The organism is Methylobacterium sp. 092160098-2, from assembly GCF_028920805.1.
Taxonomy (GTDB): Bacteria; Pseudomonadota; Alphaproteobacteria; order Rhizobiales; family Beijerinckiaceae; genus Methylobacterium; species Methylobacterium fujisawaense.
In genome coordinates, this window is the sequence record NZ_JAQPZJ010000001.1 from 4,485,111 (window position 1) to 4,709,296 (window position 224,186).

The following is a 224,186-nucleotide window of genomic DNA, read 5'->3' on the forward strand; positions in this document are numbered from 1 at the left end:
TCGTCACCCTCCTGCGTTGGATGCAGCAGCTCACGCGCTTCGGCCGGGTCGGCGAGACGATCCGGCTGGTCGAGCAGGCGGCGGCCCAGGCGCTGCGCTGCCGGCGCGACCAACCGCATCTCGGTGGCATCCCCCCGGATCCGGCGCACCGCCACGCGCGGCCGGTCCTCGCGGATCGGATCGGCTACATCCAGCATGTCGACCTGGCGGTGCTGACGCGGGCCCTCGGCGGCCGCGACGCGATGCTGGACGTGGCCGTGCTCCCCGGCGCCTTCGTCCACGCCGCCACGCCCCTCGCCTTCGTCGACCCGGAGATGGAGACCGCCGCCCTGGCGGCCGTCCGCCGGGCCTTCCTGATCGCCGACGATCGTGCCTGGGAGCAGGATCCGCGCTTCGGCCTGTCCGTTCTCGCGGAGATCGGATCGAAGGCGCTTCCGCCGACGGCCGCCGATTACGGGACCGCGATCGCGGTGATCGGTGCAGGCTTGCGCGTGCTCTCGGAGTGGATACCGGACCCGGACCGGCCGCCGCGCGAACCCGAGCATCCGCGCATCCGGGTCCCGGCCCTGTCGACCGACGACCTGATTGCGGATTTCTTCCATCCGCTGGCCCGTGAGGGCGGCGGGATCGTGCAGGTCGGCGTGCGGCTGCAGAAGGGCCTGGCGGCCCTGCGAAGCATGTCACCGGAGTGCTTCTCCGCCGCAGCCATGCGCGCCTCGATCCTGGTCACGGAGCATGCGGGCTTCGCCCTGCTGGTCCCGTCCGAGAAGGCCGCCGTGGAGGCCCTGACCCTGCGCTGATGCCCAAGCGGGCTCGGCCGTCTCGACCGCCGTTCGCCTCATGCGCGCAGGGTGCCGCCGAGGCGACGCGCCGGAGAAGCCTCGGCGCGGCACCGGTCATCGCCGGTTCGGAACTGCCGATGCGCTGATCCATTGGCTCACCGGACGCGGAGCGACCGGCTTTCGAGGATGACTGGATTGATGATCCTGATGCACGCTCTCCCTGTCGGCTCCGCACGGACTGCCGTGCGCCGCGCGGCCATGGGGGCCTGCGCGCTGATCGCGCTCTCTGGACCGGTGCTCGCCCAATCGGCGGCGAGCCGGATCGATCAGCCGACGCCGGCCACGCTCCCCCCCGGGGTCAGCACCACGCCGGGCAGCCCTTCCCCTGCCGATCGACCGAGCGGCCCTGTCTCACCCCCGAGCGCCCTCTCTTCATCGACGGACGTCATGCGCGGGGGAAATACCGGGACCGTATCCGGCCGGAACAAGGACGCGCGCACCAACCCGCTCGATCATCTCTCGCCGGAATACAGGCGGTAGATCGAGGGCTCCCTCGGGGGACGTCTCGGGGTCCCGAACGGCACCGGCGGTCGGATGGGCGGTCCATCGTCGGTCGCCGCACGCCGCCGATGACGGCACGGCGTTCTGGACCGGCCCCTCTGTCGGGTTCTCGTTCCGGTGTCTCTCGGCTGACATGCTTTCGCCGCCTCGCTGTGCGACGGGCTGCGCGAGCGGCATCACAGCCTCGCGGGCCGATCGCGCCCGTGGCAGCCCGAGTTTCGAGAAGCAACGATGAACACGCAGGTCGAGAAGGCGGGGGGCAGGCCTTCGAAAGGCATCGACCGGAACAAGGTGATCGCGCACTCGCTGCGGCAGTTCGCACGCCTGCCGGGCCTTCCCGACACCAAGAAGGGCGTGCGCTCGTACCAGAGTCACGTCAAAAGCGATCCCTGGCTACCGCTCCTCTTCGTCGTCTGCTTCGTCCTGCCGACCCTGGGCGGCGCGATCTTCTACGGCCTGATCGCCTCCGACCGCTTCGTGACCGAGGCACAGTTCGCGATCCGGCCGACCGTCGGGACGGCCGACAAGGCGACGCCGGACACGGTCGGCACGAATGCCGGCGTGATCAAGGCGACGGTCGCCCAGGAAACGCTCATCGCACAGGAATACATCCACAGCCGGCCGCTGGTCGAAGCCGTCGCGGCGGAGCTTCCGATCCGCGACTGGTTCGGTCGCGACAGCATCGACATGTTCTCGCGGTTCAGCCCGGAAAAGCCGGTCGAGAAGTTCCTGAAGTACTGGAAGCGCCGCGTCGACGTCGACGTCGAGTCGGCGTCCGGCATCATGTCGCTGACAGTCGAGGCCTTCGACCCCGACGAGTCGCTTGCCATCACGAAGGCCGTGATGGCGGATACCGAGCGGATGTTGAACGACCTGAGCATGAGGTCCCGCCAGGACGCGCTGGACGTCAGCGCGCGTGTCCTGAAGCTCGCCGAGGAGCGGGAGGCGCAGGCCAACGCCGCATTGAACGATCTGCGCAACCGCGAGGGCGTGCTCGACGTCGTCAAGTCGAATACCGCCACCATCAAGGCGATGTCGGAGCTGCGGGACTCGCGCACCAAGCTCGCCATCCAGCTCGCCGTGCTTCAGCGGGATCTCGGCCCGCAATCCCGCAGCATCATCGACCTGAAGCAGCAGATTGCCGATCTCGATGCCAACATCGCCAAGGTTCGGCAGCAGCTGGCCGGCACAGCACCGACGGAGAAGCGGCGCCTCTCGGACGCGCTCACGCGGTTCGAAGACCTCGAGCACGAGCGCGAGAACGCCGAGAAATACCACCGCGACGTGCAACTGGCCTATGACCGGGCCCGGATCGTGGCCCAGCAACAGGTCGTGGCCCTCGTGCCGATCGTCGAACCCGTCAAGGCCGGCTCTTCCACGGAGCCGAGACGGATCCTGATGACGAGCCTCGTCACGGCCGGCGCCGCCGTGCTGTTCGCGGCCGCGATGTTCACCCGCCGGATGATCACGAGCTGACGGGGGATCGGATCGGTTCTCGTCCGTGACGGTGGACGAGCCGATCGCACCGGAACCTGCCGTGCAGCCGGCGGCGGTATCCCGCGTCGCACCGACGAAAAGGCCCGCCGCGGCGAACCGGGCGGGCTGAGGGAGTGCTTGGGAGGAAGCGCAGCTTTACGAGGCTCGTATCTGGCATACCAGCCCCAGGAACGCAGGGCAGGTCTGCGAAATCACGAGGCATTCTTCAGGGCATTGGCGCCCACTGCCCCGCGGGGGCGCGGCGGCGGGCGACCGTGACATCCCCCAAGCGCCGGCTCCAACGGGCCGGCGGATGCGCGGATCGGCTGAGGGGCGGATGTCCCGGGCGGAGCGGGCCCCGATGCTCCGGCCCATCGGCGCAGGACATCGCCGATCCGGTGTCGATCTCAGGCGGCCACCGCCTGGGCGCGCGTCCGTCCCTCAAGGTCGCGGATCGTCGCGGCGAGAAGGGTCTCCAGCCCGTCGCAGGCCTCTTGCGGCTCGGCGCAGGCCGCGTTCCGGGCGGCATCCTCGATGGCGCGCAACCGCGCGACGAGGGCGCGGGCGCCGATATTCGCACTCATCGACTTGAGGCTGTGGGCCGCCCTGGCGATGGCAGGCTGATCCGAGACCGCGAGGGCCGATCGGAGGGTGGCGAGCGCGACAGGGCCTTGCGCCCGGTACAGATCGAGGACGCGGTCCAGGAAGGCACCGTCTCCGAGGCCGAGGAGCCCGTCCAGCACCTCGGCGTCGAGCAGATCGCCGTCTGGCGATGCTTCGGGTGCTGCTCCGGGTGATGCTCCGGTCGGCAAGGCGGCCCGGGCCTCTTCCGATCCCACCGCAGCCTCCCGTGCCGCGTCCCGGAGGGACGGGACATGCGCCTGCAGGAGATCGGCGAGCTGCCGCAGGGTGAAGGGCTTCAGGAGCGTTCCGTTCATGCCGGCGGCCTCTGCGGCTTCCGCAGCCTCGCCGAGGACGTGGGCCGTGAGCGCGACGATCGGGGTGCGCCGGTCCGTGGCCGCCTCGCGCTGCCGGATCGTCCGGGCGGCCGCGAAGCCATCCAGGACCGGCATGCTGCCATCCATCAGGATCAGATCGAAGTGCTGCGACCCGGCCGCCGCCACGGCCGCGGCCCCGTCCTCGACGGTCACGACATCGGTCACGCCGCAGCGGGCCAGGGCCTCGAGGGCGACCTCGCGGTTGACCGCGCTGTCGTCGGCGACGAGCACCCGCGCGCCCGAGAACTGCGGCAGCAGATCGGTCGCGACGGCGACCGCCGCGGACGCGGTGAAGGGATCGCCCGCGGCCAGCGCCGCCAGGAGGGGCCGCCACTCCGCCTGGATCACGGGCCAGCGCAGCACTGCGTCGGCGAGGCCGGACCGGAGAGCCTGATCGGCCGCATTGTCGCCCGCCCCCGCCAGGACGAGCACGCGCCCGGCCCGATCCGGCCGGCGACCCGCCGCCACGAGGGCGGCCGCGTCGAGGACCCAGTGGGCGGGGGCCGCGCCACGGTCCGCCGCGACCGGCGCGAAGCCGGCCCCGCTCAGACTGGCGGCGAGGGCAACCCGGGTCGCGGGACCGGCGGTGTCCAGCACGATCGCGGCCGGCACCGTGCCGTGGCGCAGGATCGGCCGGGCGGGTTCGGCGACGGTCACGGGAATGCGCGCCGAGAAGGTCGAGCCCGCGCCGACGCGGCTCTCCACCGCCACGGTGCCGCCCATCGCGGCGATGATCTGCTGGGCGATCGAGAGCCCGAGGCCGGTCCCGCCGAAACGGCGGGTCGTGGATTGATCGGCCTGCGAGAAGGCCGAGAAGATCGTGGCCAGCTTGTCCTGGGGGATGCCGATCCCGGTATCGGCGACGGCAATGACGAGGCATCCGTCCCCGGCATCGAGCGCCATCCGGACGGAGACGTGCCCGGCCTCGGTGAACTTCAGCGCGTTCGACACGAAATTGCTCACCACCTGCCCCAGGCGGACCGGGTCGCCGAGGATCGCCTGCGGCACCTCCGGCGCGATGTCGGCCGCGAGGTCGAGCCCGGCCGCGCGGGCCCGCTCGGCGAAGAGCGTCACCACGGTATCGGCGATCTCGGCGGGGCACACCGGCACGTGTTCGAGATCGAGCTTGCCCGCCTCGACCTTCGCGAAGTCGAGGATGTCGTTGATGATCGCCAAGAGCGACCGGCCGGACCGCGCGATGACTTCGGCGTAGCGGCGCTGGCGCACCGGCAGGTCGGCACTCGCCAGCAGTTCGGCCATGACCAGGACGCCGTTCATCGGCGTCCGGATCTCGTGGCTCATCGTGGCCAGGAAGGTCGACTTGGCGGCGTTGGCGGCGTCGGCGGCCTGCTTGGCCTCCCTCAGATCGGCTGTCCGCGCCTGGACCTCCGCCTCCAGGTGGGCGCTGTGGGCGGCGAGGCGGTGGTCGCGCTCGTTGACCGCGGAGAGCAGGTCATTGAGGGTGCGCGCCAGCGCGCCGACCTCGTCGTCGCTCTCCACGCGGGCGCGCTGCGTGTAATCGTGGCGCAGGCGGACCGCCTCCATGGTCCGGGTGAGGGCCCCCAGGGGCCGCGTGACGCTGCGCTGCAGGTAGAACGACACGCCGATCCCGATCGCGACGGCCAGCAGGGCCGCCAGGGCGGCGTTCTGGCCGGCGGCCCAGACGTGGTCGCGGATGTCGTCGGTCTCGCCGATCAGGACGACCCGACCGACGGGGCGCCCGTTCTCGAGGATCGGCGCGGTCGCCCGGAGACTCTGGGTGGCGAACAGATGAAGGAGCGAGAGATCCGCCCCGTCCAGGGCTGCGTCCTGCATCAGCCGCAGGCCGATCCCCTGCTCGGCGAGGACGGACCCGTCCGGTCGCTCGATCGCCCCGTAGACGATGGACGGCACGTTGCCGATCGCCCGGAGGGAGGCGGCGGCCGCGGCCTCGTCGTTGGCGGCCGTGGCCCGGGCGCCCCCGTGGGCGAAGACCTGGGCGACGGCCTCCAGCGCCGCTTGCTTGTCGGCGGCGTAGCGGTCGACCTCGCGCCAGACCGAGAGGGCCGCCGCCAGGACGAGGGCCGCCGTGACGGCGCCGGTCACCGCCAGCGCCAGCCGGCCGGCCAGGGAACGTCTCGGCCTGAGCCACGCGAGATGCACGCTCTTCTCCTTCAGGCGGCCCGGAGGGCCCGGTCGCGGGACGGGGGCGGCGGAAGAGGCGGGATCAGGCGGCGGCGCGGATGCAGGTCCGCGTCACCATCTCCCAGCCCGCCAGGAAGGCCTCCACGCAGCGCGGATCGAAGTGGCGGCCTGCCTGGTCCGCCAGGAAGGTCCGTGCGCGCTCGAGGGGCCAGGCCGCCTTGTAGGGCCGCTCGGTCACCAGGGCGTCGAACACGTCCGCCACCGCCACGATGCGGCCGGAGATCGGGATCGCCTCGCCGCGCAGGCGCTTGGGATAGCCGGTTCCGTCCCAGCGCTCGTGGTGGCTCTCGGCGATCTCGGCGGCGAGGCGCACGACGTCGGAGGTGCTGCCCTCCAGGATGCGCCGGCCGCGCTCGGCGTGCTTCTCCATCTCGGCGCGCTCCTCGACCGTGAGCGGCCCCGGCTTGAGCAGGATCGCGTCGGGAACGCCGATCTTGCCGACATCGTGCATGGTGGAGGCGAGCTTCAGGATCCGGATCTCCGCCGGATCGAAGCCGAGATTGGCGGCGATGATGCCCACGTAGCCGGCCACCCGGGCGATGTGATCGCCGGTATCGGTGTCCCGGTGCTCGGCGGCGCGCATCAGCAGGGCGATGATCTCGCGCTCCCGCGCCTCGATGACCGCGACCGCGGCCGCGACCTCGCGGGCGAGCACCGCGGCCCGGTCCTGCTCCTGCCGGTGGGCCGCGCTGATCGTCATCAGGTTGGTGATGCGCGCCTGGATCTCGACGGGATCGCAGGGCTTGCCGAGGAAATCCGTCGCGCCGGCGCGCAGGGCCTGATGGCGCAGGCTGCGCTGGTCGAGACTCGTCACCATGACGATCGGCACGTGCGCGAAGCCCGGGACCGCCCGCGCCGCCGCGATGACGTCGAGGCCGGTCAGGCCGGGCATGTCGTAGTCGGTGACGACGACCCCGATCCTGTCGACATGCGCCCGCAGGAAGTCGAGCGCCGCCCTGGGGCAGGTGAAGGCGACCGGCTCGCAGCCGGCCACGGGCTTGAGCGCCTGCATGACCAGCAGGTTGTTCATCTCGGAATCGTCGATGATCAGCGCGAGCACCGCGTCACTCCCAGACGAATGGCCGGCAGCGGAGGATCGGCATCGTGGCTTCCGCTATTGCGAGAGCAGCAGCTTGCCCGAGAGGGGGCCGACCCCCTTGGGCACCGGCACGCTCGTCGCGTCGTAATTCGCGTTCAGATAGAGATTCGGACCCTCGTAGAGATTGACCTGCTGGGCCACGATCACCGTGTAGGCCGATTGGTCGGCAACGGGTTTGCTCGCGTCGATCACCACGCGGCCCGCCGGCAGGTAGAGCGTGCCCAACATGGTCCGCGCATTGTCGCTGATGATCCGGTAAGTCCGCATCGGCTTGGTCGCGGCCAGCGGCGGCGGCGTCGGCGCGATCGGGCTCAATACATCCCCGAGAACGGCCTGGGTGGGGTCGACCGGATCGCTGACCACCCGCTCCTCCATCATCAGCAGGCCGGCCATGGGACCTGTGGTGGGCGCCGACAGACTGACCGTGGTCTTCTTGTCGAAGACGAGGCCGCCCTTGTTGCCGGTGAAGTAGAAGGCGACGTCGATGCCGGTCATGGCGGCATCCTTGTCGACGATGAGCGGCCCGTCCTTCATCACATAGGTGCCGGCGCGCAACGCGACGGAGGCGCTCTTGGTGATGTGCAGGCCGCCGCAATAGGTGCCCGGATCGAGGGTCACGCTCTGATCGACGAGATTGCCGCTGGTGTCGCGCTTGCTGTTGGCCGAGGCCGGGATCGCCGTGCAGGCGCCGATCGGCGGTGGCGCCCGATCCTTCAGGGGATCCTGGATGGGCGGACAGCTCGTCTGCGGCGGCGGGGCAAAATTCGCGCGGGCGCCGTCGAAGCCGCCCGCGGTGCAGATGGTCTGCGCCCGGGCATAGGCGTTGTCCTTGCCGACCATGCCGCGAGGGCTCAGCGAGTTGCTGTAGAGCGAACAGTCCTGGGCCGTGACCTCGGCGCTCTTCTCCAGTTCGAAGGCCCCGTCGGCGAGCGGATCCAGCGTGAGCAGGCACAGGCGCATCTTGCCGACGACGCGCGCCTTCGAGCGCACCGCGACCTTGACCATCGGCACGCCGACGAAGCCGCCGAAGGCGAGCTTGACGGTCTCGTCGACCGTCACGGCGACGCTGGTCCTGTCGTCCGCCACGTCGACCTGGAGCGCATACGGGCTCTCGGCGCGGGGCGCCGCCTGGGCCTGGATCGTGTCGACCACGATACTCTTGGCCGCCGCCGAGGTCGCGACAGCCAGCTTGAGGTAATTGCCCGCCGCCAGAACGCCGGCATCGGCCGCGTTCTGGAGCTGGCTGCGCCGGGAGGCGAGGCGGGCATAGTCGATGCCGCCGCCGGTCAGGCCGAGCAGCACCACGGCGCTCAGACCGAAGGTCAGGGCCACCGAGCCGGACCGGTCCGCCAGGGCGCGCGAGCCGATGCGGAGCGCTCTCCAGAAGGGTAAAATGGGCAGTTCTCCCCGGGCGGGATCGGTGCGGCCATCGCGACGGCACCAACCGCCAACCCGACCTGGCTAGCGCCCAGCTCCTAAGAATCCGTCGCGTTGGAACGCCAAAATGCCGGCGCCGCCCGTCCGGCCACGCTTGGCTGTGAAAATCGTCGGACCCCTTGCAGACAGAAGCCCGCTCGCCCCGGAACACTGGGCCGCGATACAAGCAGAAGAGCGTATAATCGAATTATATACAACTAAAGCGCGAAAAGACAGTCCTCCACAGACTCGTCGCCGCCGAACCTCGATAAGGTGGCAAATTCTACTCATGTTTGAACGTTTTCTAAACGAGCCGATCTTACATCTAGCTTCGTCCGGCCGTTGAGCTGGGACGGCAGCAGGCACAGGACCTGCAGAGTTCGTTTGTCATGATGGGCATCTTGCGGCGCGTCGCGACTGTCTGGCGCACACGCGAGCCGGGCGGCCGGGCTGGCACCGACCGAGGGATCCGACGGCTGCGCGGCCACCGCGGCGGCGCCTCGGCGGTGGAGTTCGCGCTCCTGGCGGCGCCGTTCCTGGCACTTCTGGGCGTCGTGGCGGAATCCGGCGTCGTCGCCATCGAGCAGCAGACCCTCGATATCGCCGTCGACCGCAGCGTGCGCCAGCTGCGCACGGGCGCCTTTCAGGACGGCGCCGACGGCAGCGATCCAAGCCAGCGCTTGCGCAAGCTCGTCTGTGCCGGCCCGTCGGCGCTGTTCCCCTGCGCCGATCTGCGCCTCGACGTGTCGCGGACGGCTTCGTTCTCGGCATCGCAGCCGGCGGAGCCGTTCGACAAGACCACGAAGACGTGGACGACGGGCTTCGGCACCCGGTTCGAATGCCCGCAGGGCGGCGATACGGTGACGGTCCGGGTCGCCGTGCCGGTGATGCGCCTCTTCCAGATGCTGGACTTCACCGGGCGGATCATGTCCGACAAGTCGCAGCTGCTCGTCACCACCGAGATCTTCCGGGCCGAGGATTACGAGCCCAAACCGTGCTGAGCCTCCGTCCCCGCGCGGGCCTGACCGGCCTGATCGGCAGCCGGGACGGCGTCAGCGCGATCGAGTTCAGCGTGATCGCGCCGATCCTGCTGCTGATCCTGATGGGGTCAATCGAGTTGCCCCGCGCCTTCATGATCGGGAAGCGGCTCGACAACGCGTCGGCCACGATGGCGGATCTGATCGCCCGCGGCAGCTACGCCGACCTGAAACCGGTCTTCGCCGCGACCAGCGTGATCTCCAACCCCTACGACGTGAGCGGCGCGAGCATCGTGCTGACGGCCGCGGGCACCTACAGCGACGGCAGCTCGGCGACGACCAAGGTCTGCTCGAGTGCCGAATCCAATGGGCAGGCCTACGCGGCCGGCACCTCCCTCGGCCCACCGCCCCCGGGGATGACCCGAAACGGCGATCGCTTCGTCGTGTCGGAGGTGACGATGATCTATAATCCGATCTTCCCGGTGCTCTCGAAGCTGACCCGGTGGACCTTCCGATCCAGAAAAGTCTGGCCGGTGCGCGGGGGCGAGATCTACAACGGACAGAGCGAGGTGGTTCTGCCCGGCGGCAAGCCCTGCCCGGCCTGAACGGGCGGACGGTGGCAGGCCCGTCAAGCGGAGGCCAATCCTCCGCGGCAATCCGGTCGGCGATGGAGGATGGCGCCTGCGGCACGCAGGACGGGGTGCGCGGGCACGGCGGCGGTCTTCCGGGCGCGGCGCGGGCGATCCGGCGACGCGGCCGGCGCCACCGGATGGACCCGGTGGCGCCGGATCGCGGCCATCGCCCGCCTCAGCGGGTCGAGACCGCGGTGGCGACGACCCGCCGCGAGGCCGGGCTCGCCGGGACAAGACGCGGCGTCGTGGTCAGCTCCGAGGCAGGACGAACCGCGGCGGTGGGACGCGCCTGCTCACGGTAGAGCGGGGGAGTCAGCGCGATGGTCTCGTCGGCCAGGGCGGTGCCGATCATCGGAACGGCGGCGAGGGCGGCGAGAACGATGGTGCGAACGGTCATGATGCGAAGTCCTCTCGTTGTCCGGGTCGTGCCCGGCTTCGAAGGGGTATTTACGTTGCAGAGCAACATGATCCAAACAGATGCAATCGATACCGCATATCGATACGATCAATGTTTGCCGTGCCGATTCCGTTCCGAGCGACTAGGCAGGCGGACCTTGCCGCCTGCGCCTCATCGACTGGTCGGCTCGAGGAGACCGCGCTCCGGGAGCCGGCCGATGCATCGCCAAGGTTTGGCCGAACGGAAGGACGGACCGAGTTCATACAATATTAAACCGCACCCCCGAAGGTCGGTCAGCCCGTTGAATGTTTGTGAACCCACAGAGACTTAACGCGTAAAAGTTTATCTTTTCGCGCGGAAGGAGACGGCCCGTTGCTGGTTGCTGCCCTGCTCTTCGCGGTGGGCGTATGGGAGGGCTGGCGGTATCGGGCAGCGGTTCTGATAGCCAGCTCGATGCTGGTCAGCATCGGGTGGCTGGGCCTGTGGGCCTTCGTATGGACGCATCTCGACGCCGAGAAGATCCTATTGCTGTTCGCCTATCTCACCGCCCATCAGGCCGGGTATCTCGTCGGCGCCTATCTCGGGGCGGATTTCGGCGAAGATTCTTGACCGAACGGATCGTCGGCCCGCGGGCTGCAATCATCGTGGCGATGTCGACGCCAGGTTGACGCAGCGGCGCAGACAGGCCGGCGGGGCGATCGAAGACGAAGCCGGGATGCACAACCCGCTCTCCGGGCGCCGCCACCGGCTGACGGAATTCAGTGGCCGAGCTCCACCGGGATGCTGAGATCGACGATCCCGTCCCCGCTCAGGAGAGCGGGCGGCGGGGCGGAGGTCGGGCTGATCCCCTGCAGGGCGCGGAGCGCGCGCTGATCGAGTTTCGGCGAGCCCGAACTCTGCTCGATCTCCGCGCTCTGCACCGCCCCGTCCGGACCGATCTGGACGTGGACCAGCACGGTTCCGCCGCCCCGAGCCGTACCCGATCCCCTCTGAGCGCGGTCGGCGGCATCGATCCGCGTGACGAGGTCCGAGAGCCAGGCCCGCACCGCGGGTCCTGGAGTCGCCTGCGCTCCGCTCGCCAGAGCCAGACCGAACACAACAGCACCGGACATCAGGACGCGCGGCGACATGGGAAACGGTGGCTCCCTGAGCCCAGGATCGAGGGGCGACCCTACGCCCCGAACGGGCCGCTTGCGACCCCGATCCCGTGTCGCCGTCACGCGACGGCGGCGGTTTTCCAGCCTTTCGGGCCGGCGGCGGCCAGCATGACGTCGTCGCTACCGATCTCGAGGCCGGTATAGCCCAGCATCTGCGCGAGTTGCGTCCGGGCCCGCCAGACCCGGCTCTTCACCGTGCCGATCCGGCACCGCATGATCGCGGCGGTCTCCTCGTAGGTCAGGTTCTCGATCGCCACGAGCACGAGCGCTTGCCGCATCGGCGGCGTGAGACGACCGAGGGCCGCCTGGACGTCGCTCAGGTCGAGATGGCCGCCTTGCTCGGGCAGCGAGACCATCCGCTCCGCCTGCGCTCCATCCTCGTCCTGCACCTCGCGCCCGTGCCTCCGGTGCTCGTTGTAGAACGCGTTGCGCATGATCGTGAACAGCCACGCTTCCAGGTTGGTGCCCGGTACGAAGCTGGCGCGCGAGCGCCAAGCCCGCAGAAGCGTGTTCTGCAACAGGTCGTCGGCACCGACGTGGTTGCGCAGCAGCGAGCGCGCGAAGCGCTGCAGGTTCGGCACCATGCCCAGGAGCGAGGCCTGGAATTCCTTCTCACGGCCGTCTTGCGCCTCGCCGAAGGCACCGTCCAGCAACCTCAGCAGTTCGGCGAAGCGCTCCGCGATCGTCGGCTCAACGGCGTCCTGCGCGTAAGTCGCCGCCAGCAGATGGCCGAGATGAGATTGCACGCTGTCGGGGAGCCGGGGCGCCGGTGGGTCGATTGTATCAGCGTCCAGCAAGACTCCGAGCATGATAGCCGATCACCTGAACAGGATGAAAACATGATTTCGGATATTAATCCCGGAATATGTCACACTCGCCGCAACATAGATCAGCCAATACGAATATATATGGACAGAAACATGCCGGTCGGCGCGGCGGACACGAGAAACGCCCCGGAACGAGGAGGGTCTCGATGGCATTGGACGCGCTGAAAAACGCTACGCCCCGGCGCCGAATCTGTGGCGACGCCGTCCGAGACCGCGCCGCTCCGCATGTCGTCTTCGACACGGGGTCAGGCGCGGCGGGTTGAACACAAGGATCGACTCCATGACCAGACTCTCGGATCTCGAGATGGATCCCGCCTTCCAAGAAGCCGTCAGCGCCTTGCGAGGCGCGGCCAGCACCTTGAGCGGTCGCGCCGTGACGGCCGCTGAGGCCCGCTTTCTCGTCGGCATCGCCCTGACGACCTTTGCGCATGCCGGTGGCCTCGAGGAGCCGAGCCGCGGCCGGCTCGCCCGCTTCGCGGCGCGCAGCGGCCCGGACACGGCCGTCGGGACGCGGACCCGGCACTGAGCCACCGCCGGCCAACGGGAGACGCCCGGACCGCAGATCCGAACGCCGCTCCGGTCTCAGGCATCGCGGGCCGCCGACGCCCGACCCGGATCGGGTCGCCACCACGCGCAAGCCCGCAGTGCCATCCATCCGTGCCATGCGGGCCGACGATCGGGAGGTGGCCCTCGGGGGGCCCGGCCGCCGCCCGGATCCGCCGGATCTCGTCGCGGCCGTGCCGACCGGCCGCGACCCTCGCCGACTGTGCCGCGTGGTCCGCCCCGCGCCCCGACCGATGGGCCGCAGGGCACGGATCCCTCCAAGGAAAGCGCCTCGACCGGAGGGCGCGCGGATCGGAGCGTCCGGTCGATCAGCCGATCTGCTGGGATTCGGCGCCGCTGTCGGGCCGCGCCGGGCCGAGCACCGGCTCCTCGCCCATCGGCTGGTTCTGGACGACGCTGAACGTGCCCTTGCCGTCGAGCGACGGGCCCTGCGTCCAGCGGCCGGCCGGCGGCGGCGAACCGTCCGCCGACGTCCCGAAGAAGGCGTAGTTGAACTTCTGGTTCTCCTTCTCCTGCGGGAAGGAGTTCGGGATCGGCAGGGTGCCCGCGTGGCCGCCGAGTTCCTCGATCACCGCCAGCCATTGCTGCTGGTGCATGGTGTCGCGGGCGATGAGGAAGCTCCACATGTCCCGCATGCCGGCGTCGGTCGTGGCGTTGTAGAGCCGCACTGCGAGGACGCGGCCGGTGCTCTCGGCGGCGACGTTGCAGTACATGTCGGCCGCGATGTTGCCGCTGGCGTAGACGTGGCTCATGTCGAAGGGCAGGCCGTCGGAATTGCCCGGGAAGGCGGCCATGCCGGTGGACAGCAATGTCTTGTGCAGCATGCCCTCGGCGATGTGGCGCGGGTTCTCACCGCCCATGATGGCCCCGACGATCGCGTCGGCCGCCCCGGCCTCCTGCACCTTGGTCGGCGCGTTCTCAAGATTCAGCGCGACCGCCGTCGCGAGCATCTCGATATGGCCGAGTTCCTCGGTCGCGGTGGCGAGCAGCATGTCCCGGTACTTCGTGGTCGGAGCACGATTGCCCCAGGCCTGGAAGAAGTACTGCATACAGACCCGGATCTCGCCCTCGATTCCGCCGATCGCCTGCTGGAGCATGCGGGCATAGATCGGATCGGGGCTGTCGACCTTGACCGGATACTGAAGACGCTTGTCGTGATAGTACATGGTGTCTGTCCCTCGCGAGAGGCACGGCGTGCTCAAGCCCACCGCACGAGCGGCCGTCGGCTCGGCACCCCCGTGGGAGCATCGAGCCTCTCACCCTGCCCAACCCCGCGTCAGGACGACGGTTCGATTTCTCGATCTATTTATAACGACCAATATTTGGTCAAAGCTATTTTCTTCAGCTCGATCAGACTATTGGCACGGTCAATCTCGATCATTCCCGCGCCAGAGCATCTCGCATTACATAACGTATGTTAAGGGAGACCAACCCCGGTTCAGGGCGCTTGGCGGGCATATCCGGCCGGGCACCGTGCAAGCATCCCCGGTCCGGCGGTCGCGGCCCGTGCGGCCTCACGAGGATGCCGCACCGACGTCCCGGAGCTCAGAGGAGCCCGGCTCGGCGGGCGAGCATGATCGCGAAGGCGAGGCAGGCGGCGAGGCTGACCCCCAACATGGCGACGTTCGTCCAGAAGCGCACCGGCCGGCTGGAGCCTTCGATCCCGCTGGCGCGCAGCCGGACCCACGGCACATACAGGTAGAGGGCGATCAGCGTCAGGATCAGAAACGCGAAGGTGGCGAGCCGGCCGGTGATCAGGGCCGCGCCGGCCAGGACCGCCCAGCCGAAGACGAGGCCCAGCATGGTGAACAGGGCTGTCGAGTTCACGTCCGCACGTCCCCTTCCGCGGATGATGTCGGCAGGGCAGCCGCTGCGATCCTCAGTCTGCGCCGGGACCCGTCGAGGAACCCGCAGCGTCAGCCGGACCGGTGATCAGATCGAGAAGGTTTCTGGTGCTGCGAGAGAGGATTGAACTCTCGACCTCTTCATTACCAATGAAGTGCTCTACCACTGAGCTACCGCAGCAGGTGACCGGGGCGCCCCCGCGGGGGGCGTGTCCGTCCGGCCGAGTGGGGCCATAACGGATCGCCGCCGCGTTGGCAACGCCGTGTTGCGCTTCCGCGCATTTTACGTGCGCGATGCGGCCCGGATCAGGGCCGCGAGGCCCGGCTCAGAGACCGCCTCGGCGGCTTCCACCGGCGTGAACCAGCGCAGGTCCCGTTGACGTGCCTCGGGAAAGTCCTTGAGCTGCTTGCGCACCTCGAGGGGAAAGACCTTCACCTGGCACAGGACGGTGTCGAGGTTCCTCAGGCGCTTTTGGTAGAGGTAGAAGCCGATCGGACGCTTGCCGACCGCACCGCGCAGGCCCGCCTCCTCGTAGGCCTCCCGCGCGGCCGCCTCGAACGGCTTGCGCCCCTTCATCGGCCACCCTTTCGGGATGACCCACCGACGGCTTTCCCGCGACGTCACCAGCAGGATCTTGGGCTGGCCATCCCGCCCGCGCCGGAACGGCAAGGCTCCCACCTGCCGACGCGGCTCCCCGTCATCGTCGTTGAGGGTCATGGTCGCACCGCGCGAGGCGGAAGGCTGCCCCGACCCGGCGTCATCGACGCCGCGTGCGGGCTCTGTGCAGTCTGGCGGATGATCGGACCCTCGGTCGACGGCTCTGAGCACACGCTATAGGGCGAGCCGGCACATTCAACTGCCAGTAGACGAACGGCGCGACCTCTCCGTGAAGTCGCGCCGGTCCTGTCATGATCTGCGGGGATGATCGGCGCTTGGCGCGGCCGGTCATCCCATCCGACGAACGGCGCGATCCGCCGATCCCGGCGGCAGCGCTGCGGCCGCCATCCCGGCCGAGACCGGATCGGCGCCGGCGGTCTTCGCGCTGGCTGCCTTCGCCGGCAGGACGGTGGGCACCGGCACCGGCGTTCCCGGTCCGGTGGCGACCGGTGCAGAGGCCAATGCAGAGGCCGATGCAGAGGACAGTGCAGAGGCCGACGGGGCGACCGATCCGGGGACGGGCGCAGAGGGGCGCGTCGCGGCCGGGACGAGGGCCGGGGCGGTCGAATCCGCTTCCGGCTCCACCGCGGGTGCGGCGGCCAGGGTGTTCGGCGGCTCGCGCCACGTGAAGGCGTCGAGGCGCCCAGTCACCGGCGAGACCGGCGCCCAGGTTTCGGTGGCGATGCCATCGGCGATCCAGACGCGGTCGCGCGGGGCGCGGGCGGCCCGGGCCAGCCACTCGCGGGCCTGGCCGGAGGCGGCGCCGTGTTCGGCCTCCTCGATGGCCGCCATCATCAGGCAGGCGCGGGCGGTCGGCCGGTCGGTGAGCAGGGGCTTCACGGCCTCGCGGGCCCGCTTGTAATCCCGCGCGTCGAGGGCGGCCTGCCCCAGGGCGAGCCGGGATTCCGGATCCCAGACGGACAGCTTCGCCAGGACCTCGGCGCGGGCGAGACGGTCGCGGACCGAATCGCCGGGCCGCAGCCCGAGATAGACCTTGGCGAGGTCGGGATGGGGATTGGCCTTCCAGGCCGCCTCGACGATCCGGGCTGCCTTCTTGACGTCGCCGCGGCGGGCGAGGAGGCGTCCGGCGATGCAGGCCGCCGGGACGAGATCGGGGGCGAGCTTGACCGCCTGCAGGATGCGCTCCGCGGCGAGTTCCGGCTCGCCGGCCTCGCGCTCGCCGGCGATCGCGGTCAGCAGCACGGCCCGCTGCCGCCGGGCGGTGGCCTTGTCGATCAGGCCGAGGGACGAGCGGCGCTCGATGGTCTCCAGGGCGGCGGCCCAGTCGCCGTCGGCGCTCTGCGCCTCGAGCAGGGCCTCGTTGGCCCAGGTGACGCTCGGCGCGAGGCGGGCGGCCTCGGTGGCGTAGGCGCGGGCGGCCGTCTCGTCCTCCCGGCGCCGGGCCTCCACGAACAGGCCGCGCAGGCCCAGGACCCGGGTCTCGGGATCGTCGACCATGCGCTGGAAGGCGCTCTCGGCGGCGTCCCGGTCGCCGGAGATCTGCGCGGCCTGGGCCTTGAGCAGCAGGGTCAGCGGCTCGGTGCCGAGGAGCCGCTCGGCGTCGCCCGCGAAGCGGCGGGCCGCCAGGGGATCGCCCGAGCCCACCGCCACCATGCCGCGGGAGAGGGCGGAGAGGCCCTTGGCGCGGCGCCGCTCGGCGGAGCCGCGGACCAGGGCCTCCGGCAGGCCGATGACGCCGCGCACGATCGCCCAGAGCACGCCCAGGACGATCGCCGCCGCGATCACCCCGACGAGGGCGACCGCGAGGCTGGTGCCGATCTGGTAGCCGTTCCAGACGACGGTGACGGTACCGGGCCTGTCGGCGATCCAGACCGCTCCGAAGGCGGCGAGTGCGAGCAGGGCCAGGAAGGCGAGGGCGCGCCACATGGGGTCAGTGTCTCCTGTCGGCGGCCGGCTGGCGGCCGTCGCGGGGGGCGGGAGGAGCGGGGCGCCTGCGCGTCCGCTCGGAGAGGGTGCGGCCGCGCAGGGCGCGGATCGGGTCCGTCACCGGACTAGCGCCCGGGGGCGGCCTGGGCCGGTTGGGCGGCGCCGACCGGCAGGGCCTTGAAGGCGCTGTCGAGGAGGGTGCGCACGGCCTGCTCGGCCTCGGCCCGGGCCTTCAGCTTGGCACCGAAATCGCCGGCCGGCTCCTGGGCCTCGGCCGGGAGCGCCGCGAAGGCCGCCGAGGCCGCCGTGAGGTCGCCGCGGTCGAGGGCCGCCTGGACCTTGCCCTCCGGAGCGTCGGAAGCCTCGGGGGCGGGCGCGTCGGCCTTGCGGATCTGCACGAGACCGTCGGCCATGCTGAGGAGCTTGGAGCGGAAATCCCCGGTCTCCGCGGCGCTCTTGGCCCGCTGCGCCTGCCGCTTGGCCGCGATCCGCTCGGCGATCGGCCGGAACGTGTCGGCGAGATCCGCCGCCGAGGGCGCGCCGCCCTCGGCGAAGGGGGCGAGGGCCTTGGCCTGCGCTTCGGTGCCCGGATCGAGCTTGCGCAGGGTCGCGAGCGGCTCCGCATAGGCCGTGCCGGATTCGAGGGCGGCCGCCACGCGATCGGCGACCACGACCCGGAGAGCCGCCTGGACGGTGCTGGCCTCGGCGCGCTGCGCCACGCTCTTGTCCAGCGCAGCGATCTGATCGGCCTGCTCCTGCAGACGCCGATCCACCGCCTTCGCGGACTCGGCGGCCTGGGTCTGTCCCGCCTCAGCGGCGGTGCGGCTCGCCTGAGCGGCGGCCTGGACCGCCTCCGTGGCCGCCTTCACCCGCGCGTCGAGGGCCTGTTGCAGCGCGTCGAGGCGTTGACCGAGCGCCGCGTCGGCCTCGGCATTCGCCTTGGTCTTCTGCTCCACCTCGCCCTGCAGCGCCGCGATTTTTCGGGACGCGTCCTCGGCCGCCCCCTTGTCGCCGCCAGCGTCCTCCACCGCCTTCAGGCGGGTCTCGAGATCGGCGATCTGCTTCGCGTTGTCCTGGATCACGCCGAGCTTCGCGCCCGCCGACTGGTCCCGGCCCGGTTCCTGGCCGGGCTCCTCCTGAAGCGCGGCGACGCGCTGGTCGAGGTTGTCGAGGCGGGCGACGAGATCCGGCGGCACGGCCGGCGCCGCACCGGAGGCCTGGCCGTCCGTCGCGGCCGCCGGCGCCGCGCCGGCCTTGTCCAGGGCCTGCTTGGCGCTCGATTCCGCGGTGGCGACGCGCTTGTCGAGGGCCGCCAGCGCATCGCGCGGGGCCAGCCCGTCGAGACGTTTGTCGAGGGACGCGATCTGGCTGGAAAGCCGTTGGTCCAGGGCGTTCAGGCGCGGATCGGGACCGATCCCGGCCTTCTCGGCACCGAACAGCAGGCCGGCGCCGATCACGCCGCCGAGCAGCCCGGCAGCCGCGATCGATCCGAACCCGGCCCGCGCCCGGGCAGACGATCCAGCCGCAGGTCTGGCCGGATCGACGGAGGCCGCCGCGGGGATCGGCCCCTTCGGCGCCTCCTTGCCATCCCTCGGGGCATCCTTGAAGGTGTCCTTGGCCGCATCCTTGCCGGCCGACGGCGGATCGGAGATGCGCTTGGCCTTGAGGTCGATGATCGGACCGGCGGTCACCGCACTGGCGGCCGCCTGACCCGCGGCACCCGAAGCGGGACCGCCCGGACGGGGACCGCCCTGGGGGCCGGTGCCGGGCTGGGCGGCCTTCGGATCGGCCGTCGCCCCGGTGGCCGCCGACGCGGTGGCGGAGGCCGTCGACGACGACGCCGTTGCCGACGACGAGGTGGTCGTGCCCGGCTTCGTCTCGAACCTGTCGGACCCGGCCTTGAGCGCATCGGGCTTGGCGCCGGGCGGCTGGGCGGCCGGGCCGGACGACGGCTTCAGGCCGTCGGTACCGGGCCCAGGCTTGCCGCCGTCGGGGCGGGCGTCGCTCGTACCGGGCTTGGCGGACACGACGGGCTCGGTCGCCGGCTTGGGCGGTGTTCCAAGCGGGGATCCCTGCGGTCCCTTCACGGTCTCGGCCGGACCCGGGGCACTCGGCTTCGCACCGGCGGCGGTGGACGCCGAGGATGTCGAGGCCGACGCCGAGGCGGTGGACGCCGATGTCGCGGGCGACCGGGACGCGCCCCCGGGCGGCGTGGACGATCCGGGCTTGCCGGGCGCGGCGTCCGGCTTCCGACCGCCGGGACCGGGCTTGTCGGCGTCGCTGGGTGGTGGCGTCACGGGCAAGTCCTCCAACTCTTCGGCGTCGCCGCGCCCCCCTAGCACCGCGGCGGCGCCGGGCGCGAGGGCGAGATACGGCGGCCCGGCCTCCCTGTCACCGCACGGCTAACCCGGTGGCGGCGCCAGGGCGTCGAGCAGATCCGCTTCGCGCGGGCGTGTCGCGACGAAATGGACCGGAACACCGGCGGCTTCCAGGGGGGCCGCGACATCCGACGATAGGCAGTAATGCCCCAGGCGGCGGAAAGCTCCGCCATGACCCGATCCATCCGCGAGGGCGAGGGCGACGGCGGCGCTGCGCCGGGAATAGTGAAGGGCGGCTTCGAGGCGTCCCGCGGCGAGCTCGAGGCCCACCGCCTGCGGGAGCGTCCGCAGCGCCTCGGCCCGGTAGGCGACGAAGGTGGTGATCCGGAACCCCGCGGCCATCAGCGTTGCCGCCGGCTCCGGCTTTCGCTCGGCCCCGGTCGCGTGGAGAAGGGATTCGCCGGGCGCCAGGGCATCCGCCACCAGGGCGGCGAGGCCGGCGGCATCGCCCGGCCCCTCGCGCACGGGACCGAGGCCGGCCGCGCGTGCCAGCGCAGCCGTCCGCGCACCGACGGCGAAGACCGGGAGACCGCGCAGGGGCGGCGCGTCCCGGATCGCCGGCACCGCGTTGGCGCTGGTGAGGAGCAGGGCGGCGAAGGGTCCCGCGGGCGGTGCCGCCGCGGTCGGCCGCACCGCCAGAACGGGCGCGACGAGCGGCGCGTGGCCCTGCGCCGCCAGGGCCGCTCCGGTCCGTGTCGCCCCCGGCTCGGGCCGTGCCACCCAGACGCGCACGGGCTAGGTGTCCAGCGTGAGGCGGACGCCGTGATGCGCGGTGCCGCCGGGGGCGAGCAGACGCTGCGAATCGCGCTCGGCGAGGTCGCCCGCGAAATCCGACCAGTCGGCGTAGCCGGTCCAGCATTCCAGCGACAGGAACGGCGCGGTGGGCTTGGTCCAGACCGCCAGATGGGGAAAATCCGCCATCTCCATGCGGATCGCCCGTCCGGGGCCGGTGAAGCGCATCCAGCGGCTGCGGGCGTTCCGGAACACGAAGGCCTCGGTGAAGAGCGCCGGATCGAGGGGCAGCGTGTCCCCGGCGAGGGGGATCGGCTGCTCGTCGCGCAGCAGCAGGCCGCCCGGGCCGACCTGGGGCGCGAAGGGCCGCTCCGCCTGCTCGAAGGTCACCGCGTAGCCGCCGTCCCGGGCGCGGGTGCCCCCCGCGAAGGGCCACGGGAAGGCCGGGTGGAAGCCGAGGGCGTAGGGCAGGGGGACGTCGCCGGGATTGGCGACGGTCACGTCGAGGTCGAGACCCGCCGGACGGACCCGCGCGGTGATATCGAGGCGGAACGCGAAGGGATAATGCGCCCGCGTCTCGGGGCCGTCGGTCAGGCGCAGGGTCACCGCGTCGGCGCTCCGGTCGACCACCGCGAAGGGCAGGTCGCGGGCGAAGCCGTGCTGGGCCATCGGGTAGCGCTCCGACCCGACCGTCACGTGCCCGCCCGCCGAGGCGCCGACGACCGGGAAGAGCCAGGGGGCGTGCCGGTTCCAGTGCTCGGGATCGCCGCTCCAGAGATACTCGGTCCCGCCGACCCGCCAGGAGACCGGCTCGGCCCCGTGGGTCGCGAGGGTCGCGGTTGTGCCGTCCGGTGCGGTCAGCTCGATGCGCGTGGTCACGGTGCTCTCCCGGTCTGCCTCGGAGAGCCGAGGTAACGGAGGCGGGGCCGGACGCAAGGGGCCAGCAAGGGCCGGCTCACGCCGCCGTGCCGAGCCCCGGCAGGACCGCCTCGGGCGGCCCGGAGGCGACGATCCGGCCCGCCTCCAGGACGTGGACCGCGTCGGCGCCCTCCAGGGTCGACAGCCGGTGGGCGATCAGGATCAGCGTCCGCCGGCCCGACAGGGCGCGGAGTGCCCGCATCACGGCCGACTGCGTCTCGTCGTCGAGGGCGGAGGTCGCCTCGTCGAACACGATGACGTCCGGGTCGTGGTAGAGCGCCCGGGCGATGCCGATGCGCTGGCGCTGGCCGCCGGACAGCCGGGCCCCGCGCTCGCCGACCCGCTCCGCGTAGCCGTGGGGCAGGGCGGCGACGAAGTCGTGGGCGCCGGCGAGCCGCGCCGCCCGCTCGACGGCGGCGAGGTCCGGCGCGTCGAGGCCCAGGGCGATGTTCTCCGCCACGGTGCCGTCCACCAGGAACACCTCCTGCGGGACGTAGCCGATCCGGTTCTGCCAAGCGGGCAGGGTCCCGGCATCGAGGGGGCGGCCGTCCACGGTGATCCGCCCGGCGGTCGGGCTCAGGACGCCGAGGATCAGTCCGGCGAGCGTCGATTTGCCCGAGCCGGTCCGCCCGGCGAGGCCGACCGTGGTGTTGACCGGGATCGTCAGGTCGATCCCGGCGAGGGCCGGACGCCCGGTGCCGTAATCGAAGCCGAGACCCTCGAGCCGGATCGCCCGGGCGAAGGGCAGCCTGTCCGCGGTGCGGGGCAGGGGCTCCCGCTCGTCGGCGAGCTCGTCGACGATGACCCGCACCGCCGGCAGGGTGAAGCGCATCAGCGCCACCGAGGTGAAGATGTTCTGGAAGGCCGGCAGCATGCGGTAGCCCGCAAAGGCGAACAGGCCGAGGAGCGGCAGGATCCCGGCGACGTCGAGACCCTGGGCGAGCGCGAACAGCACCACCACGATCACCCCGCCGAAAGCCAGGGCCTCGATGACGAAGCGCGGCATCTGGCCGGTGAGCTGGCTCGCCGCGGTGGCGAGGGCGTAGGCCCGGGCCGGGGCGTCGAACCGAGAGGCGAACGCCTCCGCGCGCCCGTAGAGCTTCAGCTCGGTGAGCGCCCCGAAGGTCTCCTGCACGATCCGGAACCGGGCCTCGTTGTCGGCGACGGTGCGGCTGCCCAGCCGGGCGAGCCGGGCGCGCATCACGAGGTAGATCCCGACATAGAGTCCGCCGAAGCCGCCCCCGAGGATCAGCGCGAGCTGCGGCGCGTAGGCCAGCAGGAAGGCGATCACCGCGAGTGCCGAACTCGCCCGCGAGGCGAGCACCGTGGCGGGCGTCAGCGCGCCGATCACCAGCCGGTCGGTCTCCGACAGCACGTTCTTGGCAAGCTCGGCGCTGTTGGCTTTCGCGAAGAACAGCCGCTCCCGGTCGAGGTAGCGGAACAGCAGCCGCCGGCTGAAGCCGTAGCCGGCCAGATGGGTGAACCGGAGCTGCGCGTAGGTCAGCCCGGCATTCACCAGCGCGGTGACGAGGATCGCCGTAAGCGCCGCGCCGCCGGTGACCAGCAGGAAGCTGCGCTCGTCGGTCAGGCCGAGGACGCTCCGGGCCTGGGCCAGATAGGGAACCCGGGTCGCCGCCGACGGATCCCCGACCAGCGTCAGGAACGGGATCACCGCGGCGACGCCCACGACCTCCAGCAGCGCCGCCACCGCGAGCCCGAGGGCGATCAGGGCGAGGCGCCGCCGGTCGGCGGCCCGCATGGCCCGGACGAGGTCGATCAGCGCGCGCATGGCGTCGCGGGTGTCAGCGGGACGGCTCGCATGGTCGGCCGGGCTTAAGCGCGCCGTCCCGGCCTGTCCACGCCGGGGCTCAGCCGAGCTTCTTGAGGGAGCCGAGATCCACGTCGCCGTCCTGGCTGGTGAAGGTCAGGGTCTTGGCGGTCCCGTCCGCCTGCGCGACGCCGCCGATCCGGTGGTCGCCGCTGTCGTAGGTCGAGACCTGCCCGTCGCGGTCGATCAGCAGGCGGCGCTTGTCGGGGAAGAAGGCATATTTCATCCCGTTCTGCGCGCCGCTGGTCGCGGGCTCGCCGAGATCCTTCGGCCACCAGGGCTCCATGCCCTTCATCGGTTCCATGGGCTTCATGGGTTCCATAGGCTTCATCGGTTCCATCGGCTTCATCGGTTCCATGGCGCGCACCTCCTGCCGGTCGAGAGACAGGAGGACGCGGCAGGAGAGGAAGGGTTGCATGCGTCCCGCCCGCCGCGGCGGACCTCACAGCGGCGGGAGGCCCGGCGCCGGCCGCTTGCGCACCTGACCGTCGAAGCCGACATGGAGCTGCTGCTCGCGCCCGTCCCGGTCCTTGGCGGCCACCTCCAGATGACGCGGACCGCGGCCCGTGACCCGCACGTCGCTGTAGCCCGCCGCCTGGACCGATGCGGTCAGGGCGGCGGTGTCGAGCTTCGGCCCGAGACCGAGCCGGTCCTTGGCCCAGTCCAGGCTCCCCGTCGGCGGACCGCCCGCCGGCCCGAGCAGCAGCGTGCGCCCGTCCCCGTGGGTCAGGATCCGGGCATGCAGGAAGCCGGTCTCGAAACGGCCCTGCACCGTCACGGTCTCGCCCTTGGCGACGAGGCCGCCGTCCTCGCCCTCGCGACCCGTCTCCACGAGCGCGCGCCCGGTCCCGTCCTGCACCACGAACTTGTTGCCGAAGATCTCCGCGACCTCGCCCTTGATGGCCGTCGCGCCCGAGGGGGCCAGGGCCTGGATCGCCACCGGCGCGACCGGCGTCGGCTGGAACGGCGTTCCCTGCGCCAGGGACAGGCCGACGGCGCCGAGCGCCAGCGGCAGCGCCACCGCGCCGACCACCCAGGTCCGTCGCGGGATCGCCTTCGACGCCGGCGCGGCGGCTTCGGGCTCGCGGATCTCCCGGGCGGTCCCGTCGATGGTCTTGTCGTCGCTCATGATCTCATCCTCTGAAAGGGTCCGGATCCGCTCGATCCGATGCCCCTTCGTAAGGCGCCGCCGGCAATCCGATCTGAACCGCGCGGTTCAGGCCCGGTTAAACGCGCCGCCCTAGAGCGCCTCGTGTGGAACCCGTGCGCGTTCAAAGGCTTGGCAGCGGGCGCTGATGCGGGCCGGCAGCTCGGCGCCCGCGTGGCCGTCCCGGCGGCCCAGGTGAGACAACGGCCCTAAGTGCTGGCGGCGGCAGGGTTCGCGGCCGCGGCCGCGGGTGAAATCAGCCGGATGCCCGGCGCATCGCTCCGGCGGCGGTCGAAACCGGCCATCGGGGGCCAGACGGGGAGATCAGACGCGTGAAGATCCTGCTGGTGGAGGACGACGCGGCCCTCGCGGCGGAGGTCGCCAAGGTCCTGCGCGCCGAGAATTTCGTGCTCGACCACGCCGCCACCGGCGAGGACGCCCAGCATCTCGGCGAGACCGAGGGCTACGATGCCGTCGTGCTCGATCTCGGCCTGCCGAAGGGCGACGGCGTCTCGGTGCTGCGGGCCTGGCGCGGGGCCGGGCGGACCCTGCCGGTGCTGGTGCTCACCGCCCGGGACGGCTGGAGCGACAAGGTCGCGGCCTTCAAGGCGGGGGCGGACGATTACCTCGTCAAGCCGGTCCGGGTGGAGGAGCTGGTGATCCGCCTGCGCGCCCTCGTCCGCCGGTCCCAGGGCGGCGGGGCGAGCCGGATCACCTGCGGCCCCCTGAGCTTCGATCCGGGGCTCGGCGCCTTCGAGCACGAGGGCCTGCCGCTCAAGCTCACCGGCCTGGAATGGCGGGTCCTCTCCTGCCTGATGCTGAACCGCGAGACCGTGGTGCCGCGCCTGCACCTGATCGAGCGGGTCTACGAGGGCGACGCGGACGTGGACTCGAACTCCGTCGAGGTGATCATCACGCGGCTGCGCCGGAAGATCGCGCCGGCCCGGATCGAGAGCGTGCGCGGCCACGGCTACCGCCTGCATGCGGAGCCCGCCTGATGGCGGAGGCGACGCAGCGGCGCTCGCTCCGCACACGCCTGCTGACCGCGGCCCTGGTGCTGGTGCTGGCCGCCCTGGTGGTGGCGGGCCTCGCCATCGGGGTCATCCTGCACCGGTTCGTGCGCGGGCAGCTCGACGGCCGCCTCGACGCGCAGATCGTGGCCCTGCGCGCGGGGCTCGAGGCCGGGATCCTCCCGCAGACGCTCGACGCACCACCCTTCGACCGGCCCGGCCCCGGCTGGGCCTGGGAGGTGCGCCGGGGACCCGAGACGATCCGCTCCGGCTCCCTGCGGGGCGGCGACATCCGCCTGTCCGACCCCGGTCCGGACGACGATCCGGGCCGGCCGCATCCGGCATCCGGCACGGGGCCGCACGGCGAGCCCCTCATCGCCCGGGTGCTGGTCGTGCCAGGGCCCGAGTCCGCGACGATCGTGGCGGCGGCGCCGGAGGGAGAACTGCGCGGGCCGCTGCGCGCGGCGCTGACCAGCCTCGCCGTGGCGCTGGGCATCCTCGGCCTGTGCCTGCTCGCCGGTCTGGCGGTCCAGGTGCGCCTCGGCCTCGCGCCGCTGACACGCCTGCGCGCGGACCTCGCGTCGGTCCGGGCGGGGCGGCGCGAGCGCGTTCCGGCGGACCAGCCCGCCGAGATCGCGCCGGTGGTGGCGGAACTCAACGCCCTCCTCGATCAGAACGCGCAGAACCTGGAACGCGCCCGCGGCCACGTCGCCAACCTCGCCCACGCCCTCAAGACGCCGCTCGCCACCCTGTCGATGGCGCTCGCGGAGCCTGCCCGCGACCCGGACGGTGCCCTGCGCCGGCAGGTGGACGACATGGACCGGCGGGTGCGGCACCACCTCCGGCGCGCCCGGGCCGCGGCCCTGGCGGGATCGGCCCGGGGGCGCACGGCCCTGGCGCCCCGGCTCTCGGACCTGCGGGCTGCGCTCACCCGCATCTATGCCGAGAAGGGCGTGGCGATCGACCTCGACGTCCCGGAGGCCCTGTCGGTCCCCTGCGAGGGCCAGGATCTCGACGAGATGCTCGGCAACCTCGTGGACAATGCCTGCCGCTGGTGCCGGAGCCGCGTGCGGGTCTCCGCGACGGCGCGCGACGGCGGTGTGTCCCTATCGGTGGAGGATGACGGGCCCGGCCTCGACCCGGCGGCGGCCTCCGCCGTCATGGCGCGGGGCCGCCGTCTCGACGAGGGCGTGCCGGGCCACGGCTTCGGGCTGCCGATCACCCTGGAACTCGCCGAACTCTACGGCGGCGGCCTGAACCTCGGACGGTCCGAACTCGGCGGCCTGCGGGCGGATCTGGTTCTCCCGGCCTGACCGGGAACGCTCAGCCCAGCGCCTCCCGCAGGATCGGGCGGATCCGCGGATCGGCGCAATGGGCGACGTTGAAGCGCATGTAGCCGTTCCAGGCATCCGACAGGCTGAACGAGGTTCCCGGCGCCAGCACCATGCCGCGGGCGAGCGCCCGGCGGGCGACATCGGCCCCGTCGCGCCCGTCCGGCAGGCGCATCCACAGGAAGAAGCCGCCCCGGGGCTGCGCCCAGGTCTCCAGGCCGCAGGCGCGCAGCTCCGCGGCGGCCTGCACCATCGCGCCGGCGAGCCGGCGGCGGGTCTCGGCGAGGTGCCGCCGGTAGGCGCCCTCGGTGATGAGCGCATGCACCAGCGCGGCCGTGATGTGTCCGTTGCCGAGGCTGAGAGCCAGCTTGAGGTCGACCAGCGGCTCGACCCAGTCGGCCCGGAGCGCGATCCAGCCGCAGCGCGCCGCCGCCGACAGGGTCTTGGAGAAGCTGCCGATCTGGATCACCCGCTCCAGCCCGTCGAAGCCCGCGAGCCGCGGGGCCGCCTCGGGTTCGAGGTCGCCGAAGATCTCGTCCTCCACGATCAGCGTGTCGTGGGCCTCGCACAGCTTCAGCAGGCGGTGCGCCACGGTGGGCGCGAGGCTCGCCCCCGTCGGGTTCTGGAGGGCGGCGTTGGTCAGGTAGAAGCGCGGCCGGTGCTGCTCCAGCAGGGTCGCGAGCGCCCGCAGGTCCGGCCCCTCCGGCGTGATCGGCACGCCGACCACCGCGACGCGCTGTGCGCGCAGCAGCGCCAGGAAGTTGAAATAGCAGGGATCGTCCACCAGCACGGTGTCGCCGGGCTGGAGCAGGAAGCGGCAGACGAGGTCCAGCGCCTGCGTGGCCGATTCGACCAGCACGATCTGGTCCGGTTCGGCGCCGACGCCCTTCTCGCCGATCTTGCGGGCGATCTGGTGGCGCAGGGGCGCGTAGCCCAGGGGCCGGTCGTAATTGGTCATCTCGGCGAGGTCGGCCCGGGCCACCCGGCGCAGGCCCCGGCGGATCCCCTCGTGGGGCATCCAGGAATCGGGCAACCAGCCGGCCCCGGGCTTCAGCTGATCCGAGCCGGCCTGCTGCGCCTGCCGGGTGATCCAGAGCGGGTCGACGATCCGGTCGAGCCGCGGCCCCATCGCCTGGAGCGAGAGCGGCCGCGTCTTGCCGGCGACGTAGAAGCCAGAGCCCGGCCGCGCCACCACGGCGCCCTCGGCGGCGAGGCGCTCGTAGGCTTCCACGACCGTGGATTTCGAGACGCCCATCGTCTCCGCAAAGGCCCGCACCGACGGGATCCGCACGCCCGGAACCAGCCGCCGCGCCGCGATCCGTTCCCGGATCTCGCCGACCACGGCCTCGACGCGCGTCCCGGGACTTCTGACTGCGACCGCCATCCGTACTGCTCTTTCGTCCGGACAATTCTTCGTAACCGTACCGAAGTGTTCCTGTCGCCGCCAGCCCCGCGGCGCCAGGATCGCCCCGCCCCGGAACGATGGAGGAGGGGATCCATGAACCCGTGCATGACCGAAACCGCCACCCTCGAGGCCCGGACCGGGCGGCTCGCCCGGATGGCCGGAACCGTCCTCGCCCTCGCCGCCGAGATCCGCGCCGGCCTGTCGCGGGCGGCCATGAACCGCCGCGTGCTCCACCGCCTGTCGACCCTGTCGGACCGGGAGCTGAAGGATATCGGGTTGACGCGCCAGGACGTGGCGGATGCCTGCGTTCCGGGCACCGGCGACGCGATCCATCGGCTGATCGGCCGCCGCGACGAGCGCCGCCAGGCACGGGGGGCGGCGCGGCGGTGGTGACGCGGCCGCGTGCGGCGTAGGATCCGCCCATGACGCTGCGCGACGGGCTCGCCGCAATCCTGGTGGTCACGATCCTCGGGCTGGCCTTCGTGGCCATCAAGGCCGGCCTCGAGACGGTGCCGCCGCTGATGCTGTGTGCCCTGCGCTTCGGCTTCGCGGCCCTGCCGGCGGCGCTGGTGATCCGGCCGCCCCGGGCTCCCATGGTCCTGGTGGCCGGATTCGGGCTCGCCCTCGGGGTCGGCCAGTTCGGGCTGCTCATGACCGCCATCCGCTTCGGGATGCCGGCCGGGCTGTCGTCGCTGCTGATCCAGGTCCAGGTGCCGCTAACCGTGGCGCTCGCCTGGGCGGTGCAGAAGGAGCGCCCGCGCGGCCTTCAGGTGGTGGGGGGCGGGATCGCGCTCCTCGGCGTCGCCGCGGTGGCGATCGAACGGAGCGGGGGCGCCCCGCCGGGTCCATTGCTCCTGGTCGTCGGCGCAGCCCTGTCCTGGGCCTGCGCGAACGTCATCGTGAAGCGGATCGGCCGGGTCGACATGCTGGCGCTGATGGTCTGGGGCAGCCTCGCCACCACGCCGCCGCTGCTGATCCTGTCGCTGATCATCGAGGGACCGGGCGCCCTGGCGGCGCTGGCACATCCGAATTGGGCGGCGGTCGGATCGGTCGCGTTCCAGGCCTACCCGACGACGCTCCTCGCCTTCGGCCTCTGGAACGGGCTCCTGACCCGCTACCCGGCAGCCGCCGTGACGCCCTTCGCCCTGCTGGTGCCGGTGGCCGGCATCCTGAGCACACATCTCGTCCTGGGCGAGCCGCTGAGTGCCGACATCCTGGTCGGTGGCAGCCTCATCCTGGTCGGGATCGCGTTGAGTCTCAGGGGCGGCCGGTCCGCCGTCCGGTCCTCGGGGCGGGACGCCCTCGGCCCCGCGGCGGATGCTCCGCAGCCCTGACGCCAAAGTCCCGCCGCATGCGCCGCGCAGACCTGCCGCTCATGGCACGCGTCCTCGCTCTTGCGAGATCGGACCGACAAATGTTGAATAAGGGACGTGGCGCGGGCGACGGGGCTCGAACCCGCGACCTCCGGCGTGACAGGCCGGCACTCTAACCAACTGAGCTACGCCCGCACGGCGTGGTCGCTTCGGAGGGGGCGTTTTGCCCGGCGACGGGGCGGGGTTTATGGGGCGCTTCGGGCCCTGTCAAGCGCATCCGGCGCGGATTCGCATGCGCGTCGCCTGAGGAACGCGGCGAGGCACCCCGACTCGGGGCCTGCGCGCTTCCGCCGTGTTGCGCCAGCGCCGCGCAAGCCCATCTTGGACATGACTGACAAGACGGCTGACAGCGCGCTTTGTGCGACGCGACAAGCCATTGTCACGGGCCGGCGGCTCGACTAAGCCTCCGGCCGCGCGCATCCTGGCATAAGAACAATTCCACGGGCGGATCCGGGTCGGCGTCGCACCGCGGTTTCACTCCTCTCGCGAGGCCCTGGCATGACCGGATTGTTGGCGGATTACCTGCCGCTCATCGTGTTCATCGGCGTGGCGCTGTTCATCGCCACCGCGCTGCTGGTCGTCCCCTTCCTGGTCGCCTTCAAGAGCCCCGATCCCGAGAAGCTTTCGGCCTACGAGTGCGGCTTCAACGCGTTCGACGACGCCCGCATGAAGTTCGACGTGCGCTTCTACCTTGTCGCCATCCTGTTCATCATCTTCGACCTCGAGGTCGCGTTCCTCTTCCCCTGGGCGATCACCTTCGGGGATCTGGGCTGGTTCGGCTTCTGGTCGATGATCGTCTTCCTGGGCGTGTTGACCGTCGGCTTCGTCTACGAGTGGCGCAAGGGCGCCCTCGAATGGGATTGATGCCCCGCCGCTCGCCGCCCGCACTGCATTCCTGAGTCGCCGATGGCCCTGATCACCGACACGAACCGCGCCCTGTCCCGCGCCCCCGCGATCGCGCCCCAGCCGAAGGGGATCATCGATCCCAACACCGGCCGTCCGATCGGCGCGGACGATCCGACCTTCCTGTCGATCAGCGACGAGTTGGCCGATCGGGGCTTCCTGCTGACCACCACGGACGAGCTGATCAACTGGGCCCGCACCGGCTCCCTGATGTGGATGACCTTCGGCCTCGCCTGCTGCGCGGTCGAGATGATGCAGATGTCGATGCCGCGCTACGATTGCGAGCGGTTCGGCTTCGCGCCCCGCGGCTCGCCCCGCCAGTCCGACGTGATGATCGTCGCCGGCACGCTGACCAACAAGATGGCCCCGGCGCTGCGCAAGGTCTACGACCAGATGCCGGAGCCCCGCTACGTCATCTCCATGGGTTCCTGCGCCAACGGCGGCGGCTACTACCACTATTCCTATTCGGTGGTCCGCGGCTGCGACCGGGTGGTGCCGGTGGACATCTACGTGCCCGGCTGCCCGCCCACCGCCGAGGCGCTGCTCTACGGCGTGCTGCTGCTGCAGAAGAAGATCCGCCGGACCGGCACGATCGAGCGCTGAGGAGCGGCCATGACGAACGGCATCTCGATCCTGCCCCATACCCAGCCGGCCTACGGCGCCGACGCCGTCGCGGCCTTGGCCGAGCGGGTTACCGGCGCCCTCGGGCCCGCGGTGGTGTCCCACACCATCGCGTTCGGCGAGCTGACGCTGGTGGTCCAGGCCTCCGACATCGTCTACGCGCTGACCTACCTGCGCGACGATCCGGCCTGCGCCTTCCGCAACTTCATCGACATTTGCGGCGTGGACTACCCGCAGCGCGAGAAGCGCTTCGACGTGGTCTATCACCTGCTCTCCCTGCGCCATAACCTGCGCATCCGGGTGAAGGTGCAGACCGACGAGGTGACCCCCGTCCCGTCGGTGATCGAGGTGTTCCCCGCCGCCAACTGGTACGAGCGCGAGACCTACGACCTCTACGGGATCCTGTTCTCGGGCCATCCCGACCTGCGCCGCCTGCTCACCGATTACGGCTTCGAGGGGCACCCCCTGCGCAAGGACTTCCCGCTGACCGGCTTCGTCGAGGTCCGCTACGACCAGGACCAGGCGCGGGTGGTCTACGAGCCGGTCCAGCTGACGCAGGAATTCCGGAACTTCGACTTCTTGTCCCCGTGGGAAGGCACCGACTACGTGCTGCCGGGCGACGAGAAGACGTCGGCATGAGCCGCGGAGACCGCCCGTGACCGAACACAACATCCGCAACTTCGCGATCAACTTCGGCCCGCAGCACCCGGCCGCGCACGGCGTGCTGCGCCTCGTGCTGGAACTCGACGGCGAGGTGGTCGAGCGGGTCGATCCGCATATCGGGCTGCTCCACCGCGGCACCGAGAAGCTCATCGAGTACAAGACCTACCTGCAGGCGACGCCCTATTTCGACCGGCTCGACTACGTGTCGCCGATGAACCAGGAGCACGCCTTCTGCCTGGCGATCGAGAGGCTCGCCGGGATCGAGGTGCCGCGCCGCGCGCAGCTGATCCGCGTGCTGTTCTGCGAGATCGGCCGCCTGCTGTCGCACCTCCTCAACGTCACCACGCAGGCGATGGATGTCGGCGCCCTCACGCCCCCGCTCTGGGGCTTCGAGGAGCGCGAGAAGCTGATGATCTTCTACGAGCGGGCCTCCGGCGCCCGGCTCCACGCCAACTACTTCCGGCCCGGCGGCGTCCACCAGGACCTGCCGCCGAAGCTGATCGACGACATCGACGCGTTCTGCGACCCGTTCCTGCAGGTCGTCCAGGATCTCGACGACCTCGTCATGGCCAACCGCATCTTCAAGCAGCGCAACGTCGATATCGGCATCGTGTCGGTGGACGAGGCGATGGAGTGGGGCTTCTCGGGCGTGATGGTGCGCGGCTCAGGGATTCCCTGGGACCTGCGCAAGGCGCAGCCTTACGAGTGCTACGAGGAGATGGAGTTCGACATCCCCGTCGGAAAGAACGGCGACACCTACGATCGCCAGGTGATCCGCATGGAGGAGATGCGCCAGTCCGTGCGCATCATGAAGCAATGCGTCGCCAAGCTGCGCGAGCCCGCCGGCCAGGGGCCGATCGCCTCGGTCGACGGCAAGTTCGCCCCGCCGCCGCGTCGGGAGATGAAGCGCTCGATGGAGGCGCTCATCCACCACTTCAAGCTCTACACCGAGGGCTTCCACGTGCCCGAGGGCGAGGTCTACGCCGCCGTGGAAGCGCCGAAGGGCGAGTTCGGCGTCTATCTCGTGTCGGATGGAACCAACAAGCCGTATCGCTGCAAGATCCGCGCGCCGGGCTTCGCGCATCTTCAGGCGATGGACTGGATGTGCCGCGGGCACCTGCTGGCCGACGTGTCCTGCGTGCTCGGCACGCTCGACATCGTGTTCGGCGAAGTGGATCGGTAAGTTAGAGCGATGGCAAACCGCAGACTCGCCCCCGCCTCGGAGCAGCCCGAGAGCTTCGCGTTCTCCCCCGAGAACGCCGAGTGGGCCAAGACCCAGATCGCCAAGTACCCGGAAGGCCGTCAGGCCTCCGCGGTGATCTCGCTCCTGTGGCGGGCGCAGGAGCAGAACGGCGGCTGGCTGCCGCGGGCGGCCATCGAGGCGGTGGCGGCCGAGCTCGGCATGCCGAACATCCGCGTGCTGGAGGTGGCCACCTTCTACACGATGTTCGCTCTCGAGCCCGTGGGTCGCTTCTGGATCCAGGTCTGCGGCACGGTGCCGTGCGATTCCTGCGGTGCGCGGGGTCTCAAGGAGATGCTGCAGGCCCGGCTCGGCCCCCCCGGCCACGTCTCGGCGGACGGCACCTTCTCGTGGCTCGAGGTCGAGTGCCTGGGTGCCTGCTGCAACGCGCCGATGGTGCAGATCAATCAGGATTACTACGAGGACCTGACGCCCGAATCCCTCGGCCAGCTGATGGACGACCTCGCCGCCGGACGGCCCGTGAAGGTCGGCTCGCAGACCGGGCGCGTCTCGTCCGAGCCCCAGGGCGCCGTGAACACGCTCACCGACCCGACCCTGTTCGACGGCTCGCGCGTCGGCGCGTGGCGCAAGCGCTTCGAGGAGGCCGGAAAGGTCGAGACGCCGGCCGCCCAGACCGGCGAGGCGGCCTCCGGAACGCAGCAGGCAGCCGAGAACCCGAAGCCGGCGCGGCCCGATGCCGGCCGGCCGATCGAGCGTCCGGCCTCCGACGCGCCGGCCCAGCGCGTCGCCAACGGCGAGACGCCGGTCAAGGCGGAGGATCGCGCCGACGCGGCCGAGCGCGGCCGGTCCACCGCGAAGCACGGCTCCGCCCGGCCGGGCGACGCGGACGTGCTCGATTCGCCGGCCAAGCGTGTCGCCGAGGGCGAACCCGCCGCCGGCGACCAGGGCCATCAGGACGTGCCGGCGCGCGACGCCGTCCCGCAGCAGCCGGAAGCGTCGGGCGCCAGCGCGGGCGAAGTCGCGGCCGAGGCCGAGGAAGCCCGCATCGCCGGCGCCCTCGCGGCCCTGCCGAAGGATGCGAGCCCGGAGCGGAAGGCCGACGCCGTGGGCAAGCGCCCGCCGGGCCTCGACGCCGCCCGCGCCGGGAAGCCGGACGATCTGACGCGCATCACGGGCGTCGGCCCGGGCAACAGCCAGCGCCTGAACGGGCTCGGCATCTACCATTTCGACCAGATCGCCGCGTGGTCCCGCGACGAGATCACCTGGGTCGGCACCTACCTCGCGTTCCCGGGTCGCATCGACCGGGAGAACTGGGTGGGGCAGGCCAAGGCCCTGTCGGCGCCGGCTCAGTGAGGACCTGACATGCTGTCGGATCAGGATCGCATCTTCACCAACCTCTACGGGCTCCACTCGCCGGGCCTGGACGCCGCCAAGAAGCGTGGCGCCTGGGACGGGACCAAGTTCCTGCTGGAACAGGGCCGCGACTGGATCATCGAGGAGATGAAGGCCTCGGGCCTGCGCGGCCGCGGCGGCGCGGGCTTCCCCACCGGCCTCAAATGGTCGTTCATGCCCAAGAAGTCCGACGGGCGCCCGCACTACCTCGTGGTCAACGCCGACGAGTCCGAGCCGGGCACCTGCAAGGACCGGGAGATCATGCGGCACGACCCGCATCTCCTGATCGAGGGCTGCATGCTGGCCTGCTTCGCGATGAACGCGCATGCCTGCTACGTCTACATCCGCGGCGAGTACGTCGCCGAGAAGCACGCCCTTCAGAAGGCCGTGGACGAGGCCTACGCGGCCCGCCTCGTCGGCCAGTCGAACGTGCACGACTACCCGTTCGACATCTACGTCCACCACGGCGCCGGCGCCTATATCTGCGGCGAGGAGACCGCGCTCATCGAGAGCCTGGAGGGCAAGAAGGGGATGCCGCGGCTGAAGCCGCCGTTCCCGGCCAATATGGGCCTCTACGGCTGCCCCACGACGGTGAACAACGTCGAGTCGATCGCGGTCGCCGGCACGATCCTGCGCCGGGGCGGCGCGTGGTTCGCGGGCCTGGGCGGCAAGAACAACACCGGCACCAAGCTCTTCTGCGTCTCCGGGCACGTCAACAAGCCGTGCAACGTCGAGGAGGAGCTGGGCATCACCTTCCGGGAGCTGATCGACCGTCATTGCGGCGGCATGCGCGGCGGCTGGGACAATCTTTTGTGTTCCATCCCGGGCGGATCCTCAGTCCCCCTTGTTCCCGCGGAACAAATCATCGACGCGAAGATGGATTTCGACACCCTGCGCAACCTCGGCTCCGGCCTGGGCACGGCAGCGGTGATCGTGCTCGACAAGTCCACCGACATCGTCGCGGCGATCACCCGGATCTCGTACTTCTACAAGCACGAATCCTGCGGCCAGTGCACGCCGTGCCGGGAGGGCACGGGCTGGATGTGGCGGGTGATGCAGCGCATGACCGAGGGCCGCGCCCAGAAGCGCGAGATCGACATGCTGTTCGAGGTGACCAAGCAGATCGAGGGTCACACGATCTGTGCGCTCGGCGACGCGGCGGCCTGGCCGATCCAGGGCCTGATCCGGCATTTCCGCCCCGAGATCGAGAAGCGCATCGACCGCTACACCGCGAATCCGCACAGCGAGCCTGTGCCGATGGCTGCGGAGTAAAAGGGCTATGCCGGTGTCCAACCCACAGCCTCATCCTGAGATGCCCGCGTCGGCGGGCCTCGCAGGAGGCCTCCCGAGATCGCGAGGCGGGCTGGACATCTCCTTCGAGGCTCGGCTGCGCCTCGCACCTCAGGATGAGGGTGCGGGTGGGATCCGGCCTCGTGCGTTTGGGCCAGTTTACGAGACGATCCGATGACAAAAATCCTCGTCGACGGCACCGAGGTTGACGTCCCCGCCGATTACACGCTGCTCCAGGCCTGCGAGGCCGCGGGGGCCGAGATCCCGCGCTTCTGCTTCCACGAGCGCCTGTCGATCGCCGGCAATTGCCGCATGTGCCTCGTCGAGCTGAAGGGCGCGCCCAAGCCCGTGGCCTCCTGCGCCTACGCGGTGAAGGATTGCCGCCCCGGCCCGAACGGCGAGCCGCCGGAGGTGCTGACCCGCTCGCAGGGGACCAAGAAGGCCCGCGAGGGGGTGATGGAGTTCCTCCTCATCAACCACCCCCTCGACTGCCCGATCTGCGACCAGGGCGGCCATTGCGACCTGCAGGACCAAGCCATGGCCTACGGGGTCGATTCGACCCGCTACACGGAGAACAAGCGGGCGGTCGAGGAGAAGCATATCGGCCCGCTGGTGCGGACCGCGATGAACCGCTGCATCCACTGCACCCGCTGCGTGCGCTTCCTCGCCGAGGTGGCGGGCGTGCCCGACCTCGGCGCCATCGGCCGCGGCGAGGACATGGAAATCACGAGCTACCTCGAGCAGTCGATGGCCTCGGAGCTTCAGGGCAACGTCGCCGATCTCTGCCCGGTCGGCGCCCTCGTGCACCGGCCGCAGAGCTACAACGTCCGGCCGTGGGAGCTGAACAAGACCGAGTCGGTCGACGTGATGGACGCGGTCGGCTCGGCGATCCGCATCGACACCCGCGGCCGCGAGGTCATGCAGATCGAGCCGCGGATCAGCGAGGAGATCAACGAGGAGTGGATCTCCGACAAGACCCGCTACCACATCGACGGGCTGCGGATGCAGCGCCTCGACCGGCCGTACCTGCGCGAGAACGGCCGGCTGCGGCCCGCCTCCTGGGGTGAGGCGTTCCAGGCGATCGCCGCCAAGGTGAAGGGGGCGGATCCGAAACGCATCGGCGCCGTGGTCGGCGATCTCGCGGGCATCGAGGAGATGTTCGCGCTCCGCGAGCTGATCAAGAGCCTCGGCTCGCCGAACCTCGATTGCCGCCAGACCGATGCCGGGCTCGACCCGGCGCTCGGCCGCGCCTCCTACATCTTCAACCCGACCATTCCGGGCATCGAGGCGGCGGACGCGATCCTGATCGTCGGCGCCAACCCGCGCACCGAGGCCTCGCTGCTCAACGTCCGCATCCGCAAGCGCTGGCGCATGGCGCCGCTGGCGGTGGGCGTGATCGGGGAGCCGGTCGATCTGACCTATCCGAGCCATTATATCGGCGCCGGGCCGGACTCGCTGGCGGCGCTGTCCCGGGGCGAGCACAGCTTCCTCGACGTCCTCAAGGAGGCCAAGGCGCCGCTCGTCCTCGTCGGCGCCCATGCCGAGCCGGGCGTCCTGGCCGCGGCGGCGTCGCTGGCGAAGTCGATCGGCGCGATCTCGGCCGAGTGGAACGGCTTCGGCGTGCTGCACACGGCCGCTGCCCGCGTCGGCGCGCTCGATCTCGGCTTCGTGCCGGGGGAGGGCGGCCTGACCTTCGCGCAGATGCTGGAGCCGGGCGCGCTGGACGTCCTGTTCAACCTTGGCGCCGACGAGCGCGACGTCGCCCCGGGCGCCTTCGTGATCTACCAGGGCAGCCATGGCGACCGCGGCGCCTCCCGCGCCGACGTGATCCTGCCGGGGGCCGCCTACAGCGAGAAGTCGGCGACCTGGGTGAACACGGAAGGCCGGGTCCAGATGGGCAACCGCGCCGCCTTCCCGCCGGGCGACGCCCGCGAGGACTGGGCGATCCTGCGCGCCCTGTCGGACGTCCTCGGCAAGCGCCTGCCCTTCGATTCGCTCACCGCGCTCCGCCAAGCGCTCTATGCCGCCCACCCGCATTTCGCGGCGATCGGCGCCGTGGAGCCGGGCGACGTCGTGGAGGCGGCGGAGAAGCTGATCCGTCTCGGCAGCGCGACCGGCGGGCCGGCCTTCGCTTCGCCCGTGACCGACTTCTACCTCACCAACCCGATCGCCCGCGCCTCGCGGATCCTCGCCGAGTGCTCGCGCCTTGCCCGGGAGCGCGCCGCCGAGGCGCAGCCCCTCGCGGCGGCCGAGTAGGAGCCCACCGATGACGTCGCTCGAAATCCTCGGGACCGTGCTCCTGATCGTGCTGAAGAGCTTCGTGCTGCTCTCGGCGCTCCTCGTCTTCATCGCCTATGCGCTGCTCGCCGACCGGAAGATCTGGGCGGCAGTGCAGCTTCGGCGCGGGCCGAACGTGGTCGGACCCTTCGGCCTGTTCCAGTCCTTCGCCGACCTGATCAAGTTCGTGCTCAAGGAGCCGGTGATCCCGGCCGGGGCCAACAAGGCGATCTACCTGCTGGCGCCGCTGGTCTTCGCGATGCTCGCCCTGTCGAGCTGGGCGGTGATTCCGCTCGCCGACGGCTGGGCGATCGCCGACATCAATGTCGGCATCACCTACATCTTCGCGATCTCGTCGCTCGGGGTCTACGGCGTCATCATGGGCGGCTGGGCGTCGAACTCGAAATACGCCTTCCTCGGGGCGCTCCGCTCGGCGGCGCAGATGATCTCCTACGAGGTCTCCCTCGGCTTCGTGATCATCTGCGTGCTGCTCTGCGCCGGCTCGCTCAACCTCTCCCGCATCGTGATGGCGCAGGACACGAGCCTCGGGATCTTCGGCTGGTACTGGCTGTGGCTGTTCCCGATGTTCGTGGTGTTCTTCATCTCGGCGCTCGCAGAGACGAACCGCCCGCCCTTCGACCTGCCGGAGGCCGAATCGGAACTCGTGGCCGGCTACATGGTCGAGTATTCCTCGACCCCGTACCTGCTGTTCATGCTGGGCGAGTACGTCGCCATCATGAGCATGTGCGCGCTCGGAACCATCCTGTTCCTGGGCGGCTGGCTCTCGCCGATCCCCTTCGCGCCCTTCACCTGGGTTCCCGGGGTGATCTGGTTCGTCCTGAAGGCGAGCTTCCTGTTCTTTCTGTTCGCGATGGTGAAATCCATCGTCCCCCGCTACCGCTACGATCAGCTCATGCGCCTCGGCTGGAAGGTCTTCCTGCCGATCTCGCTGGTCTCGGTCGTCGTCGTCGCCTTCGTGCTCAAGCTGACCGGCCTCGCGCCGGGCGCCTGAGCCCACCCGTCGAATCGGAGATCCGGGCATGAAGCTCGATCAGGTCGCCAAGAGCCTTCTGCTGAAAGAGTTCGTGTCGGGGATGGTCCTCGGCATGCGCTACTTCTTCAAGCCGAAGGCCACGATCAACTACCCCTTCGAGATGGGCCATCGCGGCCCGCGCTTCCGGGGTGAGCATGCCCTACGCCGCTATCCCAACGGCGAGGAGCGCTGCATCGCCTGCAAGCTCTGCGAGGCGATCTGCCCGGCGCAGGCCATCACCATCGAGGCGGGCCCCCGCCGGAATGACGGCACCCGCCGCACGACGCGCTACGACATCGACATGGTGAAGTGCATCTATTGCGGCATGTGCCAGGAGGCCTGCCCGGTGGATGCGATCGTCGAGGGGCCGAATTTCGAATTCTCGGTCGAGACCCGTGAGGAACTTCTCTACGACAAGCAGAAGCTCCTGCTGAACGGTGACCGCTGGGAACGCGAGATCGCCCGCAACATCGCGATGGACGCACCGTATCGCTGACGCATCGTCCCGAAAGGCGGCCACCTGCTTTCGGAAGAAGGCGGCGCGTTGCAAGGGGATGGCGCATCGTCCCGGTCCCGTTGTCCATGACGATGCGCGAGACATGACGGAGGCGCTGTTGTGCCCCCGCCGACCGGGTTCTATAGACGGGCCGCCCGCTGCGGACCGTTTCAACGCACGGCAGAAGGGGCCGCTCCGGCGGCCGATCCCGATCAGCGCATGACCGCAGCAGCCGCCTTCTTCTACCTGTTCGCGAGCGTCACGGTCGCGTCGGGCTTCATGGTGATCGCCTCGCGCAATCCCGTAGCCTCGGTGCTGTTCCTGATCCTCGCCTTCGTGAACGCCGCCGGGCTGTTCGTCCTGATGGGCGCCGAGTTCCTCGCGATGATCCTCGTGGTCGTCTACGTGGGCGCGGTGGCGGTGCTGTTCCTGTTCGTGGTGATGATGCTCGACGTCGATTTCGCCGAGCTGCGCCAGGGCTTCCAGCAATACCTGCCGATCGGCGGCCTGATCGGGGCGATCTTCCTCGTGGAGCTGTTGCTGGTGGTGGGCTCCTGGAGCATCGATCCGGGCCTCGTCCAGGCGCCCCTCGGCAACGTCGCGTCGGCCGAGAACCTCACCAACGCCCAGGCGCTCGGCCGGGTGCTGTACACCGACTACGCCTACTTCTTTCAGCTCGCCGGCCTGATCCTGCTGGTGGCGATGATCGGCGCCATCGTGCTGACGCTCCGCGACCGGCCGGGCGTGAAGCGCCAGGACATCGCGGTCCAGAACGCCCGCACCCAGGCCATGGCGGTGGAGACCCGCAAGGTCCCGTCGCGCCAGGGTGTCGAGGTCTGATGTCCGCCGGAGGTTTCGAACGATGATCGGCCTGAGCCACTACCTCACCGTCGCGGCGATCCTGTTCACGCTCGGCGTGCTCGGCATCTTCATCAACCGCAAGAACATCATCGTCATCCTGATGTCGATCGAGCTGATCCTGCTCTCGGTCAACATCAACCTCGTCGCCTTCTCGACGCAGCTCAACGACATCACCGGACAGGTCTTCGCCCTGTTCGTGCTGACCGTGGCGGCCGCCGAATCGGCGATCGGCCTCGCCATCCTCGTGGTGTTCTTCCGCAACCGCGGGTCGATCGCGGTGGAAGACGTCAGCATGATGAAGGGCTAGGGCCTTCTTCTTCGCGCGCCCCGAGTGACATCCGGACGCCGCCGCCCCGCGGTCGGCCCGGAGGACGGACTGCAAGAGAGCGATGTATCACGCGATCGTCTTCTTCCCGCTCATCGGCTTCCTGATCGCCGGCCTGTTCGGCCGGTACATCGGGGCGCGGGCCTGTGAGTACATCACCACGTCCTTCCTCGCCTTCACGGCGCTGATCGCCTGGGGCGTGTTCATCGACGGCGGTCCGGCCGAGCGCGTACAGGTCGCATCCTGGTTCGCGGCCGGCGACCTCCAGGTCGACTGGGCCTTCAAGGTCGACACCCTGACGCGGGTGATGCTGGTGGTGGTCACCACCGTCTCGACCCTCGTGCACCTCTACTCCGTGGGCTACATGGAGGAGGATCCGCACCGGCCGCGCTTCTTCGCCTACCTGTCGCTGTTCACCTTCGCCATGCTGATGCTGGTGACGGCCGACAACCTCGTGCAGATGTTCTTCGGCTGGGAGGGCGTGGGCCTCGCCTCCTACCTGCTGATCGGCTTCTGGTACGAGAAGCCCTCGGCCAACGCCGCCGCCATGAAGGCGTTCATCGTCAACCGAGTCGGCGATTTCGGCTTCTCGCTGGGCATCTTCCTGACCTTCGTCCTCACCGGCTCGGTGGCGTTCGACGCGATCTTCGACAAGGTCGACGCGATCAAGACGCTCTCCTTCCACTTCCTCGGCTACGACTGGAACGCCCTGACGCTCGCCTGCCTGCTCCTGTTCATGGGCGCCATGGGCAAGTCGGCGCAGTTCCTGCTCCACACGTGGCTGCCCGACGCCATGGAGGGCCCGACCCCGGTCTCGGCGCTGATCCATGCCGCCACCATGGTCACCGCCGGCGTCTTCATGGTCGCCCGCCTGTCGCCGCTCTTCGAGGAAGCGCCGAACGCGCTCATCGTCGTGACGGTGATCGGCGGCATCACGGCGTTCTTCGCGGCGACGATCGGCCTCGTGCAGAACGACATCAAGCGGGTGATCGCCTACTCGACCTGCTCGCAGCTCGGCTACATGTTCGTGGCGCTCGGCGTCGGCGCCTATTCGGCCGGCGTGTTCCACCTGTTCACCCACGCCTTCTTCAAGGCGCTGCTGTTCCTCGGGGCCGGCTCGGTCATCCACGCGATGCACCACGAGCAGGACATGCGGAACATGGGCGGCCTGCGCCGTTACATTCCCTATACCAGCGCCATGATGGCGATCGGCTCCCTCGCGCTGATCGGCTTCCCCTACACGGCCGGCTATTACTCGAAGGACGCGATCATCGAGGCCGCCTACGCCTCGACCCGGCCGGGCCACACGCTCGCCTTCCTGTGCGTCGTGGTGGCGGCGTTCTTCACCTCGTTCTACTCCTGGCGCCTGTTCTTCATGACCTTCGAGGGACCGGCCCGCTGGGGTGCGCATGCCGCGCACGACCATCACGACGCTCCCGCGGTGGCGCATTCCACCCTGGCGCACGAGGCCGACGGCCTGCCCGGTCACACCGAGGGCGCGGCCCACGACGATCACGGCCACGACATCGAGCCGGCCCACAGGAGCGACCTCGTCGCCGACGACCATCACGGGCACGGCCACCACGGTGACCACACCCCCCACGAGAGCCCGCTGGTGATGACGATCCCGCTGGCGATCCTCGCCTTCGGCGCGCTGTTCGCCGGGATCATCTTCCACGACCGCTTCATCGGCGAGGGGATGGACGCGTTCTGGGGCCACGCCCTGGCGCACGGGCCGAACAACCACATCATGCACGAGATCCACGAGGTCCCGGCGCTGGTCTCTTACTCCCCGTTGATCATGCTGATCCTCGGCTTCGTCCTGGCCTACTGGATGTACATCCGCCGGCCGGAGCTGCCCGGCGAGCTCGCCGCGCAGCAGCCGTCGCTGTACCGGTTCCTGCTCAACAAGTGGTACTTCGACGAGATCTACGACCGGATCTTCGTCCGCCCGGCCAAGGATTTCGGCCTGTTCCTCTGGAAGCAGGGCGACGGTCGGATCATCGACGGCCTCGGGCCGAACGGCATCGCGGCGCGCGTCGTGGACGTGACCCGCGGCGTGGTCCGGCTCCAGACCGGCTACGTCTACCACTACGCCTTCGTGATGCTCATCGGCGTCGCCGGCCTGATCAGCTGGTACCTGATGTCCGGCCTGCCCAAGGGGGCTCACTGACATGCTCGGCCTCGGCATCCTCTCCGGCCTGCTGATCGTCCCGCTCTGCGGCGCGGCCTTCATCCTGACGCTGAACGGCGACGAGGAATCGGTCGCGCGCAACAGCCGCTGGGCCGCCCTCGCGACGACAATCGTCACCTTCCTGCTCTCCCTGGTGGCCTGGAACCGCTACGACGCCGCCTCGTCGAGCTTCCAGCTGGTGGAGAGCCACGCGTGGCTCACCGAGACGATCCGGTTCAAGCTCGGCGTCGACGGCTTCTCGATGCCGCTGATCCTGCTGACCACCTTCCTGATGCCGTTCTGCATCGGCGCGTCGTGGCACTCGATCCACTTCCGGGTGAAGGAGTACTTCGTCGCCTTCCTCGTCCTCGAGACGACGATGATTGGCGTGTTCGCCTCGCTCGACCTGCTGCTGTTCTACCTGTTCTTCGAAGCCGGCCTGATCCCGATGTTCCTGATCATCGGCATCTGGGGCGGCGCGCGCCGGATCTACGCGAGCTTCAAGTTCTTCCTCTACACCCTGCTCGGCTCGGTGCTGATGCTGCTGGCCGTGATGGCGATGTACTGGCAGGCCGGCACCACCGACATCCCGACCCTGCTGCAGTACCGCTTCCCGGTGCAGATGCAGACATGGCTGTGGCTCGCCTTCTTCGCCTCCTTCGCGGTGAAGATGCCGATGTGGCCGGTCCATACCTGGCTGCCCGACGCCCACGTGGAGGCGCCCACGGCCGGCTCGGTGATCCTGGCCGGCATCCTCCTGAAGATGGGCGGCTACGGCTTCATCCGGATCTCCCTCCCGATGCTGCCGGTGGCGAGCCACGACTTCGCGCCCTTCGTCTTCGCCCTGTCGGTGATCGCGATCATCTTCACGTCGCTCACCGCGATGATGCAGACCGACATCAAGAAGCTGATCGCCTACTCGTCGGTGGCCCATATGGGCTTCGTGACGCTCGGCCTGTTCACCCTGAACGAGCAGGGCATCCAGGGCGCGCTGTTCCTGATGATCTCGCACGGCATCGTGTCGGGGGCGCTCTTCCTCTGCGTCGGTGTGGTCTACGACCGGATGCACACCCGTGAGATCGCCGCCTATGGCGGCCTCGTGAAGCGGATGCCGCTCTACGCGGTGGCCATGCTGATCTTCACCATGGCCAATGTCGGCCTGCCCGGCACCTCCGGCTTCGTGGGCGAGTTCCTGGCGATGCTCGGCGCCTTCAAGGCGAACCCGAATGTGGCCTTCTTCTCGACCTTCGGCATCATCCTGTCGGCGGCCTATGCCCTGTGGCTCTACGCCCGGGTGGTCTATGGCAAGCTGGAGAAGCCCAACCTCCAGGGCATCCTGGATCTGGATACCCGCGAAAAGATCATCCTGGCGCCGCTGGTGGTGCTGACGATCTACTATGGGGTGCACCCGGCTCCCGTGCTCGACGTGTTCGCGCCCTCCACGGATGCGCTGATGGCGAGCATGAAGGCCGCCCTCTCGAACACCCAGACGGCCGCCGCGGCGCTGCCGATCCCGCGCTGAGGCGGACACCATGACCACCGTCCACTCCGTCCTGCCCTCCCTGGCGCCGCTCCTGCCCGAGTTGATCCTCGGCGTCGGCGTCATGGTCCTGATCCTCTACGGCGCCTGGCGCGGCGAACGCTCCGCCGAGACCGTGAGCATCGGCGCCCTGGTCCTGCTCCTCGTCGCCCTGTCGGTGGTGATCTCCCAGCCGGCCCAAGGTCGGGTGACCACCCTGTCGGGCGCGTTCGTGTCGGATGCCTTCTCCAAGGTGATGAAGTCCCTGGTGCTACTCGGCTCCTCGGCGACGATCCTGCTGGCGCACGACTTCTTCAAGCGCGAGCGCATCGACCGGTTCGAGTTCCCCGTGCTGATCGTGCTCTGCACCATCGGCATGATGGTGATGGTCTCGGCCAACGACCTGATCGCGCTGTATCTCGGCCTCGAGCTTCAGTCGCTCGCCGCCTACGTTATCGCCGCCTTCCACCGGGACGACGTCAAGTCCACCGAGGCCGGCCTCAAGTACTTCGTGCTCGGCGCGCTCTCCTCCGGCATGCTGCTCTACGGCGCCTCGCTGGTCTACGGCTTCACCGGCACCGTCTCGTTCCCCGGCATCGTCTCGGCGCTCACCGAGAATGCCGGCTTCGGCATCGTGCTGGGTATCGTGTTCCTGGCGGCCGGCGTGTGCTTCAAGCTGGCGGCCGTGCCGTTCCACATGTGGACGCCCGACGTCTACGAGGGCTCGCCGACCCCGGTGACGGCCTTCTTCGCCTCGGCGCCCAAGATGGCCGCCGTGGCGATGACCGTGCGGGTGTTCATCGGCGCCATGCCGGACGTGACGGCGATCTGGCAGCAGATCTTCATCTTCGTCTCGATCGCGTCGATGGCGCTCGGCTCCTTCGCGGCCATCGGCCAGACGTCGATCAAGCGCCTGATGGCCTACTCGTCGATCGCCAATATCGGCTACGCGCTGATCGGGCTCGCCTCCGGCTCGGAGGAGGGGATCAGCGGGCTCGTCATCTACATGATCATCTACCTCGCGATGACCCTCGGCACCTTCGCGATCATCCTGTCGCTCCGGCGCCGGGAGGTGATGTTCGAGAAGATCGACGACCTGTCGGGTCTGTCGCGGACGCATCCGTGGCTGGCCTTCTGCCTCGCCGCGATGATGTTCTCGCTGGCCGGCATCCCGCCGCTGGCCGGGTTCTTCGCGAAGTTCTACGTCTTCGCCGCCGCGATCAAGGCGGGCCTGGTCACTCTGGCGGTGATCGGCGTCGTCACCAGCGTCGTCGGCGCCTACTACTACCTGCGGCTGGTCAAGATCATGTATTTCGACGAGCCCCGGGAGCCCTACGAGACGATGGCGCCGGGCCTGCGCGTGGTGCTCGCCCTCTCGAGCGTCGTGGTGGTGCTGTTCTTCCTCCTGCCCGGGCCGCTGGTCGGCGCCGCAGGCCGGGCCGCCCGGTCTCTGTTCTAGGACAGCCTTGCCCTACCGACTGGGGTCCGCGGCGCGCGCCGAGGGCCATCGCCTGCATGTCCACGAGACCCTCGGCTCCACCAACACGGAGGCGATGGCTCAGGCGCGCGCGGGCGAGACCGGCCCCCTCTGGGTGGTGACCCACCGTCAGGAGGCGGGCCGCGGCCGGCGCGGCAACAGCTGGGCCTCGCTGCCGGGCAACCTCGCGGCGAGCGTGCTGTGGCCCATCGCCGGGGTAGCGCCAGACCACCTCGCCGAACTCGGCTTCGTGGCCGGCCTCGCGCTGATCGAGGCGCTGGAGGCGACCTGCGGCACCCTGCCGGATACCGGATCCGGCAGCGCCGCCCGATCTCTGCAGCTCAAGTGGCCGAACGACGTCCTGCTCGGCGGCGCCAAGCTCGCCGGCCTGCTTCTGGAGGCCGAGACGCTGCCGGGCGGCCGGCGCGCCGCGGTGATCGGCTTCGGCGTCAACGTCGCGGCGGCCCCGGACGGGCTCGCCGCAATGAGCTTGGCGGCGGCGGGTTACGCCGGGGGCGCCGAGGCGCTACTGGAACATCTCTCGGACCGGATGGCCGCGCAGGCGCGCGCCTGGGACCGGGGACGGAATTTCGCTGACCTGCGCGCGGCTTGGCTCGCGCGGGCCGCGGGTCTCGGAACCGAGATCGCGGTGCGCAGCGGCGGGCACATCCTGCGGGGCGTGTTCGAGACGATCGACGAGGGGGGGCGGCTCGTGATCCTCGCCCCCGATGGGAATCGGCATACCGTGACGGCGGGCGAGGTGCATTTCGGAACGGCCGCGACGGCGGCCTGAGTTTGGACGACGACAGATGGCAATGGGACAGGAGGAGCTGGTCTTCCTGCCGCTCGGCGGCGTGGGCGAGATCGGAATGAATGCGGCGCTCTACGGGTTCGGCCCGGAGAAGGGCCGGAAATGGATCATGGTCGATTGCGGCATGGGCTTCGCCGGCGAGGAGCAGATGCCGGGAGTGGACCTGATGTTCCCCGACCTCTCCTTCATCGAGGAGCGGCGCAAGGACCTGCTGGGGATCTTCATCACCCACGCGCACGAGGACCATATCGGGGCGATCTCGGAGCTGTGGCCCCGGCTCAAGGTCCCGGTCTACGCGACCCGTTTCGCCAAGAACCTGCTGGAGACCCGGCGCCTCTCCGAGCCCGGCGCCCCGAAGGTCGAGCTGCGTGAGGTCAAGCCCGGCCGGCGTGTGACCGTCGGACCGTTCGAGCTCGAGTATGTGCCGGTCTCGCACTCGATCCCGGAATCGAACGCCATCGCGATCCGCACCGCCGCGGGCCTCGTGCTCCACACCGGCGACTGGAAGATCGACCCGACCCCGGTGGCCGGCTCGGTCACCTCGCCGGAGGCGTTCACGGCGCTCGGCGACGAGGGTATCCTCGCCATCGTCTGCGACTCGACCAACGTCGTGCGCGAGGGCTTCTCGCCCAGCGAGAAGACCGTGGCCGAGACCCTCAAGACGCTGATCGCGGACGCCCCCCACCGGGTCGCGGTGACCACCTTCGCGTCGAACGTCGCCCGCATCCGCGCGGTCGCCGAAGCCGCCGTCGCCTGCGGCCGCGAGGTCATCGCAGTCGGCCGCGCCATGGACCGGGTGATCGATGTGGCCCGCGAATGTGGCTACCTCGACGGCCTGCCGGAATTCCGCCGCGCCGATTCCTGGAAGAGCCTGCCGCGGGAGCGGGTCGTGGCCCTGCTCACCGGATCGCAGGGCGAGCCGCGGGCGGCGTTGGCCCGGGTCTCCCGCCGGGACCATCCGGATATCAGCCTCACCGCCGGTGATCAGGTGATCTTCTCCTCGCGCGCCATTCCCGGCAACGAGCGCGATGTCGGATCGATCATCAACGACCTGATCGAGCAGGGCGTCGAGGTGATCACCGACCGCACCGACCTCGTCCACGTCTCCGGCCACCCGCGCCGGGACGAGATGGTCGAGATGTACAAGTGGACCCGTCCCGGCACGGCGATCCCGGTCCACGGCGAGGCCCTGCACCTCGACGAGCATGCCCGCTTCGCCAGGGCGCAGGGCGTGCAGAACGTGGTCAAGGCCCGCAACGGCAGCCTGATCCGCCTGAGCCCCGGCACGCCGGCGGTGGTCGACCACGTGAAGGCCGGCCGGCTGTTCAAGGACGGCGACGTCCTGATCGACGAGAAGGACCGGGCGATCCCGGAACGGCGCAAGCTCATGCAGGCCGGCCTGGTCTCGGTGGCGATCGCCATCGACGAGGACGGCGTGGTTCTCGGCGAGCCGGCGGTGGACATCATCGGCCTGCCGAACCGCGGCCGGTCCGGCGAGCCGTTGATCGAAACGGTCGTGGATGCGGTCTCCCGCACCCTGTCGGGGATGTCGCGGGGCAAGCTGAAGGACTCGGAGAGCGTCGAGAAGACGGTCGACCGGGCGGTGCGCACCGCGGTCAACGAGGTCTGGGGCAAGAAGCCCGCCTGCCACGTGCAGGTGGTCGAAGTTTAAGTTACGACAACAGACGAACGGACCACGGCAGGTCCGGTCCAGACCCTCATCCTGAGACCCCTGCACAGGGGGTCTCAGGGGCGCCCTCCAGCGGGACGCGCGATCCTTGGCGCGATCCTCGGGGCCTTTCTCTGGGCGTTCCTTGGCGGGCGCCTTCGCGGCGGCCCGCGCAGGCCCCGAGGATGAGGGTGCGCCTGGAAGCAGCGGCCTGCCGATCGGCACGCGAACGGGGAGGAAGCAACATGATCGGCCGTCTCAATCACGTGGCCATCGCCGTACAGGATCTCGACGCCGCCTGCGCGGTCTATCGCGACACGCTCGGCGCCACGATCACCCCGCCGCTCCCGCAGCCGGAGCACGGTGTCACGGTCGTGTTCGTCGAGTTGCCGAACAGCAAGATCGAGCTGATGTCCCCCCTCGGGGAGGGCTCGCCGATCGAAGCCTTCGTGGCCCGCAACCCGGGCGGCGGCATCCACCACGTCTGCTACGAGGTCGACGACATCCTGGCCGCCCGCGACAAGCTCAAGGCCCAGGGCGCCCGGGTCCTCGGCACCGGCGAGCCGCGGATCGGAGCCCACGGCAAGCCGGTCCTGTTCCTTCACCCCAAGGACTTCCTGGGAACCCTGGTCGAGCTGGAGCAGGTGTGAGCCGGATGATGCACAGCCTGGCCCGCTCGACGCCGGTAACCCTGGCGGTGATCACCGTGCTGATCGCCGCCTTCGTGGCCGCGGCGGTGAGCCTGTTCAAGCTGACGGTGGGCGGCGCGATCGCCCTTTACTTCGTGGTCTGGTGGACGCTGCTCTTCGCGGTCCTGCCCCTGCGCAACCAGCCCGAGACGCGGCCCAGCCACGTGGTCCCGGGCCAGGATCCCGGCGCTCCGGCGGCGCCGCGGCTGCGCGAGAAGGCCATCTGGACGACGCTGGTCGCAGGGGCCGCTTTCCTGATCGCCCTGGCGGTGTTCCCCCTGGCCGGGCTGTAGGACGGCTCAGGGCCGGGGTTTCTCCGAGCTCGCCGTAAGACAGGCCCATGCCCGGGCTCACGTCTCCGGGCGATGCGTGCGGGACGTCATCGGAGAGATAGGCCCGCCGCACGCAGCGGTCTGACGGCGACCATTTGTCTCCCGGGGTCGAAGGGTCGGGACACGCCCGGCTCTCGGTGCTGAACGGATCGCCTCCGGCGGCCTTCAGCGCTGTCCCTCGACAAGCGCCCGGTGGACGGGGCAACGCAGCCCGCCGCCAAGAATAAAAAAAGCAAGGCCCGAGGCCTTGCTTTCAAGCTTCAATGGCTCGACCTTTGAATATCCCACGCATTGGCTGCGGAGCGGTCGCTTTTCCTCCCGAGACTCGGACCTTGCGCCACCTCTTCCGGGCGTCGCAAACATCGCCGGACGCTTATAGGAACAACAATTCGTGTTGTCACCGGGTCTGCGAGAAAAATCTGCGCTTTCTTGCCGGCAAATGGGCATACCGCTTTCCGCCTAGGCAGCGGCCCAACCGCGGCCGGGCCGCCGCCTCCGGTTCGCCTCGATTACGCCCCGCCGTGGTCGCGCAGTGCTTGTAATTTGCGTCTCCGGCGTGTTGTGTGCCGGCGCGCCGCGGCTCCTCCCGGCCGATCCTCTTCCAAGACTCTGACGACATGCGTCTCTCCCGCTATTTCATGCCGACCTTGCGCGAGACGCCCAAGGAAGCCGAGATCGTCTCGCATCGGCTGATGCTGCGCGCCGGCCTGGTGCGTCAGGAGTCGGCCGGCATCTACGCGTGGCTGCCGCTCGGCCTGCGGGTGCTGGAGCGGGTCTGCGCGGTGATCCGGCGGGAGCAGGACCGTTCCGGCGCCATCGAGATCCTGATGCCGACGGTGCAATCCGCCGAGCTGTGGCGGGAATCCGGCCGCTACGACGCCTACGGCAAGGAGATGCTGCGCCTGAAGGACCGGCACGAGCGCGAGATGCTCTACGGCCCCACCGCCGAGGAGATGGTCACCGAGATCTTCCGGGCGAGCGTGCGCTCGTACAAGGACCTGCCCAAGAACCTCTACCAGATCTCGTGGAAGTTCCGCGACGAGGTGCGGCCGCGCTTCGGCACGATGCGCTCCCGCGAGTTCCTGATGAAGGACGCCTACTCGTTCGATTTCGACCAGGCCGGCGCCCGCCACGCATACAACCGGATGTTCGTCGCCTACCTGCGCACCTTCGCCGGGCTCGGCCTCAAGGCGATCCCGATGCGCGCCGATACCGGCCCCATCGGCGGCGACCTGTCCCACGAATTCATCATCCTGGCCAAGACCGGCGAGAGCGAGGTCTTCTGCGACAAGGCCTATCTCGACTTCGACATTCCGCCGGAGACCGTGGATTTCGACGACGTCGCCGCCCTCCAGGGCATCGTCGATGCCTGGACCTCGCACTACGCGGCCACCGAGGAGATGCACGAGCCGGAGGCCTTTGCGGAGGTTGCGGAGGACAGCCGCCTCGCGGCACGCGGCATCGAGGTCGGGCACATCTTCTATTTCGGCACCAAGTATTCCGAGCCGATGGGCGCCAAGGTCGCCGGGCCGGACGGGATCGAGCGGCCGGTCCATATGGGCTCCTACGGCATCGGTCCGAGCCGGCTGGTGGCGGCGATCATCGAGGCGAGCCACGACGAGGCCGGCATCATCTGGCCGGATTCGGTCGCGCCGTTCGACGTGGCCCTGATCAATCTGAAGGTCGGCGATGCCGGCACCGATGCCGCCTGCGCGCAGATCCAGTCGGATCTCGAGACCGCCGGCCTGTCGGTGCTCTACGACGACCGCGACGAGCGCCCCGGCGCCAAGTTTGCCACCGCGGACCTGATCGGCCTGCCCTGGCAGGTGATCGTCGGGCCGAAGGGCTTGGCGGAGGGCAAGGTCGAGCTGAAGCGGCGTGCCGGGGGCGAGCGCGAGAGCCTCGCCATCGTCGATCTGCTGGCACGCATCCGGCGCGTCTGAGGCGTGCCGATGGCGGCATCAGCGGCGCTGGACCGGGTCAGGACCTTCGCGGCGTCGTTCCGTGCGGGCACCACTGCCCCGTTCGCGCCGTTCGAGTGGATCCTCGCCGGCCGCTACCTGCGCGCCCGCCGACGGGGCGGCGGCGTCTCGGTGGTGGCGTTCTTCTCGGTGCTGGGCATCGCGCTGGGTGTCGCCACGCTGATCATCGTCCTGTCGGTGATGAACGGCTTCCGGGCGGAGCTGCTCTCGAAGATCGTGGGCATCAACGGTCACCTGTTCGCCACCCCGATCGACCGGCCGTTCAACGATTGGACCGACCTGTCGGAGCGCCTGTCGAAGGTCGCGGGCGTGCGCGCCGCGGTGCCGCTGGTGGAGGGCCAGGCCTTCGCGTCGTCGCAATATGGCGGCTCCGGCGTGATCATCCGCGGCGTGCGGGCCGCCGACCTCGACGCCCTGGCGGCGGTATCCTCGGCGATCCGCGGGGGCACCCTGGAGGGCTTCGACGACGGCACGGGCGTGCTGATCGGCCGGCGGCTCGCCGACACCCTCGGCCTGCAGGCCGGAGATACGATCACGCTGGTGACGCCCAAGGGCTCGTCGACCCCCTTCGGAACGGCGCCGCGGACCAAGAGCTACACCGTCAAGGCGGTGTTCGAGGTCGGCATGACCGAGTTCGACCAGACCTTCGTGTTCATGCCCCTGGCCGAGGCGCAGGCGTTCTTCAACAGGGACGGCGACGTCAGCATGATCGAGATCTATGTCGACGATCCCGATCATGTCGGCGACATGCGCGAGCCCCTGGAGATGGCGGCCGAGCGCCCGATCCTGCTCACCGACTGGCGCCAGCGCAACCGGACCTTCTTCGGGGCCCTGGAGGTGGAGCGGAACGTGATGTTCCTGATCCTCAGCCTGATCGTCGTGGTGGCGACGCTCAACATCGTCTCCGGCCTGATCCTGCTGGTGCGCGACAAGTCGAGCGACATCGCGATCCTGCGGACCATGGGGGCGACGCCCGGCACGATCATGCGGGTGTTCCTCATCAACGGCGCCCTGATCGGCGTCGTCGGAACGCTGAGCGGGCTGGCGCTGGGCGTCCTGATCACCCTGAACATCAAGCCGATCCAGCACGTGCTGTTTCCCGGCGCCTGGGATCCGACCGTGCGATTTCTCGCCGAGATCCCGGCCCAGATGAATCCGAAGGAGATCACCGCCGTGGTGATCACGTCCCTGCTGCTGTCGCTCGCGGCGACGCTGTATCCCTCCTGGCGCGCCGCCCGGCTCGATCCGGTGCAGGCCCTCCGCTACGGCTGACGGGCCGCATCCGATGAGCGAGTCGAGCCAGACAACCGGCGACCAGCCGGTCCCGGCCCTGTTCTTTTCCCGCGTCGAGCGGCGCTATCCCCAGGCCGAAGGTGCCCTGGAGATCCTGCGCGGGGCTGACCTCGCGATCTGGCCGGGGGAACTGGTGGCGCTGGTGGCGCCGTCGGGCGCCGGCAAATCGACCCTGCTGCATCTGGCCGGCCTTCTGGAGCGGCCGGATGGGGGCGAGATCTTTATCGGCGGCCATCCCACCGCGGCGATGGCCGATGCCGAGCGCACCCGTCTGCGGCGCGAGGAGATGGGCTTCGTGTACCAGTTCCATCATCTCCTGCCGGAATTCTCCGCCCTGGAGAACGTGGTGATGCCGCAGCTCATCCGCGGTCTGAAGGGTCCGGAGGCGAAGGCCCGCGCCACGGAACTCCTGAGCTTCCTGGGCCTCAAGGAACGGCTCCCGCACCGCCCGGCCGAGCTGTCGGGCGGCGAGCAGCAGCGCGTCGCCATCGCGCGGGCGGTGGCCAACGGCCCGCGCCTCCTGCTGGCCGACGAGCCCACCGGCAATCTCGACCCCGGGACGGCAGGCCACGTCTTCTCGGTCCTGATGGCGCTGGTCCGCGCCTCGGGCCTCGCCGCTCTGGTCGCAACCCACAACCTCGAGCTGGCCGCCCGGATGGACCGGCGGGTGACCATCCGCGACGGGCTGATCACGCAGCTCGACTGAGTCCGGCGACGCGTCCGCACGGACCGTCCCGTGTGTCCGCGGATCGGCGCGCGCGGCGCCGCGCGCATCGACGCGGACGGGCTCGGCTCAAGATCGCTTCCGGTCAAGGCGGCGGCGGACTTCGTGCGCCCGGACGTCACCCCCAACGCGCCATGCGGGCGGTCCTTCAACCCCGCGGTTCGCCCCGCCCGCGCCGTCGGCGAAGTCCATGCCTGGCTTCACGCGTCCATAAATGCACACGATTTTTAATCCGTCCCGTCGCGTGCGGCGAGTCACGTCACGGAAGACACCGGCTCCCTATCTTATCATCACGCTAGATAAAACAGAGCCGAACAACCGGCCTGTACTGCGTGATCTCTGGAGCCCTGCCATGAAGACCCGTATCGCCGCCGCCGTCACTGCTCTTGTTCTTGGTGCCGCTCCGATCTCGTCCGCTCTGGCGGAGAACGGCGCGCGCTGGACCGGCTTCGCTCCCTACGAGGTTGAGACGACCGGCTCCCTCGGCCTCGGTGTCCATGACAATCCCAACTACGTGGGCTGCCCGATGAGCTCGGCCGCCGAAGGCAACGCCGATCAGCAGACCCGGCCGGTGAAGCAGTACGGCCAGACCGCCGGCGGTTACCGCTGCTGATCCGACGCGAGGACAGATGAAGCTGAAGGCTCTCTCCTACGTCATGATCGGTGCCTTCGTGAGCGGCCTGCTCATGACGCTCGTCGGCTCGGCCACGACTCTGCTCGGCCAGTAACCGGACGGCGCCGCCCCCCCCGGGGCGGCGCCGCTCGCGTTCGGGCCGCCCCGCGCGACCGGTGCGGTCAGGGAGCGACGGAGGGGCCGGAACCGGCCTCGGTCGGCATCAGCCTCTCGACGTAGTCGCAGGCGTCGATGATGGCGTCGGAGCTCCCCGCCATCCGTGCCCGGGCCGCCGCGCAGGCCCGCGCCACGGCGGGATCGGCGAGCAGCCGGCCCAGCACCCGCGCCGCCCGTGCGGGACGGAAGGCGCGGCGGCTCAAGGTGGCGCCGAGATCGCGGTCCTTCAGCCGCCGCCCCTCGTCGAAATGGTCGAAAGCCACGGGCACCACGAGCTGCGGGATCCCCGCGGCCAAAGCCTGCGCCACCGTGCCGACGCCCCCGTGATGGACCAGGGCCGCGCTGCGCGGCAACAGGGCGCTCAGGGGCGCGTAGGGCAGGTGGATGATCCCGGCCGGAAGCGGCTTCGGGATCTGGCCGCCCTGGGGAGCGAGCAGGACGCCGCGCCGGTTCATCCGCCGGCACAGCCGCACCGCGGTGGCAAAGAAGCCGGCCCCCTGGCGCATGGCCGAGCCGTAGGTGAACACGATCGGCGGGTCGCCCGCCGCGAGGAACGCCTCCAGCTCCGGCGGCATGGCCGCCACGTCGCCGAACCGGTCGACCAGCGGGAAGCCGAGCTGCACCGCCTGACCCGGCCAGTCGGCCTGCGGCTCCGCGTACCAGTCGGGGAACATGAGGAGCATGCCGGTCGGGCTGTTCCACCAGTGACGCAGCCGGTAGACCGGATCGAGGCCGAGGCGGGCCCGCAGGGCGTTGAGCGGCGGCAGCGTGAACGGGCCGACCGCCACCTTGTCGACGCCGAGATTCACGTAGGCCCGCAGGGAGGCCGGCAGGACGCGCGGCAGCGGCAGGCCCGGCAGACGCGGCGGATCGTACCGGCTCTCGATCAGGAACGGCATGACGTGCAGCGTCGCGGTCGGGAGATCGTACAGATCCTGCGCGAGCCGGGCGCCCCAACCCAGCGGCGAGGCGACCACCCGCAGGTCGATCCCCCGGGCGCGGGTCGCACCGAGCCACAGGCAGGCCGGCTCGGCCACCTGCAGGGCGTAATCGAACATCGGGCGGAAGCCCTGCTGCGGGTGCCACAGATCCGGCTGGCGGATCACCGCCTCGTAATCCGCGACCGTACCCAGGGGCTGGAAGGCGAGTCCGGCCCGGCGGGCCATCGCCTCGAAGGGCGCCGGGGCCGCCAGCGAGACGCCGTGACCGCGCTTCAGGAGTTCGTGACCCAGCGCGATGAACGGCAGCACGTCACCGTGCGTGCCGACGGCCACGAGGGCGACGTCGAACCGTTCGACCGTCCGGTGCGCGGGAATGGCTTACTCCTTCGAACCCCCCAAGCGGTGACGAGCTCGTCTCGAAGGCGGGGCATGCCAGCCCGCCCGATCCGCATCAAGACACTTTTTACTGTACCGATAAGCGGGCGCCGGTTTGTGGCCCGAACGCCCTTCCATTGGAACAAAACATGAACATACTAGGACCGGAACACGGGAGGCAGGTCGATGCTGAAGCGGTTGGTCCTGACCGGGATGGTCGAGTTCATGGCGTTCGGGCTGTTGTTCGCGGCGGTCGGCGCCTGGGCGATAGCCTTGGCACCGGTTCGTTAGCCGGATTTTTCCAAGGCGCCCCCGGTTCCTGCGATGGACGGGTTATGCACAGGCGATCCGCCCGGCGCGGCCGACAATCCACAGGCCTGACCGGAACTGGTGCTTCCGGGGCACGACCGGTGGATATCGCCTCTCGTCGGCCCGGCACACGTCGACTTGGAGCCGGCGAGCGGGGATGCTGGCCGACCCCGGAACAAGGTCGGCCATGCCACGCCAGCTCAAGGAGGTCGGATTCGTCCACCTCCACGTCCACTCGTCCTATTCCCTGCTCGAAGGGGCGCTGAAGGTCGGCTCCCTGATCAAGGCCGCGGTCGCCGACCGGCAGCCCGCCCTGGCGCTGACCGACACCAACAACCTGTTCGGGGCGCTCGAATTCTCCGAGAAGGCGGCCGGCGAGGGCGTCCAGCCGATCGCCGGCATCCAGCTCTCGGTGGCGTTCGAGGCCGCTGATCCGCACCAGCGCCAGGCGCCGACGCACCATGGCATCGTGCTCCTGGCCCAGGACGAGGCCGGCTACGCCAACCTGCTGCGGCTGGCGAGCCGCGCCTATTTCGACACGGCGCTCGGCGAAGCGCCGCGCCTGGACGCCGCGGCCCTCGTCGGAGCCTCGGAGGGACTGATCGCCCTCACCGGCGGCCTGTCGGGGCCCCTCGATGCCGCCTTCCGGGCCGGGCGGCCGGAACTGGCCCTCGGCCGCCTGCAGCGGCTCAAGGAGGCATTCGGCGAGGACCGGCTCTACGTCGAGTTGCAGCGCCACGGCCTGCCCGAAGAGGGACGGGTCGAGACCGCACTTCTCGACCTTGCCGGCCGCCACGGCCTCGGGATCGTCGCCACCAACGAGCCCTACTTCGCCAAGCCCGACGATTACGACGCCCACGATGCCCTGCTGGCCATCGCGGAGGGTCGCGTCGTCTCCGACGAGCGCCGCCGCCGGCTGACGCCGAGCCACGCCTTCAAGACCCGCGCCGAGATGGCCGCGCTGTTCCGCGACCTGCCGGACGCGCTCCAGGCCACCGTCGAGATCGCCATGCGCTGCGCCGTGCGGGCGCGCACCCGCAAGCCGATCCTGCCGAATTTCGGCGCCGTGGCGGCGGGCGAGACGCCCCCCATGGCGGAGGCGCTGGCGGAGGCGGCGGACACGGGCGTGCAGGCGGTCTCGGCCGACGAGCCGACCGAGTTGCGCCGGCAGGCCGAGGCCGGGCTGGAGCTGCGCCTGAAGCAGCACGGCACGGCGCCGGGCTTCTCGGAGGAGGATTACCGCAAGCGCCTCGCCTTCGAACTCGACGTCATCGTGTCGATGAAGTTCCCGGGTTACTTCCTGATCGTCTCGGACTTCATCAAGTGGGCCAAGGACCACGACATCCCGGTCGGTCCGGGCCGCGGCTCCGGCGCCGGCTCGCTGGTGGCGTGGTCGCTTCTGATCACCGACCTCGACCCGCTGCGCTTCGGCCTGCTGTTCGAGCGCTTCCTCAACCCCGAGCGCGTCTCGATGCCGGATTTCGACATCGACTTCTGCGTCGAGGGCCGCGAGCGGGTGATCCGCTACGTGCAGCAGCGCTACGGCGAGGGGCAGGTCGGGCAGATCATCACCTTCGGCACCCTGCTCGCCCGCGGCGTGCTGCGCGATGTCGGCCGCGTGCTGGAGATGCCCTACGGGCAGGTCGACAAGCTGACCAAGCTGGTGCCCCAGAACCCGGCCAACCCCGTGACGCTCGCCCAGGCGATCGAGGGCGAGCCCAAGCTCCAGCAGGCCATGGAGGAGGAGCCCATCGTCGGCCGGCTCATCGACATCGCCAAGAAGCTGGAGGGCCTGCACCGGCACGCCTCGACCCACGCGGCCGGCGTGGTGATCGGCGACCGGCCGCTGGAGGAGCTGGTCCCGCTCTACCGCGACCCGAAGACCGGCATGCGGGTGACCCAGTTCAACATGAAGTGGGTCGAGCAGGCCGGGCTGGTGAAGTTCGACTTCCTGGGCCTCAAAACCCTGACCATGCTGCGCTGCTGCACCGATCTCCTGAAGCAGCGCGGCATCGAGATCGACCTCGCGTCGCTGCCGCTCGACGATCCGAACACCTACGGGCCGATGGGCCGGGGCGAGACGGTCGGCGTGTTCCAGGTGGAATCGGCTGGCATGCGCAAGGCGCTCTGCGAAATGCAGGCCGACCGGCTGGAGGACATCATCGCGCTGGTGGCCCTCTACCGCCCGGGCCCAATGGCCAACATCCCGGTCTATTGCGAGCGCAAGCTCGGCCGCGACGCCGGAAACGAGGCGTCCTGGTACCCGGATCCGAAGCTGGAGCCGATGCTGAAGGAGACCTTCGGCATCATCGTCTACCAGGAACAGGTGATGGAGATCGCCAAGGTCCTGGCAGGCTACTCGCTCGGCGAGGCCGACATGCTCCGGCGCGCCATGGGCAAGAAGATCCGCGCCGAGATGGACGCGCAGCGCGACCGGTTCCTGAAGGGCTGCACCGAGCGCGGGCTGACCAAGGCCAAGGCCAACGAGATCTTCGACCTTCTGGCGAAGTTCGCCGATTACGGCTTCAACAAGAGCCACGCGGCGGCCTACGCGCTGCTGACCTACCAGACCGCCTATCTCAAGGCGAACTTCCCGGTCGAGTTCCTGGCCGCCGCCATGACCCTCGACATCGACAACACCGACAAGCTCGCCGAATTCCGCCAGGACGCCCAGCGCCTGAAGATCACGGTGGAGCCGCCCTCGATCAACACCTCCGGCGAGGTGTTCGAGGTGCGCGACGGCAAGATCTTCTACGCGCTCGCCGCCATCAAGGGCGTCGGCCGGGAGGCGGTGCGGGCGCTGATGGAGGCCCGCGGCGACCGGCCGTTCAAGGACCTGGCCTGCCTCGCCCGCCGCCTCAACCCGCGGCAGATCAACAAGCGCACCCTGGAGAGCCTCGTCCAGGCCGGGGCGCTCGACTGCATCGAGCCCGACCGGGCGCGCGCCTTCGCGGCGGTGGAGCCGATGATGAAGCTCGCCGCCAGCGCGGCGGAGGCGGAATCGGCCGGCGTCACCGACATGTTCGGCGGCGTGGTGGCGGACGACGTGTCCCTGCGGATCCCGCCCCATGAGATCTGGCCGATGGCCGACACGTTGAAGCGGGAATACGCGGCGATCGGGTTCTTCATCTCCGGTCATCCGCTGGACGAGTACGGCGACCTGCTCGACAAGCTGCGGGTGCAGAGCTGGACCGATTTCTGCCGCGCGGTGCGGGCCGGGACCTCTAGCGTCGGCCGGGTGGCGGCCTCCGTGCTCGACCGGGCGGAGCGGCGCACCAAGACCGGCAACAAGATGGGCATCGTCACCCTCTCGGACCGGACCGCGCATTTCGAGGCGATCATCTTCTCCGAGGGGCTCGGCCAGTACCGCGACATCCTCGAGCCGGGCCGCCCGCTGGTGCTGCAGCTCCAGGCGAATTTGGAGGGCGAGGATGTCCGCGCCCGGATCCTCACCGCGGAGCCCCTCGACCAGGCGGTGGCCCGCCACCAGAAGGGGATCCGCATCCACCTGAGCGACCCGCGCGGCGTCGCCCCCGTGCAGCAGCGCCTGTCGATGCGCGGCGAGAGCGAGGTGTCGCTGATCCTCAAGCTCGATGGCGGCAGCCGCGAGGTGGAGATCCGGCTGCCCGGCAAATTCCAGGCGACGCCGACGCTCGCCGGCCAGCTCCGGACCGTGCCGGGGGTGGTGCAGGTGGAGGTGAGCTAGAACGGGGCCGCCAGGCAGCCGGTGAGGGCGCCCTTCAGCGCGGCGGCGTCGCTCTCCGCCACCGTGAACACCGCCGTCAGGGCCGGATCGCCGGAGCGCGGGCTCGCCTGCGTCCAGGTGAGCTTGGTGCCGGGCTGGGTGAGCGCCACGGCGAGGCCGCGCAGCGGATCCTCACCGCGGCGGGCGCCCGTCACCGTCAGGGTGAAGCCCGAATCCGCCCCGGTCGCCGCGCCCTGCACGGGCATCCGCATGGAGCGCACGCTGCCGGCACTGGAGACGAGGATGCCGGTGAGCGGCGTCGCGCTGCCGGAGCCTTCGAGCCCGGCGAAGTCGAAGCGCGGCGCCAGCTCGGCGAAGCGCGGCACCGTCAGCGCCGCCGACAGGCCGGTTCCGCCCGGATCGCAGGCGAGGTAAAGGGTCGCCGGACGCTGATCCGTCCCCAGGTCGGCAGTGCCGGTGAGGTTCGCGCCGCCACCGGGCGCCCGGGTGCCGCCGGCGAGCAGCGGCGTCCGCCCGGTGAGGATGTCGGACAGCCTGTCGCCGCGGCTCAGCGGCCCCGCCAGGAGAGCCACGGCGGCGATGCCGACGACCGCCAGAGCTACGCCGATCCGGAGCCGCATCTCATCCTCCACCTGTGGACTTCCCGGGCCGGCGGCATAGACGATCGCGGCCGGCCCGCAACCCTTCCTTCACCACGTCCGCAGGAACCGGGCCGCGATCCCGTCCGTGTGCACCGCAGCAACTCCTTAAAAAGCGATCGATCCTATGCACCGGCGCTCAAGCTTGAGCGTCGCCATGCGCACGAAGATCCTGCTCGCCCTCACCCTGCTGGTCTACGTCACCACCGGCCGCGCCCCCGGGATCCGGGAGCCGCGCAATCCGGATGCCGAGCATGCGGGCGGACGTGTCGCCGTGGTGATGAAGCGGGCCTGGACCTGAACCTCACGCCCCCGGAGCACAGGCCCTGAGCCGCGCGGCCACAAGGGCCTGGAGATTCCAGAGATGGCGGTCGCGGATGCCGAGGCGCTCGCAGGCGTCCACGGTCCGGAACAGGTATTCGGCGCTCGGTCCCTTGTGCCCGCAGGCGGCGGCGATCTTTTCCGCGATTTCGGCGTCCGAGAGGCGGCCGGCGTAGCGGTCGCTGGCGCGGTTGGCCAGGAAGGTCAGCGCCGACACGGTTCCGGTCTCGGTGGCGACCGGCAGCCAGCGGGCGACGTAGCCCCGGCCCCGCATCTCCCGGCGCCAGACCGGCATCAGCGCCTCGCGGATCTCCATCCCGGGCAGGCGGAACACGACGCCCCGGCAGAGGCCGCCGCGGTCCAGCGCCAGGACGAAGCCCGGCCGCTCCGGCGTGCCGCGGAACCGGCGCTGCAGCAGGCAGAACCGGCGGTGGAAGCCGCGCACCGTCCCGATCCGGCGCTCGGCGACCTCGAATTCCGGATTCCACATCAGCGAGCCGTAGGCGAAGACCCAGAGATCGCAGCCCTCGCGCCCGGCGACGATCGCCTCCAAACCCGGGCGCAACTCCGAATCCGACAGCACGTCGAGGGCGCTCGGGTCGTCGGGGACCGGGACGGAATGCGCGCGGGCGATCAGGTCGAGGCTGAGGTCGAGGGTGCGGGCGGGCGCGCAGGGCATGGCTCTCAACGCAGCGGCCTCACGGCTTGTTGCCAAGCGCGTCGAGTTCGGGGAAGGGCCGGGTGCGATGGCCGGTGCAGACCTCGTCGTCGTCGAGCACCGTGAGCCGGTCGGCCTCGTAGAGCAACGTCACCTTCGGGCGCTCGGGCTTGCCGAAGGTCCGGCCGTACATCCGGCCCGACACGCAGTAGATCACCCGGCCGCCCTCCGCGATCGGCCCGGCGATCCGGCTGCCCTCGAAGCGCACCGGCAGCAGCGAGATCGAACCGAAGGCGACCTGCTTGAGCGCCAGGGCGGCGATCCGCTGGAGGAGGGCCGGGGAGGGCACGTCCTCGGCCGCGGGCTTCGGTTTGCGCGGCCCGGCCTGCGCGCCGGCGGAGGCGAGGGCGAGGGCGAGGGCGAAGATGATGGCAAGAGCGGCGCGGGGCGGCATCGGCCCTCGCTAACCGGCCAAGGCTGCCTGAGGCTGGACAGCGCCGAAGGCTGCGGGTCCCTATATGAGGAGAACGAGCGGCACGCGCCCGTCGCGCGCCGCGCCCCTTTCACCTCACGACGCGACGTTCGATGCAATGGACCGACGACGCCCTGGTGCTCGGCCTGCGCCGGCACGGGGAGACCGGCGTCATCCTGGAGGCGATGACCGAGGCCCATGGACGCCATCTCGGCCTCGTCCATGGCGGACGCTCGCGGCGGATGCAGCCGGTGCTCCAGCCCGGCAACCGGGTCCGGCTGACCTGGCGGGCGCGCCTCGACGAGGGCCTCGGCGCCTACGCGGTGGAGCCCCTCGAGTCGCAGGTCTCCCGGCTGATCGGATCGAGCCTGGCCCTATACGGCATCGGACACCTCGCGGCGCTGCTGCGGCTCCTCCCCGAGCGCGACCCGCATCCGGCGCTCTACGCGGCGGCGGGGATCCTCGTCGAGCACCTCGACGACCCCGCCATCGCGCCGCCCCTGATGGTGCGGTTCGAGTTGGCCATCCTGTCGGAGCTCGGTTTCGGCCTGGACCTGACAGCCTGCGCCGCCACCGGCGGCAACGACGCCCTCGCCTACGTCTCGCCGAAGAGCGGCCGGGCGGTCAGCGCCTCGGCGGGCGAGCCCTATCGGGACCGTCTTCTCGCGCTTCCAACCTTCCTGCTCGCCGGCGGATCCCCGGGTCCGGACGGCGTTGCCCAAGGGTTTACCTTGACGGGGTACTTCCTCGACCGGCACGTCTGGGGCCCGCGGGGCCTCGCGCCGTCCGAGGAGCGGGCGCGATTCGTTGCGCTCGGCCGCGAGGCCGGGTAATGTTCGCGCTATGTTCTAATCGCGCCCGGGTCTGAGCGCGGCTCAACCCGGGCTGTGTCATCCCGTCGTTTCGGGGCCGCGAAGCGGGGCCCGGAATCCAGAATCGCTCGGCCCGCAAGGTTCGTCCGCCTCCTCGGACAGGGTCGGTGGTTCTGGATTCCGGGCTCGCCTTCGGTGCCCCGGACTGACGAACCATCCGGAAAGGCGGCGCTGCCGGTCGGCGGCCCCGCCCTGAGACAGGAGCCGTCATGGGCCAGCCCTTCGAGCCGCCGTCCGGCGACGGGATCGAGAGCGTCGAGCTGAAATCCGCGCTGGAAGAGCGCTACCTCGCCTATGCGCTGTCCACGATCATGCACCGGGCGCTGCCGGATGCCCGCGACGGGCTGAAGCCCGTGCATCGGCGCATCCTCTACGGGATGCGGCTGCTGCGCCTCGACCCCAACACCGCGCACAAGAAATGCGCCAAGATCGTCGGCGACGTGATGGGCGACTTCCACCCGCACGGCGACCAGGCGATCTACGACGCCCTGGTGCGGCTTTCCCAGGACTTCGCCCAGCGCTACCCGCTGGTCGACGGGCAGGGCAATTTCGGCAACATCGACGGCGACGGTCCGGCCGCCTACCGCTACACCGAGGCGCGGCTCACCGAGGTCGCCCGCCTTCTGCTCGACGGGATCGACGAGGACACCGTCGATTTCCGGCCGTCCTACAACGGCGAGAAGGAGGAGCCGATCGTCCTGCCGGCGGCCTTCCCGAACCTGCTCGCCAACGGCAGCCAGGGCATCGCGGTCGGCATGGCGACCTCGATCCCGCCGCACAACGCCGCCGAGCTGTGCGACGCGGCGCTATACCTGATCAACCATCCCGAGGCGACGTCCGGGCAGCTCGCGAAGTTCGTGCAGGGGCCGGACTTCCCGACCGGCGGCATCCTGGTGGATTCGGCCGAGTCGATCGCCGAGGCCTACCGCACCGGCCGCGGTGCCTTCCGGGTCCGCGCCCGCTGGACCAAGGAGGATCTCGGCCGCGGCACCTGGAACATCGTCGTCACCGAGATCCCCTACGGCATCCCGAAGGGCCGGCTGATCGAGAAGATGGCCGAGCTGCTGCAGGAGAAGAAGCTGCCGCTGCTCGCCGACGTGCGCGACGAATCCGCCGAGGACGTGCGTGTCGTGCTGGAGCCGCGCTCGCGCACGGTGGATCCGGTGATCCTGATGGAATCGCTGTTCCGGCTCACCGAGCTGGAGGCGCGGATCCCGCTCAACCTCAACGTCCTGGTCGGCGGCCTCGTGCCGAAGGTGATCGGGCTCGCCGAGTGCCTGCGGGAATGGGTCGACCACCGCCGCGTCGTCCTGCAGCGCCGCTCGCGCTACCGCCTCGGCCAGATCGACCGCCGCCTGGAGATCCTGGGCGGGTTGCTCATCGTCTATCTCGACCTCGACGAGGTGATCCGCATCATCCGCGAGGAGGACGAGCCGAAGGCCGCCCTGATGGCCCGTTTCGCGCTGACCGAGATCCAGGCCAACGCCATCCTCGACACCCGCCTGCGCAGCTTGCGCAAGCTGGAGGAGATGGAGTTGAAGCGCGAGTTCGACGCGCTCACCGCCGAGAAGGCCGAGATCGACGCCCTGCTCGCCTCCGAGCCGGCGCAGTGGAAGACGATCCAGGCGCAGATCCGCGCCGTGAAGAAGACCTTCGGGCCCGAGACCAAGCTCGGCAAGCGCCGCACGACGCTGGCGAGCCCCCCGGATGTCGGCGGCATCGACTTCACCGCGGCCCTGGTCGAGCGCGAGCCGATCACCGTGATCGTCTCGACCAAGGGCTGGATCCGGGCGCTCAAGGGCCACGTCGCCGACCTCTCGGGCGTTGCGTTCAAGGGCGACGACACCCTGAAGATCGCCTTCCCCACCGAGACCACGCAGAAGATCCTGCTGCTCGCCACGAACGGCAAGGTGTTCACGCTGGAAGCCTCGAAGCTGCCGGGCGGGCGCGGCTTCGGCGACCCGGTGCGGCTGATGGCCGACCTCGACGACGGCACCGAGATCGTGGCGGCGCTGCCCTACCGGCCCGAGACCAAGCTGCTGATCGCGGGCTCGGACGGGCGCGGCTTCGTGGCGCCCGCCGACGCGCTGGTGGCCAACACCCGCAAGGGCAAGAACGTGCTGGGCCTCGACGGCGACGCCACCGCGGCGGTGCTGGTGCCGGCCGAGGGCGACCACGTCGCGGTGGTCAACACGGAAAAACTGCTGCTGATCTTCCCGATCTCCGAGGTGGCCGAACTCGCCCGCGGCAAGGGCGTGCGCCTCCAGCGCTGCCGCAGCGGCGGGCTGCTCGACGCGCACGTGTTCAAGCTGGCGGACGGCCTGCCCTGGCAGGACGGCTCACCGGAGGGCCGGCTCGCCAACGCGTCGGTGCTGGAGAAGTGGCTCGGCCACCGGGCCGAGGTCGGGCTGATGATGGCGCGCAGCTTCCCGAAATTCGAGCGGTTCGGGCGCTGAAGCGGGGCCGACTGAAAGAGGACGGCCATACGCACGTCCGTTCATGTAGGCGCGACAGGCTCCCTCTCCCGTTCGGGAGAGGGTTGGGGTGAGGGTCGAGAAGGATCAGAATTGAGCCCGCCATCGACGCGCGTTTGGGTCGCGCCTCTTCCGGATCGTTCTCATCCCTGTCCCTCTCCCGCTCGGGAGAGGGGAATCGCGCCTCGTTCGGAGACGGTCTCAGCGCGAACGCTGATCGAGCCAGAGCGCGCCAAGGGCCACCACGCCGCCGCCGATCGGAACCGCCAGAAGAAAGAGCTGGGCTGTCGTCACGGGCAAAAAGGGTCCGTGGTGCGTGCCACCGCCCCCTGTAGGGCGCCATCCATGGCCCCACAACGACCACGGGGCACCGGGTCGACCAGCCCCTCCGTCATCGCGAGCACAGCGAAGTGACTCAGGGCTACGCGGCATACGTTAGCGTGGTGCCGACTGGATTGCTTCGCTCCGCTCGCAAGGACGGCGGCGCCGAAGCGACGGATTAGCACCCCTATCACCGCGCCTTCACAGCCGCCTCGTCCGCCGCCCAGAGGTGCTGCGCCGCGTAGGCCCGGAACGGGCGCCACGCCTCGGCCCGGGCCAGGAGCGCCGCCGGGCTTGGACGCCCGGTGCGGCTCTCCAGCGCCCGCAGCAGGCCGACATCGCCCACCGGCAGGGCGTCGGGCAGCTTGAGCGCCCGCATGGCGATGTACTGCGCCGTCCAGGGACCGATCCCGCGGATCGCCGTGAAGCGGAGCACCGCGGCCTCCAGCGACTCCGCCGGGGCGAACAGGTCCGGATCGGCCAAAGCCGCCGCGGCCAGCGCCCGGATCGCCGCGCCGCGGGCCCGCGGCATGTTGAGCGCCAGGGCGATATCCGCCTCGACCAGATCCGCCGGCGTGGGAAAGACGTGGGTCAGCCCGCCCATCGGCTCCGCGAGAGGCGTCCCGAACGCCGCCACCAGCTTGCCCGCAAGCCCGATTGCGGCCGCCACAGAGACCTGCTGACCGAGGATCGCCCGGCAGCCGGTCTCGAACGGGTCCCAGGCCCCGGGGAGGCGCAATCCCGGCCGCGCGGCGACGAGCGGGGCCAGGACCGGATCGCCGACAAGGCAGGCCGCGATGGCGCCGGGATCGGCGTCGCAGTCGAAGAGGCGGCGCAGGCGCCCCGCGACCGCCTCGGCGTACCCGGCCTCGACACCGCGCAGCGCGACGTGCAGGCAATCCGCGCCGGGCGCCACCGTCAGGAGCCCGTGCCGCCCCGCGATGCTGATCGTGCGGGCGTAGGCCGCCGCGGGATCGGCCGCCTCGACGCCCGGGATCGCCCGCTTGGCGAGGAACGCGCGGATCGCCGCCCAGTCGTAGGGCGGCCGGACGGGCAGGCGGCGTTCGATCGCCCCCGCAAACACGAAGGGCGGCCTCTCGGCCGCCCCGTCGCTCGCGTCACAGGACAGGTGGTCCTGCCTCAGCCGCGCTGGTCGACCGGCACGTAGTCGCGCTGGGTCGGACCGACATAGAGCTGGCGGGGACGGCCGATCTTCTGCGACGGATCCTCAATCATCTCGGCCCACTGGGCGATCCAGCCGACCGTGCGGGCCACGGCGAACAGCACCGTGAACATGTCGGTCGGGAAGCCCATCGCCTTGAGGGTGATGCCCGAATAGAAATCGATGTTCGGGTAGAGCTTCTTCTCGATGAAGTACTCGTCCTTGAGGGCGATCTGCTCCAGCTCCATGGCGACGTGGAGCAGCGGATCGTCGGTCTTGCCGAGCTCCTTCAGCACCTGATGGGTGGTGCTCTGCATGATCCGGGCGCGCGGGTCGTAGTTCTTGTAGACCCGGTGGCCGAAGCCCATCAGGCGGAACGGGTCGTTCTTGTCCTTGGCCTTGGCGACGTACTTGCCGACGTTCTCCGGGGTGCCGATCTCCATCAGCATCTTGAGCGCCGCCTCGTTGGCGCCGCCATGGGCCGGGCCCCACAGACAGGCGATGCCGGCCGCGATGCAGGCGAAGGGGTTGGCGCCCGAGGAGCCCGCGAGCCGCACCGTCGAGGTCGAGGCGTTCTGCTCGTGGTCGGCGTGCAGGATGAAGATCTTGTCGAGCGCCCGGGCGAAGACCGGGTTCACCTCGTACTCCTCGCACGGCACCGCGTAGCACATGCGCAGGAAGTTCGAGGTATAGTCGAGGTCGTTCTTCGGGTACACGAACGGCTGGCCGATCGAGTACTTGTAGGCCATCGCGGCGAGCGTCGGCATCTTGGCGATCATGCGGATCGACGCGATCAGCCGCTGGCTCTCGTCCGTGATGTCGGTCGAGTCGTGGTAGAAGGCCGAGAGGGCGCCCACCGAGGCGACCATCACGGCCATCGGGTGCGCGTCGCGGCGGAAGCCGGTGAAGAACCGGTTCATCTGGTCGTGCACCATGGTGTGGCGCGTGACCCGATACTCGAAATCGGCCCGCTGGGCGGCGGTCGGCAGGGCGCCGAACAGCATCAGGTAGCAGGTCTCGAGGAAGTCGCCCTTCTCGGCGAGCTGCTCGATCGGGTAGCCGCGATAGAGCAGCACGCCCTCGTCGCCGTCGATATAGGTGATCTTCGATTCGCAGGACGCCGTCGAGGTGAAGCCCGGGTCGAAGGTGAAGGCGCCGGTCTGGGCGTAGAGCTTGCCGATATCGATCACGTCCGGCCCGATCGTGCCGGATTTCACCGGCAGCTCGATCGACTTGCCGTCCACGGTGATGGTGCTGGGTGCGCTCATGGATCGTGGACCCTTCTCTGGCGACGTGGCGGATGCCGGGCTCGGGCTGCCCGAGTCGGTCCCGGGGGCCTGAGCACACGCATTATGCTGCGGGTGCTCACAGGCATGGGTTACCCAAACGGCACTGCAGCAGCAACGGGGTCGGTGACAACCCGACCCCGACGCCAAGCAAATTCCACCAAGCGCAATTCGAGCCGGGGCCGGCAGTTCCCCGGCTACGCCCGGTGGCTTCAGACCTGCGGCACCTGATCGCCCAGGCGGGCAAGGGTTTCCGCCCGGCCGAGCACCGCCATCACGTCGAACAGGGGCGGGGAGGTGGTGCGGCCGGTCAGCGCCGCGCGCAGGGGCTGGGCCACCTGCCCGAGCTTGCAGCCGGCGTCCTCCGCGTACTGGCGAACCGCACCCTCGGTCGAGGCCGCATTCCAGTCCGGCAGCGCCTCGAGCACCGGCCGCACCCCGGCGAGCCGGGTGCGGCCCTCGTCGGAGAGGAGGGCGCGGGCCTTGTCGTCCAGCGCCAGCGGCCGCTGGGCGTAGAGGTAATAGGCGCTGTCGAGGAGCTCGATCAGCGTCTTGGCCCGCTCCTTCAGGCCCGGCATGGCCTGGGTGAGCTTGTCCTTGAGGTCGGGCTGCAGCGGCGCCGACAGGCCGCGTCCGGGACCGACATTGGGCAGGATCGTCTCGATCGCCGCGACGAGATCGGCATCGGTGCTGGTGCGGATGTAGAGGCCGTTGAGGTTGGCGAGCTTGGCGAAGTCGAACCGCGCCGCGGAGCGCCCCACCGCGCCGAGGTCGAAGGCCGCGACCATCTCCTCGGTGGAGAAGACCTCCTGGTCGCCGTGGCTCCAGCCGAGCCGCACGAGGTAGTTGCGCAGGGCCGCCGGCAGGTAGCCGAGATCGCGATAGGCCTCGACGCCGAGCGCCCCGTGGCGCTTCGAGAGCTTGGCTCCGTCCGCCCCGTGGATCAGCGGGATATGGGCCATCCGGGGAATGTCCCAGCCCAAGGCGGAAAAGATCTGGCTCTGGCGCGCCGCGTTGGTGAGGTGGTCGTCGCCGCGGATGATCTGCGTGACGCCCATGTCGTGGTCGTCGACCACCACGGCCAGCATGTAGGTCGGCGTCCCGTCCGAACGCAGCAGGACGAGGTCGTCGAGGTCCTTGTTGGCCCAGGTCACGCGGCCCTGGACGGCGTCCTCGACGACGGTCTCGCCCTCGGTCGGCGCGCGCAGGCGGATCACCGGCTTGACCCCGGCGGGGGCCTCGGACGGGTCGCGGTCGCGCCAGCGGCCGTCGTAGCGGGGGGCGCGGCCCTCGGCCCGGGCGGTCTCCCGCATCGAGGTCAGCTCCTCGGCGGTGGCATAGCAATGGTAGGCACGGCCGGCCGCCAGCAGCTCCTCGGCCACGGCCCGGTGGCGCTCGGCCCGGGCGAACTGGAACACCACGTCCCCGTCCCAGTCGAGGCCGAGCCAGGACAGGCCGTCGAGGATCGCGTCGATCGCGCCCTTGGTGGAGCGCTCCCGGTCGGTATCCTCGATGCGCAGCAGCATCTTGCCGCCGGTGTGGCGGGCGTAGAGCCAGTTGAACAACGCCGTGCGGGCCCCGCCGATATGCAGGTAGCCGGTGGGCGAGGGGGCGAAGCGCGTGACGACGGCTGAGGACATCGGTCCGGTATGTTCCGGGGCTGGTCGCGGACGGAGCGCGACGGACGGCGAAGGGGCGGCGGAGCGGCGAGGGGCTCGACAGGGCGCCCGTAGCACGAAGCACCGGCTGTAGCACGAGCCGGAGGATGCGTTAAGAATCGCCCGCAGAATCGCCCGGCCCCGAGACAGGTCGCGCGGAACGGGGCGGCGGCGATGCGGCGGATCGGCGCGAGGCTGGCGGGCGGCGCGGTGGCGCTGGCCGGCCCCCGCGCGCCCGCCCTCCCGGTCATCCGCCACTGGGTGGCCGAAGGCCTCGCCCGGGACGCCGAGCAGCGCCGGCTGTTCCCCTGGCTGGCGGTGGCCTTCGGCGGGGGGATCCTGGTCTATTTCGCGGCGACCGACGGCGCGCCGAGCCTGGCCGCGCCCCTTGTCGCCGCCGCCCTTGCCCTGGCGCCGATCCCGCTCCTCGGCGCGCGCCCGGCGACGCTGGCGGCGGTGCTCGCGGTGGCGGCCGCGTTCCTCGGCTTCGCGGCGGCAGCCTGGCGGGTCTCGGAGGTCGCCGCCCCGGTCCTCACCCGCACCACCATCGGCCCCCTCATCGGAACGGTTGAGGCCCTGGACGAGCGCGAGGTCGGCGCCCGGCTGCTGATCCGGGTGGAGAGCTTCGCCGGCCTCGCGCCGGAGGCGCGGCCCGCCCGGGTGCGGGTGTCATTCCGCAAGACGCCGACCCCGCTTCCCGGGGACGTCGTCGCCGCCACCGCCCGGTTGTTGCCTCCCCCGGAGGCGGCCCGGCCCGGAGGCTACGATTTCGCCCGAGACGCCTACTTCCAGGGGATCGGCGCGGTGGGCTCCCTGGTCGGGGCGGTCACGATCCGGGCGCCGACCGAGCCGCCGCCCCTCCGCCTGCGGCTCGCCGCCACGCTCGACGCGGCCCGGAACGGGCTCACCCGCCGGATCGCGGAGGCCGCCGGCGGCCAGGCGGGCGCGGTGGCGGCGGCCCTGGTGACCGGCAAGCGCGGCCTCATCGGCCCGGCGACCAACGATGCGCTGCGCGCCGCCGGCATCTACCACGTTGTGTCGATCTCGGGCCTCCACATGGTGCTGGCCGCCGGCGTGGTGTTCTGGCTGGTGCGGGCGCTGCTCGCGCTGGTCCCCCATTGCGCGCTCCTCTGGCCGATCAAGAAGATCGCGGCCGGCTTCGCCATGGTCGGCGTCACCGCCTACTGCGCCTTTTCGGGCTGGGACATCGCCGCCGAGCGCTCGCTGATCATGACCCTGATCATGCTGGGCGCGATCCTGGTGGACCGGCCGGCCCTGTCGATGCGCAACCTCGCCCTCGCGGCGCTGATCGCCCTGGCCCGGGAGCCGGAGGGCCTGCTCGGCCCGAGCTTCCAGATGTCCTTCGGCGCCGTGGCCGGGCTGATCGCCTGCGCGCGGCTGATCGACGGGCGGCTGTTCGTGCGCCCCGGGGCGGGCCGGCTCGGTCGGCTCGTCGGCACCGGCCTCTCGGCGGTCACCGGGACCCTGGCCACGACCCTGGTGGCGCAGGTCGCGACCGCACCCTTCGCCACCTACCATTTCCAGACGATCCAGCCCTTCGGCCTCGTCGGCAACGCCCTGACCCTGCCGCTCGTCTCCCTCGTGGTGATGCCCTCCGCGGTGATCGGGATCCTCGCCTATCCCTTCGCCCTCGACCGCCCGATCTGGTGGCTGATGGGTCAGGCGGTGGGGGGCATGCTCGCCGTCTCCCAGTGGATCGCCAGGTTCGAGCGGGCCATCGTGGTCGTACCGGCCTTCGGCACCGCGGCGCTGTTCCTGCTGACCGCGGGCCTGCTGCTCGCGACGTTACCGGCCTCCCGCCTGCGCTGGCTCGCCGTGCCGCCGATCCTGCTCGGACTCGTCGTCGCGGCCCGACCCGACCGCTACGACCTCTATGTCGATCGGCAGGGTGCGGGGGCCGCGGTGCGGGGGCCGGACGGACGGCTCGCGGCCCTCGGCAGCCCGTCCGGCTTCGTTCTCGAACAATGGCTGAAGGCGGACGGCGATGGACGGGGAGCCGGGGCACTGATCGTCCGATCGGGCAGCGGCCGCTGTGACCGGCTCGGATGCACCGCGCGCCTGCCGGACGGACGGGCGGTCGCCCTGGTCCGGGACCGGCGGGCCTTCCCGGAGGATTGCGCCCGCGCCGCGGTGCTGATCACGGGTCTCGTGGCCCCACCGACCTGCACCGGCCCCCTGGTGATCGACCGGCGCGTCCTGGCCGCCCAGGGCGCCGTCGCCCTCAGGTCCGACGGCGACGGCTTCGTCGCCCGTCACGCCCGGGCCGATGGCCGCTCCGTGCCTTGGCGACCACGCTCGGGACACGGGTCGGGGCCGCCACAATTGGTCACCGCGCCCTCCGCGGAGGCCCGCGCCTCTGACGACGTGGCGACAACGCCTCCGGAAACCGATGCGTCGGGCGGGGACCTCGCCCCCGGCGACGCGCCGGCCGAGCCGCTTCAGTAGCGGCGGACGAGGCTGACGAGGCGGCCCTGGATCCGGACCCGGTCGGGCCCGAGGACGCGCGTCTCGTAGGCCGGGTTGGCGGCTTCCAGGGCGATCGAGGAGCCGCGGCGGCGCAGACGCTTGAGCGTCGCCTCCTCGTCGTCGATCAGCGCCACGATGATGTCGCCGGTATTGGCCGTGTCCTGCTTGCGGATCACCACGAGGTCGCCGTCGAGGATGCCGGCCTCGACCATCGAGTCGCCGCGCACCTCCAGGGCGTAGTGCTCGCCGCCGGCCACGAAATCCGGCGACAGGGTGATGGCATGGCTCTGGTTCTGGATCGCCGAGACCGGCGTACCGGCGGCGATCCGGCCCATCACCGGGATCGAAATGGCACGACCGGCGTCGTCGATCATCCGCGTGCTGGCCGGGGCCGGCGGATGCTTGGACTTGCCGCCCTCGACCACGCTCGGGGTGAAACGGCGCGGCTCGGCCGGGGCCGAAGATGGGGCCGAAGATGGGACCGTCTGGCTCAGGCTCTCGGGGATGCGGATCACCTCGATGGCGCGCGCCCGATTCGGCAGGCGCCGGAGGAAGCCGCGCTCCTCCAGGGCCGTGATCAGCCGGTGGATGCCGGATTTCGACTTGAGGTCGAGGGCGTCCTTCATCTCGTCGAAGGACGGCGGGACGCCGCATTCCTGCATCCGGCTCTGGATGAAACGCAGGAGGTCCAGCTGCTTGCGCGTGAGCATCGAAGGGGGACTCGCGGCTTGGCAGACCGCCCCGTGACGGTCTCTGAAACAAATCACGAACAGGTTAAACGTTCCGCAAGTGTTCCGCAAGGGCGGCACCGCTACGCTTGGCGCGTCGCTCCGCGCTCACGGGAGCAAGGTCGAGAAACGCATTGACGGCGCAAGCGGAGCCGTTTCAATGCACCGCGGCGCCCCGCCGGGAAGGCGGCGGATCCGGGCCGCGGGCTGGGACCCTCTTGGGATGACGAGGATGCGACGACCCGCAGCTCTGCTGCCCCTCGGCCTCGCCGCCCTCGGCCTCGCCGGCTGCACCACCGGGTTCTCCTACATCTCGCGGAACTACGTGGCGCTCACCCCCCAGGTGGTGACGATCGGCTGCAAGGAGCCCTACGAGGTCTACGACAACCGGCAGATGCGCCGGATGCTGATCGTCTCGAACGCCCTGCGCGAATATACCGGCTGCAACCTGAGCGAGGCCCGGATCGATCCGGAGCCGAACGCCACCCGGGTGAAGCGCTTCCGAACCGCCGCCCGGGCCTATCTCGACGAGACCGTGCGCGAGGATTGCCGGATCACCGGCGAGACCGTGTTCGATCCGCTGAAGACCGAGTTCGCCTACGCCTGCGACACGCCGATCGAGAAGCGCGGCACCGTGGTCCCCCGCCTGCCGGGCCGCAATCCCGGTCTCGCCCGCTGACCGACCGGCGGCGCGCCGTCAGGCGCCCGGCTTCGGGAAGGTCCGTTCCGCCGCGTCGCCGGCGGCGGCGAGCAGGGCGCGTGCGAAGGCCCGGGCTTCCGCCCGGTCGAGAACGATCGCGGCGGTGACCGGCGCGCCGCCGAGGTCGGCCAGGGCGAGTTCCAGGCGCACCCCGTCGGGCACGGCGGTCGCCTGCAGGCTCCAGCCGGAGCCCCGATCCGTGCTCTCCGCCATCACATGTCCCTCCCGCCTGCCCCGGGAAAACGCCGCAGGCGCCCGCCGGAACCGCCCGTGCGCGGGACTGTTCCCGAGCCGTGCCCAGCGCTTCCCTGCCTCGCCTGTCCGCTTACCTCAAGGCCGCAGGCCCGGGACTCGTGGTGATGCTGGCCGATACGGATGTCGGAAGCCTCATCACGGCGGCCCAGAGCGGGGCGCGCTGGGGCTATTCGCTCCTGCTCCTCCAGATCCTGCTGGTGCCGATCCTGTACGTCGTCCAGGAGCTGACGGTGCGGCTCGGGACCGCCACCGGACGCGGCCACGGCGCGCTGATCCGGGAGCGCTACGGGCCGGTCTGGGCCTGGATCTCGTACGGCGGCCTCGTGGTCGCCGGCATCGGCGCCATCGTCACGGAATTCTCCGGCATCGCCGGCATCGGGGACCTGTTCGGGGTGCCGCGGCTCGTGAGCCTCGGCCTGCCGGCCTGCCTGCTCCTGGGGCTCGTCTTCACCGAGAGCTACCGGCGCGTCGAGGTCGTGGCGATCGTGGTCGGCCTGTTCGAGCTGGTCTTCGTCGGGCTCGCCGTCGCGGCGCGGCCGAACCTGCCCGAGATCGTCGCCTCCTTCGGGCACATGCCGCTGGGCGACGGCCAGTTCCGGGTGCTGATCGCGGCCAATATCGGCGCGGTGATCATGCCGTGGATGATCTTCTACCAGCAGTCGGCGATCGTCGATAAGGGCCTGGGCTGGGAGCACGCGCGGCGCTCGCGGCTCGACACACTCGTGGGTGCGGTGGTGTCGCAATGCGTGATGGGCGCGATCCTCGTCGCCGCCGCCGCCACGATCGGCAAGGCCGGGCAGGGCAGCGCGAAGGGGCTGGAGACCGTCGGCGATCTCGCGGGCGCCTTCACGCCGGCCCTGGGGCCGTGGCTCGGGCAGGTGGTGTTCGGGGTGGGCATCATCGCGGCGGCCTTCGTGGCGCTCAACGTCGTGGCCCTGGCGCTGGCCTGGGGGTTCGGCGACGTGACCGGCCGGCCGCACTCCCTGGAGCAGTCGCCCCGGGAGGCTCCGGCCTTCTACGGCGCCTTCGCGCTCGCGGTCGCGGCCGGCGCGGTCGCCGTGCAGCTCGTGCCGGATCTCGTGGCGCTCAACATCGCCGTGGAGGTGATGAACGCGCTGCTCCTGCCCCTGGCGCTCGGCCTGCTGATCCTCCTCGCCACCCGGGCCCTGCCCGAGGGGCAGCGCGTGGCGGGCGTCTACAAGGGGGTGGTCTACGCGGTGTCGGGGATCACGATCGCGTTCGCGATGGTCGGCGTCCTGGACGGGGTGGGCCTGCTCTGACGCGATTGACGCGGGGCCTCCGATGATGTCTCCCGCGGGCTCCGATCAGGTGGAGTTCGAACATGCAAGAGATCTGGTTCCGCACGGGCGAGGCCACGGTGCTGGCGGCCGAGGGCCAGTACACCGACGCCATGCCGGAGGTGCTGATCGGCTCGGTGCGCGGTCCGGTCGGCCAGGCCTTCGCGTCGATGATGGGGCAGGTCCAGGGCCACACGCGGATGTTCGTGGTCCGCGACCTCAACCAGCTCGTGCGCCCCGCCACGATGATGACCACCAAGGTCACGATCCACACGGCCGAGTATGCCGAGCTCCTCGGCGGCGTGGTCCAGGCCGCCACCGGCGACGCGATCGTGGACTGCATCATCGAGGGCATCCTGCCCAAGGACGGGCTCGACGAGCTGTGCATGATCATCATGATCTGGCTCGATCAGCGGTGCGCCGAGGACGACAACCTCGACCAGAAGGACCTCTACCGGACCAACTACGAGGCGACGAAGCTCGCCATCGCCCGCGCCCTCAAGGGCGAGCCGACGGTGGACGAGCTGATCGCCAACCGGAAGACCGTGAAGCACTACGCCCTGGACGGCGTGATCGAGTACTGATCGGCCCCTTCGCGCGCATCCTGCCGGGGTCGATATCGCATCACCCCGGCGGGATGCGCCCCACCGAGCACAGGGTCCGCATCGCGGTGCTGCCCGGGTCGGTGTAGCAGGAGGCCGACCAGCCGTTCTGCTGGATGAACGACTTGCGCCGCTCCGACAGCGCGGTCCGGTAGGCGCTGGCGATGATCGGCTCGACGGTCGCGGCCGGTTCGCCGACCAGGATCTCGGAGGCCACCGACAGGTCGCGGAAGAAGGTCGCCGAGGGGGCGGGCTCGGCCGAGGTCGCCTGCACGATCGGCTCGGCCCGGCAGGTCACGTCGAACTTGATCGGGCCGGCCATGCGGATGTCGATGCTGGGGCCCGCCCGCTTGCCGACCTTGCCGCCGATGGCGCCGGCGATCTGGCGGGTGAGGTCGTCGCAGCTGTCGGCCCGGGCGGCCTCCGCCCAGAGGGGGAGGGCCGCGCAGGCGGCGAGGCAGGCGGCGAGGAAGAGGCGCGGAACGGCGAAGCTCGACATGGCCGCACTCTACGCGCGGCGCGGGGCCTGTCGAGGGGCGTTCCTCAGTGGAAATCCCGGCTGCGATACACGCGCCGATCCGGGGGTACGCCGAAATCCGTGTTCTCGGGGGGCAGCTTCATCCCGGCCTCGCGCAGATCGCGCAGGGACGCGGTGAGATCGCGAAACCCCTCGGCCACGAGATGGACCACCCCGTCCGCCCGCTGGATCCGGCCGCGCACGGCGAGGAACCGGGCCTGCATGGCGATCCGGCGGTTGGCCTCGAACACCGTCTTCCAGACGATCACGTTGGCGATACCGGTCTCGTCCTCCAGGGTCAGGAACACCACGCCCTTGGCGGTGCCGGGCCGCTGGCGGATAAGCACGAGGCCCGCCACCGTGACCCGCGCCCCCTGGGGCAGGGCGGGATCGAGATGCGCCCGGGCCGGGATCGCGCCGATCCGGGCGAGCCGCCCCCGGAAGAAGGCGACCGGGTGCCCCTGCAGCGACAGGCCGGTGGCGGCGTAATCCTCGGCCACCGCCTCGGACGGGGCCAGGGACGGCAGGTCCACGGCCGGCTCGTGCCGGAACAGGCCGTCATCGGCGTGCCACGCGAAGAGCGGCAGGGGCGCGTCGAGGAGATGGGCCCGGCGCGCGCTCGGGTCGGCCTTGGCGGCCTTGCGCGCCGAGGTCCCCTCCAGGGTGCGGACCATCCAGAGGGCGGCGCGCCGGTCGAGGCCCAGCGAGCGGAACGCGTCCGCCTCGGCCAGCCGCTCCAGGGTGTTGCGGGGCAGGGCGAGGGCGGCCTGCAGGCCCTCGATGCTGGCATAGCCGTTGGCCCGCAGCCGCACGAGCCGGCGCATGGCGGCCTCGGGCAGGCCGCGCACCACCCGCAGGCCGATCCGCACGGCGTGCAGCGCGGGATTTCCGGCCGGCTCCAGGGTGCAGTCCCAGTCGCTGGCGTTGACGCAGACGCCCCGCACCTCGACCCCGTGGGCGCGGGCGTCGCGCACCAGCTGGGCCGGCTGGTAGAAGCCCATGGGCTGGGCGTTGAGGATCGCGGCCAGGAAGACGTCGGGGTGCCGGCACTTCATCCAGGCCGAGGCGTAGACGAGGAGCGCGAAGCTCGCCGCGTGGCTCTCCGGGAAGCCGTAGGTGGAGAAGCCGCGGATCTGCGCGAAGCAGCGCTCGGCGAAGTCCTGCGGGTAGCCCCGGCGGGTCATGCCGCCCACGAACTTGTCCGCGAAGCCGCCGATCGAGCCGACATGGCGGAAGGTCGCCATCGCCCGGCGCAGGCCGTCGGCCTCGGCCGGGGTGAAGCCCGCCGCCGTGATGGCGATCTGCATGGCATGCTCCTGGAACAGCGGCACCCCGTAGGTCTTCTGCAGGACCTCCTTCAGTTCGTCCGCCGGCCCGTGGTCCGGGTGCGGGGCGGGGTACTCCACCGGGTCGATCCCGGAGCGGCGCCGCAGGTAGGGATGGACCATGTCGCCCTGGATGGGACCGGGGCGCACGATCGCCACCTGCACGACGAGGTCGTAGAATTCCTTGGGCTTCAGGCGCGGCAGCATCGACATCTGCGCCCGGCTCTCGACCTGGAACACGCCGACGGAATCGGCCTTCGCCAGCATCGCGTAGGTGGCGGGATCCTCCTGCGGCAGGTCGGCCAGCGTCTCGTAGAAGGTATTGTGGTCCTTCTCCAGAAACGCGAGGCCGCGCTTGAGGCAGGTCAGCATGCCGAGCGCCAGCACGTCGACCTTCATCAGGCCGATCGCGTCGATGTCGTCCTTGTCCCACTCGATGAAGGTGCGGTCCGCCATGGCGCCGTTGCCCACCGGCACGGTCTCGTCGAGGCGCCCGCGGGTCAGCACGAAGCCGCCGACATGCTGGGATAGGTGGCGGGGGAAGCCGATCAGCTGATGGGCGAGGTCGAGCGCCTGCCGGATCGCCGGGTTCCCCGGATCGAGGCCGGCCTCGCGCACATGCTGGTCCGGCATCCCGGTGCCCCAGGAGCCCCAGACCGTGTCGGCGATCGCCGCGGTCACGTCCTCGGTGAGCCCGAGGACCTTGCCGACCTCGCGGATCGCCATGCGCGGACGGTAGTGGATCACCGTGGCGCAGAGGGCGGCCCGCTCCCGGCCGTAGCGGGCGTAGAGGTGCTGGATCACCTCCTCGCGGCGCTCGTGCTCGAAATCGACGTCGATGTCGGGGGGCTCGCCCCGGTTCTCCGAGATGAAGCGGGCGAAGAGCAGCCGGTGCTTGGACGGGTCCACCGCGGTGATGCCCAGGCAGAAGCACACGGCGGAATTGGCCGCCGAGCCGCGGCCCTGGCAGAGGATCCCCTTGCCGCGGGCGAACTCGACCACGTCGAACAGGGTCAGGAAGTAACGGGCATAGTCCATCTTGGCGATGAGCCGCAGCTCCTCGCGGAGCGTCGCCGCGACGGCGGAGGGAATATCGCCGCCGTAGCGCCAGTGCGCCCGCTCGAAGGTCTTCTCCTCCAGGTATTCCTGCGGCGTGCGCCCGGGGGGCACCGGCTCGTCGGGATATTCGTAGCGCAGCTGGGACAGGCAGAAGCCGCAGGCCTCGGCGATCTCGACGGTGCGGGCCACCGCCTCCGGGTGGTCGGCGAACAGCCGCGCCATCTCGGCGGGGGGCTTCAGGTGGCGCTCGGCATTGGCCTCCAGCCGGTAGCCGGCCTCGCCGATCCGGCAGCCCGCGCGGATGCACGTCACCACGTCCTGGAGCGGGCGCCGCTCGGGATGGTGGTAAAGCGCGTCCGAGACCGCGACCATCGGCGCGCGGGCGGCCGCGCCCAGCTCGGCGAGCAGACCGAGGCGGCGCCGCTCGTCGCCCCGACGCGTATGGCTCGCCCCGAGGAAGGTCCGGCCCGGGGCCGCGGCGGCGAGCGCCTCCAGACGCGACTGGAAGCCCTCCGGCAGGCGCCGGGCCGGCGGCATGGCGATGAACATCTGCCCCTCCGCGGCCTCCAGCATCTCGGCGAAGGCGAAGCGGCATTCCCCCTTGCGGACGCGCCGGTTGCCCAGGGTGAGCAGCCGGCAGAGGCGCCCCCAGGCCGCCCGGTCCATCGGGTAGGTGACGGCCTCGAACCCCTCCTCGGTGACGAGGCGCACGCCGGGCAGGATCCGGATCTTCGTGCCCTCCGCTTCGAGCGCCCGCGCCGCCGCATGCGCCCGGACCACGCCGGCCACGGTGTTGCGGTCGGCGATGCCGATCGCCGCGAGGCCGTAGGCCGCCGCCTGCACGACGTAGTCCTGCGGGTGCGCGGCGCCGTGGAGGAACGAGAAGTTCGTGGTGACGGCGAGTTCGGCGAAAGGGATCTCGGGGCGGCTCACGCGAACAGCCCGTGGACGTACCACGCGGCCGGATGCCCGGGGGCGTGCGGCCCGTCGCGGTAGAGCCAGAGCCGGTGACCGGCCTCGCATTCGATGCGGTAATAGTCGCGCTCCGCGCCGGGCGCGCACCACCATTCGGCGGAAATCCGCTCCGGCCCCTCGGCATGGGCGACGCGGTGAACCTGCGCGCGCCAGCGGAAGCGCCGGGGCGGCCCCTCCGGGACGGCGGAGAGCACGTCGCAAGCGGCTTCGCCCCGGGGGAACAGCACCAGGGGGCGGGGCGGGAGGTGATCGGGCCAGGGGATTGAGCAGGGGACGGAGATGGGAAAGGCCCGCGCCCTCACGCCCCCCTCTGCGGGGGAGGTTGGCTCCTGCTTCAGAAGGGGCCGGGAGAAGGGAAAGCCGCTTCCGGAGGGATCGCGCGCTTCATGAAGGCCACGGCCGGATCCTGCACCCTCGCTCCCCCCGTGCGGGACTTCGTGCCGACCCGTCCCCCTTCGGGGGGCACCCTCCTCCGCAGAGGGGAGAGGGCGATGCGCGCGCGTCCGGCCGATGTCCTTATCCGCTGACGATCCGTGCCCCTCTCCGGCAACCCAGGGACCGCTCCGATCAGCCCGTTCCGGCAGGTGACTCGCCCGTGGCTCCAGGCGCAGCAACCCCCGCCCGAGGCGCTGCGCCAAGGCATCGGCCAGGACGGCGACCCCATCGCCGGAGGCGTCCGCCCCGAGATCGGTCTGGCGGGCCGGCATGGCGCCGGTCACCGTCACGGCGAGCGCCACGGTCTCGAAGCCGAACCCGGCCTCGAGGGCGGAGCCCAACCGGTCGAGGCGCAGGGAAACCAGGGCCGCGACCCGCTCGGGGTGACGCTCGGGGCGGGACAGGCCAAGATCGAGTGCGCGCACCACCCCGTCGACCCGGTGCAGGGCGAGGCGCAGGGTACAGGCGCCGAGCCCGTCCCGCTCCAGGCGGGGGGCGATCTCGGCCATCAGGTCCCGGGCGGTCCGGACGATGTCCGACTGCCGCCCGATTGGGTCGAGGAAGCCGCGGGCGGCGGCGTATTCGGCGGCCTCCGACAGGGGCGCCAGCGGCTCGGGACGGCGTGCCAGGGCCTGATCGAGGCGCAACAGCAACGCCTCGCCGAAGCGACGGGCGAGGGGTCCCCGGGGGAGGGCATCGAGTTCGCCCATCCGGCGCAGGCCGAGCCGCTTCAGCCCCGAGACCGTGCCGGGATCCAGCCGCAGCGCCTCCACGGGCAGACCCCGCAGAGCCTCGGCCGCCCCGCCCGGCGGCACGACGATCCGGTCGACCCCGCCGTGGCTGGCCAGCGCGAAGGCGGCCCCGGGTGTGTCGGCAAGGGCGATCCGGGCGGGGATATGTCCCCGCGCAAGACGGTCTGCCAGATCGTCGACGAGGCTCGCCTCGCCGCCGCGCAGGTGACTGGCCCCGGCAACGTCGATGTAGAACCCGTCCCCCGCCTCGGCCGGCCCGAACGGCGCCACGAGGGGCGCGTAGCCGCCCGCCCAGCGGCAGAGCCGCAGCAGAGCGTCCCGGTCGGCGGTCGGGTCGGCGGGATAGACCTGGAGCGGCACGCCGATCCGCGCCCGGACCCGGCCCAGGGGCTCGCCGGGCTGGAGGCCCAGGGCGCGGGCCTCCGGGTCGAGGGCCACGAGCCGCAGGCCGCCGGGGCCCTCGGCGGCCACCGCGAGGGGGCCGCGCTCAGGCGCGAGACCGGCCCGCCGCAGCCGCGTCACCGGCCAGTGGCTCAGGCAGATGCAGACGATGCGCGGCATGGTCCCACTCCAGAAGCCAGTCGCCGCCCCGCCCGTTGCGACAGCGTTCGAGCCGCGCCCGCCAGCGCGGCCTGTCGAGGGTGCCGAACCGGTCCCGCGCCGCGGGCGCCGCGGCGATCCGCCAGCGGGTGGCGGCCCCGTTGGGCAGGCCGGCAGGCGCCGGCCGCAGGATCAGCAGCAGCGGCGGAGCAGACCCTTCCGCGGCGAGCTGCAGGCGCCGGCCCGGCTTCAGCGGCAGGCCGTCCCGGACGAGGCCGACGAGGGCCGTGAGCGCCCGGGCGTGCAGGGCCGCCTCCAGCGCGCGGAACACCTCCGCATCGCTGCCGGCCTCCAGCAGCAGCAGCCGGGCGGGATCGAGGCCGAGTCCCGCGAGGCCATGGCCGTAGGGCAGGGGCTGCCCCGGCGCGGCGGCGATCAGCGCCGGACCAGGCCGGCCAGCAAGGTGGCGGGCGCAGAGCGCCAGGGCGAAGCCGAGGGCCGCGACCCCGTCCACGGGCTCGGCCGGCGCGATCTCGTGGGGCGGCCCGAGGACGAGGCCGCCGCCCGGCAGATGCCCGTCGAGCTCCGGTACGCCCAGCGGCAGGACCGGCGGCAGGACCGGCGGCAGGTCCCGCTCGCCGGCCGGCGGCGCGAGGCGCATCCGCAGGGCCGCGAGCCGGGCCCGGGGATCGCCCCGCGCGATCGCCCCCTCGGTCTCGTCCGCAGGGTCCAGCCCCATCTCCGTCGGCTCCGGTCATGCCGGACGATAGGAACATAACAGGAACTCACACAAACGGTTTCCACGGCGTCCCGGAATCGCGCACGGAAGCAGCGGCTTGGCCTGTGGATGGCTGTGGACGCCTGTGGAATCGACCGCCACCGCCGGTTCCGCCGCCCCGGTTGACCTCCCTCGCAGGGCGAGACCAATGTCGGGCCGCCGCGTGCGTGACGCGGCCGAACCGGACCGCGCATGCGCTCAGCCCTCACTCTGACGATCCTGCTCGCCCTGTCGGGGGCGGCGCTCGGCCAGCAGGCGGATCCGCCGGGTGGCGCAGGTCCGGATCCGGCCGCGGCCGCCGCAGGGCGATCGCGCCCGGCCCGCCCGCGGGTCCGGCACGCGCAGACCCCGAGCCAGCCGATCATGGTCTACGACGCGCGCATCGAGGCCGGCGACCTCCGGATCTCGGGCTCGGTGCGCAAGCCCGGGGCGATCGTGGTGCTGGACGACGACATCTCGATCCAGGCCGACCGGCGCGGACGGTTCACCTTCCGGCTGCCCTACCGGCCTTCGACCTGCGTGGTGACGCTGAAGGCGGAGCCGGACGAGCGGGAGGCGGTTGTGGCGAACTGCGCGCCGGAGGGTCCGCCCGGACCGCCCGGCCCTCAGGGTGTCGCAGGACCGCCCGGGGAGACGGGGGCCAAGGGCGAGGCCGGTCTCAAGGGCGATCAGGGGGCCAAGGGAGACCAAGGAGCCAAGGGCGAGCAGGGTCTCAAGGGCGATACGGGTCCTCAGGGCGAGACCGGTCCGAAAGGGGAGACCGGCCCCCAGGGCGCGGTCGGCCCGCAGGGCGCACCGGGCCCGAAGGGCGATGCCGGGGCCGCGGGCCTGCAGGGTCCTCCGGGCCCGCGGGGTCCGGTCGGACCGCAGGGCGGCCCGGGCCCGAAGGGCGAGGCCACAGCCGCCAGCTTGCGACCCGTGCGCAAATCCGATTGCCCGGGGGGCTGCACGATCACCTGCGGGACCGGCGAGATGCTGGTCACGGCCCATTGCCTCAAGGGTGGCGTGGCGGTCTATGACGGGGAGGGCGCCAGCTGCCCCGCGGACGCGTCCGGCATCGTCGGGTTCTGCACGCGGCCGTGAGGCGGGCGCGTCAGCCGCCGGTCTCGCGCAGCCAGTCGAGCATCCCGGCGGCGGCCGCCCTTCCGCCCGCGAGGGCGCCCTGGAGCAGGTAGCCGCCGGTCGGCGCCTCCCAGTCGAGCATCTCCCCGGCCAGGAACAGGCCGGGATGGGCCCGCAGCATCGACCGTTCGTCGAGGGCGTCGAGCCGGACGCCGCCCGCCGTCGAGATCGCCCGCTCGATCGGCGCGGAGGCGGTGAGGGTGATGGGCGCGGCCTTGATCAACCCGGCCAGCGCCCCGGGATCCGCCGGGAGGGCGGCGCCGGCCGCCTCGCGCAGCAATCCCGCCGCCACGGGCGCGAGGCCCGCGGCTTTGCGCAGCCGGGTCGCGGCCGAGTCGCCCGGCCGGGCGCCGGACAGACGGCGGGCGAGGGCTTCCCGGGTGAGGTCGGGGCGGAGATCCACGACGAGCCGCGCGCTGCCCCCGGCCGCGATCGCTTCGCGTAAGAGGCGCGAGAGGGCGTAGATCGCTCCGCCCTCGATGCCGGTCTGCGTGATCACGGCCTCGCCCCGCACCACGGTGCCTTCGCAGGCGAGCGCCACCCGCTTCAGCGGCGCGCCGGAGAACCGCTCCCGGAACAGGTCGGACCACGCCACCGCGAAGCCGGCATTGGCCGGACGCAGGGGCGCCACCGCCACCCCGAGCCCTTCGAGGAGGGGCACCCAGCGCCCGTCCGAGCCGAGGCGCGGCCAGCTCGCACCGCCGAGCGCCAGCAGGGTGGCGCGGGGCCGGATCGCGCGCGGCCCGTCCGGGGTGTCGAAATGCAGCGTCCCGCCCAGGGCCGTGAGCCGGTGGCGGGTGTGGATCCGGACCCCGAGGCGGTCGAGCCGCGCCAGCCATGCCCGGAGCAGGGGCGAGGCCTTGAAGCTGCGCGGGAAGACGCGCCCGCTCGACCCGACGAAGGTCGGCTCGCCGAGTTCCGCGCACCACGCCCGCAGCGCGTCGGGCGGGAAGGCCGCGATGGCGGCATCGAGACAGCCATGCGGATGGTAGCGGGCGAGGAAGTCCGCCCGCGCCTCGCTGTGGGTGATGTTGAGGCCGCCGCGCCCGGCGATCAGCAGCTTGCGGGCGACCGAGGGCATGCGCTCGTAGACCGCGACCGCGCGGCCTGCGCCTCCCAGCACCTCGGCGGCGGCGAGCCCGGCCGGCCCGCCGCCCACGATGGCGATTGCATCCCTGTCATCCGGCATCCGCCGGGAGAGCGACAGGCCGCCAGTCCTGTCAAGGGCGAAGACCGGATCGGTGCCGGACGGCATGGGCTGCCCTCCGGCGCTGCGCTAAGGATCGATACGGCCGAGCGGAAGCTCTTCTTGGTCCCGGGCCTCGCGGATAGCGGCGGCCCGAGCCGCGGCCGCGGGCCGTCCGCCATCCCCTTTCGCCGCCCTGTCCCCATTCGCACCGGATGGTCGGCCGGCACGGCTCGGATCAGAGGCTCAGACACGTGGCCAGCCCCGCTGCCGTCACCGGAACCCCGGCGCAGACACAGGCGCAGACCGGCGCCCCTCAAGATCGCCTCAACCAGAGCGAGATCCGCGCGATCGTCTACGGTCTGATGACCGCGATGCTGCTCGCGGCCCTCGACCAGACCATCGTGGCGACCGCCATGCCGACCATCGGGCTCGACCTCGGGGACGCCGCCAACCTCCCCTGGATCGTCACCGCCTACCTGCTGGCCTCCACGGCGGTGACCCCGCTCTATGGCAAGCTCAGCGACATCCACGGCCGGCGGATCATGCTGCTGATCGCCATCGCGACCTTCGGGCTCGGGTCGCTGGCCTGCGCGCTCGCCCCCACGATGGTGACGCTGGCGCTGGCCCGGGGCCTCCAGGGGATCGGCGGTGGCGGGCTGATCGCGCTTTCCCAGACCATCCTGGCCGACATCATGTCGCCCAAGGAGCGCGCCCGCTATCAGGTGGTGATCGCGGGCGTGTTCGTGGCCGCCTCGGTGGCGGGGCCGCTGCTCGGGGGCCTCTTCGCCCAGCACCTGCACTGGTCGCTGATCTTCTGGATCAACCTGCCGATCGGCATCCTCGCCTTCGCGCTGACCAACGCCAACCTGAAGCGCCTGCCGCGCCACGACCGCCAGCACCGGCTGGACTGGCCCGGGGCCGCCCTGATGGTCGCGGGGTCTGTCACCCTCCTGCTGGCCCTGAGCTGGGGCGGCGTGCGCTATCCCTGGGGCTCGCCCACGATCCTCGCCCTCCTCGCCGGGGCGGCCGTACTGGCCGGCGGTTTCGCGGCGCGGCTCGCCACGGCGTCAGAGCCGCTGATCCCCACGGAGGTGCTCAAGGACCGGGTGGTCTACAGCGCGACGCTGGCCGCCTGCTTCGCCATGGGCACCTTCATCGGCCTCACCATCTATGTGCCGATCTTCCTCGAAGGGGTGATCGGGCTCTCGGCGAGCGAGTCCGGCGTGGCGCTGGTGCCGCTGATGATCGGCACCGTCACGGGCGCGACGCTGTCGGGCCGATCGATGCTGCATTTCCGGCACTACAAGCGCGTGCCCCTGGCGATGATGAGCCTCAGCCTCGCCTGCTGCGCCACCATCGCCTGGGAAGGCCGGGCGCTGCCCTTCTGGCTCATGGAGGTGCTGTTCGCGCTGCTCTCCATGGGCATCGGGACAATCCTGCCCCTCTCCACCATCGCCATCCAGAACGCGGTGGAACCGCACCAGCTCGGGATCGCCACCGCCGCGATGAACTTCTTCCGGTCGCTCGGCGGGGCGCTGATCGTGGCGGCTTTCGGCACGATCGTACTCGGCGGCGTCGCAGGCGGGGCAGGGAGCGGGACAGGAGGCCACGACGTGGAGAGCCTGATCCGCGGCGCGGACCCGGCGCAGCTCGCCCTGACCTTCCGTTTTGTCTTCCTGGCCGCCTGCCTAGGCCTGCTGGGCGCCTTCACGTTCCTGGCGCTGATGGAGGAGCGGCCCCTGCGCGAACGCGCATCGCCGCGGATGGGCGGGGAACCGGCTACCGGCGACCCGGGCTGAGGGTTCGGAACCTCGGCTGCGGCGTCGCTCGGCCGGTGTGCTTGGCCGGTGCGGAGCGAAGACCGTCTCGGGGCACGTGGCGCTGCGATCGACGACGCTCTCGCAGATCCGGACCGTGCCGCCCGGCAAACGGATCCCTCGTCCACCCCGTCAACACACCGCACGCGCGGCTTTTCGATGGGGGCGTTGAGCGCCAGCAGATTGGTCTGTCCGGCGATCCCCTGGATCAGGGTCACGACCTCGCCGATCTGCGCGGCTTGTCCGCTCAACCCCTCAAGTACGGGTGCACGCCGTCCCGAACGCGCCGCGAGAGCGGCCGAGCCGACTGAGCCGGCCCGGCCGGGCCGCACATCCGATCCAGGCGCCGCCCACCGGCACATTCCCGATGGAACCATCCGGGGGATGCAGGCCCGCATCCCCAGCCCTGCCCTTGATTCGCCCCGATCACCGCTTACCTCGCCCCTATCGGCTGCGGGCCCCTCTGGCGGGCGCTTCCCAGCGCCCGTGATGTCGGAGCCGATGCTTTCCTTCCGGAATCAGCATCAGGTCCCGCGCATGATGGACGTCCTCACCATCGAATGGCTCGGCAAGCCATTGTGGATGTGGCTCGGGTTCCACCTCCTGATCGCCGGCCTGCTCGCCTTCGACCTCGGACTCCTCCACCGCGACAGGGAGCACGAGATCGGCGTCCGGGAGAGCTTGGCTCTCACCGGCTTCTACCTCGCGCTGGGCCTCGCCTTCGGCGGCTGGATCTGGTGGTATCTGGGTCCCCAGTCCGGCGAGGAATACGTCACCGGACTCGTGGTCGAGAAGTCGCTGTCGATGGACAACGTCTTCGTCATCGCCATGATCCTCACGGCGCTCGGCGTCCCCCGGGCTGCCCAGCACCGGGTCCTCCTCTGGGGTATCCTGGCGGCGGTGCTGCTGCGCGGTCTGATGATCGGACTGGGCGCCGCGCTGGTGCACGAGGTGCACTGGGTTCTGTCCCTGTTCGCCGCCTTCCTGATCTATGCCGGCCTGAAGATCCTCGTCTCGGGCGACGAGGAGGAGGGCGACTTCCAGAACAGCGCCGTCGTGCGCTGGTTCAAGACCACCTTCCGGGTGACGCCGGAGCTGCACGGCCAACGTTTTACGGTCCGCAAGACCGATCCGAAGACCGGTAGGGTCGCCCTGTACTTCACGCCGCTTGCCCTCGCCCTGGTGCTGGTGAACGGCGCCGACGTGATCTTCGCGGTCGACAGCGTGCCGGCGATCTTCGCGATCACCACCGACACGTTCGTGGTCTACACCTCCAACATCTTCGCGATCCTGGGCCTGCGCGCCCTCTACTTCGCCCTGGCCGCGATGGTCGACCGGTTCGCCTATCTCAAGACCGCGCTCGCCTTCATCCTGATCTTCATCGGCGCCAAGATCGTGGTGGCCGACACGTTCGGGCTCGTGACGGTTCCGCCATGGGTCTCGCTGGTGGTCACCCTGACGCTGCTGGCGGCCGGCGTCGCCTACAGCCTCTGGCGGACCCGGACCGACGCGCCGGATCAAGCGGACGCGGATCCCGTCCCTCCGCACGAGGCCCGGGCCCACCGCGCCTGAGGCGGGACCGGCGGTCCTCAGGCCGCCGGCAGGGCGCCGGCAGGGCCGCGATCAGGCCGCCGGCAGGGCCGCGATCAGGTCGCGCAGGGTGGTGATGGTGGAGGCGTCGGCTACGCCATCCACCCGCGCCGGACGGAAATGACGCTGGAACGCGGTGATCACCGCCTGGGTGCGCGCGTCGAACAGGCCGGTCACCGGCTGGTCGTAGCCGTAGAGTGCGACCATCGCCTGCAGCGCCTCGACGGGCTGGCCGGCATCGCCCCGCGCGAAAAACCGGCCGTCCTGGAGGCGGGCCGGGGGCACGTAATGGCCCACCCCCGCCGCCGCGAGCCGGCTCCAGGGGAAGGTCTCGCCCGGATCCTCCTTGCGTTCGGGTGCGATGTCGGAATGGCCGAGCACCCGCTCCGGCGGGATCGGCCAGCGGCCGATGATGTCCCGGGCCAGGGCGATCACCGCTTCGATCTGCGCGTCCGGGTAGGACGGCAGGCCGCCGGCATGGCCCGGATGGACGATCTCGATCCCGATGGAGCGGGAATTGATATCGGTCTCGCCCTTCCAGGCCCCGGCGCCGGCATGCCAGGCCCGGCGGGCCTCCGGCACCATCTGGACGATGCCGCCATCCTCGAACACGAGATAGTGGGCCGAGACCTCGCTCAGCGGGTCGCGCAGCCGCGCCAGCGCGGCGGCCCCGCTGTCCATGCCGGTGTAATGCAGGACCAGCATGTCGAGCGGCCCCGCGCGCCGGGCTCCGTGGTTCGGCGAGGGCGCGACGCGGCGGGCGAGGGGCGTATCGGGGATGAGGCTCACCGCAGCCCGCGCTCCTGCGCGATCCGGTCGTAGGCCGCGTTGATCGCGGCGAGGCGCCGCGTGGCGATGGCCACCGCCTCCGTCGGCAGGCCGCGGGCGAGCGCCCGATCCGGGTGATGCTCGGCGACCAGCGCGCGGTGGCGCGCCTTCACGGCGGCATCGTCCGCCTCCCGGCCCAGCCCGAGAACGCCGTAGGGATCGTCCGGGAGCCGCACGTGCCGGGCGGCGATGCGCCGGAACGCCACCTCATCGAAGCCGAAGATCCCCGAGACCGCGCGCAGGTAGCGCTCCTCGGCCTCGTGGAGGGCCCCGTCGGCGCCGGCGATCTGGAACAGGCCATCGAGCACGTCCTCCAGCAGCGCCGGCTCGTCGCCGAAGGTGGTCGCAAGCTGGTGCGCGTAGGCCTCGAAGCCGTTCGTGGTCTTCTTGGCGAGATCGAACAGGCGCTCCACGCCCGCCCGCGCGGACGGTTCAACCTGAATCACCCGGCCGAAGGCTTCGACCTCAGACGGCAGCACGACGCCGTCGGATTTCGCCATCTTGGCGGCGAGCGCCACGAGTCCGGTGGTGAACACGACGTCGCGCGGCGTCCGCCCGAAGGGTGCGCCGACCCGGTCCAGCAGGAAATGGCCCGCGACCCCTCCGATCAGGGCCCCGAGCGGACCGCCGATCGCGAGGCCGATGCCGGCACCGCCGAGCTTCCCCCAGACGCCCTGAGACTTGGTCGCCTGGCTCATGGGCGGCCCGGTCTCGGCGCTGATCCTCGGCTCGGCTCTGTCATCGGGGCGGCGGGGTTCCGGCACCGGGACAGGCCCGGCCGAGCGACGGGATAGACCCTCCGCACGCCGCGAGGAAGGGCCGGGACGCGCCCGGCCCGCCCAGCTCAGTCTCGCTTAGCGGCAGTAGACGTTGCCGTAGGCGTCGCGATAGGTGCCGTAGGGGCAGCGCGGCGCGGTCGAGGCGCCCACGATGGCACCGCCGGCGCCGCCGATCGCGGCACCCGCCAGGGCACCGCCCGCGCGGCCGGTGGCCGCCGCACCGATCGCCGCACCGGTCAGGGCGCCGAGGCCCGCACCGCCCAGAGCCCGGTCTTCCGGGGTGTTGCAGCCGGCGAGCGAGAGGGCGGCGATGGTGGCGAGGGCGGCTGCCGTCAGCTTCTTCATGGTCCCCAGAACTCCCTTGTGAATCCGGTCCGGCCGGTGGCCGTGATCGTTGCGGATCGCGTCGAGCTTAGCAGGAAAGGAATGCCGGCCATACGGCTAAGGTTCCATCGGCCGCGAGACGAGTTGCGTCGGGTTCCCGTCTCGCCCTATGCCACGGTTCCGAGGCGGTGCTCCGGCCGGGATGCCGTAGCCCCCTATCCGGCACCACGTCCGGCATCAGTCCGGCACCATGTCCGAGGGTCCCATGCCGACAGCCACCACGATCGTCCGCCGGGCCGCGGTGCGCGCCGACCGCGTCGCCGACACGGTGACCCTCGACCGCGCGGCCCGGGATGCCGTCACGGGACCCCTGGTCGCCGAGGGCGGTCTCGGCTTCGACGTCGCGCTCACCAAGGCGGCGGCGCTCGAGGACGGCGACGCCCTGCGCCTCGACGACGGCCGGCTCGTCGCGGTGCGGGCGGCCGCCGAGGATCTCCTGGAGGTGCGCGCCGAGAATCCAGCCCGCCTGCTGCGCCTGGCCTGGCAGCTCGGCGGCAGCCACGTGGATGCCGAGATCGGCGCGGACGTGCTCTACGTGCCGGCGACACCCGCCGCGGCCGAGCTGGTCCGCGGGCAGGGCTGCGTCGCGACCCCGGTCTCCCGCGCCTTCCGGCCCGAGCACGCCGCCCACGATCACAGCACCTGCGGGCACGATCACGGGCACGATCATCATGCCCACGCTCATCACGACCATGATCATCACGATCACGATCACGGTCACGGGCATGATCACGATCACGCGCACGACCATGGCCACAGCCACGATCACAGCCATGATCACGAGCACGGGCACCAGAAGCACGGCCATGATCATGCCCACGATCACGGCCACGTGCATGGTCCGGGCTGCGGCTGCGGCCACGATCACTAGCGTTTGAGCCCGGCCCGGCCCGGCCCGGAGCGGCGCTCGGGGACCGGGCCGGTCAGGCAGGACCGGTCAGGAATCCTGCGCCGGAACGCGGACGGGCCGCCGCCGTCACTCCGCCGGGACGAAGCGCAGCGTGCCGGCGCGCCGCGTGGGCTGGCCGGTGTCGTTCGTGTGATTGACGCCGTCCATCACCGGGACCTCCGGAAAATCGAAGGGGCTGACCCCGTCCAGGCAGGCCACGTTGACCGCATGGACGTTCGGTTCCGACCGCCGCTGATGATGCGTGTAGACGCCGCAGCGGGAACAGAAGAAATGCTGCGCCGCCCCGGTATGGAACCGGTAGGTCGTCAGCGCCTCCGCACCCTGCAGGATCCTCACCCCGCCCGGCCGCGCCATCGCGACGACGGCGCCGCGCATGCGGCAGTAGGAGCAGGTGCACCGGCGGATCGACGCGAGATCGTCATCGAGGGCCGCCTCGAAGCGAACGGCCCCGCAATGGCAGCGCCCGGACCGGATCGTCGCATCGTCCGCCATGGTGCTGGGCCTTCCGTGCGATTTCCTGCGATCCGGCTCGGCGACAGATCCGGTCGGCGCCCCGAAGTCTAGGTTTCGGGCGCCGGGCGAACAATCGCCAAGTCGTCACGCGGCGTGTCAGGAAAACTCACGCTGCGCCTCCGGGATGCCGGGAGTCCTGCCGGTCACAGGCGTTTCGGCACGAGCCTGCGGCAGTACAGGCGCGCCGCCTCGGCGGACAGGCCGTCCTGGGCGGCCACGCACTGGTCGAGGGTGAGGCCGATGCTGGCCGCGTAGGGCTCGTTGGGCGACAGCGCCGCGCGGGCGAGCGCCGCGAGGTATAGCAGGAAGGCCGCGACCGCGACGATCAGCGCCGCGATGATGGCGCGGTTCAGCAGCATTGCCGGCGTCCGCTCACGGGAGCCCGACCAGAAGCAGCGCGAGCACGAGCACCGTCAGCCCCGCCCCGATCAGCGCCACGGCGGTGTAGTCGCGTCCGGACCGCCGCAGGGATGTGCGGCCGGGCCGGACCATGATCCGCCCCTTGGATCCCTGTCCCGGGTCCCCGTCCCGGGGCTGGCTCACTGCAGCAGGCCCCACAGGCCCGTGGCCAAGCCGAAGGTGAGCGAGAGCATCGCTGCGTAGAGCAGGACGCGATCGATCATGCGGGCGACCCGATCCTCCGGCTGAACCTCGATCATGGCGGGACCTCCTCGCAGCGAGATTGACGAACGCCTGTTGCTGAGCTGTGTCGGCCCATCGCGGGCAGACGGACTCGTGTGGCCCCGGCGGGGCGGGGCCGGACGGTGCCGGACGGGGGCGCGGCGCCGCGGCGCCGGAACACCCGGGAGGCCGTGCGGTTGGACCGGCACCCCCCACCGGAGACGACGCGTGACCACGAATCCGCTGCACAAGTATCCCCGCCCGCCCTTCGCGGCGCAGCCCCAGAGCTTCCCCGGCAAGACCGGGCGCATGGAGCCGGAACCCGACCATGGCGAGACGAGCTACAAGGGCTCGGGCAAGCTGACCGGCCAGGCGGCGCTGATCACCGGCGGCGATTCCGGCATCGGCCGCGCGGTCGCCATCGCCTTCGCCCGGGAGGGTGCGGACGTCGCCATCTCCTACCTGCCGGACGAGCAGGCCGACGCGGAGGCGGTCGCCCAGTGGATCGAGAAGGCGGGACGGCGCGCGCTGCTCCTGCCGGGCGACCTCAAGGACGCCGCCTACGGGCGCCAGATCGTCGCCCGCACGGTGGAGACGTTCGGGCGCCTCGACGTGCTGGTCAACAACGGCGCGTTCCAGCAGCCGAACGCGGACCTCGCCGGAATCGACGACGCCGTGTTCGAGGATCATTTCCGCACCAACGTGTTCGGGGCGTTCTACGTGACTAAGGCGGCCCTCGCCCATCTGAAGCCCGGCGCCTCGGTGATCTTCACCTCCTCGGTGAATTCCAAGCATCCGATGCCGTCGCTCCTCGCCTACAGCGCCACCAAGGGTGCGCTGAGCAACATGGTGCTGAGCCTCGCCCAGCTGCTCGCGGAAACGGGCGTGCGCGTGAACGGCGTGCTGCCCGGGCCGATCTGGACGCCGTTCATTCCCTCCGGGATGAGCCAGGATTCGGTGAAATCCTTCGGCAGCCAAGTGCCGTTCGGCCGCCCCGGACAACCGGCCGAACTCGCCTCGGCCTACGTGATGCTGGCCTCGGAGGAGAGCAGCTACACGTCGGGTGCGCTCGTCACGGTGGCGGGAGCCATGCCGGTGCTCTGACGCGCCGCGTCGGACGGGCATCCGCCACGGTGGTGCCCATCCGACGCGACCGCGCACTCAGGCGGCCCGCATCTCGGCGAGGAAGCGCATGACCTCGGACCGCAGGGCCTCGGCGCTGCGGCAGACGTCGCCGGCCGCCGCGCCGACCTCCCCGGCCACGCGCTGCGTCGCCTCCGCGGCCGATGAGGCTGAGACCACGTTCTGGCTCACCGAATCGGTGCCCTGGGCGGCCTGGTCGATGTTCTGCGAGATGTGCCCCGTGGCGACCCGCTGCTGCTCGACCGCCGCCGCGATCGCGCTGGCGATGGCGTTCATCGTGTCGACCGTGCCGCCGATGGCGTGCACCGCGTTGACGGCCTCCATGGTCTCGCCCTGGATCGCGGCGATCTGCGCGGTGATCTCCTCGGTGGCCTTCGCGGTCTGTCCGGCCAGCCCCTTCACCTCGGCGGCGACCACCGCGAAACCCCGCCCCGACTCGCCGGCCCGCGCCGCCTCGATGGTCGCGTTGAGCGCCAGGAGGTTCGTCTGCTCGGCGATCGCCGAGATGATCCGCACGACCTCCCCGATCTTCTCGGCGGCCCCGGCGAGCCCGCGGATCTGCCGGTCGGTCCGCTCCGCCTCCGTCACCGCCTGACCGGCGATCTCGGCCGACTTGGCGACCTGGCCGCTGATCTCCCCGATCGAGGCGGACAGCTCCTCGGTGGCGGCCGCCACCGTCTGCACGTTGGCCGCCGCCTGCTGCGCAGACCCGGCCGCCGAGCCGGCCTGCTGCGCCGCCTCCGCGGCAGTCTCCGACATCGCCCGGCAGGCTTCCCGCATCCCGGCCGCCGCGGTGTCGACCCGCGCCAGCAACTGGCTCGCCTCGGCATCGAAGCTGCGGGTCACCGCCTCCACCCAGTGGGCGCGCTCCTGCCGCCGCTCCTGCTCGGCCCGCTGCTCGGCCGATAGAGTCTGGGCCTGGATCATGCTGTCCCGGAACACGCCGGCGGCCTCGGCCATCTGGCCGATCTCGTCGCGCCGGCCGCGCCCCGGGATGGCGACATCCATCTCGCCGCCTGCGAGCCGCCGCAGGGCGGCCGTGAACGCGCTCAGGGGGCGCGTGATGCTGCGTGCCAGCAGAAACCCGACCACCCCGACCCCGATGGCGAGCGGGACCAGCCAGAGCAGGGTGGTGACGATCCGTGCCCGGTCCAAGGCGTGGATGTCGTCCACGTACAGGGCGGAGTTGATGACCCATTGCCAGGGCTCGTAGGCGAGCGAGTAGGCGACCTTCGGCGCGGGCTCGGTCTCACCGAGGCGGGCCCAACGGTACTCGGTGAAGCCGCCGCCCTCCTGAGCGTGCCGGATCATCGTCCAGACGAAGGTCTTTTTCATCGCCGCGTCGTCGCGGGACCGCGTGCCCTCGATCTTGGGATCGGGATGCACGACGTTGCGGCCGATATCGCCCGGGGTCGAGCTATAGACGAAGACGTAGTCGCCACCGTTGTAGCGCATCGCCCGCAGCGCGTCGGCAGCGCGCCGCCGCGCCTCGTCGGCCGTCATCGCGCCGGCCTCCGCCTGCTTGGCAAACGTAGCCACGATGCTGTGGGCCGACTCGACCTGGGCGCGGATGGCGGCCTTGCGGCCGTCCATCATCACCCCGCCGATGGAGGAAACCTGCACACCCACGATCGATATGAATGCCAACATTATCCCACCTATAATATAGAAGACCTTTTTCCCGATAGTCATTTCTGTTAATTTCCAATATAAATTGGTAAAACACGCACATGAGCGAGACAGAATCAAATGCTCCACGGCGCCGCACCGGCCCATCATCTTCTTTACATTGGAATGATTCCATGCCGGCCGCACATGGGAGCCATGCTTCGGCCCGGTTTTCACCGACATGGTGCGATCGCCGAGGGATTTACTGGCCGGCCGGACCACGCGCCTGACCGAGCCCGCGCCTCACCGAGCCAAAGGCCAGCCGCGACGCCGGCGACGGACTGACCGGCACCGCACGGCGTTTCGCCGGGCGGCCTCCCGTGGTATCCGGCGCCCTCCCGCGCCATCGGCCGGACCCCGGACGCGCGGCCTCCGGCGGGACGCATGGCGGGCGGGATACGGGTCACAGCACGGGTCTGGGAACGTGACGGCGGCTGACGAACGCGGCGCACTGGCGGGATGGCGGTTTTCCGTCGCCCCGATGATGGACTGGACGGACCGGCATTGCCGGGCCTTCCACCGGTCCCTCTCGGCGCGCGCCCGGCTCTACACCGAGATGGTGACCACCGGCGCATTGCTGCACGGGCCGCGGGAGCGCCTGCTCGGCTTCGCGGATGTCGAGCACCCGGTGGCGGTCCAGCTCGGCGGCTCGGATCCGGCGGACTTGGCGCAGGCCGCGCGGATCGCCGCGGATTTCGGCTACGACGAGGTCAATCTCAATGTCGGCTGCCCCTCGGACCGGGTGCAGGAGGGCCGCTTCGGCGCCTGCCTGATGCGCGAGCCGGCCCTTGTGGGCGACTGCGTCGCCGCCCTGAAGGCGGCGGTCTCCGTGCCGGTCACGGTGAAGTGCCGGATCGGCGTCGACGACCAGGATCCCGAGGCCGCGCTCGACACCCTGGCCGACGCCGTGGCGGCGGCGGGCGTCGACGGGCTGATCGTCCATGCGCGCAAGGCTTGGCTCCAGGGGCTCTCGCCCAAGGAGAACCGGGACGTGCCGCCCCTCGATTACGGACGCGCGGCCCGGCTGAAGCAGCGGCTGCCCGGCCTGCCGATCGCGGTCAATGGCGGCCTGCGCGACCTGGACGCCGCGCGGGCGCGGCTCGCCGAGGTCGACGGCGTGATGGTCGGCCGCGCCGCCTATACCGAGCCGGCGCTGCTGCTCGGTGTCGATCCCGACCTGTTCGGCGTGCCGGCACCGGCCCCCGACGCTTTCGCGGCGATCGCGACATTCGAGCCCTATATCGCAGCGGCCCTGGCCCGGGGCGAGCGGCTGCACGCAGTGACCCGGCACATGCTCGGTCTGTTCAACGGCCGGCCGGGGGCGCGGGCCTACCGGCGCCATCTCTCGACCCACGGCATGCGCCCGGAGGCGGACCTCGCGACCCTGCGGGAGGCGGTGGCGCTGGTCTCCCGCGCGGGGCCCGAAGAAGCCCGCGCGGCCTGAGCGGCGGCCCGGTCAGGGACGCCGCAGGATCAGGCGGTCGCCCCGCACCTCGTAGCCGGACAGCCGCGACAGGAAGGTCTGGCCGAGGAGGTTCGCGGAGAGCGCGCCGGGCTTGGCCACCATGGCGTTGACCCGCCGCTCGGTGATCGTGCCGACGCTGAGCGAGTCGAGCTGGGTCGGCGCCGCGTAGGTGATGCCGTTGGCGGTGGAGACGCGGGCGGTGAAATCGGCGGGCGTGGGGGTGAGCCCCAGGGCGGCGGCGTTCTCGGCGGTGAGCACCACGCTGCTCGCCCCGGTGTCGAACAGGAAGGGCTGCACCCGGCCGTTCACCTCGGCATCGACGCGGAAATCGCCGTCCGCCCGCCGGGTGACGGTGACGGACCCGTCGCCGCTCGAGGTCGCGCTCCCCGGCCGGAGATCGCCGAGCACCCGGGCGCCGACATCCTGGATCCGGTCGCGGTAGCTATAGCCGATCACGAGGGCGAGGCCGATCAGCCCCCAGGCCAGGAGCGCCTGCAGGTTTGCGCCGAGGCGCGCCGTAAATTGCCGCCAGAATCCGGCCACCACCAGGAGCAGGATCGTGCCGGTCCAGGCGAGGTTGGCGAGCTGATCGGGCCCGATCACGCCGCCGACGCTGTCGCTGCCGTCGCTGAGGACCAGGGCGACGGCCACCAGGGCGAGGGCGGCGAGGCCGAGATAGATCATGACGGCAGCGGCGCTTCCAGAGGCGTGAGGCCGGCGGCCCGCATCCGGGCTTCGAGCCCCGCCATGACGGTGCGGCGCTGCACCTCCGACAGCGCCCCCCAGACGGCGATCTCGTCGCGGGTCCGCCCGCAGCCGCAGCACAATCCGGTCGGGGCGTCGAGCACGCAGACCTTGGTGCAGGGCGAGGAGGGTTTTGGCGCGGGCGGCATCGGGAAACCTTGGGCGGGGGATCGTGGCCGGGTCAAGACGCGTTGGCGTCCTCACTCCGCCCAAGCCGCCACCAGGGCCAGCAGCGCGGCGATCTCCGCGACCTGCTGGCAGGCGCCGATCACGTCCCCGGTCTGCCCCCCGATCCTGGCGCGGGCGAGCCGGGTCAGGGCCAAAGCCGCGAGGCCGGCGCACAGGATCATCGACACGACCCCGCCGAACGGCAGGCCGAGCGGCACGGCGCCGAGGGCCAGCACCGCACCGAGGCCGAGGGCGGTGGCGAGGCTCGCCCGGTCCGGGCGGCCCACCGCGGCGGCGAGCCCGCCGGGCCGGGCCGGCTCCAGCAGCACCATCGGGGCGAGGGCGGCGACCCGCGACAGGGCGGCGGCCAGGATCAGGCCGGTGACGGCGGCGTACCCGGTCCGGTCGAGGAGCGTGGCCAGGGCGCCGATCCGCAGAGCCAGGGCCAGGACCAGGGCCGCGCCCCCGTAGGCGCCGATCCGGCTGTCGCGCATGATCTCCAGGCGGCGCTCCCGGGTGGTGCCGCCGCCGAACCCGTCGGCGACGTCGGCGAGCCCGTCCTCGTGCAGGGCGCCCGTGGCCACCACCAGTACGGCGATGGCGAGCGTCGCGGCCAGGAACGGCCCGAGCCCGATCCACCGGCCGCCGGCCAAGACCAGGGCCGCGGGCAGGGCCAGGATCAGGCCGGCCAGCGGCAGCATCCGGGGCAGGGTGGTGAAGTCGGGGCTGCGATGCGGGTCCGGCTCGCCGGGCAGTTGCGGCACCGGCAGGCGGGAGTAGAAGCGCAGGCACCCGGCGAGGTCGTAGAGGGCGCCGCGCCCGGGCCAGTCGGCCTCCCCGCCGGTCTGCCTGTTCATCGCGGTCTCTCGCATCCGCCCGCCACCGCGCGCCGGTCCATTATAGTCTCCCCGTCCGGGGGCGCCCACAGGAAATCATCGCCGCCATGACCGACCCGATGACCGCTCCCGAACCCGGTCCCTTCGACGACATCCGCAACCTGCTGAAGGCGATGCCGGGCCCCGACGCGGAGGCGAAGGCCGCGGTCGCCGCCCGGGACGCGACCCTGACGAAGCCCGCGGGCTCGCTGGGGCGGCTGGAAAGCCTCGTGACGTGGCTGGCGGCATGGCAGGGTAAGGCGCCCCCGAGCTTCGACCGGCCGCTGGTCTGCGTCTTCGCCGGCAGCCACGGGGTCACCCGCCGCGGCGTCTCGGCCTTCCCGGACGCGGTCAACCGGCAGATGCTCGACAATTTCGCCGCCGGGGGCGGGGCGATCAACCAGATCTGCGCGGCCTACGGCCTCGGCTTCAAGGTGTTCGACCTCGCCCTCGACATGCCCACCGGCGACATCACGGAAGCGCCGGCCCTCGACGAGCGCGCCACGGTGGCCACCATGGCGTTCGGCATGGAGGCGGTGGCCGCCGGTACCGACTGCCTCGGCATCGGCGAGATGGGCATCGGCAACACCACCGTGGCGGCCGCCCTCTACGCCGCCCTGTTCGGCGGCGATCCCGCCCACTGGGTCGGGCGCGGCACCGGCGTCGACCGGGACGGCCTGTCCCGGAAGGTCGCGGCCGTGGAGGCGGCGCTCGCCCACCATGCCGGCCATCTCGACGACCCGCTCCAGGTCCTGGCGCGCCTCGGCGGCCGGGAGATCGCCGCCATGGCGGGGGCGATCCTGGCCGCCAGGCTCCAGCGCATCCCGGTGGTGATCGACGGCTACGTGGCCACCGCCGCCGCGGCCGTGCTCCACGCCGCCGACCCGAGCGCCCTCGACCATTGCCTCGCCGGCCACGTCTCGGCGGAGGGCGTCCACGCCGAGGTGCTGGAGCGGCTCGGTCTGGTGCCGCTGTTGGCGCTCGGCATGCGCCTCGGCGAGGCCTCGGGCGCCGGCATGGCGATGGGCCTGCTGAAGGGCGCGCTCGCCTGCCACACCGGCATGGCGACCTTCGCGCAGGCCGGTGTGTCCGAGAAAGGGGCGGGCTAGGACCGCCGCGGGCGCTCCGACCCTCCAGGCTCAGGCGGTCTTCTCGATGTTCCAGAAGAACTGCACGGGCGCCATCACCATGCCCTTGAGCTTCGAACTCACGGCCATCGGCTGCTGCACGAGGCCCGCAGGGGCGTAGGGCACGACCGCGAAGGCGCGCTCCTCGATGCGGGCGGCCAGCGCCTTCTGCTGCGCCTCGTCGCTCGTGGCGATCCACTCGCTGCGCAGGGTCTCGAGCGTCGGGTCGTCCGGCCAGCCGAACCACGCGGCCTGACCGTTGGCCCGGATCAGCGGGTGGAGCGCCGGGTTCAGGACGTCGGCCCCCGACCAGAGCGTGTGGAACAGCGACCAGCCGCCGGCATCGACCGGCCCGCGGTTGCCGCGGCGGGCGATGAAGCTGCCCCAGTCGGTGGAGACCAGATCGACAGTCATCCCGAGCTGCTTGAGCAGATCCTGGGTCACGAGCGACTGGTTGTAGGCGATCGGCTGGTCGGCCGGGGCCAGCAGCACCACGCGCTCGCCCTTGTAGCCGGCCTTGGCCAGCATCGCCTTGGCCTTGGCGAGGTCCCCCTGCATGGCGGCGGCCCCGCCGGCACCGGTCGACATCGGCGAGCCCGGCGTGAAGAAGGTCTTGGCCTCCCGGTAGTATTCGGGGCTGCCGACCACCGCCTGCATGTAGTCGTCCTGCTGCATGGCCATCATCACGGCCCGGCGGATCTCGGGATTGTTGAACGGCGGCTGCGTGTGGTTGAACCGCATCAGCAGGATCAGCCCGAGCGGCACGTTGCGGATCTCGATCCCGGGCTTGCCCTTCAGGACGGGGATCAGGTCGATCGCCGGCTGCTCGTACCAGTCCACCGCCCCCTGGATCATCGCGCCCACCGCCGCCGAGGCCTCGGTGATGGCCAGCCACTCGATCCGGTCGACCTTGGCGACCTTGCCGCCGGCCGCCCAGGAGGGCGCCTCCTCGCGGGGCCGGTAGCCGGCGTGGCGGGTGTAGATCGCGTTCTGGCCGGGAATCCATTCCCGCGCCTCGAACCGCCAGGGCCCGGACCCCATGGCGTCGGCGATCGGCTTGGAGGCATCCTGCAGGGCGATGCGCTCCGGCATGATGAAGGGCACGTTGGAGGACAGCTTGCCCAACGCCGCCGGGAGCAGGGGGAAGGGCTGCTTCAGGCTGATCGTGAAGGTCCGGGCGTCCTCCTGGCCGTATTCCGCCACGAATCCCGCCAGGGTCTGACCGAAGGCGTCGCGCTTGGACCAGCGCGCGATGGACGCGATGCAGTCCTTGGCCTCGACGGGGGAGCCGTCATGGAAGGTGAGACCGTCGCGGAGATGGAAGGTCCAGCGCAGGCCGTCGGGCGCGGTCTGCCACTCGCGGACCATCTGCGGCTGGATCCGGAAATTCTCGTCGGTGGCGAACAGCGTGTCGTAGACGAGATAGCCGTGGTTGCGGATGACGTAGCTCGTGGCGACGATCGGATCGAGGGACGGCAGGGGCGTCGACGGGATGAAGCGCAGCACGCTGCCGCCGCCGGGCTGGGCCCGGACCAGGTGCGGGAGGCCGAGGCCGGCGGCCGCGCCTGCGGTTCCGGCCAGAAGCTGGCGACGGGAGAGCTTCATCGCGGGCACCCTTGTCCTGATCGAGCCCGTTGCCCGATTGATTTTATACAATTTCAACACCGGAGCTCCGCCGTCAAGGGTCCTGCGGAGCTCCCGGGGGCGACCGGGAGCGAGACGATGAAGAACCGGACCATCGCGGGTTCGATCGGGACCGAGATCCGGCGACGCATCCTCGACGGGCGTTATCCGGCCGGCTCGCAGCTCCGCCAGGACGGGCTCGCGGCGGAGTTCGGGGCCAGCCGGATCCCGGTGCGGGAAGCCCTGTTCCAGCTCGAGGCCGAGGGCCTCGTGCGGATCCTGCCCCATCGCGGCGCCATGGTGGCGCCGCTCTCGCCGGCGGACGCGGCCGAGGCCCTGGAACTCCGGGGCGCCCTCGAGCCCCGCCTCCTGTCCCTGTCGGCGCCCAACCTGACCGCCGACGATTACGCCCGGGCCGACGCCCTGCTGGAGGATTACGCCGCGGCGTTGCGCGACGGCGCGACGGCGCTCTGGGGCGCCCTCAACACGGAGCTGCACCTCCTCCTCTACAGCCGGGCCGAGCGGCCCCGCGCCCTCGCTCTCGTCGGCTCCCTCCTGGCCGAGTGCGACCGCTACACGCGCCTGCAGCTCTCGACGGACAATGCCGAGCTGGAACGGGCCGACCGCGAGCACCGCGAGATCGTCCGGCTCTGCCGCAACGGCCATGTCTCAGCGGCCTGCGCCCTCCTGACCGACCATATCGACCACGTCGCGTCCGCGCTGATGGCCTTCCTGGGCGACGCCTCGGCGACCCCCACCAAGCGCGAGATTGTATAAAATCCTTGCCAGAATCGCGCGTCGCTGCCATGGAGAGGGGCGCCACCCCGCGAGGCCCGACAGGCCGGCCGGGGCGATTCTCCTCCCAGCAGACGAGCCGGCGATGGCCTTCGACCGACACATCTTCTCCGGCACGATCCCGGCCCTGATGACCCCCTGCCGGCCGGACCGGACGCCCGATCTCGACGCCCTGGCGCGGAAGGGGAAGGACCTCGTCGCCGCGGGGATGTCGGCGGTGGTCTATTGCGGCTCGATGGGTGACTGGCCGCTGCTCACCGACGAGGAGCGGATGGCGGGCGTCGAGCGGCTGCTGGCGGCCGGCGTCCCGGTCATCGTCGGGACCGGGGCCCAGAACCCGAAGCGGGCGGCGGCGCTCGCCGCCCACGCCAAGGCGGCCGGCGCCCAGGGCCTGATGATCATCCCGCGGGTCCTGTCGCGGGGGAGCGCGGCCGCGGCGCAGGAAGCCCATTTCTCCGGCATCCTCGAGGCGGCGGTCGACCTGCCGTCGGTGATCTACAACAGCCCCTATTACGGGTTCGAGACCCGGGCGGACCTGTTCTTCCGCCTGCGCACCCGGTATCCGCACCTCATCGGCTTCAAGGAGTTCGGCGGCGCGGCCTCGCTCACCTACGCGGCCGAGCACATCACCGGCCAGTCGCCCGACATCACCCTGATGGTCGGGGTGGATACGCAGGTGGTGCACGGCTACGTCAATTGCGGCGCCCGGGGCGCCATCACGGGCATCGGCAACGTCCTGCCGCGGGAGGTCCTCCACCTCGTCGCCCTGTGCGAGAAGGCCGCCGCGGGCGACGTCCAGGCCCGCCGCCGGGCGGAGGAGCTCGACGCCGCACTGGCGATCCTGTCGAGCTTCGACGAGGGGCCGGACCTCGTGCTGTACTACAAGCACCTCATGGTGCTGGAAGGAAACCCGGAATACGCCCTCCACTTCAACGCCACCGACGCGCTGAGCGCCGGCCAGCGCCACTACGCGGAGACGCAGCTGCGCCTGTTCAAGGCCTGGTACGCCCGGTGGTCGGAAGAGGCCGCGGAGGACCGCCCCCGGGCCTGACCCTGCACCGGGGCGGCCCTCCTCGTCCATCGGGGGGGGCGGGCGGCACGCCCCGGAACAGCCAGCCTTTGCGCGAAACGGTCCGTCGGCGCTATTGCGGGTGCGAGATCGGTCCCAGCCCGCGAACCCCGCCCATGAAGATCACCCAAGCCTTCACCTTCGAGGCGGCCCACCGGCTGCCGAACGTGCCCGAGACCCACCGCTGCCACCGGATGCACGGGCATTCCTACCGGGTCGAGCTGACGGTGGCCGGTCCGGTCGATGCCCACACCGGCTGGGTGATCGACTTCTACGACATCGAGTCGATCTTCGGGCCGCTGCTCGCCCGGCTCGACCACCATTGCCTCAACGAGATCGAGGGGCTGGAGAACCCGACCGCCGAGAACATCGCGGCCTGGATCTGGCAGCGCCTCCGGCCGGACCTGCCGGGCCTCGCGCTGGTGCGGGTCGCCGAGACCCCGATGTCCTGGGCCGAGTACGATGGCGAGTGAGGCCGCGCCTTCGGGGGACCGCGCCGCGCTGGTGCTGTTCTCCGGCGGCCAGGATTCGGCCACCTGCCTCGCCTGGGCGCTGGACCGGTTCGACCATGTCGAGACCCTCGGCTTCGATTACGGACAGCGCCACCGGGTCGAGCTCGACCGCCGCGGCGCCCTGCGGGCGGGCACGACGGACCTCAATCCCGACTGGGCGCCCCGCCTCGGGGCGGACCACACGCTCGCCCTCGACGCCCTCGGGCAGGTGTCCGAGACGGCACTCACCCGGGAGGCCGCGATCGGCTACGAGGCGTCGGGCCTGCCCAACACCTTCGTGCCCGGCCGCAACCTCGTCTTCCTGACCTTCGCGGCGGCGCTCGCCTACCGGCGGGGCCTCCGGCACGTGGTCGGCGGGATGTGCGAGACCGACTATTCCGGCTACCCGGACTGCCGCGACGACACGATCAAGGCCCTGCAGGTGGCGCTCAATCTCGGCATGGAGCGACGCTTCGTCCTGCACACGCCGCTGATGTGGCTCGACAAGGCGCAGACCTGGGAACTGGCCGAGACGTTGGGGGGCCGAGCGTTGGTCGACCTGATCGTCGAGGAGAGCCACACCTGCTACCTCGGCGAGCGCGGGCAGCGGCATCCCTGGGGCTACGGCTGCGGGACCTGCCCGGCCTGCCGCCTCCGGGCGGACGGCTACGCGCGGTTCACTGCGGCCTGAGCCCGTCCACCAGGACCGCCAGCGTCCCCCGGAAGGCCGCCGGGCTCGCGAACAGGCGCTCCATCAGCAGCGCCCCCTCCAGGGTGGCGACGACGTAGCGGGCGAGCGCCGCCGGATCCGCGCCGCCGCGGACGCTCCCGTCCGCCTGCCCCTCCCGCAGGATCGCTTCCAGCCACGCGAGGTGATCCGCAAAGAAGGCCGCAATGTCCCGGCGCAGGCGCTCGGGCAGGGCCTCGCCCTCGATGGCGAGCGCCGCGCACAGGCAGCCGAGCCCCTGCTCGACACCGCCGAGATAGAGCCGGCCATAGGCCTCGACCCGGCCCGGCCCGTCCGGGACGTCCCGGCGGATCGCCTCCAGGGCGGCGGCGTAGCGCGCCGCATAGGCCGCCACCAGGGCGGCGCCGAGATCGATCTTGGTGGGGAAGTGGTGGTGGATGCTCGCCTTGCGGATGCCCACCGCCGCCGCGAGGTCGGCGTAGCTGAAGCCGGCATAGCCGCGTCCCCGCACCAGGGTCTCGGCCTGCATCAGCAGCTCGGCGCGGGTATCCCTCATCGCGGCGATCGTCGCTCCGGCTCACGCGAATGTGGGGCCGGCCGCGATCCCGATCCCGGCCCACCCCTTGACGGAGGAGCAATCTACCTACTTAATGGTAGACAATCAAGATCGGGAGGTTTCGGCATGACGGCATCCGCCGTCCATCCGAGGACGTTTGCCGCCGGCGCCGGGCTGACGCGGCGGCACGCGCTCTTCGCGGGGCTCTGCCTGTGCTGCCTGCCGACGCTGGGCCGCGCCGCCGAGAGCTTCACGATGGAGGAGGTCGGCCCGGGCGTGTTCGTGCGCAAGGGCCTGATCGCCGACGCAACCTCCGACAATGCGGACGCCATCGCCAATATCGGCTTCCTCATCGGCAAGAGCGGCGTGCTGGTGACGGAATCCGGCGGCAGCCTCGCGGACGGCCAGTGGCTGCGCGCCGAGATCGTCAAGCGCACGCAGAAGCCGATCACCCACGTCGTGCTGACCCATGTCCATCCCGACCACGTCTTCGGCGCGGGGGCGTTCGTCCAGGACAAGCCGGTCTTCATCGGCCACGCCAAGCTCACCGAGGCGCTCTCGGCCCGGGGCGAGTTCTACCGCAAGCGCCTGATCGATCTCCTGGGCGAGGACCGGACCGGGCCGGTGGTCTACCCGACGATGAGCGTGGCCGACACGGCCGAGATCGACCTCGGCGACCGGCGCCTGACCTTCACGGCGCACGGGCCGGCGCACACCACCTCGGACCTGTCGATGATCGATTCCGGCAGCGGCCTGCTGTTCCCCGCCGACCTGCTGTTCGTGAACCGGATCCCGTCCCTCGACGGCAGCCTCAAGGGCTGGCTGAGCGAGATCGAGCGCCTGAAGGCCATGGGCGCCTCACGGGCGGTGCCGGGCCACGGCCCCGTCGCGGTGGATCTCGCCCCGGCGCTGTCCGACCTTATCGGCTACCTGACCGCCCTCCGCGACGGGACCCGGGCTGCGATCGCCAAGGACGTTCCCATCGAGAAGGCGGTGACGCGCGTCGCCGCGGACCAGCGGGACCAGTGGGCGCTGTTCGAGACCTACAACGGCCGCAACGTCACCGTGGCCTATCAGGAACTCGAGTGGGAATAGGATTTTCGGTTCCCCATATCGGATGACAACGGGAGGCACGCCATGACCCACCGGATCGGAAAGACCCTCTCCACCCTCGCCCTCAGCGCCGCCCTGGCGGCGACCGCCCTGTCCGGCCCCCTCGTCCACGCTGCGCAGGCGGCGGGCGCCTCCGATACCGATCAGGAGCGGGCGGCCCGCTGGCAGGAGATCGCCAAGTCGATCTTCGGCGACCGCCAGATCGCCCAGACCGACAGCCTCGTGAAGATCGACGCCCCCGCCCGGGCGCTCGACGCCGCCCTGGTGCCGATCACCCTGACCATGCCCAACGACGGGCAGATCAAGGCGGTCTCGCTGATCATCGACGACAACCCGGCGCCCTACGCGGCCAAGTTCGAGTTCGGACCGGCCGCCGACCCGGCCGAGTTGAAGCTGCGCGTTCGGGTCAACAACTACACCGACATGCACGCCGTGGTGGAGACGCAGGACGGCAAGCTCTACGAGGCCAAGCAGTTCGTGAAGGCGTCCGGCGGCTGTTCGGCCCCGATGGGCATGAGCGACGAGGAGGCCATGAAGGGCATGGGCGACATGCGCATGAAGTTCGCCGAGACCCAGCCCGGCAAGCCCGTGGAGGCGACGCTGATGATCCGCCACCCGAATTTCTCGGGCATGCAGATGAACCAGGTGACCCGCGACTACACGCCGGCGCGCTACATCGACAAGCTCACCGTCTCGGCGGGCGACCGGACGGTCTTCACCATGACGGGCGACATCTCCATCGCCTCGAACCCGGTGATCAACTTCGCCTTCAAGCCGGACGGCAAGCCGATCCAGGTGGCGGCTTCCGACAACCAGGGCGGGCGCTGGCAGCACAGCTTCACCCCGCCGGGCCCGACGAACTGACCATGCGGCGCCTCCTCCTGACCGGCCGGGCCGCGGCGGCCTGTGCCGCACTCCTCTGCCTCGCCGCCGCGCCGGCCGATTCGCCGGTCAACGTCCCCGAGCCGGAGGGGCTCTATGCCGGCCCGCCGAAGGGCTACACGCCACAGACCCTGAAAGGGGCGACGGTGGTCGATGCCGACGCCGTCGCGGCCCTGATGGCGGGCCCCGACAAGCCGGTGCTGATCGACGTGGCTGCCCCGGACCGCAAACCGTCGAACTTCCCGGAGGGACGGTTGTGGCTTCCGGTGCATCCCTCGATTCCGGGGGCCGTCTGGATGCCGGAGGCCGGCGCCGAGCCCCTGGCGCCCGCGCGCGAGGCGCTGTTCTACGACCGGGTCGCCGCGCTGACGGGCGGCGACAAGGCCCGCCCGGTGGTGGTGTTCTGCCACGTGGAGTGCTGGGGCAGCTGGAACGCCGCCAAGCGCCTCATCCTGAAGGGCTATACCGGCGTGCGCTGGTTCCCCCAGGGCGTCGAGGGCTGGCAGGAGACGCACGAGACCGCGAACCTGCAGGTCGATCCGGCCTGGAAGGCGGGCGCCGAGCCACAGGCGGGGCGCTGACCGGCGGCGCCGGGCGGTGTAAGAGGGACGCATGAAACGGGACGCGCCCCCTCTCCCGAGCGGAAGAGGGTTGGGGTGAGGGAACAGGTCTTTCCGGACGAGTCACCCCCTCATCCTGTCCCACTCCCGCACGGGAGGGGGACAGGCGCTTGCCCTCGGTGCCGGAAGGGATCTGAATCATGTCGCAGGTCGTGCAGTCCCGACGGCTTCGGGCGATCGATATCGGCAAGCGCAAGGCCGAGGGGCGCAAGATCACCGCGCTGACCGCCTACCACGCCCACACGGCCGGCATCGTCGATCCCTATTGCGACTTCATCCTCGTGGGCGATTCCCTCGGCATGGTCATGCACGGGATGGAATCGACGATCCCCGTGACCCTGGAGATGATGATCCTCCAGGCTCAGGCGGTGATCCGCGGCACCGAGAAGGCGCTCGTCGTGGTCGACATGCCGTTCGGCTCCTACGAGGCCAGCCGGGAACAGGCGTTCCTCAACGCGTCCCGGGTGCTGAAAGAGACGGGCGCGGGCGCGATCAAGATGGAGGGCGGAGCCCATTTCGCCGAGACGGTGGCGTTCCTGGTCCAGCGCGGCGTACCGGTGATGGGGCATATCGGCCTCACCCCGCAGGCTGTGAACACGATGGGCGGCTTCAAGGTCCAGGGCCGGGGGCCCGACGACGAGCGCCGCCTTCTGGAGGATGCCCGCGCCATCTCCGAGGCCGGCGCCTTCGCGATCGTGCTGGAGGGCATCGTCGAGCCGGTGGCTCGCGCCATCGCGACCTCGCCCCGGGTGACGGCCGCCACGATCGGCATCGGCGCCTCCGCGGTCTGCGACGGCCAGATCCTCGTGCTGGAGGACATGCTCGGCCTGTCCGAGCGGACGCCGAAATTCGTGCGCCAGTTCGGCAGCCTGCGCAACCATATCGAGGAGGCCGTGAAAGCCTACGCGGAGGAGGTCCGGGCCGGGCGGTTCCCGGCCGACGACCACACCTACGGGTAGGGCAGGGGCGGCCGATGTCCCCTCCGATCCTGCCGTCGGGCGGTCGCGCCGAGAGGCTCGTCATCGCCTTCGCGCTGTGCGCCGCCATCGCCCGACCGGGACCGGCGCAGGCGCTGGAAAACCCGGCCTCCGCCTTCTGCGCAACGATGGGGGGACGGTCGATCATCGCGAAGCTGCCGGATGGGGGCGCGATCGGGCTCTGCTCCCTGCCGGGCAACAAGATCGTCGAGGAATGGACGCTCTACCGGATGCTCCATGGCGTGAAGCCCCCGGCCGACGACAACCCGTTCCGATAGCCCGGCCACGCGCGGGCGCATGCGAATCCCGAACGCGCCGCGCCCGTTCGAGGATGCCGTGACGGCCGGCGCGGGCGCGGTCTGTACCGGCCGACGACCACACCTGCGGTGAGAATCCGACACGGGGCGACCAACGCTGGACCAGCGCGTACGGTCGCCACGGCCTCGCCTGGAGCCATGCCGGCGCCTTCAGCACCGGCGCGCAGATCCTCGTGTCGCTCCATCCGGAGGCCGGTTTCCACACCCTCGTCCTGACGAACGCCATCCCGTCCGGCCTGCCGGAGGGGCGCACCGACAGCTTCGCCGACCGCGTCTTCGACGGCCGGGCCGGCCAGGACAGGCTGAAGGCCTGGGGGGCGGCCTACGGCGCACCGCCGGCCTGGGCCTCGGCATCCTGGCGCGACGGAAAGATCGATCCCGTTCGTCAGCCCACCCGCCGCGACGGCAGCCGCAACCCCGGGGCGGGCCGCTCCAGCAGCACCTCCCGGCGGAAGCGCACGAGCCGCGCCGGCCGGCCGGCGGCGCCGCTGGTGACGCTCTCGGTCTCCTCCACCAGTCCCTGCTGCGCCACGAGACGGCGGAAATTCTGCTTGTGCAGCTGCGTTCCCGACAGGGCCTCCACGGTGCGCTGGAGCTGGAGCAGGGTGAATTCCGGCGGCATCAGCTCGAACACCACCGGGCGATACTTGATCTTGCCCCGGAGCCGGCCGATCGCGGTGGCGAGCACCCGCCGGTGGTCGAAGGCCATGGGCACGCCGGTCGGGTCGTTCGGGAGGGCCGGACCGGGATTGCCCTTCGCCTCCGGGATCAGACCGGCCTCGAACAGCAACTCGTAGCGCTCCAGGACACGCTCTTCGTTCCACGTGCCGCCGTTCATGCCGAAGGTCAGGCCGAGGCGGTCCAGGCGGCGGGTCCGGGTAGCACATTCCTCGGGCTCGGACGCCCAGGCGGCGAGCCGCGCCTCGATGGCGTCGAGCTGGCGGGGGCGCCCCTGGCGGAAATCCTCGTAGGGCAGGTAGCGGTACCAGTTCTGCCACGCGGCCTCGGCCAAGCCGGCCGGCCGCTCCTCGCGAACGAGCGCCAGATAGGCCACCGAGAGCGAATGCACGCCGGACAGGTTCGCCGTGCCGGAGCGGTCCCGATCGCCGAAGGTATAGAGCTGCTCCACGTAGCCCAGACGCTGGTGCGTCTGCCGCTCCACCCAGGCGCGCAGGCCCCGTTCCAGGGTCGCGTGTTCGGGGACCAGCGGGCCGGCCGGCAGGCCGTCGCCCCGGCCCGGTGCCTGGTCGGGCACGCGGATCGTCAGGGCGCGCGGCTCCCCCTTGGTCGCGGCGACGATCACCGCGACGAGGCCTACGGAGGAGCGCTCCGGCGAGGCCTGCGCCCCCCGCGCATCCGTCTGCGCCGCGGCACCCTTCATCGTTCCTCGACCGCCTCTCCCCCGGGACGCGCCGGAGCGGATCCCACCTATAGGGGGACAGGATCGCCGCGCGTCAACGCCGCTGTCGGACGGAGCGGCCCCGTGCGCTTGCCAACGCGCCGATGCCTGCCCAAACAGGGAGGGACCGGCGCGGACGCCGCCGGGGCGGTTCTGCCGGAACGAGGATACAGCGACAGCGATGCCAGCCAGCGCCAGCGCCGCATCGACCGGGAGACAGGCGGTCGACCTGCGACTCTACGGCCTCCTCGACGTCGGCGTCTGCGGCGCCGACGGGGCGCGGCTGGCTGAACTCGGCGCCGAAGCGGTGGCCGGGGGCTGCACCCTGCTCCAGTACCGCGAGAAGGACATCGCCGATGCCCGCGCCGCCCTGGGGCGGATCCGGGCGATCTTGGAAGCCGTGGGCGGCCGGGTCCCGGTCCTCGTCAACGACCGCGTCGACCTCGCCCTCGCCGCAGGCGCGGACGGGGTGCATCTCGGCCAGAGCGACCTCCATCCGGCGGATGCCCGCCGCCTCCTGGGGGAGGGCGCGATCATCGGTCTCACCCTCAAGAAGGCCGCCCAGGCGGACGAGCTGTACCGGCTTCCCGTCGACTACGCCTGCATCGGCGGCGTGTTCGCCACCACCAGCAAGGACAATCCCGACCCGCCCGTGGGCCTCGACGGCTTTGCCAGCATCGCCTTCCGCGCCCGCCTCGCCCGCGGGGCGGACCTGCCGCTCGGCGCCATCGCGGGGATCGGCCTGGACAACGCCGCCGCGGTGATCGCCGCGGGGGCGGACGGCGTCGCGGTGATCACCGCCCTGTTCGGCGCGGACTCGGTGCGCCAGCGCGCCCGCGACCTGCGCGCGCGGATCGACGCCGCCCTGGCGGAGCGGGCGGCCTCGCGATGAGCGACTCCGCGCCCATCGCGGTGACGATCGCGGGCTCGGATTCCGGCGGGGGCGCCGGCATCCAGGCGGACCTCAAGACCTTCTCGGCGCTCGGCGTCTACGGGGCCAGCGTGATCACGGCGCTGACCGCGCAGAACACGACGGGGGTCCAGGGCATCCACGACGTGCCGCCGGACTTCGTCACCCGGCAGATCGACAGCGTGTTCTCCGACCTCGCCGTGAAGGCCGTGAAGATCGGCATGCTGTCGCAGGTGGCGGTGATCGCCGCCGTGGCCGAGGGGCTGGCGCGCCACGCCGGGGCTATCCCGGTCGTCCTCGACCCCGTGATGGTCGCCACGAGCGGCGACCGGCTGATCGCGGACGCGGCCGTGGCGACGCTCCGCGAGCGGCTGCTGCCGCGGGCCGATCTGATCACCCCCAACCTGCCGGAGGCGGCGGTGCTCCTCGGCGAGGCCGTCGCCACGGACGCGGCGACGATCGTGGCCCAGGCCCGGCGGCTCGTGGGGCTGGGCGCCCGGGCGGTGCTGATCAAGGGCGGCCACGGCGTGGGGCGCGAGAGCATCGACCACCTCGTCACGGCGGACGGCACCCTGCGGACCCTCTCGGCGCCGCGAATCGCGACGGCCAACACCCACGGCACCGGCTGCACGCTCTCGGCCGCGGTGGCGGCGGGACTCGCCCAGGGCCTGGATCTGCCTGAGGCGGTGGCGGCCGCCAAGGCTTACCTCACGGCCGCCCTCGCCGCCGCCGACCAGCTCGCGGTCGGGACGGGCCACGGGCCGGTCCACCACTTCCACGCCCTCTGGTCGTAGGCCGCGCCCGAGCCGGCACTTTCCCGCGCCCCAGCCGCCCGCCGCCTTGCAACCGGGCGGCGATTGCGTTTGAAGAAGCGCACGATCGTTCGGATAACGGAACGGTACAGGCGGACCGGTGACGATGCAGGATCAGGCGGAACGGCCCGACCGGGGGCGCGGGCGCGACCTGCTGACCGGCGCGCAGGCGCTCTCCGGGCAGCTCGGCAAGACCATCCAGCGGCTGCGCAAGGCCTACAACCTGTCGCTCTCGGAACTCGCCGAGCAGTCCGGCGTGGCCAAATCGATCATCAGCCAGATCGAGCGCAACGAGACCAATCCGACCCTCGCGACCATCTGGCGCCTGTCGCAGGCGCTGGACGTGTCCATCGAGCGGGTGCTGGCGGCGGGCGACGAGGAGCCCTTCATCGAGAAGACCTCCCGGGCCGACACGCCGATCCTCGTCTCCGAGGACGGGAAGGTGCGGCTCGCGATCATCGGCTGGCTCAAGACGATCGAGTGGCTGCAATGGTACGAGGTCACGGCGGATCTCGGCGGCGTCCTCGACTCGGACCCGCACCAGCGCGGCTCGGTGGAATCGCTGTCGGTCGCCGAGGGCGCGTTCGAGGTCGAGATCGGCGGCAGCGTGCAGCGCGCGCGGGCCGGCGAGACCCTGCGCTACCGCTGCGACCGGCCCCACCTCATCCGCTGCACGGACGGCCCGGCCCGGGCCACCATGGTGGTGATCATGAAGGCCGCCGTGATGGAGTGAGGCGGTTTCACCGCCCGCTGTTCACCCACCGCACCACGTCGGCGAGCACGGTCACCAGCGCCTGATCGAGGGCGCGAGCGCCGTTTCCGGCATCGATCTTGGACACCGGGACCCGGGCCGTGAAGATCCGCGCGGCGGCGACCTTGCCGGTGCCGTCGGCCACGAGCTTCAGCGACAGGTCGACCACCGCCTCGCCGGTCGCGGCCTGGACATCGAAGGCGCGGATCTCGCTGATCAGCTGGTAGTCGGCCACGACCTTGTCGCCGGGGCGACTCACCGAGCGGAGCCGGCCGGAATTCTCCAGGCTCTGGATGAGCCGCGTCTGGATCAGGCGCGGCAGCCGGTCGGCCCATTGGCCGCCGCCCAGGAAGGACAGCGCCCCGCCGTTCTCGCGCACGATGATCCGGTCGGCCTCGAAGGGCTGGATCCCCACCGGCTCCGACACCACGATCGAACGGCCGGCCGCGATCGGCCGGCCCGCGGGGGGCAGCGCCGCGAGGTCGAAGGTGAGGGGCGCCACACCGCCGCCGCAGCCGCCCAGGAGGGCGGCGAACAGCGCGGCGGCGAGGATGTGGGACGAGCGGACCATACACATGACCTGAGAAACTCCGCCGGCGAGCAGCGGAGCTGTAAAAGCTATGCGGTTAAAACTAATCCGCTGCGGCATCCGTGCCGTGCGCCGGGACACATCCGTCCGGCGCCGCGCGCTTTCAGCGCCCACCGTTGTATTCGGGCAACGATGGCTTGCCGCCGAAGATCACCTGGCTCGGGTCGCGCTCCAGGCTGCGCACCGTGCGGTTGAGGGTGCTCAGGGTCCGCTGCCCGTCCCCCGACAGGGCCTCCACCTCCCGGCGGCCGGTGCCACTGAGCCGTCCGAAACTGGTCGCGATGCTGGCAGTGCGCTTGTCGAGGTTCTCCGACATGGTCCGGAACGCCTTGCCGGCGTCGCGCACCGAGATCGCCGCCGCGCGGATCTCCGCGAAGGTGCTGGAGCCCTCCTGGCCGGAGGCCGAGCCCAGGAAGCTCTCGGCGCCGTTGAGCACCGCGTCGATCTTGTCGGCCGAGGCGCTGAGCTTGCCGGCGAGCAGCCGGGCGTCGTGCAGGCCCGCCTCGATGTCGGGGCTGGCCTTGGACAGGGCTGCCGAGAAGCGGTCGGCATTGTCGATTACCCGGCCGAGCTTCGCGCCGTCCACCGCCTTGACCAGGGCTGAGATGTTGGGGCCGGCATCGGCGAGCGTCTTGGAGAAGGTCTCGACATTGGACAGCGACCGGTTGATCGCCCCCTCGTTGGCGGAGACGAGCCTGTCCAGGCGGGCGAGCATGTCGTCGGCCCGCTGCGCCACCTGACGGGCCAGCGCCATCATGTCCTGCATGTCGGAGGAATCGGCGAAGATGGTCGGCGGCTCGCCGTTGGCCATCGGGGTCAGCACCGGCGCGTCGGCGTTGCCGCCCGACAGGGAGATCACCGAGACGCCGGTGAGCATCGCCGAGTCGAGGCGGGCGCGGGTGTCGGCCCGGAGCGGGGTCGCGGGATCGACCTTGATCGTGGCGAGCACCCGGCGGGGATCCTGCGGAGCGAGGCGGATATCAGTGACCTCGCCGACCTTGATGCCGTTGAAGTTCACGCTCGATCCGCGCGAGAGCCCCCCGACCGAGCCGGAGAAGACGATGCGGACGATCTGGCTGACCTGCCGCGAGGAGCCGCCGGAGAGCCACAGCACGGTGCCGAAGCCCGCCAGGATGACGGCGATGGTGAAGGCCCCGATGAGGGCGTAGTTCGCGCGGGTTTCCATGCGCTCAACCTGCGGTTCTGGCCGGCGGGGATGCGGCCGGGCCTGTGGCCCCGGCCCCCGGAGGGGAGCAGGGCGGGATCTGGGTGGGACGGTGATCAGGCATCGGGTCAGGCATGAGCCGAGGCGCCGCCCGTCGCGATGGTCCGGGCGCGCTTGCCGTGGAAGTAGGAGCGCAGCCAGGGATGGTCGCTCGCCAGCATCTCGTCGATCGTGCCGGCGGCGATGATCTGGCCGTCGCCGAGCGCCGCGATGCGGTCGCAGGCGGTGTAGAGGCTGTCGAGGTCGTGGGTGACCATGAAGACGGTCAGGCCCAGCGTTTCCTTGAGGGTCGAGACGAGGTCGTCGAACTCGCCGGCGCCGATCGGGTCGAGGCCCGAGGTCGGCTCGTCGAGGAACAGGATCTCGGGGTCGAGGGCCAGGGAGCGGGCGAGCGCCGCGCGCTTGATCATGCCGCCCGACAGCTCCGAGGGCAGCTTGTCGGCGGCGTCGGGCTTCAGGCCGACCATCTCGATCTTGAGCCGGGCGAACTCGTCGAGGAGGCGTTCGGACAGGTTCAGGTGCTCGCGCATCGGCACCTGGATGTTCTGCTTGACGGTCAGCGCCGAGAACAGGGCGCCCTGCTGGAACAGCACGCCCCAGCGCTGCTCCATCCGGCGCCGCTCCGCGTAGGTGAGCTCGTCGACGTCCCGGCCGAATACCTCGATCGTGCCGGCCCGCTTGGGGTTGAGGCCGAGGATCGTCCGGGTGAGCACCGACTTGCCCTGGCCCGAGGGCCCGACGAAGCCGAGGATCTCACCGGCGCGGATGTCGAGGCTCAGACCCTTCAGGATGTTGCGGTCGCGGAATCCGACCACGAGGTCGCGCACGCGGATGATCGGGGCGGGGGCGGTCATCGGGTCGGCCTCAGAAGTCGATCGCGGCGAAGAACACCGCGAACAGGCCATCGAGGACGATGACCATGAAGATGGACTTCACCACCGACGCGGTGACGTGGCGGCCGAGCGATTCCGCCGAGCCTTCGACCGCGAAACCCTCGATCGTGGCGATCACCCCGATGGTCAGCGCCATGAACGGCGCCTTGATCAGCCCGACCATGACGTGGTGGACGCCCACCGCCGCCTGGAGCCGGACCAAGAACTGGTCGAGAGTCAGGCCGCCGTAGAGCATCGCGGTGAGGCCGCCGCCGGCGAGCGCCGCGAGGTCGCCGATCAGCGTCAGCATCGGCAGGCCGATCATCAGGGCGAGCACCCGGGGCACGATCAGGATCTCGACCGGGTCGAGGCCCATGACCCGGAGCGCGTCCACCTCCTCGCGCATGCGCATGGAGCCGATCTCGGCGGTGATCGCCGAGCCGGAGCGGCCGGCGACCATGATCGAGGTGAGCAGCACGCCCATCTCGCGCAGGATCAGCAGGCCGATCAGGTTGACCACGAAGGTCTGGGCGCCGAAGCGCTGGAGCTGGAAGATCCCCTGCTGGGCGACGATGCCGCCCACCAGGAACGAGATCAGCACGATGATCGGCGTGCCGTTGAGCGCCACCTGCTGGATCTGGTTGATCAGGGCGTTGCCGCGGAACGTGCCGGGCCGCAGGGCGACGCGTCCGCAGGCGGCGATCAGCTCGCCGAGGAAGGCGAGGGCGGTGACGAATTCATGGCCGCCCTGCACCGTCTGGCGCCCGGTGGCATCGAGCAGGCCGACGACCGGGCCGTGCCGCCGGGGCGGCGGCGCGTCCGGCTCGCGCAGGCGAACCTCCCCCAGAAGGGTGCGGTGCTCCGGCCGTGCGTTGAGATAGGTGAGGGCGCCCCCCGCCTGCTCGATCTCGGCGCGGGTCCGCTCCAGAACCCAGGCGCCGAGGGTGTCGAGGCGCTCGATGGCCGACAGGTCGACCGCCACCGGCCCGGCGCGGCCGGCCGCCGCAATGCCCGCGGCCGCGGCCTCGACGGCCGGGCCCTGGTCGGCGGTCCAGCGGCCGTCGAGCGTCAGACGGCCGTCGGCCGTCCGGTCCCGCAGCGCGGCGCCGGCCAAGGCGCCGGGAACAGTGCCCTCGCTCAGCAACACCCATACTCCTCGATCGAGGCACCACCCTGCCCGGCGGTTATGACGACATTACGGTTGACGATCCGTCTCCAACCTCACCCCTGAAGCGCGGCGTGAGGCCAGGGCGAGCCCCAGGCCCGCGGCGGCGAGCGGCGCCATGAGCAGGAAGGCGAGGGGGCCGCCGGCCCGGTAGGCGACGCCGCTGCCCAGGGTCGCGACCACCGAGATCCCGGCATTGACCGCGCTGAGCGTGCCCTGCGCCCGGCCCCGGGCGCCGTCCGGGGCGTAGGCCGAGACCGCCGCCATGGCGCCGAGCTGCGTCGCCCCGAAGGTCAGGCCGTGGAGGCATTGCAGCGGCACCAGCGCGGCGAGATGGTCGCCGAGGAGGAACATGCCGACCGCCCGCAGGATCGCCGCGACGGCCCCGGCACCGAGGAGCCGCACCGGGCTGCGCCAGGCGGCGGGCAGGGCGGGCAGAGCGGCGAACAGGGCGATCTCGGCGAGCACCCCGGTCGCCCAGAGCGAGCCGACCCAGGCCGCCGGGATCCCCTGGCTGGTCCAGTAGATGCTGCCGAACCCGTAGATCGCCCCGTGGCTCGCCTGGATCGCGGCCGCCGCGCCGATGCACAGCCACAGCTTCAGCGGCAGCCGCGGCCGGCCGGCTCCCGCCGCGGACGGCGGCAGGGCCGCCACCGCGCGGCTGCGCCACGCCACCAGCGCCGCGCCGAGGGCGAGGCCGGTCAGCAGAAGCGGCACGGCGAGCCGCCCGCCCAGCGCCGTCAGAAGCACTCCGCCCGCGAGGTTCGCCAGCAGGAACGCGACGGAGCCCGCCATCCGGATCCGCGAATAGGCGAGGCGGGAATCCCCGCGCACGGCCGCGAGGGTCAGGTAGTCGATGCAGGGCACGAGGGGCGCGCCGGCGACCGCGTTGAGCACGATGAGCGCGGCGAGCCAGGGCCAGGCGATCCCGGCCGCGGCCGGCATCAGCGCGTAGGTCAGGCTGAGCGCGAGGCTGCCGAGCAGGATCAGCCGGCGCGGGCCCAGGCCCCGGTCGAGCAGGCTCATGAGCGGGGCCGTGGCGGCGATCCGCGTGGCGATCGGCAGCGCGAGCAGGAGGCCGATCACCCTTGCATCGAGGCCCAGGGCGTCGAGCCACAGGGGCATGAACGGCATCGCGATGCCGATCTCGGTGAACACCACGGCGTAGAGCAGCGACAGGCGCGCCGGGCCGGACGGGCGGGGCAAGGCGGGTCTCGACGGGAGGGGCGGGGGGCGTAGGCCGTCCGTAAGCGCCCGTTAAAGGGAGTCTGTCAAATTCCCGGGGATTGGCGCGCACCTGGGCGGGCCGCTACCGCGCCCGCCGCCAGCGTCCAGAGAGGCCCATGTTCGGTTCCGTCACTCCGAGCGCGCATGCGTCGGCCGAGTACGAGGCGATCGAGGCGACGATCAGCGCCAGCGAGCGCGGCCGCTGGTTCCTCGCCGAATACGCCCGGCGCAACCGGGGCCCCGAAACCGAGGTGCTGCTCGGAGCGATCGCACGGCTGGAGCGGAGCGTCACCGCCGACCGCGGGCAGGAGGCTTTCGGCCACCTGCGCGGCAACCTCCTCGACATGGCCGACGCGATCAGCCGGACCAAGGGCGAGATCGCGGCGCTCAACGCCCCGAACAGCGACGAGACCCGACTGACGCAGGCGTCGCTCGCCCTCGACGCCATCGTGCGCGAGACCGAGCAGGCCACCTCCGACATCCTCAGCGCCGCCGAGTCGATCCAGGAGGCGGCCTGGACCCTCCGCGAGCATGGGGCCGACGCGCAGGCCTGCGACGCCCTCGACCGCCACGCCACCGCGATCTACACCGCCTGCTCCTTCCAGGACCTGACCGCGCAGCGCACCGCCCGGATCGTCTACACCCTGCGCTACCTGGAGGACCGGGTCTCCGCGATGATCGCCATCTGGGGCGAGGACGCGGTGCGGGTGCCGCCCCACCGGAGCGCGCGGCCGGCCGGCGAGCCGGCCGATCTGAACCAGAGCGACGTCGACCGCTACATCGCCATGGACGTACCGGCCATCACGGTGGCCGCCCTCGTGGCGCGCCCCGGCAGCCCGGCGCTCCACGAGGATCTGGTGTTCCTCCCGGTCTCGGCGGAGGCCGAGCCGGATGCGGAAGCACCGGAGCGGGTCGCGGATTCCGAGCCGGAGGCCGTCGCGGCGCCGGTCGACGAGATCGAATTGGTGGCCGACCTGGACACCGTTCCCGGGTTGGCCGACGAGCCCGAGACTGTCTCGCCCCCTGACACCGGCACCTTCGCCGAGGCCGCGCCGGAGCCCGACGCCGCGCCGGAGCCCCACACCCCGCTCGGAGCGGATATGGCCGATCTGGCCTGGGGCGAGGCCGTCGCGGCGGCCCCCGAGCCGGCCATGCCGCCGGAGGATCCGGCCCTGAGCTTCGCCGAGATCGCGGCGCTGACGCCGGAGCAGCGGCTCGCCCTGTTCGCCTGACGGCTTCCGAGCGAGGCCGACGCGGCCCCGGCCATCCGCGCGCACGGAAGACCGCGCCGCCGCATCCGCCTGAGGCGGTTCGGCAGGCGCGTCCCGACGCGGACCCTGCTATCAGGGCCGCCCCCGGCAATCCCGAGCAAGCACGTCCGTGGCCCTGCACCTGATCAAGCTCTGCGTCGGCCCCGCCACCATCGCCGACCTCGAGGCCCGGCAGGCCCGGTTCCGGGAGGAGGCGCTCCGGGACGGCCGGCCCGCGGCCCCGTTCCACGTCACCCGCACCCTGCCCAAGCGCCACCGGGAGATCACCGGGCGCGGCTCGATCTACTGGGTGATCCGGGGGACTCTGTCCTGCCGGCAGGCGATCACCGCGATCGAACCGCTGACCGGCGAGGACGGCATCCCGCGCTGCCGGTTGGTCTTCGATCCGCGCCTCGTCCCGGTGGCGCCCCGGCCCTGCCGGCCCTTCCAGGGCTGGCGCTACCTCACGACGCGCGACGCGCCGGCCGACCTCGGCGCCGAGGCGTCGGCGGACCTCGCCGAGATGCCCGAGGCCCTGCGGCGCGAGCTGGTCGGCCTCGGCCTGCTGTGAGGATGTAGCGCCCCCCACCGCTCAGTCTCCCGCACGCCCTCCTGAGGCGCCTGAGCACGGCGGTGGCCGCGAAGGAAGCCCTCCAGACGGCGCCGCGATCCCTGCATCCCTGCGAGGCCTGCTGCCGCGGGCCCCTCAGGTGAGAGAGAGGGTGGGACAGCTCTCACGCCGGCCTGCGAACCCGCCGGAGCCATCTCGGCCCCGGCGGGATCCGTCCTACGCCCCGTCGAAGCGCCCGCTGGCATGGGCCAGCATCGTGTAGACCTTGCCGGTCTCGGAGGTCAGGTAGGCATCGGTGCGCTTGGCGTCGCTGTCGTTCTTGACCACGTCGCCGAGCAGGCGCTCGAACTCGCTGACGTAGCGGTCGACGCTGCGGCGGAACTCCGCATCCGACCGGTACCGGCGCTGGATCTCCGCGAAGGTCGCCCGGCCCTGCGGCGTGTAGATCCGCGGGTCGAACAGGTTCGGCTCGCCCCGGCGGTACCGCTCCCACAGGTCGACCGCGGTCCGATGCTCGATCATCTTGGCGATGTCGGTCGAGATCGTGTCGAGGGCGATCCGCCCGGTCTCGGCGGCCGCCACCGCGGGCCGGCGGGCCGGCTGTGCGGGGGCCGGCGCGTCGGCAGCGGGAACCTCCTCCTCGTCGTCGTCCAGCGAGGCGCGGGTCAGCAGGTCGGACAGCCAGCCGCGCTTGTCGCCGGCCTGTGCCGGGCGGGCGGTTGCGGAGGGGCGGGGCGCCTCGATCCGGGCCAGGGCGGCGCGCGGCGCCGCCGCGGGGCCGGGAGCGCCGGGGCGGCGGAGGCCGCCGGTGCGGCCGAAGGCGCGACCGAAGGCGCGGCCGCGGGGGCCGCGGCGGACGCGGCCGCGACGGCGCGGCCCCCGCCTTCCGCGACCCGGCGCTGGGGCTGGGCCTGCGGCTGGGCGACGTCGACCGAGCGACCGGAGCGGGAGACCAGGGACGACAGCTCGTTGAGCGCCTTGATCTGGTCCGCCACCACCCGGCGCATCTCGCCGGTGGCATCCTGCGTCTCGCGCGGCAGTTCGAGGACGCCCTTGGCGAGTTCGGCGCGGGTCGCGTCGAGTTCGCCGCGGATCGAGCCCGCCATCTCGCGCAGAGCCGAGAAGGAATCGCCGAAGCTGGCCTGGGCCTCCTGGAAGCCGCTGCGCATCTCGCGGGCCGCCTCCTCGATGACCTGCCGGACGCCCTGGGCGGCCTTCTCGCCCTCGGCGCTGGCGCTGTCCTTCAGGTCGGCGAAGGCGCTCGTCACCGAGGCCCCGGCGCCCTGGGCCGACTGGGCCAGGGACTCGCCGACGCTGCGGGCCCGCTCCTCGGCGGCGCGCAAAGTCTGCTCGATGGTCTGCGCCAGGGCGTTGCCGTTCTGCTCCAGGGCGGCGGCCCGGGCCTCGAAGGTGGCCAGCGCCTCGGTGAGCTTGGTCTCGCGGCCCGACAGGGCCGAGTCCAGGCGCTCCTCGATGGCCGCCAGGGAGGCCGCGGCCCGGTCGAGGGCCGCCACGTGCGCGGCGGTCTGCTCGCCGAGGGAGCGGCCGCGGCCGTCGAGGGTCTCGGCGAGGCGCGAGGCCTCGCTGAGCGCCCCGTCGGCGGCGCCACGCAGGGCCTCGACCTGGGCCGAGACGCCGGCGCTGGCGCGACCGGTCTCGGCGGCGATGCGCTCCAGGGCCCCCTGGACCTGCTCGATCCGGCCGGCGAGACCCCGCTCGATCGCGCCGAGGTTGGTGTCGGCCCCGGCCACGAGGTCGGTGAGCGCGGTGTTGGCGGCCTCGATCCGCTGCAGCAGGCTGCCGAGTTCGCGACCCATCCGGTCGTTGGTCTCGAACAGCTCCGAGAGGGTGCGGCCCGCGCCGTCCTCGACGGCGGCGCGCAGCAGCTCGGCCGAGGCCCGCGACTGCACGGCCAGTTCCTCGGTCCGCGCCCGCAGGCTCTCGGCCAGGGGCACGCCGGTCTCGGCGAGCGCCCGCTCGATCGCCTCAGCCCGGTCCGCGAGCGCCCGGGACAGGTCCATCATCGGCCCGTCGATGGCGCCGCGCAGGCGCTCGACATGGCCCTCCAGGCTGTCGCCGACCGCGCGGCCGCTGCCCTCGACGCTGGCGACGAGCGCGCCGCCGCGCTCCTCGATGGCGCGTACCAGGGTCTCGGCGCTCTCGGCGAGGCGGCGGGACAGGGCCTCGCCGCGGGCATCCACCAGGGCGCCGAGCGCCGTGGCACGGCGCTCGAACCCGGCCCCGAGGGCCTCGGTGCGGGCGTCGATCAGGCCGGCGAGCGCGGCCTCGCGGCGGCTGAGGGTCTCGGCCAGCGCCGCGTTGTGGGCGTCGACCTGCTCGGCATGGGCCCGCGCCCGCTCGTCGAGGGCGGCGACCAGGGACGCCGTGCGCTCGTCCATCAGGCCCGCGAAGGCCTCGTGGCGGTCGTCGAAGGCGGTGGCCAGGGTGTCGGCGCGCTGCGCCACCAGGGTCGCGAACAGCCGCATGCGGCTGTCGATACGCTGGGTGAAGGCATCGGCGCGGGCGTCGACGCCACGGGCCAGGGCCTCGCTCTGCGCCTCCACGGCCTGCGCCAGGGCCGCGGTGCGGCCCTCGACGATGCCGTCGAGATCCCGCAGCCGGGTGTCGAAGGCCTCGACCAGGGCGCCGGTACGACCCTCGACGACGCCGTCGAAATCGCGCAGCCGGGTGTCGAAGGTCTCGACCAGAGCGCCGGTACGGCCTCGGACGACGCCGTCGAGGTCGCGCAGCCGGGCGTCGAAGGTCTGAACCAGGGCGCCGGTGCGACCTTCGACGACGCCGTCGAGATCCCGCAGCCGGGTGTCGAAGACCTCCACGAGGGCGCCGGTACGGCCCTCGGCCGCCGCCACCAGGGCCTGGCTGCGGTCCTCCAGAAGCCCCTCGATCGACGCGCGGGCCTGCTCGAAGGTCGACCGCAGGGTCTCGATGCGCGCGTCGACGCGCTCGGACACGTCGCGGCCGGTGCCCTCGACCAGCGCGCCGAGGCGGTTCTGCACCCGATCGAACAGGGTCTGCAGCTCGCCCGTCCGCTCCTTGAGGGTCTCGGCGAGCCGGTTCTCGCGCTCCTCGAGCAGGCCGGCGATGGCCGGGTTCACCCCCTCGATGGTCGCCTGGAGCGCCTGGGTGCGGTGCTCGATGGTCCCGGCGATCTGGCGGCCGCGGTTGTCCACGAGGCGGTCGATCTCGCCCTGCGCCCGCTCGAACAGGCCCTGAAGGTCCGAGAGGCGGGAATCCAGCAGGTCCGCCATCTGGGCGGGTGCCGCGTCGAGGGTCGCGCGCAGGCCCTCGGTCCGGGCCGCGATGGCGTCGGCGACGTCCTGGCCGCGTCCGTCCACGAGGTCGCGCAGGCCGGCCTGAGCCTCCTCGAAGAGGGTCTGCAGGCGCTGCGTGCGCGCGTCGAGGGTGGCGGCGAGCTGGCGCTCGCGGGTCTCGACCAGCGCCGAGACGGCGGCGGGCGCCTCCTCCAGCACCGCGCGCAGGGATTGGATGCGGGCATCGACCGTGGCTGCGAAGCGGCCGCCGCCGCCCTCGACCACGCCGTCGAGGGCCGCCTGGGCCTCCTCGAACAGGGTGCGCAGGGCCTGGGCCCGGGCGGTGAGGGTGTCGGCGAGGCGGTTGCCGCGGCCGTCGACCAGGCTCTCGAGATGGCCGAGCCGCTCGTCGAACAGGCTGCCGAGCTGGCGGGTCCGTTCGTCCAGGGCGCCGCTGGCGGAGCCGAACGCGCCCTCCAGTGCGGTGACCAGCGCCTGCCCGCGGCCGTCCAGCGCGGCGTGGATCGGGCCCATGCGGCCGTCGAGGGTGGCGGCCAGGGTGCCGGCGTGGTCGTCCAGCATGACGCGGATCTGGTTGGTCCGGTCGTCCAGCAGGGTGTGGACCGAGCGCACGCCCTCGTCGAGCAGGCCGCTGATGTCGGCGGTGCGGCTCGACAGGGTGTGGCCCAGGCGGCCCTCGCCGGCATCGAGCATCCGCTCGGCATCCGCGATGGTCTGCTGGAGCTTTGCGAGCACGCTGTCGCCGCGCTGGTCGATCAGCTCGGCGAGGGAGGTGCCGCCGCGGTCGAGCAGACGGGCCAGCTCGGTGATCCGGCCGCCGATCGCCCCGAACACGGCGCGGCCCTTCTCGTCGAGCTCGCCCGACATGGCGGCGATGCGCTCGTCGATGAGACGGCCGAGGAGGTCGGCGCGCTCGGCGAAGGCGGCGTGCACGGCCTCGGTGCGGGCGGTCAAAGCCGCGTCGGCGCTCTCGGTGCGCTCGTCCACCAGCCGGACCATCGACTCCGCACGGTTCGCCAGCGCGGACTCGAGGCCGCGGGTGGCCTCCTCGATGGTGCCGGTGAGGGCGCGGACGCGCTCGGCCATGGCGCCGTCGAGGCCGCCGGTCCGATCGGCGATCATCGCCACGAGGTCGCGGGTCCGGCCGGCCAGCTCCTCGTCCACCGCGCGGGTGCGCGCCTCGATGAGGCGGATCGCCTCGAAGGCCTGCACGCCGAAGCTCTCGTCCACGAGGCGGGCACGCTCGTCCAGGGTCTCGGCGATCGCCTGCAGGCGGCCGATGACGCCGGTGTCGAAATGGCCGGCGCTCTCCTCGATCCGGCGAGCGATCTCGCCCGTGTGCCGGGCGATGTCCTGGCCGAGGCCGTTGGTGCGGCCCTCCAGCATCTCCATCAGGCCGCGATGGCCCTCGGCCATGACCCGCGCCATCTCGTCGGTCCGGGCGCGCAGCGCCTCGTCCGCCGCGCTGGTGCGGCTTCCGAGATGACCGTCGATCTGGCCGACGAGGTCGGCCACGGCGGCGGCGATCGCGGCGGCCCGCTCCGCGGAGCGCGTCTCCAGGCCTCCGAGATGGGTCTCGATCAGGCTGCCGGCCTCGCGGGCCCGGGCCGTGATCGTCTCAGCCACGGCCTCGCCCTTGCCGGTGAGGAGCCGGTCCATCTCCTCCAGACGGGCGCCGACGGTCTCGCCGAGGGCGGCGGTGTCACGGCCGATCCGGTCGGCCAGGATGTCGCCGCGGGCGATGGTCTCCTGCAGGGCGGCGAGGCGGCTGCCCAGCGTCTCGTCGATCGCCCGGACCCGGCCGTCGGCGGTCTCGGCGAAGCTCGCACCGGTCTGGCTGAGGGTGTCGGCGATGCGGGCGCCCTGGCTCGCCACGGCGAGCACGATGTCGCGGCCGGTGCCGCTGATCCGGGCCTGGGTCTCGTCGGCATGGCTGGCGAGCAGCTCGGCGACGCCGCGGCCATGCGCGCCGAAGGCCGCTTCCATCTCGCCGATCCGGGCGGCGAGGTCGGCCGAGATCGCGCGGGCGGCCTCGGCGAGGCTGCCGGTGGCGTCGCCGGTCCGGGCGGCGAGTTCGCGGTTGAGGTCGTCGAGCGCGGCGCGGACGGCCGATACGGCGGCCGTGCCGCGCTCGCCGAGTTCCGTGCCGGCGCGGTCGGCGGCGTCGCGGAACCGGGCGGTGAGGATCGCGGTCTCGGCCTCCACGGCGCCGGTGACCTCGCCGGAGGCGGTGCGCAGGGTCTCCAGGGCCGCGGTGAGCCGGGCGGCGGCATCCCGCGTCTGCGTCTCGGCGGCCTGGCCGGCCTGATCGGCGGCGGCGCGCAGAGCCGCGGCGGCCTCCTCGGTGCGCGCCGACAGGGTGGTGGCGGAATCCGCGACCCGGCGCTCGAACACCCGCACGGCCTCCAAAGTCCGGGCCTCGACCGCGCCGGTGGCCTCGTCGGTCGTGCCGCGCAGGGCGCTGGTGGCCGCCTCGGCCCCGCGCTGGAGCGCCGCGACCGCCTCGGCGGTGCGGCCGTCGATCTCGCCCGACAGGCTCTCGACGGTGCCCCGCAGGGATTGGACCGCCGAGGAGGCCCCCGCCTCGAAGCCCTGGCCCAGGGCCGCGAAGGCGGCCTCCAGGCGCGCCGCCACCGTCTCGGTCCGGTGCGCGATGCTGCCGCCGGCCTGCTCAGCCGCGGCGGCGACCCGGTGCTCCAGGTCCGCGGCCCGGACCGTCACGGTCTCGTCGAGGCGCGCCGCGATGCCGTCCATCCGCTCGGCGAGGGCGCTTCCGCGCTCCGACAGCCCTTCGGCGATCCGCTCGGCGGTGCCGACGAGGTCGTCGCGCACGGCGCCGGCACGGGCCGTCAGGGTCTCACCGGCGCCGCTGGCCGCCAGCGCCAGGGCAGCCTGGGCATCGCGCCCGCGGCCCTCGATCGTCTCGGCGACCGACAGGCCGGCGCTCTCGATCTCGGCGCGCAGCGCGAGGCCGCGGCCGGCGATGTCCTGGGTGAGGGCCGAGCCGGTCTCGGCGAAGCGGGCGGTGATGTCGGCGCCCATCGCGCCGAAGCGCTCGGTCAGCTCCGAACCCCGGGACAGGAAGACGGATTCCAGCCCCGTCACGGACCGCTCGAAGCTCTCGCGCACGGTGCCGGCCTGGCGCTCCAGCGCGTCGCTGACGCGGCTGCCGGTCTCCTCCAGGGTCCGGGTAAGGGCGCCGGCATTCTCGGACAGGCGATCGGCCAAGGTGGTGCCGGCGGCCTGGAAGGCGCCGGTCGCCGCGCCGGCGCGATCCTCGAAGCTGCGGGTCAGGGTCTCGCCGACCTCCTGGATGGCGCCGCGCACCTCCTGGCTGGTGGCCGCGAGGGTGTCGACGAGGTCGCTGCCGCGGGCGGTCATGAGGTTGACCACCCGGTCGCCGGCCTCGCCCAGGGAGGCGGTGATCGCGGCGCCGCGGGTCTCCAGGGCGCCGGTCACCCGCTCACCCGCGCCGGTCACGGCCGAGACGATCCGGTCCGAGGCGCCTTCCAGGTCCTGGCTCAGGCTCTGGTGGGAGCCGGCAATGGCGCTGCGCACCCGGTCGGCGTTGGTGACGATCGCCTCGCGCTGGGCCACCAGCTCGTCCACGAGGGAGCGGATGCGGATCTCGTTGTCGGAATAGGCCCGCTCCAGGGTGGCGATCTCGCCCCGGACCAGGGTCTCCAGCTCGCCGGCCCGGGCGAGCGCCCGCTCGACGCCGTCGCCCACCGCCGCCACCTCGCGGCGCACGGTTTGCGACATGGTCAGGACCGCGTCGGTGGAGAAGCTCTCGGGCTCGGCCAGACGCACCGCGACCTCGCCCACCGCACGGGCGACGAGGCGCATCTCCTGGGCGCGCACCGCCAGCATGGCGGCGATCACGAACAGCACCACCGGGCCGAACAGCGCCGCGGCGCCGACGCTCGCCTGCAGGGCGGAGAGCCCCGACACGACGGCGCGCAGGTCGCCCTCGGACTTCAACCACGCGATCAGCACCAGGGCGCCGATCCAGACGGCGCCGGCGGCGAGCGCGAGCAGGTAGGGCTTGGGCGAGGAGCGCACCCGCAGGGTCTGCTGCAGGATGCCGATGTTGCGCCGGTCGTCGTTGGCCACCAGCGAGCGGTCGGGAGGCAGGAGCCCGCCCTCGCGGCGCGGGCGGTCCAGGCCCGGCGGCGGCAGGTCGGAGGCGAGCGGCGGGTCGAGGTCGAGGCGCGGCGGCATGGTCCGCCCGGCGGCATCGAGGCCGCCGTCGAGCAGCGGCTCGGCGTCACCCACATCGGGCAGGCGCGGCTCGGCGCGGCCATCGGTGCCGTTCGGCGTCAGGGCGTCGAGGTTCAGCGCCTGCTCGATCGCAGAGAGCGCGGCCTCGGCCGGGTCCTTCAGCTTCTTCTCGGTCGCCATTCAACGCCTCGTTACACGGGTTCACCGACGCCTTGGGGAAGGCTGATGCCGGAGACGCAACGCCCCGTTTACCATTACAAGACTAAACTCAGGCAGCGACTGCCGATACCCGAGCCCTCGACTGGCCCCAGAAAACGTTAACCGAATGGTTACCGCGCCCGTCGCTCACCGCGTCCACCATCCTGCCGCAGGGGAGGGGTCCGGCGCGATCCCCACCCGGCGAATCAGGGGGTGAATTGTGTGGATCAGATCCGCAATCCCCGACGAATCCGGATGCCGGGAGCCCGAGCATGCAGGCCATCGACCCCGCGGAACTGGACGCCCAGACCGGTGGCGACGCCGAGCTGGCCCGTGAGGTCCTGGATCTGTTCGCCGGCCAGTGCCGGTCGATCCTGCCGCGCCTCGCCGACCCGGCCGTGCCGCGGGACGCGCGCGCCGACCTCGCCCATACCCTGAAGGGCTCGGCCGCCGGCGTCGGGGCCGTGCGCGTGCGGGCCCTGGCGGATGCCGCGGAGGCGCGCCTGCGGGACGGCACCGGGCCCGTGCCGGTCGACGACCTCGCGGACGCGGTCGCGCAGGCGCTGGCGGAGATCGCGGAGGCCCGGGCCTGACGGGGTCGCCGCAATGCGGCGATCGATCCGGGACCGGTGTCTAATGCCGCGCTTGCATTCCGCGTTTCCAGCCGCCAAGCAGGCACGCCGCCCGTCGGACAGAGTGCGCTCGACGCGAGCCCGGAGCCCCCAGCATGCCCAAGATCACCTACGTCGACCACGCCGGGACGGAGCGGACCGTCGAAGGCAGCGTCGGCGCGACCGTGATGGAGACGGCTCTGCGCAACAACGTGCCGGGCATCGACGCGGAGTGCGGCGGCGCCTGCGCCTGCGCCACCTGCCACGTCTACGTCGCCGACGCGTGGATCGAGGTGGTCGGCAAGGCCCAGGACATGGAGCAGGACATGCTCGACTTCGCCAGCGACGTCCGCGAGAATTCCCGCCTGTCCTGCCAGATCAAGATCACCCCGGCACTCGACGGACTCGTGGTGACGACGCCGTCCCAGCAGGGCTGACAGGCCCTCCGATCGCGGAGCGGCCGGGCCACGATGTCGCGGAGCGTCCCGATCCTCCCAGCCGCACCCTCATCCTGAGCCGGAGCGCAGCGGAGGCCTCGCAGGAGCCCTCCAGTCAGCGCCGCGATCCCTCGCGCCCGCCTTCGAGGCCCGCAGACGCGGGCACCTCAGGATGAGGCCGCGGATCGGCGCGACGAAGCCGGGGCAACCGAGCCTCACCGCACCAGCGCCCGGGCCGCCGCGTCGAGCCCGTCCAGGGTGAGGGGGAACATCCGGCCGGCGATCAGCCGCTGCATCATGCCGATCGACTGGGTGTAGCCCCAGTGCGTCTCGGGCACCGGGTTCAGCCACGCCGCCTTCGGGAAATGGTCGAGGAGCCGCTGCATCCAGACGGCGCCGGCCTCCGCGTTCCAGTGCTCCACCGAGCCGCCCGGCGTCGCGATCTCGTAGGGGCTCATCGAGGCGTCGCCCACGAAGACGAGCCGGTAGTCGCTACCATAGGTGCGGATCACGTCGAGCAGCGGCGTCTGCGCCTCGTGCCGCCGCCGGTTCTCGGTCCAGACCGCCTCGTAGGGGCAGTTGTGGAAGTAGTAATGCGCGAGGTGCTTGAACTCCGAGCGCGCCGCCGAGAACAGCGCCTCCGCCTGCTCGATGTGCCAGTCCATCGAGCCGCCGACATCGAGGAACAGCAGCACCTTCACGGCATTGCGCCGCTCCGGCCGCAGCTTCACGTCGATATAGCCCTGGCGGGCGCTCGCCCGGATCGTGCCGTCGAGGTCGAGTTCCTCGGCCGCCCCCGTCCGGGCGAAGCGGCGCAGGCGCCGGAGCGCGAGGCGTAGGTTGCGCGCGCCGATCTCGCGGTCGTCGTCGAGATCCTTGAATTCCCGCTTGTCCCAGACCTTCACCGCCCGGAAGTTGCGGTTCCCGTCCTGGCCGATCCGGATCCCCTCGGGGTTGTAGCCGTAGGCGCCGAAGGGCGAGGTCCCGCCGGTGCCGATCCATTTCGAGCCGCCCTGGTGGCGCCCCTTCTGCTCGGCGAGCCGCTGCTTCAGGGTCTCGAACAGCGTGTCCCAGCCGAGCGCCTTCAACTCCGCCTTCTCGGCCTCGGTCAGGTACTTCTCGGTGAGCTTGCGCAGCCACTCCTCGGGGATCGCCGCGGGCTCGACCGCCTCGCCGAGGGTCTGAAGCCCCTTGAACACCGTGCCGAACACCCGGTCGAACCGGTCGAGATGCGCCTCGTCCTTCACGAGCGCCGTGCGCGACAGGAAGTAGAACGCCTCGACATCGTGCCCGGCGAGGCCCCGGTCCAGGGCGCCGAGCAGGATGAGGTACTCCTTCAGGGAGACGGGGACCTTGGCGTCCCGGAGGGCCGTGAAGAACTGCAGCAGCATCCCGGGAGAACGCGCCAGCCGGGCGCCCGGGTCAAGCCCGCGCGAATCGGCCAAGGCCGCGCCGGGCGGCGCAGGACTTTCTGGGCCGGATTTCGAGTCTTCGGCGATGGTCGACAAGATTCATCGCCGTCGACGCGGCCGAATCTCGGGCCGAAGCGAGTCTCTCCGGGCCGATGGGACTCATAACCTGGGTATAAGTTGTCGAATCTGTTGATATGTGCCCGGACAAGCCTCGCCCGGTCACTCAATCGGTCATGGGAATCGCTCAACTCGGGGCATCGAGTGTGTGCGGACGCGGCGACGCGGTCCGGACCGGACTGGCGAGGAGACCTGCGATGGCGGTCATCCTGCGGAATCTGACGGAATTCAAGCGGTTTCTCGGGAAGCCGGGGGCGACGATTCAGCTGGTGCGCAACACCTTTATGGACCGCCAGCCGGAGGCGACCCGGGACGCGTATCGCGACAAGGGCATGTATGCCCCTCGGGCGGTGCAGGCCCTGTCGCGCAAGGCGGCGGTCTTCACCCTGCGCGGCTATCCCGGGACGGTCTGGCTCTACTGGGACAAGGGCGCCCGCGGCTGGCGCTTCTCCGGCGACACCGTGACGGTGCCCCTGGTCACCGGCCTCGGGCCGGCGGACGAGCTGGTCTACCGGTGCAGCTTCGCCGACGGGTTCGAGCCGGCGCCGCGCAGCCGCGTGACGCGGCGGCCCAAGCACGAGGACGCGCAGCCCGCCCTGATCTGACGGCATCGGCGGCTTGCGCGCACCGGCCCGCTTCAGGCCATGCCGGCCGCCGCGGCGGCGCGTGCCGCCCGCGTCAGTCCGGACGCGACCTTGTACTCCGTCGGCGTCTGCCCGAAGCGCTCCTTGAAGCGGCGGGAGAAGTGCGCCTGGCTGGCGAACCCGCATTGATACGCGATCAGGCCGACCGGCACGACGCCGTTGACCGGATCGGCCAGCTTCGCGTGCGCCAATTGCAGACGGCGCTCCCACATCCAATCCATCAGTGCGATGTTCTCCGCGCTAGCCACCTCCTGAAGCCGGCGGACCGAGATATTGAGCGCGGCCGCGACATCGTTGATCGACAGGCCCTCGACGCCGATATGGTCGATGATGAAAGCCCGCGCCCGGCTCAGGATCGCGGCGCCGCCCAGGGACCGGGGCGCGTCGGACTCCACTTTCTCCGCAAAGCCGGCCGCGATGAGTTGAACGGCAATCGCAGCCACGCGCGCCTGGCAGGCCGGATCGAGGGTCGCGCCATGCTTGATCAACGCGGACAGGTACGAGACGATGATAGGAAAGCTGGTCTGCGTCGCGTCGATCGACAATCCCGTCAGGCACCGGGCCGGCCCCATTGCCAGCTCCAGCACGGCCCGCGGGATGAAGACATTGATGATATCCAAGCCTTCAGGATGGGCACCCAGGAAGGGCTGAGTGTTGTCCAGGAGCGAGATCCCGCCGGTACTGGATCGATGGTATTGACCGTGATCCAGATTGAAGGTCCGCTCCGACGCCAGGATGACGAGATAGAAATCGTTATCCGACGATCGGATGTGAGACCGCGTCCGGACCATGGCGTGGGGCGATCCGACGTAGTGCGCGATCGTGAGGTTGTCGACGGTCAGAGTGTTCAACGCGGCGCGAAAGTTCTTTCGCTCCAGATCCACGAACTCGAAACTACCGAACATGGTTCGGCATGCCTCAATCCAGTAATCGAAACGCGCCTGGAGCGGCACCGCGTCCGTATTCATCCGCACGGTCGCGTATTCTGATGTGTCCCGATCACCGCCGACCCGCGGAAATCGGCCGTCCCCCTCATACATCGCGACCTCGCTCGACGCCGCACGCACGGATCGGCGGGAAGACCCGGATCGCGAGCCGGTCTTGCGCCGCCGGTTGAACGTTACGTGACGCGCAGAACATCAGGAGACCGCTTTTAGCCATCACGGGCTTCACCTCGCATCAGACGCGCACCGGTCGAATGCCGCAATCCTACATGGCGAAATCTTGAGCCAATCTCACCTGCAATCGCACCGCGCCTTCAGAGGCACCTGCGGGCGAAGACCAAAGTCGCAGGGGTCGGATCGATTTCAGGCAAACAAAGAACTACTTAGGCAAATATTCCATAATATCGCATTTGAACATGCGACCCCTAGCAGCACGCACTACAGACTTCACGCGAAAAAAATTTGGCGCCGCTTTCTGTTCGAATCAATCACATCGAAAGATTTCGACGTCTCCTGCGCCTGCCGGCCGCCGCCGCAGCACGACTTGGCTGAAGCTGGGAAGCGGCCGGCGTTGGACGTGGCAGGACCCGCAACCGGGCCTGGGACAGCCACGCAGTCGTGATCCTGACCTTGGTCGGGCGGCGGAATCGGCGCGCTCTCCGGTTCCGCAGACGGACAACAGACGCACCACCGCGGCAGCGCCCCGCTGGTTCGGCAGGGCTGCGGCTCACGCCTCCTGTCATGCCTCCTGTCACGCCTCCTGGCCGGCCGCCTCCTGGCGCTCGGGCTCGCGCTTGGCCGGCGGCTTGCCCAGAGCCTTGCCCACCGTGCGGCGGGCACGGAAGATCGGCTTCGCCTCGTTCTCGCGCTTCTTCAGCAGGGTCCGGTACTCGTCCCGCCGCTCGTGGATCGACGCGATGACGAGCCCCATCGGCACGCCGACATCGACCAGCACGGCCTCCGAGAGCTGCAGGGAGGCCTCGATCGTCTCCGGCACCGCGTCGTCGACGCCGAGTTCGTAGAGGGACGACGCGTGGCGGGCGTCGCGGGCCCGGGCCACGATGGTCAGGTCCGGCCGCTCGGCCCGGGCCGCCACCACCGCCGCCTCGACGGCGCGCGGGTTGTCCAGGGTGACGACCAGGGCCCGGGCCGTGGCGATGTCGCAGCGGCGCAGCATCTCGGTGCTGCCGCTGTCGCCGAAATAGACCGGCGCCCCGGCGCGGCGCTGCTCGGCCACCCGCGCGGCGTCGGAATCGAGGGCGAGGTACGGGATCTGGTGCCGCTCCAGCATCTCGCCGACCTGCCGGCCGACGCGGCCGAAGCCCGCGACGATCACCCGGTTGTCCACCCGCTCCGGCACCGGCTCGGCCTTGGCGGCGGCCTGGGCGCTGGCCGTCGCCCGCATCTTGAGCCGGCGGCCGACGGCGGCGAGCGCCGGGATCATGATCATGGTGACGGTGGTCACCACGAGGGCGGCCGCGCCGACCTCCTCCGGCACGAGCCCGGTGGCCATGGCGCCGCCGATCAGCACGTAGGCGAACTCGCCGCCCGGCCCGAGCAGCAGCGCCGTCTCGAGCGCCACGGGCCGGGGGATCTTCAGGACCGGAGCCGCCATCATCACCACGGCGGCCTTGATCAGGACCAGCGCCAGGGACAATCCGAGGATCGCGCCGGGGCTCGCCATGAGCTGGGCCGGGTCCAGGTTCATGCCCACCGAGACGAAGAACACGCCGAGCAGGAGGCCCTTGAACGGGTCGATCGTCGCCTCGATCGCCCGGCGGTACTCGGTCTCGGCCAGCAGAAGGCCGGCCACGAAGGCGCCGAGCGTCATCGACAGGCCGCTCGCCGCCGCGGTGAGCGCCGTGCCGACGATGACCAGCAGGCAGGCGGCCATGAACAGCTCGGTGGAGCGCGTGCGCGCCACCAGCTGGAACAGCGGGCGCAGGGCGAGGCGGCCCGCCACCACGATCAGGACCAGCGCGATCGCCGCCTGCCCGAGCGCCATGGCCAGCGCCCAGCCCTTGTCGCCGCCGTCGTCGCGGCCGAGCACCGCGATGGCGAACAGGACCGGCGCCACCGCCAGATCCTGGAACAGCAGGACCGCGAAGCTGGTGCGGCCGGTGGGCGCGTTCAGCCGCTTCTGCTCGGCCAGCACCGGCAGCACCACGGCGGTGGAGGACAGGGCGAGGCCGATGCCGACGATCGCCGCGCCGGTGAGCGGCACGCCGAGCCCGTACAGGATCGCCCCGAGGATCAGCGCGGAGCAGCCCACCTGCAGGGAGCCGAGGCCGAAGACCAGCCGGCGCAGCACCCGCAGGCGCTCCCAGGACAGCTCGATCCCGATCATGAACATCAGGAAGATCACGCCGAATTCAGCGAGGTGCGCGATCTCGGCCCGGTTGCCGATGGTGAAGAGGTGAACGGAGGGATAGGTGTCGGCCAGCCGGCCGAGGCCGAAGGGTCCGAGCAGGGCGCCGGCGCCGATGAAGCCGAGCACCGGCGAGATCCGCAGGCGGTGGAACAGCGGCACCACGATGCCCGCTGTGACGAGGAACAGGATCGCTTCCTTGTAGGAGCCGGCATGGACCTCTGGCATCGGCGGCGGATCGAACCTCGTCTCTCGGGGCTGCGGGGGGACGCCGATCACGGCTTCGCGATCATGGGTCGTCGCCGTGCTGCGGGCAACCGCTTTCAGGCCGGGAACGGGCCGGCGCAGGTGCGCTCCGACACAAGCCGGATACATCGATCGGGTGAGACATTTCCGCCACCGGGGCGATGCTGCGGGCGATCACCCGGTGGATGTGTACGGCGGGTGTGTGCAACGCGGCTCAAAATCGGCACAATGGGCGCATACACGCCTGAGTTAACCGGGGGTTAAGCTCGGCCGGGCCCTGCCCGGAACTGGACCGGATGGATGCGACGAGGCCGATGATCTCCATCAAATCGATATTCTCCGGTCCGACAGCGCCCCCCAGCCGCGATCGCGAGCGCGAGAAGCGCGAGTGGAAGCTTGAGTCGGACCGCTGGCGCCACCAGCGCCACGTCGAGAAGGGCTACCGCATCAAGTGGGGCTACGTGGCAATCGCGTACCTCGTCGAGTTCATGGTGATCGGCGCCTCGCTCTGGGGCGCGTGGCTGTTCGCCGGCGTCTACAGCGACGGCGACTGGCACGCCTTCTACTTCATGCTGCTGGCGCCCCTGGTCTACGCCGCGGTGGAGCTGTGCCGGGTGCCGCTGGGCATCCTGGCGCGCACCCAGCGCTCGCATTTCGTGCGCGGGCTGGCGGTGCTGGGCATCATCTTTGCGGCGGGCGTGACCACCAAGTCGGTATCGCAGCTCGGCGAGATGATGTTCCATCCCCGCCTGATGGAGGCGGCCCGGACCAAGACGGCCCTGAAGGACGCCCAGGCCGACCGTGCGACGATCGGCGACCGCATCAAGGCGGCGGACGAACGCGTGGCCCAGTACACGGCCGAGCTCGACCAGATCGAGAAGCGTTCCGCCGACAACGCCCAGCAGCTCGCCGGCCTGCCGGCCCAGCGCTGCGAGCGCGTCTTCGGCACCAACAGCAAGGGCCGGAAGTACCAGAACCTGAAATGCGTGGCCGACCCCCGCGTCGCGGCCCTGTCGCAGGGCGTCGCCAAGGCGTCGGCCGACCGCGCCGGGATGATCAAGGACCTGGAGGAGGCCCGCAAGGCGCGCGCCGCCCTCGATCCGGGCGCCGCCGACCGCCGCGTAGCCGATGCCGAGCAGGGCTACCGGAACGCGGTCAACCGCTCGCAGCTCCACTCGTTCACCGCCATGGTCTACGGCGTCGATCCGATCGACGTGACCGAGAGCCAGGTCCACGCCTTCCTGCGAATCTTCGTATTCCTGCCCGCGGTCTGCGCCGCCTTCGCGTCGACGATCCTGGCCCTCTGCGCGGTCTCGACCCGCCGGACCTTCATGGACGAGGACGACCTCGGCGCCGCCGTGAACCCGGAAGCGGCGCCGTACATGCTCGACGCGATCGCCGACGCCCTGCGTTCGAACCCTGAGCCGATCCTGCCGCGGGCCGCCAACGCCTCGGGGGCGGTGATCCCGATGAACCGCCCGGCGCAAGGCCAGCAGGCGCTGCCCAACCAGGCCCATCCGGGCCAGACCCTCCCTGCCGCTGGAGCCGGCGCATGAACTACGTCGCGAGCGGGACCCCCGAGAACATCGCCCTCGCCCAGCAGGTGAATTCCCGCCTGCGGGCGGATTCGAGCTACGTCGCCGCCCGGGCCTTCCTGTTCCGGGCGCTGGGTTTCGGCGCCTTCGCGTGCCTCGCCGGGATCGGCATCGGGGCGGCGGCCTATGGCTGGGCGACGCTCAACCAGTTCGACACCGCGGCGGAGAAGATCGCCGCCGCCATGCAGGCCGCCCTCTCGGACGTGACCCTGAAGACCAAGGGCGAAGTCACGCTGACCGACAACGTCTTGAAGCTCGAAGGCCTGCCCAAGGCATCCGCGTCGCCGACCCCCACCAAGGCGCAGCTCGGCAGCGACGCGGCCCCGGCCTCGAAGGCGACGGTGAACACCACCTTCACGGTGTTCAAGCAGGTGCCCTATCTCGACGGGCAGATCGTGACCGGCTGGAACTTCAAGGACAGCGCCGACCAGCCCTACCAGCAATATTGCTACTTCTCCCGCCGCACGGCCGAGGCGAAGGGGCAGGTCGAGATCAAGATCGACCTCGCCATGGACGGCAAGACCCTGCCGCAGCCGCAGAAGTCGGACGTGAACCTGGAGATCCTGGCCCGGAACTGCGTCTGGCACGAGAAGGGCTGACCAGGTCCCGAGGTTGAGCTCGGATCTCCACCCTCATCCTGAGGTGCCGGAGCGCAGCGGAGGCCTCGGAAGAGGCCTCCATCCGGCCGCGCGTTCCCCAAAAGCCTTCCTGCGGGGCTCGCTGACGCGGGCGTCTCAGGATGCGGACGCGGGTCGGATCCGGCGCCGCGCTTGCGGCCCGGCTGCGCGCCGCGTTACCCCTGGGCTCAAGCCCCTCTCTCCGAGACCGCGATGCGCTTTTCCGGAACCGAGACCTACGTCGCGACCCCCGACCTCACCGCGGCGGTCAACGCCGCGGTGGTGCTGGAACGCCCGCTCCTGGTGAAGGGCGAGCCCGGCACCGGCAAGACGGTGCTGGCCGAGGAGATCGCCAGGGGACTCGGTGCGCCGCTGATCGTCTGGAACATCAAGTCGACCACCAAGGCGCAGCAGGGTCTCTACGAGTACGACGCGGTCTCGCGCCTGCGCGACTCCCAGCTCGGCGATCCCCGGGTCTCGGAGATCGGGAACTACATCCGGCGCGGCAAGCTCTGGGAGGCGTTCACCGCGCCCGAGCGCCCGGTCCTGCTGATCGACGAGATCGACAAGGCCGATATCGAGTTCCCCAACGACCTCCTCACCGAACTCGACCGGATGGAGTTCCACGTCTACGAGACCGGCGAGACCGTCAAAGCCGTGCGCCGGCCGATCGTGATCATCACGTCGAACAACGAGAAAGAGCTGCCGGACGCCTTCCTGCGCCGCTGCTTCTTCCACTACATCAAGTTCCCCGACGCCGAGACGCTGCAGCGCATCGTCGACGTCCACTATCCGGGCATCAAGCACCGCCTCGTCGAGGAGGCCCTGCGGACCTTCCTGGCGATGCGCGAGGTGCCGGGCCTGAAAAAGAAGCCCTCGACCTCGGAACTGCTCGACTGGCTGAAGCTCCTCGTCTCCGAGGACATCGCCCCCGAGACCCTGCGCGAGCAGGACAGCCGCAAGCTGATTGCGCCCCTGCACGGGGCGCTCCTGAAGAACGAGCAGGATGTCAGCCTCTTCGAGAAGCTGGCCTTCATGATGCGCCGGGACCAGCGCGGCGGCTGAATTCGCGTGAAGACCCGAGGACTCCCGCCAGAGGAGCCCGGGACAGGGACGGAGCGTGCGGCATGGGCGAGATCGCGATCGTCGGCGGCGGCGTGATGGGGCACGGCATCGCCCTGGTGCTGGCGCTCGGCGGCCACGGCGTGCGGATCACCGACACGTCACCGGAGACCCGCGCGCGGGTGCCCGGCCTGATGGAATCGGCGCTGGCCACCCTGCAGGAGGCAGGGGCCGCGCCCGCGGGCTGGGATGCCGGGCGACTGGCACGGGCCGTCCGGGTCGAGGCGACGCTGGACGCGGCGGTGGCGGGCGCCGGCCTCGTCATCGAGGCGATCACCGAGAATCCGGAGGCCAAGCGCGCCCTGTTCGCCGAGCTCGACCGGCTCTGCCCGGCCGACGTGATCCTCGCCAGCAACACCAGCTATCTCGACGTGTTCCCGCTGATCCCGGAGGCCCGGCAGGCGCGGGCGCTGATCCTGCACTGGTACACGCCGCCCTACATCGTCGACCTCGTCGACGTGGTCCCGGGGCCCGGCACGGATCCGGCGGTGGTCGCCGCCATGGCCGACCTCGTGCGCGGCCTCGGGCAGGTCCCGATCGTGCTGAAGCGCTTCATTCCCGGCTACATCGCCAACCGCATCCAGCAGGCGATCAGCGCCGAGGTGTTCCGGCTCCTCGACGAGGACGTCGCCGCGCCGCGGGACATCGACGAGGCGATCATCCACGGGCTCTCCTTGCGCATCCCGATCCTCGGCCACCTCGCCAAGGCCGACTTCACCGGCCTGGAACTGACGCAGCGCGCGCTGGCCAACGGCAGCTACGCGCCGCCGCCGCCGCGCACCCGCTCCGAGACCCTCGACGCCCTCTGCGCCGCGGGCCGGACCGGGGTGATGGCGGGGCGCGGCTATTTCGACTGGGGCGGCCGGGCGCCCGCGGAGCTGTTCCGCGAGCGCGACCGCAAGCTCCTGGCGCTCAAGGCGGCGATGGCCGGGATCGGCCGGATGGAGGGATCATGATCGGAGCGGACCTGTCCGGACGGCGCGTCCTCGTCACCGGAGCCTCGTCGGGCATCGGCCTCGCGACGGTGGAAATCTTCGCCCGCAACGGCGCCGCGGTGGCGCTGAATCACCTGCCCGACGATCCCCGCGGTCCCGCCGAGGCCGCGCGACTTGCCGGGACGGGGCTCTCGGTGCTCGCGCTGCCCGGGGACGTGTCGCGGGCGGGCGAGGCCGAGGCGATGGTGGCGGCCGGGATCGACCGGCTCGGCGGCCTCGACGTGCTCGTCAACAATGCCGGAACGTCGGGCACGACCACGCCCATCGCCTTCGAGGATCTCGACGCGATGAGTGAGGATTTTTGGGCCACGATCCTGGGGACCAACCTCCTCGGGCCGTTCCGCTGCGCCCGGGCCGCGGCCGCGACCCTCAAGGCGAGCCGGGGCGCCATCGTCAACACCGCCTCGGTGGCCGGGCTCGGGCGGCGGGGCTCCTCGGTGGCCTACGCGGCCAGCAAGGCCGGGCTGATCAACCTGACCCGCAGCCTCGCCCGGGCGCTGGCGCCCGACGTGCGGGCCAACGCGGTGGCGCCGGGCCTCGTGGCCACGCCCTGGACCGAGCCCTGGTCGGAGGCGCGCAAGGCCTCGACGGTGGAGCGCACGATGCTTGGCCGCATGGCCCGGCCGGAGGACATCGCCGAGACGATCTTCTTCCTCGCGGCGGGGGCGGCCTACATCACCGGCGAGACGATCACGGTCGACGGCGGGGCGATCTGAGCCCGGGGAGGATACGATGTCGAGCACCACCGTCATCACCTGTGCCCTCACGGGCTCCTTCGACACGCCGAAGAAGAACCCGGCCGTGCCGGTGAGCCCGAAGGCCATCGCCCAGTCGGCCCTCGAGGCCGCCGCCGCCGGGGCCGCGGTGGTCCACATCCACGTCCGCGATCCCGAGACCGCCGCGCCCAGCATGGAGTTGGCCCATTACCGCGAGGTGGTGGAACGGATCCGCGACCAGAACGACAGCGTGATCCTCAACCTGACCACGGGGGCGGGGGGCCGGTTCGTGCCCGGCGATCCCGATCCGGCCGTCGCCGGCCCGGGCACCACCTTCGTGAGCCCGGAAGCCCGCACCCGGCACGTGGCGGCACTCACACCCGAGATCTGCACCCTCGACGTCGCCACGATGAATTTCGGCGAGCACCTGTTCCTCAACACCCCCGGCCACCTGCGGGCGATGGCGGGTCACATCCGCGACGCGGGCGTGAAGCCCGAGATCGAGGTGTTCGATCTCGGGCAGATCGAGCTGGCCCGGCACCTGATCGCCGAGGGGCATCTGGCCCGCCCGCCGCTGTTCCAGATCTGCCTCGGCATTCCCTGGGGAGCGCCGGCGACACCGGAGGCCCTGGTGGCGATGCGCGCCCGGCTGCCGGAGGACGCGGTCTGGTCGGCCTTCGGCATCGGCCGGGAGGAGTTCCCGATCCTCGCGGTCGCCGCCGGCATGGGCGGCAACGTCCGCGTCGGGCTGGAGGACAACCTGTACCTGTCCCGCGGCACCCTCGCGCCGAGCAACGCCGCGCTGGTGGAGAAGGCCGTGAGCCTGCTGGCCCATATCGACCGTGCGCCGGCCACGCCCGATCAGGCGCGGGCGATCTTCGGGCTGGCGCCGCGGGGCGGTTGAGAGTCCGGTCGCCGCCGCTCACCCGTCATCACGTGCGCAGCGAAGACGGGGTGGCGCCTCGGGGAAGCGAATGCCCGTCCGCGATCACCGAAGCGTCGTCGCGGGCGGGGAAGGCGGCCCCTGACGGAACGCCCGCATCCTCACGCGTTGCCGTATCGACCGCGATCCCCCCCGGATAGTCTGCCCCTTGAGAAGAACCGAGCGGCGATCAACGCCGCCGCGTTCGGACAAACAGGGAGAGAGACATGACGGTCCGCCACCACGTCGCGCGACTGCTCGGGAGCCTGTGCGCGCTCGGCGCCGGCGCCGCCTTCGCGGCCGACCTCGTCCCGGTGAAGATCGGCGTCCTGAACGACCGCTCGGGCGTCTACTTCGATTCCACCGGCGAGGGCTCGGTGGTGGCCGCCCGCATGGCGGTCGAGGACTTCAAGCCGGAGGCGCAGGGGCTGAAGGTCGAGGTCGTCTCCGCCGACCACCAGAACAAGCCCGATGTCGGCGCCTCCGTCACCCGGCAATGGTACGACCGCGACGGCGTCGACGCGGTGTTCGACGTGCCGACCTCCTCGGTGGCGCTCGCCATCGCGCAGATCACCAAGGAGAAGAACAAGGCCTTCATCAACTCGGGCGGCGGCACCGCCGACCTCACCGGGCCGGCCTGCACGCCCAACACCGTGCACTGGACCTACGACACGGCGGCGCTCGCCAACGGCACCGGCAAGGCGATGCTCAAGCGCGGCGGCAAGACCTGGTACTTCATCACAGCCGACTACGCCTTCGGCCTCGCCCTGGAGCGCGACACCAAGGCCGTGGTGGAGAAGAACGGCGGCACGGTCGTCGGCGGCGTGCGCACGCCCTTCCCGAACCCGGACTTCTCCTCGTTCCTCCTCCAGGCCCAGGCCTCGGGGGCGCAGGTGATCGGGCTCGCCGATGCCGGCCTCGACGCCGCCAACGCCATCAAGCAGGCGCACGAGTTCGGCATCCGCCAGGGCGGCCAGAAGATCGCCGCCCTGCTGATCGCCATCACCGACATCCACTCGCTGGGCCTGGAGGTGGCGCAGGGGCTCGACTTCACGGCCTCGTTCTACTGGGACCTCAACGACGGCACCCGCGCCTTCGCGGAGCGGTTCGAGAAGCGCATGCCCGGCAAGAAGCCGACCTCGTACCAGGCGGGCGTCTACGCCAGCACGCTGCACTACCTGAAGGCGGTGGCGGCCCTGCATTCGGCCAAGGACGGCGCCGCCGTGGTGGCCAAGATGAAGGAGATGCCCACCGACGACCCGCTGTTCGGCAAGGGGACGATCCGGCCGGACGGGCGCAAGATCCACCCGATGTACCTGTTCGAGGCCAAGGCGCCCTCCGAGTCGAAGGGCGCGTGGGACCTCTACAAGGTGCTGGAGACGATCCCCGCCGAGCAGGCCTTCCGCCCGATGAGCGAGGGCGGCTGCCCGATGGTGGCCGGCATGACCGCGAAGTAGGGGCCCGAGCTATCCCACCAAACCCCTCAGCCTGAGGTGCCGCGCAGCGGCCGCGAAGGAGAGCTCCAGGGATCGCGGCGGTATCGGGAGGGCTCCTTCGAGGCTTCCGCTTCGCTCCAGCACCTCAGGATGAGGGCGGGGGTCGGATGAGCGCCTCTCACGCCGCCCCGATCCGGTCGAGCGCCGCCATGGCCTCCTCCGGCAGGCTGAGCTCCGCCGCCGCGAGGTTCTCGCGCAGATGGCCGAGGGACGACGTCCCCGGGATCAGCAGGATGTTGGGCGACCGGCGGAGCAGCCACGCTAGCGCTACCTGCATCGGCGTCGCGCCGAGCCCGGCGGCCACCTCCGACAGGGTGCCCGATTGCAGCGGGCTGAACCCGCCCAGCGGGAAGAACGGCACGTAGGCGGTGCCGGAAGCCGCGAGGGCGTCGATGAAGGCGTCGTCGCCCCGGTGCGCGAGATTGTACTGGTTCTGCACGCAGACGATGTCGGTGATCCGGCGCCCGTCCGCGACCTGACGCGGCGTGGCGTTGCTCAGGCCGATCCGGCGGATCAGCCCCTGGCGCTGGAGATCGGCCAGCACGGTAAGCGGCGCCTCGACCGGGCCCTCCGCCGGCCCGTGGACGTCGAACATCAGGCGCAGGTTGACCACGTCGAGGGCCTCGACGCCGAGGTTGCGCAGGTTGTCGTGGACCGCCTGCGTCAGCTCCGCGGCCGAGAAGGCCGGGTTCCACGAGGCGTCGGCCCCGCGCTTCGCGCCGACCTTGGTGACGATCACGAGGTCGTCCGGGTAGGGGTGCAGCGCCTCGCGGATGATCTGGTTGGTGACGTGCGGCCCGTAGAAGTCGCTGGTGTCGATGTGGTCGACGCCCGCGGCGACGGCCGCGCGCAGCACCGCGATGGCGGCGGCGCGGTCCCTGGGCGGCCCGAACACGCCCGGCCCGGCGAGTTGCATGGCCCCGTAGCCGAGCCGCTTCACCCTGCGGTCGCCGAGTTGGAACGTGCCGGCCTGCGCGATGTCGGTCATGACGGATCTCCTGTTCGCGTCCCGGATGTAGACGCCACCGATTTGACAGATAAGCCGTGACAATCGGCACGGGCTGTGCGGATTTTCGAACAATGACCCAGGATCTCACGGACCTCGCCGCCTTCGTGACCGTGGCGCGGGCCGGCGGCTTCCGCGAGGCCGCCCGCGCCGGGGGCGGAAGCGCGTCGCGCCTCAGCGAGGCGGTGCGCCGGCTGGAGACGGGGCTCGGCGTGCGCCTCCTGAACCGCACCACCCGCAGCGTCGCGCCCACCGAGGCGGGCATGCGCCTGCTGGAGCGGCTCGGCCCGGCTTTGGCCGAGGTGGAATCCGCCCTCGACGTGGTGAACGGGTTCCGCGACCGGCCGGCCGGGACGCTGCGGCTCAACGTGCCGCTGAGCGCGGCGCGCCTCGTGCTGCCGGCCCTCGTGCCGCCCTTCCTGGCGGCCTACCCGGAGATCCGCCTGGAGGTGGTCGTCGAGGACGGGTTCGTCGACGTGCTGGCGGCGGGCTGCGACGCCGGGATCCGCTACGACGAGCGGCTGGAGCAGGACATGATCGCCGTGCCGATCGGCCCGCGGCGGCAGCGCTTCGCCACCGCCGCGTCCCCGGCCTATCTCGACCGGCGCGGCCGGCCGGAGCATCCGCGCGACCTCCTCGCCCATGCCTGCCTGCTCGGCCGGTTCCCGAGCGGCGCCCTGACGGCGCCCTGGGAGTTCGAGCGCGACGGCGACATCGTCCGGGTGGACCCGTCCGGGCCGCTGATCGTGCGGGTCGCCGCCAGCGACCTCGCGGTGGAAGCCGCGGTCGCGGGTACCGGGATCGTCCACCTTTTCGAGGACTGGCTGCGCCCGCAGCTCGCGAGCGGCGCCCTGGAGCCGGTGCTGGAACCCTGGTGGCAGGTCTTCTCCGGCCCGTTCCTCTACTATCCGGGCCGGCGGCTCTTGCCGGCGCCCCTGCGCGCCTTCGTGGATTTCGTCGGCGCGCAGGCGTCGCGCGCTAGAACCGGAGGGTGAAGGTGCCCTTCACGGCCTGATCCTGGGCGCGGGCGCCGGTCTGGCCGGTATAGGCCACACCCAGGCTCGCGTTCGGCGCCACCGCCAGATCGAGCCCGACCTGCGCCACCAGCGCGTCCCGGTCGATCGGCACGCCCGCGCTCAGGAAGGCCGGGCCCGTGCCGAACCGCAGCAGGGCCGTCGGCACCACGTCGCCGAACGCCCGCCGGTAGCCGACCAGACCCCGCAGCGTCACCGGAAGACCCAGCCCTAGCTCCAGGCCCGTCTGCGCCCGCACCCCCACGGTCGCCGCGCCGAGATCGTAGTCCCGCGCGACGCTCGCCAGCGCCGCCGCGCCCCCGGTCTCCGCGAAGGCGTCCCGCCGGATGCCGACATACGCCCCGCCGACGAACGGCTCGACGTAGGAGGCCGCCGGCGGCACCGGCACCGCGACGCCGTCCCTCGACACCAGAGCCGCCGGAGCCGGCTGGCCGAGCGCGATCCTCCAGCCGATCTCGCCGAAGCCCTGCACCGTATAGCCGCCGCCATGGCCGCTCAGCGTGTCCGACAGCCCGTACAGCACCGCCCGCCGGGTGCGCGTGTCGGTCCCGGCGTAGAGCGCCCCCAGCCGCAGCGACAACGGCCCGACCTCATAGCCGCCATACAGGCCGCCGAAGCCGCTCTTGAGCGTGGCGCTCTCCGCCCGGCTCGTGCCGCCCGTCCGGCCGGCGCTGTCGAGATACGCCTCCGTGTAGCCGCCGACCACGCCGACGCGCAGCCCGTTCGACACGCGGACATCCGCGCCCGCCGCGAAGCCGGCGATCTGCCGGTCGAGGTTGAACGCGTTGCCGCCGCCCTCGGCCGTGCCGAAGGCGCCGAAGCCCTGGCCCCAGAGCCCGAACACCTGCGGGTCGAGGGTCCGCACCGGCACGCCCGCCACCACCGGCTGGCGCCCCGGCAGGTCGGCCGCGTAGGCGGCCGGCAGGGTGCCGTAATCGAGGCCGGTGCCGGGGCTGCCCCAGCGCAGGCGGTCGAGCACCGCCTCGCGCACGAAGAACGCGGTCTCGTAGGCGGTGGACACGGTGCCGGCATGGATGTCGCCGGCCAGCGCCCGGAAGCCGGCATCGGCCTCGGTGGTGGTGAAGGCGACCGCCGCGTCGAAGAGCCGGCCGCCGCCGGCCGCCTGGACGGCGTTGGCCGCCGCCATGCCGTTGCGGCTGGTGGCTGACGCGGCGAACGGCACGTCGTTGCGGGTGAGGGTCAGGTCGACCGCGTCGGTCCGGTAGCGCAGGCCCGGGCTGAGGAAGGCGAGGTTCGCGGTCACGCCGGCGAACTGGCCCGAGACGCCGCCGGCGGCGGAGAGGATCGTGTAGGTGGTGCGCGGGTTGTAGGCGCCCGAGGCGGCCTGCACCTGGACGGTGCCGCCCGACAGGGTGGCGCTGCCGGTGGCGGCGATGCGGTCGGCCTGTCCGGCGGCGTTGGCCTCGACCCGGTAGGTCGAGCCGGCCGCGAAGGTGGCATTGCCGGCGACGGTGAGCGTGCCGATGGAGTTGCCCGGCGCCACCGTGCCCCCCGAGAGCGCACCGATCCCGCCCACCGTGCCGGAGCCGCCGAGCTCCGCCCCCGGCAGCACCGACACGACCGAGTTGGCGAGGGAGCCGTTCACCGCGAGCCGCCCGGCCTGAACCGTGGTGGCGCCGCTCAGCGTGTTGAGGCCGGTGAGCGTGAGGGTGCCGGCATTGGTCTTGGTCAGGGTCCCGGAGCCCGAGATGGCGTTGGGCAGCGTCCCGTCGACGGATTGATCGACCACGAGGGCCGCGTTGTCGACGATCGCGCCCGTGCCGAAGGCGCCCGCATGGCCGACCAGCGTCCCACCGCCGATCGTCGTGCCGCCCGCGTAGGTGTTGGCGCCGGCCAGCACCAGGGTGCCGCTGCCGAGCTTCTCGAGGCTGCCCGCGCCGCCGATATCGTTGCGCCACACATCGTAGGCCGAGAAGCCGCCCTTGGCCGCATCCTGGGTGACGCTGACGGGACCGTTGAAGGCCCCGTAGCCGTCGGCGGCGGCGAACAGGTTGATGCGGTCGTAGCCCAGGCCGTTGTCGAGGAACCCGCCGGAGGGCAGCTCGGTGGTGGCGATCACGTCGCGGCGCTGCGCCGCCGTGAGGTAGGGGAAGCGCGTCGCGAGCAGCGCCTCGGCGCCCGTCGGGACCACCGGCGGCAGATTGGTGGGTCCGACCGAGGGGAGACCGTAGGTGAGGCGCGCCGTGTAGGCGGCCTTGTTGCGCGCAGAATCGGAGAAGCGGTCGGTGGCGGGATCGACCGCGGCGTGGGCGCACCGTTCCACCGGCCCGCCGCAGGCCTGGCTCAGGTAGCTCTGGGCCTGCGCGACGGCGTCCGCCAGCAGGGTCGCGTTGGCCGGGTCGTTGAGCGCCCGGATGGCGAAGTAGGTCGCCAGCACGCGGCCGCCGATCACGTCGGTGGGCGAGTGCATCCCCGCCTCGATGCGGTTGTCACCGAGCTCGCTGGCGCGGGTGAGCAGTTCCTGGAACCGCTGCGGGACCGCGTAGGCCAGGGCGAGGGCCGAGAGGTAGGCGGCGTTGGTGTGGCCGCTCGGGAAGCCGCCATCCGTCGCGGGCGTCGGGCTCTTCTCCGGCACGAGGGAGGGCGGCACGACGAAGCCGAGGCTTTCGCCGTTCAGGCTCTGCCGCCACGGGCGCGGGTAGCTGTAGGCGTCCTTGGCCGGGCTGGTGGAGGCGTTGGTCCGGAACACGTTGACCAGCTGCACGACCTTCCCGAGGGGCGACGTCGTCACGCCGGCGCCGGTGCCCTGGTCGACATACTGGACGCGGGACGTGGTCGCGTCGAAGGCCGGGATCGTGGTGGTCGCCCCGGACCCCGCCAGATAGGCCTGGGTCAGCGGGCCGAGGCCGTCGATGACGCTGTAGCTCTGGTTGCGGCGGTCGTCGTAATAGGCGGCGACCTCCTGCGCGAGAGTCCGCTCCCGTGCCCGCTCGGCGACGATCTGGATGTTGCGCAGCAGGAGGGGCGCCCCGAGGGCCGTGGGCGATCCGGTGTCGTAGGTCCGTCCGGGGATCCAGATCCGCCCGAAGCCCGACAGGATGTCGACGCCGTTGCCCGCACCGGGCGTCTGTGCCTGGGCGCCCGAACCGAGCATCGCGACCGCCAGAGCGGCGATTGAGACCCCATATCCCCGTTTCATGATGCGCTCCCCGACACCGCCCCGTCCGGCCGGTCGCGCGCCCCATATCCAAGATCATCGATGGAAAATCGTCATATTTCGTTCAAAATCTGACGTCTTCTTGATTCGTATCTTCGGAGCAACACTCTGTAAGTCGGCTTATTTTTGGAGCCTGCACGAAGATTACCGGATTTAGTCTATCACAATATCCGTCAAGAACTGGGTTTCGGCCTTCGATTGCCGCGCACGTGCGGCCGCACCTGAACAGCCGCGCCCGAGGCCGGACGCGGTTGCAGGGGTCGGGGCCAGGCGGGGCAGGGGAGGCGGCCCGGATTGCGCCCGGGCGGATCCGGCGCCGAAGCGACCCGGCGGGATGCCGTGCGAATCGCCCGGCGGCGCGTGCGGATGCCGCCGGGACCGGCGGCCGGGCCTACTTCGGCAGTTCGAACACCGTGAGCTGCCCGCCCGGCGCCGTGTATTGCGACAGGGCCGCGTAGCCGCCGACCGCCCCCGAACCGTCGGCGGGATCGGTGAGCCCGGCCGCCAGACCGATCCCGGCCCAGCCGCCGACCCCGGAGAGCACCGCCACGTACTGCTTCCCGTCGTGCAGGTAGGTGGTGACGTTGCCGACGATGCCGGACGGCGTCTTGAACCGGTAGAGCTCGTGCCCGTCCCGGGCATCGACCGCCTTCAGGTAGCCCTCCAGCGTGCCGTAGAAGACCACGTTGCCGGCGGTGGCCAGCGCCCCCGACCAGACCGAGAAGGCTTCCGGGATCGTCCAGGCGATCCGGCCCTTGGCGCCGTCCCAGGCGATGAACGCCCCGGTCCGGTCCGAGCCCTCCGGCGGGTGCAGGGTGAGCGTCGCGCCGACATAGGGCTGGCCGGGCGTGTAGGTGACCCGGAACGCCTCGTAATCCATGCACATGTGGTTGGTCGGCACGTAGAACAGCCGGGTCAGGGGCGAGTAGGCCGCGGGCTGCTGGTTCTTGGCGCCCAGCGCCCCGGGGCAGATGTTCTTGGTCACCTCCTCCTCGTCGGCCTCCCCGGGCGCGTAGCGCTTGTCGACCACCGGCCGGCCGTAATCGGGGGCGGCGGGGTCCATCACGACCCGGCTGGCCCAGTTGACCGTGGGATCGAACTTCTCCGCCACCAGCACTTCGCCCGTGGCGCGGTCGAGCGTGTAGCCGAAGCCGTTCCGGTCGAAATGGGTCAGCACCTTGCGCGACCGCCCGGCGATCACCTGCTCGGTGAGGATCATCTCGTTGACGCCGTCATAGTCCCACTGGTCGTGGGGGGTCATCTGGTAGACCCAGCGGGCCATGCCCGTGTCGGCGTCGCGGGCGATGATCGCCATGGACCAGCGGTTGTCGCCGGGGCGCTGGGACGGGTTCCAGGTCGCGGGGTTGCCGGTGCCGTAATAGACGAGGTTCAGGTCGGGATCGTAGGAGAACCAGCCCCAGCTGCAGGCGCCGCCGGTCCGCCATTGGTCGCCCTCCCAGCTCGTCAGCGAGGAATCCTTGCCGATCGGGCGCCCGAGTTCGGTCGTCGTCTCCGGATCGACCAGCATGTCGGCATCGGGCCCGGTGGCGTAGGCGCGCCAGAGGCGCCGGCCCGTCGCCTGATCGTAGGCGGTGACGTGGCAGCGCGCCCCGTACTCGCCCCCCGCGAGCCCGACAATGAGCTTGCCGTGGACCGGCAGGACCGTGGCGGTGTTGGTCTCCCCCCGGCCCGGATCGCCGTTCTTCACCGACCACAGCACCCGGCCGGTCTCGGGGTCGAGGGCGACCACGGTGGTGTCGGCCTGCTGCAGGAACAGCCGCCCGTCCGCGTAGGCCAGCCCGCGGGAGACCGTGTCGCAGCACATGACGGCAATGACGCCGGCCTCCTGCCGGGGGGCGTAGCGCCACAGGATTCGGCCGTCATGGTCGAGGTCGAGGGCGTAGACCACGTTGGGGAAGGGCGTGTGCACGATCATCACGTGCCCGATCACGATCGGCGCGCCCTCGTGGCCGCGCAGGACGCCGGTGGAGAAGGTCCAGGCGACCTTGAGGCGCCCGACATTGCCGGCGTCGATCTGGGCGAGATCCGAATAGCGGGTGTTGGCGTAGTCCAGGGTCTGGAGGACCGGCGCGGGTCCGGCCGAGGCCGCGCTGGCGAGGCCGGCGAGCGGCAGGGCCGCGAGGAGGGAAGCGCGCATCCTGAAAATCCTCCCGCCGCGCGGTCGCCGGCGCACCGGATCCCGCCCGGACCGCCTCACATCCGCTGCTGGACGATGGTCTCGGCCTGGGGATCCGGCTCGTGGCCGGCCGTGCGGAGCATCGGCACCACCTCGGCCGCCTCGCGGGCGACGAGGTAGCTCAGGTCGAGGCCCTCGCGGATGAAGCCGTGGCCGCGCATGTGCTCGAACAGGGCGAGCAGCGGCGCCCAGAACTCCGCCACCGAGACCAGCACCACCGGCTTCCGGTGCCGCCCGAGCTGCGCCCAGGTCAGCTGCTCGACCAGCTCTTCCAGGGTGCCGATGCCGCCCGGCAGGGTCACGAAGGCATCCGAGTGCTCGAACATCAGGCGCTTGCGGGTGTGCATGTCGGGCACCACCACGGTCTCCTGGACGTCCGCCAGCATGTGCTCCCGCGCCTGGAGGAAATCCGGGATGATGCCGGTGACGTGGCCGCCGGCGGCGAGCGCCGCCCGGGCGACCGTTCCCATCAGGCCGACATCGCCGCCGCCGTAGACGAGGCGCATCCCCGCCTGCGCGAGCGCGGTCCCGAGGACCTCCGCGGCCTCGCGGAAGGCCGGGTCGCGGCCGAAGCCGGAGCCGCAATAGACACAGACTGTCCTCACCGGGGCCATCCGGCGCCCTCCTCGCGCGTCCGTTGCGAGCCGTCCAGAACACGCCCCGCGCCCGGCACTCCACGCGCCAAACTGCTGAATTCGCGGGGGATTCGCCCGCCTGGACGGCGGGACGGCTTGGTGTCAGGACCATGTACGGTATTATGGGCGGCGCCGTCGACGGTTTTCGCGCGGGGCGGCCCGACGGGCGGCGGCAGGATCAGGGGAGGCCTTCGTGGCGATGTCGAGACAGGTGCGGCGCAGTCTCGCCCTGGCGCTCGCCGGCCTTCTCGGCGGACTGGGACTCGTGCTGGCGCTGTTCGGCGGCGATTCCCTGCGGCGGCTCACCGGCCGTCCCGTTCCGGACGCCCCCGCGCCGAGCGCCAGCCTGCGCGGCCTGACCGATCCGGGCGCCGTGGCCGGTCGCCCCGACCCGACCATCGACTTTCGCGACGACAAGCCGGGCCGGGCGAGCCCGGCGCCGGGGCGGGCAACATGGCCGCCCGCCCGCAGGATCCCCGCGCCGCCGCACCCGGAGCGCCGCAGGCCGGCCCAAGCCCGGATGCGCGCCTGCCGGACGCCGCCGAGGCGCCGCGCTTCGACATCGTCCGGGTCGAGCCGAACGGCGACGCCGTGGTGGCCGGCCGCGGTGCGCCGGATGCCGGGATCGAGATGCTGGTCGACGGCAGGCCGGTGGCCCGGGCCAAGGCCGACGCCAACGGCCAGTTCGCGATCGTGCCGCCGGCCCTGCCGGCGGGGGCCAGCACCCTCCGCCTGCGCATGACCGGCAAGGACGGGCGCGCGACCGAGTCGCAGCAGAGCGTCGCGGTGGATGTCGCCCCCGGCCGGGATCGCCAGCCCCTGGTGGCCCTGACCGCCCCGGACGCCGCGACCGTGGTGCTGTCGCAGCCCGGCGCCCCCGGCGCGACGGCCGACGCCAAAGCGGGAGGCAAGGCGGATGGCTGGGCCGGATCCAAGCCCAGCTCTCAGCCCAGCACCGAGCCCGGCTCCAGGCCCGCCGACCCTGCGCAGGCCGCGCGGCCGGCCGGGAGCGGCGAGACCCGCGAGGCCGCGGCGCCCGGGTCGGCGCCGACCCGGATCGTCAGCGTGGACGTGCAGGGGAACGGCCGCCTGTTCGTGACGGCCACCGGTACGCCGGGAGCCAGGATCCAGCTCTACCTCAACGACACGCTGATCGCCCCCGGCAGCATCGGGCCGGACGGCCGGGCGACCTTCACCATCGGGCGCGGTCTCAAGTCCGGCCAGTACCAAGTGCGGATCGATGAGGTCGACCCGGCCACCGGCAAGGTCGCCAGCCGCGCGGCGGTGCCCCTGTCGGTGCCCGAGCCGGCGCAGCTCGCCGCCCGGGAACCCGCCGAGCCCGCGCCCTCGGCCGCCCAGGACGGGGCGCGGGCCCCGGACGCGCGGGCCGGCGACGCCCGCGACGGGGCCGATCGGGACCGGCCGGCCGCGGCCTCGCCCCCGGCCGCCGGAGCGAGCCCCCTGGTGGCCGACATGGCGGGGCCGAACCGGGCCGGGACGGTGTTCGTGCCGGAGATCAGCACGGCCCGGATCACCCGCGGCGACAATCTGTGGCGCATCAGCCAGCGCACCTATGGCCGGGGCGAGCGCTACACGGTGATCTACGACGCCAACCAGAACCAGATCCGCGATCCGGACCTGATCTATCCGGGCCAGATCTTCGTGCTCCCCGCCGACAAGCGCGGCTGAGCGGCTTCGGGGCCTGCCCGACCGTCCTCAGGGCCGCCGGGGCGGCCTGAAACGCCGGAGCTCCAGACCACGACCTCGTCCTGGGGTGCCCGCGCGCGCGGGCCTCGCAGGAGGGCTCCAGAATCCTGATCGCCAATCAGGGCGAGGCCCAGGGACGGGACGGGTCCCCGCGCGCAAGGCGCCCGGACCGCCTCCGGTCGATGCCGCCGAACCGTCGTCACGCGCACCGCCGTGACCGCGGGCGGCACAGCCCGGGCAGAGCCGGGCAGAGCCGGGCAGAGCCGGGCACCGGCGCCGTCCCAAGACCCGCCTCACTCCACGACCTGATCGTCGCCCGCAAACGCCAGGCGGCGCAGGCTGCGCAGCGCCCCGTCGAGGTCCGCGCGGGACGGGGAGGCCAGGGCGAGGCGCACCGCGTTCGGCGCGTGGCCGGGATGGACCGCGAAGGCCGAGGCCGGGAGGAGGGCGATGCCCTGGCGCAGGGCCGCGGCCGCGTAGGCCTCGGCCCGCCACGTCTCGGGCAGTTCCAGCCAGAGGTGGTAGGCCTGCGGATCGCCCACCACCCGGAGGTCGGCGAGCGCGGCCCGGGCCAGAGCCTGCCGGGCCGCCGCATCGTGGCGCTTGGCCTCGGCCAGCGCCGCCGCCGAGCCCCCGGCCATCCAGTGCATGCCGGCCGCGAGCGACAGGCCGAGCACCGTCCAGGCCCCCTGGCGGACGGAGGCGGCGAGCCGGTCGGTCAGGGCAGGCGGCGCGGCGATCAGGCCGACCGTCAGGGCCGGCATCACCCGCTTCGACAGGCTGTCCACGAAGATCACCCGGTGCGGTACGAGGCCGGCCAACGGCGGCGCCTCGGCCAGGAAACTGTAGACCGCGTCCTCGATGGCGATGAGCCCGGTGCGATCCAGGACCTCCGCCAGGGCGGCCCGCCGCGCCGGCCCCATCGTGGCGCCGAGGGGATTGTGCAGGGTCGGCTGGAGATAGACCCCGCTCAGCGGGGTCGCCCGGTGGGCCTGGAGCAGCGCCTCGGGACAGACTCCCTCGGCATCCATCGCCAGCGGGATCAGCGTGATCCCGAGCCGCGCCGCGATGCCCTTCACCCCCGGATAGGTCAGGGGCTCGCAGCCGATCCGCTCGCCGGGCGCCGCCAGGGCCGCCAGGGCGGCGGCCAGCGCCTGCCGGCCGTTGCCGGTGAACAGGATATCGACGGGATCGGGGGCGTAGCCCTCCCGGGCCAGGAACCCGGCGGCGACGGCCTGCGCCCGCGGCGTGCCCGCGGGCCCGTACTGGCTGAAGCCGATCTCGGCGCCGCTGCGGGCCAGCGCCGCCAGGGTCTCGGACAGGACCGCCTCCTGCTCCGGCAGGCGCGAATGGGTCCGCTGCAGGTCGAGGGCCGCCGCGGGCGGCTCCGGCCGGAGCAGGCCGGCCTGCCCCGGATCGCTGCGGACATAGGTGCCCCGCCCGACCTCGCCGGTCACCAGCCCCCGGCGGGCCAGTTCCGCGTAGACCCGGCTCGCCGTCGAGACCGCGATGCCCCGGGCGTAGGCGAAGTCCCGCTGCGGCGGCAGCCGCGCCCCGGGGCGCAGCCGGCCCGCCGCAATGTCGGCGGCGATCGCGTCGGCGACGGAGCGGTAATCCGCGGCGCGCATCATTGCTCCGAGATCAATGTTTCGATTGATCCGAGATGTGTATCGGATCAATGCTCCGCCAGCAATCCCGGCCGGACTGCACATCCCCGCCACCGGATCGACCGCGATGCCCGCCGTCACATTGTCTTCGTCACCCGCCCTTCGCCGCCCCGCCGCGCGCCCGTCCCTGCTCCGGACGTGGCTGAATCGGATCCGCACCCGGCGCGCCCTCGCGGCGCTCCACCCCGATCAGGCTCGGGATGCCGGCCTGGAGCCGTGGGCGCTGCGCATCGAGATCGCGAAGCCGTTCTGGCGGGCGTGACGGGTGCCCTGCGCGCAGCGCGGGTGATCCCGCGCCGCCCCGCGCCTATATGCGGCACTCAGCATTCCCTCCCGACAGAACCCGCATGACCGACAAGACCGCGCCTCAGGCCGGGCCGCCTCTCCCGGCCGAGCGCCCCGGCCTGATCGCCACCTACCGCCGGCTCTGGCCGCATCTCTGGCCCCATGGCCGGCCCGACCTGCAGCGCCGCGTCTTCCTGGCCTTCGGCCTGCTGCTCGCCGCCAAGCTGGTGACGATGGTGACGCCGTTCACCTTCAAGTGGATTACCGACGCGCTGGTCGCCGCCGTGGGGGGCAAGGACGCACCGGTGCCCACGGGGCTGCTCGCCGCGCCGATGCTCTTGATCGCCCTCTACGGCGTCTCGCGGATCGCCATGTCGGCGCTGACCCAGGTGCGCGACGGTCTGTTCGCCAAGGTGGCGATGCATGCGGTGCGGCGCCTCGCGCTCCAGACCTTCGAGCACATGCACCGGCTGTCCCTGCGCTTCCATCTGGAGCGCAAGACCGGCGGCCTCACCCGGGTGCTGGAGCGCGGCCGCGCCGGCATCGAGGAATTGTCGCGCCTGATGGTGCTGACGCTCGTGCCGACCATCGTCGAGTTCGTGCTGGTGCTCGGCGTGCTGGCCTACGAGTTCAGCTGGACCTACGCGGCGACCGCCTTCGTGACGGTCGCGGCCTATCTCGCCTTCACCTACAAGGCGACCGAGTGGCGGATCGCCATCCGCCGCCGGATGAATGCCTCGGACACGGACGCCAACACCAAGGCGGTCGATTCGCTGCTCAATTACGAGACCGTCAAGTATTTCGGCGCCGAGCGCCGCGAGGCCGCCCGCTACGACGAGTCGATGGCGCGGTACGAGAAGGCCTCGACGCAGACCTACGTGTCCCTGGCGGTGCTCAATGCCGGGCAGGCGGTGATCTTCACCCTGGGCATGACCGTGGTGATGTGGCTCGCCGCCCGGGACATCCTGGCCGGGCGCACCACGATCGGCGGCTTCGTGCTCGCCAACACCATGCTGGTGCAGCTCTCGATGCCCCTCAACTTCATGGGCATGATCTACCGCGAGATCAAACAGGCGCTCATCGACATCGACGACATGTTCCGCATCCTCGGGCAGAACCCCGAGATCGCCGACCGGCCGGGCGCCGCGCCGCTCGCGGTGGCGGGCGGCACGCTGCGGTTCGAGGATGTCCGTTTCGCCTACCATCCGGAGCGGCCGATCCTGCGCGGCGTCTCCTTCGCGATACCGGCGGGCCAGACGGTGGCGGTGGTCGGGCCCTCGGGGGCGGGCAAGTCGACGCTCTCGCGCCTGCTGTTCCGGTTCTACGAGCCGCAGGGCGGGCGGATCAGCATCGACGGGCAGGACATCGCGGCGGTGACGCAGGAATCCCTGAGGGCAGCCATCGGCATGGTCCCGCAGGACACGGTGCTGTTCAACGACACGATCGGATATAACATCCGCTACGGCCGGGCCGACGCCACCGACGCGGAGCTGCGCGAGGCGGCCCGGCTCGCGCAGATCGACCGCTTCGTCTCGAGCCTGCCGGAGGGCTACGACACGCCGGTGGGCGAGCGCGGCCTGAAGCTCTCGGGCGGCGAGAAGCAGCGGGTCGCCATCGCCCGGACCATCCTCAAGGCGCCGCCGATCCTTGTGCTCGACGAGGCGACCTCGGCGCTCGATTCCTTCACGGAGGCGGAGATCCAGTCGGCGCTGGACCGGGTCAGCCGCGGCCGCACCACCCTGGTGATCGCCCACCGGCTGTCCACGGTGGTCAACGCCGACGCGATCCTGGTCCTCGACCACGGCCGCATCGTCGAGCGCGGCACCCATGCGGAGCTGCTGGAGGCCGGGGGCGTCTACGCGGCGCTCTGGGACCGCCAGCGGGAGGCCGATGCGGCCCTGGAGGTTCTGCAGCGCGCCGACGCACCGGTGGCGCCCCGGCCCGGGCAGGCGGCCCTGCCCGAGACCGAAGCCGCGGAGTGACCGGGCGGACACAAGCGGACCGTGCCGAGCGGCCCAGGTGCAACCGGAGGCGGCAGCGGCCGTTTGCCGGACATGCCGCACTTCTATCTCCACATCCGTGACGGCCAGTGGCTGATCGAGGATCTCGACGGCGCTGACCTGGCCGACCTCGACGCCGCCCGCGCCGAGGCCGAGCGCTCCGCCCGCGCGCTCTTGGAGATCCAGCGCGTCGACGGCGCGGTGCTGGCCGGCCAGTCCTTCGAGATCGCCGACGCGTCGGGTGCGGTGCTGGCGGTGGTCCCCCTCAAGGACGTGCTGGAGCTGCCCTGATCCCGCGGGATGCCTCGCATCCGCGCCCGCGTCCCGCGGTGCCGGAGCGCGGCGAAGGCCGCGAAGGAGGCCTCCGGCCGGGCGCGCGATCCCTGAAGCCCTCCTTCGCGGCCGCTCCGCCGGGGCGATCCCCTAGGACCGCGACCGCACCCGGACCCCGAGCAGCGCCTCGAACGGCAGGACCATAGCGCCCTTGTCCCGGTCGCCGTGTCCCTGGCGCAGGGCGGTCTGGTAGGTGACGGTGGCGGCCGCGGTGACCGGCATCGGGAAGCCGTTCTCCGCGGCGATCGCCGCCGCGGCGACGAGGTCCTTGTAGGCCGCCCCCATCGGATAACCCTCGTCGAAGCGGCCCTGGAGGATGCGCGGCACGAAAAACTGCGCCGCGTAGCTTCGGCTCGTGCCCGTGGTGACCACCTGGGCGACCTGATCCGGGTCGAGCCCCAGGGCGACGGCCATCGGCAGCACCTCGGCGAGCGCCGCGATGTTGATGTCGTAGAGCGCGTTGTTGATCGTCTTGGTGAGCTGGCCAGACCCGGCCGGCCCCATAGCGAGGATGGTCGTGCCGATCCGCGCCAGCAGCGGGCGCACCCGCGCCACCGCCCCGGCCTCGCCGCCGCACATCACGGTGAGCGTCCCGGCCTCGGCACCGGCCGGCGCCCCGGAGACCGGCGCATCGACGAAGGCGCGCCCGGTCGCCGCCACGGCGCGGCCAATCGCCAGGGCCTTGGCGTGGGCGATGGTGCTGAGGTCGACCACGACTGCCCCGGGGGCGAGGCGCTCCGCCAAGGCGCCGGTGCCGAAGAGCGCCGCCTCGACCGCGTCGCCGTCCGGCAGACACAGGAACAGCACGTCGGCGCCGGCGGCCTGACCAGGATCGGTCGTGGCGACGAGCCCCGGCGTGTCGAGACCGGCGAGGCGCCGCGGATCGCAATCAATCGCGACGAGCGTCTCGGCGTCGGAGTCCCGCTTGGCCGCGAGGTTGCGGGCGATGGGATGCCCCATCGCGCCGAGGCCGAGGAGGGCGAAGCGCGCGGCCATGCGGGTGTCCCTGTTCCGGGTGTCCGGCCGCCCGCCCGTCCGTACGGGGGGAGGCGCCGCGCCAGCATGTCGCCGGACGGGGCCGTCTTCCAGCCCCGTCTCCGGCATTCGTGGAACGCGCGTCATCCCGGGGCCGCGCAGCGGGACCCGGCTCCGGAGGCTGCTCCGGTCGGGACACCCGCGCCGTGCCCCCTCTCCCGTGCGGGAGAGGGGACCCGAATTCCCTGTGCTCGCGTCCCGCCCTCCAGCGCGGCCGCGCGGGATCAGGCGCACCGGAACGGCGGACGGGGGCCAGGGATGCGTGGAGTTGCGCCGCGCCGTTGTTCCCTCGCCCGAGAAATCGGTCTACACGGCCGCTCCCCCGAAATTGCTTACCTGCCGCGTATGCAGGACTGAGCCCGGAGACGCTCGAACCATGCCGATCCTCACCTTCCCCGATGGCAACACCCGGGAGATCGCCGCCGGCACCACCGGCCGCGCCGTGGTCGAGGGCATCGCCAAGTCGCTGGCCAAGCGCACCGTCGCCATGGCGCTCGACGGCACGGTCGCCGACCTCGACGACCCGATCGCGGGCGACGCCCGCATCGAGTTCCTCGACCGCACCGACCCGCGCAGCTTGGAGCTGATCCGACACGATTGCGCCCACGTGCTCGCCGAGGCGGTGCAGGCGCTCTGGCCGGAGACGCAGGTCACGATCGGCCCGGTGATTGAGAACGGCTTCTACTACGACTTCCATCGCGAGACCCCGTTCACGCCCGAGGACTTCCCGAAGATCGAGGCGAAGATGCGCGAGATCATCGCGCGCGATGCTCCCTTCACCAAGGAAGTCTGGACGCGCGAGGACGTGCGCGCCCTGTTCGCCGGCAAGGGCGAGGGCTTCAAGGTCGAGCTGGTCGACGCGATCCCGCCGGGCGAGGATCTGAAGATCTACCGGCAGGGCGAGTGGTTCGACCTCTGCCGCGGCCCGCACATGACCTCGACCGCCAAGGTCGGCACCGCCTTCAAGCTGATGAAGGTCGCGGGCGCCTACTGGCGGGGCGATTCGAACAACCCGATGCTGACCCGCATCTACGGGACGGCCTGGGCGAGCCAGGCCGACCTCGACGATTACCTGCACCGGCTGGAGGAGGCCGAGCGCCGCGACCACCGCCGCCTCGGCCGCGAGATGGACCTGTTCCACTTCCAGGAGGAGGGGCCGGGCGTCGTCTTCTGGCACGCCAAGGGCTGGACGATCTTCCAGGAGCTGATCGCCTACATGCGCCGCCGCCTGCGCGGCGACTACGCCGAGGTGAACGCCCCGCAGATCCTCGACAAGGCCCTGTGGGAGACCTCCGGCCACTGGGGCTGGTACCGGGAGAACATGTTCGCCGCGCAGTCGGCCGGCGAGGAGGCCGAGGACAAGCGCTGGTTCGCCCTCAAGCCGATGAACTGCCCGGGCCACGTGCAGATCTTCAAGCACGGCCTGAAATCCTACCGCGACCTGCCCCTGCGCATGGCCGAGTTCGGGATCGTGCACCGCTACGAGCCGTCGGGCGCCATGCACGGGCTGATGCGCGTGCGCGGCTTCACGCAGGACGACGCCCACGTGTTCTGCACCGAGGACCAGCTCGCCGACGAGTGCCTGAAGATCAACGACCTGATCCTCTCGACCTACGCGGATTTCGGCTTCGACCAGATCGTCGTGAAGCTCTCGACCCGGCCCGAGAAGCGCGTCGGCTCCGACGCCCTCTGGGACCATGCCGAGGAGGTGATGACCCGGGTTCTGGCCCAGATCGAGGAGCAGTCGGCCGGCCGGATCAAGACCGCGGTGAACCCGGGGGAGGGCGCGTTCTACGGGCCCAAATTCGAGTACGTGCTCCGCGACGCCATCGGCCGCGACTGGCAATGCGGGACCACGCAGGTGGACTTCAACCTGCCCGAGCGGTTCGGCGCCTTCTACATCGACGCCGACGGCGCAAGGAAGCCGCCCGTCATGGTCCACCGGGCGATCTGCGGCTCGATGGAGCGCTTCACCGGCATCCTGATCGAGCATTTCGCCGGGCATTTCCCGCTCTGGCTGGCGCCCGTGCAGGTGGTGGTGGCGACGATCACCGGCGAGGCCGACGCCTACGCCCGGGACGTCATCCGCACCCTGGAGCGCGCCGGCCTGCGGGTCGAGGCGGATCTCCGCAACGAGAAGATCAACTACAAGGTCCGCGAGCACTCGCTGGCCAAGGTGCCGGTCCTGCTCGCCCTCGGGAAGCGCGAGGCGGAGGAGCGGACGGTCTCGATCCGGCGGCTCGGCAGCCAGCAGACCCGCACCCTGCCTCTGACCGAGGCCGTGGCGGCCTTCGTGGCGGAGGCGACCGCCCCGGATATCCGCCGCGCCCAGGCGGTGGCCGAGACGGTCCCGACCAGCGACACCGTCCTCGACGGCCATCACGGCGTGCACGACGCGCCGTGATCGCGCCGCCGCGCGGATCGCGCGGCGGCCGGATCGACCCGCCCGGCCTGCGCCGCCGGGCGGACGCGGAAACCGGCTTGGCCGACGGCCGGCATCCGCGCGCCGGGACCTCGTCCGGGGCTCTGGACAGTCTTGAGGCGCATCCACGCGACCGTCTCAACTTCCGGATGGCGCGACCGCGCCAAGGATCGTTGAACGCGAATTGATTTCGTCAAGGTTGGCGAAAGGAATCCCATTCTATGAGGACAAGGGATTAATTTCCGAGCCGGCTCGATCCGGCGGCCGCGCGACGTGGTCGGGTTGCTTCGGGGGAATGGCCATGACGGCGCGGGTGGGCAGGGCGGCGATGAAGCTGGCGCGGCGCTATCCTCGGGCTGTCCGTGGCCGGCGCCAGGACGGCCTCGGCCGCGGACGCACCCTCGGACCCGGTCTCGTCCAGGCCCTGGATTCCCTGCCGCACGGCCTGTGCGTGTTCGATGCCGCCGACCGGCTGCTGTTCATGAGCGACGGGTTCCGGCGCCTCTTCGGGGCGGCCGCGAACCGGATCCGGCCCGGCCTGCATGCCCGGGAGGTCGATGCCGCGAGCGCGGCCGGGCCCCTCCCGTCCGACCGGGATCCGAACGGGCTCTGGGCGGCGTGCCGGCGGCTCCGCGCCCGGGGCACGACCGATGCGGTGGTGCAGACGCTTCCGGACGGGCGCCAGATCGCGCGCACGCTGCACCCGCAGGCCGGCGGCGGCTGGACCGCCCTGTGGGAGGACGTGACCGAGCGCCGCCGGACGGAGTCGCTCCTGCGCTACATGGCCCACCACGACCCGCTGACCGGATTGCCGAACCGCTACCTGTTCGCGGCCCGGCTCGACCGGGCCCTGGCGCGCCGCGACGGCGTGCCCTGCGCCTTGCTGTCCATCGACCTCGACGGCTTCAAGCCGGTCAACGACCGTCACGGTCACGCCATGGGCGACGCGCTCCTGCGGCAGCTGGCCGAGCGCCTCCGGGAGGCGTTGGGGGCGGCAGACATCGCCGCGCGGCTCGGGGGCGACGAGTTCACCATCCTCCTGGGCGACGCGGCGCCGGCGCCGGCGCTCGGCTTCGCCCTGCACCTCCAGGCGCGCCTCGCCGCCCCCTACGATCTCGGTGCGGGATCCCCGATCCGCGTGGGCGCCGCGATCGGCGTGGCCTGCGCACCCCTGCACGCCACGCGGGCGCAGGCCCTGGCGGAGCGGGCCGACGCGGCGATGTACACGGCCAAGCGGCTCGGCCATCCGTGCCTGTGGGACGAAGCGCTGATTCTCGGGCCGACGGATACCGGACGCGGAGCCCCGGCCTGAGGCGGCCGCACCCCGATGTGCCGCGGAACACGCTCGCCGCGAAAGCTTGGGCTTATCTCTTCCCCATACCGCGAAGACAGTCGCGAGCCGGAGGGAGATCGACGATGAGCTGGACCAACCGCATCACACTGGCCCTCACCCTGGCGGGTGGCGCCATCGCGCTGACCCTGTACGCGCAGGCCCTGTCCCTGCCGGCGCATTTCGTCTGAGCGGAGCCGCCGGACCTGCGGGCGGGGAGGCGCTCAGCGCGCCTTCTCGTGCTCCCCGAGGCCCACGGCCTTGTAATCGTAGGTCGGGTAGAACTCGGTGCGATAGGCGCCCCAGGCCGTGTCCTCGAGGACGCGGTTGACCTCGCGCAGGCGGGATGCGGGCAGCCGCAGCACGATGATCTGCCCGATCCCCATGACGACGGTCCAGGAGACGACCTCGATGCCCGGAGGCGGGAAGGCCTTGTAGAATCCCTGCCGGGCGAGCTGCGCGTTCAGGTCCGCCAGCGGGCGCGATTGGTCGTGGCGCAGGAAGACCGTCAGCATCACGGCGTTGTCGGCCGTGGCCGAAGCCGTGCCCGCCGGCGGGGGCGGTGCGGTCTGCGCCGTCGCCCATCCGGCCGAGCCGAGAAGCATGAACGCTGCCGCGAGGGCACGGGCCGGACCTGTCGAACGTCGCATGTGATGCCCCTATCTTGGACCCGTGCCGGCCTCCGACACCGCGCCGGAGGGCGCGCCGTCAGCCGGTTTCAACATCGTAGGAGAGGCGCAGCCGCAGGCGGACCGCGCCCTGCTCGTCGCGCACGGCGATGACGTAGTCCTGCCGCTGCACCGGATCGGTCAGCCCCTGCGCGACCCGGGTCAGCAATCGAACCGCCTTCGCCCGCGCCGCGGCAAGATCGGGCAGATCGAAGCCGTCCCGATCGCGAATCAGGTTGGCGCCGTCGTGGAGATCGATGAAATAGCGGGGCACGGATGCGGGCTCAGCGAGCGCGGAAGCGCGCAGGTATCGACCGCCGGTGTTTCTACGTAGTTTCCCGCGGGCCGCACTGCGCGGTCCTCCGTGTCGCATCCCGAGACGCGGCCGGGATCAGTTCCCCAGAAGAGTCTCGGCAAAATCTTCCGGAACCTCCCCGAACTGGCCGAGGATCGTCACGCCTTCCAGTTCTCCGGTCTCGTCGTCCGCGACGATCTTGAGGGCCGCCGCGCCCGGCATGCGGGCGGCCAGCGCCTCCGCCTTCTTGAGGGCGCCGAACTCGCTCTGGGCGGGCTCCTGACGGGCGGGCCGCAGGCGTTTCCGATGCAGCTCGAACGGCTGCACGAGGAAGGTGGTCCTCAGGGTCATTCCGGTCTCCTCGGCGCAGCCGGCGATCGCGAGGCCGACGGCTCGCTCGCCTACAGGCTGCGTGTGGTCACCCCAAGGGCGAGCAGGACGTAGGCACCGATGAAGAACCATTGCCGGTGCGCCACGACCGTTTTACCGACCATGGGGATGCGCGTGTACAGGCTGGCGACGGCAAGGCCGATCAACACGGCCGACACCAGGAACGTGAGCAGGCGCGGGGCGGAGAGCGTGGGCATGGCCCATGCTCGCGCCGGCACGCTTACCGGACCGTTACCGGTCGAGCCCCGGAACGAGGGGGCGTTGCGCCGTCAGCGGCCCCTGGGTGCCCGGAAGCAGTCCGACCTCGGCGAGCCACAGAACCGCGATCGCTCCGGCCAGCAGCGTCGCGAGCGAAGCGAGGCGCCCGGTCCACCGCCGGAGGACGATCATCACGACCACGACGGCCAGCAGGGCGATGAGAAGCACGAGCATCAGCATGGCCGCGCCATGCCACGCCCCGGCCGCCGCGTCACCGCAGAAGACGATGCAGCCCCCGGCCGACAGAGACGCGCAAGCTCCGAAGCCGCGAGACTCGCCTTCTGGTCGTTCCGCAGAGTGGAAACACTACCGCAGTCGATAGGCTTCGCCGGGCCGCGCAAGAAAGTTCTCCATCGCCGATTGCCAGATCTACCTTCCAGCTGTCCGCCGCGCGCACGCCAGTCATCCGCAGGATGCCCCGCGCCAAACGCTTTTGTAACTTGCATTCAGCGCTCAAAAGTAGCAGATCCCTCGTGAGGGGCACATCAGGAATCTTGCAGTGACAGAGGAAACCACAGGGCCCAACTCGAATTTCATCGAGCTGGCGGGCGACATCGTCGCCGCCTACGTGTCGAACAATCCGGTTCCGGCCTCGGAGCTGCCGGCCCTGATCGCGCGGGTGCACGGCGCGATCAGCGGGCTCGTCGCCGGGACCCTGACGCCGGAGACCGGGGCGGCGCCCCAGGCCGATATCGAGAAGCCGAGCGCGGCCCAGATCCGCAAGTCGGTCCGGCAGGACGGGATCGTCAGCTTCATCGACGGCAAGACCTACAAGACGCTGAAGCGTCACCTGACCAGCCACGGCCTCGATCCGCGCAGCTACCGGGACCGCTACGGCCTTCCGGCCGACTACCCGATGGTCGCCCCCAGCTACGCCGAGCAGCGCTCCGCCCTCGCCAAGGCGATCGGCCTGGGCCAGCCCGGCGCCATGGCCGAGCGTGAGCGCAAGGGCCGCAAGGCAGCCTGAAGGCGGACATCTCCGGGGGTGCCCCATGCGGGGCGCCCCCGCAACGCTCCGCGGAGCCACGCGCATCGCGCCGCTGCGGCCGGAACGGCCCGCAGCCTTTGGCCGCCGGAACGCACCGAAACCGTTGCATCACCGCCACACGCCTCCAAGACATCGCAGGACACGGACAAGCTGCCACACTCTGCACAAAGCTGATGCGCACGCCGGAGCCCAGGGATGTTACCGAGGGGTTCGGCGAGATGAAGCGAGAGCAGACGATGACGAGTTCGGTCGTGCCGTTCCCGGCGCATATCGCGCCCGCGGTCGCGGACGAGGACACCGCGTCGATCATCGCCGTGTTGCAGGATCAGCTGGCGCTGGCCCGCGAGGGCCGTTTGCGCTCGGTGGCGGTGGTCTCCGTCTCGGCGGACGGCGAGGCGATCGGCACGCAATGGTCCTGCAAGGGCTCCGACATCAGCAACCTGATCGGCAAGCTGACCGTCCTGACCCATGACATGATGGCCGCCCGGAAGTGAGCGACGGGCTCTCGCGGGTGCGCCCGCGAAACGAGCCCACAGGGCCGCGCGGATGCGCGGGCACTGTCCGCCCGCTGCGGCGTTCCAGAGGCGTGGTCCGGTCCCGGACCGAAGGAAGGCCTTTGGATGACTCGTGCTCTTCTGCTCCCGGCGTTACTGGCCGCGGCCGTCCTGCCCGCCGCGGCTGCGGCGGCCGAAGACCCGAAGGACGCCACGCGCACCGAGACGATCGCGGGTCTCGTGCGGATCGTCGGCGCGCAAGCCGGCATCGTTCTCTACTGCCGCAAGTTCTACACCGTCGATGATGCGGTCTCCGAGGGCCTGTCCCGCACGGTCCGCCGGGCACTCGACGTTTCCCTCGGCCACCGGCAGGCGCAGACCGTCATCGCCGCGGAAGGCCGGCGCGTCGCGGAGGAGATCGCCGCGGTGGGTGCGGAGCAATGGTGCGCCGACCAACGCGAGATCCTGAATACAGACGGCGTCCGCGTCTTCATCGACTGAGCCCGCTGGGGGCCGGCCCTGCGCTCAGCCCCCACGACATCGACAGCCCTCGCGACAGATCTTCCACGAGGCCCGCGCCCAGAACAGATGAGGGCGGCAGACCGACTTTATGTTCCGCAATGCAGAACAGATTATGATCTTGTTCGCCCGTTCTTCGTCTGTCATGTTTTGACGACGGATGAAACTGAACAGATCAAGCCGGTCGCACTCGTCCGTACAAGAGCCCGAAGGGCCGCGAGACCGGCGGAGAAGGAAACGCCATGTCCCGACCGCTCTATCTGGCCCTCGCCCTCGTCCTATGCGGGGCTGCCGTCACGCTGTTCGCCTTCATGCGCGCGCCCCAGTCGAAGGAATTCGCCGGGTGGGATGTCGCCTTCATGAGCGGCATCGGCGCGGTCGCCCTGGGCTTTCTCACCACCCTCGTCGAGGTCGTCACCGGCTAGGACCGGCACCGGATCGATACGCAAGCCGCGACCGGTGCGGCGCATACGAGGCCGACACGCCGGTCACGGCTTCATCGCCCCCCTTTCTACTGGGCGGCCGGCGCGGCACAGGCCACGCGGTCGCCCGATCGCACCGCGCACGAAGCCCGCTGAATTCACAGTTCGGCGGGCATCCCGACAATTCGATGCATTTCGCAAACCCTGTCTGAACCCGGGTGTCCGATCCTGTCGGACAGAGGTTTGTCGAGGCGGTGATGTTCGAACGACGCAGCGCTCCGCGCACGATCCTGAACGAGACCGGCAGCATCTCGGTGGACGAGCATCGAAGCCTGCCCTGCATCGTCTACGATCGATCGGCCGGCGGCGTGCGGATCGCGCTTCCGGACACCGAGATCGTGCCGGATCGCTTCATCCTCAGTATCGACGCGAGCAACGAGATCCTCGTCTGCCAGGCCATCTGGCGCAAGGCGGACGAGATCGGGGCGACCGCGGACGTCCCCGAGACGGCTCGGTCGGGCGGCTGGACGATGCTTCACGAGCTGGAGCGGGCCTGAAGGCGGCCGAAGGCCGGTCCGCCCCGCAGCGAGGCCGCGCGGCCCGAAGTGGCCCTTCGCATCGGATCATCACGCCGGTCGGCGCGCCGGGGCACCGTGGAGCCGGCTCGCGTCAGTCCCAATCGATGTTCAGAGAGCGCTCGAAGGCGGCCGCGGACAGTTCCTTGCCCTTCGGGTCGGCGACCGTGATCTCGCGGAAGCCGCGCCGGGCCAGTTCCCAGGTCTTCTCCATGGCTTGCTCGTCAGTCCCGCAGGCGAACGTCATGACGCGCCCGGACGGATCAATCCCCTTGACGGTGAACACGTCTCTCTCCCTGCTCTCACCTCCCATATAGAGGCGCGTCCCGCATCGCGCCTCCCGCCATCGTGAGAGACACGGGGCCCCGGCGCGTCGTTCCGCGCAGGGCGGGCCCTCCAACACGGAGCGGTGGACCATCATCGGCCCACCGGCGCGCGGGATTCGCCCGTGAGACGCGAAACCGAGATCCGACCGGTCGTTGCACGGTACGGTCGATCCCTGGACCTCCGTGCTCGTGCGGCCGGCCCGCCCGGGCGGGGATGCGTCGCCAGGCGGGTCCGACCCGGACGCGCGCCTTCGCCGGGACCGGCTTCGCACAGGCCCGCAGGGCCATCGGGAGCTCATCGACGCGCTTCACGATTCGGCCGATCTCGCCCGCACCCGCGGGCAGGCGCTCGATGCCGCGATGACGCCGTGCAGGACGTGTACAGAGCCATCCGCGCCCGGTCTCTGGGCGCGTGGGCGGGCGGCCCGTCGCGGCGCTGCCGGCCGTCTTCGGACGCGGAGTTGGCAATGATGTACGGGGAGGTGGGCCGCCTGGCGGATGAGGGCCTGCGGCTGAGCCTGCGGCAGGCCGAGAATGCCGCATTGCTCGTGATGGCGATGCAGTATGCCTGGGCGGAACTGTGGCTCGAGGGATATCGGGCGGCCGGAGCCGCCCTCAGTGCCGAACGCGATCAACGGGCGCGGACGCGGCGCTTGATCCGTCGCGGCGTATCGCCGGCGGCAGCCGCTCAGGCGTTGCACATCGTCTGAGTCAGGGCCGGAGACAGAGGCGCCCGGGGCGCTCCGTCTCCGGCGGCGGGCTCAGCGACTCGCCTCGACGGAGGCCTGGACCATCGGTCGGCCAAGGGCCGAGACCGTCCGGCTGACGGTCGCCGGCGCCGCCACGGGCTGAGGCGTGGTGGTCAGGTCGTGGATCGCACGGATCTGCTGGGCAGGCCGGGCCTGCTCCCGATAGAGCGGCGGGGTCAGGTGCAGGTGGTCGTCGGCGGCGGCCGGGCCGATGAAGGCGGCCGAGGTGAGCGCGGCCGACGCGAGGATGAGGATCGTGCGCATGGTGCGTCTCCGTTTCGATCGCAGCGTCGACCGCGAATTGCGATCGACCAGCGCATGAGACCACGGATTTGTGCGATGCGGCATGCGTTTTTCGCATTGCACCATATCGCTACGGCGGCACGGTTTTGCAATGTTCCCGGGATTTCCGGGGGGCCTGAGCAGGGCGACAATTAAATGCCCATGCATTCGATGCAAATGAACTAAACTTCCATTGGCCGGTTCTCAAATATAACTTGGACGCGCGCATCATTTAATTTCTGATCCGGGCGCCGGATGGTTCGTCGCAGCCGCACGGGCGCACCCGGATCGGCGGCCTCCGGCGCCAGATGCCCGTCACACAGGCCCGGTAGACCCACACACCATGCCAAGCATCACGGATGCGCCGATGACGCCCTCCGATCTCGACAAAAGGGCCGAACTCACCATCTGGCCCGCACGCGCGACCGGTCGTTCCGCGGAGGGGCGCCCGTTCGCGACGCTGCGCGAAGCCCTCGCGGTTGCGCTCGAGGCGATCGCGTCCGACGACGCCCGGCCGTGGATCATCACCGAGGCCGGTGACATCCTCTCACCGCGCTGGATCCAGGCGCATTCCCGCTCGCGATCCCTGCAATAGCCGGGGCGACGCGGGTCTTGCAGTCACGATCAGCAGCCGATGCAGATGTCGCGCACCACGTGCGGGTGTCGCAGACCGGTGCGCTGGTTCGGAAGCCGTCCTTCGAGGGATGAAAATCCGCTCCCCAGCCCCGGGGGACGTCGGCGCCCCCCGGTCGGGTCGGCCTGGACGGGTGCCGGCGCCGGCGCCGCCGCGACCGGTGCGGGCTGGGCCGGGAGGACGGGAGCGGGAGCGCCGTTGGCCATCCCCGGATCGGGCTGCGTCAGGGCCATGCCGGGAACCGGAGCCGTCGTCGCGAACTCGCCGGCACGTCCCGGCAGGGAGGCGGCGACGAGGGGAGCGACGATGGGGCCTGCGACGACGAGCCGGGTCAGCGGATGCATCACACTCTCCAGGCTTGGAAGCCGGCACGGCACGGAAAGCCGCGCCTGTGCCCGCCAATCCCGATGACGGGCCCCGGTCCGGCCCCTGTGTGACGCGGGGGCCGACGCGGCGCCACTCATCCATTCGACGGAGCGGTCTCCGGGCGGCTCAGTAAGCGCGACCGTAATAGGGCTGCGAGACCGGGCGATAGCGGTCGCTGACCGGCCACGTATAGGGCTGATTCTTGCCGGTCTGCAGGTGCGACCGGAATTTCGGCTCGTTGAAACCGATCCCGTGCAGGCCTGTCGCGCCATGGGCGCCCTGCGCCTTGGGGCCGGCATCGCGCGCCAGGGCTGCGCCCGAGACGCCGAGAACGAGAACGGCCGCGAAAGAGACACGGCCCAGAATGACGCTCATTTCTGCCTCCTGTCCCGGCCCAGGTGCCGGAACAGGATGAACGGCATCGGTTCGGCCCGGTTCCGGGCCCGGGAGGCGCTCAGAAGCCGCCGCCGAGGCAGGCTTCGGCCAGGGGATCGCCGCAGAGGTCGCCGGTCCGGACCGGCGCGGCCGCCGCACCGCCGATGCCGGCCCCGCCGAACGCCCCTCCGCCGGACGGGAGCGTGCGGGCCGCTTGTGCGGGGTCGTCCGCGCGGAGCCCGCTCGCCCCGACGATCCCGGCCCCGCCCGTTCCGACGCCCCCCGCGCCGGCCGCTCCGGAAATCGAGGTGCCCGCGCCCGGGCTCACGGTCGCGCCGGTCCCGAGCCCGAACACGCCGAACGGCCCGACGCTGGACAGGGTGGTGCCGGACGCTCCGATCGCGGCCGCGTCGGCGGTCCCGCCTGCGAGGCCGGCCGACGCAGCCGCAGGGAGCAACGTTCCCGATGTCCCGACAGAGCCGACCCCCGTGGCGGTGCCGTTGCCGAGACCGTTGAGGGAGCCCGCGCCCGTCAGGGCGGTCGTCTGCCCCGTGCGGGTCGTGCCGCCTGATCCCAGGCCCAGGGAGAGGCCAGACCCGCCACCGAGACCGATCGTGCCGCTGGTCAGCGACAGGGTGCTCCCCGGTGACGCGCCCAGCCCCGAACGCGACGCGGTGCCGAATCCGCTGCGCAGGCCGCTGGCGCCGATCGTCCCCCCGGTCCGGAGGCTGGAGCCGGAGACGCCTGCGCCGCCGGTCGCGGCCGAGCCCAAGGTTCCGAGCTGGCCCGCACCGGTCGATCCCGCGACCGATGTGCCGATGGCGGTCCCGGCCGATTGCCCGGCCGCCCGCCCGCCCGAGGCGCCGATGCGGCCGCCGCCGCCCGCGCTGCCGAAGCTGAGCTGGCCGGCATTCACCAAGCCGCCGGTCTGCGCCGAGACGGTCGGGAACGGGCCGGTGGTGGTGCCGCCGCCGAGGCTGAGCTGACCGGGATTGGCGATGGGCGTGATCGGCTCCGGCGAGGCCGAACTCGGCACCGTCGCGGTGGCCGACAGGCTCTGCGCCGAAGCCGGGATGGCGATCGGCAGCAGCAGGGCGGCGAGGATGGACCGCATGGCACGCTCCGCAGGCCGGCGGACGAAGACAAAGCCGGACAGATTTGTTGCCGAGAAACAGAGGGGCGTGAGGCCGGTTCCGGCGGCGCACCGACGCGGAACGCCCGCCGCAGGCGCGGAAAGAGCACCGTCGGCCTTCATGCTGCCGGAAAGGCGGTGTGGTCTCGGCGGCGGATCCGCCCGGACCTGCGCCCCGACCTGCGATCGTACCGTTGCCCGAAACCCTCGCCTCAGGCTTGCGCAGCGCCGGCTGGCTCGCCGGCCTGCCGGCCCTCGCGCTGATCTGGGCGAGTGCGACGCTCTACGCCGCCCCGCGGATCGCCGAGGGACTCGAGGCCGAGGGGGCGGCGGTGACATCCGGCACGGCCACCGCCACCGGCGAGCCCTGGCTGCGCCTGGAGGCCAGCGGCCGCGACCTCGTGGCCGCCGGCGAGGCGCCGGACGTCGCCGAACGGGCCACCGTGCTGTCCCGCCTCGCGGCCCTGGACGGCCCCCGCCGCATCGTCTCCGAGGTCGGCATCGTGGAGACCGCCGCGCCCTTCCAGTGGGCGGCGATCCGCACCGGCCCGAACCGGATCGCCCTGGAGGGCAGCCGCCCGGTGGAGATCGGCCGGCGGGCCCTGGAGGCGCGGATCACCGGCGCCCTCCATCCCGGCACAGGCCTCGACGACACCGCCCGGGCCGCCCGGGGGGCGCCGCCGGACTTCGCCAGCGCGGCCGCGTTCCTGGCGGCCCGGCTCTCCGGCCTCGCCAAGGGCGGGCGGGCCGCCCTCAGCGACACCGTGCTCAGCCTCTCGGGCGAGGCCCTGGACGTGCCGGCCTACGAGGCCCTGCGGGCGGCGCTCTCGGACCCGCCGGAGGGCTTCAGCATCGGGCGGATCGAGATCCTGCCGCCCAAGGTGGCCGCGTACCGGTTCGCCGTGGAGAAATCCGGCCGGGGCGTCGTCCTCGACGGCTTCACCCCCTCGGCCGCAGACCGCGAGGCCGCCCTGCGCGCGGCCACCGAGGCGGCGGCCGGCGGCGCCGTGGAGGACCGGCTCCTGGCGGCCCGGGGCCTCGACCCCGCCATCGACCCGAAGGGCCTCATCGCCTTCGCGTTCAAGCTCGCCGAGCTGATCCAGTCCGGCCGCGTGGTCTTCCAGGACGGGGCGGTCTCGGTGACCGGCGACGCCATCGACGGGCAGGCGCTCCCGGACGCCGAGGCGCTGATGCGCGACGGCCGGCCCGCCGGCGTGGCAGCCGGGCCGGTGGCGCTCACGGCGCGGCCGCTCTCGCCCTACCGGGTGGCGATCCGCCGGACCGCCGATTCCGTACTCCTCACCGGGCATCTGCCGGACACCGCGACCCGGGAGCGGGTGCTCGCCGCCCTGCGCCCGCGCCTGTTCCGGGAACCGGTCATCGACCGCACCCGCCTCGCCGACGGCGCCCCGCCGGATCTCGGGGACGCGCTGGCCGCCGCCGCCCCGCTGGTGGCGAACCTCGCGGACGGGACCGTCACGGTCTCGGACCGCGCCCTGACCCTGACCGGCGAAAGCCTCTACCGGGAGGGCGCCGCCCGCACCCCGGACCGGCTGGCCGAGGCGCTGCCCCCCGGCTGGACCGGACAGGCCACCGTCACGGCCCGGGACGCCGCCGAGCGGCGCGACCCCGCCACCTGCCGCGCCGACTTCACCGCCGCCCTGGCCGGCACCGACCTGCGTTTCCCCGCCGGGGGCGCGGTCCTGACGCCGGCCTTCTACCCGACCCTCGACGCCCTCGCGGCCCTGGCCAAGACCTGCCCGTCGCTGCGCATCGCCGTCTCGGGGCCCGCCGACCCGGCCAAGCCGACCCCGACGCCGGCCGCCGGTCCGGCGGCCACGGGGGAGGGCGCGCCCGCCGCCGCACCGACCCAGATCGCCAGCGCCGCCAAGCCGGAGCCCCCCAAGGGGGATACGCCCAAGACGGAGACGCCCAAGGGGGACACGCCCAAGACGGAGACGCCCAAGGGGGAGACGCCCAAGACGCGGGGCAAGCCGGATCACGCCAAGACCGAGGCCGGCAAGGCGGAAGCGGCCAAGAAGGACGCCAGGAAGGAGCCGGCCGCGCACGGCAAGGCTTCGGCGAAGAAGCCCGCCGAGGCCCCCGAGGAGCCGCCGCCCGACCTGCCGCGCCTGCGCGCCCAGGCGGTGGTGGAGTATCTCCTCCAGGCCGGCGCCCGACCGGAGCAGGTCACGGCCGGGCCGGACGGGCCGGCCGGCCCCGTCGTCTTCGCGCTGCTGCCGTGAGGGACATCCGCTCCGCCCCGCGCCCGGCCGCCGGGCCGCGCCCATCCGCGCGCATCGATCGCGCCCGCAGGGAGGCCGGACGGCCGTGACGCTGCTGCTCGCCGGATTCTGGCCCGGGCTCGCCGGGGCGGCCGCGCTCGGCCTCGTGGTCGGGGCGCTGGTCGGCTGGCCGGACCGGCTCGCCGCCTCGCTGGGACTTTGCGTGGTCGCGGGGCTCGTGGCCGCGGCGGCGCTCGCCGGGTTCGTGCCGGGCCTGCCCGGTCTGTGGCTCGACGGCGCGGGCCTGATCCTGCCGGTCTACTGCGCGGCCTGCGCCCTCGGGGCGCTGGGGCGCCGCCTCGTCGTCCGGGATTAAGGGTTCGGGAACCGGTCCGCCCCCCGGCGGCGTTCATCCGGCAACAGGGCCCCGAGGGCCCGCCCCGAACCCGGAGAGGCCGCGATGCCCTGGACCGTCGAAAGTCCCCATCCCGCGAAACGCCGCGCCGTCCGCCTGCCGCGCCCCCGCGCCGGCGCCGCCGCCACCGGCCTGTTCCTGGCCGGACTGATCCTCTCGGCCGCGACGGTGCCGCTGGTCGAGCCCGCCGACGCCACCACCGCCGCCCACACCACGCAGGCCGCGCTCACCCCTCCGGCCCGCTGAGCGAGGCAACCCGCGCCCGCCCCCGAGGGTTGTCCGCCGGGGCCCGTCCGGCCCGAACCGTGGGGGAGACGCGCATGGGACTGCTCGAATCGGCGATCGGCGGCGTGCTGGGCCAGGTGTTCGGCGGGCAGAAGCAGGGCGCCGGGGGCATGTCGCCCCTGGTGAAGGCGCTCTTGATGCTGCTGCTGGCCAAGGGCGCCAGCGGCGGCTTCGGCGACATCTTCGGGCGCGGGGGACGGGGCGAGCCGGGCCCCGAGGCCGACCGCTCCGGCGGCGCCGGCCCCTACGGCCGCGATCCCGGCCAGCACCCCGCCGATGCCAGCGGACGCCGCCCCGACGACGGGGGCGACATCGGCGGCTGGGACCAGTATGGCGGCCGCCGCGACGGGGGCCCGGAGGGGCCGACGGATCCGTCCCTCCCGCCCGGCGATTTCTCGGATCTGTCCGGCATGCTCGACGGCCCCGGCGACGCCCCGGCCCCGAGCCGCGCCGCCCCGGCGGGGCAGGGGGATCTCGGCGGCCTCGACGGGCTGGTGGACCGCTTCCGCCAGGGCGGCCTCGGCGACGTGATCGAGTCCTGGATCGGCCACGGCGCCAACCGCCCGGTGGCCCCGGACCAGCTCGCCCGGGCGCTCGGCCCCGACACGCTTGACACCCTCCAGCAGCAGACCGGGCTGGACCGCGAGACGCTGCTGTCGCAGCTCGCCCAGGCGCTGCCGGAGGTGGTGCACGCGCTCACCCCGCAGGGGCGGGTGCCGGGGGAGGCTGAGCGCCGGGGGTGGTGAACTCTCCTAGAGTAATTTAGACAAGTGCACCCTTACGCTAAGATTTCACGGCGTCGTTGCAATAAGGATGAACCATTTGACCATTGGAAATATCCCCTCGTCCTCCCTCTCGAACTCTTTGTATATGATCATAGGAAACCGATTTGGTTGGATCGAGCAGTCCATCGCATATTGGACATTTCATGGCCGACAAAATTGCCTGCTTTATGTATATCGCTGATTTTGTTTCCTCGGAAAATGCAATAGCGTCGTTGGCTGTTGTGACATCGATCACTCTTCCTCGTCCTCCCGCTTGGATGATTGCCTGTTCAACTGAGACGGCTCTACCCGCGGAAAATTCGTCGATCATGAAAGACAACAATTCTTTTATTCGCAAAACTCGGCTTCCCTTGCTCATATTTTGAAGGAGAATTCCGATCAAAGATTTATTATTTACAAGGAATTTTTCGAGTTCTTTTCGAGCCGAAGTAAAATTTCGAAAGAAGTTTCCATTGTTGTTAGCTAAATTTTGAGCAACAAGCATCACCATCGCAAGAAAAAGGAATCTACTGTGTTTTCCTCTTTCGTTATAAAAATAAACCGCAGGATGGAGGCCTAAACTCCCCGGCTTATTACCGCTAATTCGCTTAGCGACGCTTAACGCACGTTTCAAAATATCGATTGTTTCATCTCCAGACTTGTCATCTGCATAATCAGCAATTGTCGACGGACCACTACTCTGAGCATTTATCAAAACCAAAAAATCAACCAGCAATGAGAGCGCGTCAACTGGTGCAACTGATCCTCCCAACGGAAGATCGAGCGTCTTAACCGGCTGACGCATTTCTGGATCGAATAATGTTTGATAAAGGTCGCTGGAAACGGCCTCAATCGTTGCTTGCTTTTCCGGCGGGAAATTTGACCAATATTTGTGGCCAGTACCAGATCTTAAGATGGAACGCGCACCGATTGCGACAGACTTTTTTCTATTTTTTAATAGCATCTCCTCTGTATCATCAAGTGGAGTCCCTTGAGAATTGATCTTAAAGAAAGATGTTTCTGCAACAGAAGCCGACCCTTGAACCCACTGCAACGCCAACGCGCGAGTGAATAAATTGCGCGCCCTCTTCGAGCGAGCATCGGTTCCAAGCCCTTCAGAACTCACAAGACTTCTGAGACTTGAAAATCTTCCGACCGAGTCTTCTATTAGTTTTCGGGCTCGCCTTGCCGCTCTTTTTTGCTCTTCTGATATCTCATTATTGTAAAACTTCTGTGAGATGGAGCCATCTCCGTAATCGTCCTCCATCCACGCACGCAGTGCACTCAATCGATGACCGCCGTCGATTACAAATATAAAATTTGGAGATTTCCAGAGTATGAGTGACGGAATGAGTTCGTTATCTAAAAAACTGGCAATGAAAGTTGATATTTGCTGAGCGCTCCAGTGATTAGTTTCGCGCTGAAAATCAGGCTTTCTCAGGAAAGAACGTATCGGCGAGCTGCTTTCTATATTTGAGATAGGAAAATTCTGAAATAGTTCCATCGTAAAATCATCGTCGTGCGTAGCAAAATCCGCACGCGGTATCATCGCATCCAAATTGACGCGTGTGGCCATATTCCGCCTCTCAACCACCCTAGGTTGATTTAGAGGGAAGGCCAGAAAACTTTAACAAAACGCTAATTCTGAACAGGGGCGATCAGCTCACGCGCCGCATCACCAGACTGGCATTCGTCCCACCAAACCCAAACGAGTTCGACAGCACGACATCCACCCGCTTCCGCTTGGCCTCGAACGGCACGAGGTCGATCTGGGTCTGCACGGAGGGGTTGTCGAGGTTGAGCGTCGGCGGGATGACGTTGTCGCGCAGGACGAGGATCGAAAAGATCGCCTCGACCGAGCCGGCCGCACCCAGCAGGTGGCCCACCGAGCTCTTGGTGGACGACATGGTGGCGTTCGCGGCGGCGTCGCCCAGGAGCCGCTCCACGGCCTTCAGCTCCAGCTCGTCGCCCATGGGCGTGGAGGTGCCGTGGGCATTGATGTAGCCGATCTCGGACGGCGAAATCCCGGCTCGCTTCACCGCGGCGCTCATGCAGCGGAAGGCGCCGTCGCCGTCCGGGGACGGGGAGGTGATGTGGTAGGCATCGCCCGAGAGGCCGTAGCCCACCACCTCGGCGTAGATCTTCGCGCCGCGGGCCTTGGCGTGCTCGTACTCCTCCAGCACCACGATGCCGGCGCCCTCGCCCATGAGGAAGCCGTCGCGGTCGCGGTCGTAGGGGCGGGAGGCCTTCTCCGGCGTGTCGTTGAAGCCCGTGGTCAGCGCCCGGCAGGCGGAGAAGCCCGCGATCGAGAGGCGGTTCACCGGCGATTCGGCTCCGCCCGCCACCATCACGTCGGCGTCGCCGAGCGCGATCAGGCGGCTCGCGTCGCCGATGGCGTGGGCGCCCGTGGAGCAGGCCGTCACGACCGCGTTGTTCGGGCCCTTCAGGCCGTGGGCGATCGAGACCTGGCCGGAGGCGAGGTTGATGATCCGGCCCGGGATGAAGAACGGCGAGATCCGGCGGGGCCCCTTCTCGTGCAGGGTCACGGAGGCGTCGTAGATGCCGCCGATGCCGCCGATGCCGGAGCCGATCAGCACGCCGGTGGCGCACTGGTCCTCGTGGCTCTTCGGCGCCCAGCCGGCATCCTTGAGGGCCTCGTCGGCCGCCGCCATCGCGTAGACGATGAACGGATCGACCTTCCGCTGCTCCTTCACCTCCATCACGAGGTCGGGGTTGAAGGTGCCGTCGGTGCCGTCGCCGAAGGGGACCTGCGCGGCGATCCGGCAGGGCAGGTCGGCGGATTCGAAGCCGCGGATCGGGCCGGCGCCGCTGTCGCCCGCGATCAGCCGGCTCCAGGTGTGCTCCACTCCGCAGCCGAGCGGCGTGACCATCCCCAGACCCGTGACCACCACCCGCCGCATGTGCCCTGTCCCGTCTTGAGGCGCAGCCCCGCCGGCAGAGCCGCGGTCGCGCATCGTCCTAACGTCCTCGGCGGCGGAATCGGTCCCGGCGGGACCCGTCACGCCTCCGAGCCTTGAAACGCATAACGGCGCGGGGGCTGTTTCGCCTCACCCGCGCCGCGTCAAACCCGGTCCCCGGCGCCTTTAGGCGGCGGAGTTCTTCTCCAGGAACTTCACGGCGTCGCCGACCGTCTGGATGGTCTCGGCAGCGTCGTCCGGGATCTCGACGTTGAACTCTTCCTCGAAGGCCATGACCAGCTCGACCGTGTCGAGGCTGTCGGCACCGAGGTCGTCGATGAAGTTGGCGCTCTCGACCACCTTCTCGGGCTCCACGCCCAGGTGCTCGACGACGATCTTCTTCACGCGCTCAGCGATATCGCTCATCGGTCTTCCGTCCTCGTCCTTTTGGTCTGTCAGTCTTCTCGGGGTGGTGCCGTGGCCGCGTCGCGCCCTTGCGGGCTTGTTGTGACGGGCCGGTGTCCGATCGCGCGTGCTTCTGAGGTGAACCGGCGCGTGAGCCGGGACGCCCCCGCCGGAGGGCCTTGGACTGAAAACCCGCTGAACCGTCAACCCCCTGTACGGCTGCGGGGCGTGGTAGCACAGGGTTCCCGCCCTGGCGAGGGCCCGTTCAGAAAGCCTTCATGGGTGTGGCACTTGCGTGTCGGCGGGGGTGATTCGCGCGCGATCGTCGCCGGTTCGAGACCGGTCTTCGCACACTAGTACATGGCCATACCGCCATTCACGTGCAGCGTGTGCCCGGTGACGTAGGCCGCCTCCGCGGAGGCGAGGTAGAGACAGGCCGCCGCCACCTCCGAGCCTTCGCCGAGCCGCCCGGCGGGCACGCGGGCGAGGATGCCCTCGCGCTGCTTCTCGTTGAGGGCGTCGGTCATGGGCGAGCTGATGAAGCCCGGGGCGATGCAGTTGACCGTGATCCCGCGCGAGGCGACCTCGGCAGCGAGCGCCTTGGTCATGCCCACGAGGCCGGCCTTGGCGGCGGCGTAGTTGCCCTGGCCGGGATTGCCGGTGCTGCCGACCACCGAGCCGATATTGACGATCCGTCCGGAGCGGCGGCGCATCATGCCCTTCACGGCGGCCCGCGACAGGCGGAAGGCGGCGGTGAGGTTGACGGCGATCACCTGCTCCCACTCCTCGTCCTTCATCCGCATGAACAGGTTGTCGCGGGTGATGCCGGCATTGTTCACGAGGATGTCCAGCGGGCCGATCGCGGCCTCGGCGGCCGGCACGAGGCCCTCCACCGAGTCCTTGTCGGAGAGGTCGGCCGCGACGGGGCTCGCGCGCTCGCCGAGTTCGGCGGCGAGCGCCTCCAGGGCCGCGGGCCGCGTGCCCGAGAGCGCCACGGTGGCGCCCTGGGCGTGCAGCGCCCGGGCGATCGCCTGGCCGAGGCCGCCGGTCGCGCCGGTGACGAGGGCCTTGCGGCCGGTGAGATCGAACATGCGGGGCTCCTGTCGGATCAGAGCGCGAAGGCGGCGACGTCGGCGGGCGTGCCGACCGCCGTGGCGCTCGCCTGGGGGGCGATGCGCTTGACGAGGCCGGTCAGCACCTTGCCGGCGCCGAGTTCGTAGAACCGGTCGACGCCCGTCGCCGCCATGGCGGCGACGCTCTCGCGCCAGCGCACGGTGCCGGTGACCTGCTCGACCAGGGCCGTGCGGATCGCCTCCGGATCGGAGACCGGGGCGGCCGCGACGTTGGCGTAGAGGGTGACGCGCGGGGCCTTCAGGGCGACGGCGGCCAGCGCCCGGGCCATGGCCTCGGCGGCCGGGGCCATCAGGCGGCAGTGGAACGGCGCCGAGACGTTGAGCATCACGGCGCGCTTGATCCCGCGGCCGGTGGCGATGCCGATGGCGCGCTCCACGGCCGGCCGGTCGCCGGAGAGCACCACTTGGCCGCCGCCGTTGTCGTTGGCGACGTCGCAGACCGCGCCGCCGCCGGCCTCGTCGGCCGCCGCCTCGGCGACGGATCGGGCGGAGTCGAGATCGGTGCCGATCAGCGCCGCCATGGCGCCCGCGCCCGGCGCCACCGCCTCCTGCATCGCCTCGCCGCGCAGGCGCAGCAGCTTGGCGGCATCCGCGATCGTCAGGCTGCCGGCGGCCGCGAGGGCCGCGTACTCGCCCAGCGAATGGCCGGCCACGCAGGCCACGTCGCGTTCGAGGTCGAGGCCGCGCTCGGCCTCCAGCACGCGCAGCACCGCGAGGCTCGCCGCCATCAGGGCCGGCTGGGCGTTGGCGGTGAGGGTCAGCTCCTCGACCGGCCCCTCGAACATCAGCCGCGACAGGTTCTGGTTCAGGGCGGCGTCGACCTCGTTGAGGACGGCCCGGGCCTGCGGGAAGGCCTCCGCGAGGTCCCGCGCCATGCCGACCGCCTGACTGCCCTGGCCGGGAAAGATGAGTGCGCGCATGTTGCGTCCTGATCGCCGGCACCTTTCGGCGCGCGAACGCCGCCCGTGTCGGCCGAAACTCTGGAATGGGGCGCGCACTCGCACCCGCGGCCGTGGGTGTCAACAATGCGCCGCACCATGATGCCGCACCGACGCCGCACCCGGGCCTCGGCGCGCCCGGCCCGCAGCGCTCGCCGGAGGCGCGCCCGGCGCAACCCGCTGTGCTTGTTGCACAACGGCATCCGGTGTAGAGTGGCGCCATACCCGACATCTTCCGTCGCTCAAGCCCAAGGAGCCGCCCCGCATGGCGCGCGTCACCGTCGAAGACTGCATCGAGAAGGTCGAGAACCGCTTCGAGCTGGTGCTGCTGGCGAGCCACCGGGCCCGCCTCCTGGCCGCCGGCGCCCCCCTGACCATCGACCGCGACCGCGACAAGAACCCCGTCGTGGCCCTGCGCGAGATCGGCGACGAGACGATCACGGCCGACGACCTCAAGGAGCAGCTGATCCACTCGATGCAGAAATACGTCGAGGTGGACGAGCCGGAGGCCGAGACCGTGCCGCTGCTGTCGAGCTCGCCGGCCGCCGCCGCGGTGGCGCCCCAGTCCTCCAGCGACGACGCGGCGGTCCAGTTCGACCGCATGAGCGAGGAAGATCTGCTCCGCGGCCTCGAGAACCTCGCCCCGCCGGTCGAGACCGACGACGAGGGCGAGTGAGCCGGACACCGTGGGCCTGGACGCGCACGACCTGACCGAGACCGGACCCGGCGGAGACGCCGGGTTCTCTCGTTCCGAGGCCGGCCCGGCGCCGGAGGGTTTTCCCCCGCCGGGGGCTGGCGCCGGCCCGGCGGTTGCGGAACAATCGCGCGTGATCCCGACCCCACGCACGACCCAGGAAGCCCCGGCCCCGTCCCGGCGGATGATGCGCCAGTACGAGCTCGTGGAGCGGGTCAAGCGCTACAATCCGGCCGCCGACGAGGCGCTGCTCAACCGCGCCTACGTGTATGCCATGCAGGCGCACGGCACGCAGAAGCGCGCCTCGGGCGACCCGTTCTTCGCCCACCCCCTCGAAGTCGCCGCGATCCTCACGGACCTCCACCTCGACGACGCCACCATCGTGGCCGCGGTCCTGCACGACACCGTGGAGGATACCGAGGCGACGCTGGAGGAGATCCGCCGGCTGTTCGGGCCGGAGATCGGCGCCCTGGTCGACGGCCTGACCAAGCTCAAGCGCCTCGACCTCGTCTCCAAGCAGGCGGCGCAGGGCGAGAACTTCCGCAAGCTGCTGCTCGCGGTGGCGGCGGATGTGCGCGTGCTGCTGGTCAAGCTCGCCGACCGCCTGCACAACATGCGCACCCTCCAGCACATGCGGGAGGACAAGCGCCACCGCATCGCGCAGGAGACGCTCGACATCTACGCGCCGCTCTCCGGCCGCATGGGCATGCAGGAGTTGCGCGAGGAGCTGGAGGATCTGGCCTTCCGCAACCTGGAGCCGGAGGTCTACGCCACCATCACGCAGCGGCTGGCGCGGCTCACCGCCAAGTCCGAGAGCGTGGTCGAGACCATCGCGCAGGTGCTCACCGAGAAGCTCGCCGCGCAAGGCATCACCGCGGAGGTGAGCGGCCGGCAGAAGCGGCCCTTCTCGATCTGGTCGAAGATGGAGCGCAAATCCGTCGCCTTCGAGCAGCTCTCCGACATCTTCGGCTTCCGGGTCGTCGTCAACACCGTGCAGGAATGCTACGCGGCGCTGGGCATCGTCCACACCAGCTGGCCGATGGTTCCGGGCCGTTACAAGGACTACATCTCGACCCCGAAGCAGAACGATTACCGCTCGATCCACACCACGGTCATCGGGCCGAAGAGCCAGCGCGTCGAGCTGCAGATCCGCACCTGCGCCATGGACGACATCGCCGAGTACGGCATCGCGGCCCACGCGCATTACAAGGAAGTCGGCGCCGAGCTGGTCAAGGATCCGGGACGCGCCGAGGGCAGCGTGCATCCGCGGCTCGCCGGCGAGAGCGGCGCTTACCAATGGTTGCGCCGGACCATCGAACTCCTCGCCGAGGGCGACAGCCCGGAGGAGTTCCTGGAGCACACCAAGCTGGAGCTGTTCCAGGACCAGGTGTTCTGCTTCACCCCGAAGGGCCGGCTGATCGCCCTGCCGCGGGGGGCCACGCCGATCGACTTCGCCTACGCCGTGCATACCGACGTCGGCAACACGGCGGTGGGTGCCAAGATCAACGGCCGGATGGCGCCGCTTCTGCACGAACTCGCCAACGGCGACGAGGTCGAGATCAGCCGCTCCGACGGCGCCTCGCCCCCGGCCGCCTGGGAATCGCTCGTCGTGACCGGCAAGGCGCGGGCGGCGATCCGGCGGGCGACCCGGGCCGCCGTGCGCCGGCAATATGCGGGCCTCGGCCGCCAGATCCTGGACCGGGCCTTCGAGCGCGCCGCCAAGACCTTCTCGGAGGACAAGCTGCGCGGCGCCCTGCCGCGGCTCGCCCGCGCCACCACCGAGGACGTGTTCGCCGCCGTGGGGCGGGGCGAGATGTTCTCGGGCGACGTCGTCCGCGCCGTCTATCCCGACCACCGCGACGAGCGCCGGCCTTCCCCCGCGCAGGGGGCCGCCAACGGCGCCGGCCGGCTGGTCCGCTCGGCCGACCAGACCATGCGGCTCACCTTCCAGGGCGCCGACGGCAAGGAGGGCGCCGAGGATCGCAGCGACGCGATCCCGATCCGGGGCCTCGCGGGCGACCTTCCCGTGACCTTCGCGCCGAATGGCGGCGCGGTCCCGGGGGATCGCATCGTCGGCATCCTGACCCCCGGTGTCGGGGTCACCGTCTACCCGATCCAGTCGGCGGCCCTCGCCGCCTTCGACAACGAGCCGGAGCGCTGGCTGGACGTCCGCTGGGACACGGAGGCACTGGGCGGCGAGCGCTTCCCCGCCCGCCTGGCGCTGAAGTCGATCAACGAGCCGGGCGTGTTCGCCCAGATCGCCCAAGTGATCGCCGACCACGACGGCAACATCGACAACATCTCGATGAAGCGGCGCACCCAGGATTTCACCGACATCACGATCGACCTGTCGGTCTGGGATCTCCAGCATCTCAACGCGATCATCGCCGAGCTGCGCGGCAAGCGCCCGGTCAACAGCGTGGAGCGCGTCAACGGCTGAGTCCGGGTGCCCGCGCACGGCCGGGCCCCGACGCATCTGAGGTTTACGGGATCGACTTCCGTAAACCTCTTTCTTCAGCGCAGAAGCCCATTCGATCAATCTCCCGAGCCATTGATCCAGGTTTCCAGAGCCGCACATCTCCGTGCTCTGCTTGACACGGACGCGTTTGAAACGAATGGTCCGGTCGCCAGAGCGGCGGCCGCACGCACACGGACCGCGTCGTTACGCGCTGGATTGCAAAGCTTGGCGCCCCCGATCGCGGAGCACCGCCCCGGCCAGTCGCCGTCGGCGGACCCTGGCCGTTTAATCAGACGATTTCCTGTCACCCACGATTTTCCGGGATCTGACCTGTTCATGCCCACAACCCAACGCAGCGCCATCTTCATCGACGGCGCCAATCTCTATGCCACCACCAAGGCCCTCGGTTTCGACATCGATTACAAGAAGCTGCTCAAGGAATTTCAATCGCGCGAGAACCTTCTGCGCGCATTTTACTATACCGCCATGATCGAGGATCAGGAATATTCATCGATCCGCCCCCTGATCGATTGGCTCGACTACAACGGCTACCGCGTCGTGACCAAGCCCGTGAAGGAGTTCACGGATTCGATGGGCCGGCGGAAGTACAAGGGCAACATGGACATCGAGCTGGCGATCGACGCCCTCGAACTCAGCACGCATATCGATCACATGATCCTGTTCTCGGGCGACGGCGATTTCCGCTCGCTGGTCGAGGCGATGCAGCGGCGGGGCGTCAAGGTGACGGTGATCTCCACGATCCAGACCCAGCCGGCGATGATCTCCGACGAGCTGCGGCGGCAGGCCGACGAGTTCGTCGACCTCGCGAGCCTCGCGGGCCGGATCGGGCGCGATCCGGGCGAGCGTCCGGTCCGGGCGCCCGGCGAGGCGCCGAGCCGTTACCGCGGGGAGGGCCGGACGAACCCGGGCCTGGAGAACCGCTACGGCATCCGCCAGCCGGAAGCCGAGGAGTAGGCCCTCAGGCGCCCGGCCGGTCGAGCCAGGCGAGAACCTGCCGGGCGCTCTGGTCCGGCGGGAAGACCGGGTAGAACAGCGCGCTCACCACGCCGTCGTCGATCACCAGGGTCAGGCGGCGCAGCAGCACCGCGCCGCCGGCCTCGAAGACCGGCAGGCGCGCCGCCATGGCGAAGGCCCGGTGCGGGTCGGCGAGGAGCGGAAAGGGCAGGTGCAGGCGCTCGGCCGCCTCCCGCTGGTAGGCGCTCGTCTGGGTCGAGAGGCCGAAGACCTGGGCGACGCCCCGGGCCTTCAGCTCGGCGTGGTGGTCGCGGAAATCGCAGGCCTGCGGCGTGCAGCCCCGGGCACCCGGGATCGCGTCCCAGTCGGGGGTGAGGCCGGGCTTCCCCGGCTCGCCGGTGCGCGGATACGCGTAGGCGACCGTGCGCCCGGAGAGCCGCGCCAGCGAGACGGTGCGTCCATCCGTTGCGGTGAGCGCCACGTCGGGCAGGCGCATCCCGCGGAGATGGGCGGCCGCGCCGTCATCGACGGGAACGGGCAGGTCGTCGGGCAGGACGTCGTGGCTGGATGGCATGGGCCGCACCTCGTATGCGCGAGTCCGGGCCGCCGCACCGGCGGAGGCGGGATCATGCGACGGCGCGGGATCGCCGCCAAGGCGATCCTGTCCGCGCCCCCGGTGCATCCGGCTCAGCCCCACCGGTCCCGGGACCTAGGCCCGCAACCTAGCCTCGGTCGCGCAGCAGCCGGGCCCGGTCGCGCTGCCAGTCGCGCTCCTTCACCGCCTCGCGCTTGTCGTGGGCCTGCTTGCCCTTGCCGAGGCCCAGCTCGACCTTCGCCCGCCCCTGGTCGTTGAAGTAGATCTTGAGCGGCACCACCGTGTAGCCCTGCCGCTGGGTCGCGCCGATCAGCTTGTTGATCTGGCGGCGGTGCAGCAGCAGCCGGCGGGGGCGCTTGGTGTCGTGGTTGAAGCGGTTCGCCTCCAGGTATTCCGGGATGTAGGCGTTGAACAGCATCAGGTCGTTGCCGGAGGGACCGGCATAGGCCTCGCCGATCGTCGCCTTGCCGCCGCGCAGGGACTTCACCTCGGTGCCGGTCAGCGCGATGCCGGCCTCGAGGGTGTCCTCGATGGTGTAGTGGTAGCGCGCGGCGCGGTTGTCGGCGACGATCCGCCGGCTGGGCTCCGGTTTCGGGGCCATGCGGGTGCCTCTCAGTCGACCAGGAGCCCGGCATGCCGCAAGGCGTCGTCCACGATGCGCTTCGTGGGCTCCGTCACCGGCACGAGCGGCAGGCGCAGCTCCTCCTGCATGTGGCCGAGCCGGGCGAGCGCGTACTTCACCGGCGCCGGGTTGGCCTCGGCGAACAGGCCGGTCTGGAGCGGGAACAGCTTGTCCTGGAGGGTCAGCGCCCTGGCGTAGTCCCCCGACAGCGTCGCCTCCTGGAGGTCGGCGCAGAGACGCGGGGCGACGTTCGCCACCACCGAGATGCAGCCGTGGCCGCCCTGGGCGTTGTAGCCGAGCGCCGTCGCATCTTCGCCTGAAAGCTGGATGAAGCTCGCACCCATGGCCTGTCGCTGCTGACTGACGCGGTCGATCTTGGCGGTCGCGTCCTTCACGCCGGCGATGTTCTTCAATTCGAAGAGCCGGGCCATCGTCTCGACACTCATGTCGATGACGGAGCGCGGCGGGATATTGTAGATGATAATCGGAATGCCGACCGCATCGTTGACGGCCTTGAAGTGGGCGTAGAGGCCCGCCTGCGTCGGCTTGTTGTAGTACGGCGTCACCACGAGGACGGCGTCGGCCCCCGCGCGCTCGGCGTGCTGCGCCCGCTCGACCGCCTCGGCGGTGGAGTTGGAGCCCGCACCCGCCACGACCGGCACGCGCCCGCCCGCCTCGTCGATGCAGGCCTCGACCACCCGGTCGTGCTCGGAATGGGTGAGGGTCGGGCTCTCGCCGGTGGTGCCGGTCGGCACGAGGCCGTGGCTGCCCTGCTCGATCTGCCAGCGCACGAATTTCCGGAAGGCGGCTTCGTCGAAGGCCCCGTCGCGGAAGGGCGTCACAAGCGCGGTGAGCGAGCCCCGCAGGCGGCTCCCGGTCATCTCGGTCATCTCAGGCGTCCCAAAGGGTCCCAGTTGGGATTTCGGCGGTCTCGGCGCCGCACGCGGTCCGCATCGTACGGGCGCGGACGGGCAGACATAGGCGGTCGCGCCACGGCGCGCAAACAGATCGTCGCGACGGTTAACGCGATCTTAATGGTCGCGGCCTCATCCTCGACCTTTCCCGTTCCGGTGATCAGAAGGGGGGAATCGTGACCCGATCCGCGGCCTCGCATCCGGCCTCGAAGCGCACGTCCCTCGCCGCCGCGGCGCTCGTCGCCACCGTCGGCGTCGCGCTCGCCGGCCCGGTCGGCCCCGAGCCGTCCGCGACGCTCCCGGCCTCGCAGTCCCCGGCCTCGCAGCCCACGCCGCCGGCGAGCGACGCGCTCCTCCCCACCGGCCAGGTCCAGGGCATGCAGGCCGTGAAGGCCGCCGACCCGGTCGCCGCCGATGCCCTGAAGCTCGACCCGGTCCACGCCTCCGGCGGCGACGACAAGGGCGAGGAACCCGCACGGCCGCTGCCGGCCGCGGCCTCGGCCTACGCCTCCGCCGACCCGGATGCCCCGGTGGCCTTCCCGCTGCCCGACGCCGCCGTCACCCCGGCGGCCCCGGTGCCCGAGGTGCCCGATCCCGCGCGGCCGAAGATCTCCGGCGACACCGACCCGACGCTGCTGCGCGGCGCCATCGACCTCTACCGCAAGGGCCGGGTCGCGGACGGCGACCGGATGCGCGACACCTTCACCGATCCGGCCGCGAAGGCGCTGCTCGAATGGGTGGCGATCCGCGCGGGCGCCGGGATCGGCTTCAACCGCACGGTCGCCTTCGTCCGGGCCAATCCGGACTGGCCGGCCGGCCCGCTGCTGCGCCGCCGGGCCGAGGAGGCGCTGCTCTCCGAGCGGAAATCCCCCGCGATCGTCCGGGCCTATTTCGCCACGGCGAAGCCGGCCAGCGCGCCGGGCAAGTTCGCCCTGGCGCTGGCGCTGCGCGCCGAGGGCTGCGAGGCCGACGCCGCCGAGATGGTCCGCGACCTCTGGCGCACCGAGAGCTTCGGGCGCAGCCTGGAGGCCAAGGTGCTCGACGCCTTCCCGGACGTGCTCACCCGAATCGACCATCGCTACCGGATGGAGCGGGCGCTCCTGAAGGACGATTGGGAGAGTGCCGGCCGGGCGGCCGGCTACGCGGGCGGTGGCTATGCCAGCCTCGTGCGCGCCCGCCGGGCCGTGGAGGACAAGTCCTCCGGCGCCGCGGCCGCGCTCGCCGCGGTGCCGCCGTCCCTGCGCGGGGACGCCTCCTACATCTTCTCCCGGGCGCAGTATTTCCGCCGGGCCGACAAGCCCGAGGCCGCCGCCGCCGTGCTCGCCACGGCGCCGACCAATCCGGACGTGCTGGTCGACGGCGACGAGTGGTGGATCGAGCGCCGGATCGTGGCGCGCAAGCTCCTCGACCTCGGCGATGCCAAGACCGCCTACGCGGTCGCCAGCGCCCCGGCGGCGCGCAGCCCGGAGAAGCGGATCGAGGCCGAGTTCCACGCCGGCTGGATCGCCCTGCGCTTCGCCGGCGATCCGGCGAGCGCTGCGCAGCACTTCGCCCGGATGGCCACGGTCGCGGAGAGCCCGATCTCGCTGGCGCGGGCCGCCTACTGGCAGGGTCGGGCGGCCGAGGCCCTCGGGCAAAAGGACGAGGCGAAGCGCTTCTACGAGCGGGCGGCCCTCCAGCCGATCGCCTATTACGGCCAGGTGGCCCGGGCGCGGCTCGGCCAGACGAGCCTGCCCCTGCGGGCGCCCGCGGACCTCGAGGGGGCCGAACGGCAGGCCTTCGAGGGCCGGCTCTCCATCCGCGCCCTGCGCCTCCTCGGCGAGGCCGGGATCAAGGAGCTGGCCCTGCCGCTCTACATCGACGCCGCCCGGGACCTCTCCGACCCGCGCGAGCTCCAGGCGCTCGGCGACCTCGCCACCGACATGAAGGATCCCCGCGCCCTGGTGGCGATCGGCAAGCTCGCGGTGCAGCGCGGCCTGCCTCTGGACGCCCACGCCTACCCGACGATCGGCATCCCCACCTACGAGACCTTCACGGCGGTGCCGCAGGTGGAGCGGGCCATGGTCTACGCCATCGCCCGGCAGGAGAGCCAGTTCGACCCGCGGGCGCAATCGGGCGTCGGGGCACGGGGCCTGATGCAGATGATGCCGGCCACGGCGCAACGCACCGCCCGCCGGGTCTCGGCCGCGTTCGACGTCGACCGCCTGACCAGCGATCCCGCCTATTGCGCGAAGCTCGGCCAAGCCCATCTCGGCGAGCTGATGGAGGATTGGCGCGGCTCCTACGTGCTCGCCTTCGCCTCCTACAATGCCGGCGGCGGCAACGTGAAGAAGTGGATCGACGCCTACGGCGACCCGCGCCGGGGCGACGTCGACGTGATCGACTGGGTGGAGCGCATCCCCTTCACCGAGACGCGCAACTACGTGCAGCGGGTGATGGAGAACCTGCAGGTCTACCGCTCGCGGCTCGACAGCCGCAGCGCCCTGCTGATCGACGGCGACCTCCACCGTGGGGCGCGGTAGGGTCCCGGAATGAGGCGCGGCCCCCTCTCCCGTGCGGGAGAGGGGGCGCGGGCGCCCCTTCCGGCACGCGGCTGACCATCACGGCGCGCGGAGGGTCGACACCCGCTCGACGCACGAGACTCTCCCGTTCGCGCCGCGGCCCTCCGATACCGACACCCGATTTTCCCGCATTCTGCTCCGCCGCGGCATAGCTTTTGGTTGTGCCTCCCGTGCTTGGCTCCCTAGAAGATGGGCCGGTCCGCCTTGACCGGCTCCCGAGAGCCCGCACCGCCGAGAGGATCCCCATGCTGCATCCGAGATTGGGTTTCGCCCTGCTGCTGAGCACCGTGCTCGCGGCCGGCGCTCCGGCCCTGGCCCAGGAGGCCTCCACCGCCGAGCAGACGATCGACGTGATGAACACGCTGTTCGGCAAGCATCCCGGGGCGCGGGCCAACCACGCCAAGGGCGTGGTGGCCGAGGGCAGCTTCACCCCGTCGCCCGAGGCGGCCAGGATCAGCAAGGCCTCCCTGTTCAAGGGCCCGGCGGTGCCGGTCACGATCCGGTTCTCGGACGCGACCGGCGTCCCGACCATCCCGGACGGGGCGGCCAACGCCAACCCGCACGGCCTCGCGCTCAAGTTCAAATTGAGCGACGGCTCGGAGATGGATGTCGTCACCAATGCGCTGAAGTACTTCCCCGTCGCCACGGGCGAGGACTTCCGCGACCTCCTGAGGGCCGTCGCCGAGAGCGGCCCGAAGGCGGCCCATCCGACCGCGCTGGAGCGCTTCGCCGCCGCCCACCCGGCCGCCGCCACGGCGGGGGGAACCGCCAAGACCCCGTCGAGCCTCGCCCGGCAGACCTATAACGGCGTCAACGCCTTCATCTTCGTGGATTCCGCCGGCAAGCGGCAGCCGTTCCGGTTCCGCTTCGTGCCCGTGGAGGGCGAGGAGATCCTCCCGCCCGAAGAGGCGGCCAAGCGCGATCCGAACTTCCTGATGGCCGAGATCGGCCCGCGGGTCGCCAAGACGCCGGCGAAATTCAGGATGCTGGCCCAGCTCGCCGAGCCGGGCGACCCGACCAACGACGCCACCAAGCCCTGGCCGGACGACCGCAAGACGGTCGATCTCGGCACCGTGACGGTGAGCACGGTGGTGCCCGACAGCGCCGAGGCCGAGAAGGCGCTGCTGTTCATGCCCAACAACCTGACCGACGGGATCGAGGTCTCGGACGATCCGCTGATCGATGCCCGCGTCCAGGCCTACGCGGTCTCGTTCAGCCGCCGCTCGCAGTAGGGCGGCCCGGCCGGATGGGGATCCCGGACCCGCGGCCTCATGCTGCGGTGCCGGAGCGCGGCGGAGGCCCCGAAGATGGCCCCGAAAACGGCCCCGAAGGCGGCCTCCGGCCCGTCGCGCGATCCCTGGAGCCCGCCGTCGAGGCCCGCTGACGCGGTCACCTCAGGATGAGGTCCGGGGGTGGGCGGACGCCCCCCTCGATCCGCCCCGGATCAGCGGCTCGTCCCGGCCGCCGGGGCGGGCGGCGCCTTCGCGTCCCCGTTCCGCCCCTTGCTCTCGACCGAGCCCGTGCGGGCGCCGTCCCGGATGGCCCCGGTGCCGCTGAGGCCGCCGGCGCCCATGCTGGTCGTGGACGCGCCGGCATCCGTGCGTCCGTCGGCCTTGCCGTCTTGCCCCTCGGCGGCGGCCGCCGCGCCGGTGAGCAGGACGGCGAGCAGGATTGTCGCGTTCAGGATCCTCATGGGGCCTCCGCAAGTCCAAGTGCGCCATTTCACGTGCGCTATTTCAGGTGCGCCATTCCAGGTGCGCCCCGGACGGGCCTAAGGGTCCAACCGGGCGCAGCCGGGCGCGTTCCCGGGGGAGGGCCGGTCGTCGGCCGGTCGTCACCCGGCGGCGCCGAGAGACGCGGCGGCGCGCCGGCCCCGCCGCTCGGCGGGATCCTGGAACACCCCCGACCACAGGCCGAGGCGCCGCCCCCAGGCGCGGTCCGCCGCCGCCGCGTAATCCGGCGCCACGTCCCGATCGGGCAGGGCGAGGCCCTGCGCCACCATCCAGGCCCCGAGATCCGCGTCGCCGACCCGGCAGAGCGCCGTCGCCGCGTCCCCGGTCCCATGGCCCCGCGGCTCGCAGGCGACGGCCGCCCCGCCGATCCGCTCGGCCAGCGCCCGGGCGGCGTCCCGGCCGCACGGGTAGGGCCGGTCCTGGGCGTCCGCGCAGGTCGCGTCGGCCTCCGGCGCGGCGATCCCGAACAGGCTGACCGCGCGGGTGCCGACGCGCAGCGTGCCGCCGTCGATCACCTGGGCGGGGCCGCTCAGGATCTCGCCGGCCCGGGCGGGGGCGTGCCAGGACAGGCCGCCCGCCAGCAGCGCGGCGAGGAGCGGCAGGCGCGAGCGGCCGGCCTTGTCGTCCGGGCAGAGGAGGGTGCCGGCGAGGCCGGCCGCGCAGGCGAGGAGGATACCGACGAAGAGCGACATGGTCTCAGGTCTCCGGAAGGGCTATGGCCGCCCTTGTGCCGAAGCGCCGCCCCGCGACCCTGACACCGCCTGTCAGCGTCCCGTCAGGCGGCACGGCTTAAGCCTGCTGCCCGCATGAGCCCGTTCCCGCCCCGCCGCCTCCACCGCCTCGTCGGCCGCGTCCTGGCCCTCGGCCTGCTGGCCGCCCTCGCGGGCGGGCCCCTGCACGCCTCCGAGGATGCCGACCGCGCCCGCCGGGCCCTGGAGCGGGGCGAGATCCGCCCCCTCGACGCGGTGCTGGAGGCGGCCCGGGCGGCGGTTCCGGGGGATGTCGTGTCGGTCGATCTCAAGCACGACGAGGGGCGCTGGCTGTACAAGCTGCGCATCCTCGGGGCCGACGGGAAGCGCCGGACCGTGAAGGTCGATGCCGGCACGCTGAAGATCCTGGACGAGGACGACGATGATTGAGGAGGCCGGGCCGTGCGCGTCCTGATCGTCGAGGACGAGCCGCGCATCGCCGCCGACATCCGGCAGGGGCTGGAGATGGCCGGCTACGTCGCCGACGTGGTGGCGGACGGCGAGGCGGCGTGGTTCCGCGCCGAGACCGAGCCCTACGACGCCATGGTGCTGGATCTCGGCCTGCCGCGGCTCGACGGGCTCGGCGTGCTGCGCCGCCTGCGCGCCGCCGACGTCGCCCTGCCGGTCCTGATCCTCACCGCCCGGGACGGCTGGCGCGAGCGCGTCGAGGGCATCGACGCCGGCGCCGACGACTACCTCGTCAAGCCGTTCCGGATGGAGGAGCTGGTGGCGCGGCTCCGGGCGATCCTGCGGCGCACCGCCGGCCACGCCTCGCCGGTGCTGCGCGTCGGCGCGGTGGAGCTCGACACCCGCACCCGCGCGGTCAGCGTCGACGGACGGCCCACGGAGCTGACCGCCCTGGAATACCGGCTCCTCGCCTTCCTGCTGCACCGCCAGGGACAGGTCGTGCCGGCGGGGGAGCTGCTCGACCACCTCCACGGGGTCGGGACCGAGCGCGAGGCGAACGCCCTGGAGGCGCTCCTGACGCGCCTGCGCCGCAAGCTCGGGCCGGGGGTGATCGAGACCCGGCGGGGCCACGGCTATCTGGTCCCCGGACCGGGTGGATCGTGAGGCGCGACTCCCTCCGCCTCCGGCTCGGCCTCGCGGCGGCCGCCCTGATCGCCCTGGCGCTGGTGCTCGCCGGGATCGGCCTCACGGTGATCCTCGACCGGGTGCTCGACGCCCGCACCGTCGCGGAGCTGGACCGGACCGCCAAGCTCATCGCCGGGCGGGTCGGCCTCGCGCCGGACGGGGCGCCGACGCTGTCCCGGGACCTGCCGGACCCGCGCTTCACCACGCCCTATGGCGGCCTGTACTGGCAGGTGGAGGCGGGATCGCACCTGCTGCGCTCGCGCTCCCTCTGGGACAAGAGCCTCGACCTCGGCCGGGCCGGAGCGGGTGCGCAGAACCCCGCCACCCTCGACACGACCGGGCCCGATGGCGGAAGGCTCATCGCGGTGGTGCGGCCGGTCCATATCGGCGCGCAGGGCTCCGAGACCGCGCTGCGGGTCGCGGTGGCGGAGGACCGGCGCAGCCTCGCGGCGAGCCGGACCACCTTCCTGCGCCTGCTCGTCCCGGCCCTCGTCGCCCTGTTCGTCGTCCTGACGCTGGCGATGGGCCTGTTCGTGCGCCGGGCGCTCGGCCCGTTCCGGGTGCTGCAGGCGGAGCTCCTGGCGGTCCATTCCGGGCGGCGGGCGCGGCTGCCGGAGCAGTTCCCCGACGAGGTCCGGCCGCTGGTCACCGACCTCAACCGGCTGCTCGACGCGCAGGAGCGGGCCCTGATCCGCGCCCGCGACGCCGCGGCCGACATGGCCCACGGCCTCAAGACCCCGCTGGCGGTGCTGGACGCCCTGGCGCGCCGGACCGGGCCGGCCGACCCGGCGCTGGCGGCCGAGATCGCCGAGCAGGCGCGGGCCATGGGCGGGCAGGTGGAGCGGGCGCTGACCCGGGCGCGGATCGCCGCCGCGGGCGACCTGCGCCGGAGAAGCTGCCGGGTCGCCCCGGTGGCGGAGCGCCTGGTCGCGACCCTGCGCCGGCTGCCGGAGGCCGACTCCCTGGAATGGAACGTGGCGGTGCCCGAGACCCTCGCCTATCCCGGCGACGAGGGCGAGCTGATGGAGGTGCTGGGCAACCTCCTCGACAATGCCCGCAAATGGGCGCACCGCCGGGTCCGCGTCACCGGGACGGCCGCCGGCCGCCCGGGCCTCGCCGTCGCGGATGACGGCCCCGGCATGAGCCCGGCGGCGATCGCCGGCATCGGCCGCGGCCAGCGCTGGGACGAGAGCCGGCCGGGCACCGGCTTCGGCATCGCCATCGCCCGCGACGTCGCCGAGGCCGCGGGCGCCCAGCTCGAGTTCGGGCGCTCGGAGATGGGGGGCCTGCGGGCGGAGCTGAGCTGGCCGGGCGCGTAGGGACACCCGGAGCCGCTGGCGGGCGCGGCCTGCCCCCTCTCCCGTTCGGGAGAGGGTTGGGGTGAGGGACCGGACGCTTCAGGACGGCGCGCGCTGTCGACGCGCAGGCACGGTGCGCCTCGTCCGGACAGCTCCCGACCCTCACCCTGCCCCCTCTCCCGCACGGGAGAGGGGACCCGCGCCCGGTTTCGGATCGTCGGCCCGTCCGCCGCTCGACAGGCCGCGAGCGGCGTCGGATGATCCCGGTCGCGCCGCTCACCCCCGCGGCTTCGCCGCCTCGGCGGCCCGGCTCAGCCGCATCAGCCGCGCGCTCAAGGCGCGGGCGCAGGCGTCCGTGCTGCGGCCCTCCGTGGTGATCGTCAGGTCCGGCTGCTCCGGCGCCTCGTAGGGCGCCGAGATGCCGGTGAAGCCCGGGATGCGGCCGGCGCGGGCCAGCCGGTACAGGCCCTTCGGATCCCGGGCCTCGCACAGGCCCAGCGGCGTATCGACGAACACCTCCAGGAACGGGATGTCGCCGGCGATCCGGCGCGCCACCGCCCGGTCGGCCCGGTAGGGCGAGATCAGCGAGACGATCACCACCGCGCCCGATTCGGCCATCAGCCGCGCCACCTCGGCGGTGCGCCGGACGTTCTCGGCGCGGTCCTCCGGCGAGAAGGCGAGGTCGGCGTTCAGCCCGTGGCGGAGGTTGTCGCCGTCGAGGACGGCGCTGTGCCGGCCGCCCGCCACGAGGATCCGGTCGGCCTCGACCGCGAGGGTCGACTTCCCGGCCCCCGACAGGCCGGTGAGCCACGCGATCACCGGGACCTGGCCGAGGCGCGCCCAGCGCGCCTCCCGGGCCTGGAGGGGGTGCCAGGTCACGGGGCCCGGAGGGAGGCCGGTCGGGATCTTCTGCAAGACGCACATATCCACCGCCTGGGGCAGCGTGCGCGGAGGCGGCTGCCGGTCTTTGGACATCGACACGGGATCGGGGGGCCGGCGCGGGCCGTCAGGGCACGCGCCAGACCGGGCAGCCGACGGCCTCGCCGAGCCGCGCCTGGCATTCCTCCAGGATGTGGGCCGTCCGCCACCACCATGCGGGCGGGGACCGGAAGGCGGCCTGCGCCGTCGCCGCCCGCACCAGCGCATCGACCGCCGCCTCCGTCTCCGGCGCGATCGGCCCGGCGGCGAGTTCGTTCGGCGGTGCCGCGGGGGCGGGATCGATGACCGCGTCCCAGGACTGCCCCCAGCAGGCGGCGGCGAAGCGCGCGTTTGCGGCCGCGTAGCGCGCCGCGACGCGGGCCAGACCGTCCGGCGCATCGCCGCGGAACCGCTCGGCATCGAGCCCTCGCGCCCAGGCCCACTCGTCGAGGACATGGCCGAGCAGGCGGGGATGCCCGGCCACCTGACGGTGGACCCCGAGCCGGTACAGGCGGCGCGACGCCTCGACCGCGACGGGTCCGGAACTCCGGTTCGTGCGGTATTCCAGGTCGGCGGGACCGAGGAGCGGCGCGAGGCGCGCGCCCAGGCCGAGCCCGTCGACCAGCCGCGCCAGCAGCGGGGCGTCGGACCGGCGGTCGCGGTACGGCAGGGCGGTGACGCGCCCTGCGGCGGCACGCAGCCAGGGCTCGAGCCGGGCCGCGTAGTCGTAGCGCCCGGACGCGCCCTCGGAGCGCAGGAAGCCGCGGAACGTGCGGCCCTCGGCGACGACCTGAGCCCGCAGGGCATAGGCCGAGGCCAGCTGCTCACCCTGCGGCTTGACCACGAGCGCCGCCTCCAGGGCGAAGCCGCGGCGCGCGAAGAGGTCGGACAGGATCTCGGGCACGCGCCAGAGCGGGCGCTGGACGGAAAAATCCTCGTACGAGAGCACGACCGTGTCGGCCGGCGTGGCGGCGAGGATCGCGTCGAGCCGCGCGAGGGCCTCGCGGCGCTCCGCGGCGCCGCGGCGGCGGTCCAGCGCCTGGCCGAGCCGGTAGTGATTGACGTCGTCGCTGCCGGGGGCGCCCGGCGGGGCGAGGTTCGGGTAACAGATCCCGACCGAGGCGAGACGGGGGCGCAGGCGGGCCAGCACCTCCTGAAACGCGGTGGAGCCGGTTCGCGGCATCCCGATGTGAACGATCGCGCGGCGCACGTGTCCTGTCGACCCTGCTGGATTTCGTGATTGCGGCAAGTCTTCCGCACAGCCGGACACAGTCCACGACCCCTCGTGGACGCGCACGTCTCGGGAAAACGCCAAACGAATCCGTAATCACGGTCCGATCACGGGAACGCGACCAGAAATAGCCAAGCTCCGTTTCTGCTCTATTTCGGATCGGGCAAAGCGCGTCGGGCAAAGCGCGTCGGGCAGGCGCGCATGCCGGCCCCTCCGAGGGAGGCGCGGCGCAGCCTCCGTGCGGGACAGGGGGGCTGGGGACGCGAGGCCCGATCCCGGCGCCTCGGAACGCGGCGGACGGTGATCCAGGGCCCCTACAGGACGCGGCGCCGAGGCGGCGCCGCGTTCGCGCGCTAGCTTCCGGCGTCCTCGCGGCGGAGCAGGAACACGCCCTGCGCGCCGAACAGGTTCCAGACCCACCAGGGCATGGAGAACCGCATCGGCCTGCCGCGGGCGTCGAGCGACGTCGCGTGCTCGATCCGGGCGCCGATCAGGCGGCACAGGCCGACGAAGTCGCGGATCGTGCAATGGTGGATGTTGGGGGTCTCCCACCACGCGTCCGGCATGATCTCGGTGACCGGCATGCGCCCGCGGAAGGCGAGTTCGGACCGCACGCGCCAGTGCCCGAAATTCGGGAACGAGATGATCACCTGCCGGCCGATGCGCAGCAGGTGCTCCAGCACCACCCGGGGGTTGCGGGTCGCCTGGATGGTCTGGGACAGGACCACCACGTCGAAGGCGCCGTCCGGGTAGTTGGCGAGGTCGGTGTCGGCGTCGCCCTGGATCACCGACAGGCCCCGGGCGAGGCACGCATTCACGCCCTCGCGGGACAATTCGATCCCGCGCCCGTCGATGCCCCGGCGGTCGCGCAGCAGCGCCAGCAGCGAGCCGTCGCCGCAGCCGATGTCGAGGACCCGGGCGCCCGCCGGCACGAGGCCGAGCACGACGATATGGTCGACCCGGGCGCCGTTGCCCTCGCCGGCATGGGGGAGGGCGTCCGCGCTCTCCCAGGGTGCGCCGTGCGGGGCCTGTCCGAGGGAATGCTTGCCCATGGAATGCTTGCCCAGGGCGTGCTTGCCCAGAGCGTGCTTGCCCAGGGGCAGCTTGCCGAACATCATCTTGCCGGACCCGCCGCTCACAGGCCGCGCGCCCGGGCGGCGGCGTCGATGAAGCCGCGGGCGGCCGAGAACATCGCCGGCTCGTCGAGCAGGAAGGCGTCGTGGCCCTTGTCGCTCTCGACCTCCACGAAGGCGACCGGCGCCGCGGCGGCGTTCAGCGCATGGACGATCGCCCGGGAATCGCGGGTCGGGAACAGCCAGTCCGACGTGAAGGAGATCACGCAGAAGCGCGTCTTCGTCCCCCGGAAGGCGTTGGCGAGCACGCCGCCATGGTCCTCGGCGAGGTCGAAATAGTCCATCGCCCGGGTCAGGTAGAGGTAGGCGTTGGCGTCGAACCGCTCGACGAAGCTCAGGCCCTGGTGACGCAGATAGCTCTCGATCTGGAAGTCGGCGTTGAACGAGAAGGTCGGCGCCGATCCGCCCTGGAACCGGCGGCCGAACTTGCGATGCAACGCCGGCTCGGAGAGATAGGTGATGTGCGCGCCCATCCGGGCGACGCCCAAGCCCTTGGCGGGCCGCGTGCCCGCCTCGAGGTAGCGCCCGTCCGCCCAGGCCGGATCGGCCATGATCGCCTGCCGGCCGACCTCGTGGAAGGCGATGTTCTGCGCCGAATGGCGGGGGCCCGTGGCGATCGGCATCGCGGCGAAGACGCGCTCGGGATAGAGGGCCGCCCATTGCAGCACCTGCATCCCCCCCATCGAGCCGCCGATGCACAGGAAGAGGTCGTGGATGCCCAGGTGCTCCAGCAGCATCAGTTGGGCGCGGACCATGTCGCGGATCGTGACCAGCGGGAAGTTCAGCCCGTAGGGCCGCCCCGTCGCCGGGTCGATCGAGGCCGGCCCGGTGGAGCCCATGCAGGAGCCGATGACGTTCGAGCAGACGACGAAGTAGCGGTCCGTGTCGATCGGCTTGCCGGGGCCGACCAGGGTCTCCCACCAGCCGGGCTTGCCGGTCACCGGGTGGGTGTGGGCGAAATACTGGTCGCCGGTGAGCGCGTGGCAGATGAGGACCGCGTTCGAGCGCGCGGCGTTGAGGGTGCCGGCGGTCTGGTAGGCGATCTGGAACGGGGCGAGTTCGATGCCCGCATCGGTGAGCAGCGGCGTGTCCGCGGAAAACCGCGCCACCGGGCTCTTCGGGTCGAGCGCCTGCGAGCGCTCGGACGCGCGCCGTGCCGGCTCGTCGATCGGGTCCGGCCTCAGGGCCGTGTCCGGTTGGGTGTCCATGGCGGGTCGCGACGACCGTGTATCCGTTCGGATCCGAACCGGGAGAGCATCGTGCCGCCAGACGCGCCGCACTCGCCCGACGCGGCCAGCCCTGCGGAGGTAATGCGCGGGGGCCCGAGCGTCAACGCGCACAGGCCGGCGGCCGCCGCCGGGTTACTCAGGCGGGGTCTTGCCCGTCGGGGACGCCGGATGTCCAATCGGACGCGCGCGTCCGGATCTCGGTCGCCGAGGCGCCGGTCACGGCGCGTTGCGCGCGCAGCCATGCGGGTTCGACCAAGCCGGCCGCACCGTCTAGGACGAAGTTGAGAACGACGCTCATCTCGACACCTCCATCGCGCACTGTCGTCGCGATGGCGCAGGTCTACGCCGGGCAGGCGGCCGCGACGGTGCGCCCGGACACGCAGGATCCCGGGAACGGGGCCGTGCCGCCGCAGCGGATGCCGCTCACGCGAGCGGCGCGGCCATCACGGCCAGTCCCAGGGCCGGAAGGCCGAGGGCGAGGGCGGCGCGGGCATCCAGCCGATCCGCGCCGACGCCCGCCCGCCAGTGACGGCTCGCAGCACTTTCGATCAATATCCCGGTGAGAACGAGACCGCAGCCGATCAGGGCCTGCATCGAAACCATGAATCCCTCGCCCAGCCGGCCGCACGTCCTGGCGCGGCGCCTGATTGCCGGTGGGAAAGTGCGTCCTGGGGCTGGCGGTTCCTCAGCGCATCGCAGCCGCGCAGGCCGCGAAGACCAGGGCGGCCCCGGCGGCCGTGATGCAGCCGTTGGCCCAGGGCGCCGGCTCGACACGGCGCAGGCGACAATCCGCGGCGAGCGAAACGAGGATCCCGATCAGGAACAGGCTGCAGGGGATCAGGTCACCGGGCATCGTCGATCCATCCAGGCGCATGCAGGGCGCGGCACGCCCGACGCGCCCCCGTTCTCCGGGTTCAACAGGCCGAAACGTGGCGAGTGCCCCGCGGCATTTGCGCGTCGCCGATTTGCCGCGGCGCGCCCGGATGGATCGAGCCCGTCAGAGCTTGCGGATCGGGGCTTGCCCGTCGGAGCTTGCCGTTCAGAGCTTGGCCGAGGCGGGCCGGGTGTCGAAATCCTCGGGCCCCAGATCCAGGAGATCGTTCGGGGTCTCGGTCCGGTCGTAGGCCTGGCTCGCCGCGGCCTCGATCACCGCCTGGTTGCGGGCGAACAGCTCCAGGGGCGCGAGGTCGGCCCCGCCGCCGAATTGCTGACGCAGCACGGGGATCGGGACCTCGACCGCGATCACCCGCTGGCCGTTGGTCATGCCGAAGCGGATCAGCGTGTCGTCGGCGGGGAGGATGTGGGCGCCGCCGTCCAGGTATCGTTCGAGGGGCATGAATGGGGTCCTTCGCATGGGGCGCCTGCCGGCGGAGCGCCGGCATTGAGCCATGACTTCGTGCGGGCGTACAAGACGCCGCAGCGCCGTCCGATCCATCCCGGAGCGGGTCCGTCTTAAATCGTCGGCGCGGTCGGGAGCGCCCGGGTCGGGACAGGGCTCGGATCGGGTGGCCCCGGCCTGCGGAACTCGGTCTGCCGGACGCGGCGGGACCGACGCATCCCATGACCAATGGCCACGCCACGCGCCTTCCCTCGCCGCGGCGTGCAGCCTCGAACCCGGATCACGAGTCCCGCCGGGATCGGATCGAGGCGGCGCGCGACCGGCGTGGCGCCCCGGGCTGCGTGATTGCGCCTCAGGATATCCGGGCGCGCTCACCGGGACCGGCGCCCCTGAAGCGGGCCCGGGTTCACCGGCAAAGGAAATGCTGTAGACGGACGCGGAACCGACCGAACCCCGCGCATCCCGAGTCGCACCGCAATGTCCGCCCTCCGCCCCGCCCGTCCGGAACCGCGCCCCGGCGTCCTGGCGATCGACACCTACGTGCCCGGCAAGAGCGGGCGGCCCGGCGGCGGCACGGTCTACAAGCTCTCCTCCAACGAGACGCCCCTCGGCGCGAGCCCCGCGGCGCTCGCCGCCCTTCACGCGGCGACCGCCAAGCTCGAGACCTACCCGGACGGGCGCGCCACGGCGCTGCGCACCGCCATCGCCAGGCGCTACGGGCTCGATCCTGAGCGGATCGTCTGCGGGGCGGGATCGGACGAGCTGCTCTCGCTGCTGGCCTACGCGTATGCCGGGCCGGGCACCGAGGGCATCTACTCGGAGCACGGCTTCCTCGTGTACCGGATCGCCATCCTGGCCTCGGGGGGCGAGCCGGTGGTGGCGCCCGAGCGCGACCTCACCGTGGACGTCGACGCGATCCTGGCCCGGGTCACGGACCGGACGCGGATCGTCTACGTCACGAACCCCAACAACCCGACCGGCACCTACCTGCCCTTCGACGAGATCCGCCGCCTCCACGCCGGCCTGCCGCCGCACGTGCTGCTGGTGATCGACGGCGCCTATGCCGAATACGTCCGGGCGAACGACTACTCGGCCGGGCTCGAACTCGCGCTCGAAGCCGAGAACGTGGTGATGACCCGCACCTTCTCGAAGATCCACGGGCTGGCCGCCGTGCGGATCGGCTGGATGGTCGCGCCGTCGCACGTGGCGGACGCGGTCAACCGGATCCGGGGGCCGTTCAACGTCTCGGGGCCGGCGATCGCCGCGGGCTCGGCCGCCATCGCCGACGAGGCGCACATGGCCGCCGCCGCCGCCCACAACGCCGAGTGGCTGCCGAAGCTCACCGAGGGCGCCCGGGCGCTCGGCCTCACGGTCACGCCGAGCGTCGCGAACTTCCTGCTGATCCACTTCCCCGACGCGCCCGGCCGCTCGGCGGCGGATGCCGACGCGTTCCTGACCGAGCGCGGCCTCATCACCCGCCGGGTCACCGCCTACGGCCTGCCCAACGCCCTGCGGGTGACGGTGGCCGGCGCCGAGGCGAACACGGCCTTCCTGGCGGCGCTCGGCGACTTCGTGCGTGGCGCCCAGGGGAGCACCCATGCCTGAGGCGCTCAAGGCCGAGAGGCCCGCCGTCGACCGTCTCGCCATCGTCGGCCTCGGGCTGATCGGATCCTCGATCGCCCGGGCGGCGCGCCGCTACGGGCTCGCCCGCACCATCGTGGCCGTCGACCGGGACGAGGCCGTGCGCGACCGGGTGCGCGAACTCGGCATCGCCGACGCGGTCACGGGCGACCCGGCGGAGGGCGCGGCCGACACCGACCTCGTGATCCTGTGCGTGCCGGTGGGCGCCATCGGCGCCGCGGCGGCCGAGATGATGCCGCATCTGAAAGCCGGCGCGATCGTGTCGGATGTCGGCTCGGTGAAGGGCGCCGTGGTGGCGGCGATCCGGCCGCACCTGCCCGAGGGCGTCGCCCTGGTCCCCGGCCACCCGATCGCCGGAACCGAGTTCTCGGGGCCGGATGCGGGCTTCGCGACCCTGTTCCAGGGCCGCTGGTGCATCCTGACCCCGCCCGAGGGCACCGATCCGGCGGCGGTCGAGACCGTCCGCGCCCTGTGGGCGGGGATGGGCGCCAATGTCGAGACGATGAGCGCCGAGCACCACGACCACGTGCTGGCGATCACCAGCCACCTGCCGCACCTGATCGCCTACAACATCGTCGGCACCGCCGCGGACCTCGAATCGGCGACGCAGTCCGAGGTGATCAAGTTCTCGGCCAGCGGATTCCGCGACTTCACCCGCATCGCCGCCTCCGACCCGACCATGTGGCGGGACATCTTCCTCAACAACCGCGAGGCGGTGCTGGAGATGCTCGGACGGTTCAACGAGGACCTGTCGGCGCTCGCCAAGGCGGTGCGCTGGGGTGACGGCGACGCGCTCCACGCGATGTTCACCCGCACCCGGGCGATCCGGCGCAGCATCGTGGCGCAGGGCCAGGAGACCGCGGCGCCGGATTTCGGCCGGCCGCGGCCACCGGAGGAATAGCGGACCGCGCCGGGCCGCCCGCTCAGGCCGGCGGGCGGTTGACCAGAACCGGCTGCGCCGCCGTCCGCTCCGGGAACAGGCTGCGCAGCGCCTCCAGCTTCGGCGCATCGTTGGCGGCGATGTACGGGTGGCCGGGATGCAGGGCCATGAAGTCCTGGTGATAACCCTCGGCCGGGTAGAACGCGGCCGCCGGCTCGATCCGGGTGGCGACCGGCCGCGCATAGGCCTTGGCCGCGTCGAGCTGGGCGATGTAGGCCTTCGCCACCCGCGCCTGCTCGGCATCCTGCGGGAACAGGGCCGAGCGGTACTGGTGCCCGGTATCGGGCCCCTGGCGATCCACCTGGGTCGGGTCGAGGGCCACCGAGAAGAAGATCCGCAGCAGCTCGTCGTAGCGGATCGCGGCCGGGTCGTAGGTGACCGAGACCGCCTCGGCATGGCCGGTCCCGCCGCCGCTCACCGTCCGGTAATCGGCCTCCGCGCGGGTGCCGCCGGCATAGCCCGACACCGCATTGCTCACGCCGCGCAGGTGCTGGAACACCCCCTGCACGCCCCAGAAGCAGCCGCCGGCGAAGACCGCGACGCGCGGCCCCGGCGGCTCGGCGGAGCGGGTCGCGGCCTCCGGCAGGCGCCGGGGCGCTTCCTCGGCGAAGGCCGGAAGCCGGGGGAGCAGGACGGCCCCTGCGAGTCCGAGCCCGAGGGCGGCCCCGAGGAGCGTGCGGATTCGATCGCGATGTGCCATTCTATCCTCCTGCCGGAAACCAACAGGGTGTTCGCCCCGTGGCCCGAACCGGTTACGCGGGCGGGACGCCGCATTGCAGCCGCGCCCGCATGGGTCTACGCACCCGCAACAGATCGACCCCAGCGACCGCAGGACCCGTCCCGTGACCATCGCCCCCGAGCCCAACTCCTTCCGCACCGGTCCCGACGAGCGCGGCCGCTTCGGCATCTTCGGCGGCCGTTTCGTCGCCGAGACGCTGATGCCGCTGATCCTGGAGCTGGAAGCCGCCTACGAGGCCGCCAAGGTCGATCCGGCCTTCGCGGCCGACATGGCGAGCTACGGCACCCACTATATCGGCCGGCCGAGCCCGCTCTACTATGCCGAGCGGCTGACCGAGCACCTGCGCGCCAAGGCTCCGGCCGGGCAGGGGGCCAAGGTCTATTTCAAGCGTGAGGAGCTGAACCATACCGGCTCCCACAAGGTGAACAACGTGCTGGGCCAGATCCTGCTGGCCCGGCGCATGGGCAAGCCGCGGATCATCGCCGAGACCGGCGCGGGCCAGCACGGCGTCGCCACCGCGACGCTCTGCGCGCGCTTCGGCCTCAAGTGCGTCGTCTACATGGGCGCGGTCGACGTCGCCCGGCAGGCGCCCAACGTCTTCCGCATGAAGATGCTCGGCGCCGAGGTGATCCCGGTGGAATCCGGCACCCGGACCCTCAAGGATGCCATGAACGAGGCCCTGCGCGACTGGGTCACCAACGTCGCCGACACGTTCTACTGCATCGGGACCGTCGCCGGGCCGCACCCCTATCCGGCCATGGTGCGCGACTTCCAGTCGGTGATCGGGCGTGAGACCCGGGAGCAGATGATCGCCCAGGAGGGCCGCCTCCCGGATTCGCTGGTCGCCTGCATCGGCGGCGGCTCCAACGCCATGGGCCTGTTCCACCCGTTCCTGGACGACCGCGAGGTCGAGATCTTCGGGGTCGAGGCGGCCGGCCACGGGGTTCATTCCGGCCTGCACGCGGCCTCGCTCACCGGCGGCAAGCCGGGCGTGCTGCACGGCAACCGCACCTACCTGCTGATGGATGCGGACGGACAGATCGCCGACGCGCACTCGATCTCGGCCGGGCTGGACTATCCCGGCATCGGGCCCGAGCACGCGTGGCTGCACGAGACGGGTCGCGTCACCTACATCTCGGCGACGGACACCGAAGCCCTCGAGGCGTTCAAGCTCTGCTCGATGCTGGAGGGCATCATCCCGGCCCTTGAGCCGGCCCACGCCCTGTCCAAGGTTCTGGAACTGGCGCCGCAGCGCCCGGCCGAACACCTGATGGTGATCAATCTCTGCGGTCGCGGCGACAAGGACATCCCGCAGGTGGCGGAGATCTTCGGGACGACGCTCTGAGGGCCGGCGTCTCCGGGACGCACCCCTCTTCCCGGACGCCCGGAACGCCGTGGACGGCGATCCGGGATCCGGCAGACGAAGCGCGGCGGAACGGGCCTGCGCGTTTCGGGCGGACGCTTCGCGACGTCCGGCGCGGGATCCCGGGCCGCCATCCGCTGGCGTCGCACGCGCCCGGGACAGGGGCGAGCCCGGACGACACCACGTGACACCGGGCCGGCCGCGGCTGCCTCACCGCACCGTCACCTGATCCTTGATCTTCTCGTAGACCGACCGGCTGAGCACCCGCTTCGACAGCAGCTGCTCCACCGCGGTGTAGGGCCGCTTGGCGACGATCGCCCGGCCGATGGCGCCGCCGCCGCGCAGGCGGTTGAGATCCGCCACGGAGGCCGTGTTGAGATCGACCACGGCCAGGGCCCGGGGCCCGGCGCTGTCCTCCGCCCGCTCGACCTCGGCCTGACCGGCCGCGTCCTCGCCCTGCGGTTGAGGCGCCGCCTGCGGGGCCGGAGGGTCGGCGGGAACCGCCATCGCGTCGGACGGCATCTGTAACGGCGCGGCGGGCGCCGGGGCCTTGCCGGGCTGCGCAGGCGCGGGCTGCGAAGGCGCGGGCTCGACCGCCGCGGACGGGGCGGGAGCCGGCGCGGGCGGCGGGGCCGTCGAGGGTTCGGGAACCGCCGGTGCCGAGGGCGCAGGCGGGGATACCGGTCCGGGCGCCGGGCCCGGCAACAGGACCTGCACCACCGCCGCGAGTATGCCGGCAATGATGAGGAGGACCGAAATTCTGAGGATTGCAGGACCGCTGAGCACGCACCACTCGACGAGGATTAAAACTATATGCATCTACAGTTAATGCTGTCTTTGCGCGTCGTCCAATCCACGTCCGAAATCCGGTGAGCAATCCCCAGGGGATGAGCGCGCGGACGAGGCTCGGCGCGCGCCTGGGCGAGCGGCTCGGGGAGCGCCTGGGCGCCCTGCGCTACCTACCGACCCTGTTCCGGGAGATCGCCGCCGCCAGCCCGCGCCTGCTCGCGGCGAGCCTGTCGCTGCGCCTCGTGGCGGCCTGCCTGCCGGTCCTGATGCTGTATCTCGCCAAGCTGATCCTCGACGGGATCGTGGCCGAGCATGCCCGGCCGGCGCCAGGGGCGGGGCTGGCGGACTGGCTGGCCGATCCCGGCCGGGCCCGGCTCGCCGGGCTGGTGGCGGCCGAATTCGGCCTCGCCCTGGTCTCGGACCTCACCGGCCGTCTCGCGAACCTCACCGAGACCCTGATCGGCGACCTCTACGCCAACGCCGCCTCCCTGCGGCTGATGGCGCACGCCGCCGCCCTCGATCTCGCGCAGTTCGAGGACAGCGCCCAGCAGGACCGGCTGGAGCGGGCGCGCCGGCAGGTCAGCGGCCGCACCGGGCTTATCGGGACGGTGTTCGGCCAGTTGCAGGGGCTCCTGACCCTCGCGACCCTGGCGATCGGCGTCGCGGCCTTCACGCCCTGGCTCGTGGTGCTGATCGCCGCCGCCCTGGTTCCGGCGGTCCTCAACGAGTGGCATTTCACCAAGGCCGGCTACCGCCTCGCCTGGATCCGCAGCCCGGAGCGCCGCCGGATCGACTACCTGCGCTACCTCGGCGCCAGCGTCGAGACCGCCAAGGAGATCAAGCTCTTCGGCCTCTCGGACTACCTGACCGGCCTCTACGGGACGGCGGCGCGCCGGCTGCTCGCCGAGAACCGCAGCCTCGCCGTCGCCCGGGCCGGCTGGGGCTTCGCCTTCGCGAGCCTCGGGACGCTCGCCTACTACGCCGCCTACGCGGTGATCGTCTGGCGGACGGTGGCGGGCACCTTCTCGGTGGGCGATCTCGCCTTCCTGGCCGGCGCCTTCCAGCGCCTGCGCGGCGGCCTGGAGGGACTGCTCCTCGGGCTGACCCAGATCACCGGCCAGGCGCAGTACCTCGACGACTTCTACTCCTTCTTCGCGATCCGCCCGCAGATCCGCTCGCCCGCGCAGGCCGTGCCGGTGCCGCGCCCGATCCGGGAGGGGCTGGTCTTCGAGGATGTCGGCTACCGCTATCCGGGCACGCAGGCCTGGGCGCTGCGCCACCTCTCCTTCGCGATCCGCGCCGGGGAGACGGTGGCGCTGGTCGGCGGCAACGGCGCCGGCAAGACCACGATCGTCAAGCTGATGACCCGGCTCTACGACCCGCACGAGGGCCGGGTGCTCCTCGACGGGGTGCCGCTCACCGCGTACGACCTCGACGAGCTGCGGGCGCGGATCGGGGCGATCTTCCAGGACTTCGTCCGCTTCGACCTCACGGCGGGCGAGAACGTCGCGGTCGGCCGGATCGAGGCCGCCGGGGATGCGGAGCGCATCGCGGCCGCGGCGGCCCGGGGGCTGGCGGCGCCGGTGATCGAGCGCCTGCCCGAGGGCTACGCCCAGCCGCTGGGCAAGCGCTTCGCCGGCGGCCTCGACCTCTCCGGGGGCGAGTGGCAGAAGGTCGCGCTGTCCCGGGCCTACATGCGCGAGGCCGAGATCCTGATCCTGGACGAGCCGACCGCGGCCCTCGACGCGAGGGCCGAGCACGACGTCTTCGCGCGGTTCCGGGAATTGTCGGCCGGGCGGACGGCGGTGCTGATCTCGCACCGCTTCTCCACCGTGCGCATGGCCGACCGCATCCTCGTCCTGGAGGGCGGCCGGGTCCTGGAGGAGGGCGGCCACGCCGCCCTGATGGAGCGGCGCGGCCGCTACGCCGAGCTGTTCACCCTGCAGGCTGAGGGCTACCGGTAGGGGAGCCGGAAAGCGGGGGCGGGGCCCTCGGGACGCCCCCGCGGCCCGGCCCAAGCATTGCCCGATTCCCTGAGCCTGCTATCTGCGGCGGACCGAATCGAGGTTGTCCATGCGCCTGCGCCTCTTCCGACTGCTGACGGCCGGCCTTCTCGTCTGCGCCGGGAACGCTCAGGCGGCCCCACCCGCCGGGCCCGAACCGTCGGCCAAGCCCGAGGCGGCGACCCCGTCGCCCGAGATCGTCCTGGCCAACCATCGGGCGGTCTACGACCTGTCGCTGGCCGAGGGCGGAGGCACCCGCTCGGTGGAGAGCGCCCGCGGGCGCATCGTCATCGACTTCCGGGGGGATGCCTGCCGGGGCTACACGATGCTGACCCGCCAGGTGACGGAACTGTCCTCCGGCGAGACCGGCACGCGCCTGTCGGACATGCGCAGCACCACCTTCGAGGGCGGGCAGGGGCGCGAGTTCCGGTTCAAGACGACGACGCTGACCAACAACAAGGCCGCCGCCCCGGTGGACGGGACCGCCTCCGAGCAGGGCGACGCCCTCACGGTGAAGCTGAAGGGCGGCCCGAAGCCGTTCACCGTGGAGGGGCCGGTCCTGTTCCCGAGCGAGCACATGCGCCGCCTGATCGCGGCGGCGCGGGCCGGCCAGTCGACCCTCTCGGTCAAGGTCTACGACGGCTCGGACGACGGCAAGAAGATCTACGACACCTTCGCGGTGATCGGCCACACGGAGACCGGCCCGGCTTCGGCCGCGGGCTCCGACCGGGACAAGCCGCTGCGCGACGGTTCGCTCGCCGGCATGCCGCACTGGCCGGTCCGCCTGAGCTACTACACCGAGGGCGCCGGGGAGCGCACGCCGATCTACACCCTCGGCTTCGACCTGTACGAGAACGGCGTCAGCGGCGCGCTCAAGCTCGATTACGGCGATTTCGCCATCCTGGGCGACATGACCGCCCTCGACATCGACGCCAAGGCGGGGCGGAGCGACAAGGACGCGGGGAAGGGCTGCACGCCCTGAGCGCCGTTGGGCAGAGGCCGCGCACCGTTCCGACCATGCTCCCGGGCTCCCGGGCCCGCCGATCCGATCGGGGGGCGGGTCGCGCGTTGGGTCGCGGCCCCCCTGTGCGCGGGCTCGCCGATCCCCACGTCGTGTGCCAGCCATCCACCGCGTGAGAGACCAGCGCCCGGGCCCCGTCCCTCATGGGGCTGGGCCAGGGGCAGGCCGGGCGCGGATCGCGGGCAGGCCCGGGAATCCGCGGGCGGGACGCGCGCAGCGGTCCGCGTCGCGCCGGAGGCCTCACGCCCATTCGTCATCCGGCCGCGGCGACAGCCGCTGCCACGCCGCGGCGATCCGCTCCGGCTTGACGCCGAGACCGTTCGCGCAGGCGACGAGGACGTTCTCGTCGCCCATCACGTGGTCGAGGACGCCCACCAGGAAAGCCGGCTCCCGGGCGCTTTCGCGCAGCGTGTCGGGGCTCAATCCGCTCGCCGCCAGGAAGGGCAGGAGCCGGTCCTCGTCCCCCGCGATCCACAACAGAACGTCCAGGGCGAGCCGTTCGGCGGACTCATCCCCTTGAAGAGGTTTGCCATTCATCAACATGTGAACGCTACAAAGGTGACGGAGGGGCTTCACCGCCCACTAATCATGATCGGCGCGCACCGGGACATCGGATCATGAAGAAGACGGTGCTGATCGTCGAGGACAACGAGTTGAACATGAAGCTGTTCAACGACCTGCTGGAGGCGAACGGCTACGCGACCCTGAAGACCGCCCACGGCATCGAGGCGATCGAACTGGCCCGCGCCCATCATCCCGACCTGATCCTCATGGACATCCAGCTCCCCGAGGTCTCCGGGCTCGAGGTGACGAAATGGCTCAAGGAGGATGACGACCTCAAGGGCATTCCGGTCATCGCCATCACGGCCTTCGCCATGAAGGGCGACGAGGAGCGGATCCGCGAGGGCGGCTGCGAGGCCTACCTGTCGAAGCCGATCTCGGTTGCGAAGTTTTTGGCAACGGTTCGGGCCTATCTTGAGCCGTGACCACGCCGGCGAGGCGCGCCGTTGAACCGGTCACCCGATCCGTCCGGGTCGGGTGACCGGTTCAACCGTCCGTCCTGTCGTATCCGCCCAGGCCCCTGCGGCTGACCGGCGGTGCGCGCCACGGCACACGGTGCCCGGTCCGGGCCGCTCCACCGCGCCCCTACGAGGAAGCATGTCGGCCCGTGTCCTGATCGTCGATGATCTGTTCCCGAACGTCAGGCTTCTGGAGACGAAGCTCGGCCTGGAATATTTCGACACGCTCGCGGCCATGAATGGCCGGGACGCGATCGCGATCTGCGAGAAGGGCCTCTGCGACCTCGTCCTGCTCGACGTGATGATGCCCGGCATGGACGGGTTCGAGGTCTGCCGGCACCTCAAGAACAACCCGCTCACGGCCCATATCCCGGTGGTGATGGTCACGGCCCTCGACCAGCCCGCGGACCGCCTGCGCGGCCTCGACGCCGGGGCCGACGACTTCCTGACCAAGCCCGTGGACGACACCGCCCTGTTCAGCCGGGTGCGCAGCCTCGTACGCCTCAAGGCGGTGACCGACGAGCTGCGCCAGCGCGCGCTCGCCTCGCGCGAATTCGGGATCGGCGATCCCCTGGCGCTGGCCACCGCCGAGACCGGCCTCGATGCCCGGATCCTGCTCATCGAGGACCGCCCCGGATCGGCCGAGCGCCTCGCCGGGGCCCTGCGCCAGCACCACGTCGTCACGGTCGAGCCCGATCCGCAGGCGGCCCTGCACCTCGCCGCCGAGGCGCCCTTCGATCTCGCCCTGGTCAGCCTCGATCTGGCGGGCTTCGACGGCCTGCGCCTGTGCAGCCAGCTCCGGTCGCTGGATCGGACCCGGACGATGCCGCTGATCATGCTGGCGGAGGAGCACGACCGCGCCCGGGTCGTCCGCGGCCTCGATTTCGGCGTGCACGACTTCCTGATGCGCCCGGTCGACCGCAACGAGCTGATGGCCCGGGTCCGCACCCAGGTGAAGCGCAAGCGCTTCACCGAGGCGCTCCGGGGGGCGATGCAGGCCTCGCTCCAGATGGCCGTGATCGACGCGCTCACCGGCCTGCACAACCGGCGCTACCTCGACAACCATCTCGGCACGCTGTTCGGCGACGAGGCCGCCCGCCGGGCCCAGCTCTCCGTGCTCATCCTCGACATCGACCACTTCAAGGGCATCAACGACAGCTTCGGCCACGAGGCCGGCGACGAGGTGCTGCGCGGCTTCGCCGAGCGGGTCCGCCAGCACACCCGGCCCATCGACATCGTGGCGCGCTACGGCGGCGAGGAGGTGGTGGTGATCCTGCCGGAGGCGGGGCTCGGCGAGGCCCAGGGCATCGCCGAGCGCATCCGCGAGCGGGTCGAGGCGGTGCCGTTCTCGGTGCTGGGGGCTACCCGGACGGTGCCCGTGACCGTCTCGATCGGGGTCGCCGTGCGCCGCGGCGAGGATCTCTGCGCCGCCGACATGCTCCGGCGCGCCGACCTCGCCCTCTACCGGGCCAAGGCGGCCGGACGGAACCGGGTCGAGTCGCAGGCGGCCTGACCCTCCGGCCGCGGCCTGTCCGGGCCGCCGGCCGAGGGCCCGGACCGCCGGCCGGCGGCCCGGTCCGGCAACAGGCCGGTTGACACCACTCCCGCCATCGCCAACACCTCGCGCCCGCCGCCCCCGCGCGGCGGACCCCGGGAAGATCTGTGATACGATGGCGGTGACGCGCACCTACCTCGACTTCGAGAAGCCGGTGGCCGAGCTGGAGGCCAAGCTCGAGGAACTGCGCGCCGTGAGCGCGCGCGACGGCGCGGTCTCCATCGCCGAGGAGGTCGGCCGGCTCGAGGCCAAGGCCGGCCAGGCGCTGGCGGAGATCTACGCGAACCTCACCCCCTGGCAGAAGACCCAGGTGGCGCGCCACCCGCAGCGGCCGCACTTCGTGGACTATTGCGACGGGCTGATCAGCGAGTTCACCCCGCTGGCCGGCGACCGGAACTTCGGCGAGGACGAGGCGATCCTCGGCGGGTTCGGGCGGTTCCGCGGACGGCCGGTCCTGGTGCTCGGCCAGGAGAAGGGCGCCACCACCGAGGCGCGGCTGCGCCACAATTTCGGGATGGCCCGCCCCGAGGGCTACCGCAAGGCGGTCCGGCTCATGGAGACCGCCGACCGGTTCGGCCTGCCGGTCCTCGCCTTCGTCGACACCGCCGGCGCCTATCCGGGCATCGAGGCGGAGGAGCGCGGCCAGGCCGAGGCCATCGCCCGCTCCACCGAGGCCTGCCTCGCGCTGGGCGTGCCCAACGTCGCCGTGGTGATCGGGGAGGGCGGCTCGGGCGGCGCCATCGCGCTCGCCACCGCCAACCGGGTCCTGATGCTGGAGCACGCGATCTACGGGGTGATCTCGCCGGAGGGCGCCGCCTCGATCCTGTGGCGCGACCAGGGCCGCGCCGCCGACGCCGCCACCGCCATGAAGATCACCGCCCAGGACCTGCTGCGCCTCGGCGTCATCGACGGGATCATCCCGGAGGCCACCGGCGGGGCGCATCGCGACCGCGAAGCGGCGATTCGGGCCGCGGGCGACGCCGTCGCCGACGCCCTCGCCCAGTTCGACGGGCTGACGGCCGTCGAGATCCGCGACCGGCGCGCGGAGAAGTTCCTGGCGATCGGCCGGACCCTGTGAGCGAGCCCGGGGCGTCGGGGGGGCTGTTCGGCGCGCTCGGCCGGCTGCTGGGCCGGCGCGACGCGCGGGAGCCGGACCGGCACAACCATATCTCCCTCGGCTGCAACTGCCAGATGGCGCACGTCCTCAAGACGCTCGACCTGCGCCAATGGTCGGGGCCCCTCGACTGGATCTTCTCCATGCCCGGCATGGCCCGGGACTGCCTCGCCGACGATTTCTCCGCGCTCGTCGACCGGAGCCAGCTGGAGAGCATCCCGGAATTCGAGCGGCGCGGCCCCGGCATCTGGCGGGGGCGCCACCGCCTCTACCGGGAGCGGCACGGCCTCGAATGCGTGTTCAACCACCACGACCCGGCGACGAGCGAGGCGGATTACGCCTTCCTCGCCGAGGGCGTGCGGCGGCTGCGCCGGGCCCTCGACACGCCGGGCACCGACAACCGCCTCTGGATGATGACCCATCTCCACACGCCCCGGGACGTGGTCGAGGCGATCGACGACCTGCTCGGGCAGCGCGCCAGCCGCAACCACCTGACCTTCCTGCAGCTGGAGACCGGGCATCCGCGCATGGCGGTCGCCGAGGCGGTCGACCTGCGGACATCCCTGCGCTGGCTCACCGTGCACACGCCCTCGGAGCCCGTCGGCCTGCGGCTGGCCGACCCGGCCGACGACGCGGCCTTGGTGGAGATCATCCGGGCCGAGGCGGCGCGGCGGCCGGCGCTGTTCGGCTGAGCGGGCGCCAAGCCCGAACTGCGTGGCGCGCGACAGGGCGACGATCGCGCCGACGCGGACGGGCGCGAGGCAATTGCCTCACGGGTGAGCGCCGAAGGCGACCCCGCGCATCCGCTCCGCCAGGAAATCCACCAGCACGCGCACCCGGGCCGGCATGGCGGGGCCGCCCACGAACACCGCGTGGATCGCCTCGCGGTCCTGCGGGTTGAACGGCTCCAGCAGCGGCACCAGCCGGCCGGCGGCGAGATCCTCGGCGATGTGGAAGTTGCCGACCCGGGTGATGCCGGTGCCCTGCAGGGCGAGCTGGACCAGGGTCTCGCCGTTGTTGGCGGCGACGTTGCCGCCCACCGGCAGGACGCTGTCGTGCCCGTCGATGCGGAACGGCCATCCGGGCTCGGAGCGGCGGAAGCTGAAATCCAGGCAGTTGTGGCCGGCGAGGTCGGCGGGCCGCCGCGGCGTGCCGGCCCGGGCGAGGTAGGCCGGCGAGGCCACCACCGTCCGGCCGGTCTCCCCGAGCCGCCGGGCGGTGAGCGGGCTGTCGGCGAGCGGGCCGAACCGGATCGCCACGTCGGCCCGGCCGCCGAGCACGTCGGCGAGTTCGTCGCTGAGGTCGATCTCCACCGTGATGCCGGGATGGCGCTCGACGAAGGCGGCGAGCAGCGGCACGATCACGAGCCGGCCATGGGCGGTGGCGGCGCTGACCCGGACCCGCCCGCGCGGGCAGCCCCGGTCGGCGAGCGCGGCTTCGGTCTCGTCGAGATCCGCCAGGATGCGGCGCGCGGCGCGCCCGTAGGTCTCGCCCTCGGCGGTGAGCCGGAGGGTCCGGGTCGTCCGCACGAGGAGCTGCGCGCCGAGCCGCGCCTCGGTCCGGGCGACGATCCGGCTGACCGCGGAGGGCGTCAGCCCGAGCCGGCGCGCCGCCCCCGACAGGCTGCCGGCCTCCGCCACCGCCACGAACACCGCCATCTCGCCCGCCCGGTCGACCTTGTCGCGCAGCATCATGCCCGTCCCGCGATGCCCGAAGCCGATCCCGGGCGCTCCGACCCGAGGCCCTCATCCTGGGGTGCCGGAGCGCCCCTCCGACGCCCGCCGGCGCGGGCACCTCACGATGAGGGCGTGTTCGGGAGAGCCGCGCAGAATGCCCCCGTCGCCGAGCCGTCGGCAAGCCCACATTCGTGCCGTCGGCGCACAGATCCTGGTCCCGAGCGGGTACTACTGCCCTGGAGACGAATCCGCCACCTGCCTCCCCGGAACGAACGGAGATGCGGACCCCATGGCGCTCAACCCACCCCTGCTGGCCCTCGCGGTCGGCGCCTTCGGCATCGGCGTGACCGAGTTCACCCCCATGGGCATGCTGCCCCTGATCGCCGCCGACCTGAACGTATCGATCCCGGCGGCGGGCCTCGTCGTCAGCGCCTACGCGCTGGGCGTGGTGATCGGCGCGCCGCTCGTGACCCTCGCCACCGCGCGCCTGCCCCGGCGGCGCCTGCTGGTCGGGCTGATGGCGATCTTCACCCTCGGCAACCTGATGGCGGCCCTCGCCGACAGCTACGCCATGCTGGTCGCCGGCCGGCTCGTCACCGCGCTGAACCACGGGGCCTTCTTCGGCGTCGGCGCGGTGGTGGCCGCCGGCCTCGTGCCGCCGGAGCGCCGCGCCGCCGCGGTGGCGGCCATGTTCTCGGGCCTCGCCATCGCGACGATCGGCGGCGTGCCGCTCGCCGCCTGGACCGGCGCGATGCTCGGCTGGCGCGCGGCCTTCTGGGGGATCGCCGCGATCGGCGCCGTCGCCATGCTGGCGCTGCGGCTCGCCCTGCCGGAGCTGAAGGCCGAACCGGGCGCCGACCTGTGGTCCGAGCTGCGCGTCCTCGGCCGCGGCCCCGTCCTGGCGGCCCTGGCGCTGACCATGGTGGGGTTCAGCGCGATGTTCACGGTGTTCACCTACATCGCGCCGATCCTGCGGGCCGAGACCGGCGCGACGGCGCCGTTCGTCACCGCGATGCTGGTCCTGTTCGGGCTCGGCCTGACCGTGGGCAACTGGCTCGGCGGCCGGCTCGCGGACCGCTCGGTGGACGGCACGATCATCGGCGCGCTGGCGGCGCAGCTCGTCGTCCTCGTGCTGTTCGCCTGGGGCATGCACGGGGCGGCCGCCGCGGCGTTGCTGATCGTCCTCTGGGGTGTCGCGAGCTTCGCCAGCGTGGCCCCGCTCCAGATGCGGGTGATGGCGCAGGCGGCGGACGCGCCCAGCCTCGCCTCGGCGATGAATATCGGCGCCTTCAACCTCGGCAACGCGGTCGGGGCGGCCGTCGGCGGCGCCACGATCGATGCCGGGCTCGGCTACCCGGCGGTGTCCCTGGCCGGCGCCGCCCTGGCGCTGGCCGGCCTCGTCCTCGTGCTCTGGCTGGGTCGCCCCGCCGCGGTCCCGGCCGCCTGTGGATAGGGCCTGCGCCGCAGGCTCTCCACACCGGATAACAATCCAGTGTTGCACCCGCGTCCTTGCGGTAAGGAAGGCGCAAGCTTAACGAGCCTATTGGGTTGGGGAGTGGCACCCGACGCGGCCAGCAAGGCCCGCGGGCGCGCGTAAGACGATCGAGGTTCCCCATGACGGCGCGTCTCGCGACCGCGCGACTGCTGGCGGCAGCGTCCCTGCTGGCCCTGTCGCTCGCCGCCTGCCAGGACGGCTCCGGGATCAACGGCCCGAGCGCGCGCAGCCTCGCGCCGGTCGCCCCCCAGACGGTCGCCCTGATGCAATCCAAGGGGATGCAGCAATCCGACCCGATCCTGATCCGCACCTTCAAGAAGGAAGCGGAGATGGAGATCTGGAAGCGGGGCGGCGACGGCCGTTACGCCCTGCTGAAGACCTACCCGATCTGCCGCTGGTCCGGCCAGCTCGGCCCCAAGACCCGCGAGGGCGACCGGCAGGCGCCGGAGGGCTTCTATACGATCACCCCGGGCCTGATGAACCCGAATTCCTCGTACTATCTCTCGTTCGATACCGGCTTCCCCAATGCCGTCGACCGGGCCAACGGGCGCACCGGCAAGTACCTGATGGTGCACGGCACCTGCTCGTCGGCGGGCTGCTTCGCCATGACCGACGCCACCATCGCGGAGATCTACGCCGTCGCCCGCGAGGCGTTCATCGGCGGCCAGCGCAGCTTCCAGTTCCAGTCCTATCCGTTCCGGATGACGGCCGAGAACATGGCCAAGTTCCGCAACGACCCGAACATCGCCTTCTGGCAGAACCTCAAGGAAGGGTCCGACTATTTCGAGGCCCTGCACGAGGAGCCGAAGGTCGGCCAGTGCGGGACCAAATACGTGTTCGGCGGGGCCGACGCGGCGGCCGGCTCGTGCAAGCCCCATGTCGACCCGCTGGTGGCGGAGAAGAGCGCGCACGACGCCCGCGCGGTCGCCGACCTCGTCGCCAAGGGCACGCCGGCGGTGCGGGTCGTCTACCAGGACGGCGGCCAGAACCCGGTCTTCCGCCCGCAGAACACGAGCGCCTTCGCGAGCCTCGGCGGGACCGAGACGGTCCTGCCCTACGACGCCAAGGAATACGGACGGCACAATCTCGGCGACGTGAGCCGGCCCGAGACCCTGGCGGCGGGCCCGCAGGAGATCGAGGTCACGCCGAAGGGCCAGCCGGTGATGCTGGCCGGCGCCGAGCCGGCGGCCCCCGCCCGGGCCGCGAAGGCCGACGGCAAGGGGCGCGGGCGGGAGCCCGCGAAGCCGGCGGTCACGACGCTCATGGCGAACCGCGCCGATCCCAACGCGCAGGTGGAGACCACGGCGGCGCTGCCCGAGAAGCCCGCGCGGATCGCGTTCGCCGACGCGGACGGCGACCCGAGCAGCTACCAGAAGCTGTTCGGCCAGCTCTTCGCCAAGGACAAGCCGGCCCCGGCGGCACCCCCGACCCCGGCGGTCGACGCCGCGGTGGTGCCGGAGCCGGTGAAGCTCGCCCACGCCGCCGAGAAGGTCGCGCCGAAGGCCGCCAAGGCCCATGCGGTGAAGACCGCCAAGGTCGAGGGCAAGGTCGAGGCGAAGCCCGCCCTCCGGAAGGGCGAGCCCGAGGGCCGGAAGCCCTGACAGCTCAGACCAGCGGCCGGTCGCGGTTCATCAGCCACAGGGCGTGGACCGTGCCGGGCAGCCAGCCGAGGATCCACAGCAGGATGTTCAGCAGGAACTGCAGGCCGAAGCCCGTGGTGACGAGAACCGCGATCGGCGGAAAGAAGATCGCGAGCAGGATGCGGACGAGGCTGGACACGGACACTCCGGGACGAGGTTCCTGAGGGATCCTCGCTCAAACGACGGGCGCGCCTCTCCGTTCCCGGGATTGTTCGCGCCGCTCCGGTGCCCCGTATCGGAGCCCGGAGCGGCGGCCTGAGGCGTGGCGCCTCAGTTCTTCGCCGGCGGCGGCGTGGTCGCGGACGGCACGTTGGCCGCCTGCTTCTCCGGATGCTTCACCTGGCTGTAGGCGACGTTGGCGAAGGTGCCGATCACCGCGGGCCAGCTCGGGTTGCCGTATTGCGGGTCGTCGCGGCCGACCTTGCAGAACGCCGTGGTCAGGCCGTTGACGATGTCGTCGTCCGTGACCCCCGTGGGCTCCGCCTTCACCTGCTGCACCAGCCGGACGAGCGTCGGGACGAAGTCCTGCTGCTTCAACCCCTTCAGGCTCTCCTGGATGCCGATCTTGTCGAAGGCGGCCTTGAGCTTGTCCTGCTCGATCTCCGCGCAGGGGGCGGTGCCGGCCAGCATGGTCTTGGTGGCGGCGCGCGCCTCGGAGGCCTTGTCGCCGGTCACCACCGGCGCCTTGTTGCCCCAGGAGTTGCGGATGTAGTCGGTGACGTTCCTCACCTCGACGTCGGTCATCTGCTGGCCGATCGCCACCATCGGGGCGAGGCCGCTCTGGGCCGCGAGCCCGCCATAGATCACCCGCAGCACCGTCTCGGGCCCTTCGGACTGGACCGAGGTGTTGCCGGCGAGCGCCGGCACCGCGCCCTCGATGCCCTTGCCGTCGGGCTGGTGGCAGGAGGAGCAGTAGGTCAGGTAGGTGGAGGCGCCCGGCGCGTCGGCGGTGTCGAAGGCGGCGAGATCCTTCGGCTTGTAGGTCTGCTTGGCCGGGACCGTGCGCAGGTAGGCGACCATCGCCTTCAGATCCTCCTCCTTCACCTTGGAGAGGGATTCCATGATGGTCTGGCGCATCGGCCCGGCGGCGACGCCCGGCCGGTTGCCCGGGGCGGTGCCGGTCTTGAGATAGGTCACCACCTGCTCGTCGGTCCAGGCGCCGATGCCCTGATGCCCGTCGGGCGTGATGTTGGGGGCGTACCAGCCGTCGATCACGCCGCCGCCGAAGCGCCCGGCGAAGCTCGAATTGCCGACGAGCTTGTTCTCGTTGTGGCACATGGCGCAGTGGCCGAGCCCCTCCACGAGATAGCCGCCGCGGTTCACCTCGGCGCTGGCGTTCGGGTCGGGCTTGAAGCGCTCCTCGGTGAAGAAGGCGGTGCGCCACGTCACCAGCGCCGTGCGGACGCTGAACGGGAACGGGATCTGGCTCTCCTTCCGCTTCTCGTTCACGGCCGGGACCGACTGGAGATAGGCCCAGATCGCCTTGGTGTCCTCGTCGGTGACCTTGGTGAACCACGCGAACGGGAAGGCCGGGTACAGGTAGCCGACGTTCTTGCTGTAGCCGTGCCGGAACGCCTGGTCGAAGTCGGCGTAGCTCCAGTTGCCGAGGCCCGTCTCCTTGTCGGGGGTGAGGTTGGGGGTCATGATCACGCCGAAGGGCATGTTCAGGGCATAGTTGCCGGCGAGGTACTTGCCGCCCGGCGCCGTGTGGCAGGCCGCGCAATCGCCCATGGTCACGAGGTACTTGCCCCGCTCGATCTGGTCGGCCGACCCGTCCTGCGCCAGCGCCGGCGCGGCCAGGAACAGGCTCGCCAGGATCGGGGCCGACACGCGGCCGGAGGAGAGGGCTCTCGTGCGCTGCATGCCGCGTCTCCCATCCCGAACTTAGAGTAATTCAGATTCGTGTGCCGCGCGTGAACGCGGCCGTTCGCGGCGTTGTTCCGGCCGGCGCCGGGCTGCGGCGTTGTGCCGTGGCCGTCCGGAACCGCAGGCCGAGATCGGCGAGATGGGCGACGAGCCCGGCGAGCATCCAGGCGGCGACCGCGATCCAGCCGGCGCCCACCAGCGCCGCCCGCAGGGCCAGCATCAGGGCGGCCCCGGAGGCGAGGTTCGCCAGAAGGGACGGCAGCGGCGGGCCGCCCCGGCGGCGGACGAGCCACGCGAGGACGAGCGCCTCCCCGGCGACCAGCAGGAGGATCCCGTCGACGATCCGGCCCGAGGCGAACAGGGGGGCCAGCAGACCCTCCATCACGCCGGCTGCCCGAAGGGCGCGTTGAGGCGCACGATCCGCAGGTTCAGGCAGGCGGCGACGCTGACCCAGGCGAGGTAGGGCAGGTTCATCAGCCCGGCGCCGAGGCTGACCCGGCCGGTGACCAGCATCAGCACGGCGATGGACAGCCACAGGGCCGCCACCTCGGCCAGCGCCCAGTCGGGCCGCCGGAACCGGAAGAACAGCACGCTCCAGGCGATGTTGAGAACCCCGTTGACCGCGTAGGCGGCCAGGAGGACACCCCGCGCGGCGGGATCGGCGTCGCCGTTCCAGGCGAGCACACCGGCCGTGGTGGTGAGCGCGAAGATCACCGTCCAGACCGGGCCGAAGGCCCAGTCCGGCGGCTTCCAGGCCGGGACCCGCAGGCGCCGGTACCAGCCGTCCGTGGTGGTCGCGAGGCCGCCGGCCACGGCCACCAGCACGGCGGCGGCGGCGGCCACCGTCGGCGGCCCCAGGTCGACGGCGAGGCTCACGGGGAGACCCAGCGGAACAGGTGGGCGAGATCCTTGAAGAAGATCCGCGCGTGGGCGGCGGGCTTCGCCCGGACCAGCTCCTTGTTCATGTAGCTGTCCCAGGTGAGCTGCTGGACGTCCTTGTCCCGGCAGATCGAGACGAAGCGCTCGCGCAGCCCGTCGCTGCGGTACCAGACCCACTGCATCATCCCGAGGATCCAGAACACGCGCCCGTGCAGCTTCATGAAGGCCTTGCGCGCCCCGGCCAGGGCGCGCGCGTCCCCGGTCCGCAGGAAGGCGGCGGCGGCCTCGGCCGAGAGCCGGCCGCCGAGCATCGCGTAGTAGATGCCCTCGCCGGAGGCCGGCGCCACGACGCCCGCGGCGTCGCCCGCGAGCAGCACGTCCCGGCCGTTGTCCCAGCGCTTCAGGGGCTTCAGCGGCAGCGGCGCCCCCTCGCGGCGGACGGTCTCGGCGTGGTCGAGGCCGGTCGCCGCGCGCAGGGCCCGGATCGAGGAGCGGAGCGAGAAGCCCTTCCTGGCGCTGCCGGTGCCGATGCTGAGCGTATCCCCGTGGGGGAAGATCCAGCTGTAGAAATCCGGCGAGTGGCGGCCCTGGTAGTAGACGTCGCAGCGGGTCGCCTCGACGGCCTCGGCCCCGGGGGTGCCGGCCTCCGGCACCCGCAGGATCTCGTGATAGGCGAAGACCTGCCGCATCTTGGCGTGGCCCGGCACCTCCGCCCGGCCGACCGGCGAGCAGGCGCCGTCGGCGCCGATGACGAGGCGGGCCCGGACGGCGTGGCGGGCGAGATCCGCGCCGGTCCCGGTGGTGAAGTGGACGAGCGGCACCCCGTCGTCGGGCCGGGTGATCCGGTCGTAGGCGGCGTCGCGCAGGTCGGCGCCGGCCTCTTCCGCGCGGGCGCGCAGCCACGGGTCGAAATGCTCGCGGTCGACCATGCCGACGAAGCCCTCGCCCACTGGCATGTCGACGGCCTTGCCGCTCGGCGCCACCATCCGGGCGGACCGGATCTTGGCGACGAGGAGCGCATCGGGGATCGCGAAATCGCGGATCAGCCGCGGCGGGATCGCGCCGCCGCAGGGCTTGATCCGGCCGGGCTTGTCGAGGAGCAGAACCGCGTGGCCGGCCCGGGCCAGGTCGGTGGCCGCCGTGGCCCCGGCCGGCCCGCCGCCGACCACGACGACGTCGTAGGATTCGCGACCGGAGCCGCCTTCGTCCAACCGAGCCATGGCCTCACCTCGCGCTGAAGGCAGGATCGAGCGGCACCGAATCGGGTGCCGGAGCGGGTTCGAGCCGGGCCGCCAGGACGACCGCGACGAGGAAGAGCACGCCTTCCGCGGCGAAGACCGCCGCGTAGGCCTGGACCGGTTCGGCGGTGACGAGCCGGACGGCATCCACCGCCGCCGCCCCCAGGAATCCGCCGGCCCCGAAGGCGACGCCCTGCGCGGCGCCCCAGACGCCCATGCGGGTGCCGCGCTCCCGTGCGTCGCCGCGGCCGGCCAGCGCCATCATCGAGCCGATGGCGGCCACCGCGTAGGCACCGTTGGCGACGCCCAGGGCGAACACCGTCGCGCGCAGGGGGAAGTCCGAGCCCGCCGCCACGCCGCTCGCCAGGGCGAAGAGGGCGGCCGCCGAGCCGGCGCAGCCGATCCCGATCCAGAGCCGCAGGGAGGCGAGGGCGGTGCCGCGGGCGGCGAGGGTCACCCCCGCCACCAGCAGCATGCCGGCGAGCACCCCGCCGTGCTGCAACCCGGCGAGCTTGGTGGTGGCGCCGGGGCTCATCGCGAAGACGAGGCCGGCATAGGGCTCCAGGATCAGTTCCTGGGCGCTGTAGGCCAGCATCGAGACGAAGACGAAGATCGTGAAGGTCCGGGCCACGGGATCGGCCAGCACCTGGGCCAGCACGGTGAAGAACGGCCGGCGCGCCTCCGCGGGCTCCGGGGCGCGGACCGGCAGGCGGCGCTCGATGCCGGCGACCGCCAGCGCCGCCACGCAGAAGGCGACGAGCGAGACCGTGCCCGACACCGCCACGAGCCGCAGACCGGAGAACGGATCCAGGAAATGCCCGGCGAGCGGCGCCGTGACGGCGAAGCCGACGATCATCATCACCCAGACGATGGTGGCGGCCGCGCCCCGCCGGGCCGGGGCGACGCCCCCCGACAGCAGGACGAGGAGCGAGGTCCCGGCCGCGCCGACGCCCATTCCGACGCACAGGAAGGAGAGGGCCGCGAGGGCGAGGCCCAGGGCGAGGTTCTCGGCGGCGAGCGCGGTGCCGCAGGCGGCGCCGAACCCGCCGAGGCAGAGGGCCACCATGCCGCCGACGATCCAGGGGGTGCGCCGGCCGCTGCGGTCGGACCCGTAGCCCCAGCGCGGGCGCAGGACCTGCACGGCGTAGTGCAGGGCGACCAGCAGGCCCGGCACGATGGCGGGGAGCGCCAGTTCCACCACCATCACCCGGTTGAGGGTGGCGGTCATCAGCACGACGACGCTGCCCAGCGCCGTCTGGACGAGGCCGAGGCGGACGATCTGGGGCCAGCCGAGATACCCGTCGGGCGCGACCGCTCGCCCGCCCGCCTTCGCGGGGGACGGGCGGGCGCCCGGCCGTTCCGTACGCGAGCCGCCCGCCATCACGCCCCTCCCACCAGCGGGCGCAGCGCGAAGGCCGAGACCAGCATGCCCAGGACGTAGAGGGTGGTGCCGGTGCCGTTGTACCAGATCGCCCGCTCCCGGGGGTTCTCGAGGAACCGGACCATCAGGGCGGCCTGGCCGGCGAGCAGCGCCGCGACGAGGCCGGCATGCCAGTACCGCTCCCAGCCGACGAGGAGCGCGATCACCGCCACCTGCGGCAGGGCCATCACGAGGCAGGCGAAGCGCGCGGCGCGCTGCGAGCCCATCTGCACGGGCAGGGACAGCAGACCCATGCGCCGGTCACCTTCCACCGACTTGAAATCGTTGAGCGTCATGATGCCGTGGGCGCCGGCTGCGTAGAGCAGCGCCACCAGGAGCACCCGCCGGTCCGGCAGGGCCGCGGCCATGACGGCGGCGCCGGTGAACCAGGGCAGCCCCTCGTAGCAGAGCGCCACCGCGGCGTTGCCCCACCAGCCGTTCCGCTTCAGCCGGACCGGCGGCGCCGAGTAGATCCAGGCCAGCACCAGCCCGAACAGGGCGGCCCCGAGGATCCAGGGCCCCAGGGCGGCGGCCACCACCAGCGACAGCAGCGTCCAGCCCAAAGCGAGGTAGAGCCCCCAGCGGCCCGGGATCCGCCCGGAGGGAATCGGCCGGTTCGGCTCGTTGATCGCGTCGACGTGACGGTCGAACCAGTCGTTGGCGGCCTGGCTGGTGGCGCAGACCAGCGGCCCGGCGAGCAGCACCCCGGCGGCGATCACCGGCCATTGGCCGCTGGCCGGCTGCCCGGAGGAGATCACCCCGCAGGCGAACGCCCACATCGGCGCGAACCATGTCAGCGGCTTGAGCAGCTCGATGACTGCGCTCGGGGCGGGCGTAGCGGCCATGGCGGGAGGCTACCGGGCCCCGCCGAAGTGTCAAGGCAGATTTACACCACGCGGCGGAATGTGCGCGGCGTTTGTCCAGCGAATACAACCCCCACGTCAGGAATACATTATCCGGCACACCGGAAAGTCGCGGGGCGCAGCGCCTCGGCGGCGGCCGGTTTTACCGGTGCGGCGGCGGTCCTGCGCGCGCGATCCGGCGGTCGTGCGCGCGGAACGCGGCCATCCTCGCGCGTCGGGCGCGGTCAGGCGCGCGGCAGTCCGCCGAGGGCCGAAAGGGAGTCCGGCGCCCGCCTCAGGCGTCGTCGGCCGGGCCGTCCAGATCGCCGACGCCGTAGCGGCGCATCTTGGCGTAGAGGCCCTGCCGGCTGAGGCCCAGCATCTCGGCCGCCGAGGCCCGGTTGTCCCGGGTGATCCGCAGCGCCGCCTCGATGCAGAGCTTCTCGATGAGGTCCGTGGTCTCGCGCACCAGGGTCTTCATCGAGACCCGGCCCACCAGCTCGGTCATCTGCTCCACCGAGCGGGGCAGCCCCCGCCCGATCGCCGAGGCGGAGCGCCCCTCGGCGATCCGCCGCGGGCCGGACCGGATGGCGAAGCCGAGGCAGGGGCGGGGGCCGGCCACCGACACGGCGGCGACCTCCACATCCTCCAGGCCGCCATAGGCGCCCCGGATGACGGTGGCGAAGCGGCGCACGGCGCCGTGGTCGACCAGGGTCGCGAACAGGGCCTGCGCCTCCATCTCGTCGCGGCCGAGCCAGTGGTCGAGGGTCCGCCCGCGGGCCTGCCCCTCGGTGGCGAGCTGGGCCAGCTCCAGGAAGGCGGCATTCGCCATGAGGACGCGCCGCGACGGGTCGGTGACGACGAATCCTTCCGGCATCGCCGCCAGAACGGCGGCGGTGGGCGCCTCCTGATCGGGCCCGGACGCCGTCGCCGCCGGGTCGGCGGCCAGCTGCAGCAGGGCGCTGGCGCCGCCCTCGCCCCGGAACAGCGAGGCCGACACCGTGACCTCGCCCCGCTCGTGCGGCAGGGACGCCCGGATCGCCCCGGCCTGCCCGGTCGCCCGCAGGGCGGCGAACTGCGCCTCCAGGGCCCGGGTGCTGGAGGCGTCGAACAGGTCGACGGCGTCCTGGCCGGTGATGCGCCGTGCGGGCCGCCCGAGCAGGCGCGCCGCGGCGGGATTGACCTCGGCCACCCGGCGCGTCCCGGCATCGACCACCAGCACCGGCTCGCCGGAGATCTGAAACAGCAGCCGGTAGCGGGTCTCGGCGGCGCGCAGGCGGTCGTAGTCCCGCTCCAGGGCCTGCTGCGTCTCCATCAGCCGGCGCTGAAGGGCCGCCACCGCCCGCATGTCGCGCCCGAGCACGAGGATCGGACCGTCCCCCGCCGGCCGGATCGAGGCGTAGCGGATCGGCAGGTCGATCCCGTCGGGGCAGGGATGGTTCACCTGGCGCCATCGGGTGATGCCCTCGGCCCGGGCATCCCGCAGAAGGGCGTTGACCTTCGGGCGGCTCTCCACCGTGACCGTGTCGATCCAGCGCCGGCCCAGCCAGCCCGCCACCGTCTCGGCCTTGAGATCGGCGCCGACCGTCGCGTCCCGAATCACCCCGTCGGCATCGATCACCAGCGACAGGTCCGTCGATGCCGCGACGATGCGGCCGACCGCCTCGCCTTCGAGGAGGCCGGCCACCTGCTGCAGGGCCGCGGGCGGCGACTGCGAGGTGTGGCGAGGCTGGGGCGTCACGGTCACCGCAATGTGATTGCAATGTGATATTCGGATACCAACCCTTTCAGCAGGCCAATGCCTGTCTGTCCAGCAAAGCTTCCGCCGCGGCGGGCGCCAGGCAGGCGTCCGACACGCAGGCATCCGCCCCGACGATCCCCGCCTCGCCGCCGTAGCGCGCGAAATAGGGGCCGCCGACCAGAACGCGGATCTCCCGGTTGCGGGAGTCGCGGCGCACCTCCGCCACGGCCTTCGTCAGGGCCGGCAGCAGCACGTCGCAGGAGAGCGACAGGCCGACCACATCGAACCAGTCGGTGCGGAGCAGCGTCAGGGGATCGACCTCGGGACCGGGCACCGCCGTGGTCACGTCCCAGCCGGCCTCCCGGAAGAAGCTCGCGACGATCGACAGGCCGAAGACATGCGTCTCGCCGGGACAGGGCAGCAGCAGCACGCTGCGCCCGTTGGCCGGGATCGATTCGTCCTCCAGCTCGGCGCAGAGGCGTCGGCTCACCGCATGGAGCCGCCCGAGCGCCTCCGTCACCGCCAGGAAGTCGCAGGCATCCTCCTCCCACAGCGCGCCGAGGTGGCGGGCCGCCGGGGCGAGCAGATCGAGGAGCAGGCGGGCCAGGGGCAGGCCGCCGTCGCGCAGGACCTCCACCCGGGCGTCGAGATCGACCGGACCGGCCTCCAGGAGCAGGGCGCTGAACTCGGCGATCTCCCGGGGACTCGGCGCGCGATTGGCCGGCCGGCCGCGGCCGGCGGGCCGGTGCGCGAGCATCAGCCGGGGCAGGATCTCCGCCTCGACCACGCGGGCGAGCATGTCCGGAACGGGCCGGCGCAGATCGGACCAACCGACGGGGCTATCGCGGAACACGGAACGACCATCGCTCACAGGGTTACAGCCGGCCGCGGGCTGGCCGTGATCCAGGCGATCGCCGAAATGCCTCCAGTCTCCCATCGGCATCCCTCCCTGAGTCGGCCCTGGCCCGGGAGGACCAGCGGCACCGCTCGTGTCCTGGGTGCGGCGTTGCTCGCCTGTCTATTCTTCGCGTTCGTCAGTCCCGGATCTGACAAGTGAAACTGCGGCAGTCTCCAGCCGTCGAGCCCGACGATACGCTTCCTGGCGATCTTGGCAATGATCTTATTCGAAGAAAAAATATCTCTCACCTGTCATGTTCCGAAACCGTCAAGCGCACTTGACACTTCTGGGACCCTCGCCCTAGCCTCTGTCAACGACGGAGCCTTTGGCGCCGCCGAGCACCAGGGAGCGGATGCATGGGTCCCGAGGACCGGCCGGCACGACCGCTCTACACGCCTGCCGAACGGCGACGGCGCGACTCTTCGCCCTGGACCCTGGTTCAGGGCGTGCTGGCGCCTCTGCAATTCGCGATCTTCCTGATCAGTCTCGTCCTGGTGCTGCGCACCCTCGCCACCGGTGCAGGTCAGTTCGCCGCTGAGATCTCGGTCGTCGTGAAGACCCTGGCGCTCTATGCGATCATGGTCACCGGCTCGATCTGGGAAAAGGCGGTGTTCGGGCGGTGGCTCTTCGCACCGGCGTTCTTCTGGGAAGACGTGGTCAGCATGCTCGTGCTGGCCCTCCACACAGCCTATTTCGCGGCTCTCATCACGGGCGCACTCAGCGGGCAGGCGCTGCTGCTGCTCGCGCTGGCGGCCTACGCGACCTACGTGGTCAATGCCGGCCAGTTCCTCATGAAGCTCCGCGCCGCTCGTCTCGAGGGCACCGGCAGCCGCGCACCGCGCCTCGCGGAGGCGCTGTCATGAACGCTCCCCTGATCCACCAGCCTCCCTGCGGCGGCATCGACCTGCACCAAGAGCAGGGGCAGAGGGCGGTGTTCTGCGGCCTCACCGGCATCGTCTGGCTCCACCGGAAGATCCAGGACGCCTTCTTCCTCGTGGTCGGCTCACGGACCTGCGCGCATCTGATTCAGTCCGCCGCCGGGGTGATGATCTTCGCCGAGCCGCGCTTCGCGACCGCGATCATCGACGAGCGCGACCTCGCCGGGATCGCCGACGCGAACGAGGAACTCGACCGGGTCGTGACCCGGCTGATCGAGCGGCGGCCGGATATCAAGCTCCTGTTCCTGGTGGGCTCCTGCCCGTCGGAGGTGATCAAGCTCGACCTGTCCCGGGCGGCGCAACGGCTGTCGGGGCGCCTCGCCCCCGTGCGGGTCCTGAACTACTCCGGCTCCGGCATCGAGACGACGTTCACGCAGGGCGAGGATGCCTGCCTCGCCGCCCTGGTGCCGGACCTGCCCCGCGAGGTCGAGACGGCCACGCCGTCGCTCCTGGTCGTCGGGGCGCTGGCCGACGTGGTGGAGGACCAGTTTCTTCGGATTTTTGCCGCGATGGGGATCGGCGACGTCCGGTTCCTGCCCGCCCGCCGGGCCGACACGATGCCCGCGGTCGGGCGCAACACGCGCTACCTCCTGGCCCAACCGTTCCTGGCCGACACGGCCCGCGCCCTCGAAGAGCGCGGCGCCCGCCGGCTCCCGGCGCCGTTCCCACTCGGTGCCGAGGGCACGACCGGATGGCTGCGGGCGGCGGCCGAGGCGTTCGGCGTCGCCGAGGCCGTCTTCGACCGGGCGACGGCCCCGGGCCGCACCCGTGCCGAGACCGCCCTCGCGCCCCATCGCGAAAAGCTCGCGGGCAAGCGCGTGTTCTTCTTCCCTGATTCGCAGCTTGAAGTGCCGCTCGCCCGCTTCCTCGCCCGGGAACTCGGCGCGGATCTCGTGGA

212 protein-coding genes, 2 tRNA genes and 1 pseudogene (2 of these 215 cut by a window edge) are annotated in these 224,186 nt (G+C 71.5%); 111 read left to right on the plus strand and 104 right to left on the minus strand.

The genetic code is table 11. The features are described 5' to 3' along the window. Positions 1-800, plus strand: the 3' portion of a protein-coding gene (locus PQI07_RS21145; protein WP_274927336.1) for a DUF2254 domain-containing protein. Its footprint begins 448 nt before the window's first position; only the last 800 of its 1,248 coding nucleotides appear in the window; its start codon lies off the left edge, out of view; the stop codon is at positions 798-800. 774 nt (positions 801-1,574) lie between these two features. Continuing rightward, complete coding sequence (locus PQI07_RS21150; protein WP_043381856.1) at positions 1,575-2,819, plus strand: KpsE/RkpR family capsule polysaccharide export protein; 1,245 nt, start codon at positions 1,575-1,577, stop codon at positions 2,817-2,819. A gap of 407 nt (positions 2,820-3,226) precedes the next feature. Here the strand turns inward: PQI07_RS21150 and PQI07_RS21155 are convergent, their stop codons facing one another. The 3 genes from PQI07_RS21155 to PQI07_RS21165 all read right to left on the minus strand — a co-directional run bounded on the left by PQI07_RS21155 (position 3,227) and on the right by PQI07_RS21165 (position 8,426). Then, positions 3,227-5,959 carry an ATP-binding protein gene (locus tag PQI07_RS21155; protein ID WP_274927337.1) on the minus strand — a complete coding sequence of 911 codons (2,733 nt, stop codon included), beginning with the start codon at positions 5,957-5,959 and terminating at the stop codon, positions 3,227-3,229. A 64-nt stretch (positions 5,960-6,023) separates the two neighbouring features. Beyond that, a complete protein-coding gene (locus PQI07_RS21160) occupies positions 6,024-7,061 on the minus strand; it encodes an HD-GYP domain-containing protein (protein WP_274927338.1) in 1,038 nt (345 codons plus the stop codon). 54 nt (positions 7,062-7,115) lie between these two features. After that, on the minus strand, positions 7,116-8,426 hold the full coding sequence (locus tag PQI07_RS21165) for a TadE/TadG family type IV pilus assembly protein (protein WP_446720983.1): 1,311 nt from the start codon (positions 8,424-8,426) through the stop codon (positions 7,116-7,118). 479 nt (positions 8,427-8,905) lie between these two features. Here PQI07_RS21165 and PQI07_RS21170 point away from each other — a divergent pair, with 479 nt between their 5' ends. After that, entirely contained in the window at positions 8,906-9,517 is a 612-nt protein-coding gene (locus PQI07_RS21170; RefSeq protein ID WP_274927340.1) for a TadE/TadG family type IV pilus assembly protein, read from the plus strand. Further along, positions 9,511-10,098 carry a TadE/TadG family type IV pilus assembly protein gene (locus tag PQI07_RS21175; protein ID WP_274927341.1) on the plus strand — a complete coding sequence of 196 codons (588 nt, stop codon included), beginning with the start codon at positions 9,511-9,513 and terminating at the stop codon, positions 10,096-10,098. Before PQI07_RS21170 ends, PQI07_RS21175 begins: the two co-directional genes overlap by 7 nt. A 202-nt stretch (positions 10,099-10,300) precedes the next feature. On the opposite strand, the gene PQI07_RS21180 is transcribed toward PQI07_RS21175, so the two are convergent. Beyond that, entirely contained in the window at positions 10,301-10,522 is a 222-nt protein-coding gene (locus PQI07_RS21180; RefSeq protein WP_078946968.1) for a hypothetical protein, read from the minus strand. A 372-nt stretch (positions 10,523-10,894) separates the two neighbouring features. Between PQI07_RS21180 and PQI07_RS21185 the strand changes: the two genes are divergently transcribed. After that, on the plus strand, positions 10,895-11,131 hold the full coding sequence (locus PQI07_RS21185) for a hypothetical protein (RefSeq protein ID WP_043353028.1): 237 nt from the start codon (positions 10,895-10,897) through the stop codon (positions 11,129-11,131). Between the two features lie 149 nt (positions 11,132-11,280). Here PQI07_RS21185 and PQI07_RS21190 read toward each other — a convergent pair whose 3' ends face one another. Together PQI07_RS21190 and PQI07_RS21195 are read right to left on the minus strand one after the other, a co-directional pair. Next, the gene (locus PQI07_RS21190) at positions 11,281-11,652 is read right to left on the minus strand and encodes a cell envelope integrity TolA family protein (protein ID WP_043353029.1); all 372 of its coding nucleotides are present in this window, start codon (positions 11,650-11,652) and stop codon (positions 11,281-11,283) included. A gap of 86 nt (positions 11,653-11,738) precedes the next feature. Further along, positions 11,739-12,488, minus strand: coding sequence for a sigma-70 family RNA polymerase sigma factor (locus tag PQI07_RS21195; protein WP_051044873.1), 750 nt, complete (start codon positions 12,486-12,488; stop codon positions 11,739-11,741). Between the two features lie 298 nt (positions 12,489-12,786). Here PQI07_RS21195 and PQI07_RS21200 point away from each other — a divergent pair, with 298 nt between their 5' ends. Further along, the gene (locus PQI07_RS21200; protein WP_075380186.1) at positions 12,787-13,032 is read left to right on the plus strand and encodes a hypothetical protein; all 246 of its coding nucleotides are present in this window, start codon (positions 12,787-12,789) and stop codon (positions 13,030-13,032) included. A 346-nt stretch (positions 13,033-13,378) separates the two neighbouring features. On the opposite strand, the gene PQI07_RS21205 is transcribed toward PQI07_RS21200, so the two are convergent. The 6 genes from PQI07_RS21205 to PQI07_RS21230 all read right to left on the minus strand — a co-directional run bounded on the left by PQI07_RS21205 (position 13,379) and on the right by PQI07_RS21230 (position 19,486). After that, positions 13,379-14,236 (minus strand): manganese catalase family protein, encoded by an 858-nt coding sequence (locus PQI07_RS21205; RefSeq protein ID WP_043353032.1) that lies wholly within the window; start codon positions 14,234-14,236, stop codon positions 13,379-13,381. A gap of 379 nt (positions 14,237-14,615) precedes the next feature. After that, positions 14,616-14,897: a hypothetical protein gene (locus PQI07_RS21210; RefSeq protein WP_043353034.1), complete on the minus strand. Its 282-nt coding sequence runs from the start codon at positions 14,895-14,897 to the stop codon at positions 14,616-14,618. A gap of 123 nt (positions 14,898-15,020) precedes the next feature. Then, positions 15,021-15,095 (minus strand) — tRNA-Thr (locus PQI07_RS21215). Positions 15,096-15,197: 102 nt separating this feature from the next. Then, entirely contained in the window at positions 15,198-15,632 is a 435-nt protein-coding gene (locus PQI07_RS21220) for an NUDIX hydrolase (protein WP_043353036.1), read from the minus strand. Positions 15,633-15,860: 228 nt separating this feature from the next. Then, on the minus strand, positions 15,861-17,459 hold the full coding sequence (locus PQI07_RS21225) for a heme biosynthesis protein HemY (RefSeq protein WP_274927342.1): 1,599 nt from the start codon (positions 17,457-17,459) through the stop codon (positions 15,861-15,863). Between the two features lie 125 nt (positions 17,460-17,584). Continuing rightward, complete coding sequence (locus PQI07_RS21230; RefSeq protein ID WP_274927343.1) at positions 17,585-19,486, minus strand: translation initiation factor 2; 1,902 nt, start codon at positions 19,484-19,486, stop codon at positions 17,585-17,587. Between PQI07_RS21230 and PQI07_RS21235 the strand changes: the two genes are divergently transcribed. Beyond that, entirely contained in the window at positions 19,476-19,865 is a 390-nt protein-coding gene (locus tag PQI07_RS21235; protein WP_274927344.1) for a hypothetical protein, read from the plus strand. The two genes, PQI07_RS21230 and PQI07_RS21235, sit on opposite strands and share 11 nt — an antisense overlap. Here PQI07_RS21235 and PQI07_RS21240 read toward each other — a convergent pair. From PQI07_RS21240 to PQI07_RS21260, 5 genes are all read right to left on the minus strand, one after another. Then, positions 19,862-20,569, minus strand: a complete 708-nt coding sequence (locus tag PQI07_RS21240) for a uroporphyrinogen-III synthase (RefSeq protein ID WP_043757278.1) — start codon at positions 20,567-20,569, stop codon at positions 19,862-19,864. The two genes, PQI07_RS21235 and PQI07_RS21240, sit on opposite strands and share 4 nt — an antisense overlap. 3 nt (positions 20,570-20,572) lie before the next feature. Continuing rightward, positions 20,573-21,448: an aldose 1-epimerase family protein gene (locus PQI07_RS21245; protein ID WP_043381877.1), complete on the minus strand. Its 876-nt coding sequence runs from the start codon at positions 21,446-21,448 to the stop codon at positions 20,573-20,575. Positions 21,449-21,524: 76 nt separating this feature from the next. Then, positions 21,525-23,276, minus strand: coding sequence for an ABC transporter ATP-binding protein (locus PQI07_RS21250; RefSeq protein ID WP_053608508.1), 1,752 nt, complete (start codon positions 23,274-23,276; stop codon positions 21,525-21,527). Between the two features lie 79 nt (positions 23,277-23,355). Then, positions 23,356-23,733 (minus strand): hypothetical protein, encoded by a 378-nt coding sequence (locus tag PQI07_RS21255; RefSeq protein ID WP_274927345.1) that lies wholly within the window; start codon positions 23,731-23,733, stop codon positions 23,356-23,358. Positions 23,734-23,757: 24 nt separating this feature from the next. Continuing rightward, positions 23,758-24,444 (minus strand): DNA-binding protein, encoded by a 687-nt coding sequence (locus PQI07_RS21260; protein ID WP_043356205.1) that lies wholly within the window; start codon positions 24,442-24,444, stop codon positions 23,758-23,760. A gap of 350 nt (positions 24,445-24,794) precedes the next feature. Here PQI07_RS21260 and PQI07_RS21265 point away from each other — a divergent pair, with 350 nt between their 5' ends. Continuing rightward, the gene (locus tag PQI07_RS21265) at positions 24,795-25,460 is read left to right on the plus strand and encodes a response regulator transcription factor (protein ID WP_043381882.1); all 666 of its coding nucleotides are present in this window, start codon (positions 24,795-24,797) and stop codon (positions 25,458-25,460) included. Continuing rightward, positions 25,460-26,785 carry a sensor histidine kinase gene (locus PQI07_RS21270; protein ID WP_274927346.1) on the plus strand — a complete coding sequence of 442 codons (1,326 nt, stop codon included), beginning with the start codon at positions 25,460-25,462 and terminating at the stop codon, positions 26,783-26,785. Before PQI07_RS21265 ends, PQI07_RS21270 begins: the two co-directional genes overlap by 1 nt. Positions 26,786-26,795: 10 nt before the next feature. Here the strand turns inward: PQI07_RS21270 and PQI07_RS21275 are convergent, their stop codons facing one another. Beyond that, positions 26,796-28,187 (minus strand): aminotransferase-like domain-containing protein, encoded by a 1,392-nt coding sequence (locus tag PQI07_RS21275; protein WP_274927347.1) that lies wholly within the window; start codon positions 28,185-28,187, stop codon positions 26,796-26,798. A 126-nt stretch (positions 28,188-28,313) separates the two neighbouring features. Here PQI07_RS21275 and PQI07_RS21280 point away from each other — a divergent pair, with 126 nt between their 5' ends. Together PQI07_RS21280 and PQI07_RS21285 are read left to right on the plus strand one after the other, a co-directional pair. After that, positions 28,314-28,601 (plus strand): DUF1127 domain-containing protein, encoded by a 288-nt coding sequence (locus tag PQI07_RS21280; protein WP_342030099.1) that lies wholly within the window; start codon positions 28,314-28,316, stop codon positions 28,599-28,601. Between the two features lie 29 nt (positions 28,602-28,630). Beyond that, on the plus strand, positions 28,631-29,542 hold the full coding sequence (locus PQI07_RS21285) for an EamA family transporter (RefSeq protein ID WP_179696590.1): 912 nt from the start codon (positions 28,631-28,633) through the stop codon (positions 29,540-29,542). Positions 29,543-29,639: 97 nt separating this feature from the next. Here PQI07_RS21285 and PQI07_RS21290 read toward each other — a convergent pair. Further along, positions 29,640-29,716: transfer RNA gene (locus PQI07_RS21290), tRNA-Asp, on the minus strand. 363 nt (positions 29,717-30,079) lie between these two features. On the opposite strand from PQI07_RS21290, the gene PQI07_RS21295 reads away from it, so the two are divergent. The 22 genes from PQI07_RS21295 (at position 30,080) to PQI07_RS21400 (ending at position 53,925) form a co-directional block, all read left to right on the plus strand. Next, positions 30,080-30,445, plus strand: coding sequence for an NADH-quinone oxidoreductase subunit A (locus PQI07_RS21295; protein ID WP_007560754.1), 366 nt, complete (start codon positions 30,080-30,082; stop codon positions 30,443-30,445). A gap of 42 nt (positions 30,446-30,487) precedes the next feature. Next, on the plus strand, positions 30,488-31,087 hold the full coding sequence (locus PQI07_RS21300; RefSeq protein WP_043353985.1) for a NuoB/complex I 20 kDa subunit family protein: 600 nt from the start codon (positions 30,488-30,490) through the stop codon (positions 31,085-31,087). Positions 31,088-31,096: 9 nt separating this feature from the next. Beyond that, positions 31,097-31,744, plus strand: a complete 648-nt coding sequence (locus PQI07_RS21305; RefSeq protein ID WP_043381896.1) for an NADH-quinone oxidoreductase subunit C — start codon at positions 31,097-31,099, stop codon at positions 31,742-31,744. A gap of 16 nt (positions 31,745-31,760) precedes the next feature. Then, positions 31,761-32,951: an NADH-quinone oxidoreductase subunit D gene (locus PQI07_RS21310; protein ID WP_043353981.1), complete on the plus strand. Its 1,191-nt coding sequence runs from the start codon at positions 31,761-31,763 to the stop codon at positions 32,949-32,951. Between the two features lie 9 nt (positions 32,952-32,960). Beyond that, positions 32,961-34,322: an NADH-quinone oxidoreductase subunit NuoE gene (nuoE, locus tag PQI07_RS21315; protein WP_274927348.1), complete on the plus strand. Its 1,362-nt coding sequence runs from the start codon at positions 32,961-32,963 to the stop codon at positions 34,320-34,322. A gap of 9 nt (positions 34,323-34,331) precedes the next feature. Beyond that, positions 34,332-35,633, plus strand: coding sequence for an NADH-quinone oxidoreductase subunit NuoF (nuoF, locus tag PQI07_RS21320; protein WP_043353978.1), 1,302 nt, complete (start codon positions 34,332-34,334; stop codon positions 35,631-35,633). Positions 35,634-35,825: 192 nt separating this feature from the next. Further along, complete coding sequence (gene nuoG, locus PQI07_RS21325) at positions 35,826-37,907, plus strand: NADH-quinone oxidoreductase subunit NuoG (RefSeq protein ID WP_274927349.1); 2,082 nt, start codon at positions 35,826-35,828, stop codon at positions 37,905-37,907. Positions 37,908-37,917: 10 nt separating this feature from the next. After that, complete coding sequence (nuoH, locus tag PQI07_RS21330; RefSeq protein ID WP_043354215.1) at positions 37,918-38,940, plus strand: NADH-quinone oxidoreductase subunit NuoH; 1,023 nt, start codon at positions 37,918-37,920, stop codon at positions 38,938-38,940. Between the two features lie 28 nt (positions 38,941-38,968). Next, on the plus strand, positions 38,969-39,457 hold the full coding sequence (gene nuoI / locus PQI07_RS21335; RefSeq protein WP_043354217.1) for an NADH-quinone oxidoreductase subunit NuoI: 489 nt from the start codon (positions 38,969-38,971) through the stop codon (positions 39,455-39,457). Positions 39,458-39,676: 219 nt separating this feature from the next. Then, a complete protein-coding gene (locus PQI07_RS21340; protein WP_043354219.1) occupies positions 39,677-40,297 on the plus strand; it encodes an NADH-quinone oxidoreductase subunit J in 621 nt (206 codons plus the stop codon). Between the two features lie 22 nt (positions 40,298-40,319). After that, a complete protein-coding gene (nuoK, locus tag PQI07_RS21345; RefSeq protein WP_043351891.1) occupies positions 40,320-40,625 on the plus strand; it encodes an NADH-quinone oxidoreductase subunit NuoK in 306 nt (101 codons plus the stop codon). A gap of 82 nt (positions 40,626-40,707) precedes the next feature. Continuing rightward, a complete protein-coding gene (gene nuoL / locus PQI07_RS21350) occupies positions 40,708-42,816 on the plus strand; it encodes an NADH-quinone oxidoreductase subunit L (protein WP_043381907.1) in 2,109 nt (702 codons plus the stop codon). Position 42,817: 1 nt separating this feature from the next. Beyond that, complete coding sequence (locus PQI07_RS21355) at positions 42,818-44,338, plus strand: NADH-quinone oxidoreductase subunit M (RefSeq protein ID WP_043354224.1); 1,521 nt, start codon at positions 42,818-42,820, stop codon at positions 44,336-44,338. Positions 44,339-44,348: 10 nt separating this feature from the next. Continuing rightward, positions 44,349-45,794 (plus strand): NADH-quinone oxidoreductase subunit NuoN, encoded by a 1,446-nt coding sequence (nuoN, locus tag PQI07_RS21360; RefSeq protein WP_043354226.1) that lies wholly within the window; start codon positions 44,349-44,351, stop codon positions 45,792-45,794. A 7-nt stretch (positions 45,795-45,801) separates the two neighbouring features. Next, entirely contained in the window at positions 45,802-46,605 is an 804-nt protein-coding gene (locus PQI07_RS21365; protein ID WP_043354228.1) for a biotin--[acetyl-CoA-carboxylase] ligase, read from the plus strand. Positions 46,606-46,621: 16 nt separating this feature from the next. Next, on the plus strand, positions 46,622-48,295 hold the full coding sequence (locus PQI07_RS21370; RefSeq protein WP_043354241.1) for a ribonuclease J: 1,674 nt from the start codon (positions 46,622-46,624) through the stop codon (positions 48,293-48,295). 242 nt (positions 48,296-48,537) lie between these two features. Further along, positions 48,538-48,942, plus strand: coding sequence for a methylmalonyl-CoA epimerase (gene mce, locus PQI07_RS21375; RefSeq protein ID WP_043381911.1), 405 nt, complete (start codon positions 48,538-48,540; stop codon positions 48,940-48,942). Between the two features lie 5 nt (positions 48,943-48,947). Beyond that, positions 48,948-49,274, plus strand: a complete 327-nt coding sequence (locus PQI07_RS21380) for a DUF1467 family protein (RefSeq protein WP_053608499.1) — start codon at positions 48,948-48,950, stop codon at positions 49,272-49,274. 656 nt (positions 49,275-49,930) lie between these two features. Then, positions 49,931-51,256, plus strand: a complete 1,326-nt coding sequence (proS, locus tag PQI07_RS21385) for a proline--tRNA ligase (protein WP_043381915.1) — start codon at positions 49,931-49,933, stop codon at positions 51,254-51,256. A gap of 9 nt (positions 51,257-51,265) precedes the next feature. Continuing rightward, positions 51,266-52,567, plus strand: coding sequence for a lipoprotein-releasing ABC transporter permease subunit (locus PQI07_RS21390; RefSeq protein WP_043381918.1), 1,302 nt, complete (start codon positions 51,266-51,268; stop codon positions 52,565-52,567). Between the two features lie 13 nt (positions 52,568-52,580). Next, positions 52,581-53,294, plus strand: coding sequence for an ABC transporter ATP-binding protein (locus tag PQI07_RS21395; RefSeq protein WP_043354253.1), 714 nt, complete (start codon positions 52,581-52,583; stop codon positions 53,292-53,294). A gap of 370 nt (positions 53,295-53,664) precedes the next feature. After that, positions 53,665-53,925 carry a hypothetical protein gene (locus PQI07_RS21400; protein ID WP_043354255.1) on the plus strand — a complete coding sequence of 87 codons (261 nt, stop codon included), beginning with the start codon at positions 53,665-53,667 and terminating at the stop codon, positions 53,923-53,925. A 182-nt stretch (positions 53,926-54,107) separates the two neighbouring features. Here PQI07_RS21400 and PQI07_RS21405 read toward each other — a convergent pair whose 3' ends face one another. Then, entirely contained in the window at positions 54,108-55,376 is a 1,269-nt protein-coding gene (locus PQI07_RS21405) for a glycosyltransferase (protein ID WP_043354256.1), read from the minus strand. Positions 55,377-55,914: 538 nt separating this feature from the next. On the opposite strand from PQI07_RS21405, the gene dnaE reads away from it, so the two are divergent. Next, complete coding sequence (dnaE, locus tag PQI07_RS21410) at positions 55,915-59,433, plus strand: DNA polymerase III subunit alpha (RefSeq protein ID WP_274927350.1); 3,519 nt, start codon at positions 55,915-55,917, stop codon at positions 59,431-59,433. Here the strand turns inward: dnaE and PQI07_RS21415 are convergent. Beyond that, the gene (locus PQI07_RS21415; protein WP_043349609.1) at positions 59,430-60,053 is read right to left on the minus strand and encodes a hypothetical protein; all 624 of its coding nucleotides are present in this window, start codon (positions 60,051-60,053) and stop codon (positions 59,430-59,432) included. The two genes, dnaE and PQI07_RS21415, sit on opposite strands and share 4 nt — an antisense overlap. 175 nt (positions 60,054-60,228) lie before the next feature. Between PQI07_RS21415 and PQI07_RS21420 the strand changes: the two genes are divergently transcribed. Continuing rightward, on the plus strand, positions 60,229-60,372 hold the full coding sequence (locus tag PQI07_RS21420) for a hypothetical protein (protein WP_164706385.1): 144 nt from the start codon (positions 60,229-60,231) through the stop codon (positions 60,370-60,372). A 3-nt stretch (positions 60,373-60,375) separates the two neighbouring features. Here PQI07_RS21420 and PQI07_RS21425 read toward each other — a convergent pair whose 3' ends face one another. Continuing rightward, positions 60,376-61,071 carry a gamma-glutamylcyclotransferase gene (locus PQI07_RS21425; protein WP_043757238.1) on the minus strand — a complete coding sequence of 232 codons (696 nt, stop codon included), beginning with the start codon at positions 61,069-61,071 and terminating at the stop codon, positions 60,376-60,378. A 19-nt stretch (positions 61,072-61,090) separates the two neighbouring features. Beyond that, complete coding sequence (locus PQI07_RS21430) at positions 61,091-61,504, minus strand: hypothetical protein (RefSeq protein WP_053608498.1); 414 nt, start codon at positions 61,502-61,504, stop codon at positions 61,091-61,093. A gap of 131 nt (positions 61,505-61,635) precedes the next feature. On the opposite strand from PQI07_RS21430, the gene recO reads away from it, so the two are divergent. Beyond that, the gene (recO, locus tag PQI07_RS21435) at positions 61,636-62,355 is read left to right on the plus strand and encodes a DNA repair protein RecO (RefSeq protein WP_043349601.1); all 720 of its coding nucleotides are present in this window, start codon (positions 61,636-61,638) and stop codon (positions 62,353-62,355) included. A 248-nt stretch (positions 62,356-62,603) separates the two neighbouring features. Beyond that, on the plus strand, positions 62,604-64,850 hold the full coding sequence (gene parC, locus PQI07_RS21440) for a DNA topoisomerase IV subunit A (RefSeq protein ID WP_274927351.1): 2,247 nt from the start codon (positions 62,604-62,606) through the stop codon (positions 64,848-64,850). Between the two features lie 529 nt (positions 64,851-65,379). On the opposite strand, the gene PQI07_RS21445 is transcribed toward parC, so the two are convergent. The 3 genes from PQI07_RS21445 to gltX form a co-directional block, all read right to left on the minus strand. Next, positions 65,380-66,273, minus strand: coding sequence for a DNA-3-methyladenine glycosylase family protein (locus tag PQI07_RS21445; protein WP_274927352.1), 894 nt, complete (start codon positions 66,271-66,273; stop codon positions 65,380-65,382). 56 nt (positions 66,274-66,329) lie between these two features. Next, a complete protein-coding gene (gltA, locus tag PQI07_RS21450; protein WP_012319002.1) occupies positions 66,330-67,619 on the minus strand; it encodes a citrate synthase in 1,290 nt (429 codons plus the stop codon). Between the two features lie 230 nt (positions 67,620-67,849). Next, a complete protein-coding gene (gene gltX, locus PQI07_RS21455; protein WP_053608494.1) occupies positions 67,850-69,277 on the minus strand; it encodes a glutamate--tRNA ligase in 1,428 nt (475 codons plus the stop codon). A gap of 192 nt (positions 69,278-69,469) precedes the next feature. On the opposite strand from gltX, the gene PQI07_RS21460 reads away from it, so the two are divergent. Further along, positions 69,470-71,761, plus strand: a complete 2,292-nt coding sequence (locus PQI07_RS21460) for a ComEC/Rec2 family competence protein (RefSeq protein ID WP_274927353.1) — start codon at positions 69,470-69,472, stop codon at positions 71,759-71,761. Here the strand turns inward: PQI07_RS21460 and lexA are convergent. Then, positions 71,755-72,492: a transcriptional repressor LexA gene (gene lexA / locus PQI07_RS21465; protein ID WP_053608492.1), complete on the minus strand. Its 738-nt coding sequence runs from the start codon at positions 72,490-72,492 to the stop codon at positions 71,755-71,757. The two genes, PQI07_RS21460 and lexA, sit on opposite strands and share 7 nt — an antisense overlap. A 250-nt stretch (positions 72,493-72,742) precedes the next feature. Here lexA and PQI07_RS21470 point away from each other — a divergent pair, with 250 nt between their 5' ends. After that, complete coding sequence (locus PQI07_RS21470; protein ID WP_043757221.1) at positions 72,743-73,189, plus strand: hypothetical protein; 447 nt, start codon at positions 72,743-72,745, stop codon at positions 73,187-73,189. A gap of 18 nt (positions 73,190-73,207) precedes the next feature. Here the strand turns inward: PQI07_RS21470 and PQI07_RS21475 are convergent, their stop codons facing one another. Next, positions 73,208-73,423 (minus strand): hypothetical protein, encoded by a 216-nt coding sequence (locus tag PQI07_RS21475; protein ID WP_043349581.1) that lies wholly within the window; start codon positions 73,421-73,423, stop codon positions 73,208-73,210. A gap of 80 nt (positions 73,424-73,503) precedes the next feature. Here PQI07_RS21475 and PQI07_RS21480 point away from each other — a divergent pair, with 80 nt between their 5' ends. Beyond that, complete coding sequence (locus PQI07_RS21480; protein WP_274927354.1) at positions 73,504-74,745, plus strand: NRAMP family divalent metal transporter; 1,242 nt, start codon at positions 73,504-73,506, stop codon at positions 74,743-74,745. Positions 74,746-74,807: 62 nt separating this feature from the next. Continuing rightward, positions 74,808-75,347 (plus strand): formaldehyde-activating enzyme, encoded by a 540-nt coding sequence (fae, locus tag PQI07_RS21485; RefSeq protein ID WP_020092273.1) that lies wholly within the window; start codon positions 74,808-74,810, stop codon positions 75,345-75,347. Positions 75,348-75,387: 40 nt separating this feature from the next. Here fae and PQI07_RS21490 read toward each other — a convergent pair whose 3' ends face one another. Genes PQI07_RS21490 through PQI07_RS21505 form a run of 4 tightly spaced genes read right to left on the minus strand, consistent with a single transcriptional unit; the run spans position 75,388 to position 81,707 of the window. After that, positions 75,388-75,864, minus strand: coding sequence for a hypothetical protein (locus PQI07_RS21490; RefSeq protein ID WP_053608490.1), 477 nt, complete (start codon positions 75,862-75,864; stop codon positions 75,388-75,390). A 44-nt stretch (positions 75,865-75,908) separates the two neighbouring features. Continuing rightward, positions 75,909-79,199 carry an error-prone DNA polymerase gene (locus tag PQI07_RS21495; RefSeq protein ID WP_274927355.1) on the minus strand — a complete coding sequence of 1,097 codons (3,291 nt, stop codon included), beginning with the start codon at positions 79,197-79,199 and terminating at the stop codon, positions 75,909-75,911. Beyond that, the gene (locus PQI07_RS21500) at positions 79,196-80,989 is read right to left on the minus strand and encodes a Y-family DNA polymerase (RefSeq protein WP_274927356.1); all 1,794 of its coding nucleotides are present in this window, start codon (positions 80,987-80,989) and stop codon (positions 79,196-79,198) included. The genes PQI07_RS21495 and PQI07_RS21500 overlap by 4 nt, the downstream gene beginning before the upstream one ends. Further along, positions 80,916-81,707 carry an ImuA family protein gene (locus PQI07_RS21505; protein ID WP_051976036.1) on the minus strand — a complete coding sequence of 264 codons (792 nt, stop codon included), beginning with the start codon at positions 81,705-81,707 and terminating at the stop codon, positions 80,916-80,918. Before PQI07_RS21505 ends, PQI07_RS21500 begins: the two co-directional genes overlap by 74 nt. 231 nt (positions 81,708-81,938) lie before the next feature. On the opposite strand from PQI07_RS21505, the gene PQI07_RS21510 reads away from it, so the two are divergent. Next, positions 81,939-82,829, plus strand: coding sequence for a collagen-like domain-containing protein (locus PQI07_RS21510; protein WP_043357140.1), 891 nt, complete (start codon positions 81,939-81,941; stop codon positions 82,827-82,829). 10 nt (positions 82,830-82,839) lie between these two features. Here the strand turns inward: PQI07_RS21510 and PQI07_RS21515 are convergent, their stop codons facing one another. Continuing rightward, on the minus strand, positions 82,840-84,057 hold the full coding sequence (locus PQI07_RS21515; RefSeq protein ID WP_274927757.1) for a TIGR03862 family flavoprotein: 1,218 nt from the start codon (positions 84,055-84,057) through the stop codon (positions 82,840-82,842). 251 nt (positions 84,058-84,308) lie between these two features. On the opposite strand from PQI07_RS21515, the gene PQI07_RS21520 reads away from it, so the two are divergent. Continuing rightward, entirely contained in the window at positions 84,309-85,856 is a 1,548-nt protein-coding gene (locus PQI07_RS21520; RefSeq protein ID WP_043757209.1) for an MDR family MFS transporter, read from the plus strand. 164 nt (positions 85,857-86,020) lie between these two features. On the opposite strand, the pseudogene PQI07_RS21525 reads toward PQI07_RS21520, so the two are convergent. Next, a pseudogene (locus PQI07_RS21525) lies at positions 86,021-86,134 on the minus strand (methyl-accepting chemotaxis protein); the annotation flags it as partial. A 277-nt stretch (positions 86,135-86,411) separates the two neighbouring features. On the opposite strand from PQI07_RS21525, the gene PQI07_RS21530 reads away from it, so the two are divergent. Further along, complete coding sequence (locus PQI07_RS21530; RefSeq protein ID WP_274927357.1) at positions 86,412-87,446, plus strand: TerC family protein; 1,035 nt, start codon at positions 86,412-86,414, stop codon at positions 87,444-87,446. A 51-nt stretch (positions 87,447-87,497) separates the two neighbouring features. Here the strand turns inward: PQI07_RS21530 and PQI07_RS21535 are convergent, their stop codons facing one another. The 3 genes from PQI07_RS21535 to PQI07_RS21545 all read right to left on the minus strand — a co-directional run bounded on the left by PQI07_RS21535 (position 87,498) and on the right by PQI07_RS21545 (position 89,416). Further along, the gene (locus PQI07_RS21535; protein ID WP_043757206.1) at positions 87,498-88,253 is read right to left on the minus strand and encodes an N-acetylmuramoyl-L-alanine amidase; all 756 of its coding nucleotides are present in this window, start codon (positions 88,251-88,253) and stop codon (positions 87,498-87,500) included. Further along, positions 88,250-88,990 carry a TerB family tellurite resistance protein gene (locus PQI07_RS21540; protein WP_274927358.1) on the minus strand — a complete coding sequence of 247 codons (741 nt, stop codon included), beginning with the start codon at positions 88,988-88,990 and terminating at the stop codon, positions 88,250-88,252. The genes PQI07_RS21535 and PQI07_RS21540 overlap by 4 nt, the downstream gene beginning before the upstream one ends. A gap of 156 nt (positions 88,991-89,146) precedes the next feature. Further along, on the minus strand, positions 89,147-89,416 hold the full coding sequence (locus PQI07_RS21545) for a YMGG-like glycine zipper-containing protein (protein ID WP_043347377.1): 270 nt from the start codon (positions 89,414-89,416) through the stop codon (positions 89,147-89,149). Between the two features lie 244 nt (positions 89,417-89,660). On the opposite strand from PQI07_RS21545, the gene PQI07_RS21550 reads away from it, so the two are divergent. After that, a complete protein-coding gene (locus PQI07_RS21550) occupies positions 89,661-90,326 on the plus strand; it encodes an urease accessory protein UreE (RefSeq protein WP_274927359.1) in 666 nt (221 codons plus the stop codon). Positions 90,327-90,431: 105 nt separating this feature from the next. On the opposite strand, the gene PQI07_RS21555 is transcribed toward PQI07_RS21550, so the two are convergent. Next, a complete protein-coding gene (locus PQI07_RS21555; protein ID WP_274927360.1) occupies positions 90,432-90,857 on the minus strand; it encodes a GFA family protein in 426 nt (141 codons plus the stop codon). A 164-nt stretch (positions 90,858-91,021) separates the two neighbouring features. After that, the gene (locus PQI07_RS21560) at positions 91,022-91,237 is read right to left on the minus strand and encodes a hypothetical protein (RefSeq protein WP_274927361.1); all 216 of its coding nucleotides are present in this window, start codon (positions 91,235-91,237) and stop codon (positions 91,022-91,024) included. Positions 91,238-91,727: 490 nt separating this feature from the next. Between PQI07_RS21560 and PQI07_RS21565 the strand changes: the two genes are divergently transcribed. Further along, on the plus strand, positions 91,728-92,603 hold the full coding sequence (locus PQI07_RS21565) for an SDR family oxidoreductase (RefSeq protein ID WP_043757189.1): 876 nt from the start codon (positions 91,728-91,730) through the stop codon (positions 92,601-92,603). Positions 92,604-92,660: 57 nt separating this feature from the next. On the opposite strand, the gene PQI07_RS21570 is transcribed toward PQI07_RS21565, so the two are convergent. Further along, entirely contained in the window at positions 92,661-94,265 is a 1,605-nt protein-coding gene (locus PQI07_RS21570) for a methyl-accepting chemotaxis protein (RefSeq protein ID WP_274927362.1), read from the minus strand. Between the two features lie 496 nt (positions 94,266-94,761). Between PQI07_RS21570 and dusA the strand changes: the two genes are divergently transcribed. Beyond that, entirely contained in the window at positions 94,762-95,754 is a 993-nt protein-coding gene (gene dusA / locus PQI07_RS21575; RefSeq protein ID WP_274927758.1) for a tRNA dihydrouridine(20/20a) synthase DusA, read from the plus strand. Between the two features lie 12 nt (positions 95,755-95,766). Here dusA and PQI07_RS21580 read toward each other — a convergent pair whose 3' ends face one another. The 3 genes from PQI07_RS21580 to cobS are packed head-to-tail and all read right to left on the minus strand — an operon-like array spanning position 95,767 to position 97,544. After that, the gene (locus PQI07_RS21580) at positions 95,767-96,459 is read right to left on the minus strand and encodes a retropepsin-like aspartic protease family protein (RefSeq protein WP_274927363.1); all 693 of its coding nucleotides are present in this window, start codon (positions 96,457-96,459) and stop codon (positions 95,767-95,769) included. Beyond that, positions 96,456-96,668, minus strand: a complete 213-nt coding sequence (locus tag PQI07_RS21585; RefSeq protein ID WP_043355873.1) for a DUF1289 domain-containing protein — start codon at positions 96,666-96,668, stop codon at positions 96,456-96,458. Before PQI07_RS21585 ends, PQI07_RS21580 begins: the two co-directional genes overlap by 4 nt. A 51-nt stretch (positions 96,669-96,719) precedes the next feature. Further along, entirely contained in the window at positions 96,720-97,544 is an 825-nt protein-coding gene (gene cobS / locus PQI07_RS21590; protein ID WP_274927364.1) for an adenosylcobinamide-GDP ribazoletransferase, read from the minus strand. 86 nt (positions 97,545-97,630) lie between these two features. Between cobS and cobT the strand changes: the two genes are divergently transcribed. After that, entirely contained in the window at positions 97,631-98,671 is a 1,041-nt protein-coding gene (gene cobT / locus PQI07_RS21595) for a nicotinate-nucleotide--dimethylbenzimidazole phosphoribosyltransferase (RefSeq protein ID WP_170861808.1), read from the plus strand. Positions 98,672-98,701: 30 nt separating this feature from the next. Here the strand turns inward: cobT and PQI07_RS21600 are convergent, their stop codons facing one another. Continuing rightward, a complete protein-coding gene (locus tag PQI07_RS21600; protein ID WP_043355871.1) occupies positions 98,702-100,294 on the minus strand; it encodes an ABC transporter substrate-binding protein in 1,593 nt (530 codons plus the stop codon). Positions 100,295-100,411: 117 nt separating this feature from the next. Between PQI07_RS21600 and PQI07_RS21605 the strand changes: the two genes are divergently transcribed. From PQI07_RS21605 to queC, 4 genes are all read left to right on the plus strand, one after another. After that, complete coding sequence (locus PQI07_RS21605; RefSeq protein ID WP_043381987.1) at positions 100,412-101,089, plus strand: GntR family transcriptional regulator; 678 nt, start codon at positions 100,412-100,414, stop codon at positions 101,087-101,089. Positions 101,090-101,192: 103 nt separating this feature from the next. Continuing rightward, a complete protein-coding gene (locus tag PQI07_RS21610) occupies positions 101,193-102,158 on the plus strand; it encodes a dihydrodipicolinate synthase family protein (RefSeq protein WP_274927365.1) in 966 nt (321 codons plus the stop codon). A gap of 134 nt (positions 102,159-102,292) precedes the next feature. Then, positions 102,293-102,649 (plus strand): 6-carboxytetrahydropterin synthase QueD, encoded by a 357-nt coding sequence (gene queD / locus PQI07_RS21615; RefSeq protein ID WP_043381990.1) that lies wholly within the window; start codon positions 102,293-102,295, stop codon positions 102,647-102,649. After that, complete coding sequence (queC, locus tag PQI07_RS21620) at positions 102,639-103,358, plus strand: 7-cyano-7-deazaguanine synthase QueC (RefSeq protein ID WP_274927366.1); 720 nt, start codon at positions 102,639-102,641, stop codon at positions 103,356-103,358. The genes queD and queC overlap by 11 nt, the downstream gene beginning before the upstream one ends. Here queC and PQI07_RS21625 read toward each other — a convergent pair. Further along, on the minus strand, positions 103,345-103,911 hold the full coding sequence (locus PQI07_RS21625; protein WP_043381993.1) for a TetR/AcrR family transcriptional regulator: 567 nt from the start codon (positions 103,909-103,911) through the stop codon (positions 103,345-103,347). The two genes, queC and PQI07_RS21625, sit on opposite strands and share 14 nt — an antisense overlap. A gap of 126 nt (positions 103,912-104,037) precedes the next feature. Here PQI07_RS21625 and PQI07_RS21630 point away from each other — a divergent pair, with 126 nt between their 5' ends. The 5 genes from PQI07_RS21630 to PQI07_RS21650 all read left to right on the plus strand — a co-directional run bounded on the left by PQI07_RS21630 (position 104,038) and on the right by PQI07_RS21650 (position 107,781). Further along, positions 104,038-105,006 carry a quinoprotein relay system zinc metallohydrolase 2 gene (locus PQI07_RS21630; protein WP_274927367.1) on the plus strand — a complete coding sequence of 323 codons (969 nt, stop codon included), beginning with the start codon at positions 104,038-104,040 and terminating at the stop codon, positions 105,004-105,006. 42 nt (positions 105,007-105,048) lie between these two features. Then, positions 105,049-105,888, plus strand: coding sequence for a quinoprotein dehydrogenase-associated SoxYZ-like carrier (locus tag PQI07_RS21635; RefSeq protein ID WP_051976038.1), 840 nt, complete (start codon positions 105,049-105,051; stop codon positions 105,886-105,888). A gap of 2 nt (positions 105,889-105,890) precedes the next feature. After that, complete coding sequence (locus PQI07_RS21640; protein ID WP_043355854.1) at positions 105,891-106,487, plus strand: rhodanese-like domain-containing protein; 597 nt, start codon at positions 105,891-105,893, stop codon at positions 106,485-106,487. A gap of 179 nt (positions 106,488-106,666) precedes the next feature. Further along, a complete protein-coding gene (gene panB / locus PQI07_RS21645) occupies positions 106,667-107,485 on the plus strand; it encodes a 3-methyl-2-oxobutanoate hydroxymethyltransferase (RefSeq protein WP_043355852.1) in 819 nt (272 codons plus the stop codon). Between the two features lie 14 nt (positions 107,486-107,499). After that, the gene (locus PQI07_RS21650) at positions 107,500-107,781 is read left to right on the plus strand and encodes a DUF333 domain-containing protein (protein WP_051976039.1); all 282 of its coding nucleotides are present in this window, start codon (positions 107,500-107,502) and stop codon (positions 107,779-107,781) included. Between the two features lie 424 nt (positions 107,782-108,205). Here the strand turns inward: PQI07_RS21650 and PQI07_RS21655 are convergent, their stop codons facing one another. After that, a complete protein-coding gene (locus tag PQI07_RS21655) occupies positions 108,206-109,201 on the minus strand; it encodes an NUDIX hydrolase (protein WP_043355850.1) in 996 nt (331 codons plus the stop codon). A gap of 199 nt (positions 109,202-109,400) precedes the next feature. Between PQI07_RS21655 and thiE the strand changes: the two genes are divergently transcribed. The 3 genes from thiE to PQI07_RS21670 all read left to right on the plus strand — a co-directional run bounded on the left by thiE (position 109,401) and on the right by PQI07_RS21670 (position 111,674). Continuing rightward, positions 109,401-110,111: a thiamine phosphate synthase gene (gene thiE / locus PQI07_RS21660; protein ID WP_111473985.1), complete on the plus strand. Its 711-nt coding sequence runs from the start codon at positions 109,401-109,403 to the stop codon at positions 110,109-110,111. Then, positions 110,108-110,923, plus strand: coding sequence for a bifunctional hydroxymethylpyrimidine kinase/phosphomethylpyrimidine kinase (gene thiD / locus PQI07_RS21665; protein WP_274927368.1), 816 nt, complete (start codon positions 110,108-110,110; stop codon positions 110,921-110,923). Before thiE ends, thiD begins: the two co-directional genes overlap by 4 nt. A 124-nt stretch (positions 110,924-111,047) precedes the next feature. Next, a complete protein-coding gene (locus tag PQI07_RS21670) occupies positions 111,048-111,674 on the plus strand; it encodes a helix-turn-helix domain-containing protein (protein ID WP_043355842.1) in 627 nt (208 codons plus the stop codon). Between the two features lie 7 nt (positions 111,675-111,681). Here the strand turns inward: PQI07_RS21670 and PQI07_RS21675 are convergent, their stop codons facing one another. The 5 genes from PQI07_RS21675 to PQI07_RS21695 form a co-directional block, all read right to left on the minus strand. Continuing rightward, on the minus strand, positions 111,682-112,263 hold the full coding sequence (locus PQI07_RS21675) for an ABC-type transport auxiliary lipoprotein family protein (RefSeq protein ID WP_043382003.1): 582 nt from the start codon (positions 112,261-112,263) through the stop codon (positions 111,682-111,684). 121 nt (positions 112,264-112,384) lie between these two features. Then, positions 112,385-113,467: an MlaD family protein gene (locus PQI07_RS21680; protein ID WP_043355838.1), complete on the minus strand. Its 1,083-nt coding sequence runs from the start codon at positions 113,465-113,467 to the stop codon at positions 112,385-112,387. Positions 113,468-113,574: 107 nt separating this feature from the next. Then, positions 113,575-114,360 carry an ABC transporter ATP-binding protein gene (locus PQI07_RS21685; RefSeq protein WP_170861809.1) on the minus strand — a complete coding sequence of 262 codons (786 nt, stop codon included), beginning with the start codon at positions 114,358-114,360 and terminating at the stop codon, positions 113,575-113,577. A gap of 10 nt (positions 114,361-114,370) precedes the next feature. Continuing rightward, the gene (locus tag PQI07_RS21690) at positions 114,371-115,525 is read right to left on the minus strand and encodes an ABC transporter permease (protein WP_043355836.1); all 1,155 of its coding nucleotides are present in this window, start codon (positions 115,523-115,525) and stop codon (positions 114,371-114,373) included. 48 nt (positions 115,526-115,573) lie between these two features. Then, positions 115,574-116,749: an MFS transporter gene (locus tag PQI07_RS21695; protein ID WP_053608476.1), complete on the minus strand. Its 1,176-nt coding sequence runs from the start codon at positions 116,747-116,749 to the stop codon at positions 115,574-115,576. Positions 116,750-116,886: 137 nt separating this feature from the next. On the opposite strand from PQI07_RS21695, the gene PQI07_RS21700 reads away from it, so the two are divergent. Next, positions 116,887-118,002: a hypothetical protein gene (locus tag PQI07_RS21700; protein ID WP_274927369.1), complete on the plus strand. Its 1,116-nt coding sequence runs from the start codon at positions 116,887-116,889 to the stop codon at positions 118,000-118,002. Positions 118,003-118,150: 148 nt separating this feature from the next. Continuing rightward, complete coding sequence (locus PQI07_RS21705; protein ID WP_274927370.1) at positions 118,151-118,591, plus strand: DUF1489 family protein; 441 nt, start codon at positions 118,151-118,153, stop codon at positions 118,589-118,591. Between the two features lie 216 nt (positions 118,592-118,807). Here the strand turns inward: PQI07_RS21705 and PQI07_RS21710 are convergent, their stop codons facing one another. Both PQI07_RS21710 and PQI07_RS21715 read right to left on the minus strand, forming a co-directional pair. Continuing rightward, positions 118,808-119,173: a hypothetical protein gene (locus PQI07_RS21710; protein ID WP_274927371.1), complete on the minus strand. Its 366-nt coding sequence runs from the start codon at positions 119,171-119,173 to the stop codon at positions 118,808-118,810. Positions 119,174-119,256: 83 nt separating this feature from the next. Further along, on the minus strand, positions 119,257-126,285 hold the full coding sequence (locus tag PQI07_RS21715; protein ID WP_274927372.1) for an apolipoprotein A-IV repeat region-like domain-containing protein: 7,029 nt from the start codon (positions 126,283-126,285) through the stop codon (positions 119,257-119,259). Between the two features lie 290 nt (positions 126,286-126,575). On the opposite strand from PQI07_RS21715, the gene PQI07_RS21720 reads away from it, so the two are divergent. Together PQI07_RS21720 and PQI07_RS21725 are read left to right on the plus strand one after the other, a co-directional pair. Continuing rightward, positions 126,576-126,896, plus strand: coding sequence for an Hpt domain-containing protein (locus tag PQI07_RS21720; protein ID WP_043347408.1), 321 nt, complete (start codon positions 126,576-126,578; stop codon positions 126,894-126,896). A gap of 134 nt (positions 126,897-127,030) precedes the next feature. After that, positions 127,031-127,351 carry a 2Fe-2S iron-sulfur cluster-binding protein gene (locus PQI07_RS21725; RefSeq protein ID WP_043347410.1) on the plus strand — a complete coding sequence of 107 codons (321 nt, stop codon included), beginning with the start codon at positions 127,031-127,033 and terminating at the stop codon, positions 127,349-127,351. Between the two features lie 215 nt (positions 127,352-127,566). Here PQI07_RS21725 and PQI07_RS21730 read toward each other — a convergent pair whose 3' ends face one another. After that, positions 127,567-128,742, minus strand: a complete 1,176-nt coding sequence (locus tag PQI07_RS21730; protein WP_043347412.1) for a vWA domain-containing protein — start codon at positions 128,740-128,742, stop codon at positions 127,567-127,569. Between the two features lie 335 nt (positions 128,743-129,077). Between PQI07_RS21730 and PQI07_RS21735 the strand changes: the two genes are divergently transcribed. After that, the gene (locus PQI07_RS21735; protein ID WP_043347415.1) at positions 129,078-129,485 is read left to right on the plus strand and encodes a hypothetical protein; all 408 of its coding nucleotides are present in this window, start codon (positions 129,078-129,080) and stop codon (positions 129,483-129,485) included. Between the two features lie 32 nt (positions 129,486-129,517). Here PQI07_RS21735 and PQI07_RS21740 read toward each other — a convergent pair whose 3' ends face one another. Both PQI07_RS21740 and PQI07_RS21745 read right to left on the minus strand, forming a co-directional pair. After that, positions 129,518-130,564: a helix-turn-helix domain-containing protein gene (locus PQI07_RS21740; protein WP_274927373.1), complete on the minus strand. Its 1,047-nt coding sequence runs from the start codon at positions 130,562-130,564 to the stop codon at positions 129,518-129,520. A gap of 655 nt (positions 130,565-131,219) precedes the next feature. Beyond that, complete coding sequence (locus PQI07_RS21745; protein WP_043347418.1) at positions 131,220-133,064, minus strand: cation:proton antiporter domain-containing protein; 1,845 nt, start codon at positions 133,062-133,064, stop codon at positions 131,220-131,222. Between the two features lie 314 nt (positions 133,065-133,378). Here PQI07_RS21745 and PQI07_RS21750 point away from each other — a divergent pair, with 314 nt between their 5' ends. From PQI07_RS21750 to PQI07_RS21780, 7 genes are all read left to right on the plus strand, one after another. Then, positions 133,379-134,638: a hypothetical protein gene (locus PQI07_RS21750; protein WP_043347420.1), complete on the plus strand. Its 1,260-nt coding sequence runs from the start codon at positions 133,379-133,381 to the stop codon at positions 134,636-134,638. Further along, complete coding sequence (locus tag PQI07_RS21755) at positions 134,635-135,276, plus strand: hypothetical protein (RefSeq protein WP_043347422.1); 642 nt, start codon at positions 134,635-134,637, stop codon at positions 135,274-135,276. The genes PQI07_RS21750 and PQI07_RS21755 overlap by 4 nt, the downstream gene beginning before the upstream one ends. Before the next feature lie 231 nt (positions 135,277-135,507). Continuing rightward, on the plus strand, positions 135,508-136,359 hold the full coding sequence (locus tag PQI07_RS21760) for an AAA family ATPase (protein ID WP_274927374.1): 852 nt from the start codon (positions 135,508-135,510) through the stop codon (positions 136,357-136,359). A gap of 62 nt (positions 136,360-136,421) precedes the next feature. Further along, positions 136,422-137,372, plus strand: a complete 951-nt coding sequence (locus PQI07_RS21765) for a 3-hydroxyacyl-CoA dehydrogenase family protein (protein WP_043757154.1) — start codon at positions 136,422-136,424, stop codon at positions 137,370-137,372. Beyond that, positions 137,369-138,127 carry an SDR family NAD(P)-dependent oxidoreductase gene (locus PQI07_RS21770; RefSeq protein ID WP_274927375.1) on the plus strand — a complete coding sequence of 253 codons (759 nt, stop codon included), beginning with the start codon at positions 137,369-137,371 and terminating at the stop codon, positions 138,125-138,127. Before PQI07_RS21765 ends, PQI07_RS21770 begins: the two co-directional genes overlap by 4 nt. A gap of 16 nt (positions 138,128-138,143) precedes the next feature. Further along, entirely contained in the window at positions 138,144-139,031 is an 888-nt protein-coding gene (locus PQI07_RS21775; protein WP_274927376.1) for a beta-keto acid cleavage family enzyme, read from the plus strand. 245 nt (positions 139,032-139,276) lie between these two features. Then, positions 139,277-140,506 (plus strand): ABC transporter substrate-binding protein, encoded by a 1,230-nt coding sequence (locus PQI07_RS21780; RefSeq protein WP_043347444.1) that lies wholly within the window; start codon positions 139,277-139,279, stop codon positions 140,504-140,506. A gap of 157 nt (positions 140,507-140,663) precedes the next feature. On the opposite strand, the gene PQI07_RS21785 is transcribed toward PQI07_RS21780, so the two are convergent. Continuing rightward, the gene (locus PQI07_RS21785; RefSeq protein ID WP_043382027.1) at positions 140,664-141,533 is read right to left on the minus strand and encodes an aldo/keto reductase family oxidoreductase; all 870 of its coding nucleotides are present in this window, start codon (positions 141,531-141,533) and stop codon (positions 140,664-140,666) included. A gap of 92 nt (positions 141,534-141,625) precedes the next feature. Here PQI07_RS21785 and PQI07_RS21790 point away from each other — a divergent pair, with 92 nt between their 5' ends. Further along, positions 141,626-142,546: a LysR family transcriptional regulator gene (locus PQI07_RS21790; protein ID WP_043757148.1), complete on the plus strand. Its 921-nt coding sequence runs from the start codon at positions 141,626-141,628 to the stop codon at positions 142,544-142,546. Here the strand turns inward: PQI07_RS21790 and PQI07_RS21795 are convergent. From PQI07_RS21795 to PQI07_RS21805, 3 genes are all read right to left on the minus strand, one after another. Continuing rightward, on the minus strand, positions 142,530-145,745 hold the full coding sequence (locus PQI07_RS21795) for an autotransporter domain-containing protein (protein WP_274927377.1): 3,216 nt from the start codon (positions 145,743-145,745) through the stop codon (positions 142,530-142,532). The two genes, PQI07_RS21790 and PQI07_RS21795, sit on opposite strands and share 17 nt — an antisense overlap. Positions 145,746-146,154: 409 nt before the next feature. Beyond that, complete coding sequence (locus tag PQI07_RS21800; protein WP_274927378.1) at positions 146,155-147,921, minus strand: methanol/ethanol family PQQ-dependent dehydrogenase; 1,767 nt, start codon at positions 147,919-147,921, stop codon at positions 146,155-146,157. A gap of 56 nt (positions 147,922-147,977) precedes the next feature. After that, on the minus strand, positions 147,978-148,574 hold the full coding sequence (locus PQI07_RS21805; protein WP_043347456.1) for an LOG family protein: 597 nt from the start codon (positions 148,572-148,574) through the stop codon (positions 147,978-147,980). A gap of 474 nt (positions 148,575-149,048) precedes the next feature. On the opposite strand from PQI07_RS21805, the gene PQI07_RS21810 reads away from it, so the two are divergent. Then, the gene (locus PQI07_RS21810; protein ID WP_274927379.1) at positions 149,049-150,284 is read left to right on the plus strand and encodes a LysM peptidoglycan-binding domain-containing protein; all 1,236 of its coding nucleotides are present in this window, start codon (positions 149,049-149,051) and stop codon (positions 150,282-150,284) included. Positions 150,285-150,595: 311 nt separating this feature from the next. Here the strand turns inward: PQI07_RS21810 and PQI07_RS21815 are convergent, their stop codons facing one another. Further along, on the minus strand, positions 150,596-151,930 hold the full coding sequence (locus PQI07_RS21815; RefSeq protein WP_274927759.1) for an aminotransferase-like domain-containing protein: 1,335 nt from the start codon (positions 151,928-151,930) through the stop codon (positions 150,596-150,598). A 106-nt stretch (positions 151,931-152,036) separates the two neighbouring features. On the opposite strand from PQI07_RS21815, the gene PQI07_RS21820 reads away from it, so the two are divergent. The 3 genes from PQI07_RS21820 to PQI07_RS21830 all read left to right on the plus strand — a co-directional run bounded on the left by PQI07_RS21820 (position 152,037) and on the right by PQI07_RS21830 (position 154,545). Beyond that, on the plus strand, positions 152,037-152,231 hold the full coding sequence (locus PQI07_RS21820) for a DUF1127 domain-containing protein (RefSeq protein WP_043383150.1): 195 nt from the start codon (positions 152,037-152,039) through the stop codon (positions 152,229-152,231). 85 nt (positions 152,232-152,316) lie between these two features. Then, entirely contained in the window at positions 152,317-154,236 is a 1,920-nt protein-coding gene (locus PQI07_RS21825) for an ABCB family ABC transporter ATP-binding protein/permease (RefSeq protein ID WP_043382974.1), read from the plus strand. A 72-nt stretch (positions 154,237-154,308) separates the two neighbouring features. Continuing rightward, positions 154,309-154,545, plus strand: a complete 237-nt coding sequence (locus PQI07_RS21830; RefSeq protein ID WP_043382977.1) for a DUF6894 family protein — start codon at positions 154,309-154,311, stop codon at positions 154,543-154,545. A gap of 132 nt (positions 154,546-154,677) precedes the next feature. On the opposite strand, the gene PQI07_RS21835 is transcribed toward PQI07_RS21830, so the two are convergent. Then, positions 154,678-155,583 (minus strand): NAD(P)-dependent oxidoreductase, encoded by a 906-nt coding sequence (locus PQI07_RS21835; protein WP_053608319.1) that lies wholly within the window; start codon positions 155,581-155,583, stop codon positions 154,678-154,680. A 415-nt stretch (positions 155,584-155,998) separates the two neighbouring features. On the opposite strand from PQI07_RS21835, the gene thrS reads away from it, so the two are divergent. Both thrS and PQI07_RS21845 read left to right on the plus strand, forming a co-directional pair. Then, positions 155,999-158,026, plus strand: coding sequence for a threonine--tRNA ligase (gene thrS / locus PQI07_RS21840; RefSeq protein ID WP_043353559.1), 2,028 nt, complete (start codon positions 155,999-156,001; stop codon positions 158,024-158,026). A 319-nt stretch (positions 158,027-158,345) separates the two neighbouring features. Then, positions 158,346-159,356: a sensor domain-containing diguanylate cyclase gene (locus PQI07_RS21845; RefSeq protein WP_043382987.1), complete on the plus strand. Its 1,011-nt coding sequence runs from the start codon at positions 158,346-158,348 to the stop codon at positions 159,354-159,356. Positions 159,357-159,598: 242 nt separating this feature from the next. On the opposite strand, the gene PQI07_RS21850 is transcribed toward PQI07_RS21845, so the two are convergent. The 5 genes from PQI07_RS21850 to PQI07_RS21870 form a co-directional block, all read right to left on the minus strand. After that, the gene (locus PQI07_RS21850) at positions 159,599-160,024 is read right to left on the minus strand and encodes a hypothetical protein (protein ID WP_274927380.1); all 426 of its coding nucleotides are present in this window, start codon (positions 160,022-160,024) and stop codon (positions 159,599-159,601) included. 58 nt (positions 160,025-160,082) lie between these two features. After that, positions 160,083-160,316, minus strand: a complete 234-nt coding sequence (locus PQI07_RS21855; protein WP_043353552.1) for a DUF6894 family protein — start codon at positions 160,314-160,316, stop codon at positions 160,083-160,085. A 117-nt stretch (positions 160,317-160,433) separates the two neighbouring features. Continuing rightward, a complete protein-coding gene (locus tag PQI07_RS21860; RefSeq protein ID WP_043353551.1) occupies positions 160,434-160,688 on the minus strand; it encodes a hypothetical protein in 255 nt (84 codons plus the stop codon). A gap of 50 nt (positions 160,689-160,738) precedes the next feature. After that, positions 160,739-160,924 carry a hypothetical protein gene (locus PQI07_RS21865; RefSeq protein ID WP_043353550.1) on the minus strand — a complete coding sequence of 62 codons (186 nt, stop codon included), beginning with the start codon at positions 160,922-160,924 and terminating at the stop codon, positions 160,739-160,741. 34 nt (positions 160,925-160,958) lie between these two features. Continuing rightward, complete coding sequence (locus tag PQI07_RS21870) at positions 160,959-161,159, minus strand: hypothetical protein (RefSeq protein WP_425285088.1); 201 nt, start codon at positions 161,157-161,159, stop codon at positions 160,959-160,961. A 325-nt stretch (positions 161,160-161,484) separates the two neighbouring features. On the opposite strand from PQI07_RS21870, the gene PQI07_RS21875 reads away from it, so the two are divergent. From PQI07_RS21875 to PQI07_RS21895, 5 genes are all read left to right on the plus strand, one after another. Then, entirely contained in the window at positions 161,485-161,952 is a 468-nt protein-coding gene (locus PQI07_RS21875) for a Ros/MucR family transcriptional regulator (RefSeq protein WP_043353547.1), read from the plus strand. Between the two features lie 239 nt (positions 161,953-162,191). Further along, positions 162,192-162,467: a hypothetical protein gene (locus PQI07_RS21880; protein WP_043353563.1), complete on the plus strand. Its 276-nt coding sequence runs from the start codon at positions 162,192-162,194 to the stop codon at positions 162,465-162,467. 126 nt (positions 162,468-162,593) lie between these two features. After that, entirely contained in the window at positions 162,594-162,968 is a 375-nt protein-coding gene (locus PQI07_RS21885; protein WP_043353545.1) for a hypothetical protein, read from the plus strand. A 260-nt stretch (positions 162,969-163,228) separates the two neighbouring features. Continuing rightward, a complete protein-coding gene (locus PQI07_RS21890) occupies positions 163,229-163,411 on the plus strand; it encodes a hypothetical protein (protein ID WP_043353544.1) in 183 nt (60 codons plus the stop codon). Positions 163,412-163,665: 254 nt separating this feature from the next. Beyond that, entirely contained in the window at positions 163,666-163,965 is a 300-nt protein-coding gene (locus PQI07_RS21895; RefSeq protein WP_043353543.1) for a PilZ domain-containing protein, read from the plus strand. Positions 163,966-164,077: 112 nt separating this feature from the next. Here PQI07_RS21895 and PQI07_RS21900 read toward each other — a convergent pair whose 3' ends face one another. Next, positions 164,078-164,296, minus strand: coding sequence for a hypothetical protein (locus tag PQI07_RS21900; RefSeq protein ID WP_210274712.1), 219 nt, complete (start codon positions 164,294-164,296; stop codon positions 164,078-164,080). Positions 164,297-164,677: 381 nt separating this feature from the next. Here PQI07_RS21900 and PQI07_RS21905 point away from each other — a divergent pair, with 381 nt between their 5' ends. Further along, on the plus strand, positions 164,678-165,019 hold the full coding sequence (locus PQI07_RS21905) for a hypothetical protein (RefSeq protein WP_236961428.1): 342 nt from the start codon (positions 164,678-164,680) through the stop codon (positions 165,017-165,019). A gap of 51 nt (positions 165,020-165,070) precedes the next feature. Here PQI07_RS21905 and PQI07_RS21910 read toward each other — a convergent pair whose 3' ends face one another. Continuing rightward, positions 165,071-165,322: a hypothetical protein gene (locus tag PQI07_RS21910; RefSeq protein WP_043382995.1), complete on the minus strand. Its 252-nt coding sequence runs from the start codon at positions 165,320-165,322 to the stop codon at positions 165,071-165,073. 385 nt (positions 165,323-165,707) lie between these two features. Here PQI07_RS21910 and PQI07_RS21915 point away from each other — a divergent pair, with 385 nt between their 5' ends. After that, the gene (locus PQI07_RS21915; protein WP_043353537.1) at positions 165,708-165,935 is read left to right on the plus strand and encodes a hypothetical protein; all 228 of its coding nucleotides are present in this window, start codon (positions 165,708-165,710) and stop codon (positions 165,933-165,935) included. A gap of 29 nt (positions 165,936-165,964) precedes the next feature. On the opposite strand, the gene PQI07_RS21920 is transcribed toward PQI07_RS21915, so the two are convergent. From PQI07_RS21920 to PQI07_RS21930, 3 genes are all read right to left on the minus strand, one after another. Next, the gene (locus PQI07_RS21920; protein WP_043353535.1) at positions 165,965-166,318 is read right to left on the minus strand and encodes a hypothetical protein; all 354 of its coding nucleotides are present in this window, start codon (positions 166,316-166,318) and stop codon (positions 165,965-165,967) included. 148 nt (positions 166,319-166,466) lie between these two features. Continuing rightward, positions 166,467-166,715 carry a hypothetical protein gene (locus PQI07_RS21925; protein ID WP_043353533.1) on the minus strand — a complete coding sequence of 83 codons (249 nt, stop codon included), beginning with the start codon at positions 166,713-166,715 and terminating at the stop codon, positions 166,467-166,469. A gap of 79 nt (positions 166,716-166,794) precedes the next feature. Then, positions 166,795-167,829: a hypothetical protein gene (locus PQI07_RS21930; RefSeq protein WP_274927381.1), complete on the minus strand. Its 1,035-nt coding sequence runs from the start codon at positions 167,827-167,829 to the stop codon at positions 166,795-166,797. Between the two features lie 212 nt (positions 167,830-168,041). Between PQI07_RS21930 and PQI07_RS21935 the strand changes: the two genes are divergently transcribed. The 4 genes from PQI07_RS21935 to PQI07_RS21950 all read left to right on the plus strand — a co-directional run bounded on the left by PQI07_RS21935 (position 168,042) and on the right by PQI07_RS21950 (position 171,518). Beyond that, the gene (locus tag PQI07_RS21935; RefSeq protein WP_274927382.1) at positions 168,042-170,093 is read left to right on the plus strand and encodes a hypothetical protein; all 2,052 of its coding nucleotides are present in this window, start codon (positions 168,042-168,044) and stop codon (positions 170,091-170,093) included. Positions 170,094-170,178: 85 nt separating this feature from the next. Further along, on the plus strand, positions 170,179-170,448 hold the full coding sequence (locus PQI07_RS21940) for a hypothetical protein (RefSeq protein WP_043757120.1): 270 nt from the start codon (positions 170,179-170,181) through the stop codon (positions 170,446-170,448). An 84-nt stretch (positions 170,449-170,532) separates the two neighbouring features. Beyond that, entirely contained in the window at positions 170,533-170,733 is a 201-nt protein-coding gene (locus tag PQI07_RS21945) for a hypothetical protein (RefSeq protein ID WP_274927383.1), read from the plus strand. A gap of 74 nt (positions 170,734-170,807) precedes the next feature. Continuing rightward, positions 170,808-171,518, plus strand: coding sequence for a YidB family protein (locus PQI07_RS21950; protein WP_274927384.1), 711 nt, complete (start codon positions 170,808-170,810; stop codon positions 171,516-171,518). Positions 171,519-171,555: 37 nt separating this feature from the next. Here PQI07_RS21950 and PQI07_RS21955 read toward each other — a convergent pair whose 3' ends face one another. From PQI07_RS21955 to fabD, 5 genes are all read right to left on the minus strand, one after another. Next, complete coding sequence (locus PQI07_RS21955; protein WP_274927385.1) at positions 171,556-173,112, minus strand: HNH endonuclease family protein; 1,557 nt, start codon at positions 173,110-173,112, stop codon at positions 171,556-171,558. Positions 173,113-173,194: 82 nt separating this feature from the next. Next, a complete protein-coding gene (gene fabF / locus PQI07_RS21960) occupies positions 173,195-174,457 on the minus strand; it encodes a beta-ketoacyl-ACP synthase II (protein WP_274927386.1) in 1,263 nt (420 codons plus the stop codon). Between the two features lie 183 nt (positions 174,458-174,640). After that, entirely contained in the window at positions 174,641-174,880 is a 240-nt protein-coding gene (locus PQI07_RS21965; RefSeq protein ID WP_007559070.1) for an acyl carrier protein, read from the minus strand. A gap of 332 nt (positions 174,881-175,212) precedes the next feature. Next, positions 175,213-175,950 (minus strand): 3-oxoacyl-[acyl-carrier-protein] reductase, encoded by a 738-nt coding sequence (gene fabG, locus PQI07_RS21970; protein ID WP_043355943.1) that lies wholly within the window; start codon positions 175,948-175,950, stop codon positions 175,213-175,215. A gap of 17 nt (positions 175,951-175,967) precedes the next feature. Further along, positions 175,968-176,912, minus strand: coding sequence for an ACP S-malonyltransferase (gene fabD, locus PQI07_RS21975; RefSeq protein WP_274927387.1), 945 nt, complete (start codon positions 176,910-176,912; stop codon positions 175,968-175,970). A 283-nt stretch (positions 176,913-177,195) separates the two neighbouring features. On the opposite strand from fabD, the gene rpoZ reads away from it, so the two are divergent. The 3 genes from rpoZ (at position 177,196) to PQI07_RS21990 (ending at position 181,057) form a co-directional block, all read left to right on the plus strand. After that, the gene (rpoZ, locus tag PQI07_RS21980; RefSeq protein WP_010685409.1) at positions 177,196-177,606 is read left to right on the plus strand and encodes a DNA-directed RNA polymerase subunit omega; all 411 of its coding nucleotides are present in this window, start codon (positions 177,196-177,198) and stop codon (positions 177,604-177,606) included. A 202-nt stretch (positions 177,607-177,808) separates the two neighbouring features. Continuing rightward, on the plus strand, positions 177,809-180,064 hold the full coding sequence (locus tag PQI07_RS21985; RefSeq protein ID WP_043355937.1) for a RelA/SpoT family protein: 2,256 nt from the start codon (positions 177,809-177,811) through the stop codon (positions 180,062-180,064). A gap of 354 nt (positions 180,065-180,418) precedes the next feature. Then, entirely contained in the window at positions 180,419-181,057 is a 639-nt protein-coding gene (locus tag PQI07_RS21990) for a LabA-like NYN domain-containing protein (RefSeq protein ID WP_043383019.1), read from the plus strand. A gap of 4 nt (positions 181,058-181,061) precedes the next feature. Here PQI07_RS21990 and PQI07_RS21995 read toward each other — a convergent pair whose 3' ends face one another. From PQI07_RS21995 to dapA, 3 genes are all read right to left on the minus strand, one after another. After that, entirely contained in the window at positions 181,062-181,631 is a 570-nt protein-coding gene (locus tag PQI07_RS21995) for a peroxiredoxin (RefSeq protein WP_043355932.1), read from the minus strand. A gap of 148 nt (positions 181,632-181,779) precedes the next feature. After that, positions 181,780-182,253: an SsrA-binding protein SmpB gene (gene smpB, locus PQI07_RS22000; RefSeq protein WP_043355930.1), complete on the minus strand. Its 474-nt coding sequence runs from the start codon at positions 182,251-182,253 to the stop codon at positions 181,780-181,782. A gap of 11 nt (positions 182,254-182,264) precedes the next feature. After that, positions 182,265-183,164 (minus strand): 4-hydroxy-tetrahydrodipicolinate synthase, encoded by a 900-nt coding sequence (gene dapA, locus PQI07_RS22005; RefSeq protein ID WP_043383024.1) that lies wholly within the window; start codon positions 183,162-183,164, stop codon positions 182,265-182,267. Positions 183,165-183,364: 200 nt separating this feature from the next. Between dapA and PQI07_RS22010 the strand changes: the two genes are divergently transcribed. Continuing rightward, a complete protein-coding gene (locus tag PQI07_RS22010; protein ID WP_274927388.1) occupies positions 183,365-185,710 on the plus strand; it encodes a lytic transglycosylase domain-containing protein in 2,346 nt (781 codons plus the stop codon). A gap of 284 nt (positions 185,711-185,994) precedes the next feature. Beyond that, a complete protein-coding gene (locus tag PQI07_RS22015) occupies positions 185,995-186,981 on the plus strand; it encodes a catalase family peroxidase (RefSeq protein ID WP_274927389.1) in 987 nt (328 codons plus the stop codon). On the opposite strand, the gene PQI07_RS22020 is transcribed toward PQI07_RS22015, so the two are convergent. The 3 genes from PQI07_RS22020 to PQI07_RS22030 form a co-directional block, all read right to left on the minus strand. Next, entirely contained in the window at positions 186,948-187,142 is a 195-nt protein-coding gene (locus PQI07_RS22020) for a hypothetical protein (protein WP_274927390.1), read from the minus strand. The genes PQI07_RS22015 and PQI07_RS22020 overlap by 34 nt on opposite strands. A gap of 51 nt (positions 187,143-187,193) precedes the next feature. Further along, positions 187,194-187,442: a hypothetical protein gene (locus PQI07_RS22025; protein WP_274927391.1), complete on the minus strand. Its 249-nt coding sequence runs from the start codon at positions 187,440-187,442 to the stop codon at positions 187,194-187,196. 141 nt (positions 187,443-187,583) lie between these two features. Then, positions 187,584-188,174, minus strand: coding sequence for a thermonuclease family protein (locus tag PQI07_RS22030; protein ID WP_043757094.1), 591 nt, complete (start codon positions 188,172-188,174; stop codon positions 187,584-187,586). Positions 188,175-188,288: 114 nt separating this feature from the next. Here PQI07_RS22030 and PQI07_RS22035 point away from each other — a divergent pair, with 114 nt between their 5' ends. From PQI07_RS22035 to PQI07_RS22045, 3 genes are read left to right on the plus strand one after another with little or no spacing between them, the layout of a single operon-like run. Beyond that, positions 188,289-188,621, plus strand: coding sequence for a PepSY domain-containing protein (locus PQI07_RS22035; RefSeq protein ID WP_053608308.1), 333 nt, complete (start codon positions 188,289-188,291; stop codon positions 188,619-188,621). A gap of 12 nt (positions 188,622-188,633) precedes the next feature. Then, on the plus strand, positions 188,634-189,302 hold the full coding sequence (locus tag PQI07_RS22040) for a response regulator transcription factor (protein ID WP_043355909.1): 669 nt from the start codon (positions 188,634-188,636) through the stop codon (positions 189,300-189,302). Then, complete coding sequence (locus PQI07_RS22045) at positions 189,299-190,642, plus strand: sensor histidine kinase (protein WP_274927392.1); 1,344 nt, start codon at positions 189,299-189,301, stop codon at positions 190,640-190,642. The genes PQI07_RS22040 and PQI07_RS22045 overlap by 4 nt, the downstream gene beginning before the upstream one ends. A gap of 255 nt (positions 190,643-190,897) precedes the next feature. On the opposite strand, the gene cysC is transcribed toward PQI07_RS22045, so the two are convergent. The 8 genes from cysC to PQI07_RS22085 all read right to left on the minus strand — a co-directional run bounded on the left by cysC (position 190,898) and on the right by PQI07_RS22085 (position 196,468). Continuing rightward, a complete protein-coding gene (gene cysC, locus PQI07_RS22050) occupies positions 190,898-191,545 on the minus strand; it encodes an adenylyl-sulfate kinase (RefSeq protein WP_274927760.1) in 648 nt (215 codons plus the stop codon). Positions 191,546-191,627: 82 nt separating this feature from the next. Beyond that, positions 191,628-192,749, minus strand: a complete 1,122-nt coding sequence (locus tag PQI07_RS22055; protein WP_274927393.1) for a hypothetical protein — start codon at positions 192,747-192,749, stop codon at positions 191,628-191,630. Positions 192,750-193,123: 374 nt separating this feature from the next. Further along, positions 193,124-193,822, minus strand: a complete 699-nt coding sequence (gene metW, locus PQI07_RS22060; RefSeq protein WP_274927761.1) for a methionine biosynthesis protein MetW — start codon at positions 193,820-193,822, stop codon at positions 193,124-193,126. A gap of 83 nt (positions 193,823-193,905) precedes the next feature. After that, positions 193,906-195,111: a homoserine O-acetyltransferase MetX gene (gene metX / locus PQI07_RS22065; protein WP_043355903.1), complete on the minus strand. Its 1,206-nt coding sequence runs from the start codon at positions 195,109-195,111 to the stop codon at positions 193,906-193,908. Between the two features lie 157 nt (positions 195,112-195,268). Continuing rightward, complete coding sequence (locus tag PQI07_RS22070) at positions 195,269-195,430, minus strand: hypothetical protein (protein ID WP_158713284.1); 162 nt, start codon at positions 195,428-195,430, stop codon at positions 195,269-195,271. 125 nt (positions 195,431-195,555) lie between these two features. Then, complete coding sequence (locus tag PQI07_RS22075) at positions 195,556-195,735, minus strand: hypothetical protein (protein ID WP_043355901.1); 180 nt, start codon at positions 195,733-195,735, stop codon at positions 195,556-195,558. A gap of 82 nt (positions 195,736-195,817) precedes the next feature. After that, the gene (locus PQI07_RS22080; RefSeq protein ID WP_164706390.1) at positions 195,818-195,985 is read right to left on the minus strand and encodes a hypothetical protein; all 168 of its coding nucleotides are present in this window, start codon (positions 195,983-195,985) and stop codon (positions 195,818-195,820) included. Positions 195,986-196,171: 186 nt separating this feature from the next. Next, on the minus strand, positions 196,172-196,468 hold the full coding sequence (locus tag PQI07_RS22085; RefSeq protein WP_043355896.1) for a hypothetical protein: 297 nt from the start codon (positions 196,466-196,468) through the stop codon (positions 196,172-196,174). Between the two features lie 480 nt (positions 196,469-196,948). On the opposite strand from PQI07_RS22085, the gene PQI07_RS22090 reads away from it, so the two are divergent. Both PQI07_RS22090 and PQI07_RS22095 read left to right on the plus strand, forming a co-directional pair. After that, positions 196,949-198,076, plus strand: a complete 1,128-nt coding sequence (locus PQI07_RS22090; protein WP_043383046.1) for a pyridoxal phosphate-dependent aminotransferase — start codon at positions 196,949-196,951, stop codon at positions 198,074-198,076. Continuing rightward, positions 198,069-199,013, plus strand: coding sequence for a prephenate/arogenate dehydrogenase family protein (locus PQI07_RS22095; RefSeq protein ID WP_043353972.1), 945 nt, complete (start codon positions 198,069-198,071; stop codon positions 199,011-199,013). The genes PQI07_RS22090 and PQI07_RS22095 overlap by 8 nt, the downstream gene beginning before the upstream one ends. Positions 199,014-199,035: 22 nt before the next feature. Here PQI07_RS22095 and msrA read toward each other — a convergent pair whose 3' ends face one another. After that, positions 199,036-199,752 carry a peptide-methionine (S)-S-oxide reductase MsrA gene (gene msrA, locus PQI07_RS22100; protein ID WP_043353969.1) on the minus strand — a complete coding sequence of 239 codons (717 nt, stop codon included), beginning with the start codon at positions 199,750-199,752 and terminating at the stop codon, positions 199,036-199,038. Between the two features lie 142 nt (positions 199,753-199,894). Here msrA and trpB point away from each other — a divergent pair, with 142 nt between their 5' ends. Beyond that, positions 199,895-201,136, plus strand: coding sequence for a tryptophan synthase subunit beta (gene trpB, locus PQI07_RS22105; RefSeq protein ID WP_043353967.1), 1,242 nt, complete (start codon positions 199,895-199,897; stop codon positions 201,134-201,136). A 228-nt stretch (positions 201,137-201,364) separates the two neighbouring features. Here trpB and PQI07_RS37730 read toward each other — a convergent pair whose 3' ends face one another. Continuing rightward, positions 201,365-201,661: a helix-hairpin-helix domain-containing protein gene (locus tag PQI07_RS37730; RefSeq protein ID WP_244538785.1), complete on the minus strand. Its 297-nt coding sequence runs from the start codon at positions 201,659-201,661 to the stop codon at positions 201,365-201,367. A 380-nt stretch (positions 201,662-202,041) separates the two neighbouring features. Between PQI07_RS37730 and PQI07_RS22115 the strand changes: the two genes are divergently transcribed. Both PQI07_RS22115 and PQI07_RS22120 read left to right on the plus strand, forming a co-directional pair. Beyond that, on the plus strand, positions 202,042-203,907 hold the full coding sequence (locus PQI07_RS22115; RefSeq protein WP_043383052.1) for an ABC transporter ATP-binding protein: 1,866 nt from the start codon (positions 202,042-202,044) through the stop codon (positions 203,905-203,907). 109 nt (positions 203,908-204,016) lie between these two features. Then, positions 204,017-204,928 carry a cell envelope integrity EipB family protein gene (locus PQI07_RS22120; protein WP_274927394.1) on the plus strand — a complete coding sequence of 304 codons (912 nt, stop codon included), beginning with the start codon at positions 204,017-204,019 and terminating at the stop codon, positions 204,926-204,928. Positions 204,929-205,207: 279 nt separating this feature from the next. Here the strand turns inward: PQI07_RS22120 and PQI07_RS22125 are convergent, their stop codons facing one another. Then, positions 205,208-205,504: a DUF3572 domain-containing protein gene (locus PQI07_RS22125; RefSeq protein WP_043353976.1), complete on the minus strand. Its 297-nt coding sequence runs from the start codon at positions 205,502-205,504 to the stop codon at positions 205,208-205,210. An 80-nt stretch (positions 205,505-205,584) separates the two neighbouring features. Here PQI07_RS22125 and PQI07_RS22130 point away from each other — a divergent pair, with 80 nt between their 5' ends. The 4 genes from PQI07_RS22130 (at position 205,585) to PQI07_RS22145 (ending at position 209,347) form a co-directional block, all read left to right on the plus strand. Then, positions 205,585-205,953 carry a response regulator gene (locus tag PQI07_RS22130; RefSeq protein ID WP_043353956.1) on the plus strand — a complete coding sequence of 123 codons (369 nt, stop codon included), beginning with the start codon at positions 205,585-205,587 and terminating at the stop codon, positions 205,951-205,953. Between the two features lie 172 nt (positions 205,954-206,125). Beyond that, positions 206,126-207,499, plus strand: a complete 1,374-nt coding sequence (locus PQI07_RS22135; protein WP_043383055.1) for a PleD family two-component system response regulator — start codon at positions 206,126-206,128, stop codon at positions 207,497-207,499. Between the two features lie 157 nt (positions 207,500-207,656). Further along, positions 207,657-208,619, plus strand: a complete 963-nt coding sequence (locus PQI07_RS22140; protein WP_043383058.1) for an acetyl-CoA carboxylase carboxyltransferase subunit alpha — start codon at positions 207,657-207,659, stop codon at positions 208,617-208,619. Beyond that, complete coding sequence (locus PQI07_RS22145) at positions 208,616-209,347, plus strand: DUF1796 family putative cysteine peptidase (RefSeq protein WP_043757072.1); 732 nt, start codon at positions 208,616-208,618, stop codon at positions 209,345-209,347. Before PQI07_RS22140 ends, PQI07_RS22145 begins: the two co-directional genes overlap by 4 nt. 78 nt (positions 209,348-209,425) lie before the next feature. On the opposite strand, the gene PQI07_RS22150 is transcribed toward PQI07_RS22145, so the two are convergent. After that, on the minus strand, positions 209,426-210,346 hold the full coding sequence (locus tag PQI07_RS22150; RefSeq protein WP_043761120.1) for a LysR family transcriptional regulator: 921 nt from the start codon (positions 210,344-210,346) through the stop codon (positions 209,426-209,428). A gap of 274 nt (positions 210,347-210,620) precedes the next feature. Here PQI07_RS22150 and PQI07_RS22155 point away from each other — a divergent pair, with 274 nt between their 5' ends. Both PQI07_RS22155 and PQI07_RS22160 read left to right on the plus strand, forming a co-directional pair. After that, positions 210,621-211,784, plus strand: coding sequence for an MFS transporter (locus tag PQI07_RS22155; RefSeq protein ID WP_274927395.1), 1,164 nt, complete (start codon positions 210,621-210,623; stop codon positions 211,782-211,784). A 161-nt stretch (positions 211,785-211,945) separates the two neighbouring features. Beyond that, positions 211,946-213,427: a L,D-transpeptidase family protein gene (locus PQI07_RS22160; protein WP_274927396.1), complete on the plus strand. Its 1,482-nt coding sequence runs from the start codon at positions 211,946-211,948 to the stop codon at positions 213,425-213,427. 4 nt (positions 213,428-213,431) lie between these two features. On the opposite strand, the gene PQI07_RS22165 is transcribed toward PQI07_RS22160, so the two are convergent. The 9 genes from PQI07_RS22165 to PQI07_RS22205 all read right to left on the minus strand — a co-directional run bounded on the left by PQI07_RS22165 (position 213,432) and on the right by PQI07_RS22205 (position 222,389). Further along, positions 213,432-213,605: a YqaE/Pmp3 family membrane protein gene (locus PQI07_RS22165; RefSeq protein ID WP_012318839.1), complete on the minus strand. Its 174-nt coding sequence runs from the start codon at positions 213,603-213,605 to the stop codon at positions 213,432-213,434. Between the two features lie 131 nt (positions 213,606-213,736). Further along, positions 213,737-215,329 carry a c-type cytochrome gene (locus PQI07_RS22170; RefSeq protein ID WP_053608305.1) on the minus strand — a complete coding sequence of 531 codons (1,593 nt, stop codon included), beginning with the start codon at positions 215,327-215,329 and terminating at the stop codon, positions 213,737-213,739. Between the two features lie 31 nt (positions 215,330-215,360). After that, positions 215,361-215,714, minus strand: coding sequence for a hypothetical protein (locus PQI07_RS22175; RefSeq protein WP_043353938.1), 354 nt, complete (start codon positions 215,712-215,714; stop codon positions 215,361-215,363). Further along, positions 215,714-216,208 carry a TspO/MBR family protein gene (locus PQI07_RS22180; RefSeq protein WP_043757065.1) on the minus strand — a complete coding sequence of 165 codons (495 nt, stop codon included), beginning with the start codon at positions 216,206-216,208 and terminating at the stop codon, positions 215,714-215,716. Before PQI07_RS22180 ends, PQI07_RS22175 begins: the two co-directional genes overlap by 1 nt. Then, positions 216,205-217,431 (minus strand): geranylgeranyl diphosphate reductase, encoded by a 1,227-nt coding sequence (locus PQI07_RS22185; RefSeq protein ID WP_043353930.1) that lies wholly within the window; start codon positions 217,429-217,431, stop codon positions 216,205-216,207. Before PQI07_RS22185 ends, PQI07_RS22180 begins: the two co-directional genes overlap by 4 nt. Positions 217,432-217,435: 4 nt before the next feature. Next, entirely contained in the window at positions 217,436-218,830 is a 1,395-nt protein-coding gene (locus PQI07_RS22190; protein WP_274927397.1) for a BCD family MFS transporter, read from the minus strand. Next, positions 218,830-219,714: a chlorophyll synthase ChlG gene (gene chlG, locus PQI07_RS22195; protein WP_043353924.1), complete on the minus strand. Its 885-nt coding sequence runs from the start codon at positions 219,712-219,714 to the stop codon at positions 218,830-218,832. Before chlG ends, PQI07_RS22190 begins: the two co-directional genes overlap by 1 nt. A 292-nt stretch (positions 219,715-220,006) precedes the next feature. Continuing rightward, entirely contained in the window at positions 220,007-221,458 is a 1,452-nt protein-coding gene (ppsR, locus tag PQI07_RS22200; RefSeq protein WP_274927398.1) for a transcriptional regulator PpsR, read from the minus strand. Positions 221,459-221,498: 40 nt separating this feature from the next. Beyond that, positions 221,499-222,389 carry a cobalamin B12-binding domain-containing protein gene (locus PQI07_RS22205; RefSeq protein ID WP_182592234.1) on the minus strand — a complete coding sequence of 297 codons (891 nt, stop codon included), beginning with the start codon at positions 222,387-222,389 and terminating at the stop codon, positions 221,499-221,501. A gap of 317 nt (positions 222,390-222,706) precedes the next feature. Between PQI07_RS22205 and bchF the strand changes: the two genes are divergently transcribed. Both bchF and PQI07_RS22215 read left to right on the plus strand, forming a co-directional pair. After that, positions 222,707-223,213 (plus strand): 2-vinyl bacteriochlorophyllide hydratase, encoded by a 507-nt coding sequence (gene bchF, locus PQI07_RS22210; RefSeq protein WP_274927399.1) that lies wholly within the window; start codon positions 222,707-222,709, stop codon positions 223,211-223,213. Then, a protein-coding gene (locus PQI07_RS22215; RefSeq protein ID WP_179698819.1) for a ferredoxin:protochlorophyllide reductase (ATP-dependent) subunit N crosses the window boundary here: on the plus strand, positions 223,210-224,186 show its 5' portion. Its footprint extends 298 nt past the window's final position; the window shows 977 of its 1,275 coding nt (coding positions 1-977); its start codon is at positions 223,210-223,212; its stop codon lies beyond the right edge, outside the window. The genes bchF and PQI07_RS22215 overlap by 4 nt, the downstream gene beginning before the upstream one ends.

Excerpts from the sequence above, each read along its gene's own strand:
- PQI07_RS21150 (WP_043381856.1), top strand. The coding sequence starts at position 1,575 with ATGAACACGCAGGTCGAGAAGGCGGGGGGCAGGCCTTCGAAAGGCATC.
- PQI07_RS21170 (WP_274927340.1), top strand. The coding sequence starts at position 8,906 with ATGATGGGCATCTTGCGGCGCGTCGCGACTGTCTGGCGCACACGCGAG.
- PQI07_RS21180 (WP_078946968.1), bottom strand. The coding sequence starts at position 10,522 with ATGACCGTTCGCACCATCGTTCTCGCCGCCCTCGCCGCCGTTCCGATG.
- PQI07_RS21190 (WP_043353029.1), bottom strand. The coding sequence starts at position 11,652 with ATGTCGCCGCGCGTCCTGATGTCCGGTGCTGTTGTGTTCGGTCTGGCT.
- PQI07_RS21195 (WP_051044873.1), bottom strand. The coding sequence starts at position 12,488 with ATGCTCGGAGTCTTGCTGGACGCTGATACAATCGACCCACCGGCGCCC.
- PQI07_RS21200 (WP_075380186.1), top strand. The coding sequence starts at position 12,787 with ATGACCAGACTCTCGGATCTCGAGATGGATCCCGCCTTCCAAGAAGCC.
- PQI07_RS21205 (WP_043353032.1), bottom strand. The coding sequence starts at position 14,236 with ATGTACTATCACGACAAGCGTCTTCAGTATCCGGTCAAGGTCGACAGC.
- PQI07_RS21220 (WP_043353036.1), bottom strand. The coding sequence starts at position 15,632 with ATGACCCTCAACGACGATGACGGGGAGCCGCGTCGGCAGGTGGGAGCC.
- PQI07_RS21225 (WP_274927342.1), bottom strand. The coding sequence starts at position 17,459 with ATGTGGCGCGCCCTCGCCTTCCTGGCCCTGCTCGCACTCGCCGCCTTC.
- PQI07_RS21250 (WP_053608508.1), bottom strand. The coding sequence starts at position 23,276 with ATGCGCGCGCTGATCGACCTCGTCCGGGCCATGCGGGCCGCCGACCGG.
- PQI07_RS21255 (WP_274927345.1), bottom strand. The coding sequence starts at position 23,733 with ATGCAACCCTTCCTCTCCTGCCGCGTCCTCCTGTCTCTCGACCGGCAG.
- PQI07_RS21260 (WP_043356205.1), bottom strand. The coding sequence starts at position 24,444 with ATGAGCGACGACAAGACCATCGACGGGACCGCCCGGGAGATCCGCGAG.
- PQI07_RS21270 (WP_274927346.1), top strand. The coding sequence starts at position 25,460 with ATGGCGGAGGCGACGCAGCGGCGCTCGCTCCGCACACGCCTGCTGACC.
- PQI07_RS21275 (WP_274927347.1), bottom strand. The coding sequence starts at position 28,187 with ATGGCGGTCGCAGTCAGAAGTCCCGGGACGCGCGTCGAGGCCGTGGTC.
- PQI07_RS21280 (WP_342030099.1), top strand. The coding sequence starts at position 28,314 with ATGACCGAAACCGCCACCCTCGAGGCCCGGACCGGGCGGCTCGCCCGG.
- PQI07_RS21285 (WP_179696590.1), top strand. The coding sequence starts at position 28,631 with ATGACGCTGCGCGACGGGCTCGCCGCAATCCTGGTGGTCACGATCCTC.
- PQI07_RS21295 (WP_007560754.1), top strand. The coding sequence starts at position 30,080 with ATGACCGGATTGTTGGCGGATTACCTGCCGCTCATCGTGTTCATCGGC.
- PQI07_RS21300 (WP_043353985.1), top strand. The coding sequence starts at position 30,488 with ATGGCCCTGATCACCGACACGAACCGCGCCCTGTCCCGCGCCCCCGCG.
- PQI07_RS21305 (WP_043381896.1), top strand. The coding sequence starts at position 31,097 with ATGACGAACGGCATCTCGATCCTGCCCCATACCCAGCCGGCCTACGGC.
- nuoE (WP_274927348.1), top strand. The coding sequence starts at position 32,961 with ATGGCAAACCGCAGACTCGCCCCCGCCTCGGAGCAGCCCGAGAGCTTC.
- nuoF (WP_043353978.1), top strand. The coding sequence starts at position 34,332 with ATGCTGTCGGATCAGGATCGCATCTTCACCAACCTCTACGGGCTCCAC.
- nuoG (WP_274927349.1), top strand. The coding sequence starts at position 35,826 with ATGACAAAAATCCTCGTCGACGGCACCGAGGTTGACGTCCCCGCCGAT.
- nuoH (WP_043354215.1), top strand. The coding sequence starts at position 37,918 with ATGACGTCGCTCGAAATCCTCGGGACCGTGCTCCTGATCGTGCTGAAG.
- nuoI (WP_043354217.1), top strand. The coding sequence starts at position 38,969 with ATGAAGCTCGATCAGGTCGCCAAGAGCCTTCTGCTGAAAGAGTTCGTG.
- PQI07_RS21340 (WP_043354219.1), top strand. The coding sequence starts at position 39,677 with ATGACCGCAGCAGCCGCCTTCTTCTACCTGTTCGCGAGCGTCACGGTC.
- nuoK (WP_043351891.1), top strand. The coding sequence starts at position 40,320 with ATGATCGGCCTGAGCCACTACCTCACCGTCGCGGCGATCCTGTTCACG.
- nuoL (WP_043381907.1), top strand. The coding sequence starts at position 40,708 with ATGTATCACGCGATCGTCTTCTTCCCGCTCATCGGCTTCCTGATCGCC.
- PQI07_RS21355 (WP_043354224.1), top strand. The coding sequence starts at position 42,818 with ATGCTCGGCCTCGGCATCCTCTCCGGCCTGCTGATCGTCCCGCTCTGC.
- nuoN (WP_043354226.1), top strand. The coding sequence starts at position 44,349 with ATGACCACCGTCCACTCCGTCCTGCCCTCCCTGGCGCCGCTCCTGCCC.
- PQI07_RS21370 (WP_043354241.1), top strand. The coding sequence starts at position 46,622 with ATGGCAATGGGACAGGAGGAGCTGGTCTTCCTGCCGCTCGGCGGCGTG.
- mce (WP_043381911.1), top strand. The coding sequence starts at position 48,538 with ATGATCGGCCGTCTCAATCACGTGGCCATCGCCGTACAGGATCTCGAC.
- PQI07_RS21380 (WP_053608499.1), top strand. The coding sequence starts at position 48,948 with ATGATGCACAGCCTGGCCCGCTCGACGCCGGTAACCCTGGCGGTGATC.
- proS (WP_043381915.1), top strand. The coding sequence starts at position 49,931 with ATGCGTCTCTCCCGCTATTTCATGCCGACCTTGCGCGAGACGCCCAAG.
- PQI07_RS21390 (WP_043381918.1), top strand. The coding sequence starts at position 51,266 with ATGGCGGCATCAGCGGCGCTGGACCGGGTCAGGACCTTCGCGGCGTCG.
- PQI07_RS21395 (WP_043354253.1), top strand. The coding sequence starts at position 52,581 with ATGAGCGAGTCGAGCCAGACAACCGGCGACCAGCCGGTCCCGGCCCTG.
- PQI07_RS21400 (WP_043354255.1), top strand. The coding sequence starts at position 53,665 with ATGAAGACCCGTATCGCCGCCGCCGTCACTGCTCTTGTTCTTGGTGCC.
- dnaE (WP_274927350.1), top strand. The coding sequence starts at position 55,915 with ATGCCACGCCAGCTCAAGGAGGTCGGATTCGTCCACCTCCACGTCCAC.
- PQI07_RS21415 (WP_043349609.1), bottom strand. The coding sequence starts at position 60,053 with ATGCGGCTCCGGATCGGCGTAGCTCTGGCGGTCGTCGGCATCGCCGCC.
- PQI07_RS21420 (WP_164706385.1), top strand. The coding sequence starts at position 60,229 with ATGCGCACGAAGATCCTGCTCGCCCTCACCCTGCTGGTCTACGTCACC.
- PQI07_RS21425 (WP_043757238.1), bottom strand. The coding sequence starts at position 61,071 with ATGCCCTGCGCGCCCGCCCGCACCCTCGACCTCAGCCTCGACCTGATC.
- PQI07_RS21430 (WP_053608498.1), bottom strand. The coding sequence starts at position 61,504 with ATGCCGCCCCGCGCCGCTCTTGCCATCATCTTCGCCCTCGCCCTCGCC.
- recO (WP_043349601.1), top strand. The coding sequence starts at position 61,636 with ATGCAATGGACCGACGACGCCCTGGTGCTCGGCCTGCGCCGGCACGGG.
- parC (WP_274927351.1), top strand. The coding sequence starts at position 62,604 with ATGGGCCAGCCCTTCGAGCCGCCGTCCGGCGACGGGATCGAGAGCGTC.
- gltA (WP_012319002.1), bottom strand. The coding sequence starts at position 67,619 with ATGAGCGCACCCAGCACCATCACCGTGGACGGCAAGTCGATCGAGCTG.
- gltX (WP_053608494.1), bottom strand. The coding sequence starts at position 69,277 with ATGTCCTCAGCCGTCGTCACGCGCTTCGCCCCCTCGCCCACCGGCTAC.
- PQI07_RS21460 (WP_274927353.1), top strand. The coding sequence starts at position 69,470 with ATGCGGCGGATCGGCGCGAGGCTGGCGGGCGGCGCGGTGGCGCTGGCC.
- lexA (WP_053608492.1), bottom strand. The coding sequence starts at position 72,492 with ATGCTCACGCGCAAGCAGCTGGACCTCCTGCGTTTCATCCAGAGCCGG.
- PQI07_RS21470 (WP_043757221.1), top strand. The coding sequence starts at position 72,743 with ATGCGACGACCCGCAGCTCTGCTGCCCCTCGGCCTCGCCGCCCTCGGC.
- PQI07_RS21475 (WP_043349581.1), bottom strand. The coding sequence starts at position 73,423 with ATGGCGGAGAGCACGGATCGGGGCTCCGGCTGGAGCCTGCAGGCGACC.
- fae (WP_020092273.1), top strand. The coding sequence starts at position 74,808 with ATGCAAGAGATCTGGTTCCGCACGGGCGAGGCCACGGTGCTGGCGGCC.
- PQI07_RS21490 (WP_053608490.1), bottom strand. The coding sequence starts at position 75,864 with ATGTCGAGCTTCGCCGTTCCGCGCCTCTTCCTCGCCGCCTGCCTCGCC.
- PQI07_RS21500 (WP_274927356.1), bottom strand. The coding sequence starts at position 80,989 with ATGCCGCGCATCGTCTGCATCTGCCTGAGCCACTGGCCGGTGACGCGG.
- PQI07_RS21505 (WP_051976036.1), bottom strand. The coding sequence starts at position 81,707 with ATGGGGCTGGACCCTGCGGACGAGACCGAGGGGGCGATCGCGCGGGGC.
- PQI07_RS21510 (WP_043357140.1), top strand. The coding sequence starts at position 81,939 with ATGCGCTCAGCCCTCACTCTGACGATCCTGCTCGCCCTGTCGGGGGCG.
- PQI07_RS21515 (WP_274927757.1), bottom strand. The coding sequence starts at position 84,057 with ATGCCGGATGACAGGGATGCAATCGCCATCGTGGGCGGCGGGCCGGCC.
- PQI07_RS21530 (WP_274927357.1), top strand. The coding sequence starts at position 86,412 with ATGATGGACGTCCTCACCATCGAATGGCTCGGCAAGCCATTGTGGATG.
- PQI07_RS21540 (WP_274927358.1), bottom strand. The coding sequence starts at position 88,990 with ATGAGCCAGGCGACCAAGTCTCAGGGCGTCTGGGGGAAGCTCGGCGGT.
- PQI07_RS21545 (WP_043347377.1), bottom strand. The coding sequence starts at position 89,416 with ATGAAGAAGCTGACGGCAGCCGCCCTCGCCACCATCGCCGCCCTCTCG.
- PQI07_RS21550 (WP_274927359.1), top strand. The coding sequence starts at position 89,661 with ATGCCGACAGCCACCACGATCGTCCGCCGGGCCGCGGTGCGCGCCGAC.
- PQI07_RS21555 (WP_274927360.1), bottom strand. The coding sequence starts at position 90,857 with ATGGCGGACGATGCGACGATCCGGTCCGGGCGCTGCCATTGCGGGGCC.
- PQI07_RS21560 (WP_274927361.1), bottom strand. The coding sequence starts at position 91,237 with ATGCTGCTGAACCGCGCCATCATCGCGGCGCTGATCGTCGCGGTCGCG.
- PQI07_RS21580 (WP_274927363.1), bottom strand. The coding sequence starts at position 96,459 with ATGATCTATCTCGGCCTCGCCGCCCTCGCCCTGGTGGCCGTCGCCCTG.
- PQI07_RS21585 (WP_043355873.1), bottom strand. The coding sequence starts at position 96,668 with ATGCCGCCCGCGCCAAAACCCTCCTCGCCCTGCACCAAGGTCTGCGTG.
- cobS (WP_274927364.1), bottom strand. The coding sequence starts at position 97,544 with ATGAACAGGCAGACCGGCGGGGAGGCCGACTGGCCCGGGCGCGGCGCC.
- cobT (WP_170861808.1), top strand. The coding sequence starts at position 97,631 with ATGACCGACCCGATGACCGCTCCCGAACCCGGTCCCTTCGACGACATC.
- PQI07_RS21600 (WP_043355871.1), bottom strand. The coding sequence starts at position 100,294 with ATGAAGCTCTCCCGTCGCCAGCTTCTGGCCGGAACCGCAGGCGCGGCC.
- PQI07_RS21605 (WP_043381987.1), top strand. The coding sequence starts at position 100,412 with ATGAAGAACCGGACCATCGCGGGTTCGATCGGGACCGAGATCCGGCGA.
- PQI07_RS21610 (WP_274927365.1), top strand. The coding sequence starts at position 101,193 with ATGGCCTTCGACCGACACATCTTCTCCGGCACGATCCCGGCCCTGATG.
- queD (WP_043381990.1), top strand. The coding sequence starts at position 102,293 with ATGAAGATCACCCAAGCCTTCACCTTCGAGGCGGCCCACCGGCTGCCG.
- queC (WP_274927366.1), top strand. The coding sequence starts at position 102,639 with ATGGCGAGTGAGGCCGCGCCTTCGGGGGACCGCGCCGCGCTGGTGCTG.
- PQI07_RS21625 (WP_043381993.1), bottom strand. The coding sequence starts at position 103,911 with ATGAGGGATACCCGCGCCGAGCTGCTGATGCAGGCCGAGACCCTGGTG.
- PQI07_RS21630 (WP_274927367.1), top strand. The coding sequence starts at position 104,038 with ATGACGGCATCCGCCGTCCATCCGAGGACGTTTGCCGCCGGCGCCGGG.
- PQI07_RS21635 (WP_051976038.1), top strand. The coding sequence starts at position 105,049 with ATGACCCACCGGATCGGAAAGACCCTCTCCACCCTCGCCCTCAGCGCC.
- PQI07_RS21640 (WP_043355854.1), top strand. The coding sequence starts at position 105,891 with ATGCGGCGCCTCCTCCTGACCGGCCGGGCCGCGGCGGCCTGTGCCGCA.
- panB (WP_043355852.1), top strand. The coding sequence starts at position 106,667 with ATGTCGCAGGTCGTGCAGTCCCGACGGCTTCGGGCGATCGATATCGGC.
- PQI07_RS21650 (WP_051976039.1), top strand. The coding sequence starts at position 107,500 with ATGTCCCCTCCGATCCTGCCGTCGGGCGGTCGCGCCGAGAGGCTCGTC.
- PQI07_RS21655 (WP_043355850.1), bottom strand. The coding sequence starts at position 109,201 with ATGAAGGGTGCCGCGGCGCAGACGGATGCGCGGGGGGCGCAGGCCTCG.
- thiE (WP_111473985.1), top strand. The coding sequence starts at position 109,401 with ATGCCAGCCAGCGCCAGCGCCGCATCGACCGGGAGACAGGCGGTCGAC.
- thiD (WP_274927368.1), top strand. The coding sequence starts at position 110,108 with ATGAGCGACTCCGCGCCCATCGCGGTGACGATCGCGGGCTCGGATTCC.
- PQI07_RS21670 (WP_043355842.1), top strand. The coding sequence starts at position 111,048 with ATGCAGGATCAGGCGGAACGGCCCGACCGGGGGCGCGGGCGCGACCTG.
- PQI07_RS21675 (WP_043382003.1), bottom strand. The coding sequence starts at position 112,263 with ATGGTCCGCTCGTCCCACATCCTCGCCGCCGCGCTGTTCGCCGCCCTC.
- PQI07_RS21680 (WP_043355838.1), bottom strand. The coding sequence starts at position 113,467 with ATGGAAACCCGCGCGAACTACGCCCTCATCGGGGCCTTCACCATCGCC.
- PQI07_RS21685 (WP_170861809.1), bottom strand. The coding sequence starts at position 114,360 with ATGACCGCCCCCGCCCCGATCATCCGCGTGCGCGACCTCGTGGTCGGA.
- PQI07_RS21700 (WP_274927369.1), top strand. The coding sequence starts at position 116,887 with ATGTTCGGTTCCGTCACTCCGAGCGCGCATGCGTCGGCCGAGTACGAG.
- PQI07_RS21715 (WP_274927372.1), bottom strand. The coding sequence starts at position 126,285 with ATGGCGACCGAGAAGAAGCTGAAGGACCCGGCCGAGGCCGCGCTCTCT.
- PQI07_RS21720 (WP_043347408.1), top strand. The coding sequence starts at position 126,576 with ATGCAGGCCATCGACCCCGCGGAACTGGACGCCCAGACCGGTGGCGAC.
- PQI07_RS21725 (WP_043347410.1), top strand. The coding sequence starts at position 127,031 with ATGCCCAAGATCACCTACGTCGACCACGCCGGGACGGAGCGGACCGTC.
- PQI07_RS21730 (WP_043347412.1), bottom strand. The coding sequence starts at position 128,742 with ATGCTGCTGCAGTTCTTCACGGCCCTCCGGGACGCCAAGGTCCCCGTC.
- PQI07_RS21735 (WP_043347415.1), top strand. The coding sequence starts at position 129,078 with ATGGCGGTCATCCTGCGGAATCTGACGGAATTCAAGCGGTTTCTCGGG.
- PQI07_RS21740 (WP_274927373.1), bottom strand. The coding sequence starts at position 130,564 with ATGTATGAGGGGGACGGCCGATTTCCGCGGGTCGGCGGTGATCGGGAC.
- PQI07_RS21745 (WP_043347418.1), bottom strand. The coding sequence starts at position 133,064 with ATGCCAGAGGTCCATGCCGGCTCCTACAAGGAAGCGATCCTGTTCCTC.
- PQI07_RS21750 (WP_043347420.1), top strand. The coding sequence starts at position 133,379 with ATGGATGCGACGAGGCCGATGATCTCCATCAAATCGATATTCTCCGGT.
- PQI07_RS21755 (WP_043347422.1), top strand. The coding sequence starts at position 134,635 with ATGAACTACGTCGCGAGCGGGACCCCCGAGAACATCGCCCTCGCCCAG.
- PQI07_RS21760 (WP_274927374.1), top strand. The coding sequence starts at position 135,508 with ATGCGCTTTTCCGGAACCGAGACCTACGTCGCGACCCCCGACCTCACC.
- PQI07_RS21765 (WP_043757154.1), top strand. The coding sequence starts at position 136,422 with ATGGGCGAGATCGCGATCGTCGGCGGCGGCGTGATGGGGCACGGCATC.
- PQI07_RS21770 (WP_274927375.1), top strand. The coding sequence starts at position 137,369 with ATGATCGGAGCGGACCTGTCCGGACGGCGCGTCCTCGTCACCGGAGCC.
- PQI07_RS21775 (WP_274927376.1), top strand. The coding sequence starts at position 138,144 with ATGTCGAGCACCACCGTCATCACCTGTGCCCTCACGGGCTCCTTCGAC.
- PQI07_RS21780 (WP_043347444.1), top strand. The coding sequence starts at position 139,277 with ATGACGGTCCGCCACCACGTCGCGCGACTGCTCGGGAGCCTGTGCGCG.
- PQI07_RS21785 (WP_043382027.1), bottom strand. The coding sequence starts at position 141,533 with ATGACCGACATCGCGCAGGCCGGCACGTTCCAACTCGGCGACCGCAGG.
- PQI07_RS21790 (WP_043757148.1), top strand. The coding sequence starts at position 141,626 with ATGACCCAGGATCTCACGGACCTCGCCGCCTTCGTGACCGTGGCGCGG.
- PQI07_RS21795 (WP_274927377.1), bottom strand. The coding sequence starts at position 145,745 with ATGAAACGGGGATATGGGGTCTCAATCGCCGCTCTGGCGGTCGCGATG.
- PQI07_RS21800 (WP_274927378.1), bottom strand. The coding sequence starts at position 147,921 with ATGCGCGCTTCCCTCCTCGCGGCCCTGCCGCTCGCCGGCCTCGCCAGC.
- PQI07_RS21805 (WP_043347456.1), bottom strand. The coding sequence starts at position 148,574 with ATGGCCCCGGTGAGGACAGTCTGTGTCTATTGCGGCTCCGGCTTCGGC.
- PQI07_RS21810 (WP_274927379.1), top strand. The coding sequence starts at position 149,049 with ATGGCCGCCCGCCCGCAGGATCCCCGCGCCGCCGCACCCGGAGCGCCG.
- PQI07_RS21815 (WP_274927759.1), bottom strand. The coding sequence starts at position 151,930 with ATGCGCGCCGCGGATTACCGCTCCGTCGCCGACGCGATCGCCGCCGAC.
- PQI07_RS21820 (WP_043383150.1), top strand. The coding sequence starts at position 152,037 with ATGCCCGCCGTCACATTGTCTTCGTCACCCGCCCTTCGCCGCCCCGCC.
- PQI07_RS21825 (WP_043382974.1), top strand. The coding sequence starts at position 152,317 with ATGACCGACAAGACCGCGCCTCAGGCCGGGCCGCCTCTCCCGGCCGAG.
- PQI07_RS21830 (WP_043382977.1), top strand. The coding sequence starts at position 154,309 with ATGCCGCACTTCTATCTCCACATCCGTGACGGCCAGTGGCTGATCGAG.
- PQI07_RS21835 (WP_053608319.1), bottom strand. The coding sequence starts at position 155,583 with ATGGCCGCGCGCTTCGCCCTCCTCGGCCTCGGCGCGATGGGGCATCCC.
- thrS (WP_043353559.1), top strand. The coding sequence starts at position 155,999 with ATGCCGATCCTCACCTTCCCCGATGGCAACACCCGGGAGATCGCCGCC.
- PQI07_RS21845 (WP_043382987.1), top strand. The coding sequence starts at position 158,346 with ATGACGGCGCGGGTGGGCAGGGCGGCGATGAAGCTGGCGCGGCGCTAT.
- PQI07_RS21850 (WP_274927380.1), bottom strand. The coding sequence starts at position 160,024 with ATGCGACGTTCGACAGGTCCGGCCCGTGCCCTCGCGGCAGCGTTCATG.
- PQI07_RS21860 (WP_043353551.1), bottom strand. The coding sequence starts at position 160,688 with ATGACCCTGAGGACCACCTTCCTCGTGCAGCCGTTCGAGCTGCATCGG.
- PQI07_RS21865 (WP_043353550.1), bottom strand. The coding sequence starts at position 160,924 with ATGCCCACGCTCTCCGCCCCGCGCCTGCTCACGTTCCTGGTGTCGGCC.
- PQI07_RS21870 (WP_425285088.1), bottom strand. The coding sequence starts at position 161,159 with ATGCTCGTGCTTCTCATCGCCCTGCTGGCCGTCGTGGTCGTGATGATC.
- PQI07_RS21880 (WP_043353563.1), top strand. The coding sequence starts at position 162,192 with ATGAAGCGAGAGCAGACGATGACGAGTTCGGTCGTGCCGTTCCCGGCG.
- PQI07_RS21885 (WP_043353545.1), top strand. The coding sequence starts at position 162,594 with ATGACTCGTGCTCTTCTGCTCCCGGCGTTACTGGCCGCGGCCGTCCTG.
- PQI07_RS21890 (WP_043353544.1), top strand. The coding sequence starts at position 163,229 with ATGTCCCGACCGCTCTATCTGGCCCTCGCCCTCGTCCTATGCGGGGCT.
- PQI07_RS21895 (WP_043353543.1), top strand. The coding sequence starts at position 163,666 with ATGTTCGAACGACGCAGCGCTCCGCGCACGATCCTGAACGAGACCGGC.
- PQI07_RS21900 (WP_210274712.1), bottom strand. The coding sequence starts at position 164,296 with ATGGGAGGTGAGAGCAGGGAGAGAGACGTGTTCACCGTCAAGGGGATT.
- PQI07_RS21910 (WP_043382995.1), bottom strand. The coding sequence starts at position 165,322 with ATGCGCACGATCCTCATCCTCGCGTCGGCCGCGCTCACCTCGGCCGCC.
- PQI07_RS21915 (WP_043353537.1), top strand. The coding sequence starts at position 165,708 with ATGACGCCCTCCGATCTCGACAAAAGGGCCGAACTCACCATCTGGCCC.
- PQI07_RS21920 (WP_043353535.1), bottom strand. The coding sequence starts at position 166,318 with ATGCATCCGCTGACCCGGCTCGTCGTCGCAGGCCCCATCGTCGCTCCC.
- PQI07_RS21925 (WP_043353533.1), bottom strand. The coding sequence starts at position 166,715 with ATGAGCGTCATTCTGGGCCGTGTCTCTTTCGCGGCCGTTCTCGTTCTC.
- PQI07_RS21930 (WP_274927381.1), bottom strand. The coding sequence starts at position 167,829 with ATGCGGTCCATCCTCGCCGCCCTGCTGCTGCCGATCGCCATCCCGGCT.
- PQI07_RS21945 (WP_274927383.1), top strand. The coding sequence starts at position 170,533 with ATGCCCTGGACCGTCGAAAGTCCCCATCCCGCGAAACGCCGCGCCGTC.
- PQI07_RS21950 (WP_274927384.1), top strand. The coding sequence starts at position 170,808 with ATGGGACTGCTCGAATCGGCGATCGGCGGCGTGCTGGGCCAGGTGTTC.
- PQI07_RS21955 (WP_274927385.1), bottom strand. The coding sequence starts at position 173,112 with ATGGCCACACGCGTCAATTTGGATGCGATGATACCGCGTGCGGATTTT.
- fabF (WP_274927386.1), bottom strand. The coding sequence starts at position 174,457 with ATGCGGCGGGTGGTGGTCACGGGTCTGGGGATGGTCACGCCGCTCGGC.
- PQI07_RS21965 (WP_007559070.1), bottom strand. The coding sequence starts at position 174,880 with ATGAGCGATATCGCTGAGCGCGTGAAGAAGATCGTCGTCGAGCACCTG.
- fabG (WP_043355943.1), bottom strand. The coding sequence starts at position 175,950 with ATGTTCGATCTCACCGGCCGCAAGGCCCTCGTCACCGGCGCGACCGGC.
- fabD (WP_274927387.1), bottom strand. The coding sequence starts at position 176,912 with ATGCGCGCACTCATCTTTCCCGGCCAGGGCAGTCAGGCGGTCGGCATG.
- rpoZ (WP_010685409.1), top strand. The coding sequence starts at position 177,196 with ATGGCGCGCGTCACCGTCGAAGACTGCATCGAGAAGGTCGAGAACCGC.
- PQI07_RS21985 (WP_043355937.1), top strand. The coding sequence starts at position 177,809 with ATGATGCGCCAGTACGAGCTCGTGGAGCGGGTCAAGCGCTACAATCCG.
- PQI07_RS21990 (WP_043383019.1), top strand. The coding sequence starts at position 180,419 with ATGCCCACAACCCAACGCAGCGCCATCTTCATCGACGGCGCCAATCTC.
- PQI07_RS21995 (WP_043355932.1), bottom strand. The coding sequence starts at position 181,631 with ATGCCATCCAGCCACGACGTCCTGCCCGACGACCTGCCCGTTCCCGTC.
- smpB (WP_043355930.1), bottom strand. The coding sequence starts at position 182,253 with ATGGCCCCGAAACCGGAGCCCAGCCGGCGGATCGTCGCCGACAACCGC.
- dapA (WP_043383024.1), bottom strand. The coding sequence starts at position 183,164 with ATGACCGAGATGACCGGGAGCCGCCTGCGGGGCTCGCTCACCGCGCTT.
- PQI07_RS22015 (WP_274927389.1), top strand. The coding sequence starts at position 185,995 with ATGCTGCATCCGAGATTGGGTTTCGCCCTGCTGCTGAGCACCGTGCTC.
- PQI07_RS22025 (WP_274927391.1), bottom strand. The coding sequence starts at position 187,442 with ATGAGGATCCTGAACGCGACAATCCTGCTCGCCGTCCTGCTCACCGGC.
- PQI07_RS22030 (WP_043757094.1), bottom strand. The coding sequence starts at position 188,174 with ATGTCGCTCTTCGTCGGTATCCTCCTCGCCTGCGCGGCCGGCCTCGCC.
- PQI07_RS22035 (WP_053608308.1), top strand. The coding sequence starts at position 188,289 with ATGAGCCCGTTCCCGCCCCGCCGCCTCCACCGCCTCGTCGGCCGCGTC.
- cysC (WP_274927760.1), bottom strand. The coding sequence starts at position 191,545 with ATGTGCGTCTTGCAGAAGATCCCGACCGGCCTCCCTCCGGGCCCCGTG.
- metW (WP_274927761.1), bottom strand. The coding sequence starts at position 193,822 with ATGGGCAAGCATTCCCTCGGACAGGCCCCGCACGGCGCACCCTGGGAG.
- metX (WP_043355903.1), bottom strand. The coding sequence starts at position 195,111 with ATGGACACCCAACCGGACACGGCCCTGAGGCCGGACCCGATCGACGAG.
- PQI07_RS22070 (WP_158713284.1), bottom strand. The coding sequence starts at position 195,430 with ATGAGCGTCGTTCTCAACTTCGTCCTAGACGGTGCGGCCGGCTTGGTC.
- PQI07_RS22075 (WP_043355901.1), bottom strand. The coding sequence starts at position 195,735 with ATGGTTTCGATGCAGGCCCTGATCGGCTGCGGTCTCGTTCTCACCGGG.
- PQI07_RS22080 (WP_164706390.1), bottom strand. The coding sequence starts at position 195,985 with ATGCCCGGTGACCTGATCCCCTGCAGCCTGTTCCTGATCGGGATCCTC.
- PQI07_RS22085 (WP_043355896.1), bottom strand. The coding sequence starts at position 196,468 with ATGCCCCTCGAACGATACCTGGACGGCGGCGCCCACATCCTCCCCGCC.
- PQI07_RS22090 (WP_043383046.1), top strand. The coding sequence starts at position 196,949 with ATGTCCGCCCTCCGCCCCGCCCGTCCGGAACCGCGCCCCGGCGTCCTG.
- PQI07_RS22095 (WP_043353972.1), top strand. The coding sequence starts at position 198,069 with ATGCCTGAGGCGCTCAAGGCCGAGAGGCCCGCCGTCGACCGTCTCGCC.
- msrA (WP_043353969.1), bottom strand. The coding sequence starts at position 199,752 with ATGGCACATCGCGATCGAATCCGCACGCTCCTCGGGGCCGCCCTCGGG.
- PQI07_RS37730 (WP_244538785.1), bottom strand. The coding sequence starts at position 201,661 with ATGGCGGTTCCCGCCGACCCTCCGGCCCCGCAGGCGGCGCCTCAACCG.
- PQI07_RS22115 (WP_043383052.1), top strand. The coding sequence starts at position 202,042 with ATGAGCGCGCGGACGAGGCTCGGCGCGCGCCTGGGCGAGCGGCTCGGG.
- PQI07_RS22120 (WP_274927394.1), top strand. The coding sequence starts at position 204,017 with ATGCGCCTGCGCCTCTTCCGACTGCTGACGGCCGGCCTTCTCGTCTGC.
- PQI07_RS22125 (WP_043353976.1), bottom strand. The coding sequence starts at position 205,504 with ATGAATGGCAAACCTCTTCAAGGGGATGAGTCCGCCGAACGGCTCGCC.
- PQI07_RS22130 (WP_043353956.1), top strand. The coding sequence starts at position 205,585 with ATGAAGAAGACGGTGCTGATCGTCGAGGACAACGAGTTGAACATGAAG.
- PQI07_RS22135 (WP_043383055.1), top strand. The coding sequence starts at position 206,126 with ATGTCGGCCCGTGTCCTGATCGTCGATGATCTGTTCCCGAACGTCAGG.
- PQI07_RS22140 (WP_043383058.1), top strand. The coding sequence starts at position 207,657 with ATGGCGGTGACGCGCACCTACCTCGACTTCGAGAAGCCGGTGGCCGAG.
- PQI07_RS22150 (WP_043761120.1), bottom strand. The coding sequence starts at position 210,346 with ATGCTGCGCGACAAGGTCGACCGGGCGGGCGAGATGGCGGTGTTCGTG.
- PQI07_RS22155 (WP_274927395.1), top strand. The coding sequence starts at position 210,621 with ATGGCGCTCAACCCACCCCTGCTGGCCCTCGCGGTCGGCGCCTTCGGC.
- PQI07_RS22160 (WP_274927396.1), top strand. The coding sequence starts at position 211,946 with ATGACGGCGCGTCTCGCGACCGCGCGACTGCTGGCGGCAGCGTCCCTG.
- PQI07_RS22170 (WP_053608305.1), bottom strand. The coding sequence starts at position 215,329 with ATGCAGCGCACGAGAGCCCTCTCCTCCGGCCGCGTGTCGGCCCCGATC.
- PQI07_RS22175 (WP_043353938.1), bottom strand. The coding sequence starts at position 215,714 with ATGGAGGGTCTGCTGGCCCCCCTGTTCGCCTCGGGCCGGATCGTCGAC.
- PQI07_RS22185 (WP_043353930.1), bottom strand. The coding sequence starts at position 217,431 with ATGGCTCGGTTGGACGAAGGCGGCTCCGGTCGCGAATCCTACGACGTC.
- PQI07_RS22190 (WP_274927397.1), bottom strand. The coding sequence starts at position 218,830 with ATGGCGGGCGGCTCGCGTACGGAACGGCCGGGCGCCCGCCCGTCCCCC.
- chlG (WP_043353924.1), bottom strand. The coding sequence starts at position 219,714 with ATGGCCGCTACGCCCGCCCCGAGCGCAGTCATCGAGCTGCTCAAGCCG.
- PQI07_RS22205 (WP_182592234.1), bottom strand. The coding sequence starts at position 222,389 with ATGGGAGACTGGAGGCATTTCGGCGATCGCCTGGATCACGGCCAGCCC.
- bchF (WP_274927399.1), top strand. The coding sequence starts at position 222,707 with ATGGGTCCCGAGGACCGGCCGGCACGACCGCTCTACACGCCTGCCGAA.